This window comes from Arenimonas soli (assembly GCF_014643775.1).
Classification (GTDB): Bacteria; Pseudomonadota; Gammaproteobacteria; order Xanthomonadales; family Xanthomonadaceae; genus Arenimonas; species Arenimonas soli.
In genome coordinates this window covers 281338-509443 of the sequence record NZ_BMKC01000002.1, presented here as the reverse complement: position 1 = coordinate 509443, position 228106 = coordinate 281338, and the positions used below count along the sequence as shown (strand labels likewise).

Here is a 228106-nt window from a genome sequence, read left to right as displayed (position 1 = left end):
CCCCAGAAAGAAGCGGTCGCCTACACGGCCGGCCCCCTGCTGGTGCTGGCCGGCGCCGGCAGCGGCAAGACCCGCGTGATCACCGAAAAGATCGCCCACCTGGTCGGCAGCGGCCAGCGCGAGGCCCGGCACATCGCCGCGATCACCTTCACCAACAAGGCCGCGCGTGAAATGCGCGAGCGTGTCGCCAAGCGCATCAAGGGCGACGCCGCGGAGGGACTGACGGTCACCACCTTCCATTCCCTGGGCCTGCGCTTCCTGCAGATCGAACACGACCGCGCCGGCCTGCGCCGGGGGTTTTCGATCTTCGATGCCGACGACCAGATGTCGATCATCAAGGACCTCTCGCCGCAGGGCCTGAAGAACGATGCGCTGTACGCGCTGCAGAACCTGATCAGCGCCGCCAAGAACAACGCACTGACCCCCGAACAGGCCGCCGAGGCCGCGCGCAGCGTGCGCGAGCGCGAAGCCGCCGCCCTGTACGCGCGCTACCAGGCGCGGCTGCAGGCCTTCAACGCGGTGGACTTCGACGATCTTATCCGGCTGCCGCTGCAGCTGCTGGAAGCCGAACCCGACCTGGCCGCCGGCTGGCGCGAACGCATCCGCTACCTGCTGGTGGACGAATGCCAGGACACCAACGGCGCCCAGTACCGCCTGCTCAAGCAGCTGGCCGGCCCGAAGGGCAACATGACCTGCGTGGGCGACGACGACCAGTCCATCTACGCCTGGCGCGGCGCCCAGCCGGAAAACCTGGAAATGCTGGCCCAGGACTACCCGGCGCTGAAGGTGATCAAGCTCGAGCAGAACTACCGCTGCTCGGGCCGCATCCTGCGCTGCGCCAACACGCTGATCGAAAAGAACCCGCACAAGCACCTCAAGCAGCTCTGGAGCCAGCACGGCGACGGCGAGCCGGTGCGGGTCTGGCAGTGCCGCAATTCCGAACACGAAGCCGAGCGCATCGCCGCGGAAATCCACTACCTCAAGCAGGCCAAGGAAATCCCCTGGGGCGAGTTCGCCATCCTGTTCCGCGGCAACCACCAGTCGCGGCCGCTGGAAAAGGCGCTGCAGCTGCTGCGCATCCCGTACCACCTCACCGGCGGCACCGCCTTCCTGGACCGCGCCGAGGTCAAGGACCTGCTGAGCTGGCTGCGCGTGCTGGCCAACCCCGACGACGACACCGCCTTCCTGCGCGCGATCGCCGCGCCCAAGCGCGAGGTCGGCGCGACCACGCTGGAAAAGCTGGCGGCGATGGCGCAAACCGCCGGCATGCCGATGTCGCGGGCGGCCGGGCAGATCGGCTTCCTGAAACAGCTGACGCCGCGCGCCGCGGCCGGCCTGGACGAATTCACCCGCATCGTCGAATCGCTGCGCGACGACTCCCAGCGCCTGACGCCGGCCGAACTGGTGCCGGTGCTGGCCGAACGCAGCGGCTTGCTGGGCATGGTGCGCAGCCAGTGCAAGGACGAAGCCGGCTTCCTGCGCCGCAAGGCCAACCTGGACGAACTGGCCTCGTGGTTCGAAGGCGCCCGTGGCGGCGGCCCGGGCGAACTGGCGGCGCAGCTGGCCCTGCTGTCGAACGCCGACCGTGGCGAACCCGGCAACGCGGTGCGCCTGATGAGCCTGCACGCGGCCAAGGGCCTGGAGTTCCGCACGGTGTTCGTGATCGGCTGCGAGGACGGCAACCTGCCGCACGAAGCCAGCGTCGAAGAAGGCGGCCTGGAGGAAGAGCGCCGGCTGATGTACGTGGGCATCACCCGCGCCAAGGAGCGCCTGTACCTGTCGCACAGCGCCGAGGTGAAACGCTGGGGCGCGCTCGAACACCTCCTGCCCAGCCGCTTCCTGGACGAACTGCCCGCCGCCGACCTGCTGCGCGACGGTAGCGACCCCGAACGCGAGACCGCCGAAAAGAAGCAACGCGGCCGCGCCCACATGGACGCCATCGCCGCCCTCTTCAACGACTGAAACGACGCCGTCGCAGGCGCCGGGTAGAATCGGCGGCCTTCGAGAAAGGAACCCGCCGATGACCCCCTTGCGCACCCTGTCGCTGTCCGCCCTCGTGCTGGCCCTGGCCGCCTGCCAGACCGCGCCGAGCCGCGCGCCGGCGGAAACCCCGGCGCCGGAACCGGCCCCGGTCGCCGCCGGCCCCGCCGCCAACGACAACATGAACGCCGTGGCCTGGGTGCAGACCGCCGAGGAATACTCGCTGCTTACCGTCCAGACCTTCCTGGCCGCCAGCAAGGAACTCGACCGCGCCATCAACACCCCCGGCTGGGACGCCCTGGTGCCGTCCGAGCGGGCCAACCCGCCCGACGGCCTGCCGCCGGCGGTTATCGTGGACATCGACGAAACCGTGCTCGACAACTCGCCCTACCAGGCCCGCCTGGTGCGCGACGGCGGCAGCTACAACGAAGTCACCTGGGACGCCTGGGTGCGTGAAGAAGAAGCGCGGCCGGTGCCGGGCGCGCTGGAGTTCGCCAAGGCCGCCGCCGAACGCGGCGTCACCCTCTTCTACGTCTCCAACCGCGCCGCCCACCTCAACGACGCCACCGTTGCCAACCTCAAGGCCGTCGGTTTCCCGATTCAGTCCGACGACCAGTTCCTGGGCCTGGGCTTTTTCGTCGAAGGCTGCGAACAGCACGGCTCGGAAAAGGGCTGCCGCCGCCAGCACGTCGGCCGCACGCACCGGGTGCTGATGCAGTTCGGCGACCAGATCGGCGACATGGTCAGCATCGACGCCAACACCCCGGCCGGCCGCAAGCGGGCCCTGCAGCCTTACCTGGCCTGGTTCGGTGAACGCTGGTTCGTGCTGCCCAACCCGACCTACGGCAGCTGGGAGCCGGCCCTGTTCAACAACGCCTGGGAGCTGCCGGAGGCCGAGCGCCGCCAGCGCAAGCTCGACGCCCTGCACTACGCCGAGTAAGCCCATGATCCCCGCCCGCGACCGCCTCATCTTCGCCCTGGACGTGCCCACGGCCGCCGAAGCCACTGCCTGGGTCGACCGCCTGGGCGATGCGGTCGGCTTCTACAAGATCGGCATGGAGCTGCTTACCAGCGGCGACTACTTCCGGGTGCTCGAAGACCTGGCCGGGCGCGGCAAGCAGGTGTTCGTGGACCTGAAGTTCCACGACGTGCCCGCCACCGTGGCCGCGACCCTGCGCGGCCTGCGCCGCTATCCGGTTTCCCTGTGCACCATCCACGGCCAACATCACGCCATGATGCACGCAGCTTCGCAGGAGAAGGGCGACATTCGCCTCCTGGCGGTCACCGTGCTGACGTCCATGGACCGCAGCGATCTTCGGCAAATGGGCATCGATCGTGAGCCTTCGCAGGTCGTGGTCGAACGTGCCCTGGCCGCGCAGGCCGCCGGCTGCGACGGCGTCATCGCCTCGGGCCAGGAAGCCGGCGCGATCCGCCAGGCCACCGGACCGGGCTTCCTGGTTGTCTGCCCCGGCATCCGCCCGGCCGGCCCCGCCGGCGACGACCAGAAGCGCACCGTGGACGTCGCCGCAGCCTTCGCGGCGGGCGCCGACTACATCGTGGTGGGCCGGCCGATCCGCAACGCCGCCGACCCGGTGGCGGCCGCCGAGGCCATCCAGGCCCAGGTCCGCCAGGCCCTGGGGGCCGCGGGAAACGGGCCCTGAACACCCGATCTGGTAGATTCGGCCGCCAATCCCGACGGTATTCACGCCGCATGATCCGATTCCCGAACCTCCGGGCCCTGGCCGCCCTGCTGCTGATCGCGCTCGCCCTGGTCGCCTGCCGCCGGGACCCGCCGGCCGAAGACGCCTCGACCGTGCCCGGCAGCCCGGTCGCCGCCGTCGAAGCCCAGGCCCAGGCCCTGCGCGCCAACGACCTGGTGCGCTGGTCCCGGCTGGGCCTGCCGCCCGAGCTGCATGCGCGCACCGAAGCCCTGTGGAACCGCCGCCTGGCCGAAGCCACGCCGCCCGACCCGGAAGAAGCCCGCGAGTACGCCGACATGATGTCGCGCCTGATGGCGCCGGACGCCGAACAGGCCCTGCTGCGCGACATCGAGCCCAAGCTGGTCGAGTTCGAAACCGAGATCGCCGGCCAGTGGCCGCTGATGCAGGCCACCGCCGGAATCTTCCTCAACGCCGCCATCGAGGCCAACACCGAACTCAGCGCCTCCGAGAAGTCCCATGGCCAGGAACTGGTGTCCACCCTGCTGGGCTGGGCCCAGCCGGCGCTGTTCACCGACCGCGCCCGGGCCCGGGAGGCCATCGCCGCGCTCAGCGCCACCGCCCGCGAACTCGACCTGCCGACCCTGGAAGACGCCCGCGCGCTGGAAATGATGCCGGCGATGGAAAAGGGCGGTATCGCCCTGGCCGGCATCAAGCAGGCCGCCAAGGCCTACGACATGGACCTGGACGCCTCGCTCGACGGCGTCGAAGCCGCGCTGGTCTCGCGCGAAGGCGACCGGGCCCGCGTGAAGGTCAGCTACCCGCTGCTGGATGAAACCATCAGCTTCGAGATGGACATGCAGCGCGTGGGCGAAGGCTGGTACAGCGCCGACGCGATCCGCCAGGCCGAAGCCGACCTGGCCGAAGCCGGCCCGGACCCCGCCGAGCAGTCTGCCAACCCCAACGCGGAGCCCGCGACGACGGGCGCCGGCAGCGCCGACTGAGCCAGCACGCATGGACGCCGTCAACACGCCCGCGCCGGGCCAGCCCCCTCGTCCGCCCGGCAAGCCGCCGCTCTGGGCGCGCTTCATGGAAGCGCTGCTCAAGCCCTGGATCGAAATCAAGCGCGAGCCCGCCGAAGCGCCCTTCGACCTGGACCGGCCGATCTGCTACGTCATCGAAAACTACGGGCTGTCGAACACCCTGATCCTCGACCGCGCCTGCCGCGAAGCCGGCCTGCCGTCGCCGCTGGCCGCGCTGCCGGGGGATCCGCTGGGCCGCAAGCGTGCCTACGTGGCGCTGTCGCGCCGGCGCGCCGGCGTGTTCGGGCGGCCGCGCAACCGCAGCCATTCCGATGCGCTGTCGCGCCTGCTCATGGCGCACCGCCTCTACCCCGACCAGGACGTGCAGCTGGTGCCGGTGTCGATCTTCGTCGGCCGGGCGCCGGCGCGGCAGTCGGGCTGGTTTTCGGTGCTGTTCTCGGAAAACTGGGCGCTGGTGGGCCGCTTCCGCCGGCTGCTGGCGATCCTGCTCAATGGCCGCGACACGGTGGTGCAGTTCTCGCCGGGTGTGCGGGTCTGGGAAATCCTGGGCGACGACATGCCGCACGAACGCCAGGTGCGCAAGGTCAGCCGGGTGCTGCGCGCGCACTTCCGGCGCATCAAGACCGCGGTGATCGGCCCGGACCTGTCCACGCGCCGCCTGCTGGTGGACCGCGTGCTCGACGCCGAACCGGTGCGCAAGGCGATCACCGACCAGGCCCGGCGCGACGGCACGGAATACCTCGACGCCTGGAAAAAAGCGCACGGGTTTGCCTGGGAGATCGCCGCCGACTATTCCAACCCGGTGGTGCGCTCGGCCTCGTTCGCGCTCACCGGCTTCTGGAACCGCATCTACGACGGCCTGAACGTGCACCACATGGACACGCTCAAGCAGGTCGCGCCCGGGCACGAGGTGATCTACGTGCCCTGCCACCGCAGCCACATGGACTACCTGCTGCTGAGCTACCTGCTCTACAGCCGCGGCGTCGTTCCGCCGCACATCGTCGCGGGCGTCAACCTCAACATGCCGGTGCTGGGCCCGATCCTTCGCCGCGGCGGCGCGTTTTTCATCCGTCGGTCGATCAAGGGCAATGCGCTTTACGCGGCCGTGTTGGGCGAATACGTGGCCCAGCTGGTGTCGGAAGGTTTTTCGCTGGAGTACTTCATCGAAGGTGGCCGTTCGCGCACGGGCCGGCTGCTGCCGCCCAAGGGCGGCATGATCGTGATGACGCTCAAGGCCTTCCTGCGCGCCCCGCGCCGTCCGGTGGTGTTCCAGCCGGTCTACATCGGCTATGAAAAGCTGATCGAGGGCAAGAGCTACCTCGACGAGCTGACCGGCCAGCCCAAGGAAAAGGAAACCGTCTGGGCCCTGCTCAAGGCCGCCGCCGGCATCCTGCGCCAGCACTACGGCAAGGTGGCGGTGAACTTCGGCGAGCCGATCTTCCTGGACCAGGTGCTGGCCGTGCATGCGCCGGACTGGCGCGAACGCAACGCCGCCAACCCGGACGAAAAGCCGGCCTGGCTCAACACCGCGGTCGAGGACATCGCCAACCGCATCCAGGTCAACATCAACCGCGCCGCCGACGTGAACCCGGTGAACCTGCTGGCCCTGGCCCTGCTGGCCACGCCCAAGCACGCCATGTCCGAGGCCGACCTGCTGGCGCAGCTGGGCCTGTACAAGAAGCTGCTGGCGGCACTGCCGTATTCCGAGCGCGTCACGGTCACCGAACTCGAACCGGCCGAGATCATCGCCTACGGCGAGAAGATCGGCGTGCTCACCCGCACCGACCATCCGCTGGGCGCCGTGCTCAGCGTCGAGGGCGAAACGGCGGTGCTGCAGAGTTATTTCCGCAACAACGTACTGCATCTGTTCGCGGCGGCGTCGTGGGTGGCGCTGTGTTTCCAGAACAACCGGCGCATGAGCCGCTCGGGCCTGCTGCGCCTGGGCCGCACGATCTATCCGTTCGTGCAGGAGGAGCTGTTCCTGCCCTGGGACGCCGACGGCTTCGTTCAGCGCCTGGAAGCCACGGTGGACCTGTTCGTCGCCGAGGGCCTGCTGACCATGGCCAGCGAGGACGACGGCGGCTACCTGTCGCGCGGCCCCGGCCAGACCGACGAAGTCTTCCGCCTGCGCGCGGTCGCCCACAGCCTGCAGCAGGCCTTCGAGCGCTATTTCATCGCCATCACCACGCTGGTGAAGAACGGCCCGCGCACGCTCAGCTCGGGCGAGCTCGAGACCCTGTGCCAGCTCACCGCCCAGCGCCTGAGCCTGCTCTACGCGCCGGCCGCGCCGGAGTTCTTCGACAAGACCCTGTTCCGCGGCTTCATCCACAAGCTGCGCGAGATGAAGCTGGTCTGGATCGCCGAAAACGGCAAGCTCGATTTCGACGAGCCGCTGACGGCCTGGGAAAAGGACGCCAAGGTGGTGCTGGGCCGCGACCTGCGCCACACCATCGCCAAGCTTTCGCCCGAAGCGGTCAGCAAGGTGGCGAAGTCGCGCGGCGACGAAGAAACGACGGCCTGAGGCCGCCGTCACGTCGGCGCGCGGGTGGGTTCAGGCGTCGAGGTCGGGGATAAGCCGGCTTTCGAGCGCGATGATCATGTCCTTGATGCGCAGCTTGCGCTTCTTCAGGCGCTTGAGCGTCAGCTCGTCGGCGTCGCGGTCGACCGCCAGGCGCGCGATGGCCTCGTCGAGGTCGCGGTGTTCGACCCGCAGCTCGACCAGCTGGGCAGTGATCTTGGCGGGATCTTCCGTGGCCATGCGCTCTCCCGGTTCCCCGCTAGCCTAGCGCCCCGGCGGGCCGGGCGACAGGGGTAGAATGGGCGACCGTTTCGCCATCGTTCCAATCCCCGCCATGACCCTGGTCCTGCACGATCCGCTGCCCCGCCAGCCGACGCCCGAAGGCGTCGCGCGCAGGCAGGCGCACGAGCGCGCCAAACTGGCCAAGCGCCTGCGCCGGCAGGTCGGCCAGGCCATCGCCGACTACGGCATGATCGAGCACGGCGACAAGGTCATGGTCTGCCTGTCCGGCGGCAAGGACAGCTACGCGATGCTCGACCTGCTGCTGCAGCTGCGCCAGAAGGCGCCGGTGCAGTTCGATCTGGTGGCGGTGAACCTCGACCAGAAGCAGCCGGGCTTCCCGGAACATGTCTTGCCCGACTACCTGCGTTCGCTCGGCGTGCCTTTCACCATCATCGAGCAGGACACCTACTCGGTGGTCAAGCGCGTGGTGCCCGAGGGCAAGACCATGTGCTCGCTGTGCTCGCGCCTGCGCCGCGGGGCGCTGTACCGGCACGCCAAGGAGAATGGTTTTACCAAGATCGCGCTCGGCCATCACCGCGACGACCTGCTGGCCACGTTCTTCATGAACCTGTTCTTCCACGCCAAGCTGGCCAGCATGCCGCCCAAGCTGCTCAGCGACGACGGCGAACACGTGGTCATCCGCCCCCTGGCGACCTGCCGCGAAGCCGACCTGGTGGCCTACGCCGACTTCAAACAGTTCCCCCTCATCCCCTGCACCCTGTGTGGCTCGCAGGAAAACCTGCAGCGCAAGCAGGTCGCCCGCATGCTGGCCGCCTGGGAAAAGGAAAGCCCCGGCCGCAGCGAAACCATCGCCCGCGCCCTGGCCGACGTGCGCCCCGCGCAACTGGCCGACCCGGCCCTGTTCGACTTCGCCGCCCTGGGCCGCCACGGCGACGGCCCCCTGCCTGACGCCAACGCCTGGCTCGCCGTCGGCGCACCCGAAATCACCGAAGACTGACCGTCTCACCTTGGATTTGGAGTTTTGATGTTTTTTCGCAACCTCACGTTCTTCCGCTTCCCGACCACCCTCGCCAAGACCCTCGACGACCTCGACGCCCGCTTGGAAGAGTGCAAGCTCAAGCCGGTCGGTCCGTCCGAGCTGATGTCGCGTGGCTTCATCTCGCCCTTCGGCCGTGACGGCGCGACCATGAGCCACCGCGTCGGCGACGCCATCTGGATCACCCTGGGCGGCGAAGACCGCCTGCTGCCGTCGGCCGTCATCAACGACCAGCTGGGCCGCAAGCTCGCCGAGATCGAAGAAAAGGAAGGCCGCCGCCTGGGTGGCCGCGCCCGCAAGCGCCTGAAGGAAGACATCGTGCTTGAACTGCTGCCGCGCGCCTTCGTGCGGCCGGTGCGCTGCTCGGCCACGCTCGACCTCGAACACGGCTTCATCGCCGTGGACACCAGCTCGCGCAAGACCGCCGAAAACCTGGTCTCGGAACTGCGCCACGCCCTGGGCAGCTTCCCGGCCCTGCCGCTGAACGCCGAAGCCTCGGTGCGCGTCATCCTCACCGGCTGGCTGGCCGGCGAACCGCTGCCGCCGGGCCTGTCGCTGGGCGACGAATGCGAACTCAAGGACCCGGTGGACGGCGGTGCCGTGGTGCGCTGCAGCCGCCACGAACTGCAGGTGGACGAAATCCGCCAGCACCTCGAGGCCGGCAAGCAGGTCACGCGCCTGGCCCTGGTGCTCGACGACCACGTCGGCTTCGTGCTCGGCGAAGACCTGGTGCTGCGCAAGCTCAAGTTCCTCGACGGCGCCGTCGACCAGCTCGAGGGCACCGAAGCCGATGGCGTGGCGGCCGAGCTCGACGCCCGCTTCGCGCTGATGTCCGGTGAGCTCAAGCGCCTGTTCGCGGTGCTCGAACCGGCCCTGAAGTTCAGCCGCGCCGACGCCTGACCCCGTCCCGCGGTAGATTGGCGCCCATGTTCCTGCGAACCAAGCGCCCCGCCCCGCCCGCGGCCGAAATCCGGCCGCTGGCACTGGCCGACGGCCGCGAGGTGCCGGTGCGCTGGGTCCGCGACCGGCGCGCGCGCCGGCTGCGCCTGATCGTTTCCGACAAGGGCGCGCGCCTGACCCTGCCGACCGCGGCCTCGGTGCGCATGGCCGACGCCTTCCTGCACGAACACCGCGACTGGCTGGCCGACCAGCTCGACCGCCAGCACCCGGACCAGGCCCCGCTGTTCGGCCGCGACTGGGCCGACCCCCTGCCCCTGCGCGGCGCGCATGCACCGCTGGCCTGGCGCGAAGGCCGCTTCGCGCGCGCCACGCTGACCGGGCACGGCATCGAACTGCAGCTGCCCGAGCGCGCCGACGACCGCCGCGCCCGCGCCGCGCTGCGCGACTTCTACCTGCAGCAGGCGCGCACCGACCTGGGCCGCTGGCTGCCGCGCTACCTGCCGGGCCTGCCGCGGCCGCCCTCGTCGCTGCGCCTGCGCGCGCTGTCTTCGCTGTGGGGATCGCTCAGCCCGGGCGACGCCGTGTCGCTGGACCTGGCCCTGGTGCTGGGCCGCCCCTCGGCCTTCGAATACGTGCTGGTGCACGAACTTTGCCACCTGCTGCACGCCGACCATTCCCCGCGCTTCTGGCGCGAGGTGGAAGCCCGCTGGCCGCACTGGCGACTCGAACGCGACTACCTGCGCGGCGAAGGTTTGGCCTTGAAGGCGACACTGGCGCGTTTGACCCGGTAAGCCCTTGCCGGGGAGCCCCCTTGGCCCCGTCCACCCGCCACCTGCTGACCGCCTGCCTCGCCGCCCTGCTGTGCAGTGCCTGCGGCGACGAGCCCGTCGGCGCCCCGGAAACCTTGGTGGACAAGGCACTGGAGGCCAACGCCCGCCAGCAGGCCGCCGAAAGCCAGGCGGCCGACGGCGAACGCAAGCTCACCCTGGAAACCGAGGCCGGGCTCTACCGCGCCACCAGCGGCGACAACCTGTCGCTGCCCGCCGACTTCCCCGCCGACGTGCCGCTGCCGCGCGACGCCAGCATCACCAACGCCACCCAGCTGGGCGCGACCATCTCGCTGGGTGCGCACAGCCCGCGCAGCCTGGCCCTGGTGTTCGACGAGTTCCGCCGGGCGCAGCGCGCGGCCGGCTGGACCGAAGCCACCGTGCAGGCCGACGCCATCGTGCGCGTGGCCGGCTTCGACAAGGCCGGCCGGCACCTGGAAGCCAACTTCGTCGAAGAAGCCGGCGGCGGCACCACGCTGGCGGTGACCGTCGGCCCGGCGGGCGATTAGCCGCGCAGGAAGTCCAGCAACGCCGCGGCCACGGCGTCGGGCTGTTCCATGTGCAGGTGATGGCCACCCGGCAGCACCACCACGCTGGCCTCGCGCAGGCAGCCCAGGCGGGCTTCGCGCACGTCAGGACTGAAATACGGCGGCGACGGATCGGCCGCGACCACCCGCACCGGCGCCTCGATGGCGCGCAGCATGGCCTGGATGGTGGCTTCGTCCATGCGCACGTGGCCGGGCCAGGTCAGGCGCGGGTCGCTGCGCCAGGCGTAGCCGCCGTCGACGGCGCGCAGGTTGCGCTCGACGATCAGCCGCGCGGCCTCGGGCGACATGCGGCTGGCGACCAGGCGCGCGGCCACGGCCGTATCCACGTCGGGCAATACGCGCGGCGGGCGCGCGGGTTTGTCGCGGCGCGCGGCCACGGCGTCGCGCACGCGTTCGCCGGCCTTGGCCGGGTCGCCGGCCACCGGGCCCAGGGCTTCCACCAGAGCGACCCGCCGTACGCGCGAAGGCGCGGCGGCGGCCAGCACGCAGGCGATGGCGCCGCCCATGGAATGCCCCAGCAGGTCGGCCCGCGGCCAGTCCAGGGCATCAAGCGCGTCGAGCACGTCGTGCAGCCAGTCGGCGAAGGCGTAGTCGTAACCCGGCGCCCGGTGCGAAGACGCCCCGTGCCCGGGCAGGTCCAGCGCCACCCAGTCGAAGTCCGCCAGGTGCGGCGCCAGCGGCAGGAAGCTGGCGGCGTTGTCGAGCCAGCCGTGCAGGCAAAGCAGCTTCGGGCCCGACCGGTCGCCGCCGCGCAGCGCGGCCAGCGGCCCGCGCGCGGTGTCCAGCCTGATCTCCTGCATCAGTGCGGCCAGCCCTGCAGGTGCCGGCGCGCCAGCGCCGACAGGGCGGCCACGTGGCCGGGTTCGTCGTTGAGCGCGCTGATGTAGCGCAGGGCCTCGCCGCCGGCGGCGCGGAAGACGTCGTCGTTTTCGACAGCGATTTCCTCCAGGGTTTCCAGGCAGTCGCTGGCGAAACCCGGGCAGACCACGTCCAGGGTTTTCACGCCGTCGCGGGCCAGGGCTTCCAGGGTCTTGTCGGTGTAGGGCTGCAGCCATTCCTCGCGGCCAAAGCGCGACTGGTAGGTCAGCAGCCACTGGTCGTCGGCCAGCTCCAGCCGGGTGGCCAGGGCGCGGGCACCGGCCTCGCACTGGCGCGGGTAGGGGTCGCCGGCGGTTTCAAAGCGCTTGGGCAGGCCGTGGAAGGACATCACCAGGCGGTCGGCGCGGCCGTGCAGGTCCCAGTGCGCGCGCACGCGGGCCTCGAGCGCGTCCAGCCAGCCGGCATCGACGTGGTAGTCGGCGATGAAACGCAGCTCGGGCGCGCGCCGCCAGGTCGCCAGTTCGGCGGTGACCGCGTCCATCACCGCCGCCGTGGTCGAGGCCGAATACTGCGGGTACAGCGGCAGCACCAGCAGGCGCTGCATGCCCTCGGCCTGCAGCTGGCGCAGCACCTCGGGCACCGACGGGTTGCCGTAGCGCATGGCCAGGCGCACCTGCACGTCGGGCAGGGCGTGCTGCATCTGCCGGGCCAGGCGCTGGCCATACACCAGCAGCGGCGAGCCGTCGGGCATCCATACCGAGGCGTAGTTGCGCGCCACCCGCGGCGAGCGCAGCGGCAGGATCACGAAGTGCAGCAGCGGGCACCAGATCCAGCGGCTCAGCTCGACCACCCGGTGGTCGTGCAGGAACTGCGCCAGGTAGCGGCGCACCGCCGCCGGCGTCGGCGCGTCGGGCGTGCCCAGGTTGACCAGCAGCAGCGCCGTGCGGCCGGGGCCGGGCGCGGGAACGGGGGCGTCGAGGTAGGGTTTCATGCCGGGAGATGATGGGATGCTGTGGGAAACTTATCATCCGCAGGGTGAAGGCGTGGCTCACCCAAGGTTCATAGCCCGCCCCCATACTCAGGCCGTTGCGCCCACCCGGAGACCGCCCCATGACCCGAATCCTTGCCATCCTGTTCGCCGCGTTCGCGCTGGCGCTGCCCGCCGCCCCCGCCCTGGCCGGCGAGAAGGAAGAAGCCAAGGCCGCCGATGCCGCCCGCGTGCTGGGCGAGATCATGCGCATCCCGGAAACCGCCATCCCGGAAAAGATGTTCGACGAGGCCTATGCCATCGCCGTCATCCCCGATGTGGTCAAGGCCGGCCTGATCATCGGCGGCCGCGGCGGCAAGGGCCTGATTTCGGTGCGCACCGCCGACGGCACCTGGTCCAACCCCAGCTTCATCAAGCTCGGCGGCGGCAGCGTCGGCTTCCAGGCCGGCGTGCAGTCGGCCGACGTCATCCTGGTGTTCCGCTCCGAACGGGGCGTCAACAACATCGTCAACGGCAAGTTCACCCTGGGTGCCGACGCCTCGGTGGCCGCCGGCCCGGTGGGTCGCAGCGCCCAGGCCAGCACCGACGAACAGCTCAAGGCCGAGATCTACAGCTATTCGCGCGCCCGCGGCCTGTTCGCCGGCGTGTCCCTGGACGGCACCTGGCTGCGCATGGACCACACGGCCAACCAGCGCGTCTACGGCAAGAACACCACCCCCCGGCAGATCTTCGAGGGCCGCACCCCGGCGGCGCCGACCCCGGTCGTGGATTTCCGCGACAGGCTCGAGGAAAACACCGTTTCCCAGGACTGATGGCCAGGGCGGGCCAGGCCCGCCTGCGCTAGACTCCGGGCATTCCTAATTCGCGGGACGCACGCAGATGGGCAGTTTCAGCATTTGGCATTGGGTCATCGTGCTCGTGGTCGTCTTGCTGGTGTTCGGCACCAAGAAGCTGTCGAACGTCGGCAAGGACCTGGGCGAGGGCATCAAGGGCTTCAAGAAGGGCCTCAAGGACGGCGACGAAACGCCGCCTTCGCAGCTGGGCAGTGAACGCCGCGACGCCGGCGACAAGCCGCGCGAAGGTGCGCCGCAGGACAGCCAGAACAAGGACTCCTGAGCCCGGCCCCCGGCCGGCCTTGGCCCCGCCATGTTTGACCTGGGCTTCTCCGAACTGCTGGTGGTCGCGGTGGTGGCCTTGGTGGTGCTCGGCCCCGAGCGCCTGCCGCGCGCCGCGCGCTTCACCGGCCTGTGGGTGCGCAAGGCGCGCGCGCAGTGGTATTCGGTGAAGTCCGAGTTCGAACGCGAAATGGCCGCCGAGGACCTGAAACGAAGCATCGGCGACCCGGCCCGCGACCTGCGCGGCGACATCGAGGACATCCGCAAGGAACTCGACGAAACCAGCGCCCAGGCCGGCAGCGCCCTGCGCGAAGCCGAAGCCACGGCCCGCGACGAAGCGCCGCCAGCGCCCGCGCCCGGAACCGACCCCGGCCAGCCCAGCCAGGCCGACGATCAGGCGCAGGCCGGGAACGACCCGGACGACGCCCCCACCCAGCCCTCCTTGCTGCCCCCGCGCCGCGATGACTGAACCGGCCGCGCCGCGCGAAGAAAGCCTGATGGGCCACCTGCTGGAGCTGCGCTCGCGCCTGCTCAGGGGCGTGCTGGCCGTGGTGGTGGTGTTCGTGGCGCTGATTCCCTTCGCCAACGAGCTCTACGCACGACTGGCCGCGCCGCTGCTGGCCACGCTGCCGGCAGGCGGCCAGCTGGTGGCGATCGAGGTCGCCTCGCCCTTTTTCATCCCGATCAAGGTGGCGTTCTTCACCGCGGTCATGGTCGCCATGCCGGTGCTGACCTACCAGGCCTGGGCGTTCGTCGCGCCCGGGCTGTACCAGCAGGAAAAGCGCCTGGCCCGGCCCCTGCTGGTGGCGGCGATCGGGCTGTTTTACGTCGGCTGCGCCTTCGCGTACTTCCTGGTGCTGCCGACGGTCTTCGCTTTCCTGTCCGGCACCACGCCCGACGGCGTCGCGATGATGCCCGACATCAGCCGCTACCTCGATTTCCTGCTGGTGATCTTCCTGGCTTTCGGCCTGAGCTTCGAAATGCCGGTGGCGGTGGTGGTGCTGGTGCTGCTCAAGGTGGTGACGCCCGCCCAGCTGCGCGAGGCGCGTGGTTACGTGATCGTCGGCGTATTCGTGCTGGCCGCCATCATCACGCCGCCGGACGTGGTGTCCCAGATCATGCTGGCCGTCCCGATGTGGCTGCTCTACGAGCTGGGGATCCTCGCGGGCGTGTTGCTGGCGCGGAACCCCAAGGCCGCCTGAGCGATGCGCCCGGCCGGCTTCTGGCGCCGCTACGCGGCCTACAGCCTGGACCTGCTGGTGCCCCTGGCGGTGTCGGTGCCGCTGCTGTGGCAGACCGGCCAGCGCATGCTGGACCGGACCTGGCGGCACATGGCCGACGCCGAGCTGCGCATGTACGACCTGATGGCCGCCTCGGAAGCCGCCGGCGGCCATGCCCTGGGCGACTTGCCGGGATGGAGCGCCGACCCCGCCCTGCGCCAGGTGCTGCTGGCCATGGTGGCCACCTGGCTGGAGGCGCTCGGAACCGCGGCCCTGGTGGTCGTGGCCCTGGCGGCCCTTTGGTTCATCGCCTTCGAGGCCTCGCCCTGGCAGGCCAGCCCCGGCAAGCGCCTGGCCGGCCTGCGCGTGGTGGCCGCCGACGGCAGCCGCCCGGGCCCGGGCCGCATCGCGCTGCGGTTTGTCGCCGGGGCGCCGTCGTGGCTGCTGCTGCACCTGGGTCATGCGATGGCGGCGATCCGCCGCGATGGCCGCGCCCTGCACGACTTGGTGGCCGGCACCTCGGTGGTGCTGGCACCCGGGGCCACTTCCCGGATGCCGCGCTGGGGCCGCTACTGGCTGTGGGCCCAGGCCCTGCTGGTGGTCGCCTTGCTGATGGCGGTGGGCAGCCAGTACCTGCTGCTGGCCGTGGAAGCCTGGAAGGCCGGCCAGCCCTGACCCGGGCTCAGACCTCGAGCGCGCCTTCGGTCGGCGGCGCCGGCGCGTCGGCCAGGCCAAAGATGTCGCGCCAGCCGTGGTAGTAGAACGCGAACACCATCGCGTACACCGCCAGCATCACCAGCAGCATCAGCGGGAACATCACCAGCACCACCAGCACCGGGCTGGCCATCGCCAGCAGCGCCATCAGCAGCCCCAGAACCAGCCCGACCAGCAGCATCGCGGCGAAGCCGCCGACCAGCATCACCAGCATGAAGCCCAGCAGCGGCAGGAAGTTGCGCAGCGCCGCCATGGCGCCCGCGACCACCGCCGTGGCCACGTCCACCTCGCGCAGGGCCGCGGTGGCCAGGGCCAGCATCGAGGCATGCAGCCAGGTGAACATCACGATCGCCACCACCGGCAGCCACAGGAAGGCCGACGGCGAAGTGTTCGCCATCAGCGCCTGCAGCGCCGCCATGTCCGGCTCGCCGCCCACCGGCGTGGCCAGGGCGATGGCGAAGTACTCGCGGAAGAACTGGCCCAGCGGGGTCAGCAGCATCAGCCCCGCGAACCCCACGTAGGCCAGTGAATACACCAGCGAAACCAGGACCAGGCGCTTGCCGCCCTGGCCGCGGCCATAGGCGTTGAAGACGTCGCTGGCGACCACGGGCAGGCCACGGTCGGTGGCGTCCACCACCCGGAACAGGCCGCCCACCAGCGGCGGCATTACCACCCAGTTCACCGCGGTCATCAGCACCATGACCACCACCAGGCCGGACATCGAGCCCTGGGTCAGGACCTGCAGGAACGTTTGCGCCATCGTCATCGCCACCACCACCACGATGACCAGGGCGATCGCGCCGAACAGCGCTTTGGGATTACGGCGACCGACGTCGAAGGCCTTGCGCAGCCAGCGGAAGGGGGCGGCCATGCCAACAGTGGAGGGACTCATGGGTTTCTGGCTCCGTTGCGGGCGCGCTGGCGCGCCAGGTGGATGAAGCGCCGCAGCACGCGTCGTGCGGCCGGGGTCGGGCGCACCGCCTGCGCGAGCTCGCGCGGGCAGGTGCCTTCCTTGCGCAGGGCGTCGGCGCGGGCGCGGATATAGCCCCGCATCATGCCGACGCTGAACTCGGGGTGGAACTGCACCCCCCAGGTGGCCTCGCCCCAGCGGAAGGCCTGGCAATCGTCGCGGCCCGACATCGCCAGCACCTGCGCACCGGGCGGCGGCTGCACCACGGTCTGCAGGTGGGTGGCCTGGGCCGGCACCTGGCCGGGGAAACCGTCGAACAGCGGGTCCCGGCCGGCACCGTCGGCCAGGTCCAGGCAGACCGTGCCCATTTCGCGGCCCTGCGGGTTGTCGTCCACCCTGCCGCCCAGGGCGTGGGCGATCAGCTGGTGGCCGTAGCAGATGCCGAACACGGGGTGGCCGGCTTCGGCGGTGCCGCGCAGCCAGCCGGCGGTGCGTTCGGACCAGGGCTGGCGGTCGGTGACCATGGCGCCGGAGCCGGAAATCAGCACGCCGGCGAATGCGCCGGCATCGGGCAGGTCTTCGCCCTCGAAAACCCGCACCACGTGCGATTCCCGGCCCGGCAGGCCGGCGGCGACGCGGATCCAGTGGCCGAACCCGCCGTGGCGGCGAAGGCTCGGGACCGGATCGCCGGTTTCAAGGACGAGGAAGGGTTTCATCAGGGGGCGGAAAAGGCGGCAGCGCAGGCGGCGGCTATACTAGCCTGCTTTGGACAGGGCGAAACCGCGATGACCGCACCGACCTTCCAGGAAATGATCCAGCGCCTGAACCAGTACTGGGGCGAACAGGGTTGTGTCCTGGTCCAGCCGCTCGACCTCGAGGTCGGCGCCGGCACCTTCCACCCGGCCACCTTCCTGCGCGCGCTGGGGCCGGAGCCGTGGAACGCCGCCTACGTGCAGCCCTGCCGCCGCCCCACCGACGGCCGTTACGGTGAAAACCCCAACCGCCTGCAGCGTTATTACCAGTACCAGGTGGTGCTCAAGCCCAATCCCGACGACATCGTCGAACGCTACATCGGCTCGCTCAGGGCGCTGGGCGTCGACCCGCTGGTGCACGACCTGCGCTTTGTCGAGGACAACTGGGAGTCGCCGACCCTGGGCGCCTGGGGCCTGGGCTGGGAGGTCTGGCTCAACGGCATGGAAATCACCCAGTTCACCTATTTCCAGCAGGCCGGCGGCCTGGAGTGCCGCCCGGTGACGGGCGAGATCACCTACGGCCTCGAACGCCTGTGCATGTACCTGCAAAACGTCGACAACGTCTTCGACCTGGTCTGGACCGTCGGCCCCGACGGCCAGCCGGTGACCTACCGCGACGTCTACCACCAGAACGAAGTCGAACAGAGCACCTACAACTTCGAACACGCCGACGTCGAGGAACTCTTCCACCGCTTCGATGCCTGCGAACGCGAGGCCCTGAAGCTGGTGGAGCTGGGCCTGCCGCTGCCCGCCTACGAACAGGTCTGCAAGGCCTCGCACAGCTTCAACCTGCTCGACGCGCGCCGGGCCATCTCGGTCACCGAGCGCCAGCGCTACATCCTGCGCGTGCGCACCCTGTCGCGCGGCGTGGCCGAAGCCTACTTCGCACAACGTGAGAAGTTGGGATTCCCCGGATTGAAGAGCAAGGAGGCCACCCATGGCTGATTTCCTGCCGCTGCTGGTCGAGCTGGGCACCGAAGAGCTGCCGCCCAAAGCCCTGCCCGAACTGGCCCAGGCCTTCCATGACGGCGTGCTCAAGGGCCTGGCCGCACGGCGCATCGAGGTCCGGGACGCCGGCGGCGGCGACCTGCCCGCCGGCCCGCTCTACACCCCGCGCCGCCTGGCGGTGTTCCTGCCGGCCGTGGCCACGCAGCAGCCCATGCAGCGCAGCGAAGTGCCGGGCCCGTACACCAACATCGGCCTGGACGCCCAGGGCCAGCCCACCCCCGCCCTGCTGGGCTTCGCCCAGAAGAACGGCGTGGACTGGACCAAGCTCGACCGCGTCACCGACGCCAAGGGCATGCGCTTCGTCTTCCGCAGCTCGCGCCCCGGTGCGGCCACCTCGGACCTGCTGGCCGACATCGTCGCCGAAGCCCTCAAGGCGCTGCCGGTGCCCAAGCCCATGCGCTGGGGCGAGCGCGACTACTCGTTCGTGCGCCCGGCGCACTGGCTGGTGATCCTGTTCGGCCGCGAGGTCGCACCCGGCGAAGTGCTGGGCCTGAAGTCCGACCGCATGAGCCGCGGCCACCGTTTCCACCACGCCAAGGGCGTGTGGCTCAATGAAGCCGGCGAATACCTGCAGGCCATGCGCGAAGCCAGGGTGCTGGCCGACCCGCGCGAACGCCGCGAGCGCATCCGCGCCGAGATCAAGGCCGCCGCGAAGCTCGCCGGCGGCGAGGCGCGGGTGCCGCCGGCGCTGCTCGAGGAAGTGAACTGCCTGGTCGAATGGCCCAAGGCCGTGCTGTGCAGCTTCGACAAGGATTTCCTGCGGGTGCCGTCCGAAGCCCTGGTGCTGACGATGGAGTCCAACCAGAAGTTCTTCCCGGTGATGGACGCCGACGGCAAGCTCAGCGAAAAGTTCATCGGCATCGCCAACATCGAGTCCAAGGACCCGGACGAAGTGCGCAAGGGCTACGAGCGGGTCATCCGCCCGCGCTTCGCCGACGCCGCCTTCTTCTACGACGAAGACCTCAAGCAGGGCCTGGCCTCGATGGCCGACGGCCTGGCCAGCGTCACCTACCAGCAAAAGCTCGGCAGCGTGGCCGACAAGTCCGGCCGCGTCGCGGCGCTGGCTGGCCACATCGCCGGCATGCTGGGCCTGGACGCCGACCAGGCGCGGCGCGCCGCCAGCCTGGCCAAGGCCGATCTGCAAAGCCGCCTGGTGGGCGAGTTCCCGGAACTGCAGGGCACCGCCGGCCGGTATTACGCCACCGCCGCCGGCGAACCCGAGGCCGTTGCCGCCGCCATCGACGAGGCCTACCAGCCGCGTTTCGGCGGCGATGCCATCGCGCCTTCGCCACTGGGCCGGGTGCTGGCCATCGCCGAACGCCTGGACACCCTGGCCGGTGGCTTCGCCGCGGGCCTCAAGCCCACCGGCAACAAGGACCCGTTCGCCCTGCGCCGCAATGCGCTGGGCCTGGCGCGCACGATCATCGAAGGTGAACTCGAGCTCGAGCTGCCGGCGCTGGTGGACGCCGCCGCGAAGAACCTGCCGGCGGGCCTGCCGCTCGACCAGGGCGAGCTGCTGGATTTCATCCTCGACCGCCTGCGCGCCTATTACGCCGACCAGAACGTGCCCGGCCTGCAGTTCGAAGCGGTGGCCGAAGTGCGCCCGGCGTCGCTGCTCGACTTCGACCGCCGGCTCAAGGCCATCGCCGAGTTCGCACGCCTGCGCGAATCCGGGGCGCTGGCCGCCGCCAACAAGCGCATCCGCAACATCCTGCGCAAGGTCGAGTCGCCCATCCCCGACGCGGTGGACAAGGGCAAGCTGGCCGAGCCCGCCGAACAGGCCCTGCACGACGCCCTGGCCTCGGCCCTGGCCGACACCGACCCGATGCTGGCCAAGCGCGACTACGTCGGCACGCTAAAGCGCCTGGCCAAGCTGCAGGGCCCGGTGGACAACTTCTTCGACCGCACCATGGTGATGGCCGAAGACACCGGCCTGCGCGACAACCGCCTGGCCCTGCTGCGCGGCGTCGCCGATCGTTTCGCCACGGTGGCGGCGGTCGAACAGCTGTCGGCCGGCTGAGCGACAGCCCAACGTCGTCACGCCCGCACAACGGCGTGGCGACAGGCTGCGGTTATGCTGGTGCGGTGACGTCCCCCCGCCAGCCCGCTTCACTGCTGCCGGCATCCCTGCTGGCCCTTTCCCTGATGCTGCCGGCCCTGCCGGCGGTCGCGCTGGAGCTGCGCGGTGTCGAAGTGCGCGGCCTGGAAGACGAAGCCGAACTGGCCAACGTGCGCGCCGCCCTGTCGCTGGTGGCGCTCGACGCCCGCCAGCGCGCCGACGTCGGCGAAGGCCAGCTCGACTACCTGCTGCGGCAGGTACCGGGCGACGTGGCCCGCGGCCTGGAACCTTTCGGCTATTACGACACCAGGGCCGAAACCGACGTGCGCCGGAACGGCGAGGCGGTGACGGTCATCGTCACCGTGCGCGCCGGCGAGCCGGTGCGCGTGGACGAACGCGACATCCAGGTCACCGGCGAAGCCGGCGCCGACGAAGCGATCACCCGCCGCCTGCGCTGGCTGCGGCCACGCAAGGGCGAGCCGCTGCGCCACGACCTGTACGAGGCATCGAAGGCCAGCATCGACGCCCTGCTGCGCGAGCGCGGTTATTTCAACGCGCGCCTGCAAACCCACCGGGTGGAAGTGGACCGGGGCGAAGGCCTGGCCGACATCTTCCTGACCTGGGAATCGGGCGAGCGCTACCGCCTGGGCGAAGCGAGCTTCAGCGGCCACCCGTTCCGCGACGGCCTGCTGGAAAAGCTGGTGGACTGGGAGCCGGGCACGCCCTACCACCAGTCGCGGGTGGTGGACCTGCAGCAGCGCCTGGCGGCGCTGGATTATTTCGCCGGCATCGACGTGCGCGCCGAACCGCCGGAAGACGGCGGCAGCACCGTCCCCGTGGACGTGCGCCTGACGCCGGCCAAGCGCAGCATCTACAGCGCCGGCCTGCGCTATTCCACCGACAAGGGCGCCGGCGTCACCGGCGGCCTGGAGCGGCGCTGGCTCAACGACCGCGGCCACAAGCTGCTGGCCAACGTCGAACTGGCCCAGCGCGGCAACGAAGCCAATGTCGCCTACCGCATCCCGGCCTTCGCCTGGCTCGACGGCTGGTACACCGCCAGTGCCAGCCTGCGCCAGGACCCGATCGACTTCATTGACTCGGAAGTACTTGAAGTGGTCGGCAGCCGCAGCGGCCAGCTCGGCGACTGGACCCTGGTGGCCGGCCTGCACTTCCGGCGCGAACGCTTCGACGACCCGACCACCGGCAACGCGCTGGCGTATTCGACGCTGGTGTATCCGCAGCTGAGCGCGAGCTGGCGCGTCGCCGACGACCCGCTTTACCCGCGCCGCGGCCATTCGCTGCACGTCGAACTGCGCGGCGGCCACACCGGCATCGGCTCGGACATCGACTTCCTGCAGGCGCGCGCCGAAGCCAACTGGGTGCGGTCGCTGGGCTGGCGCAACCGCATCCTGCTGCGCGCCGAACTGGGCACGACGCTGAGCGACGACTTCGACGCGTTCCCGCCGCTGCTGCGCTTCTACGCCGGCGGCGACCAGAGCGTGCGCGGCTACGGCCACCGCGACATCGGCGAACATTTCGTCGGCTTCGACAATCGCGACTACATCATCGGCGGCAGGCACCTGGTGGTCGCCAGCGTCGAGTTCGAGCGCATGTTCACCCGCGAATGGGGCGGCGCGGTGTTCGTGGACGCCGGCGATGCCTTCGACGACTTCAACTCGGAAAGTTTCGACATGCAGCTTGGCGTGGGCGTCGGCGTGCGCTGGCGTTCGCCGGTCGGGCCGGTGCGGCTGGACCTGGCCCACGGCCTGGGCGACGACGCGCGGGACACGCTGCGCCTGCACCTGACCATCGGGCCGGACCTGTGAACGCCTCGCCTGCCCCGGTCGCCCGGCCGCGCCGCTGGCCCCGCCGCACGGCGTGGTCGCTGTTGGTCGTGGTCGTGATGTTCGCCCTGGCCCTGGCCTGGCTGCTGGCCAGCGCCGGCGGCCGCGACACCACGCTGTCCTGGCTGCAGTCGCGCCTGGGCGAAGACGCGCTGTCCTGGGAATCGGCCGAAGGCACCCTGGGCGGCACCCTGGTGCTGCACGGCGTGCGCTGGCAGGGCGACGGCGTGCGGGTCAGCGCCGACCGCCTGCTCCTTGCGCCGCGGCCCGGCGCGCTGCTCACCGGCGCCCTGCGCCTGCGCAGGCTGGAAGCGGACGCGGTGCACGTCTGGCTGGCGCCCGTGCCCGACGAAGGTCCGACGCCGTGGACCGCCTGGCCCGAGCTGCTGCCCACCCTGCCCCTGCCCTTCGAACTGTCGGCGCAGACCGCCACCGTGGCCGGCCTTCGCGTCACCCGCGGGGACGAGTCGGTGTTCGCGGTGACCACCCTGGCCGCCGAGGACCTTGTCTTCGTGCACGACGGCCTGCGCTTCACCCGGCTGAGCGGCAGCGGCAGCTGGGGCGACGCCCTGGCAAAGGGCCATTACCTGCCCGCCGAAAACTTCCGCACCGAACTCGACGGCCGACTGCGCCTGGTCGCGCCCGAGGGCGAGCAGGACGCCCGGCTGCAGCTTTCCATGCGCGGCAACGTCGACAGCATGCGCGCCGAGGCCAGTGGCACGGCGGGCGGTCCCTGGAGCCTGGTGGCCGCCATCGAGGACGGCCGCTCCCGGCAGGCCTGGACGCTGGACGCACAGGGCAAGGAAATCGCGCCGCACTGGTTCGGCGGCGCCAGCGACAGCGCGCCGCTCGACGCCGTGCTCGCGCTGGTGGGCGAAGGCAACACCGGCCGCGGCCGCATCGTGCTGACCCAGGGCGATACCGAACTGGCGCTGGAAGACCTGCAGGCGCGCTTCGCCGGCGCCGGCCTGGCGCTGGAGCAGGGCCGGCTGCTGACGCCCGTGGGCGAACTCACCGTGCAAGGCGCCTGGGATCCCCTGGCCGAACAGCCCATCGCGCTGACCGCCAACGCCCAGGACCTGCAGTGGGCCCCGGCCGACGGCGGCGCCGCCGTGCAGGCCGCCGGCACGCTGTCGGTGCAGGGCCTGCCCGACGACTGGCGCGCGACCCTGGACGCCACCCTGGTGCGCGACGGCGAACAAGCCACGCTGCGCGCCACCGGCCAGGGCGACACCACCGGCGTGCAGCTCGAAGACCTGGCGATGCGCACCCCCGGCGGCCAGCTCGCCGGCCAGGGCCGCGTCGAATGGGACCCGCAGCTGGCGATCAAACTCGACGCCCGCCTGGACGGCCTGGACCCGGGCTACCTGCTGCCCGACTACCCCGGCGCGATCAGCGGCGGCCTGCGCGCCGACCTGCGCCGGACCGACGCCGGCTGGGTCGGCGACCTGGCCCTGGCCGACTTGCGCGGCACCCTGCGCGGCCGCGCGATCGCCGGCCAGGCCACGCTGGCCTGGCAGGGCCAATCCGGCCAGCTTTCCGCCCTGGCCCGGCTGGGCGAAAGCCGCATCCGCGCCGAAGGCCGCATCGGCGCCACGCTGGCGCTGGACCTGTCGCTGCAGCCGCTGCGGCTGGCCGACCTGGCCGAGGGCGCCGCCGGCCAGCTCGAGGGCAGCCTGCGCATCCAGGGCCCGCGCAGCGCGCCGGGACTGGTGGCCGACCTTCAGGCCAGCAAGGTGCGCTGGGGCGAGCTGCAGCTCGACGCCGGCAGCCTGCGCGGCGAACTCCCGGCGGCGGGCGAACGCGGCAGCCTGGTCCTGGACGGCACCGACTTCGCCTATGGCGACCGCGGCGTGCAGTCGCTGACCCTGCGCGTGGACGGCACCCAGGCCGACATGGACCTGCGCCTGCAGGCGCGCAGCAACGACCTGCAGCTGGCGATGGCCGGCACCGCGCAGCGTGATGGCCGGGGTCGCCGCGGCGAACTTCGCGAGTTCACGCTCGACGCCCCGCGGGCGCCGGCCCTGGCCCTGCGGGCGCCGGCCAGCTGGACCTGGGGCGGAGGCACGTTCCGCCTTGAACCCGCCTGCGTCACCGGCGAAGCCAGCGGCTTCCTGTGCCTGCAGGCCGACCGCGGCCTGTGGCGGGCCGAAGGCGAAGCCATCCCGCTGGCCCTGGCCCAGCCCTGGCTGCCCGATACCGGCGTACCGCTGCGCCTGGACGGTGAACTGACGCTGGACGCGGAGTTCCGCGAAGGCGCGCGTGGCTGGAATGGCCAGCTGGGCCTGTCCAGCGCCACCGGCGGCCTGGCCACCGAATCCAGCGGCGGGCGCCGCCACCTGTTCGCCTACCGCGACCTGCAGGTCAACGCCACGCTGGAAGACGGCGCGCTGGACGCCCGCGCCGGCGCCAGCCTCAACCAGCAGGGCATGCTGCTGGCCGAGCTGCGCGCCGATGCCGGCGACGACGGCGCCGTGGCGGGCCAGCTGGCGCTGCGCATGCAGGACCTGACCTGGCTGGAGCTGCTGTCGCCCGACATCGTCGAGCCCACCGGCCGCCTGGAAGGCGAAATGCGCTTTTCCGGCACGCGCGCGGCGCCGCGCATGGACGGCCTGCTGAGCCTGCGCGAACTCGCCACCGAACTGCCGGCCCTGGGCCTGGCGCTGGCAGGCGGCCAGTTCGACCTGCAGGGCGCCGCCGACGGCACCGCCGTGCTCAGCGGCCGCGTGCAGTCGGGCGAAGGCGTGCTGCAGGTGAACGGCTCGCTCGACCTGGCGCGCGAACAGCCGCTGGAACTGGCGCTGACCGGCAACAGGGTCACCTTCTCCGACACGCCCGACCTGCAGCTGGTGGCCAGCCCGGCCCTGGTGGTGGCGATGGGCGATGAACGCCTGCGCGTGGGCGGCCGCATCGAAGTCACCCACGCCCGCGTCAATCTCGAGGCCCTGGACGGCGGCGCGGTCGAACCCTCGCCCGACGTGGTGCTGGTCGACGCCGAAGTGCCGCGCGACACCGGCCCCGTGCTCGACCTGGCCGTGCACATCGCCCTGGCCGACGACGTGCGCCTGCGCGGCTTCGGCCTGGACGGCGCGCTCGGCGGCGCGCTCGACATCCGCCAGGCCCCGGGCCGCCCGGCCCTGGCCACCGGCACGCTGCAGGCCAGCGGCCGCTACCGCGCCTACGGCCAGGACCTGGACATCAAGCGCGCGCGCCTGGCCTACAGCGCCAGCCCGGTCGACAACCCCACGCTCGACATCCTGGCCGAACGCCGGCGCGGCGAGGTCACCGTCGGCGTGCAGGTGCGCGGCCGGGCGCTGAGCCCGGTGACCACCATCGTTTCAACGCCTGCGATGGACACCAGCGAAGCGCTGAGCTGGCTGGTCTTCGGCCGCCCGCTGCAGTCCACCAGCGCCAACGAATCTAGCCAGCTCGAAGCCTCGGCACTCGCGCTAGGGGTCGGCGGCAACCTGCTGGCCCAGCAGATCGGCGACGGCCTGGGCCTGGACAGCGCCGGCGTCGAAGACAGCCGCGCCCTCGGCGGCGCCACCTTCACCGTCGGCAAATACCTCTCGCCGCGCCTGTTCCTGGGCTACGGCATCTCGCTGGTCGGCCGCGGCCAGGTGATCACGCTGAAGTACCTGCTGTCCCGCGGCTTCGACATCACGGTCGAGTCCGGCACCGAGTCGGCTGCTTCGCTCAACTGGCGCACGGAGCGTTAGCGGCGAACCCCCGGGCGGTCATTCGTCGGATCCGCCCCCGGGCAGGCTTGCCGCCGGCACGCGTTCAAAGACGATCGTCTCGCCCCACTGACGCATCGCGACGCTCCGGGCCGGGCCGGTGTCGGGCGCGAACCTGAGTTCGGCACCGACGATGTCCCCCGTGAAATGGGTTGGCGTGATGGCTTCGAACGGCACGGACGCCGGCTGGCCCTTGATATGGCCGCTCAGTGCATCACCTTCGAGCGCGATGCTCAGTTCCACGCCGTCAGCGCTGTAGGTGCCGACCAGGCGCTCGAGCGCTTCGCGCGGCAACGTGACCGGTTCCGGCAATGCCTCGTCCGTGAGCGCGGCCAGCGCACCCTCGCCTTCGCCCTCGGCCCAGAAGCGCATGCCGGTGACCTTGCCCGCGGCATCGCGTTCGATCCGGATGCGGTCGAAGCCATTGGAGTACAGGAACGTGTCGTCCGCGATCGCGGTCAACGTCTCGCGCGGCCGATCGGTGCGCCGGGCGGTCAGCATGCCGTCGACCACGCGCAAGGTGCGCGTGGCGTCCTTGTCAACGCGATACACGCCCTCGTACTGCTTCAGCACCTCAGGTTCCACGGCCACCGGCTTCGCCGATGGATACGGCTCGCCCAGGGCCGCGGCGGCAAGACGGCGCGCAAGCGAACGGGACTCCTGCGCCGGGGAGGGCCACTCATTGTTCTGCAGCACGGCCACCGTGATGTCCGGCCCCGGCACATAGGTCAGGTGCGAATTGAAGCCGGCAATGCCACCGCTATGCTGCAGCGCCGGGGCACCCCGTACGGCCGACGTTTCAAGGCCATAACCATAGCCGACGTCCATGGCCCTGCCGACCGGCGTGACCATGCGGGCGTAGATCGCCGGCTTGAGCAAACGCCCCTCGTGCAAGGCGCGGCTGAAGCGCGCAAGGTCGTCGACCGTCGACACCAGGCCGCCCGCGCCATGCGGTTGCGTCATGCTGATCTGCAAGGGCGGTGCCGGGGACTGGTCGCCTGCGATGTAGCCCTTGACCTGGCGGGCGACAACGTCGGGGTCGGCGCCGTAGCCGGTGTCCTTCATGCCGAGCGGCTTGAACAGCGCCTGTTCTAGGTATTCATACCAGGCCTGGCCGCTGGCCGCCTCGATTACGGCGCCGACCAGCACGTAGCCGGAATTGCTGTACATCCAGGCTTCGCCCGGCGCGAAATCGGGCGTCTCGCCCTTGAAGTAGTCCACCAGCTGCGCGGTCGTGACGTCGCGCAGGATCGGCCCTTCCATCGTGCCCGGTATGCCGGTGTAGTCCTTGATGCCGGAGGTGTGGTTGAGCAGTTGTTCAATCGTGACGCCTGCGCCGCCCGGATAGTCCGGAAGGTATTTCGAAAGAGGATCGTCCAGGGACACCTTGCCCGCATCGACCAGCGTCAGCAGGCCGGCCGCGGTGATCGGCTTGGTCACCGAGCCGATGCGGAAGCGGTCACCCGGCTGGAGCGACACGTTCCCTTCGACATCGGCCTCGCCGCGCGCACCCCGGTACAACACTTCATCCCCCCGCATCACCAGCACCGCGACGCCGGGTGCGTCGGTGCGATAGGCGTCCGCCAGCACCGCTTCCGCATAGCGTGCGAATTCAGCGGGCTCGGGGGGTGTCGCGGCGGCGGCCTGTGATGCCAGTGCCGCCGCAAGGGCAATCGCGAAAGCGATTTGTCGCATGGTTCGGTTCCTGTCCGGCGATGCCGGACCGGCACCATGTCCGGATGGTAGCTTCAACAGCGGCAGGGTCGAAACAAGGCTAGGCCACTGCGTACCCGCGACCGGGGCCTACCGCTGGATATTCGCCGCCAGGAAATCGATCAGTCGCCTGACCCCGGGTATCAGTCCGCGGCGGCTCGGAAAAACCGCATGCACGACGCCACTGCGCGGCTTCCACAGGGGCAGTACGTCGATCAGGCGACCGGCGGCGAGGTCGTCTTCCACCACCATGCACGGCATCTGCACCACGCCCACGCCGCGTAGCGCCGCCTGCCTGAGCGCGGTCATGTCGTCGGTGATGTAGCGCGGCGCGTGCCGCACTTCGGCACGGGCGCCGGCAGGGCCTTCGAGGTTCCACACATGGTCGCGCGGTGGCCCCCAGTCGATGCTGGGCGCGGCGGCCAACTCGGCGGGCGCCAAGGGGTTCGGCAGGCTCGCCACCAGCTCGGGGCAGGCCACCAGGCGCTGGGGGCTGTCGGCCAGCACGCGCATAACCAGGCCGCTGTCCTCCAGTGGCGGGAAGCGCACGCGCAGCGCCAGATCCAGCCCTTCGCCCAGCACGTCGACGCGACGGTTGGTGTCATCGAGCTGCACCCGGACCTTCGGGTTCTCCACCATGAATCGCGCGACGAGATCGCCGATGCGGTAGTGCAGCAGGGTGGTCGGGCAGCTCATGCGGATCGTGCCCTGCGGCTCCGCGCGCTGCTGGTCGATGACGTCCTGCGCCGCCTGGGCTTCGGCCAGTACGGCCAGGCAGTGACGGAGGTACTCCTGGCCCAGCTCGGTCACCGAGAAGTGGCGCGTGGTCCGCTGCAGGAGCCGCACGCCCAGGCGCTCTTCAAGCAGGGCGATGCGGCGGCTGAGCTTTGACTTGGGCATTCCCAGCGCCCGGCCGGCGGGCGCGAAGCCGCCGTGTTCCACGACCTTGGCGAAGTAGTACAGGTCGTTCAGATCCCTGGGGCTTTCCATCGGCGTTCACCATATAGAACTCTGATGGCAATAATAGCCGTCTACCGCCTTCGTTGTTCTGCCATGAACATTGGTTCCGAACCCCCACCGGAGCCACGGCATGACCACTCCCGCCACTGTCCTCAGCCCGCCCCGCCCGCACTGGGTGGGCGACGGCTTCCCGGTCCGCACCCTGTTCAGCTACGCCAGCCTGGGGTCACGCATCAGCCCCTTCCTGCTGCTCGACTACGCCGGTCCCTTCGACTTCCCGGCCACCGCCGGGCGTCGCGGCGTGGGCGCGCATCCGCACCGCGGCTTCGAGACCGTCACCCTGGTCTACCAGGGCGAACTCGAGCACCGCGACTCCACCGGCGCCGGTGGCCGCATCGGGCCCGGCGACGTGCAGTGGATGACCGCCGGCGCCGGCATCGTGCACGAGGAGTTCCATGCCGATTCCTTCAGCCGCGCAGGCGGCACGCTGCAGATGGTGCAGCTGTGGGTGAACCTGCCGGCCCGGGACAAGTCGGTGTCCGCGGGCTACCAGTCGCTGCAGGCCAGCGACATCCCTCGTGTGGTCCTGCCTGGCGGGGCCGGCCACCTTCGCGTGATCGCGGGCGAGTTCGCCGGGCGCCAGGGACCGGCCCGCACCTTTTCGCCGATCGATGTGTGGGACCTGAGGCTCGGCGCCGGCAAGGCGGTTGAACTCCCGCGTCGGGCCGGCCACCAGGTCGCCATGGCCGTGCTCTCGGGCACGGTGATGGTCGATGGCGGCGGACCGCTGCGCGATGGCCAGGTGGCGTTGCTTGCCGAGGGCGCCGAGCGCGTCGCCATCGAGGCCAACAACGACGCCCTGGTGCTGCTGCTTGGCGGCGCGCCACTGGGCGAGCCGATCGTTGGCCACGGCCCGTTCGTCATGAACACCGTCGAGGAAATCGACGGGGCCATTGCCGATTTCCAGCAGGGCCGCTTCGGCCGCATGCCGGCCTGAATTCCAGTCGTCACCCAGCCGCGCACCACGTGGTGCGCGGCATTACCCGCAACCGCACAGGAGCAACCCATGACCACTCCCTACAAGCGTCTCGACAAGGACCAGGCCGCCGTGCTGCTGGTCGATCACCAGGCCGGCCTGCTGTCGCTGGTGCGCGACTTCGACCCGGACAAGTTCAAGAACAACGTGCTCGCCCTGGGTGCGCTGGCGAAGTACTTCCGCCTGCCGACGATCCTGACCACCAGCTTCGAAAACGGTCCCAATGGCCCGATCGTGCCGGAACTCAAGGAGATGTTCCCGGACGCGCCGTTCATCCCCCGCCCGGGCCAGATCAACGCCTGGGACAACGAGGAATTCGTGGCGGCAATCCGCGCCACCGGCAAGAAGCAGCTGATCATCGCCGGCGTGGTGACCGAAGTCTGCGTCGCGTTCCCGGCGCTGTCGGCCATCGAGGCCGGCTTCGAGGTGTTCGTCGTCACGGACGCCTCGGGCACCTTCAACGACGTGACCCGGCACAGCGCCTGGGACCGCATGTCGTCCGCCGGCGTGCAGCTGATGAGCTGGTTCGCCGTCGCCTGCGAGCTGCATCGCGACTGGCGCAACGATGTCGAGGGCTTGGGTGCGCTGTTCTCCGCCCACGTCCCGGACTACCGCAACCTGATCACCAGCTTCAGCACCCTCACGCAAACCAGGTAGGTTCGCAGCCTGTTGCCGGAGCCGGCCGTCCGCCGCGCTCCGGCAACGCGCCTGCCATTGCGCACACTGCGAGGGTCCGCATTGGGTTGGCAGACGACCCGGGAAGCGATTGCTTCCGCTTCCGGCCAGGAGCGGACACGCGAAAGCGGCTGTGGCTGGCGCCTTCCAAAAGTTACGGCATTGCCCGCAAAAAGCCATATCCGGAGGCGAAGATCCACGACCCGAATGCTCGCAAGCAGGTGATTCATGAGCCCTGTGCAGTCCATGGTTGCGCCGCCGCGCCTCATTCCCTGGTGCACGCTGCTGTTGGCTGCGGCAACTGTAGCCCTCAGCGTCCACGCTGCAATCGAAATCAGCGGGACTTGGCTCGGGAGGGTCAGGATCGTCGAACTGGAGAACTACGGTCTACGCTTCAGGCACCTACAGGAACTCGAACTCTGGCGCCTTGTCACTGCGCAGCTGGTCCATGTCAAGCAACCCCATATGGTGGGGGACGTGTTCTGCCTGCTGCTGGTCGGCACGGCAGTCGAACGCAACATAGGTTTCCTCCGCTTGTTTGTCCTTTGGCTGGTAGGCGGCTCGCTGGCGATACTGTTCAGCTCGCTGTTCGTACTGCCGCCCTGGAACCTTGGCACCGGCGCCTCCCAGGCGATCATGGCGATCTCCGGCGCTGGAATCTGGTTGGCGTTGACCGGCATCGATCGCTCCAGGTTTCTGCTGTTCGCAGTTTCATTCTCGATCGCCCTGGCGTTCACGATCGACATCGTCCATGTCTACTATCCGAAACCCGGACACGTCGCAGGCGTGATCATCGGCCTGTTGATCGCATCGCTCTACCGAATAAAAGTCCACACGCCGAAAGCCGGATGAACGTCCGCTTCGGGCCGGAAGTGGACATCCGGCGTCCCGGCCAAACCTTAGCCGCCCGGAGACTTCGATTCGGCTCCGAACAAGCACGTCAAGTCACCACCGCGCTCCTGGATCACCAGGTGCGTATACGTGCCCTTCGCCAGCGCGCGGGCAACGGAACCGTCGTCCACCCGTTGATGGAGCGTCGCCCCTCCGCGCACGATCATGTCGCTTGCTGATGTGTGTGCGTTGGCTGTCGCGATTGCGCTGTAGAGCGCAGGAACATTGCCGACGTAGGTCAAGCTGTTGCCCACGAACAGGACCTCGGCCGGCGGGCTGGAAGGACCGGTCGCGCCGCAGGCTGCAAGCACGAGCAAGGCCCCGAACAGGAAAAGAGCAAACGGCTTCTTCATCGTCTCGGCATCCACGCCACGCCACGCCAACGCAAGGGGACCAAGCGTGTGGAAGAATAGCGGGATCAGGACCCCGGGGCGCCAGGCCCCGCGTCGGCCGCGGCGGGCCCGGTCGCCTCGTCGAAGTCCGCCTCGTCGGGCCCGATCACGCGATAGCCGCGTGCCGTGAGCGTCGCCAGGATGCCTTCGTCGGCGAGAAGCCAGGCCATCGGCACCACGCCGACCGTCGTACGCCGTTCGGCGAGCGTGCGCTCCGCCGCGTCGACCCACCGGGCCTGTGCCTGTGCGAGCAACTCGTCGACGCCGCGCTGGCGCAGGACCGGCGAGTTCACCAGCGCGCCGATGCATGCGCTCGCCGGATCGGAATCGTGCAGGGTGCGCAATGCATCGACATCGCCGGTGGCCCATGCCCGGGCACGTTCGGACAACAGCGTGACATCCCCCTCCAGGCGTTGCAGGGTGCGCTCGAAGCAGTCGATGTCGTCAAGCTCGGCCTGCTTGAATTCCTTCAGGGCCTGGCGCGAATCGCCGATGGTGAATTCCAGCACGACCGGGATGCGCGGCAGCTTGCGGCCCTTGGCGGCCTTGTCCACGTACCCGCCAACCGGCGATTCGAATGAAAGGCCAGCGCGCTCGATCACCTTCCGGTGCAGCTTCTGCGCGGCGAACAGGGGCCGCCAGCGTTCGATGCCGCGGTCGCGGCCGATATGTTCGGCTTTCAGCACGCTCCAGCGTGCATGCAGTTCGGGCGCCAGCACATCGGCCAGCGTCTGCTTGTCGGGCAGCTTGCGCGCGCCCAGCGCCGAGGGCAGCAGCGTCAGCGCATGCAGCCTGCCGCGACCGGTGGAGACCGAAAAACTCGGCGTGGAAAGGATCGCGTCGGCTTCGGCCAGGCGTGCGTCGAGTTCATCCGATTGCCACTGCATGCGCTCGGGTACCGGGCTCAGGCTGCCGATGAGCCAAAGCACGTGCTCGTCGCGGCGCACCTGCCACAGGCCGGGCCCGGGCATCACGCCGGCGACTTCGACCTCGGCAAGCGTGGGCAGCGGCGTGGCCGGCACCGGCAGCGCGCTCGCCTGCGTGATGGCGCCGAAAAGAAGTAGTGACGCAAGTACGCAGGTTCGCAAGCGCTGACTCATTGGAAGCGATCTCAAAGGCGGGGGCGCGCAGCGTATCGGGCGCTGCGTTAAGGCGTGGTTATCGCCCCGCCAAAGAGAAGGCCGCCCGGGGGCGGCCTTCTTGGTGCAACCGATGGCTTGCGGATCAGAAGTTGATGCGCAGGCCCAGGCTGCCGCTGTTGCGTTCCTGCTGGTCGTCGTTGAAACGGCCGCTGTAGGCGAAGAACGCGGTCATGTTGTCGCTGACCTGCCAGTTCAGGCCCAGGTCGGCGCTGATCCAGTCTTCCGACGGGGTGAAGCCCGGCATGGTGAAGCGGCCCGGCATCGAGTTCGAACCGGCGTTGACGAACAGCTGGTCGTCCTCGGACTCCTGGTTGTGCGCCACGCGCAGGAACGGACGGATGCTGCCGGCGTTGCCCATCAGCTGGTAGCCGATGCGGGTGACCATGGAGTCGCGGTCGAAGGACGAGTAGTTCATCGAGGTGGCACTGCCGCTGTCTTCGGCGAAGCCGTCGATTTCCTGCTGCACCCACGACGCGCCCACGAACGGGCCGTGCTGCATGCTGCCCGTCTCGAACAGCCAGCCCAGGCCCAGCTCGGCGCCGAACAGCGAGGCATTGGTGGAACCTTCTTCCTGGCGCACCGACGGGCCCAGCACGATGCCGCGGCTGACGTCGATGGAGGTGCTGCCGCCGCTGACCGCGCCGTGCAGGTAACCACCGCCGCCGAACGTCAGCGTGCCGTGCAGGGAGCCGATGACCGCGCGGCCGTCGAGGTTGCCCATGCCGGTGTCGTTGTCGTGGTTGCCCAGGGTGATGCCGAAGCCCCAGTAGGCGTTGTCGGTGATGCGGTGGTTGGCACCGACCGACAGGCTCAGCACGTCGGCTTCGGCGCCCGGCACCGCGGCGCTGGCGTCGAAGTCCTGCTGGCCGTACTGCACGGTCGCATAGGCGCGCACGCTGCCGGTTTCACGCTTGAGCTGGAAGTCCGACAGCATTTCGTCGTTGATCGCGCGCACGTGGTTTTCGTTCACCTGCACGCCCGCTTCGCCGGCCATCGAGAACTGCACCGGGGCGGCGATGGTGGAAAGCACCACGTTGGCCAGCATCGCGTGCGCGGCGCCGGTCGGGTGCACGCCGTCGGCGAACAGCCAGGTTTCGTTGGTGCCCGGCGCATAGCCGGCCGGCAGGCCCGAGCCGTTCGGGCCGCAGGCGATCGAGCTGGGCGGGTTGCAGGCGGTGCCGGTGACGTTCTGGAAGCCGAAGCGGCCCGGGTCGGCCACGATTTCGCTGATCAGGCCGAAGGTGTTGATCGGGATGATGCCGTCGCCCAGCTGGGCCAGGCCGGCGTTGAGCGCCGTGTTGTAGACCACCGTGATCTGCGACACCGCACCGGCATTGGGCGTTGAGCCGAACTGCGGCGTGGCGCCGAGGTTGGGCAGGTTGTAGACGATGACGTAATTGGCGCCGGCGGCCTGCAGGCGGCCGATCTGCTGCACGTAGGCAGTGGCCGCGGCGACCGTGTTGGCCTGGGCGTTGGCCGGGTCGAGCGTGAGCGTGGCGAAGATGTCGTTGGCGCCGCCCCAGATGCTGTACAGCGCGTTCGGGTCGGCCACGCCGCCGGTCAGCGACAGGTACTGGCTGACCTGGGTCGCGATGTTCGGCACCGGGTTGAGGCAGGGACCGGCTGCGTTGACGCAGGCGCCGCCCCAGGCGAAGTTCGGGCCACCGGCCAGCGAGTTCAGGCCGGACTGGCCGAAGTAGGCGGCGATGATTTCGGCCGCGACCGGGTCGGGGTTGGTGGTGAAGCTGTTGCCCGCGGGCAGGCCCTGCGCCTGGGCGATGTTGCCCGAGTCACTGAGGCTGTCGCCGAAGACGTAGAAACCGGTGAACTCCTGGGCCTGTGCGGCGCCGGTGCAACCAAGCGCGAGTGCGAGCGCACCAGCGAGTTTGTGGGAACGGGGCATGTGAGACTCCTTGGAAAACTGGACTTGATGATGGCCACGTGCCCAGGGTCTCCTTCGCATGCGCCGGCGAAACCGGTGCCTGCGCCCTCCCTTGAGCCGCTGCCCGCCACATTAATGCAAAGCCCCCCTCCATACCACCGGGTAGGGTCAGGGCGTGACCCGGGCCCCGCGCAGGCGCGGGCTGCCATCCACGATTTCGGTCCAGGCCAACCAGGCCTGGCCGTCGCGCAGCTTCAGGCGCGGGAAGCCGGTGCCCCGGCCGCGGCCGGCCAGGTCGGCCACCTTCAGGCGCATCAGCTCCTTGGCCAGGGCGTGGTCGTGGCGGGCCAGCCACAGGGTCTGCCGGCTTCCGGCTTCCTCGATCCAGGCCGTCCAGACGCCTTCGTCGTCGGCGGCCACGTCCACCCGGCCCTGCACGGTCGCGCCTTCGAGCAGGGTCAGCGGCGGGCCGAATCGGCGGCCGCCGTCGCCCGAGCGCGCCAGCCGCAGCGACGGCGTGCCGCCCGCCGCGGTGTACCAGGCCACCCAGGCCTGGTTGCCGCGGGCGTCGATGGCCGGGCCGTTCACGGGGCAGGCCGGCATCATCCAGCGGTCGTCGTGCACCATCACCGGCGCCTGCCAGCGGCCGTCATCGAAGCGCGCCACGGCGATGTCGCGGATCTCGCCTTCGGCGCGGTCACGGTAGGCCAGCAGCACGGTGTCGCCGACCCGGGCGCTGTCGGTCTGGCAGCAGTCGCAGGTGCTGGCATCGAGTTGGGTGTCGGCTTTTTTGCCCGTGGCGTCGAACACCGCCGCGCGCAGGGTCATGGCGCCGCCGGCCCCGGCATGGTCGCCGTGGCCACCGCCGCCGGTGTGGCGGCCGTCGAGCCAGGCAATGCCCAGTCCGCCGCCGGGCTGCGGCCAGAGCGTGGCGAAGCCGTGTTCGGTGGACGTGCCGTCGTCGTGCACGGCCGGCATCTGTTTCCAGGTCTTGCCACCGTCCAGCGAAGCCTGCAGCCGGACGTCGTAGGCATAGGGCGCGTCGCCGTTCTTCACCAGCAGGTGCGCCCAGAGGCTGCCGTCGTCGAGGACCTGCAGCGCCGGGAAGTCGGCCCAGTTCACGAACCAGTCCTTGCCTTCGGCCGCGACGCCGCTGGGCGCCCAGTCGCCTTCCTTGTTGAAGCGACCGTAGGCCAGGCGGTGTCCGCCGCCGTCGCGGCGTTCGATCCAGCTCAGCACCAGGTCGCCGTCGGGCGCCAGGGAAAGATTGGGCTGGGCGGATCCGTCGGGTGCCGGCAGCGGCCAGTCGGAAACGGTGGCGGCCTGCAGCGGCAGGGCGAACAACAACAGGGCGGTGGCGGTCAGCTTCATGCCGCCAATCTAGCCTTCGGGCGCGTCCGCGTCACCGTGGCGGTAGCCAAAATGCTCGTGCAGCGCCGCCAGCTGGGCGCGGAAGCGACGTGATTCCCAGGCCAGCAGGCGCCAGCCCAGGTCCAGCAGCAGCGCGAATGCCAGGCCGCCAACGATGCCGCCCACCACCAGCGCATTGATGTAGGTGCCGACCACGCCGGCACCCTCGCCGTAGCCGGTCAGGCCGATTAGCCAGGCGCCCAGGCGGTGGGTGGCGTAATAGATGGGACCCATCGTCAGCGGGTTGGTGACCATCTGCAGGGCCGCCATCACGGTGAGGTTGCCGCGCAGCCAGATCGCCAGCGCCAGGCCGATGGCCAGCTGCAGGCCGTACACCGGCATCAGGGCCACCACTGCGCCCGTGTACAGCGACACCATCACGTGCTGGCGCTTGAACGACCACAGGTAGGGGCGCTTGCGCGCCGCCTGCGCGAACCACTTGATCACCGGGTAACGCGCCACGTTGGCCCGGCGCGGCAGTGGCCGCAGCCAGCGGCGCAGGCGACGGCGGCGCGCCAGCCAGCGCCGGTGCAGGGGATGCGAACGAACGGGCATGGCCGGGGTCGCGCCGCCTCAGGCGACGCGACGGCCCTTGCGCCGGGCCAGCTGCACCAGCAGCAGCGAAATCGCCGCCGGGGTCATGCCGGGAATGCGCTGGGCCTGGCCGATGGTTTCCGGGCGCACGCCGGCCAGCTTGCCCTGCAGCTCGGCCGACAGGCCAGGCAGGCCGGCGTAGTCGAAGTCGTCGGGGATGGCGGTGTCTTCGTGCCGGCGCTGGCGCTGGACTTCTTCGGCCTGGCGGTCCAGGTAGCCGGCGTACTTGACGCCGATTTCGACCTGTTCGGCCACGGCCGGGTCGTCGACGCCAGGGCCAAGCAGGGGCAGCCCGACCAGCGCGGCGTAATCGAGCTCGGGCCGCTTGATCAGGTCGAGCGCCGTGCACTCGCGGCTGAGCACGACGCCGGTGCCGGCCTCGATCTCGCGGGCCAGGGCGCCGCCGGGCGTGGCCCAGATGGCTTTCAGGCGGGCCGATTCGGCGGCCACGGCGTCGGCCTTGCGGGCGTAGGCGGTGAAGCGCGCTTCGTCCACCAGGCCCAGTTCGCGGCCGATCGGCGTCAGGCGCGCGTCGGCATTGTCTTCGCGCAGCTGCAGGCGGTATTCGGCGCGGCTGGTGAACATGCGGTAGGGCTCGGTGGTGCCGTGCGTCACCAGGTCGTCCACCAGCACGCCCAGGTAGGCTTGGTCGCGGCGCGGCGACCACGCATCACGCTGCTGCACGTGGCGCGCGGCGTTGAGGCCGGCCAGCAGGCCCTGGGCCGCGGCTTCTTCGTAGCCGGTGGTGCCATTGATCTGGCCGGCGAAGAACAGGCCGGCCACGGCCTTGGTTTCCAGCGAGGCCTTCAGGCCGCGCGGGTCGAAGTAGTCGTATTCGATGGCATAACCCGGACGCGTGATCACGGCGTTCTCGAAGCCGGCCATCGTCCGCACCAGTTCCAACTGCACGTCGAAGGGCAGCGAGGTGGAGATACCGTTGGGGTAGATCTCGTGGGTGTCCAGGCCCTCGGGCTCGACGAACACCTGGTGCGAGGCCTTGTCGGCGAAGCGCACCACCTTGTCCTCGATGCTGGGGCAATAGCGCGGGCCCACGCCTTCGATCTCGCCGGCGTACATGGGCGAGCGGTCCAGGCCGCCGCGGATCACCTCGTGGGTACGTTCGTTGGTGTGCGTGATGAAACACGACACCTGCCGCGGGTGTTCATGCACGCTGCCCAGGAAGGAGAACACCGGGCGCGGGTCGTCGCCGGGCTGTTCGGCCATCACCGAATAATCCAGGCTGCGGCCGTCGATGCGCGGGGGCGTGCCGGTCTTGAGCCGGTCGACCACGAAGGGCCCTTCGCGCAGGCGCTGGGCCAGCGTGGTCGCCGGCGCTTCGCCGGCGCGGCCGCCCGGGTGGTTGCGCAGGCCCACGTGGATGCGGCCGGCCAGGAAGGTGCCGGCGGTCAGCACCACGGCCGGGGCCTGGAAGCGCAGCCCGGACTGGGTGACGGCGCCGCGCACCTGGCCGGCTTCGATCACCAGGTCGTCGACGGCGGCCTGGAACAGCGTCAGGTTCGGCTGGTTTTCGACCATGCGGCGGATCGCCGCCTTGTACAGCGTGCGGTCGGCCTGGGCGCGGGTGGCCCGCACGGCCGGACCCTTGCTGGCGTTGAGCGTGCGCCACTGGATGCCGGCCTGGTCGGCGGCGCGGGCCATGGCGCCGCCCAGGGCGTCGATCTCGCGCACCAGGTGGCCCTTGCCGATGCCGCCGATGGCCGGGTTGCAGCTCATCTGGCCGACCGTCTCGATGCTGTGGGTCAGCAGCAGCGTGCGCGCACCGGCCCGCGCGGCCGCCAGGGCCGCTTCGGTACCGGCGTGGCCGCCGCCAATGACGATCACTTCGTAGCTGAGCATGGTCGGGTTCCGGTCGAGGGCCGCGATTATCCGCCGTGGCCGCCGACGGCGCATCTGCCGCCGGGTTGGCACGCTTTCTGCATTAATCCCAAGGCACCTACCGCGGCCAACGCCGGGGGGCGTCGACCAGACTGAACAGGGGCTGGTCAGGCGCGCGGTAGGGATGCCAGGGCCTGGCGCTCCCGGGGGGGAGCGCCAGGCCCTTTTTTTTTGCTTGTTTCCAGCCATCCGGCAAGAACACGGCGCTGCAGGGATAAAGTCGGCGCCCGGCGGGTCTTGGAACAGGGGGAATCCAGGGGACCTGATGCCGGGCGCCGAACAGGGGGTCGAACCCGCACCCGCGTCACAAGGTGACGCAAAGTGTCAGTCGGCGGTCGCAGGATGCGCTGCCCCCAAGGGCGGCGCAAGACCGTCAGACCGCTCCAGGCCTAGGGTTCGTCGTCGGATGTGCTGTTTTGTGACGTGGGTCTCACTTGCGGTCGGGGCGCCGGACGCGGTGCAGCCGGACGCGGTGCCGGCTTGGCCATGGGCGCGGCCTGGGGCACGGGTGCCGGGCGGGCCTGCGGGGCGGGCCTGGCCTGCGGTGCCGGACGTGCCGGCATGGGCCGGGTGTAACGGGCGCCCTGCGATTCGCGGACGACCGGGGCCGGCCGGCTGACGGGCTGGCGCGGCTGGGCACGCACGGGTTCGGGATACCGCATGCGCGAGCCAGTGGCGCGCGCCGGCGCCGGCTGCACCGGCATCGCAGCCCGGCGCACCGGCGTCACACCGGGCTCGCCGCTGTTGGCACGCGGCGGCGGGCTGGTGCCCGGACGTTCGGCCGGCTTGCGATAGTCGCGCCGCAGCGGTTCACCCCGGCTGCCGGCACGTTCACCGCTCACCGCCGGTCGCGGCGTCGTCGGCCGGGTCGGATAGGCGGGTCGCGGCGCGCCGGCGGGTTCGCCGGCCGACGGGTAGCCGCGCGGGCGCGGCTTGGGCATCGGCCGCGGGTCGTCGTAGAGGTCGCGGTAGCCGGGACGCGGCTGGCGGTCGCGGTAACGCGGGCGGTCGTGCCAGTGGTAGCCGCCGTACCAGCCCCAGTTGTTCCAGCCCCAGGTATTGCCGACCGAGAAACTCCAGCCCGGCGCGTAATGGTAGGGGTAATAGCCGCCCCAGCTGGGCACGCAGCCGTAGTAGCTGCGGCAACGGTAGCGGTCCAGGCCCCAGAACGGCGAATAACCGTAGCCGTAGCCAATGCCGCCGCCGTACCGGTAGTTGTAGTCGTAACCGTCGTCGGCGCCGTAGTAATAATCGCCGTCGCCGTCGTACGCCGGGTAGTAGTAGCCACCGTCGCGATAGACCGTGCGGTCACGGTAATAGCCGTCGCCATAGGTCGCGCAGCCGGTCAGCGCGACCAGCGGGACAAGCAGCATAAGAAGGCGTTTCATGGCAGTTCCCCCAGTCATGTCGGGCAGTCTTGGCGCCGGGGGGTGAATACCCCCTTAACTCATCCGGCCTTCACTGGCGTCGAATCGCCGCAGGATCAGGCCAGCAAACGCTCCAGGAGATCGCGACTGTCCGGGGACGCCAGCTGGCCCGCCAGGGGTTCGAGCGCCGCGCGTGCCTGTCCCCGCTGGGGCTCGGCCCAGCGGTGCCAGCTTTCGAAGGCGCCCAGCAGCCGCGCCGCTACCTGCGGGTTCACGGCGTCGAGCACCGCCACCTGGCCCGTCACCAGCCGGTAGCCGGCACCGTCGCGCCGATGGAAGGCCAACGGATTCAGGCGCGCGAAGCTGCCGACCAGCGCGCGAACCCGGTTCGGGTTGGCGGGCTTCCACCAGGGTGAGGCGACCAGGGCCTGGACATCGTCCAGCGCGTCGGGATGCGGGCGCGTGGCGACCAGGGCCACCCACTTGTCGGTGACCAGGGGGTCGGCCGCGTGGGCATCGCGGAAGCGGGCCAGCGCCGCGTCGGCGCCGGGCGCCTGGAAGTGGACCAGGCAGCGCAGCGCGGCGATGCGTTCGGTCATGGTGCCGCCGGCGTCGAACTGGGCCTGCGCCAGGGCGGCGTCCGGGTCGAGCCGCGTCAGCCAGGCCAGGCAGGCGTTGCGCAGGGCGCGCGCCGACATGGCCTTGCCCGACAGGCCTTCGCGCGCGTCGGCGGCCAGCGCTTCATAACGAAGCTGCAGGCGTTCGACCTGGTCCTCGGCCAGGCGGTCGAGCAGCTCTTCGCGCCGGGCCACGATGCCCTGCACGTCCACTTCTTCCACCTGTTCGGCCAGGGTGTCGAAGTCCGGCAGCACCAGGCACTCGGCGACGAAGGCCGGGTCGGCGTCGGCGTCCGACAGCAGGTCGGCCAGCGCATCCGACAGTGCGCCGGTGGCGGCCTCGGCATGCGGCCGGGCCAGCAGGGCCTCGGTGGCCAGGCGCTGCAGCAGGTCCCAGCGATTGAAGGAATCACGCTCGAGCCGGGCCAGGCGGGCCAGTTCGTCCACGCCCTGGTCGAAGCGCAGCTTCACCGGTGCGCCGAAACCCTGGTTGAAGGCCGGCAGCGGCGCGCTGTGCAGTCCGCGCCAGCGCAGCACGTGGCGGGCGCCGGTTAGCTCGACCAGGCCGTCGCGCACGACGGCGTCCGATTCCGGCAGCTGGGTCACGGCGGCGCCGTCGCCATCGAACAGCACGTAGCGCAGCGGAATGACCAGGGGCTGCTTGTCGGGCTGGCCCGGCGTCGGCGGCGTGTGTTGTTCGATGGTGAGCGTGTAGTCACCGGTGGCCGGGTCGAAGTCGGCGCTGATCGCGACTTCCGGCGTGCCCGCCTGCGCATACCAGCGCGCGAAACCCGACAGGTCGCGGCCGCTGGCCGCCGCGTGCGCGGCCATGAAGTCTTCCAGCGTCGCCGCCTTGCCGTCGTTGTCGGCGAAGTAGCGGTCCATGCCGGCGCGGAAGGCGTCCTCGCCCACCAGCGCATGCAGCACGCGGACGATCTCGGCGCCCTTCTCGTAGATCGTCAGCGTGTAGAAGTTGCTGATTTCCTTGTAGCGGGCCGGCCGCACTGGATGCGCCAGGGCGCCGGCGTCTTCGGCGAACTGCCGGCCGCGCAGCAGGCGAACCACTTCGATGCGCTTGAGCGCGCGCGAATGCAGGTCGGAACTGAACTCGGTGTCGCGGAAAACGGTAAGCCCTTCCTTGAGCGACAGCTGGAACCAGTCGCGCAGCGTCACCCGGTTGCCCGACCAGTTGTGCAGGTATTCGTGCGCCACCACCGATTCGATCGCCAGGAAATCGGCGTCGGTGGCCGTGGCCTCGTCGGCCAGGATGTAGCGGGCGTTGAAGATGTTCAGGCCCTTGTTCTCCATCGCGCCCATGGTGAAGTCCTGGGCGGCGACGACGTTGAACACGTCCAGGTCGTAGCAGCGGCCAAAACGCTGCTCGTCCCAGCGCAGCGCGCGTTCGACCGCACCCAGCGCATAGTGGCAGCGCGCCACGTCGCCGGGTTCGGCCCAGACGTTGATTTCGACCTCGCGACCCTCTGCCGTGCGCAGGCGCTGGCTGACCCGCTCCAGCGGGCCGGCGGCGATGGCGAACAGGTAGGCCGGCGTCGGGTGCGGATTCTCCCAGCTGGCCTCGTGGCGGCCGTCGCCCAGGTCCTGGCTGGCCAGCGGATTGCCATTGGCCAGCAGCACCGGGAAGGCGTCGCGGTCCGCGCGCAGCACGATGCGCCAGCGCGGCATCACGTCCGGCCGGTCGGCCATGAAGGTGATGCGGCGGAAACCCTGGGCTTCGCACTGGGTCAGCAGCAGGTCGCCGCTGCGGTACAGGCCCTCGAGCCGGGTGTTGTCGGCCGGATGGATGCGCACGCGGGTCGCCAGCTCGCAGTCCCCGGACAGGCCGCGCACCACCAGGCGGTGGCCGTCGTAGTCGTAACGGTCTGGCGGCAGCTCCTGGCCATCGAGGGTGATGTCCAGAAGTTCCAGGCCTTCGCCGTCCAGTTCCAGCGGCTGCCCGGGCTGGGCAGGATCCGGGGACAGGCAGAGCCGCGCCGCCACCACGGTGGCAACGGGGTCGAGTTCGAACTGGAGGTCGGCCTGGGGGATACGCCAGGCGGGCGCGCGGTAATCGGCGAGATGGACGTGCCCATCGCCTCGGAGCTGGGTCATAAAGCGGACTATCCGGGGAAACTGCAGACTTTTGCTAGGCTAGCACGCGCTCCCTGAAGCCCTGCCAATGCCTACCCCGACCCCTGTTTTCGACGACGTGCTGGCCGCGGCCGCGCGCATTGCCCCGCACGCCGTGCGCACGCCGGTGCTGCATTCGGCCGACCTCGACCGCTGGGCCGGGGCCACCCTGGCGTTCAAGGCCGAACACCTGCAGCACGTCGGCGCCTTCAAGTTCCGCGGCGCTTGCAACGCGGTGATGGCCCTGCCCGACGACGTGGCCGCGCGTGGGGTGCTGACCCATTCGTCCGGCAACCACGGCGCCGCGCTGGCGATGGCCGCGCGCGTGCGCGGCATTCCCGCCCACGTGATGGTGCCCGAAGGCGCGGTGGCGTCGAAGCTGGTGAACATCCAGGCGCAAGGCGCCACCATCCACCGCTGCGCGCCGACGCTGGCCGCGCGTGAAGCCGCCACGACGCGGCTGCAGTCGGAAACCGGCGCCACGCTCGTCCATCCCTATACCAATGCGCACGTGATCGCCGGCCAGGGAACGGCCGCGCTGGAGCTGCTGTCGGAAGCCGGGCCGCTTGATGCCCTGGTCGTGCCGCTGGGTGGCGGCGGCCTGGCCGGCGGCACCGCGATCGCCGCCGCGGCCTGCCAGCCCGGCCTGGCCGTGTTCGCCGCCGAACCCGAAGGCGCGGCAGACGCCTTCGAATCACTGCGCCAGGGCCGGCATGTCACCGACCTGGTGCCCGACACGCTCTGCGACGGATTGCGCGCCACCCTGGGGGCGCCGAACCTGGCGCTGCTGCGCCAACACGCCGTCACCGTGCTGCTGGTGTCCGATGCGGAAGTGCTGGCAGCCATGCGCGAGGCCTGGGCGCGGCTCAGGCAGGTCATCGAACCATCCTCGGCCACCGTGCTGGCCGCCGTGCGCCGCTACCCGGGCCACTTCGCCGGCAAGCGCGTGGGGCTTATCCTGTCCGGAGGCAACGTCGATCTCGACGCCCTGCCCTGGTAAATCGAGGACTGCAACCATGATCGTCGACGGCACCCGCCTCTCCGACCGCGCCATCGAACTGGTGCTGGCCTACTACGCCGCCTTCAACCGCGGCGATACGGCGGCCATGCTCGACCTGCTCGCCGACGACGTCGTCCACGACGTCAACCAGGGCCCGCGCGAAACCGGCAAGGCCGCATTCACCGAATTCCTGGGGCGCATGGAGCGCTGCTACCGCGAACAACTGCGCGACATCGTGGTGATGGCCAACCAGGCCGGTGACCGCGCCGCCGCCGAATACACCGTGCACGGTGAATACCTCGCCACCGATGTCGGCCTGCCCGCCGCCAGCGGCCAGAAGTACACGCTGCCCGGTGGCGCCTTCTTCGACGTGCGCGACGGCCTGATCGCCCGCGTCAGCAACTACTACAACCTCGAAGACTGGCTGGCGCAGGTTTCGACGCCGGGCTGAGGCGCCGTCAGCTGGCTGCCGCCGCCGTCCCGTGGGACTGGTCGAGCAAGATCACCAGCATCGCGATGACGACGAACAGCTCGTGCTCGCCCAGGACTTCCACGTGATGCCGGTCCCGCAGGGAAAGCGGCTCCCCGTTCGCCCTGGCCAGCATCTGCGTTCCGTGGCGTACTTCGAACCGCAGGTCGGAGAAACTCCCCGTGATCAGCGCGCCATCGAGGACGCCGCCCACGGCGCAGTACTGCCGGGTCCACGAAAGCGCCCTGCGCTGGATCCGGAAACCACCCAGCTCACCCTCGACGTCCCAGGTGGGCGACCAGGCCCAGGGCTTCCTGCGCACGCGCGCGGCGACTTCGTCGCCACGGGTGAGCGTCCAGGTGGGCACCAGGTCCGGGAATTCGCCGGTGGCCTGGTAAGCGGGTTGGCCCCCGTCGTCGGTGAAGTGGATCTCGCCCTTGAGCGAAAGCCATTTCCTGGCGACGGAAAGGGCGCGCGTCACCGGCTGCGGTCCAGCACTTCCTCGAGCACCCAGCGGCGCGAACTGCCGTCGGCGGGCGGGTTGGCGACGGTGTGTTCGCGGATGCGCAGCACGTAGTCAACGCCTTCCTGCCAGCTGAAGCCCTCGATGTCGCCGTAGTAGTGCTGCCAGGGCGCGCCGGGTTCGGTGCGCACCTGCAGGCACTGCATCGCGCCGGCGCCGCTGCAGGGCTTGCGCTCGCCCGACACCAGCACGATGCGCTCGCGGCCGGCGCCGGTGGGCGCGTCCTGGCTGTCGAAGGTCCAGCGGGTGCCGTCGGCGGACACCAGGTGCAGCTGGGTGCCGGTGAACTGGGCGCGCAGCGGCTGGGCGAACGCGGCCAGCAGCTCCGATTCGCGCTTCATCAGTTCGCCCGGGCAGCCGCGCTTGGTGCTGGCGATGCCGCCTTCGCCGCCCAGCGTCACCTGGTCGCCGTTGCGCGACCAGCTGCCGCCGTGGTTGTTGCAGGGGCCGGTCATCGAAAAACGAGCCCCGGAAAAACGCAGCACCGCCGAACCGGCGCCCTGGGTCGGCAGGTTGCGACCGTCGGGCGCGCTGAGCAGGCGCCAGTCCTTGTCGAGCAGCGGTTCGTCGTCCACGGGGCGGACCTCCCGGCTGGTGGGTGCCATGCAGGCGGTGAGCGTGAGGCAGATCGCCACGGCGAGCGCAGGCAGGCGGAAAGGGCGCATGTCGAATCTCCAGCTCGAAAAGTCCGACGCAGTCTAGCGCCGTCGCCGGTTCAGCGGCGACGCAGCGGGATGCGGTCGGCCGGGAAACTGGCCAGGTCGGCGCCGCCCGAACGGCGCGGCGCACCGGGCGCGGGACCCCAGGCCTGGGCCGTGATCACTTCCCAGCTGCTGGGCAGCACGTCGTCGCGGCGCCGGTTTTCGTAGGCCGCGGTGACCTGCTGCAGGCGACGGCGTCCGCCCAGGCCACGCGGGCGGTCGTGGCGGGCGTCGCTGGCACCGATGGCGCGAAGCTCGTGCATCAGCGAACGCAGGTCGGGGTAGGTCAGCGTGTAGGTGTCGCGGTCGATCACCGGGTCCTTGAAGCCCGCCGCCAGCAGCGCGTCGCCAACCTGCTGGATCGCCGCGAACGGCGACAGCGGCGGCACTTCGCCCACGGCTTCGTAGGCTTCGCGAAGTTCGGCCAGGGTGCCCGGGCCGAAGGTCGAAAACAGCAGCAGGCCGTCGGGCCGCAGCACGCGCCGGAATTCGGCCAGCACCGTCGGCAGGTCTTCCACCCACTGCAGGCACAGGCTGGAGAACAGCACGTCGGCGCACTGGTCGGCCAGCGGCAGCGCGGTGACGTCGGCGCAGATGCGCTTCACGGGGCGCCAGAAGCGCGTGTGCCGCGGCACTTCGCGCAGCATCGGCAACGCGGCGTCCAGGGCCAGCACCTCGGCCTTGGGCCAGCGCTTCTTCATCGCGCCGGCGGCGCGGCCGGGGCCACTGCCCAGGTCCAGGATACGGGCGGGCTGGCGGTCGTCGAGGTAGTCGAGCTGTTCGAGCAGGCGCGCTTCGACTTCGCGCTGCAGCGCGGCGACGGCGGCGTAGTTCGGCGCGGCCCGGCCGAAGGCGCGGCGCAGCTGGCGACGGTCGAACACGGAGCTCATGGCGGGCAATCCCTGGCGAAGTCGCGCAAGGCGCCCGCCACTTCATCGGCATGGGTCAGGAAGGGAGCGTGGCCGCCGTGCGGCACCTGATGGAAGCGGGCCCCGGGCGCCAGCGCCGCCGCGGCCTGCATCGCGGCCGGCGACACCAGCCGGTCGCGCCGGCCGGCCAGCCACAGGCTGGGCATGGCCAGGCCGGGCAAGGCCGCGCGCAGGTCGCTTTCTTCCAGCAGGCGCAGGCCTTCGCACAGCACCCCGGCGCCGGGTTCGCCGTGGGCGAAGACTTCCGCGCGCAGCAGGCGCAGCTCGTCGCGCACGTGGTCCGAACCCTGGGCTTCGAGCATCAGGAAGCGGTCGAGCGTGCCGCGGTAGTCGCGGCCCAGTTCGCTGCCGAAGCCCCGGAACACCGATGGGTCCATGCCGGCCGGCCAGTCGTCGCCGTGCACGAAGCGCGGGCTGGCGGCCAGCATCACCAGGCCGCGCACGCGTTCGGGTTGCGTCGCGGCGGCCTGCAAGGCCACCAGGCCGCCGAGCGACCAGCCCAGCCACAGCGCCCGGGCCGGCACCCGCGCGGCGACGGCATCGGCGGCGTCTTCGAGCGTCAGGGCAACCCCGGCATCGGCGCTGCGGCCATGGCCGGGCAGGTCGACCAGGTGCAGTTCGAAATCGGCCGCCAGGGCATCCAGCAGCGGCGCGAAGATGCCGGCGTGCATGGCCCAGCCATGCAGCAGCACCAGGGGCTGGCCCTGGCCTCGGACGGCGTGGAACAGGCTCATGCCGGAATCGGGTCGGGTGCCGGGTTCACCGCTTCGGACAAGGCGGCTAGCAGGCCGTCCACGTCGGCTTCGCCGTGGTCCACCGACAAGGTGACTCGCAGGCGTGCCTGGCCTTCGGGCACGGTGGGCGGCCGGATCGCAGTGACCAGGTAGCCACGCTCTTCCAGCGCCCGCGCGGCCTGGAGCGCCCGGGCGTTTTCGCCCAGCACGATCGGCTGGATCGCGGTGAACGATTCCTGCAGCGGCAGGCCGCGTGCGGAGGCGCCGCGGCGGAAACGCATCACCAACGAAGCGAGCTTCGCGCGCCGCCAGGATTCCTTGCGGACAAGGCGCAGGCTGGCGCGCATCGCTGCGGCCATGGCCGGGGCCGGCGCGGTGGAGAACAGGTAGGGACGCGCGGTTTCGGCGACATGGCCGATCAGCGCTTCGCTGCCCAGCAGCACCGCGCCCTGGCCGCCGAAGGCCTTGCCCAGCGGCACCATCAGCAGCGGCACTTCGCGCGCGCCCAGGCCGGCAACCGCCAGGCTGCCGCGGCCTTCCGGCCCCAGCACGCCGATGCCGTGCGCGTCGTCCACGTAAAGCAGGGCGTCCTGCGCGCGCGCCACCAGGGCCAGGTCGGCCAGCGGCGCGGCGTCGCCGTCCATGCTGAAGACACCGTCGGTGGCCAGCATCGCCGCGCCATCGCGGCGCGACATCAGCTGGCGCATGGCCGCTTCGACGTCGGCGTGCGGGTAGCGCTTGAGTTCGCAGCCAGCCAGGCGGGCGCCGTCAATCAGGCAGGCGTGGTTCAACTTGTCCTGCACGCAGCTGTCGCCGGCTTCGAGCAGCGACTGCATCACCGCCAGGTTGGCCTGGTAGCCGCTGCCGAAGTACAGGGCGCGTTCGTAGCCGAGCCAGCTGGCCATTTCGCGTTCGAAGCGGGCGTGTTCGGCGTGGTGGCCGGTGACCAGCGGCGACCCGGTGCTGCCGACGCCGTGCCAGGCCGCGGCTTCCTGCATGGCCGACACCACGTCCAGGTGCTGGCCCAGGCCCAGGTAGTCGTTGCCGCAGAAGCTGGTCAGCTGGCGGCCATCGACCAGCACGCGCGCGCCTTCGCGGCCTTCGATCTCGCGCCGGGGCCGCAGCGCGTCGCGGGCCGCCCGGTCGGCCCGGGCCAGGGCAAGGCGGTCGGCGAAGCGGATGCGCGGCATCTCAGGCGGCGCAGCCGGCGGCGGGTTCGACGATGTCGGCGTGCACGGTTTTCGATTCGTGCGCCACCGGCATCGGCCGCAGGCCCAGGCGTTCGAACAGGGCCTGGTCGGCGGCCACGTCGGGGTTGCCGGTGGTCAGCAGTTTTTCGCCGTAGAAGATGGAGTTCGCGCCCGCCAGGAAACACATCGCCTGCAGTTCCTCGCTCATTTCGGCGCGGCCCGCCGACAGCCGCACCATCGAGGCCGGCATCATGAGGCGGGCGACGGCGATGGTGCGTACGAACTCGAACGGATCAAGCAGGGCGGTACCGGCCAGCGGCGTGCCTTCGACCTGCACCAGGCGGTTGATCGGCACCGAGTCCGGGTGCGCCGGCAGGTTGGCCAGGGCCTGCAGCAGGCCGGCGCGCTGGTCGCGCGACTCGCCCATGCCGACGATGCCGCCGCAGCAGGTCTTCATGCCGGCGTCGCGAACGTGTTCCAGGGTGTCCAGGCGGTCCTGGTACTCGCGGGTCTTGATGATGTCGCCGTAGAACTCGGGCGCGGTGTCGAGGTTGTGGTTGTAGTAGTCCAGGCCGGCGTCGCGCAGGGCCTTGGCCTGGTCACCCTTGAGCATGCCCAGGGTGGCGCAGGTTTCCAGGCCCAGGGCCTTCACCTCGCGGATCATCTCGGCGACCTTCGGGATGTCGCGGTCCTTGGGGCTGCGCCAGGCGGCGCCCATGCAGAAGCGCGAGGCACCGGCGGCCTTGGCGGCGCGGGCGCGTTCGAGCACCGAGCCGGTGTCCATCAGCTTCGTGGCCTCGACGCCGGTGTGGTAGCGCGCGGCCTGCGGGCAGTAGGCGCAGTCTTCGGGGCAGCCGCCGGTCTTCACCGACAGCAGCGTCGAGACTTGGACTTCGGCCGGGTCGAAACGCTCGCGATGCACCGTGGCGGCGCGGAAGAGCAGTTCAGGGAAGGGCAGGTCGAACAGGGCGAGGACTTCCTCGCGCGACCAATCGTTACGGATGACGGCAGGCATGGGCGTTCCCTGATGGTGCGGGAAAAACAAGAGCGGCAGTCTGTTGGCCATGCCCCACCCTGTCAACCAAATCCAACCCCCGGAAGTTGACGGCCCGGCCCCGGTCGGGGGGATGCCGGGAGGCCGAGGCTACGCCGGACCCGGGCCTCGCTTCCGTGACCGCGATCACGCTCCGTGCGCCGGGTCCTAGCCGATTTTTTCGCCGGGCTGGGTCCGGCCTTGCTGCCGTGGCGCTGCCTGGTCTGCACCGACCCCGGCGAGGGCGCACTCGACCTGTGCGCGGCCTGCCGGCGGGACCTGCCCTGGAACCACTGCGCCTGCGCCCGCTGCGGTCTGCCCCTGCCCCGGCCGGCGCCGCGCTGCGGCCGCTGCCTGGGCCACCCGCCTGTCCAGGCCAGCACGCAGGCCGTTTTCCGGTATGCCCCGCCGCTGGACCGGCTGCTGCCGCGGCTGAAGTTCCACGGCGACCTCGCGGCGGGCCGCCTGCTGGCCGGGCTGCTGGCCGAAGGCCTGGCCGGGGCGCCGCGGCCGGCGGCCCTGGTTCCCATCCCCCTGCACCGCAGTCGCCTGCGCCAACGCGGCTACGACCAGGCGCTGGAACTCGCCCGGCCGCTGGCCCGGGCCCTGGCGCTGCCCCTGCTGGCCAATGCGCTGCAGCGCGGCCGCGCCACCGCGCCGCAGTCCGAACTCGACGCGCGGGCGCGGCGCGGCAACGTGCGCGGCGCCTTTCGCCTGGCGCCGGGCATCGCCCTGCCCGCCCACGTGGCGCTGTTCGACGACGTCATGACCACCGGCGCCACCCTGGCCGAAGCCGCGCGCCTGCTGCGCCGCGCCGGCGTGGCGCGGGTGGACCTGTGGGTGGCCGCGCGGGCCTGAAGGGCGCCGGTCAGCCCAGCGCGTAGTGGCCGGCAATGCCGGCGAAGATCGCCAGGCCCACCCACTGGTTCGAGATGAAGGCTTCGAAACAGTGCTCGCGGGCGCGGTCGCGCGCGATCCAGAACTGGCGCAGCACCAGCACGATGGCCACCGCCAGCGCGACGTAATAGAAGATGCCCAGCCCGGCCCGGCCGCCGACCAGCCACATCGCCCAGGCAAACCCCGCGTACAGCAGGCCCTGGGCCACCAGGTCGGCGTCGCCGAACAGGATGGCGGTGGACCTGGACCCCGCCTTCAGGTCGTCTTCGCGGTCCACCATGGCGTACCAGGTGTCGTAGCCGGTGGTCCACAGCAGGTTGCCCAGGAACAGCAGCCAGGCCAGCGGCGGCACCGTGCCCTGCACGGCCGCGAAGGCCATCGGGATGCCCCAGCCAAAGGCGACGCCCAGGTAGACCTGCGGCAGGTAGGTGTGGCGCTTGAGGAAGGGATAGGTCGCGGCCAGGAAGGCGCCGGCGATGCTCAGCAGGATCGTCAACCGGTTGGTCAGCAGCACCAGGCCGAAGGCCACCAGCATCATCACCACGAACACCGCCAGCGCCTCGCGCGGACTCACCGCGCCGGTGGCCAGCGGCCGCTGGCGGGTGCGTTCGACCTGCGGGTCCAGCCAGCGGTCGGCGTAGTCGTTGATGACGCAGCCGGCCGATCGCGTCAGCCAGACGCCCGCGCTGAAGATCAGCAGCAGGTGCCAGGGCGGCAGGCCTTCGGCGGCCAGCCAAAGCGCCCACCAGGTCGGCCACAGCAGCAGCAGGATGCCCACCGGGCGGTCGCCGCGGATCAGCAGCCAGTAAAGCTGCAGGCGCGATCGCCAGGCCGGCGTCGGCGCCCCGGCGGGCGTCGGTTCGGGGGGTCGGGACATGCCGCGAAGCCTAGCAGAGCGCCCCGCCGCCGGGCAGCGCACTTGAAGCCGCCGCGCGGTGTCCCCATTGTGCTTGCTGACTCCCCCAAAACGAGGTTGCAAGCATGAGCGCAGGTCAGGGTTCCACCGGCAACGTCATCGCCGCCATCTGCAGCTTCTTCGTGCCGGGCCTGGGCCAGTTGGTCCAGGGCCGCATCCTGTGGGCCATCATCTGGTTCGTGCTGGCCTGCGTGGCGTTCGCCATCACCTGGCTGGTGACGCTGTCGCTGCTGCCTTTTGGCTGGTTCGTGATCAGCGTGCTTTCCTGCATCCACGCCGCGGTCTATTCGCCGGCAAGCCGCTGACGGGCGCGGCGGCGCGGGCTCAGGCCTGCGCCGCCAGCCAGGTCGCCATTTCATCGGCGGCCAGGGGGCGGGTGAACAGGTAACCCTGGGCTTCGTCGCAGCCCTGCTGGCGAAGCAGCTGCAGCACGTTCTCGGTTTCCACGCCTTCGGCCACCACGCTCAGGCCCAGGGCGTGGCCCAGGCTGACCACCGCGTGGGTGAGTTCGAGCATGTTCGGCGTGGTGTCCATGCGGCTGACGAAGCTGCGGTCAATCTTCAGGTTGCGCAGCGGGAAGCGGTGCAGGTAGCCCAGGTTTGAAAACCCGGTGCCGAAATCGTCGATCGACAGCGTGATGCCATTGGTCTTGAACAGCGCGAAGGTGTTGCGCAGCACGTCGCTGTCGCGCATCAGCGCCGATTCGGTGATTTCCAGCACCAGCCGGTCGGTGGGCCACTGCTCGCGCGCGCAGGCTTCCAGCACCTGGCTTCCGAACTCGGGGTCGCGCAGCTGCAGCGGCGACACGTTCACCGCGATGCGCCCGAACTGCAGCCCGGCCTCGTGCCAGCGCCGCGCCTGGCGGCAGGCCTCGCCCAGCACCCAGCGACCGATCGGCAGGATTTCGCCGCAGTCTTCGGCAACGGGGATGAATTCGCTGGGGAATCGCGACTCGCCCGACGAGCTGGTCCAGCGCAGCAGGGCTTCGATGCAGGCGACGCCGTTGTCTTCCATCGACACGGTGGGCTGGAAGGCCAGGTGCAGTTCGTTGCGCGCCAGCGCCTGTCGCAGTTCCTGTTCCAGCGTCACGCGACGCTGCACCCGCTCGTAAAAGCTGGCGTTGTAGAACTGGAAGGTGTTGCGGCCGGCGTCCTTGGCCGCGTACATCGCGGTGTCGGCGGCGCGCAACATGGATTCGAGGTCGGGATTGTTCTCGCCCAGCAAGGCGATGCCGATGCTGCAGCCCACCTGCGACTCGCCGTGGGCGAGGTTGATCGGCCGGCCCACCGCTTCGATTATCTTGCGCGCCACCACCGCGGCGTCCTCGGGACGGGCGATCTCGCGCAGCAGCACCAGGAATTCGTCGCCGCCCAGGCGGCCGACCAGGTCCGAGGCGCGCACGCACTGGCGCAGGCGCCCGGCGATTTCCTGCAGCAGCAGGTCACCGGCTTCGTGGCCCTGGGTGTCGTTGACGTACTTGAAGCGGTCAAGGTCCAGGAACAGCAGCGCCAGCGGCTGGTTGTTGCGGCGTGCGATCTCGATCGATTCCTCGGCGCGCTGGCGGAACAGGAAGCGGTTGGGCAGCCCGGTCAGCGTGTCGTAGTGCGCCAGCTGTTCGATGCGCTCGCCGGCCTCGTGTTCTTCGGTGATGTCCTGGGTCAGGCCGGTGATGCGGTAGGGCTTGCCTTCGCGCAGTTCCAGGCTGCCGGTGACGCGCAGCCAGATGCGGCGCTCGTCCTGGGTGATGTAACACAGGTCGGCGGACTGCTCGGGAATGTGTTCCCTGAGCATGCGCTGGAAGGCGACCTGCAGCTTCTGCGCCGATTCGGGGGTGTAGCTGGGCAGCGTGTCCTCGAAGCGCAGCGGCTTGCCGGGCTCGATGCCGTGGATGCGGTAGTTTTCATCGGTCCAGTGCAGTTCGCCGGTTTCGACCAGCAGTTCGAAGCCGCCGATGCGGCCCATGGCGGCGATGCGGTCGAGCAGGTCGTTGCGCCAGCGCGAGTTTTCCTCGGCCTGGCGCTGTTCGGTGATGTCGTGCAGCACGCCCACCAGGCTCTGCACGCGTCCGTCGTCGCTGAGGATGGCTTCGGCGCGGGCCTGCACGATGCGGCGCTCGCCGTTGGGGCGCAGCATCACCACTTCCAGCGCGTAGGGTTTGGCCTGCTTGAGCAGGGCCACCGACGCGGCATGCAGGCGTTCGTAGGATTCCGGGGTGAACAGGTGCCGCTGGTTGCGGAACTTCGGCGGTGCCTGGGTATTGGGCAGCCCGACGATCCAGTACAGCTCGTCCGACCACCACAGCTTGTCGTTTTCCGGGTCCCAGCTCCAGTTGCCCAGGTGGGCCACGTGCTGGGCCTGGTTGAGGATCAGTTCCCGCTCGCGCAGCTGGGCCTCGATCTGCTTGTAGTCGTGGATGTCGGTGTGGGTGCCGACCACGCGCTGCGGGCGGCCGGCGCTGTCCCAGGTGATGGCGCGGCCGCGGTCGAGCACCCAGCGCCAGCGGCCGTTGGCGTCGCGCACCCGGTAGTCAACGATGTAGTTCTCGCGCTCGCCGGTGAGATGGGCGTGCAGCGCCACCTTCATGCGCGGGCGGTCGTCGGGGTGGATCAGCGATTGCCAGGCGTCGAAGCTGCCGGCGAAGGCGTCGCGGGCGTAACCGAGCATCGTGAAGCAGCGGCCCGAACGGTAAACCTGGTCACGCTGGGCGTCCCAGTCCCAGAGGCCGTCCTGGGCGTTTTCCAGCGCGAAACGCCAGCGGGCGCGGTCGGGCGACTCGGCCAGGTCCGGCGCTTCGTCCTGGCTGAACACGCTGATGGTGTAGCCCAGGACCTTGCCGTCGGCGCCGGTGACCGCGCGCAGCAGGCAGTCGAGCGTGTACTGGGGGGTGACGTGGCGATGCTGGATTTCCCGGTCCGGGTGTTCGGCCAGCTGGCGCATCCCGTCGGCCAGGGCCTCGCGCAGGTCGGCCTCGAGCTGGCCGCCGACCAGGCTGCGGGCCCGGTCGTTGCCCACGATCAGCCGCCCCTGGGCGTCCAGCGCCAGCAGGGCGCGTCGCGAGGGGTGCTGCAGCAGGCTGGCCAGGAACGCGTGGTCGGCGTTCACGTCCGGGCCATCGTGTTCTGCGCGGGGCGAGGTGGCATCAGGCATACGTTACCGCCAGCGTCACACAAGTGCAGCCCCGGAACCGTGGCCGCTTGCACGGTTCCATGCGCAGGCTCCGACCCGGCAGGGTGAACGGGCCCGCGTGTCATAATCGCCAACCCCCTCCAATGTGGCCTGGCCCGTGAGAGCAGAGGTTTCCGAGACCATCGCCGGAACGGATTTCGACGCGCTGCTGGCGCGCATCGCCGACGATGTGCAGCCGCTGGTGTCGCAAGGCAAGGTGGCGTCCTACATCCCGCGCCTGGCGCAGGTTCCGGCCGACCGGTTCGGCATGGCGGTGGCGACCCTGGACGGCCGCCGCTTCTCGATCGGCGACGCCGGCACAGCCTTTTCGATCCAGAGCATCTCCAAGGTTTTTTCGCTCTCCATGGCGCTCGACGCCCTGGGCGGCGACCTGTGGCAGCGGGTGGGCCGCGAGCCCTCGGGCAGCCCCTACAACTCGCTGGTCCAGCTTGAGGACGAACGCGGCATTCCGCGCAATCCCTTCATCAACGCCGGCGCCCTGGTGGTGGCCGACGTGGTGCTGTCCAAACGCCGCGACGGCCTGGACGCCCTTCTGGCATTCATCCGGGAACGGGCCGGCAACGCGGACATCCAGGTGGACACCGACGTGGCCGAGTCCGAAGCCCTGGCCGGGTTCCGCAATGCGGCGCTGACCAATTTCATCCGCAGCTTCGGCAACATCGAGCAGCCCGTGGAAGCGGTGCTGGACTTCTACTTCCGGCAATGCGCGATCGCCATGAGCTGCGAAGACCTGGCCCTGGCCTTCCTGCACCAGGCCGACGGCGGCCGCTGCCGGCGCACGGGCGTGCAGGTCATCAGCCCGGTGCGGGCCCGGCGCATCAACTCCCTGATGCTCACCTGCGGCACCTATGACGCCGCCGGCGACTTCGCCTTCCATGTCGGCCTGCCGGCAAAAAGTGGCGTCGGCGGCGGCATCGCCGCGGTGGTGCCGGGCGCGCTGGCGCTGGCCGTCTGGTCGCCGGGCCTGGACGAACGCGGCAACTCCCTGGCCGGCACGGCGGCACTGGCCCGCTTCACCGAGCTCACGGGCTGGTCGATCTTCTGACCCCCCCGTCCGGTCCCGCGACCAGGGCTGCGGTTGACCGACCCCGCGTGGCATAATCCGCCCCCGGGCGCCTGTAGCTCAGCCGGATAGAGTAGTGGCTTCCGAAGCCATTGGTCGGGGGTTCGAATCCCTCCAGGCGCGCCAAAACCCCTAGGACACCCCTGAAGAGGACCTGGCACGCGTTCGTGCCAGCGCCCCGGTGCAGGCCATCTCCACGCACCTGCGTGCACCGCCGTTCGCTTGGTTGGGCCTGCCGGATCGTCCATGCTGGAATCGTGGCGAAGCGCACATCGCAATTGTTAGAATCCCGCGCGAAGCATTAGCCGACGCCGCCCCCTGGCCCGTCGCGACCGGGAGGGCACTTCGCCTTGGATCTTGCGCTGTTCGATTTTGATGGAACCATCACCGACCGCGAAATGTTCGTGCCCTTCCTGGCACACGCGGTTGAACGCCGCAGATTCGCATTGGGAAAGCTGGTTCTGGGCCCTTTGGCCCTCGGCTACAAGGCGGGATTCGTCTCCGGCGACACTATCCGGGCTGCAGCCGTCCGCGTCGGACTAACTGGCGTTGCAGTCGGACACGTGCAGGAAGCCGGGGAGTCCTTTGCCTCGGACGTGCTGCCCGGCGTCATCCGGCCTGTCGCACTTGAACGCATTCGCTGGCATCAGGAGCGAGGCGACGAAGTTGCCGTCGTAACCGGCGCGCTGGAGCTCGCCGTAGGTCCGTGGGGTCGCGCCCACGGTTTGCATGTTATCGGCTCGGTACTGGCCGAAATCGATGGGTACTTTACGGGCCGCTATGCTGGCGCCCAATGCCTGCGCGAGGAGAAGGTGCGGCGAGTGTGCCAGCGTTACGAACTGGCCTCGTACGGCGCCGTGCACGTTTATGGCGACACCCCGGACGACTTTGCCCTGCTTGGCCTTGCCGACCACGGCACCTATCGCTGGCGCGAGTTCCTGCCGCAACAGGCGGCCGCTGCGCCGGCCTTGCAAGAGTCGACCTGAACGGACCGATTCACCGGTCACACGCCACCAACCAGCCCCTTTCCATTGAATACATCCGTTACCCTGAGGCGCGGCATCGATGTCGTTGGCCGCCTGCTCGGCCCTTGGCTAGAACTGACGATCGAAGGCCGTGCGAACCTGGCCGCGGATTCGCTTACGGCGCCGGTCTGCTACGTGATAGAGGACTGCAGCCTGGGCAACCTGGCAATCCTCGAACGCGCCTGCCGCGAGTCCGGCCTCCCCTCTCCACGCAGGAACCTGGCGTCAGCCGAACCGGCCGGACTGCCGTCATGGCTGGCATTGTCCGACCTCCGCCGGATTGGCGCGAAGGCCCTTTCCATCGACGTGGCGTTGGTTCCCGTTTCGATTTTCGTCGGCAGAACGCCGATGCGCCGCCATGGCTGGTTCTCCACCCTGTTTGCCGAGGACTGGGCTTTGGTCGGCAGGTTCCGTCGTTTGCTGGCGATCGCGCTGAACGGACGCGACACGCACGTGCACTTTTCTGCAGCGCTTCCTCTTCGCGAGTTCTCGCAGACCGTAGCCGACGTCGGCCCGGAGCGTGCGACGCGAAAGCTGGGGCGGATCCTCCGCACCCATTTCCGGCGTGTTCGCGCCGCGACCATCGGTCCGGACCTGTCGACCCGCCGACTACTGATCGACAGCGTGCTGGCATCCAGCGCGGTCAAGGCGGCCATCGCCGATCAAACCGCACGGAACCGGGGCACGGCAGAGGCAGCGCACGCCAAAGCGCGGGCCTATGCACACGAGATCGCCGCCGATTACTCGCACGCAGTGGTCCGATCCGCCAGCCTGCTCCTGGCGCCCGTGCTCTCGCGCATATACCGCGGCATCCGCGTCAACCACCTGGACCGGCTCAAGAGCGTTTCGCCGGGCAGCGAAATCGTCTACGTGCCTTGCCACCGCAGCACGATGGACGACGTGCTGGTGCCCTATTTGCTGTATGCAAACGGCATCGCAGCGCCGCATATCGTCGCCGGAATCAATCTGAATCTGCCGCTGATCGGAACGATCATGCGCAAGGGAGGTGCGTTCTTCATCCGACGGAGCATCCGGGGCAACGCCCTGTATTCCGCCGTTCTTTCCGAATACATGTCGCAGCTGGTGTCTGGCGGCTTTCCTTTGGCCTATTTCATTGAAGGAGGTCGCTCGCGTACTGGCCGAACACTGGCTCCAAAGACAGGGATGATCGCCATGACCGTGCGCGGTTATCTGCGTCAGCCGCGTCGACCGGTGCTCTTCCAGCCAATCTATATCGGTTATGAAAAAATCCTCGAGAGCGGCAGTTACCGCGATGAACTGTCGGGCCGACCGAAGCAGAAGGAGTCTATCTGGCACTTCCTTCGAAGCATTCCGCGACTGCTCTCCGGAGGTCATGGTCAGGTAGTGCTGAACTTCGGCAAGCCGATCCGGCTTGACGAGGTGCTGGCCGAGAACGCGCCCGCATGGGACGGTTCGCCATTGCCGGATTCTGCCAAGCCGCGCTGGCTGCCTGTTACCGTCGATGCGCTGGCAGAAAAGATCACCCTTGGAATCAACGCGGCGGCCGACCTCAACCCCGTGAACCTGCTGGCAATAGCGCTGCTTTCGACCCCGAAACATGCCATGGGCGAAATCGACTTGTTGGAACAGCTTGGTCTCAGCGTGCGCCTGCTGGCGGCATTGCCCTATTCGGACGACGTGACGTGGACCCGTCTGACTCCGGGGCAGATCGTCGCGCATGGCGAACAGATCGGCGTACTTGAACGCGTTGCACACCCCCTTGGGGACGTGCTGCGTGTCGGCGCCGGCAATGCCGTCGAGCTTAGCTACTACCGAAACAACGTATTGCATCTGTTCACGGCGCAGGCCTGGGTCGCCTGCTGCTTCCAGTACAACCACATTATGTCGCTTGACCGGATCTGCGACCTTGGCCGCCGCGTCTACCCCTTCTTGCGTGCGGAGCTGTTCCTGCCGTGGGACGACGCCGAGTTTGGACAGCGCTTGATCCGAACCGTCGAGGCCTTCGCGGCCGAGGGGCTGCTACAAAGAACCGGCGATGCGGATGGTGGAATGTACGTCCGAAACGCAGCCCAGTCCGACGAGGTCTTTCGACTTCGCACGATCGGCCATCCGCTGCAACAGGCGTTCGAACGTTACTACATTGCCATTTCGGTTCTTTCTGCGAATGGCACCGGCAGGATCAGCGCAGCCCGCCTTGAGCACCTCTGCCACCTCACCGCGCAGCGTCTGTCGCTGCTTTACACGCCGGCGGCGCCCGAGTTCTTCGACCGCAGCCTCTTTCGCAGCTTCATCCAGAAGCTCAGGGGGCTCGGCGTTCTATGGACCGACCCCGATGGCAACCTGGCCTTTGACGACCGAATCGCCGAATGGTCGCGGGATGCCGGCACGGTACTGAGTCGCGAACTGCGGCACGCCATTGATCGACTTGGCGTGCTTGGGGATGACGCCGTGGCTACTGCTCAGTGCGAGAACGTCGGCAGCGAGGCGAAGAACCACGCGGTGCCCGCAATCACCGCCAGCGCGAACAGCACGCAGCAGACCAGGTCCCCGAAGGAGCGGCGCTGACTGGAATCGGCTTGCCGTTCGTTCATCGTTCGCAGCGCAACAGGGCGCAACCCGTCGAGTAGCCCCCTCCGAACGTGACAAGCATGACGACGTCGCCAGGCGTCAGGAGGTGCTGGTGTCGCAGCAGCGTGATCGCGGTACTGGCACACCCTGTGTTCCCGAGCTCATGAATGGTCCGGGCCACCTGGGCATCGTCCACGCCGAGGCGGCCAGCTATCTGGGTGATGATCCTGTCGTTTGCCTGGTGTGGCACCAGCAAGCGGATGTCCGCGATCGACAGGCCGTGCCTGCCGAGCATCGTGCGCGCCGTAGTCTCCATTTCGCGGCAAGCATGCTGGAACACGTCCTTGCCGTATGGCATCACGAGGCCGGCGCTTCGCGGCTGAAGGTAGACACCCCCCGGGCCCATGCCGATGTCGGCAAGGCCACGGCTCGTGATGTCCAGAACCCGCAGCGCGGCTGCACCGCCGGGCACATGGGCCTCCACCACCATTGCGGTCGCGGCGTCCCCCCAGAGGTGGCCCGCCTGTTCATCACGATCATCGGCGTAGAGGCTGTTGTGTTCGGCGGCAACGATCAGTGCGCGTCGGCAGCGGCCGGTCTCGATGTAGGCGGCGGCGAGTTCCATCGCGTTGATGAACGAAGAGCACGCTGTGGACAAATAGATTGCCTTGGCGCCGGCCAGGCCGAAGTGACGCTGCACAGCATGGGCCATGGTGCCGACCGTGTCCCACGGGGTATAGGAGGCCCCCACCACAAGATCGATGTCGGAGAGATCCAATCCGCTGCTTTCCTGCAGCAGGGCCACGGCGGCGATCGCCATGGTGTTGGTGTTCTCCTCCGGGCCGGCGCGTCGGCGCCGTGCTATTCCTGTCGCGCGCTCGAACCATTCCGGTGCACGACCGGTTAGCTGGGAGAAGTAGTTGTTGTCCGCCACCCGTTCAGGCAGATAGGCGGATCCAGCGACGATGTCCATGCGTTCTCCAGGTTTAGTCTTCGGCTGCCGCGCTGCGTTCTGCGGGTGTGGTGCGCGACACAGATCGCCAGCGCGTGGCCAGGGCGTCGCGGGTCAGCCCCTTGATGTAGGCGTGCACGATGGCGCGCACCTCGGCATTCGTCGGGCAAACTGCGATCAGAACCGCGTCTCCCGCGTCTAGGTCGACGTTTTCCTGCCAGAAGCGCGCCAAGGGTGGCTTGATGCTGGCGGGCGCGCTTACGGGCCTGCCGTATAGATGTCCGGCGTAGGCGCCGCGGATCACCGACACCTCGGGATCCCAGGCCTTTCCAGGCGAAAGCCTTTCGGCCATGAACGCGAGCACTCGTTTGCAACGCTCCGGGTCCCGTGCGGATCGCCGCTGGGTGCGGGGATAGACGCCGGTGGGATGGATCGCATTGGCAAGGCGATAGACGCTGGGGTTCTGCGTACGGAACACGACGGACATCGGTCGGCGCGACAGCGGGTAGGTTGTGCGCAGGATCTCGTGGACAAGCATCGAGCCGATCGTGTGGTGTCCGAATACCCGCAGCGGCACCGAGCGAATGTTCATGTTGTCGATGTAGACAATTCGTTCGCCGGCTCCATCGATCAGACGGATGCCGGTGAATCCAACGATGGCGTCGTCCAGGAACACTACCCACAGGTCGTTGAGGCCCTTGAAGTAGTCCTTGCGGGACAACCAGTGGAATGAGGTGTCCGCTTGGTAGATCTGGTCGGTCTCGCGCGCGAAGCCAAGCAATACGTTTCGTTGGGCTTCCGCATCGAGCTTTTGGCCAGGCTGGTGCAGGCGAACCAATCGAAATGCTCCACGCCGGCGGACGCGGCCACCACAACGCAGGAGGATGGTAAGAAGCTGGTTGTTCATAGGTGTCGCCTCAGGCGGGAGCCGACATCTTCAGCACCGCCCGCGTCACCGCGCGCCGTGGCAACAGCCGGATGGCATTGACCAGCAGCCGGTTGCAGAACCCCGGTACGTAGAGCCGCTTCCCCTCGTGCATCGCCTTGTAGCCGGCGATGCCGACCTCATCTGCGTTGGCAAGGGACTTGCCTTGCACCAGGCCCGACCCTCCCATTCCCGCTCGCTCCAGGAACGGCGACTGGGTCGGACCGGGACAGAACGTGGTCACACTCACCCCGCTCCCGCTCAGTTCCTCAGCCAGGGCCTCCGATAGCGAAAGCAGGTAGGCCTTCGTCGCGTAGTAGGTGGCCATATAGGGCCCGGGTTGGAATGCAGCGACCGAAGCAACGTTCATGATGCGACCTCGCCGGCGCATCAATCCGGGCAGGAATCGCTTGCACAGCACCGTTGGCGTGACGATGTTGAGTTCCATCATCGCCAGCTCGCGTTCCAGGAGAACCTCGCTGAACCTGCCATACACGCCAACGCCAGCATTGTTGACGAGGTAGTCGACCTCCAGCCCAGCCTCCTTCACGCTGTCGAAAAGGGCCTGCGCAGCGCCACGCTCGGCGAGGTCACACGCCAGCGCAGTGACCTGCACGCCGTGGCACACCGACCATTCGGCCGCCAACTGCGCCAGCGGAGCGGCTTCCCGAGCAGCGATGACCAGGTCGGCGCCTTCACGCGCGAACTCTTCGGCGATTGCCCTTCCTATTCCACTACTTGCACCCGTCACGAGGGCGGTCTTGCCGACAAGGCGACTCATCGAACGACACCCCTTTTATTGGACACATCCGACTGCGCTCCCATCCGCGCGGCGCCGTACAGGAACAGCAGGGCAAACAGGAGATCTCCACTGACGGCGCCAAGCGTCCGTCCGGCGACCCCGCCGGCCAGCCAGAGCACAAGGATCGCTGCGAATGCCAGCAACTTTGCCAACGCCGCGAAGGTGACCATCTGCAGCGGAAGTCGTGGCTGTACCGAGAGCCACAGCGAAAGCGTGCCGAAGAGGACCATCATCAGCGCGGCAAGCAGTCTGTAGATTGGCGGGACCTCGGCCGGTAACCCGGCAAGGCTTGCCGGCCAGGACGATGGCATCCCAAACATCACTGCGCCGATGAGCGTGAAGACGCCGGCTGCAGCCAACGCCAGCCTCAGCATGCGTTCGGTACTCATGCGTGGTTCTCCGCGCCGTCGCTCGCAAGGTCCTGCCTGCCTTCTTCGTCTTTCCCGGACGCGGGCTCATCGGCATTGACGTCGCGGCCGGCGAGCATTGCCCAGACCCGTGCTTCGCGCCCCTCACCGAAGCCGCAGTCGTAGTCATCGGCGTCGACCGGATTGACCCAGGTCCCGAACAGCATGTCCCAAACGGGGAAGCCGTAGTTCTGCGCATGATGGCCGCGCTTGTGGTGAATGCGATGCATTTCCGGCCGTTGGAGCAGATAGCCCAGCCAGTAGGGCGACCGCAGGTTGCAGTGTGCGTAGTAGTTGTTGACGCCATAGATGAATACGGACCAGGCGATGCCGTCCGGGTCCAGACCAAGCACCGCCACTGCCGCGACAGTGTGAATCGTCGTATTGACCACATAATCGAGGGGGTGCGAGTAGTTCGTCGCCAACACATCGATGTGCGTCGGGCTATGGTGCATCTGATGGAAGATCCGCCAAAGCAGGTCGCTTGCGTGGACGGCACGATGCCAGCCGTACTGCACCAGGCTGCCGAGCATTGCCGCGGCAAGGCCGGCCAGTGGCGCCGGCCAGTGCCCACCCACTTCGAACCACGAACGGCCAGCCAGAAGACGACTGGCTGCAAGGGCGATCGCCACCATGATGCCCAGTTGGACCAGGTTGACGACGATCGCTCGCAGGAACCAGGGGCGATCGAACGACACCCGTCGCGCCGGGAACAGGCGCTCGAGGACGAACATCAAGACGAATACGCCGGCGAGGGCGAGGTACAGACCGTGGCTCATGCGGGTCGCTCAGTTGGTTGGATGGGGGCGGGGCCGGGAATCAGGAACGGTTAGGCGCTGAGCGCCCGGGTCATGCCCGTGCGCAGGGCACCGAGCAGTCTTGGCTCGTCGACGACGTCGTCGCCGAAGTAGCCGACTTCTCGCAAGTGGCGCGCCAAGGCCGGCAACTTGTGCGTCTGCACGCGCGGGTAGAGGTGGTGGCACAGGTGCCAGGTATAGCCGAGGAGAAGCACGCGATAGACCGGCGATGTGCAGTTTCTTGCGGCAAGATGTGCCTGGGTCCCCGTGCCGCCGTGCTCGATGTAGGGGTGCAGCGACCAGTACGCCTGCGCAACCAGCGCCGGCGCTGCTACCAGGCAGGCGAACAGCACCGGATCCTTGAACGCCAAGACGGCGAACGCTGTGGTCGACGCACCGACCAGGACGATATTGAGCAGGACATAGCCTTGCATCCGTCGACGGCTGAAGGGGATTGCGCTGTCCATCGGAACATTGCCCACCAACAGACCAGCGACGTTCCGAAGACTCTGCGCACTGGTCGACAGCGGCACTCGAAGCCGAGCCAATAGGCTGCGGTTCCCCCGGTAGAGCACGAAGTCCGGATCACGCTCGGTGTTCGTGTGACTATGGTGTCGCCAGTGCCCGAGGTTCACGCCGGTGGAAAGAAACAGTGGGGCGCCCAGCGATCCAACTATCCCCATCAGCATGCTGACGTCGCGCTGGCGGTGCAGGTTCCCATGAAAGCCCTCGTGCCCCAGCGAGCCCAGGAAGAACATGCCGGCGGCTGCCCCCACCGTTGCGAGTGCGATCAGTGGCAGTCGCAGGACCGGAGGCCAGGCTTCCAACTGCCAGAGCGCGTAGGCCGAAAAGCCTGAACCAAACCAAAGCACACAGCCATGCAGCAGGTACCAGATGCCAGCCCAGGAGTCGGTGCGGGTGAATCGGGCGGGAATTTTCGGCTTCATCATAGTCAGACTCGGCAAGAGGCGGTTCTGGACCAGCTCGGGGGACGCGAGACCAGCTCGTTGCGTTCGAGGAACCGGGCAAGTACGCGGGCGATTTCGTCGCCGTGGGCGAGGATTCCGTCATGGCCGTACTCGGACGCGATCGTGACCAGTTCTGCGCCTGGAAAGTCGGCAAGGGAGGCCGCGATCTCGGCGGGTGGAAACAGTTGGTCGTCCTCGAGCGCGATGAACAAGGTGTGGGCAGCGACGGCCGCGAAGGCTTCTCGTAGTGAACTCCGGCCACGCGCCGGGTTGTGGCTGTCCATCGCCCGGGTGAGAGTCCAGTAGGCAAGGGGGTCGAAGCGCTCGGTGAACCTGTTGCCGACGTGGCGCTGGTAGCTGGCCGCACGATGACCGGCGGCGACCGCGTCGTCGGCCTCGGATTGCTTGACGCGATAGGCGCGCGGACTGCGATAGGACAGCATGGCCAGCGCACGCGCCGCCGCCAGCCCCCTTGTCCCTGCTCCGGCGCGGCCACTGGCGAATCCGGGATCGGCCTCCAGCGCCATGCGCTGGGTTTCGTTGAGCGCGACCGCCCATGGGGTCTGCCTCAGGTCCGCCCCGACTACGCAGGCCTGTTCGAACAAAGCCGGCCTGGTTGCCATCCACTCAAGCAGCTGCTGGCCCCCGTAGGACCCACCGATGCCCAGGTGAATCCGATCGATTCCCAGGTGCTCGCGCAACCTTTCGAAGGCAACGATGACATCGCGCAACGTAATCAGCGGAAACTCACGGCCGTATTGGGTTCCGGTGCGCGGGTTGGTGCTGGTAGGACCACTGCTTCCATAGCAGGAGCCCAAGGAGTTGGCACAGATCACGAAGTGGCGTTGCGGATCGATGCTGCGCCCGGGACCCACCAAGGCCGGCCACCAGGCCTGCGGATTGGCGTTGCAGGTGAGAGGGTGCATTACCCAGACGACGTTGCCACCATCGGGAGCCAGTTGACCCCAGGTCGTGTACGCCAGTTCAAGGATGGGAAGTTCGCCGCCCAGTTCGCATTCAAGCGGATGGGGATCGACGAACGTGTGTGATTGCGGGGCGGCCAGGGTCATGAGCCGGCCCTCGGCACCGATTCGCTGATTCGCAGTTTCGCCGCGAGGTATTCATGGGCGCTGGTGCGGCGGACCCGTAGGCGCTCCGCCACGATCGCGGAGTCGACCCGCGTTTCGGCCTTCGCCAGGATCCAGAGGATCGCCAGCTGGTTTGATAGCGATTCGGAGAACGGGCGCATAAGAAGGGACAATCCGCGTAGCACCCATGCGGGGACGGCGTGCACGGCCACGGGACGCTCCAACAGGTTGGAGTAGAGCATTCCAATCTCGGCCCAGGAGGCGGACTGCGGACCGGCGATGTCGAATATCGCTCGGTTCGCATCCGGATGGTCGATCGCAGCGATTGCATGGGCAGCGACGTCGCCGAGGGCGACGAAGGCGTGCCGATGACCGGATGATCCCGGCACCCACGCGCGTCCGAATCGTTCAATCGAATCCCCGAAGAGCCTGCGCGTGACCCGGGCCACGCCGGCCGAGCGGTCAAGCGTTGCGGCGCGCTCTCCGCGCAGTGGGATGCGACTGCCGATCAAAGCGAAGTAGTCGTCCATGAACGGGGCGCATCTGAGGATGGTGTACGCCAACGGCGATTCGAACAGCTGGTTTTCGATCCATTGCTTGGTTCGATAGGTTGGCGACGCCGCCACGAACTCCGCTTCGAAAGGAACGCACAGGGAGACGAATATGAACTGGCGCACGCCGGCGGCGGTGCAGGCCGCGATTAGGTTCCGGTAACCGCCTTCCTCGTCGTCGCGAAAATTGTCTTTCCCCCGTGGAAAGACCACGGTCGCGGTGGCGATGACAACATCAATGCCGTGGCAGGCAGCATTGAGGCTGTCGCGGTCGCGCAGGTCTCCGGGCACGACCTCCACGTCGGTCCCGAAAAGTGTCGCGGCTTGTGCTGGCCGTCGTGCCAGCGCCCGGACATGGTGGCGACCTTCGGCGCAGAGGCGTTCGACGACTTCGAGGCCCAGCTGGCCTGTTGCGCCGACGACGAGGACGGCTGCCATGTCAGGCCTCCACCGCCGTGGCGGGGAGAGGGGTTGCAGTCGCTTCGGCCGTGGGCTCGACGATGCAGAACGCAGCCAGTGGCAATCTGGGCGAACGCCTGAGATGGCGGCGGCGCGCTCGTCCGACACGGAGAAGTACTACCGGGCGCTGGCTGGGATCTAGTCCGAAGATCTCTCGAATCCGGGCACGCCCGGCTTCACTGCTGATCGGAAAGTCGACCGGCTGACAGACGAAGTGCGATCGGCCGAGTTCAAGCCAGACCCGCATGAGTGCGCGGCCGACGTTGACGCGCCCGGAGCTTGTCCAGTCGTCTGTGCTCACCACGACGTAGTTCGCGCGCTTGCGAAGGATGGCCGTGGACCAGTGGGCCATCAGGCGCGCGAGGCCGAATCGATCGGCCCATCTGTGCAGGCGCGGGAACGCGCGCAACAGGGAGAGCGCGCGGAGGGAGAATGGATCCAGCACCAGAGAGTCCGCAGAGAAGCCCGTCGGGGTCGCCAGCTCTTGCGCATCGCTAAGCCGAAGGTGCTCGAACAGCTCGCGTACGTAGGCGGGCTGTCGGAACAGGGTCAGTGCGCCGTCAAACCCCAGTGAGTGCAGCAGGTCCGGCTCTGGCCGCGCGCATACGGCGCGGGCACGCAGCGGCGCTGCCAGTTCGTCGCATCGGGCGGCCACGTTCGCGGGAAGCGGTACGTCGAGGAACGCGTGGCGATGTGTCGAGCGTTCATGCAGAAGCCCGAGTCCGCGGGCGTAGTCGGCGGCACGGAATCCGCGCACATGGAGCGTACCTGCGAAGTAGTCCGGGTCGGTCTCGTTGCCCGGTGGCGCCGGCTCGAAGTCGACGTCGGCAATCGTCGCCGCCGCCTCCAGCGCGCAGCCCAGGCTGTAGGCTATCGCCCAGGCTTGGGGGTCAACTGCCGGCAGCCCTCTTGCTCGGTTCCATCCGATGCGGATGGAACGGCCGGGAAGAAGGTGGAATTGCCAGGGCTGGCAATTGTGCGGCGACGGTGCGGTGACCATGGCCTCCAGGACACGCTTGAGTACCGGGTCGGACGCAAGTCGCTTCTGAAGGGGGTCGAGTTCCGCTTCAGGTGCAACGGCCGCGCTGGGCGCGCGTCGCGAGGCTGCCAGTGCGCCGAGCAACCGCAGCGGGATTCGCGAAACCTCGCGAATGCGCGCCCATGGTCCACGCATGGCCATATGGGCGTCGAAGCTTAGTACATGCGGAACCCGGCGATGTGCCAGGAGTTCGACAGCCGCACGTGTGCCCAGCGCACCCATTGCTTGCACGCAGTAGGCGACCTGAGGCCAAGGTTTTCGGCTGATCAGGCGATCCTGAATGATCGGCAGGAAGTCGGCAGGGTAGTGCCTGTAGCCAAGCCACTTCAGACAATCGGCCAGCCGGCCTTCCCGGTGTGCCTGGGCCGTCGCGCGCCCATAGAACGGCGTCGTCGAACGCAGACGGTAGTCGAATACGTAGACCACGGCCTTGCCGCCAAAATCAAACCCCGCCATCACTGGGATGCGACGCTCGCAGGCGATCTCATGCAAGCGGTACTTGGCCCAGGGTGAGGTTGCCGCGTCGACCGCGTCGAAGACCAGATTGACCCCAGTGAACGCTTCCTCGATGTTCTCATCGGTGAGGCCGTCGACCAGAACGTGGCTATCGAGGTGTGGATTTATGGCTCGCGCGCGTTCGTCGAGGACCTCCGCCTTCGAACGACCCACGTCTGCCAGCAGGCAGGCTTGCCGGTTGATGTTGCTCAGATCGAAATCTTCCGGGTCAGCCAGCACAACCGCGCCCAGTCCCATCCTCACCAGGGGCTCGACGATGCTGCCGCCAACGCTGCCGCAGCCTGCCACCAGCAGACGTCCGGCGCGCAGGGCAGCCTGCTCTACCGGAGAGATGACGTCGACATTGCGGACGACGGTGGCGTCGATCGCGTCAGGCTTGTCCAGCTTTGGCGTCAGGCCCATGCCAGCACCCGCCCGGAGGCCTGGGAGAGACCGATGAATCCATTGACGTTCAATCTCACGTCGTCGACACGCGAGGCGTTGAACACCGCGTGTACGTTCGCGGCAGCGAACAGGAGCAGGTCGCCTGCCTCCGGCGCGATGTCGACGTAGTCGATGCCCTCGAGTTCGGCTTGCTCGATCGGATAGCCACTCCTGAGTATTCCCCGCTCCGCCAGCCACTGCGCAGACGGCACGAAGTCATACAGCCGGACCCGACTCGCGCCGCCGGAGGGATGCCTGGGGTAGAAGTTCACTGCGATCGGGTGTTCCACGTCGCTGTACTCCAGGCCGGAATTGGTGACCTGTGGCCAATCGGTGTGCGCCTTGAGTACCAGGCTGTCGTCCGCGATATCGTTCCAGACGGTTCCGCGGTGGGTCGGTGCAGGAACGCCATCGACATAGGCGTTCCGGAAGCGATAGCCCGCGTCTTCGATGCAGTCGAAGAGCTGGCGGTACAGGTTTGGAACACCCTGGAACAACGCCTCCGCGTGGGCGTTGTTCTGCAGGTAGTCATCGATGATTTCCCCGGAACTCTTGAGGAACGCGTTGGTGCCGACCATCTCGCCCGAGACACCATCGGAACGACGATAGAGACCGCCACTGGAAGAAAAGTTTCTCCAGACGCGGTCACAGGCCTCCCTAGGCATCGCCGATTTCACCAGAACGGCGCGCACCTCGCCGCGGAGCAGCCGATGAACGCAGCCGCCGAGACCCTCAAGCGTGGTCTCCACCAATGCTGGGCCATGGGTCTCCGCCGGCGTTGCACGCGGTTCCGCGACGAACCCAGCCACGCAGTTCGCGGTGCTTCGTGGATCCTCCAGCATCGGCATGTGGCCGAGCCAGGGCCAAACCTCGGTCCTGGAACCGGTGATTCCGTGGCACCACAGGCTCGCAGCACTGGGATCGACTATGCGGTCGCGACCGCCCCAGAGAATCAGTGTGGGGGCGCTGATCTTCGACAACACGGGCGTCGGATCCGGGCTCGTCACGAAGTCCCGAAACATCCGGGCGATCCGCTCGCGGCGCTCACGGAAATCATGAGCGATCCAGTCCCGCACCGGGCCCGGCGTGTACGGTGGACGGGCCATGATCTGTGCGTAGAACGCGTCGAAAGCATGGCGGTCTTCGATCAGGAACGGATTCTCTCCGCGCTCGAGTTGTTGATCGAACGCACTCCGCGACGGCGCCCGAAGCCCGGCTGGGCTGATCAGGGTCAGCGTTGCCACCCTTTCGGGTCGATAGGCCGCGATCCAGGCGGCGATCGATCCGCCCATCGAGTTTCCCGCGACGTGGGCCCGGGCTATGCCCAACTCGTCGAGCAGCGCCAGCACCCGCTCCGCGTGGGCTGGGATGGAGTAGTCGAGCTGGCTGTCGAAGTCGCTGTCGCCGTGGCCGGCCAGGTCGGGGATGATGATCCGAAAGTTCGGCGCCAGGTAGCGGGCGAAGCGTGTCCATACCCGGGCTTCACCACTGAAGCCATGGAGAAGAACGAACGCTTCTGCGTCCGCTGCGACTGCACCGCCGTCCAGCACGTGAAGAACGGTGCCTCCGGCGACCAGGGTCCGTGAGCTCAGGCCGGCGCGGCGCTGTTCCCGTCTCGCGGCCCAATCACAGAGCCAGCGGCCCAGGCGAGGGCCTTGGCGGCCGGTTTCGGTCTGTGGGGTGTCGCAGGTTGAAGGTAGCGATGCGGTCATGGGGGGGTCAGGAAGCAAGGGCAGTCACGTGCATCAGGCCCATCAGGAACAAGGGTCCTAGCAAGATCATCAGCATGTTGTCCGAGCCACGCGGCGATACGGCCTCGAGCAGTGTCATCGCCGTGGCGTATGCGCCACACGTAAGCAGCACGGCGGGCGTCAGTCCGTGCACCCAGCTCAGCAATAGCAGGCTGGTGGCCAATGCCAGGACGAATACGGCGCCGGAGCCAGCGATCGATTTGGTGTTTCGTCCACCCCATACCAGGTCGGGGATCTGGTAGGTGTTGCCCTTGCCGAAACGCAGACCAACCGGCTCGGCCATGCCGTCTGCCACGGCGACCGTAAAGAACGCGATCTTCACGAGGAGCATTGGAAACAACAGCACCGCGGCCACCAGGGAAACATTGGTGGTGATCATCGGCATCAGGAAGAAGAAGCGGCTGCGTGGCGCATCTCGCTCGCGCAGGCTATGTACGGCCAGCGCATGCAGCAGGGGGCGTTCGCTGTATGCCGCACTCGTGTACAGGACGACCTGCAGCGAGGTGGCCACCAGAACCGACATGATCAACTGGGTATCCGGCAATACGGCCAGCAACGGCGCCGTGATCAGCATGATCCCCAGGTGGTTCAACTTGCGCGTGTAGCCGCTCGCCCAGCCGTGCCGCAGCTTGAGGTACGTGCACAGATGGCCGACGGCAATTGGGCCGAGCACCAGGTACACGGCCACGCGCAGCCATTGCACTTCGTCCAGCAGCTGCGGACTCAGCGTCACAGGAACTCCCTGCCGCCCAGGCGGAAGGGTTCGATACTTGCTGTCGGCGGCCAGAAGGCCATGCGCGCTCCTTACGCAGGCCGACCGGACTCCCGTCGGCTACATGTACTGGATACTAGGCCTCTACAATAATACACCCCGTCGATCGCGGTCAATCCGCATTGGGCGGGAGGTCGCCCCCCCCCCGGAGGTCAGGGTGGGCTCAGCGCGACTTACGGGCGGCGCGTGGGAGCAATGGGCGGCCGCTAGTGGCCTCGTAGCGACGGACGTACTCGGTCAGCACCGTGTCGGTTACCGAGAAGATGGTCTTGCCTTCGAGAGCGGCAATGACGCGAAGCAGTTCCTGGAGTTCCTTGCGAACGCGGATGGTGGTCTGGTCTTCGGTCGGCACTGAGCTGTCAACGATTCCCAGGCGGGCATTGGATTTGGCTTCGCGCATTTTGGCGTCCTCAGGTCCGGAAGGTGGGTTGGGTTGTCGACCGTGGCTCCGGGCATTCGCCCAGGCATTTGTGCAGCATCCGGCGGATCTCGCACAGCGCCGAGAAAACGCCTTCGACGGTGGTTCCGTCGTTCCGGTCGGCGATTGCGCGTTCCCATTCACTGCGTCGCGGCAAGTGATTGAGCGTCAGCTCGATGCCGACAGCGACATCCTGCCCTGTCGCATTGAGCGGCAGGTCAAGCGGGTCCAGCGGCATCAGTGGCTCGTCGTGGGCGATGTCCCCGATCCGGCCCAGCAGGTCCATGCGCAGGGCGTCGACGACCGCGGCCACTCCCTCGACGGCACTGCCGTCGCCCCGCAGGCTGATCGCACCACCCCATTGCCGGCATGCAGGCAGGCTACCGATCACGAGCCGGTGGGCGACGATCCTGTCGATTCGGGAAACCGGCGTTTCTGACAAGCGGCCTCCACCCCGTTCCGGGCGCTACATCGTGACTGGCAAGATTTGTAGAATAGGATAATCCGCCCCCCGCCTTCACCGCAATGATGCCCTCTCCCCCCGTTCAACTACTTGGAGCGCTATGCGTGCTCCTGGCCGTCACAGCGCTGCTCGGCTGGCAACTTTCCGCCCGATCACTCGCCCGGCTGCGCGCCCGCCACGCCACCGAACAGGCGAAGCAACACGCCGTCGTCCACCGTCTGGGCGCGGAGATCCGCAATGCGCTGACGGCGATCACCGGAAACTGCGAAGCGTTGTTGTACGACGGAAAGACCTGTGAACGCAGCCGATTGCTGGCCATGCGGGACTCCTCCGAGCGGCTGATGGCGTTGGTTCGAAACGCCGGGGCGTGGCTGGTCCCGCCGACGCCGGTCACCGGAATCGCTGAACTGCAGCCGATGCTGCAGGAGCTGGTGGCCTCGCGAATGTCGACCGCGATCGGCAAGGGACTGCACTTCGAACTGCACGTGGAACCCGGTGCGCCCGACCTGTTGGAGACCGACCTGGCCTGGCTGCACGCCGCCTGCGCCAATCTCATAGACCACGCGCTGGCCGCCACCGGACGCGGCCACGTCGAAGTGACCCTACACGCCGAGTCTGGCGACGAACTGCAGCTCTCGGTCGCCGACACCGGCCCTAGCCTGGCGCCAGAGGCCGTGGCGCGGCTGTTCGAACCCTACGGCCTGGACGGCATCCTTCCCGGCGGCAATCCGCCCGGCACCGGCTTGAATCTTCACGTCGCCCGTTCCATCGCGCGCGCGTTCGGCGGCGACATCGAGTGTGCGACCGGGACGCCGGGCACCGTTTACACCTTGCGGCTACCCGCGCGCCTACATTCCAGAAGCCCTGGCCAGCCCTGCAACGACGCTGTCGTGCCTTTCAACGATCACTATGCGCGTCACCGTTCCCGGGTCCCGCGCAAGCGTGTGCTCGTGGCCGAAGACCAGGCCAGCAACGCCCACGTAATCATCGCCGCCCTCGAACGCGGCGGACATTCGGCGGTGCTCGCTCGCGACGGCGATGCAGCCCTTGCCCAGCTCCAGGCCGGGGAGCCTTTCGACGTGGCGGTGGTTGACCTCGGTTTGCCGGGGATTACCGGTCTGGACCTGATCAAACTGAGCCGACTGGACGGGCGTGGTGGTGCGGCACTGCCCTTCATCGTGTTGACCGGCGACACTTCTGCCCGCATGCGCGAGGCCTGCGTGGCCGCCGGCGCCTGGATGTTCCTGAACAAGCCGATGTCGGCGCGTCGTTTGCTCGACGCGATCGCCCAGGTCTGTGAACGCGCCGACCGCCTCCCCGAGCTGGCGGCGGTGCCGGTGGGCACGATTCGACTCGACACGGCTCACCGCACCTTGCTGGACGGTGACCCGTCGGGTGCGCTGTTGGAGAATTTCCGTGACGTCCTCAATTACCGCCGGGAAATGGGGGTGGCGCGACAGCATGACTGGCGCGATGCGCTATGCCGTGTGCGGGCAGTGCGCGGCGCGGCCTACCTCGTGGGCGCCGAGCGCGTAGTGGCAGCTTGCCGGCGTCTGCTCGAGCTGCCCCTGCCAGAGCTGCCCGCGGCTTGGCCGGCGTTCGAGGTCGAACTTGACGCCAGCATCGACGACGCTTGGAGGTCCCTGTCGTCGCTCCTTGCTCAGGCCCCGACGGAATCCTGAGCGCCGGGCACATACTCGCGAACAAACGAGATCGTGTCCTGGAGAACGGCCTCCGCCGCAGCAGACCGCCAAGGTGAGGCAATCGAATGGGCGCCCGGGGAATAGGCAAGAAACCGACGCTGCTCCGCGGGCGTTGCCAGCGCATCGAAGAACTCGCGCATTGCTGCCACCGAGGCAGTGCGGTCTTGCTGTGGGGACGAGCCGTGGTAGCAGGCAAGAAGGTAGGGCACGCCCACCCGGGCAGCGGTAGCGGGTGTCATCTGGGTTGCCAGCAGTTGCCGCAAGGCAAGAAACCCATCCGGATGCACGCCAGCCGACCAATACGTCAGCTGTGCCTCGCTGCGCGGGCGCGGATCACGCACTATGTCGTCTGACGCACAAAGGCGATCGAGTTCGGCCGGGTCGTAGGGCCGCACGCCCAACGACCAGGAAACCACCGCTGCGACTACGTCAGCGTGGTCGGCGGCCAGCAACGTCGCCAGGCTGGCCCCGAGCGAACTGCCGACCAGCACGACGCGCTCTCCCAGCGCATTGCCGATGGCCAGCGCCTCGCGGGCCGCGCCCAGCCAATCATCCTCCGTTATGCCTTGCAGCGCGTCATCGGCGATCAGTCCATGTCCCGGAAGCCGGGGAACATAGGCGTTGGCGCCGAGGGCAGCCGCCAGCCGTTCAGGGGCGTCTGCGCATTCGCCGGGGCTGGCTGTGAACCCGTGAAGGTAGACAATCGCCAAAGGGGCACGGGCGCCGACCGCGCCGCGCCAGATCCAGCGCGCGGCGTTGTCAGGCTTCAGTCCGGGGCAAGCCTGTTCGCGCAGTTGCATCGCGGCAACCAGCGCCGGAAGCGAACCGGGCTGCATGGGAAGGAAATCCAGCACGGGCATGTTCAGCTCCGGTTGGTCAGCTGGAACTCGGGCTGGGTGGCGATCCAGGCCCTAGCCGACTGGACTTCGCGTTGTATCGCCTTCATATCACCGTCAATTTCCACGCCAGCACGCAAGCCATGCTCCGTCCGCGCAACCAGGGAAATGCCGGAATAGTTGCCAATCGTCGCGAATTCATTGCGGAGCCCGTGCAACGCATCGCCGGCGCGGACAGGGCAATCGCTGGCCCGCTCCAGCGCATGCATTCTCTGGGCCAGGCCGGCACGGACCTCGCGCAGGAGTTTGCCGACGGCGCGGGAATCGCCGAATTGGCGGAGCTCATCGAGGGGCGACGGCATCGGGCTGTCTTGCGTGTCGTCGGTGACAGCACCGGCCGCTGCGTATCGGTGAACAACTGCGAGGAGCCGCCGGGCCGATACCGGCTTGCTGACGAAGGCGGCGGCCCCCCTTGCGATCGTGGTGGAAACAGCATCCTGATCACATTGGGCGCTTAGGACGATTACGGGGACAGGCCGCACAGGCGGGTCTTCGCGAAGCGCGTCGAGTACCTCGCCCCCCGACATCTGGGGCATGTGCAGGTCGAGAAACGCCAGGTCGAAATCGCCTCCCCGGATGGCCGCCAGCCCATCCCGGCCATTGTCGACCGCATGCACGGCGTGACCGGCACCGCCGAGCAGGCGCCGCATGATGTCGACGTTCGGAGCATGGTCGTCCACGACCAGACAGCGCACGGGAGCCACGCGTGATCGATGCTCGCGCAGGAGGGCTTGCAGCGATTCCGGACCCTCAACCGGCGCGATGTCCTTGGCGACCGGCAACCGCACGCGCCAGGTGAAGATCGTGCCACCACCGGGATTGTCCCCAACCGTCATGGAGCCGCCAAGCCGCTCTGTGACGCTGCGGACGATGAACAACCCCAGCCCGACTCCACCATGCACGCGCGCGGCGCCGCTGCTGACCTGGTAGAAGGCCTCGAAGATTCGCGCCTTCTCGGCGTCGGGAATGCCGATTCCAGTGTCTGCGACAGTACAGACCAGCTCCACTTCTCCCGGCAAGTCGGCCGGCAGGGCTTGTAGCGTGACGTCAACCCGGCCGCCGGACGGCGTGTAGCGGATGGCATTGCCCGTCAAGTTGCTCAGGACCTGCTCGATCCGGCCCTGGTCGCCGAGCAGCGCCCCTGGGATGTCATGGGCGAGGCACACCGACAGTGCGACGCCCCGCTCTGCCGCTTCGGGTGCGTTGATGTCACGCACGGTTCGCATGAGGTCGCGCGGGTCCAGTGACTGCTTGCGCAGTTCGATCCGGCCTGCGGTTTGCAGTGCCACGTCCAGCACGTTGTCGACCCGGTTCGCCATCGCCCGCGCACTGGTGGCGCTTTGGGCCAGCAGATCGCGCTGTTCGGTGCTCAGCCCTTCCCGGTCGATGAGGGCGATGGCATTGATGATCACGTTCAGCGGCGTGCGCAATTCGTGCGACATGGCGCCGACGAAGCGGTTTTGGGCGTCCATCGCCTCCAAGGCCTGCAGCGACACTTCGCGCAGGGCCGAGAGGATGCGACCTATCAACAATGGCAAACCAACCGTAAGCACGATTGCATAGACCAGATAGGCTGGCCGGCTAAGCCAGTAGCCGGGCGGTGCCGACCACAGCAGTACGGCGAACGATGCGGCGACCGCGAGCTTGAACCACCGCTGGCTATATCGCGCGCCGACCAGGATGGCGAGGAAGGGAAGCACCGCCTCCAAAGTGATAAGCAGCAGGAAGGCGTGTTTGGTCAGTACTGCGATGATCAGATAGTTGGCGACTGTTCCGACAGCATCGACGCGGGTGCTAGTACGTATCCGGCCGGACCGGAGCGCCAGCCACCAAAGCGCGCTGATGACAAAGACGGCAACTGCCCATGGGTAGACCCGATGGGCGTCGGCGACGAGCACGGGCTGCGTGCCGGCAGTTCGCCAGCCCATCACCCAGACCAGGGCCAAGCCCAGCACAAGTACGCGTAGCGGCGCCAACCGCCGCTCGCCCAAGGCGGCGACAACCTGCTCCATCGTGCCATTACCCAGGCGCCGGGTCAGATCAACCAGCGACATCTCTCCGCTGGCGGGAGCCACCTTAACGGCGGGGGTCATGGGTCCCCGGCACGTCGGGCCTGGTCAGTTCGAAGACGCAGTGGCGCCGCCCAGCTCTGGTCGATGCCGCTGCATCTCGTCGGCATACCGGTCCATGAACTGCTGGCGATGATCGTGGTAGTGCGATACAAGGCGGCATTTTTTAAGGAGGCGGATGAACTGAAAGGGCACGTCCAACTGGCCCGGCAGGAACCCCGAGTTCGCAGAGGCGCGGAAGGCATGGTGATTATTATGCCACTCGCCTGCCAGAAGCCCGTAGAAGCGCTGATTGCGTGCGAACGAGCTGCGGTCAAAGTCCACGCCGTCCACCTGCCCCGGGGCCTCAATGCTGCCGTGCCCGCGGAAGTTGAAGTCCCGTACCGCCCCGTGCCAGCAGAACTGCACTGCGAACCAGGCCATCAGCAGGGGCAACCCCCCCAGCGCATACCACAGGGCGGCCCAAAGGACCGTGGCCAGGGTCCAGCGGGCCAGGTAGTGCGGGATCGATTCCACGCACCCCCAACGGCGAAAGCTGGCGTAGCTGGAGAATGGCATTCCTATGTGCTTCAGCCTCGCCTTTATGCGTTCGTACTGCGCTTCGCTGATATCGGTATCGATCTCGAAGTAGGACGCGATGTAGTTGCCCAGCCATCCCAGTTGGGGGCCGTTGGGATCATTCTCTTCGTCGGCATTGGAGTGATGGACGTGGTGCACCAGCGCATAAACCTCCTCGCGGTATCCCAGTGGGTTCAGCCATAGGCAGATCCTGGGAAGTAGCGGGCTGACGAACCGGAACGCACGGTGGCTGCAGTAGCGGTGGTACCAAACGGTATTGGTGACGTTGGCGAGGAACAGGAATACGGCGAAGAAGAACAGCATCGTCGCCAGGTTGGCGAAATAGACGAAAAACACCACCGTGGGCACCAGCATCAGCAGGTGGCTCGCCTCGAACAGTGCATGCAACGTGCGCCTGCGATCGGCGAGAAAGTTCAATGACCGTCCGTACTGTCGCAGCGCGTCGCGGACGCTGACGGCACGGCGGCGACCGTTGGCGTCGCGCACGGCGTAGGCACGGGGGAGCAGTTTGATGCTGTGGTCGTTCATCCGGAATCCTGTAGACGGGTCTACTTGTAGCGCTGTAGTATTGTATACACCGAGCGTCGCCGACGACAAGTGTTGCCCGCCTGTGGACGAGCGCCGTCGACCCGCTGTTTCACGATCCCATGCAGGAACCCGTCGTCATGCATCCCTCCGATCTCGCCCCCCGCGTCGTGACCGCGCTTGCGCTTGCCACGGCTGCGTTGGGTGCCGTCCTGGCGCTGCCGGAGGGAGCACTAGCGGTGCTTGCTGCCCTGATTTCAATGGGCGTGTACTGGGAGTGGCTGGCCTTGAGTGGCGTGCGCGCCATTCCCCTGCGAATCGGCGGAGTGTTGCTGTGCGCAGTCGCCTGTCTGGTCATTTCCAGCGACACCGGCGGCTATCGCGCGGCGTGGATCTGGCTTGGCCTGGCGCTGTGGCTGGGAGCTTTCGCGTGGCTTCGCCACGCGGGCTTCTGCGCCAACGCGTCGCTTGTCGGTAGCCTCTTCAAGTCGACCATCGGGCTCTTGCTGGCGCTGGTAATGTTCACCGCCGCGACCTGGGTTCTGGAGCAGCCCCAAGGTCGCTTCCTGCTGCTGTACCTGATAGCGCTGGTCTGCACGCTGGACACGCTGTGCTACGTCCTTGGCAACTATGCCGGCGGGCTTGCCCGCTGGCCACTGATCGCACCCGGTGTCAGCCCGAACAAGAACTTCGGCGTCTTGCTCGCGGCACTTGCACTGACGTCGGTGTTGGGTGCGGGGCTTTTGTTGGCGCCCTGGGAGCTGGGCATGGGCGAGCGCGTGCTGGTATTCGCCGCGACGATGCCCGCGCTCAGCTTTGCGGCCATCGGCGACCTGTTCAGCAGCCTCATGAAGCGGCACGCACGCGTCAAGGACAGTGGTTGCGTGCTGCCCGGACACGGCGGCCTGGTCGATCGCCTCGATTCACTCCTGGCCGCGCTGCCGGTGTTCGTCGCGACACTGCTCGCATTTCACTGATCCTGTCCCACTTGCACGAGTCCCTTGCCGAATGAACCGCTCCCCCCACGTTGTCGCCGCGTCGACTCCCACGCCAGAATGGAGGGCGGCTGCACGATTCGCCTTGTTCGGCCTCCCGCTGGCATTTCTGGCCAGCATGGCGTGTATCCGTTGGCTGGACCTTCCAGCCGCCACCTGGATCCACCGTCATGGCCTGGACACGTACCCTTGGATGCTGCAGTTCCTGAGCGCTCCGATCCTCATTGCGCCAGGGGCTGCGCTGTTCCTGGTCGTGCATGCGATCCGCCGCGGCTACGGGCGCGGTGGGCAGGTCGAGCGGGCATATGCAGTAATCGCCGCCACCCTGCTTGTTGCGCTTGCGGTCAAGGACATGCTGAAGCGGGCATTCGGGCGCACGTGGCCCCGCAACGTCGTGGATCCTGGACCCGAGGCGATCTCGTCGGGCTGTTCTCCGTCCAGCCTTGGCTACATCAACGACGGCCTGCACGGTTTTCATGCGTTTGCCGGCGTCACCAAACCGTATCAAGCCTTCCCCTCTGGTTCGACGGTGGTGCTGCTGGCGACTGTCCTGCCGTTGATGGCGCTCTACCCCCGCCTGCGCCTTCCGCTGGCCATCTTCAGCTTGGTATCGTTCTGCGCCTACGTACTTACGAACACCCATTTCATTGGTGACGTCGTCGCTGGTGCTTACGTCGGCGCAGTCGCCGGCATGATCGCAACGGCTACGATCCGTTCGGGCAGGCCGTGACTGTTCTCCGGCGACGGATCCTGGACTCGCTGTGGCTTCGGGCCGCGCTGGGCACCATTGCAACCACGGCGCTGGTGTTGCACCTGGACCCGGGCAGCAGAATGCAGGCGTGGACTCCCGAGCTGGCGGCAGGGCCGGCACTCGCTGGCTTTCTGGTTACCGCAGCCCTGATCACGCTGCGCGCCTGGCGCTGGAACCTCATCCTCGGGGCTGGCGGGGCGGCACTCCCGGCCGGCGAGCTGGCGCGAATATACGGCGCCAGCTTCTTCCTCGGCTTGGTGAGTCCCGGCAAACTCGGTGAGCTGAGTCGAGTCTGGATGATTCGGCACCGACAGCCCGATCTCGGAGTGGCGGCGCTTTCGGTGGTCTTTGACCGTGCGTTCGACCTGGTGCCGTGCCTGCTCGTCATCGGACTATTCGGTGCGTTGGCGACGGTTACCGACAGTGGCATTGTCGACGCGATTCGCATCACCTTCGTGGTGTTCGCTGGCGTCCTTATCGCGCTGCTGCTCCGACCCGGCTGGTTGCAGCGACGGGTCGCCATCGCTGCCGCCCGTCTCCAGGCGCGCTCCGCCAACGGTGCTGCCAGGCCGGTTCCGGTCGTGGACAGTCGCTTCAGCCGCCGCACGCTGGTTGCGGCCACCGGGCTGTCGATCCTTTCGCAGGCACTGGCGATCCTCCAGGTCTGGCTGTTCGCACGCGCGGCCCAGGTCGAGATCGATGCGCTGTCTGTCTACGCCGTTGTGACGATGGCCACGGTGGTCGCGAGCCTGCCGCTTTCGGTTGCGGGCATTGGCACGCGTGAAGCCGCCGTGGTGCTCGCCCTCGGTGCTCTGGGCGTGCCAATCGCAAACGCCATGGGATTCTCATTGTTTTGGCTGATCAATTTCCTCGCGATGCTCGCCGCGACATTCGTGCTCTTCCTGCTGCGTCCACGCGTTCCGCCACAAGCCTCTGCTCCAAACGGCACTCAACCCTACCTAGAGAAACAGGGACCTGAATGAGAATTTTCGCGCTACTGATTCCGCTGCTATTGGGCGCGTGCGCCACGAGCACCCGCAGCATTCCTGCTCGGGAGGCCCACCTGGTCGCTCCCTCCCAGATTCTTGACGCCACCTGGCTCCAGCCGTCGGAAGCTCGTCCGGTTCGCGTGACCTTCGTTCGGGAGCGCGGCCTCCCGGGCCGGATGATGGGCACGGTGGTCGTCATCGACAATCAACCGGTCGCCCTGCTTCATCGCGAGCAGAAGGTGGTTGTCTATGTGGCGCCGGGTGAGCGCGCCTTCTCGATCGGCTACGCCAAACACCTGGAGAGCCGACCGCTGCTGAGGGCCCATTACAGGCTACGTGCGGAGGCCCAGTACCGGGTGGACCTTCGCCTGCACAATGGGCTCGAGCCCGAGTTCATCGCCGGCGAAGTCGACGCCGACGACCGGTGGCTGGCCGAACTGCCGACCCAGGCTGAGCTTGCGGCGGCGCCGTGTGAGCCGTTGACCGAATCGCCAGTCAATCAATGCCGATCGCCCCGCCCCGCGTTGCGCATGGTAGAGGGTCGAATCTGCTCCGATACCTGTCGCGACGCGCTGGCTTCGCCGATCACCGCCACCTGGAGCGATGTCGGCAACCTCGAGGAGTACGTTGAACCCGATGAGATCGGAACCCGCATTGATGCCGCCATCCGCGACACCAACCGACGCAACTGGTGGCTTGGTAACGTCGGGCGCCATATCGACCCCGAGCGCCGCTACGTGTACACGCGACTTGGCGGCTGGATCGACATCAAACACGTGGTTTCTACAACGAGTCATCCGCTGGTCTATGTGCCGGGTGCATCCTTGCTGTCGTCATGGGCTGTGGAGGTGGCGCAAGTCTGGGTCGCCCCGATGTCGGCATTTCTCGAAGAGGACCTGTTGTCCAACCGCATCGGCTCACGTGCCGCGCTCAAGTACCTGGTGGACCGGCGTCGTTCCCGCGGCGAGATCGCTCAGGAGATGATCCAAGCGCTGGAACCTCTTGGATTGGAACAGGCGAAGGCGGAGTTCGGTATTGACGACTAGTGCCCGCAAAGCAGCGGCCCCCGGCGCTGCACCTGGTTGGAGCGTCCAGGCGGGCGCCCGACCAGCGGTTCCGAGTCAGGTCCGGTGCGCGGTGTCCACCCGCCGCTGCGCGTCACGGCCACAGCCCAGGAAACGCGAGCTGTCGAGCCAGCCTGGATCAGGGTAGTAGGCGAAGATCAGCTGGCCCTGCTTGAGGGTGTCGATCACCCTGCGCGCCACTTCGGGACGCACCGCGGGGCAGCCGTAGCTGCGCCCCAGCCGGCCCTGCACCGCCGCGGCCAGCGGGTTCACGTAGGGCGCGCCGTGCATCACGATCAGCCGGTCGCGGGCGGCGTCGTTGACGCCCGGCTCCAGGCCGTCCATGCGCATCGAGTAGCCGTTGCCACCGTGGTAGGTCTCGCCGGTGCGGAACAGGCCGAGGCTGGACTGGTGGCTGCCTTCGCGATTGGAAAAATCGGTGGCGATGTTGCCGCCGCTGCCCTGGCCGTGCGCCACGTGTTCAGCGAACAGCAGCCGGCCCTGGTCCAGGTCGAACACCCACAGCCGGGGCTCGGTGGACGGCCGCGAGTAGTCGATCACCGCCAGCCGACGTGCCGACGGCGCGCTGGCCAGCGCGCATTCGCGCGCCTGCAGCGCCAGGGCCAGCACCCGGGCGTCGGCCTCGGGCGCCTGGGCCTGCAGCTTCTCGAGCAGCGTGGGCTTGGCCAGCGCCGGCCCGGCGGCCAGCAGGGCGGCGCAGGACAGGGTTCGCAGGAAGGCCATCAGGAGGTCTCCAGGGTCATTGCCCCTCAGCATGGGGCCGGGCCGGCGGGATTTCATCCCCCGCCTCGATCACGGTCAGCGCCGGGGCCCGGCGCAGGGCCTCGTCGGTGACCACCAGCGTGGCCCCGGGCACCAGGATGTCGTAGACCCGCGCCAGGAAACGCGGATCCGCGTCCAGGCCCGCCTGGCCCAGGACGCCGGCCGGGTCGTCGGCGCCGTCGCCCAGCACCCGCAGCCAGCGGCGGCGCGGCCGGTCCGGCAAGGAAGTGGCCGCATCGGGCTGCACGCCATCGAGCAGCAGGTAGGCACGGGTGCCGACGGGCGGCGTACCGGCCAGCTTCACCGGGCCGCGGCCGATCTCGACCCCTTCGCGCATCACCACCATTTCGCGGTCCGACAGGCTCAGCACCACGGTCACCTGGCCGGGCGGCGCCTTGCCGGACTGCCAGCTGAAACCCGCGCCGGCCGGCACTGGCAGCGACAGGTCGGCCACGCGCGTGCCCACGGTCGGCGCGGGCGGGCTTGCCGGGAACAGGCTGGGGTCGGCAAGCATCGGCACGCGGGCGGGGTCGTCGGTGATGACCACGGTCATGCCGCGCGTGGTCACGTCATAGAGTTTCTCGGCGAAGGCCTCGGGCAGGCGCACGCAGCCATGCGAGGCTGGATAACCCGGCACCCGCCCGGCGTGCAGCGCGATGCCGTCCCAGGTAAGCCGCTGCATGTACGGCATCGGCGCGTCGTCGTAGAGGTTGGAATAGTGCTCGCGCTTTTTCTGCAGCACGCTGAACACGCCGGTGGGCGTGTCGTACCCGGGTTTGCCGGTGCTGGCGGTGGCGACGCCGATGCGCACGCCGTTGCGATACACGTAGGCGCGCTGCTCCGGAAGGCTGACTAGCACCAGCACCGGACCCACCGGCGCCAGTTCCGGCGTCCACAGGTATTCACCGGGCAGCAGGCGCAGCGACGCGCCCGCGACCGGCGCGGCGGTGGCCGCCGTCGCCACCGACAGCACGGCCAGGCAGGCAAGCAATCCCAGGGTGATACACCGGCGCATCTACCGCTCCCGCTCCCGAATGACGCCATGCTACGCGCCATGCCGGGCCGGCGGGTTCAGAAACAAAAACGGCCCGAATCCGTTCGGGCCGTGCCTGCGAAGACGAACCTGTTGGTCCCGAACCCACTCTGTGAAGGTTCCAGGGTCGCCGTGCCGTTGGAGAGAGAGTTTGGCATCGCGGACGGCGACATCTTGGACCGGGACGACGCCCTCGCCGTGTGCATGGATTGCGATTGCAATAGTCACGCAAAGCCTTGTTTTGAAGGGTTTTCTGAACCATTCCGAACTGTCCGCGCGGACGTCCGCGTGGACATGACCTCCTGCATATGCCGGCCGCGGGCGCACGTGCAAACTGGGGAAATGTCCCCGCGGATATCCGTCGATGTGCCCGGCTGCACTTTTCTCCACCGCTGAGTTCCACCGCCTGGGTTTCGCCGGCGCGGTCGTTCCGGTGGCCGAACGTTTCCACGTGGTCGTCGCCGCCGCACGCGGCGCGCAGGTGGACATTCCCGCCGGCTGGGCCTCGGCCTGGTGGGTGCTGCAGGGCAGCCTGGGCGTGCAGGCGCCTGCCTTCCAGGGCGAGGTCGCCAAGGGCCGCTTGCTTGCCTGGCAGGACGGCCCGCTGCGGCTTTCGGCGCCGGGCAAGGTTGGCGCGATCGGCATCGCCGGCCCCGCGCACCTGTGGGCACGTCGCCTGCGCGACCAGCCCGGCGGCAGTGACCGCCTGCTGATGCCCTGGCAGGTTCGCCCGGGCCGCGAGCTTCGTCGCCTGATGCTGCGCGTCGCCCGCCTGTCCCGGCACGGCCAGCCGCGCAACGAAGCGGCGCTGGGCGCGCTGGTCGCGGCCGTTCACGAAAGCCAGGCACCGGTGCGCATCTACCTGGACGCCTGCAGCGGCCGCACGCGGCAGCGGCGCGAACAGGTGCTGCTGCGCCTGATGCGCGTGCGCCACCTGATCACCTTCGGCCGCCCGGCCAGGCTCGACCTCACCAGCCTGGCCGAAGTCGCCAACTATTCGCCGACCCACCTTATCCGCCTGTACCGCGAAGTGTTTGGTGAAACGCCGCTCGAACACGCCAACCGCCTGCGCGTGCTGCGGTCCTGGGCCTTGGTGCGCGACACCCGCATGCCCATCGGCGACATCTCGGAAGTGATCGGCTTCGAAAGCAAGAGCGCGTTCTGCCGCTCGTTCAAGGCCAACTTCGGCACCACCACCTCGCAGGTTCGCCGCGCCGGCGCGGCCTGAAGGCCCCGTCGCCGGCGCCGGCCACCGCTCCCCGCGCCACGAAAAAGGCCCGCGATTTCCATCGCGGGCCTTGTCTTCCGTGCCGCGGCGCCTTCGGGGTGGCGCCGCGGACCGGGGACCTCAGAACGTCTGCGTGTAGCGCAGGTAGGTCGTGCGACCGTAGGCGTCGTACAGGTAGAAGTTCCACGGCCGGCCGTCGAAGGCCACCAGTTCGGGGTAGCGGTCACCCACGTTGGTGGCACCGACGGTGATGGTGCCGTTCCACGGCGCCTGCCAGGACAGCTGCACGTCGTTGGTGGCGTAGCCGCCGACCGGGCCGTTTTCACCGATGTAGTTGATGTTCCAGCCGGCGGTGAAGTCGCCGAAGGTCCAGGTGTTGTTCAGCGAACCGCGGCGGTCCGGGTAGCCGTTGATGTCCAGGAACTCGGTGACGTTGCCCAGGCCGTCGTCGATGTCGTAGCTGTTGATGTACGAGATCGTCAGCTGGTTGCGCAGCTGGCCCCAGGCACCGAGGTCGAAATTGGTGTTCATCCGGAAATCGATGCCGTCGGTGTCCAGCGTGCCCTGGTTGGCGTAGCCGGCCACGATCTGGTCGATCGAACCATTGGCCCGGCGGGTGATGCTCATGCCCGGCGGGATCGGGCCGTAGGTGGCCGGATCCAGGTCGGAGTTGATGATCGCCTGCGGGGTGATCTGGTTGATCGTGTTCTCGACCTCGATGGCGTAGTAGTCCACCGAGAAATCAAGCCATTCCAGCGGGTCCCAGACCAGGCCGACGCTGAACTGCGTGGACTGCTCCGACTCCAGCTCGGGATTGGCCTGGAAGAAGGTGTCCACCTGCAGCTGGCAGTTGGCCGGCTGGCCCAGGGCGATGCAGGACTGGGGGTCGTTGACCGGTTCGGCCGAGAAGGTGGTCTTCTGGGTCAGGATGTCCAGGCCCGGGGCGCGGAAGCCCTGGCCGTAGGAACCACGCAGGGTCAGGGTTTCCAGCGGCTGCCAGCGCATGGCGACCTTGGGCGAGAAGTCGTTGCCGTAGTCGCTGTAGGAGTCGAAGCGGCCGGCGAGGGTCACGTCGAAGTTGCTGGTGAACGGCAGCAGCCACTCGAAGTACGCCGCCTTGGCGTCGCGCGAACCGGCCGAGGAATTGCCCGACGAACCCAGCACCAGGCCGGCCTCGGACAGCGAGTCGTACTGGTCGACCAGGGTGTCTTCGCGGTATTCGACGCCGAACACGCCGTTGGAGGTGCCGCCGCCCATTTCGAACAGGTCGAAGCTGAGCAGGGCGTAGATCTCGTCGGTGGTCCAGCGCGAGTCACGGCTGATCGTCGCCTGCATGCCCGACAGCACGTCCGGGTCGGCGGCGTACGGGTCGGACAGGTCGTAGTCGCCGTTGTTGGCGGCTTCGTTGGCCAGGGTGGCGACGATGTAGCCGCGGCCCAGTTCGACGTACTTGTAGTCGGTGCGGCGCAGGCCGAAGTCCAGGCCGATGGTGTCGGTCAGCTGGCCCTGGAAGCCCACCAGGTAGTCGGCATTGGTGGTGTCGGTCCAGTTGTCGCGGTTGCCGGCGGCGGCGAAGCGGTGGAAGTAGTACGTCGGCAGGCCGTCGGTGGTGCCGGGGGCGCAGCCGCCCGGGCCGCAGGCAACGCCGCCGTTGATGTCGCTCTGGGTGCCGTCGTCAACGACCACCACGCCCGGGACCGGCGCGTAGCGGCCGAAGGTTTCGACCTTGGTCATCGTGGCGGCGCCGTAGACCGACCAGTTGTCGTTGATCTGGTGGTCGGCGCGGATGAACACCGAGGTGTTGTCCACCTTGGCGTCGTTGGCGGCCACCGAATTGAAGTTGAACGAGCACAGGCCGTTGCCCAGGAAGTAGAACGCACCCTGGTCGCAGCTGAAGCCCGGCACGGCCTCGATCGCCTGGGTGTCCCAGTTGTAGTAGTTGTTGCCGTAGGTGGACACGCCCGGGGTCTGGCCGCCGATCTGGTCGCGGGTGAAGACCATGCCGCGCTTGGAGGAAGCCGCGCCGCCGATCACGCGGGTGCGGTCGGACGAGGAGCCGAACACCACCGACATGTCCTGCAGGTCGCCGCCGGTGACTTCGGTCGAACCGATCCCGTAGCGGATCTCGGCGCCGTTGAAGTCCTTGCGCAGGATGATGTTGACCACGCCGCCGATCGCGTCGGAGCCGTACACGGCGGAGGCGCCGTCGGACAGGATTTCGATGCGCTCGACCGCCGCCAGCGGAATGGCATTGAGGTCGGAGCCCGAGGACGCCGACATCGGGTTGGTCGGGGCCCGGCGGCCGTCGATCAACACCAGGGTGCGGCCCGAGCCGACGCCGCGCAGGTCGATGGTGGCCAGCGACTGGGCCGAAGAACCCGACTGCGGCTTGAAGTTGCCGAACGAGGCGAAGGTCGAGTCGCGCAGCACGTCGGCCACGGAAACGTCGCCGGAAGCGTCGATGTCGGCGCGGTCGATGACGACCACGGGCACCGCGCCTTCGATGTCGGCGCGCTTGAGGCGCGAACCGGTGACTTCGATGGTGTCGAGGGTCGCGGCGTCTTCTTCCGACTCCTGCGCGAATGCGCTGGTCGTCGCCAGGGCGCCGGCCGAAACCGCCGCCATCGCCAGCAGCGCGCGCTGGATGGACGCGGAAAGCGTACGGGATTGCATCTTGTCTTACTCCACTGCTCAAGGCCGGAAGGCCGGAACGGTGATGTTTACAAGTGCTTAACAAAATGACAGTAGCGGCCCTGACCACGAACCGTGCGCGGGATTCGCATTTCGATGTGCCGGCATTGGGATTTCCGTTCAGCGCGCCGCCGGCCGGGCACCCGCCCGCGGCCGTATGCTTGGCTTACCGCCCACCGGAGCCCGCCATGGAAACGAAAACCGTACAGGTGTTCCTGCGCCAGCAGTCCGGCTACGCCTTCACCGTCGAGTTCGGCGAAGGCATCGCCGACCTGGCCACCGACGAACCGGCGCCCCTGGGCGAAGGCAAGGGCCCCAACCCCTCGCGCCTGCTGATGGCCGCGATCGCCAACTGCCTGGCCGCCAGCCTTACCTTCGCGCTGAGCAAGTTCGGCAACCAGCCGGGACCGATCTCGGCCACCATCACCGGCGAGATGGCCCGCAACGACCAGGGCCGCTGGCGCATTCCCAAGGCCGTGGCCGAACTGACCCTGTCCGAGGGCCCAGGGGAACTCAAGCACCTCGAGCGCATCCTGGCCCAGTTTGAGGAGTTCTGCGTGGTCACCCAGAGCGTGCGCCAGGGCATCGAGGTCGAGCTGGTGGTGCGCGACCACGACGGCCGCGTGCTGCTGGGCAACAAGTCCTTCGAAGGCGGCGCCTGATCCGCGCCGGACCCGGCGCTCAGGCCAGCCAGTCGTCCTGCAGGTCGGCGATCGGCCGCGGCTTGCTGAAGTGGTAGCCCTGGAACTGCCGGCAGCCGATTTCGTGCAGCACGTCGCGCTGGGCCGGGTCTTCGACGCCTTCGGCCAGCACTTCCAGGCCCAGGCTCTGGCCCAGGGAAATGATGGTGCGCACGATGGCCATGTCGTTGGGGTCGACCAGCAGGTCGCGCACGAAGCTGGTGTCTATCTTGAGCATGTCCAGCGGCAGGCGCTTGACGTAGTTGAGTGCCGAGTAACCGGTGCCGAAGTCGTCCAGCGCGATGCGCACCCCGCCGTCGCGCAGCGCCTTCAGGCGCGTGATGGCCTGTTCGATGTCGGCCACCAGTTCGCTTTCGGTCAGTTCGAGTTCCAGCCGGCCCGGCGGCAGGCCTGAGCCGGCCAGGGCCGCCAGCACGCCGGGAACGAAATCGGGCTGGTGCAGTTGCCGGGCGCTGACGTTCACCGCGATGCGCAGGCCCGCCGTCTGTGGCCGGGTGGCCAGGTGCTTGAGTTGTTCGATCGCCTGGCGCATGACCCAGTCACCCAGGGGAACGATCAGGCCGGACGCCTCGGCCAGCGGGATGAAGCTGGCCGGCGGCACCAGCCCGCGGCGCGGATGCTGCCAGCGCACCAGGGCTTCGAGTCCGAGCAGCTTGCCGGCGCCGTCGACCTGGGGCTGGTAGTGCAGCACGAATTCACCGCGGTCCAGGCCGACGCGCAGGTCGGCTTCCAGCGAAGCACGCGCGGCCGCGGCTTCCTGCATCTGGGCCATGAACTGGCGCATGCGGTTGCCGCCGGCGGCCTTGGCCTCGGACAGGGCCAGGTCGGCGTGGCGCAGCACTTCGTCGGCGCTGGCCCCACCGAACAGGGTGGCGCCCAGGCTGGCGGTGCCGTGGTAGCGCTGTCCGGCCACGTCGCCGGGCACGCTTATCGCATCAAGCACGCGCTGGCCCAGGGCGGCCGCCTGCTTCTGCGCGCCGGCCGGCGACGGCGGCAGGCCATCGATGAGGATGCCGAACTCGTCGGCCCCCAGGCGGGCAAGCGTCTGGCCTTCGTGCAGCAGCGGCCGCAGCCTTTGCGTCACCTGCCGCAGCCACTCGTCGCCGGCCTGGTGCCCGCGGGTGTCGTTGAGCTCCTTGAAGCGGTCGAGGTTGAGCACCACCAGGACCCCTGCCGAACCATCCCGGCGGCTGTTGGCGATGGCCGCGCGCAACAGCTCGAGGAAGTGCTTGCGGTTGGGCAGCTGGGTCAGCGGATCGAACAGCGCCAGGCGTTCGATTTCCTGCCGCATCACGTGCTGTTCGGTGATCTCGGTGGAAATGCCGCACAGCGCGTCCACCTTGCCGTCGGCGCCCAGCAGCGGGATCTTCACCGACAGGTAGGCGTGTTCGATGCCGCCGTCGCTGCGGGCGCGGTTGACTTCCTCCAGCGCCAGGCGCTGCCCGTCGCGGACCACCTTCAGGTCGTTGTTGCGCAATTCGTCGACGGTGGCCTGGTCGTAGAAGTCCTCGTCGCCGCGACCGACCACGTCCGCGGCCTTCATGCCGAACAGCTGCGCCAGCTTCCGGTTGACGTAGCGATAGCGCAGCCTGGCGTCCTTGATGTAGACGTGCGCGTCGACGCTGTCGAGGATGGCGGTGAGCTGTTGTTCGCTGGCCGCCAGTGACTGCGTCTTTATCCGCACCTCGCGCCGCAGCAGGCTGATGCCGGCCAGCGCCAGCAGCATGGCGCCGGTCGCGCCGGCGAAGAGCCAGTAAACGTAGTCCGGCAGGCCAGGTTCGATGCCGGGCGCGCCCCAGCGCCGCAGGATGCTGAAGTACGGCGAGTCGGCCCGGCCCTGCCACCGCGACAGGTGCGAATCGATGGCCCGCAGCAGGTCGGCGTTGTCGCCCACGCGGCTGGCGTAATAAAGCCGGGACGGGGCGAACAGGATGGGGGTCTCGCCCAGGCCGCGTTCGCTGGCCGAGCGCGAGCCGAAGAAGTGGTTGGTGGCCATGGCGTCCGCCTCGCCGGCCACCGTGGCGGCCAGCGCGGCTTCCATTGAATCCACCACCAGCCAGTCGACCTGCAGCCCGAAGTCGTGCGCCGCTTCGCCCAGGTAGGTTTGCTGCACCGAGCCGGCGAGCACGGCGACCCGGTGGCCGTCGAGGTCGAGCAGGGAATCGAGCCGCAGGCCGGGCCGGGTGTACACCTGGCTCCAGCTGCGCAGGGCCGGCACCTCGTGCATCGCGAAGCGCAGCGCACGTTCGTCGGTGTGGGCCATGTCCGGAAGCAGGTCCAGTTCGCCGGCCGCCAGCCGCGCCAGGCAGGCCTCCCACTGGCAGGGTACGGGCCGAAGGGTCCAGCCTTCTTCGCGGGCGATTTCCGCCAGCAGGTCACCTAGGATGCCGCTGGCCCGGCCGTGCTTGTCCAGCAGCAGCTTGGGCGGATTGTCGTACACGCCGACCCGGACGTCGCGGGCCGTCGCGGCCAGCGACCCGAAGGCCAGGCAGCCGGCGGCGAGCAGCAGGCAGGTTCGCGTGAATCGAGCCATGGCAGGGAGTCTGCCGCAATTCGGGCGTTTTTAGGTGACGGCTCAGCCGCCCTTGCGGGCGTCGAGGATCAGGCGGGCCATGGCCGCGTCGCCTTTTTCGATCAGTTCGACCGGGGTGAACTGGAAGCCGGTGACCACCATGGCCTCGCCCACGCACCACTCGCGCTGTTCCTTGTTGAAGCTGGCGGCGCCGGCGGCCGCGGCCTGCAGCAGGTCGGCCGTGGGCACGGTGTCCTGGGGTTCGGGCGCGCGCTTGCCGGGCGCCGGGCCGGCGGCGGTCTTGCCGGCCTCGGTCTTGAGCCAGGCCACGCGGGCCAGGGCGACGGCGAGCCGGTCGCCGCCGTCCTTGAGTCCCGGCGCGGCGTCGGCGAGGGCGCCAAGCAGCGCGTCGCGCTCGACTTCCAGCGAATGCTGGGCTTTTTCGAGCTGGGCGATGCGCGCTTCGGCGGCCTTGACCATGCCTTCGAGCTGGATGATCTCGTTGGCCGGGTCGGCCAGGGTCTTGGCGCCCAGCAGGCGCATCACCTTTTCGCCCATGCGGGCATGGATGGCCGGGTCTGAGAACTTCAGGTCGCGGGCGGCGGTCTGCCAGGCCAGGGCGACCTGGCTGACGGTCTGGGTTTTTTCGGTCGGCGGGGCGTCGCTGGCCTGCGTGGAGACGGCGGGCTTGGGCGCCAGGCTGGCGTTCGCGGCCTGCTGGATAGCCAGGTCCAGGCGCTCGCAAAGCTCGGTTTTCTGGAAGTCGCGCGCGAGCTTGCGCAGCTCGATGCGGCAGTCGATCAGCAGGGCGCGCAGGTCCTTCATGGGGTCATTCTATGCCTGCCCGGGGTCGGGCGCGCGTCAACGCGAAAGCAGGAAGTGCAGCAGGTTGTTCTGGAAGTAGGGGTTGACCGACAGCTGGTCGTGGCGTTCACACAGGAAGAAGGTCTGCGCGAAGGGATAGCTGTCGTAGGCCGCGCCCATGCCCGCCACGCGGCCGCGGCCCAGCTGCGAATCCCGGGTCACCAGGCCGTCGCCGGGCTGCATCAGCAGGCGTTCGTAGTCCACGCCGTCGACCCTGGCCTGAACGTTATCGGGCCGCACGACCAGGCTCCTGAGGCCGTCCTTTTCGTCGAGCACGGCCCGGCCGGGGGTCAGGGTGCAATCGCCGCCGAACAGCGCCACTTCCACGCCGTTGCTCTGGATCGGTTCGCCCAGGGCCAGGTGCAGCTTGCGGGCCCGTTCAAGATGGCGGGCGAAGGTGGCATGCAGCGCGGCCAGCTGCAGGGCGCCGGTTTCGGGGCCATGCGCGGCGGCCACCACGCGGGCTTCGACCTCGGGCGAAAAAACGCCCCAGCGATGGCGGCGCCAGGTGTCCACGCTGTAGATGTCCAGGTCCACCAGCTCGCCGTCCGGCCCGTGGATGACCCTGGCGTCGGGGTGCGGCAGCGTTTCGAAGGGCGTGGCGAAGGTGGCCAGCACTTCCACCGGCACGGTGCGGAAGGCGATCTTCACGCCCTGCTGCAGGCGTTCGAGGCTGATCACCGAGCCCAGGTTGGGCGTGCCCAGCAGCACCATGCGGCGGATGCGGTGCGCGCCCTCGTCCCAGGGCGTGAATTCGTTGCGGTCGAGGATGTCCTGGGGACCGTAGCGCAGGTAGTAGCTGGCGATCAGGCCGCCGTTGCTGTGCGCCAGCACGTCCACCGGCAGGTCGGGGTCGCGGTAGTCGCGGCGGATCTGTTCGACCATCTCGTGCAGCTGGCGCACGGCGTGGATGTTTTCCTTGCGCCAGTCGTAGAGCAGCACGTAATAGCGCCGACGGTCGTTTTCACCGCGCACCGGCTGCCCGGGTTCGGCGCGACGGAAACGGCCCACGTCTTCGAGCGCCTTGATCAGCGCCTCGTAGTAATCGGTGCGGGCCACGCCGTAGAACAGGTCGCCCGGGACCAGGCCGCCGCCGCGCTGTTCGACGTCGCGTACGCGCGCCAGTTCGCGGTAGTTGCTGAAGGCCAGCGTGCCCAGGCCGCCCGGCCAGTACTCCTTGCCGGTGTCGCGCTCGACCAGGGTCGAACCCATCAGGCCGTGGATGAGGATGACCGGCGGCTGGGCCTGGTTGCGGGTGTCTTCTTCGTAAAGGCGCGCCAGGTCCGGGCGCGTGGCCGCGCCGCCGCAGCCCGCCAGCAGCACGCTGGCGAACAGCAGCCAGGGCAGCCTTCGCAGGAGGGTTTTCATGAGGGCCGGGATTTTCACACGGCCCGCATGAACATGGACACCGCCGGAAGTCCTGCCCTGGCTCAGGCGGCGGCGGTCTGCGACAGGGCCGGGTAGTCGGAGTACCCCTCCGGGCCCGGCGTGTACAGCTTGTCGGCCTGCATATCGGCCAGCGGTGCCTTCGCCGCCAGGCGCGCCGGCAGGTCGGGGTTGGCGATGAAGGGGCGGCCGAAGGCGATCAGGTCGGCGCGGCCCGCGGCCAGGTCGGTTTCCGCGCGCGTGGCGTCGTAGTCGCCGGCCAGGATCAGCGTGCCGGGGAAACGGCGGCGGGTTTCATCCACCACCTCGTCGGGCACGGCGCCCGGCGTGGCGATCAGGCTCAGGTAGGCCAGGCCACGTTCGGCCAGCGCGTCCACCAGGGCCAGGTATTCCTCGCGCTCGCCTTCGAAGTTGGCGGCCAGGTCGTTGAAGGGGTTGAAGGGCGACACGCGCACGCCCACGTGGTCCGCGCCGATCGCGCCGACGACCGCGTCGACCAGTTCCAGCAGGAAGCGCCGGCGGTTTTCGCCGCTGCCGCCGTAGGCGTCGCTGCGCTGGTTGGATTTGGGGTTCAGGAACTGGCCCGGCAGGTAGCCGTTGGCGGCGTGCACTTCGACGAGATCAATGCCGGCCTCGCGCGCCAGCAGCGCCGCACGCACGTATTCGTCGCGGGTGGCGGCGATGTCGGCTTCGCTCATCTCGCGCGGCGCGGGGTGGTCCTGCATGCCCTGGGTGTCGGTCCAGATCTGGCCGGCGGCGGCGATGGCAGACGGGCCCAGCAGCTCGGCGCCTTCGGGCAGGTTGGCCGGGTGGCCGATGCGGCCGCTGTGCATCAGCTGCAGGGAAATGCGGCTGCCGCCTTCGTGCACGGCCTTGGCCACCGCGGCCCAGCCGCGGGCCTGATCGGCGGTGAACAGGCCGGGGATGCGCGAGTAGCCCAGGCCGTTGGGCGAAGGCGAGGTGCCTTCGGTGATGACCAGGCCGGCGCTCGCGCGCTGGCCGTAGTACGTGGCCATCAGGGCGCTGGGGACGTTGCCGGGGGCGCGCGAACGGGTCATCGGCGCCATCACGATGCGGTTGCGCAGGGACAGGCCGGCAAGGCGGGTCGGGGAATGCAGGGCGGATTTCATGGCAGGGACTCCGGTGGGATGGCAACAGGATGGAGATCCACGCCGGCGAAACAAAGCCGGCTGGCTGGCACGTATCGTTGCAGTGGTGAACTCATTCAGCGGACCGGGGGCCAGTCGGCAGACGCCCGCCCCGCCCTGCGCTACGCTCGGGACATCCCCTACGCGGAGACACCGGATGCGCCTGATCAGACCCCTGTCGCTGGCCCTGGCCGGCCTGTTCGCCCTTTCGGCCTGCGCCACCCCGTCCCAGGACCCGCCGCCGGCCGATGAAAGCGCCGATGGTTTCGCCGCCGCACCGCCCCCGCCCGCCATGGACGAGGCTGGCACCAACGAGGAAGCCCCCATGACCTGTGACGCCAAAGCCGGCCAGTGGGCCGTGGGAAATGTCGCCGACGAGGCCCTGGTGGCCCGGGTGAAAGCCGACACCGGGTCGGACCGGGTGCGGGTGATCAAGCCCGGCATGATGGTGACCATGGATTACCGGGAAGACCGCGTGAACCTGGACGTGGACGATGACGGCAAGGTCCTGACGGTGCGCTGCGGCTGAATCCATGCGCCTGCTGGCCCACCAGGTCCTTCGGCGCGTCGCGCTGTGGTCGACCCTGGCGGTGGTTGGCGCCACCGGCCTGGGTTACGCCTATGCCTGGCAGTATTCGCACGACCGCGCCCTGGAGCAGCTGCGCCGGCACGCCGAGCTCCAGGGCCTGCAGGAAGAGCAGGCCTTCCGGGATGCCATCGCGCACCTTGAGGTGTTCCGGGCCGAGTTCCTGCGCCGCTACCAGGACCGCGCCGTGGACTACGGCGCGCGTTTCGACGCGATGTACCAGGTCGGCGAAGACGGCGCCGTCCGGCTCGACCGGTCCTATTTCCGCGGCCACCGCCACGACGACGGCCGCTACGCGATCCACACCACCGGTTTCCTGGGTCGGCGGGCGGCGCCGCCCGACGAGGACCTGCGCCGACGCGCCGTGATCACCACCGACCTGGTGGCCGAACTGGGCCCCGCCTGGCGCGAACCCTTCGCCAACCTGCATGCCTCGCTGCCGGACAACGGCCTGGTGATCCACTGGCCGGGCGTGCCCTGGGGACTGCAGGCCGCGCCGGACCTGGACGTGACCGAAGGCGAGGTCATCGCCGGTACGCGCCCCGACAAGAACCCCAGCCGCGAGGCGGTGTGGTCGGGCCTGTACTTCGACAAGACGGCCCGGCAGTGGACGGTGACCGTGCAGCTGCCGGTGGACCACGACGGCCGGCACCTGGTGAATCCCAGCCACGACATCCTGCTCGACGACATCCTGGCGCGCCTGGGCCGCAGCCGCCTGGTCGGCGCGCAAACCCTGCTGCTCGGTCCCGGTGGCCACCTGATCGCCGGGCCGGACACGCTTTCCGAAGGCGACGAGGAGCGGGGCATCCTGCATGTAAATGACCTCGACGACCCGTTTCCCGCCCGCGTTCACCGGCTGGCCAACGAACATTTCCAGCAGGGCCACTCGGCCCACGTGATGCAGGACGAGGAAAGCGGCGCCTACGTGGTGTTCACCCGCGTCAGGGGTCCGGACTGGCGGCTGGCGACGATCTACCCGTCCGAACAGGTGGCCGGTGCCGCCCACCGTGGCGCGGCGATGATGCTGGCGCTGGGCCTGGCGCTGCAGCTGATCCTGCTGGTGGTGGTGGGCACGGTGCTGGGCCGGCGCGTCAGCGAGCCGGTGCGGCGCCTGCGCGACGCCGCTGATCGTTTCGCCAGGGGCGAACCGATCGAGGCCACGGTGACCAACCTGCCGCTGGACGAGGAAAACGAAATCGGCAGCCTGTCGCGCAGTTTCCACGAGCTTGCCCGCCAGGTGGAACAGCGCCAGGTCGAGCTTGAAGGCACCGTCGAGGACCGCACCCGCGAGCTGGCCACGGCCAACCGCCGGCTTGAGCAGCTGACCCGCACCGACAGCCTGACCGCGCTTCCCAACCGCCGCGCCTTCGACGACGACCTGGCGCAGCTGCTGGCACATCCCGAGCCGCTGTCGGGACTGGCCCTGGGCATGCTGGACGTGGACTACTTCAAGCCCTACAACGACACGCTGGGCCACGAGGCCGGCGACCAGGCGCTGCGCAAGGTCGCCGACGTGCTGGCCGGCCAGGTCCGCCGCGACGTGCGCTGCTACCGCTACGGCGGCGAGGAGTTCGCGCTGGTGTTCACCGCGATCGCGGTGCCGCACGCCGAACGCATCCTGCGGCGCATCCTGGAAGACATCGTCGGCGCCGCCATCGAACACCCGGCCAGCCCGCTGGGCGTGGTGACCGTCAGCGCCGGGCTGGCGAAAAGTTACGACCCGGACGTGGATGCCGCCTCGCTGGTGCGCGCGGCCGACCGCCAGCTTTACGCGGCCAAGGCCAGCGGCAGGAACCGGGTGGCCTCGGACTGAGCCCGCGGTTCAGTGCGAAAAAAGCACCGGCGTGCGCGTGCCTTCGAGCACCGTGCGGGTGACGCCGCCGAAGACCTGCTCGCGCCAGCGTGAATGGCTGAAGCCACCCATCACCACCAGGTCGGCGACGCAGGCCCGGGCGTGGTCGAGGATGGCCTGGCCGGTGCTGTGGCCGCCGCGTTCGACTTCCACCACCTCGGCCTGGCAACCATGCCGCGCCAGGTGGCGGGCGATGTCCGACCCCGGCGCTTCCCCGTAACCCAGGGCCGTGGACTGCGGGTTGACCACCAGCACGTCCACGCGGGCGTCGCGCGGCAGCCAGGGCAGGGCGTCGTGCACGGCGCGGCTGGCTTCGCGCCGCGGCTGCCAGGCAATCACCACCCGGCGCGGCGGCACCATCAGGGTCACGCCGTCGGGCACCAGCAGCACCGGCCGGCCCGAGTGCATCAGCAGGGCATCGAAACTGGTGCCGAAGCGCGAGCCCGGGGCGCCGGGCGCCGGCCCGCCGAACACGCACAGGTCGGCGTGCCGGGCGTGCAGCGCGGCCACTTCCTCAGGCCAGGCCAGGGGCGAATCGGCCACCCGCACGTCATGGGAAACGCCGGCGGCTTCGAGCTTCCCGCGGGCGCCGGCGGCCGCCTCCTCGGCGGCCTTGCGCAGGGCTTCGAAGCCGGCCTGGTCCAGGCCGACGGCGGTGACGCCCCACTCGCTGGCGAAGGGCACCGGCGCATGCGCCACGGCCAGGGCCGCGACATGGGCATCGTGGGCCTTGGCCAGGGCAATGGCGGCGGCCAGGGCGGCGGCATCGGCGGGCGTGCCCTGCAGGAAAACGAACAGGTCGCGGATCATGGCCAGTCTCCTCGGGAGGCGGCAGGGGATGGGACCACCCTACGCGCGCGGCGCACGGTGGCGTTGACGTGGGTCAAGCCTACGCCGGTGTCCCGTCTCACGAAATGAGACGGCCGGGGCGGCTAATGAACGCCCCTCGCTGCATCGAAGCCCCCATGCCCGCCAACGCCCTCGCCCGCCACGACGCCCGCGACCTCGCCCTCGCGGCCCAGGAACCGGAAGACTCGCCGCTGGCGCCACGCGTGCGCGACCCCCGGCAGCTGGCCAGCCGCCTGCAGGCCAAGTACGCCGACCGGGTCACCGGCCACTTCGTGCAACCCGCGCGCGAAGGCCGCTATGCGCCGCTACCCGACGACCTGCCGCCGGCGCTGGCGTCGGCGCTGCGTGCGCGCGGCATCGGCCAGCTCTACAGCCACCAGTCCCAGGCCTGGGACGCGGCCCGGGCCGGCAAGAATTTCGTGGTGGTCACGCCCACCGCATCGGGCAAGAGCCTGTGCTATTCGCTGCCGGTGGTGGCGGCGGCGATGCAGCAGCAGGCCAAGGCGCTGTTCCTGTTCCCGACCAAGGCCCTGTCGCAGGACCAGGTGGCCGACCTGCTGGAACTCAACCGCGCCGGCGACCTGGGCCTGCGCTGCCACACCTTCGACGGCGACACGCCCGGCGACGCCCGCCAGGCCATTCGCCTGCACGCCGACCTGGTGGTGTCCAACCCCGACATGCTGCACCAGGCGATCCTTCCGCATCACACCAAGTGGGCGCAGTTCTTCGAGAACCTGCGCTACGTGGTCATCGACGAAGTGCATACCTACCGCGGCGTCTTCGGTTCGCACCTGGCCAACGTGCTGCGCCGGCTCAAGCGGGTCTGCGCGTTCTACGGCGCCAACCCGCAGTTCATCCTGTGCTCGGCGACCATCGGCAATCCGCAGCAGCATGCCCAAGCGCTGGTGGAGGCGCCCATCGAGGCCATCACCGAGTCGGGCGCGCCGGTGGGCGAAAGACACCTGCTGCTGTGGAACCCGCCGGTGGTGAACCCCGACCTGGGCCTGCGCGCCTCGGCGCGTTCGCAGTCCAACCGCATCGCCCGCCTGGCCATCCGCGCGGGCCTCAAGACCCTGGTGTTCGCGCAGTCGCGCACGATGGTCGAGGTGCTTACCAAGTACCTGAAGGACGTCTTCGACCACGACCCGCGCAAGCCGCCGCGCATCCGCGCCTACCGCGGCGGCTACCTGCCCAACGAGCGCCGCGAGGCCGAACGCGCGATGCGCGCCGGCAACGTGGACGGCATCGTCAGCACCTCGGCGCTGGAGCTGGGCGTGGACATCGGCGCGCTCGACGTCGTGGTGCTCAACGGCTACCCGGGCTCGGTGGCGGCCACCTGGCAGCGCGTGGGCCGCGCGGGCCGGCGCCAGCAGCCTTCGCTGGGCGTGCTGGTGGCGTCCTCGGACCCGCTGGACCAGTACCTGGTGCGGCATCCGGGCTTTTTCGAGGCCGCCAACCCCGAACACGCGCGCATCGCGCCCGACCAGCCGCTGATCCTGCTCGACCACCTGCGCTGCGCCGCTTTCGAGCTGCCTTTCCTGCGCGGCGAATCCTACGGGCCGCTCGACCCCTCGCCCTGGCTCGACGTGCTGGCCGAAACCGGCGTGCTGCATTGCGAAGGCGAACGCTGGGACTGGATCGCCGACAGCTACCCGGCCAACGCGGTGTCGCTGCGCTCGGTGGCCGACGGCAACTTCGTGGTGGTCGACCGCACCGATGGCCGGCAGAAGATCATCGCCGAGGTGGACTATTCCGCCGCGGCGCTTACCTTGTACGAAGGCGCCATCCACATGATCCAGTCGGTGCCCTTCCAGGTGGAACGCCTGGACTGGGAGGGCCGCAAGGCCTACGTCACCCGCACCCACGTCGACTACTACACCGACGCCATCGACTACACCAAGCTCAAGGTGCTCGAACGCTTCGACGGCGTGCGCGCCGGCGACGGCAGCGCCCAGCACGGCGAAGTGCACGTGGTGCGGCGCGTGCCGGGCTACAAGAAGATCCGCTACTACACCCACGAAAACATCGGCTACGGGCCGGTGAACCTGCCCGACCAGGAGATGCACACCACCTCCTTGTGGTGGCAGCTGCCGCAGGATGCGCTGGAACAGGCCTTCCGTTCCCGCCAGGACGCGCTCGATGGGTTCCTGGGCGCCGCCTATGCGCTGCACGTGGTCGCCACGGTGGCGGTGATGGCCGAAGGCCGCGACCTGCGCCAGGCCGTGGGCAGCGGCGACGGCGCCTGGTTCGCGCACACCGACGGCCGCGGCCGCGGCCAGCTGCGCGGCGCCGACGGCCAGCCCGGCAACCCGGATGCCGCCGAACGCTTCACGCCCACGGTTTACCTCTACGACAACTACCCCGGCGGCATCGGCCTGAGCGAACCCTTGTGGCGACGCCAGGCCGAACTGGTGGCGCGCGCCCGCGAATTGGTCGCAGCATGCGACTGCGCCGCCGGCTGCCCCGCCTGCGTCGGCCCTGTACTGGCCGCCGATGAAGGCAAGACCGGCAATACGCCGCGGGCGCTGGCAATGCGGGTGCTGGGTCTGCTGGGGCAGACGGCGTGAGTGCGGCGCTGGCGCAGCGGTTGCGGCAGCTGCAGAAGGATGCCGGACAGGCCGCTGTGGTTCCCAGGCCTGTCGCCGACGCACGACCCCGCCCCGAAGTCCCCGAATCCATCCGCCGCCTGCTAGGCCTCCGCACCCGCGCCTCGCTGCGTGCGGTTGCCGCGTCACGCCCTCCCGACCGCCACCTGCCCGGCGACGAAATCGCCCCCGGCCTTCGCTACCTCGAATCCCAGCACGAATCCCCCACGCTGCCCGACGTCCTCGACGTCTCCTTCGCCAAGAACTTCGACACCGTCAGCCCCAGCCAGCTGCTGTGCTTCGACACCGAAACCACCGGCCTGGCCGGCGGCACTGGCACCCGCGCCTTCATGATCGGCTGCGCCGACCGCGTGGACGGGCAGCTGCGCATCCGCCAGCTGATGACCACCACAATGGCGGCCGAGCACGCCATGCTCGAGGTGTTCGCCGGCTGGCTGCAGCCCGACACGGTGCTGGTTAGCTACAACGGCCGCAGCTACGACGCGCCGCTGCTGAAGACACGCTACCGCCTGGCGCGGATGCCCTGCCCGATCACGCCCCTGGCCCACCTGGACCTGCTGCACCCGGTGCGCCGCCGCTACCGCGGCCTGTGGGAAAACTGCCGCCTGGCCACCGTCGAACGACAGCTGCTGAAGGTGCTGCGCGAAGACGACCTGCCCGGCAGCGAAGCCCCGCGCGCCTGGCGCGACTACCTCAATGGCGGCCCCGCCACCGACCTGCGCCGCGTGCTGGCCCACAACCACACCGACGTGCGCAGCCTGATGCAGCTGCTGGCCCGCCTGGCCGCGAACGAGGCTTCTACAATCCCCCCATGCCCGAGCCGTTCAAGAACCTGATCAACGCCGACCTGGTGCGCGCCTGCGGCGAGCACCTGCAGCGCCACTGGCGTGGATTCGACCGCCGCGACTTCGAGCGCCAGGCGCTTGCCGGCCTGGACGCGCTGGAGATGAAGGCCCGCGCGATGCAGGTCGCCGACGCGCTGGAGGCCACGCTGCCCGACGATTTCGACCGCGCCGCGGGCATCATCGAGACCGCGCTGGCCCCGGCGGCGACCACCGACGACCTTGGCTTCGCCACCACCGACGCCGGCCTGGCCGGCTGGATCGGCTGGCCCCTGGGCGAGTTCATCGCCCGCCGCGGCCAGGCGGATCCGGTACGCGCGCTGCATGCCCTGCGCGAACTCACCCAGCGCTTCACCAGCGAATTCGCCGTGCGGCCTTTCCTCATCAATCACTTCGACCTGACCATGGCGCAGCTGCTGGCCTGGCGCGACGACCCCAGCCCACACGTGCGCCGCTGGACCAGCGAAGGCAGCCGCCCGCGCCTGCCCTGGGGCCTGCAGGTGAAATCGTTGATCGCCGACCCTTCGCCCACGCTGCCGCTGCTGCGCGCCCTGCAGGACGACCCCAGCCCCTACGTGCGCCGCAGCGTCGCCAATCACTTGAACGACATCGCCAAGGACCATCCCGGCGTCGTGGCCGACTGGCTCGAAGCCCACCTGCCCAAGGCCCCACCCGAACGAAAGGCCTTGCTGCGCCACGCCAGCCGCACCCTGGTGAAACGCGGCGACCGGCTTGTACTCAAGGCCTGGGGCCTCGGCGCCGGCCTGAAAGGCGAGGCCTCGCTTTCCGTCTCCCCGAAGCGCGTGGCCGTCGGCGACAGCGTCCGCCTGGTGGCAACGCTGACATCTACTTCAACCCGCCCACAAAAGCTGGCCGTCGACTACGTGGTCCACCACGTCAAGGCCAACGGCAGCAGCACGCCGAAAGTCTTCAAGGGCTGGACCCTGACCCTTTTCCCGGGCGAAACCCGACGGTTGGAAAAAGCCCACTCCCTGCGCCCCATCACCACCCGCCGCTATTACGAGGGGAGCCACCGGGTCGAGCTGATGGTCAACGGCAACCTCGTCACCGAAGCAGCCTTCAAGCTGAAGTGCTGAGTCGTCGCTTGGATAACCGGTAAGCCAGACCAAGTCGCAACGAGTACCTTCGCCTAACGTATTTTTCTGGCAAGCAGCGCCACGCTTCTTTCGTAGCTGGCGTCGGCATCCACCCGCGTCAGGTCCTGGCAGCGAAGGAGAAGCTTGCTTCGGTCGCGCGTTGAGAACGTGCCATAGGTGTCCAGGACGAGGGACTCCTCGTCGAGTTCCGCGATTTCACCGATGAAGGTTATGGAATCGTCGATTCGCTCGATCAATGCATTCACGTAGCCGAACGTATCGGAGACGCTCTTGAGTACGGACTGAATCGATTCGAGTTCGATACGCGGCTTGGTTGCCTTGGAGCCAGCCGCCTCGATGAGCTCCGCGATGGCCTGCCGTTCGTTGCCCGACCAGCGCATCCTGGTGATGTCATGCCTGAAGACGATCGAGATGCCATTGGCGGCGCCTGATTCGGTGAATAGGCTCAGGTACAGAAAATCATCCGAGAAGTCCGTGATCACTCCGGTCAGGGACTCGTTGCTCAGTTCATCCCGGTACACATCCACGACTTCCTGGCTGAGCTTGAGGACCTTGAGCATTTTGTCTGCAACAGCCACGACGACCCCCTAGGAAACGGTGGATTGATACGCCAGGTAGCCCAGCCCGCCCAAGGCTCCCCAGAACAGCAGCCCGGCAACAACTGTCCAGGCGCTTTCGATGTCCAGGCGTGGATTGAAGAGTCTGGCTATGACAAATCCCGGCCCTTTGATCAGGAACTCAAAGACGATCTGGACCAACACCTCGCCTACCATTTCGCCCAACGGCATCGATGCACCCTCGCCGGACGGCCGGCTGGGCCATCGTAGGGTTCGCTGGGGATTCCAACAATAGTCGGGCCGGATAGCCCTGGTCGTGATGCTTGACCGCCCAAGAACACGAGCCCGCCGAAGCGGGCTCGTCCAGCGCTTGTCTGGAATCAGATCAGTTGCACTGGTTCTGGAACACGCAAGCCACCCATTCCGGATGGTCGATGAACGGGTTGCGGTTGCCCTGGTACGAATACACCGCTTCGTTGCGCAGCTGTTCCTTGGCGTCCACCGGGTCCTCGGCGTGCCAGCGCAGCAGGTCGGCCAGGCGGCCCATGTAGGCCACGCTGAGGTTGCTGCTGGAGGACTGGATCAGGCCCGGATCGTCGGTGAGGATCAGGTCGGGCTCGGCCGCGCCGGTGACGCCATGCGTGCCGCCTTCGTAACGCACGTCCATGTACAGCAGCGCGCGCGCCACGTCGCCCTTGCGGTCGCCCCAGGTCTGCCAGTTGGTGGTGTCGTACCAATTGGAGTTGCCCGGGAACACGCCGCTGCCGCCGCCTTCGCCGCCGTTGGCCACGGTGGTGCGTTCGGTGCAGTTCGTCAGGCAGTCGGCGTAGGGCTTGTTGCCGCGCGAGCTGTTGTAGCCCGAATCCGACAGGAACAGCATGTGGGTGTCGGTGTAGGGGTAGTTGCTGCTTGAATCGGCGGTGAAGCCGTAGCTCTTTGGCCAGGTGTGCTCACGGTTGTATTCGGTGTTGCCGGCGCCGTACTTCTGGTAGCTGGCGTTGCGGTACACGTCGAGGATGCGGCCCGGGTTGAGCGGGTCTTCGTCGGCGAACTCCAGCACGTCCCAGGTGTCGGTGGCCGACGAGGTGTAGGGGAAGCGCTGGTGGTCGTCGATGATCGCGTGCAGGCTGGCGCGCAGGGCGCTGGTGCTGCTGGTGTCCACGCCGGAGTAGTAGTCGCTGCCGGGCACCGACGCCGTGGTGAACATGAAGCTGTAGTCGGCCGCCATCGGCGTGGCGACGCCGTCGAGGTCGCTGACCTTGCTGGCCAGCACGTCCACCAGGCAGTCCTCCAGCCCGGCCAGGTCGGTCTGCGGGTCGGCGGTGAAGGTGCTCGGGCCACCGCTGACGGACACCGGCACGCTGCCGCTGGTGTCGCAGCCCAGCACGATGGCGCCGGCCTGCACGCTGACCGGCTCGGAGAAGCTGATGCTGAGGTTGGCGTCCAGCGGCACGGCCGAACTGCCGTTCGCCGGCGAGGTAGTGGTGACCGTGGGCGCCGCATCCGGCACCGGGAAAACCTGGCCCGCGTTGCAGGTGCCGGGGCTGGCGGTGGACGGCGCATGCCAGCTGAAATCGGCGTAGGCGGTGCCGGTGCCCTTGAGCTGCAGCGAGTGGCCGACCGGCGTCGAGGTGGTTTCGGACACGCCGATGTCCACCGAGGTCTTGTTGCGCGCCGGGCCGGCGGCGGCCTTGAACTTGCCTTCGTAGCTCAGGAACTGCACGGCGGTGCCGGAGGCATTGACCAGGGCAACGCCGTCGGGCGCGCCGTTCTGCAGGCCGGCGGCGGCCACGGCCACGAAGCCGTAGGCGCCGCACTGGCTGCCCAGCGTGCCCGACAGCGAACGCGTGGCGTAAACGCGGCGGTCGGAGCCGTTGTAGAAGTGCAGGGACCAGCCGGACAGCGACGTCCCCGCGTCGCCGGCGACTTCGATGAACTCGTCGACATCCGTGCCGGCGTTGTCGTAGTGGATTTCATTGATCCAGACCCCGGCGTGGGCAAACGCAGGGCACAGCAACAGCGCGGACAAAAGTCCGACCCTTCCCTTGTTCATGTACGAAATCTCCCCGAAGTTTCGTCAGATGTTCCCCTGTGCGGGTGACACTATCTTTGCCGCCGGTCCCGCGCCACGACTGGCCCGGCCCTTTCCGACCAACGGCAGGCAGCGCCCCGCACCCGCCCTTCACGGCCGGCGCCTAGACTGGCGGCATGCCTTCGCCCCTGACCCAACCGCTGCGCACCTGGGTGCTGCGCGCTTTCCCGCGCGGGGAAAGCGGGCTTGACTACGACAATCCCGCTGACGACCCCGGCCTGTTCGACCCCGCCAGCGCGACCTGGCGCATACACGCCGACTTCGCCGGCATGCTGTCGGGCGGGTTGTGCGCGCTGGTGCTGCAGACCCTGCACCCGGCGGCGCTGGCCGGCGTCTGGGACCACAGCAATTTCCGCAGCGACCTGGTGGGCCGGCTGCGCCGCACCACGCACTTCGTCGCCGGCACCAGCTATGCGCCGCGCGCCCAGGCCCAGGCGCAGATCGCCCGGGTGCGGCGCATCCACGACCGCGTGCAGGGCGTCACCGAAGCCGGCGAACCCTATTCCGCCAACGACCCGGCCCTGCTGACCTGGGTGCACGTGACCGAGGCCTTCGGCTTCCTGCAGGGCTACCGCCGCTTCGCCGGGCCGGTGCCGCGCGCCGATGCCGACCGTTACTACGACGAAACCCGGCGCATCGCTGAAGCCCTGGGCGCCCGCGACGTGCCGCGCAGCGAAGCGCAGGTGGCGGACTACTTCGACGCCGTGCAGCCGCGGCTGGCCTTTACCGGCCGGTCGCGCGAAGTGCTGCGGGTGCTCGACACCATGCGCCTGCCGGTGCCGATGGCCGGGCTGTCGCGCCGGGTGTTCCTGGGCGCAGGCATGGCGCTGCTGCCGGACTGGGCGCGGGCGCGGCTGGGGCAGGGCCGGCGCGAACGCGCGCAGGCCGAGTTCGCCGCCCGCCTGCTGGCCACCGCGGCGCCGCTTTTCCGCGCCGGCTTGAACGACGGCCCGGCCCAGCACGCCTGCCGGCGCATGGGCCTGGACCCGGCCTGGGTGCGGCGCGGCTTCGGCGGTGGAAACGGCGCGCAAAACCGCTAGGCTAGGCCGGCCCACGACGCCGGAGACCCGCATGCCCGCCGACCGCTTCCGCCTGTATTCCGAAGTGGACCTGGAAATCGTGGTGGACGACATGGCCCGCCAGGCCGCCGCCCTGCTCGATGCCACGCCGACGGTGCTGCTGGGCGTGCTGCGACGCGGCGCGCCGCTGGCCGACCGCCTGCTGGCCCGCGTCCGAGTGCACGCCCCCTGGGCCGAGATCGAACGCATCGACCTGAAGGTCAAGCGCTACGCCGACAACCTGGAACTGCTGCACCCCGACACCGCGCTCGAGGCACCCAGCGGCGCCGACCTGATGAACCGCCGCGTCATCGTGGTGGACGACGTGCTGTACCAGGGTTATTCGCTGATGCGCGTGTTCGAGTGGCTGGCCACGCAGAAACCGGCGCACGTGCACGCGGCGGTGCTGGTGGACCGGCAGCGCCATCGCATGCCGGTGCGCGCGGACATCGTCGGCGTGACGCTGAAAATCGCGCCCGAGGATGTGATCGAGTGCAACGTGCCGCCTTACGAATCCGACTTCGCCGTGGACCTGTGGCGTCCGGCCGAGGCGCCCAAGGGCTGACGCGTCCCTGCGGGAGCGGCGTCAGCCGCGAATGCCTTCAGCCCTTGGCGCGAACGTACAGATCCTTGCCCCCCGCCGGGCTGGCGAGCTCCTTGAACTCGAACCACTTCGGGTAGGCCTTGAACAGGTCGCTGAGCTTGCGGTGGCCAAACAGCCGCGGGTCGAAGTCCGAGCGCAGCTTGTTGAGGTAGCTGCCCACCGCGCCCAGCTGGGCCCAGCCTTCTTCGTCGCTGGCTTCTTCGATGGCCTGGTTGAGCAGCTTGCGCGGGGCCTGCTGCGGCTGCTTGGGCTTTTCGGTCGTGGCGGCCTTTGTCGTCGCCTTCTTGGCGACGCGGCCATTGGGCTTGGCGGGCTCCGGCTTTTCGGACTCGGCCGCGTCCTGGCGCAACACCTCGACGTAGGTGAACTTGTCGCAGGCCTGCACGAAGGGGTCGGGCGTCTTGCGCTCGCCAAAGCCATAGACGGTGAGGCCGGCTTCGCGCAGGCGCTGGGCCAGGCGGGTGAAGTCGCTGTCGCTCGACACCAGGCAGAAGCCGTCGAAGCGGCCGGTGTACATCAGGTCCATCGCGTCGATGATTAGCGAACTGTCGGTGGCGTTTTTTCCGCTGGTGTAGGCGAACTGCTGCACCGGGTGGATGGAGTGCTTGAGCAGCGCCTGCTTCCAGCCCTGCAGTCGCTGCGAGGTGAAGTCGCCGTAGATGCGCTTGACGCTGGCGACGCCGAACTTGGCCACTTCGGCCAGCAGGCCTTCGATGACCGAAGGCTGGGCGTTGTCGGCGTCGATCAGCACGGCCAGGTGCTTGGCATCCTCGGCGGGCGTGGGGGTGTTGTTGTTGCGCGATGGCATGGGGTTTCCTTGCTTGGTTGCAGCCGCCGCCACTAGGGGGCCTGGGGCGCGGGGCGGGAATAAAGGTCGATGATGTCTTCGACCGCGTCCGCGCACACGTCGCAGAAGTGGTCGGTGCGGGTGAACATCAGGCAGTTGAGCTGGGGGCGGTAGTAGCCGGTGGCCTGGTAGTTGGCGCCTTCGAAGGCGCCCACGGCGTTCGCGTGCGGGTGGCCGGCGAACAGGTCGGTGACGAAAGCCTGTTCGTCGTGGAAGAGCTGGCTCATTTCCGATTCCGGGCGCTGGTCGGCGCGCAGCTGCGCGCGGCGGGCCTGGTTCTCGCGCTGGAAGGCTTCGAACGGCGCTTTCGGCCAGGGCGTGGGCAGCGGCGTGGCCGGGCTGACCAGGTGTTTCCACTTGCCGGCCTTCGGGTCGGCGGTGGCGTTGGGTTCCCAGGGTTCGGGGCGTTCGCCGCCGCTCTGGTAGGCCACCGACGAGGTGTAGTACTCGTCGGCCAGGCCGGCGAAGTGGTGGCCGAACTCGTGCACGAAAAGGTAGTTCGCCCAGTCGCTGCCGGCCGCGGCGGTGCTGAACTGCCCGAAGATGCCGCCGCCGCCGTAGGTTTCGGAATTGAAGATGATTTCCACCACGTCGTAGGGCGCGAACTGGGCCAGTTCGCGCCAGGCGCGGTTGTCCACGCTCAGCGCGTAGCGTTCCGAGCCGAAGATGTCGTAGCGCAGGCCGGTGGCGCCGGCCCGGTGCACGCCGGTGGACGGGCGCGAGACGCCGCTTTCCGCCTGCGGCACGGTCAGCGCCCAGACGTTGAAGTCGGCTTCGCGTTCCCTGAAGGGCGAAACGCTGAACAGGTGCCGGGCCAGGCGATGGGCGTCGGCTTCGAACTTGTCCAGTTCGTCATGGGCGTAGCCGTCGCCCAGGATCAGCAGGTCCACCTTGGTGGCCGGGTCGCCGTTGTCGAGCACGGCGAAGGGGCGTGCCGGGCCCATGCGGTGGCCGCGCTCGACGTCCAGCCCGGCCGGGTCGATGCGCACCTGCCAGGCGGGCACGAAGGCGTTGTCGGCGCCGCGCTTCATCACCTGCACGGTGACGGGCCTTTCCGGCATCGGGAAACGCAGTGATTCCTGGAAGCTGCGCTGCATGCTTTCCGCTTCGGCGGTGGACTGCCATTCGCCGAAGATCGTGCTGTAGCCGCGCGAATACAGCAGCTTGCCGGATTCGGCGTCGAGTACGCGCAGCTGGTTCATGCCGCGATTGCTGTCGTCGATCGGCCGCGCCGGGTTGCCAGGCCAGGGCAGGGGCTCCACCACCACGCGTTCGAGGGCGTAGTGCTCGGTGACGGCGTCGCCGCCGTGCTGGATGTCCACCCGCAGCGTGGCGGGCGGCTTGGCGGCGACGGGCAAGGCCAGCAGCAGGCTGGCAAGGAAGGCGGCGCGCATGCGTATTCCCCCGGTGTGTCCCGGCGGCAGTGTCGCACGGGGCACGCCGGGCTTCAGTCCTGGCCGTCGTCCAGGGGCCGGGCGCCGGCGGTCACCATGGCGGCGTGGGCCGCGGCGTGGCGTTCGGCGGAGTCGGCCTGCACCACCACCAGCAGCACGCCCGATTCCACCAGGGCCTGGTAGCGTTCGCGCACGTCGTCGTTGGCGTGGTCGCCGGCGGCATGGCCGGTCCAGCCGGCCAGGTTGCTGCCCAGCAGGTTCAGCATGCCGGCGCCGGCCAGGCTGACGCCCAGGGTGGGCACGGCAACGGCGCTGAGCCCGGCCAGCAGGCCGCGCACGCGGCCGTGTTCGTCGGGGTCACTGGCGTCGGGGTCGAGCTCGAGCTCGATGTCGTGGCGCGCGACCAGGGCGATGTCTTTGTCGGCGATGCCGGCATCACGCGCCGCGGTCAGCGCGTCTTCGAGCTGGGCCAGGTTGTCGACGGCGAAGACACTGCGGTTTTCCTGCTTTTGGTTCATGGCGATCTCCAGGGTCACTCCGGCTGGCCGCTGCGGGCCGGCCCCGAACGGAAACGGCCGGGCGTCCTGCCCGGCCGCTGCCGTCCACTCTGACATGGAACGCGGGAACGGTTTAGTCGTTGGTCTCGACGGCGACGGTCAGGTTGGTCGCCACGACGCTGCGAACGCCCTTGGTGCCCTGGGCGATTTCGATCGCCTTGGTACGGGCGGCCAGGCTGGGCGCGGTGCCGGTCAGGGTGACCACGTTGGCCTGGGTGTCGACGTTGATGTCGGTGCCCTTCACGTGCTCGTCGGCCAGCAGCTGGGTCTTCACCTTGGAGGTGATCCAGGCGTCGTCGATGCTGTCGCCGGCTTCGTCCATGGCCTCACGCACCTCGCCCGAGGCGGTGGCGGTGTTGGCGTCCTGGCGGGCTTCGCTGCCCTCGGCGGCGATCACCAGGCGGTTGTCCACGCTGACGACGTCCTCGACTTCGGCGACGACTTCAGAGGCGGCCATCTTGTCGGCCATCGAGTCGCTGCCACCGGTCAGGGTGACCACGCCGTTGTAGGTGTCGACGTTGATGTCGAAACCCTCGGTGCGCTCGTCGGCCAGCAGGCGGGTCTTCACCGAAGCGGTGATGGCGGCGTCGGTGGTGGCCTGGGCCGCGGTGCGCTCGGGCTTCATGTCGTTTTCGGTCTTGACCTTGTCGGCGTGGTCTTCGCCGGTGTGGTGCTCGGCACTGACGGCGGTGGCACCAAAGGCCAGGGCGATGGCGGAAGCGATCAGGGAAGACTTGATGACATTCATGGTGGTTCTCCTTGCGAACGTATTTGTAGGCGGCCCGGTGGGCCTGGCCCGCGGTGGGGATCGGGGGATCCGTCGGCACGTCCGTGAGCGTGGGGCCGAGGTTGGCGGCCGGCGAAGCAATCGAAACTGAAGCAAATGTTTGATGGTTGTTAACCAGCGCCGGTTTCTTGCGCTTTCTTCCTGTTGAATCAATGGCTTGAGCAAGCTGAACGGCACGCGTTTCCCGTGCGCGCGGGCCCTCGAAGGCATTACCAATGGCTCCACTGAAGGAGTAGAGTTACCCTGTACTCCACAAGGAGAGCCGCCATGGCCACCCCCCGCGCCCAGCACGTCCCGGCAACCGCCCTGCCCGACCTCGGCGGGCCGGCCCTGCGTGCCTACTTCGCCATCGCCCGCGCCTGGGGCCTGAAAAATGCCGAGGCCCGGCGCCTGCTCGGCGACCCGCCGGAGTCCACCTGGTACAAGTGGAAGAAGCAGCAGGACGGCAGCCCGGGCCGCGACGTGCTCGAGCGCATCAGCTACGTGCTGGGCATCTTCAAGACGCTGCAGGTTCTGTTCCCCGACCCCACCCGCGCCGACGCCTGGCTGCGCAAGCCCAATGCCGCGCTGCCCTTCGGCGGCGGCTCGGCGCTCGATCGCATGCTGTCAGGCAACGTCGCCGACCTGTTCGTCGTGCGCAGCTACCTCGACGCTCAGCGCGGCTGGCAGTGACCGCGCCGCGCCTCACCCGGGTCAGCTGGGCCGAGGCCTGGCGCCTGGTGCCCAGCCGGTTCCCGCCGCAGGGCGTGTTCGACCGCATCGCCCGGCCCGACGACCTCGACGCGCTGTACGCGCTGGAATCGCTGACCAACCCGCGCCTGCGCGAAGAACTCGGCCAGCTGCAGCTGGTGCCGCGCGAACGGCGCATCAGCGGGCCGGGCACGCAGCCGGTGATGGCCGCCTTCACCCACCTCAACCCGGCCGGCAGCCGATTCAGCGACGGCAGCTATGGCGTGTTCTACGCGGCACGCACGCTGGAAACGGCCATCGCCGAAACCATGTACCACCGCGCGCGCTTCATGGCCGCCACCGCCGAACCGGCGATGCGCATCGAAATGCGCTGCTACCGCACCGCCATCCGCGGCCGCCTGCACGACCTGCGCAAGGGCTGGGCACAGATGCTGGACCCGGACGACTACGGCCCGCCGCAGGCGCTGGCGCGCAAGTTGCGCGCGGACGGTTCCGACGGCGTGGTCTACCCCAGCGTGCGCCACGCCGGCGGCGAATGCGTGGGCGTCTTCCACCCCGACCGCGTCGCGCCCTGCGTGCAGGCCCACCACCTGATCTACACCTGGGACGGGCAGCAGATCCTGCCGGAGTATGCGCGGGCGACGTTGCAGAGTCCGATGTCCTAGAGACTCGGTGACCGGTTTTCTTTGGCTATGCCCAGGACATATGGGTCGGCTCAACGCCACATTCATCACATGCACGGCGCAACTTGATCCGACACCATGCAGTTAGTTTTCCGGCGCCGCCTGAAAACCGACACCGGAGCTCAAAACCATGGTCAACCCCGAGACTTGGTGTTCAGGGGGCCCTTCTACTAGCCACAACATAGACAGTGAGTTGACCAACCAACGCAAATTCTTCTTTCTTTTCGCGTGATAAGTAATGGCGACCTTTCGGGATCGCGCTGCTGAACCATCGATGCTGGCACATCCCTCAGCGTACGCACGGCTACTTCGTCCGAAAGATAAGGTCAGCTTTGAGGAAGCGCATGGCTCAAGCTCAAGCTCGCCAATCTCAATTCGAATGACTCCCAACTTGGCGTAGACGAGGGAAACACGCTCGGAGCCTTCTATCGGCGAGTCCGACGGCATGAATTGACTTCGCATGCCTGCGAAGTCCATAGGGCTTATTTCGTAGCACGCGGTGTTGGAACAGACATTCGGATTCGGTGGCGGCACTGCGTCGGTGATTGGCACATGCAGCAACAGGAGCAACGCTAACAGCTTTGGATTCCCCATCACTTTTGCTCCTCAATGGTTGTTGACCAATTGTCCCGTGCTTCATCGAAGTGTTCCGGCCGTAGCTGAGTTCCCGACCGACGCGCCATGATGTCGTCGTTTGTGTAGCCTGGCTTCAGCCCACCGTCAGTTCGGTTTCCATTTGCGTCGGGAGCGCCTTCAACATATCCGTCATCAATACCTGCGAAATGCAGTATGTCGTGGGCCGCAGCCCCAACGTCATCGCGACCCGGTGACGTATCGATATGACCCTTGTTTCCGCCGAGGCCGTTCACACCCTCCCCCGCCCCCGGGAAGTTCGTGAAATCCATTCCTGGCGATAAGTCCATGACGTTGGAATCTGTTCCCCCCGGCCGGCTCAACACTACCAATTCGACAGATCGCCTAGAGCCGGTCTTCAGCTGTTCCACTCGCTGTTCTATCCTTGACACCATTGCCGGGGTGGCATCCTGGCCAGTGAAGTACACCTTGATTTGAAGAGTTACGGTGCCATCCTTGTTCTCGAACCATTGAGCGGCGCGACCGTCTGGGTCTATGAAGCTGTACGGATTGTCGTTGGCGTACCAGTATCGACTGAAGTTGAATCCCGTGCTCGGATCGGTCACTAAAGAATCCACCGACAAGAACCTCCCGATCGCCGGATCGTAATAGCGCTGCTGCATATAAACCAGCTTCGACGCCGCATCCATCTGATGCCCGGTATACCCCGGCCCCGACGACCACGTGCCGTCAGCCGGCTCGCCCCAGGCGGTCATGCGTTCGCGGGGTAACAGGGCGCCGCTTTGGTTGGTGGTCGCCACCGGGGAGCCCAAGGCGTCGGTGTGCTGGTAGGTCACCTCGATCGTGGGGCTGCTGCCGAAGGGCACCTTGCGGTTGGCGACCAGGCTGCCGGCCAGGTAGATGTGGTCGGTGCGGGCGCTGGCGCTGGTCTTGAGGTCGTGGGTGTAGAGCAGCTTGCCGCCCTGGCCGTAGTAGAAGTAGGTCGAAGCGCCCATGAACTCCCGCACCCGTCGGCCCAGGCCGTCGTAGACGTAGCTGGTGGCGGTGGGGATCTGTGAATGGGTCAGCCGGTTCTCCCGGTTGAAGGTCAGGCTGCCACCGTCCTTGTTGATGGTGTTGCCGCGGGCGTCGTAATCGAAGCTGTGCAGCAGGGCGCCGCCTGGCGAGCGGATCTCGTCCAGGCGGTTGGTCGCGTCGTAGACGTAGCGAAACTTGCGACTGCCCTGCTCGAGCACCCGCAGGTTGTCCAGCGGGTCGTATTCGAAGGTCCCGATGCCGCCCTGGGCCGAGCCGGCCACCACGCCGACCAGGCGGTCGAGCGCGTCGTAGGTCATGGTGCGGTTGCCGGGTTGGTTCGGCAGCCCGTCGGTGATGCCGGCGACGTTGCCGTTGAAGTCGTAGTGGTAGGTGTCGTTGATCGCAACGGTGCCGCCTAGGGCATCCTGCGTGCGGGCCCACCACCTGATCTACACCTGGGACGGGCAGCAGATCCTGCCGGACTATGCGCGGGCAGCGTTGCAAACATCCGGGCCATGAATGTTTATCACTGGCCGCCTGCGAATTCTGTTCCGGCGATCACTTTGGACCGACTGGAAATCCGGATGCGCCCTGGATCCAGTACATGTGCGACTTCTTGTCGGGTGTCGGGACGGTGAAGCCCACAAGCCCCACCGCGCGCGAGTAGACGAACGAACGGCACCCTCCCTCCGCGCTGCATGTGCTGATCACTACAGCTGAGGCGGTTCTTCCTGGCAGCCTCACCTCTTGAGTCGACACGACGCTGTATGTCAGCCCGTCGTGCATCCAAGTATGGCCAACGGCAAGCTCTGCTGTCTTCGGAACCGCGAAGCTAAAGGGCAAGCTTCTAATGCAGATGACGTCTTCATCTTTTCCGCACAGCGTCGCAGCTCTTCCAGCGTGCCCGATGAATACCGCAGGCGGCTTCGTCCCTGTCGAAATCTTCCTGACAGTTCCATCCGCTTCATATGCCGCGTACACAAAGTCCGGACTTTCCCGCTGACCGGCAGAGACAGTGCCCACCGCCAGGAGGAACGAGAGCAGAACTGCTGGGATCCTGGACTTCAATTCATGCTTCCTCGTTTCCGTTTGGCTCAGGAATAGTCGGCAGGTCGTCTCAGGAGTCGCCCCGGATGCCCGCCACGAACCGCACCGAATGCCGGTGCCCGTGCACCAGCGGTTCCAGCAGGTAGTTCCCCTGCACGGCAAGCACGCGGTCCTTGATCGCCGGCACCACCTGCAGGGCCGGCAGGTGCTGGGTGTAGGCCGAAAACTCCAGGTCCATCGACAGGCCGACGATGTGACCGCCGCCGTCCTGGGGCACCACTTCGAGCCGCATGCCGAAGCGGCGCACCATCTCCAGCCGCACCGCCTCGCGCACGGCGGCCTGGCAGATGCGGTAGACGGTGGTGCGGGCGTCTTCGCCCAGGGCGTCCACCGGGCCTTCGAACACCGGTTCGAACACCACGCCGCTGTCGTCGAGCATTTCGTGCAGCGGGCCGGTTTCCAGCGCCTGCTTCAGGCCGTGGGTGTCGAGCTGCGGCGGCCGCAGCTGGCGCAGGGCGCGGCGCAGGCTGTCCTGGATCTCGCGCACCTGTTCGCGCAGCGACTCGAGCAGGCGCGTGCCCTGTTCGTCGCGCACGTCGCGGAAGGCCAGGCTGATGCGCGTGCCCAGGGCGTGGATGGCGTGGCCGAGTTCGTATTCGAGTTCGCTGGCCAGTTCGCGCTGGCCCTGTTCTTCCAGCCGCGCCAGGCGCTGGCCCACCTGGCCCAGCTCGGCCGCCAGCATTTCCAGTTCGGTGGTTTGCGCCGCCAGCTCCTGGTGGCGCTGGGCCAGGATCTCGTGGCTTCGCCGCAGCGCGGTGCTGGCCGCGCCCAGCACCAGGGCGCCGCCGCCGACCACCGCCAGCACCAGCTGCAGCATGGTCACGTTGACGGTCAGGAAGCCCAGCTGCACCAGCCCCTGCATGACCGCACCAAGAAGCGTCGTGGCCAGCGCCCCGCCTTCCCAGCCGTGCCGGAAACCCAGGAAGAACAGCGGCGCGAACGCCAGCAGCAATACGTACATGGCCAGGTCGGCGTAGGCCTGCAGCACCAGGAACACGCCCAGGGCGCCGAACAGCACCAGGGCCAGGTCGCGCACCAGCAGGCTGCGGACCGACCAGCGCAGGCCGCCGTGCACGCAGGCGATGAGAAGGGGCGCCAGCACGATCTGGCCGATCAGGTCGCCGTACATGAAGGCGAACATGCTGGCCAGCGAATCGGCCGTGGTCATCGGATAGGTGACCAGGAACATCCACAGCAGCGGCGACACGCCCGCCGCGCCCAGCAGGCCGGCCAACAGCAGCAGCAGCATGCGCGTGGGGGAGTCGGGCAGCGGGGCCGGCTGGGCGCTGCGCAGCAGGTAGACCACCGCGGCGTAGATCAGCCACGGCGCCACGCACACGGCCAGGAAGGTGAAAGTGAACAGCGGGTAGCCCATCACCACCGACTTGGTGGCCTGGGCCAGCACTTCGGCGGCGCCCAGCCAGCCCCAGCGGCGGGTCGGGGTCAGCCACAGCATCGCCAGGCGCAGGCCGGCCGGCAGGAACCACAGCTGGGCGGAAAGCTGCTCCAGCGCCAGCCAGGTGGCCAGGACGACAAGCGCCAGCAGGGCCCAGCGGCCATTGCGGCCCGGCCCGGCGTCCTGCAGCAGCGCCAGCGCGCGTCCTGCCATGCCCGGTGGATTCCCCTGTTTGCCGGCTTCCCGGCTCCCCGCCATGCTAACCGAGCTTCATGCCCCCGCCGTATCGGTGTGTCCGCCTTCCTTGCGCGGGACAGGGCCGATATAATCGCGGCCTTCTTATCCACAGGGCTCCGGCCCCTTGTCAGGACACCCCGTGCGCAATCACGATCTGGTTTTCCTCAAGCACTTCTCGATGGTCATCGTTTTCCTGGTGGCGGTCACCGGCGTGCTTATCCTCCTGGGCCTCTACTTCAACAGCCAGCAGGAACCCGAACCCAACCCCGTCGCCGAAGCCGCCATGGTCCAGCGCCTGCAGCCCGCGGGTGGCGTCTACGCCGGCTCCACCGGTGCCGCGGCCCAGGCCGCCGCTGCCGCGGCCGCCGCGGCGGCTTCCGCCGGCCAGGTGGCTTATGACGGCACGCTCGACGGCCAGGTCATCTACAACAACCTGTGCGGCGCCTGCCACACCTCGGGCGCCGGCGGCGCGCCGAAGCTGCTCAAGGCCGAATGGACCGCGCGCATCGCCCAGGGCATGGACACGCTCAACACCCACGCCATCGAGGGCTACCAGGGCTCGGCGGGCATCATGCCGGCCAAGGGTGGCAACCCGAACCTCACCGACGAGCAGGTCATCGCCTCGGTGCAGTGGATGGTCGACAACCTGCAGTAAGCTTGTTTGCCACGCCCGTTCGCGACGACGCCGCCTCCGGGCGGCGTCTTTGTTTCCGGAGTCCATGCATGTCCCGTCGCCCCTTCCCGCTGGTGGTCCTGTTCGCCCCGCTGCTGCTGGCCGCCTGCACGCCGCCCGGTCCCGCACCGCTCGACACGGTGGTCGCCGAAGAAGGCGGCCTGGTGACGGTGGCGCGCATCCAGGGCAGCGGTGAACGCAGCCCGCTCGAGGGCCGGCAGGTGGTGGTGGAAGCCGTGGTCGTGGCGCCGTTCGGCGGCCTGGGCGGCGTTTTCGTGCAATCGCTGGTGCCCGACGACGACCCGGCCACGTCCGAAGGCCTGTTCCTGCCGCGCAGCCGTGACGCCGAGCCCAGGCTCAAGGCCGGCGACCATGTGCGCATCACCGGCACGGTGGTGGAAACCGGCGACGACGGCGCCACCCTGACCGCCGTCGAAGCCAGCACGGTTGAGCGGCTTGGCCGGGCCCCGGTGACGCCGCAGCGGGTGTCGGCCGCGCCCGCCAGCGCCGGCGACTGGGAGCGCTACGAAGGCATGCTGATCACGCTGGAAGGGCCGCTGACGGTCACTAGCAACGAGGACCTGGCCCGCTACGGCGAACTGCGCCTGAGCTTCGACGGCCGCCTGTTCGCGCCTACCGAACTGGCCCCGCCCGGCACCGCTGCGCAGGCGATCGCCGCGGAAAACACCCGCCTGAGCCTGCGCCTGGACGACGGCCGCAGTGCCCGCGACCCCGACCGCCTGTGGTTCCTGCCCGGCGAAAGCCTCGACCCGGCACGACCGCTGCGCGTGGGCAGCGTGCTGCGCGACGTCACCGGCGTGCTCGACCAGCGTTTCGGCAGCCACCGGCTGCAGCTAACGGCCCCGCTGACCCACATCGAACAGGCGCCGCGCCCGCCCGTGCCGGTGGTCGCCGGCGACCGCCGCATCGCCGGCTTCAACCTGCTCAACCTGTTCAACGGCGACGGCCGCGGCGGCGGTTTCCCGACCACGCGCGGCGCGGCCACGCAAGCCGACTTTGAGCGCCAGCAGGCCAAGCTGGTGGCCACCGTGCAGGCGTTGGACCCGGACCTGGCGGCGCTGATGGAGCTGGAAAACGACGGTTTCGGGCCCGAGTCGTCGCTGGCGGGTTTCGTGGACGCACTCAACGACGCCGGCCCGCACGACGACTGGCGATTCGTGGACGCGGGCCAGGGCCCGGGCAACGACGCCCTGCGCGTGGGCATGATCTACCGGGCCAGCCGCATGGCGCCGGTGGGCAAGCCGGCGGTGCTGGCCGAAGGCCCGTTCCGCGACCGCAGCCGGGTGCCGCTGGCGCAGGCCTTCCGCGCCGGCCGGGGGCCGGTGTTCGTGGTGGTAGCCAACCACTTCAAGTCCAAGGGCGGCTGCGCCGAGGCCAAGGGCGGCGACGTCGACCGCCGCGACGGCCAGGCCTGCTTCAACGCCACCCGGGTCGAGTCGGCGCGCCTGCTCACGGCCTGGCTGGCGAAGGACCCCACCCGCACCCAGCCTGCCGGCCACCTGCTGGTGGGTGATTTCAACGCCTACAACCAGGAAGACCCGATGCGCCTGCTGCGCTCGCAGGGCTGGCAGGACGCATTCGCGCAGATGAAGCTCGAGCGGCCGTATTCCTATGTTTACCAGGGCCTGTCCGGGCGGCTCGACCATGCCCTGGTCGACGCCGGCCTGGCCGCACGCCTGCGCGGCGCGGCCGAATGGCATGCCAACGCCGACGAAGCCCCGTCCTTCGACAACCGCAAGGGCACGGCCGGCGACCCCTGGCGCGCCTCCGACCACGACCCACTGCTGCTGGGCTTCGACCTGGCCCGCTAGGGGCTATCATCCGCGCATGGACGCCCTGCCCGACTTCCCCACCGAATCCGGCCCGCTGCTGGTCCCCGGCCCCGCCGGCCAGATCGAGCTGATGGTCGACCTGCCCGACGACGGGCAGGAACGGGCCGGCGTGGCCATCATCTGCCACCCCAATCCGCCTGAGGGCGGCACCCTGCACAACAAGGTGGTCACCATGACCGCGCGCGCGCTCAGCGAACTGGGCCTGGCGGCGGTGCGCTTCAACTTCCGCGGCGTCGGCAAGTCCGAAGGTGAATGGGACGAGGGCCGCGGCGAAATCCTCGACCTGCTGGCCGTGGCCGACTGGGTGCGCAAGAGCCGGCCGGACGACGCGCTTTGGCTGGGTGGGTTTTCCTTCGGCAGCTGGGTGGCCCTGCAGGGCGCGCGCCAGCTGCCGGTGAAGCAGATGATCTCGCTGGCGCCGCCGGTGGGCTTCCGCGATTTTTCCGGCGTGCAGCCGCCGGCCTGCCCCTGGCTGGTGATCATGCCCGACGCCGACGAAGTGGTGGACCCACAGAAGGTCTACGAATGGATCGACGGCCTGGATGAAAAACCGACGCTGGTGAAGATGCCCGACACCAGCCACTTCTTCCATCGCCGGCTGATGGACCTGCGCGGCGCGGTCAAGAACGGCGTGCGCAAGAACCTGCCGCCGCCGCGCCATGGCTGAACCCGCGGCGGCCCGACCGCCGTCGGCCGCTTATGCCGCCGGCGTGGCCAGCGGCCGCTGGCAGGACGACCCCGCCCAGCGCCCCGCGCTGGCCCAGCTCGACCGCATCCACGCCGGCCTGCTGGCGCGCGAAGCCACGCCCGCCTGGAAGCGCTGGCTGGGCCGCGCCGGCGACCCGGTGCCGGGCCTGTACCTGTGGGGCGGCGTCGGCCGCGGCAAGACCTTCCTCAACGACCTGCTGTTCGACCAACTGGGCGACCTGCCGCGCCGGCGCTGGCATTTCCACCGCTTCATGGTCGAAGTGCACGCACGCATCCAGGCCCTGCCCGACGACACCGCCGACACCGTGGCGGTGGTCGCCGATGCGCTGGCCGAAGAACTGCGCCTGCTGGTGCTCGATGAATTCATCGTCTCCGACATCGCCGACGCGATGATCCTGGGCCGGCTGCTCGACCGCCTGTTCGAACGCGAGGTGGTGCTGGTCACCACGTCCAACACCGAACCGAAGAACCTCTACCGCGACGGCCTGCAGCGCGCCCGTTTCCTGCCGGCGATCGCGCTGTTGGAAAAACACTGCATCGTCCATCACCTCGACAGCGACCTCGACTACCGGCTGCGCCAGCTCACCAGCGCCGAAACCTACCTCACCCCGCTGGGCCGGGACGCCGAAGCCGCCCTGGCTGCCCACTACGAGCGCCTGGCCGCCGACGCGCCGCGTGAAGACGGCCCGCTGGCGGTGAACGGCCGCCCGATCCCGGTGCGGGCGCTGGCCGAAGGCATCGCCTGGTTCGACTTCGCCGCCCTGTGCGAAGGCCCGCGCGCCGCCGCCGATTACATCGAGGTGGCCCGCGACTTCCACACCGTGCTGCTGTCGAACGTGCCGGTGATGGACGCCACCAGCGACAACGCCGCGCGCCGCTTCGTGCACCTGGTGGACGAACTCTACGACCGCAACGTCAACCTGGTGCTCAGCGCCGCCGCCGAACCGATGTGGCTCTACACCGGCGAAAAGCTGCGCGGCGACTTCGAGCGCACCGCCTCGCGCCTGGTCGAGATGCGCAGCGCGGAATTCATGGCCCGCGAACACCGCCCGTGAGGCGCGCCGCGCCCTGGCTGGCGGCGGCGGCGGGCCTGGCCCTGGTGCTGGCCGCGTTCTGGCCCGGCTACCTCAGCTGGGACTCCGCCTGGCAGTGGTGGCAGGCCCGCCACGGCGAACTCGACCCCGGCCACCCGCCGGTGATGGTTCGCGTCTGGCAGGCGGTGCGGTTCGTGCTGCCCGACCCGGGCGGCATGCTGCTGGTGCAGGTGCTGGCCTGGTGGGCGGCCATGGCCGGCTTCGCGCATGCCCTGGGCGGCGGCGCCTGGCGGCGCGTGCTGTGCGTGTGGGGGCTGGGCGCGTGGCCGCCGCTGCTGGCCCTGCTGCCCCATCTTTGGAAGGACGTGTGGATGATGGCGCTGTTCGCGGGTGCGGTGGCCTGCTTGGTGGCCGACCTGCAGGCGCCGCGCCGCGGCTGGCGCCTGGGCGCGCTGGCGCTGCTGGTGGCCGGCTGCGCCTTCCGCCACAACGCACTGCCGGCGGCGCTGCCGCTGCTGGCCTGGGTCGCCTGGCGCGAATGGCCGGGCAGCAGGCTGCGGGTGGGTCTGGCCACGGCGGCGCTGGCGGTGGGCCTGCACCTGGCGGCGGGACTGGCCAACCTGGCACCCGGCGCGCGCGATACGCCCGTGTGGCCGGTGATCGCGATGTGGGACATCGCAGCGGTGTCGATCGCGCAGGACCGCGTGCTGTTTCCCCCCGACTGGGTGGAACCGGGACTGACGGTGCAGGACCTGCGCCGCGACTTCTCGCCCTTCGTGAACGTGCCGAGCTTCGCGTCCGGGCAGCTGCGGCTGAACTTCTATTACGACTACACGCCGGCGCAGTACGCCGAGCTTCGCAACGTCTGGCTGTCGCTGCCGCTGGACCATCCGCGCGCCTACTTCGGCCACCGCGCCGAGGTTTCGGCTTACCTGCTGGGCCTGCGCCAGGCACAGCAGCCCGATTTCCAGGTGCTGCAGCCGGCCATCGTGCCGCTGCGCGACAACCCGGCCGTGGCGCCGCCGTCGGGCGCGCTGCATCGTGCGCTGCAGCCGCGGCTTGATGCGCTGGTGGACACACCGCTGTTCGCGGGCTGGATCTACCTGGCGCTGTCGGTGGCGGTGCTGCTTGCGACCGCCGTTCGGCGGCGCGGGCCCGGCGATGGCCTGGCCGCCGTGGTGGCCGGGTCCGGCCTGCTGATCGCGCTGCCGCTGCTGCTGCTCGCGCCTTCGGCCGATTTCCGGTACCTGGCGTGGACCGTTGCCGCCAGCCTGATGGCCGCCGCGATCGCCGCCTTCCCCAGGCGCGAATCCTTGTAAGAGCGCCTCCGGGGCCCGCCGGAGCTGCGTGCTAGCATCCTTGGCAGGCTAAATAAGGGAAGTCGCCATGCGCCGTTTGCTGCTTGTTTCCGCCCTCGCCGCCGCGCTTTGCGGCCCCGCATTCGCCCAGGCGCCCGACGTCGAGGCGCTGGCCGCTTCGGTGGACGCGAAGGTGCAGGCCTGGCGCCGCGACATCCACCAGCACCCGGAACTGGGCAACCGCGAAACCCGCACCGCGGCGCTGGTCGCCGACCACCTGCGCGCGCTGGGTTTCGTGGACGTGCGCACCGGCATCGCCACCACCGGCGTCACCGGCGTGCTGCGCGGCGGCAAGCCCGGCCCGCGCATCGCGCTGCGCGCCGACATGGACGCGCTGCCGGTGACCGAACGCACCGGCCTGCCCTTCGAATCCAAGGTCACCACCACCTTCCGCGGCGAAACCACCGGCGTGATGCATGCCTGCGGCCACGACGCCCACACCGGCATCCTGATGGGCGTGGCCGAGGCCCTGGCCTCGATGAAGGACGAACTGGCCGGCGAAGTGCTCTTCATCTTCCAGCCGGCCGAAGAGGGTCCTCCCGACGGCGAGGAGGGCGGCGCCGAGGAGATGCTCAAGCAGGGCATCTTCGAGCGCTTCAAGCCCGAGGCAGTTTTTGGCCTGCACGTATTCAGCACGCTCAACGCCGGCACCGTCGGCTACCGCAGCGGCCCGCTGATGGCGGCGTCGGACCGGTTCAACATCGTCATCAAGGGCCGGCAGACGCACGGTTCGCGCCCCTGGGGCGGCGTGGATCCGATCGTGGCCGCGGCCGACGTCATCGGCACCGCGCAGACCATCGTCAGCCGGCGCCAGAACATTTCAAAGCAGCCGGTCGTGGTCAGCTTCGGCGCCATCAAGGGCGGCATCCGCTACAACATCATTCCCGACGAAGTCGAGCTGGTGGGCACCATCCGCACCTTCGACGAAGGCATGCGCCAGCAGGTGTTCGCCGACCTGATCAACGTGTCCGAATCCGTCGCGCATGCGCACGGCGCCACCGCCGTTGCCCAGGTGCCCGACACCAAGGGCAACCCGGTCACCGTCAACCACCCGGCCCTGACCATGCGCATGGTGCCGAGCCTGGAAAAGGTGGTGGGCGCCGACAACGTCATCGAAATGGACCTGACCATGGGTGCCGAGGATTTCAGCTACTACGCCAATCAGGTGCCCGGCTTCTTCTACTTCGTCGGCGCCACGCCGGCGGACCAGGACCCGCTGAAGGCGCCGTCGAACCATTCGCCGGAATTTTTCCTGGACGAACAGGCGCTCAAGGTCGGCACCCGCACGATGCTGCAGGTGGCGCTGGATTACCTGCACGAGGTCGACTGACGGTGGACCCGGCGCCACGCGCCCTGGCCGGCGTCGCATTGCTGTCCGCGCTGCTGGCGGGCTGCGTCCATCGCGACGCACCGCGCGCCTACCCGGACATCGACCACGACGCCGCGCCGGCCCGGCTGGCGGTCGTTGAAGTGATCGCCAGCGACTACCTGCCCGAGTTCCCCGAGTGTCAGAAGGCGGATGTCATTTGCATGGATCCGGCGCCCACCTGGATCAAGCTGCAGACGCTCGACACGGTCACCGGCCCGGACCTGCCGCGTACTTTCTATGCCAGCACCACCAGCCACTACGGCAAGATCACCGCCTACGGCCTGTCCGAAGGTCCGCAGCTCATGCTGCTGCTGGGCGAAGGCGACGGCCTGGTGATGGCGCGTTATGCCCGGGCGCCGCTGGCGGTGGACGCAGGCCGCCGCTTCCACCTGCTGCTGCACAACCAGGGGCCGCACTGGCTGCCCTGCGAAGTCCGCGCCCTGCGCGAGCCGATCACCGACCCGGTGCTGGCCCGCGCCGGCGCCGTGCCGCGCCGCCTGTTCGACGAGACGCGCGATGACGCGTCGGAGCGCCATTACCGCATCGAGCACGACTTCGCCTACCCGCGCTACTCGCTGCCGATCGGCAAGCTCGGGGACCTGCTCGGCGGCGACCTGCGCCCGGCTTCGGCGTTTCGCTGCGACGCCGATCGCGATTGACCCCGACGCAGGACCCCACTATCTTGTGGCCGTCGGTCCCGGGCGCCACAAGCGCTTGGGTTAATAGGGAAGCCGGTTCGAATCCGGCACTGCCCCGCAGCGGTATGTGGAAACGACCGCCGTCATAGAGCACTGGGACCCTGGGTCCCGGGAAGCGACGGCCAGTAGGAGAGGCGCCCGCCTCGCGTCCACGAGTCCGAAGACCTGCCGACAGCCGCGCGAAGCACGACGCGCGGTGACCGGCCCAGAGGTCTCCGGGGGGAGACGGTGCCGGTGTCGTGGCGCCGCGTCTCGGTCCCTGCGACACCCGTATTGCAACCTCCCGTTGCCTTGACCGCCTGCGTCGTCCTCCGAGGGAAGGGCGGCGGCCGTGCGCCATGCACCGGAGACCTCCCATGAACCACGAAATCCTCGACGCGCCCGCCGACGCCGACGCGCCGCAGTTCGCCCTCACCCCGCCCGCCGCCGCGCTGGGCATGACCGTCACCAAGCGCAACGGCCGCCGCGAGCCGGTCGACCTGAACAAGATCGTGCGCGCGGTGATGCGCCAGTGCGACGACCTCTACGCCGTCGATCCGATGCGCGTCGCCACGCGCACCATCTCGGGCCTGTACGACGGCGCCAGCACGCGGGAGCTGGACGAACTGTCCATCCGCACCGCCGCGCTGCTGACCGCCGAAGAGCCCGAATACGGCCGCCTGGCCGCGCGCCTGCTCGCCGAATGCATCACCAAGGAGGTCACCGGCCAGGAAATCCACGCCTTCTCGCAGTCGGTGGCCCGCGGCCACGAGCTGGGGCTGGTGAACGCCAGGCTGCTGGATTTCGTGCAGGCCAACGCGCGCAAGCTCAACGACGCGCTGGACGCCTCGCTGGACCGGCGCTTCGACTACTTTGGCCTGCGCACGCTTTACGACCGCTACCTGCTGCGCCACCCGACCGCGCGCACGGTCATCGAAACCCCGCAGCAGTTCTTCCTGCGCATCGCCTGTGCGCTCAGCCAGGACGTGCCCGAAGCGCTGGCGCTTTACCAGCGCATGGCGTCGCTGGACTACCTGCCCAGCTCGCCCACGCTGTTCAATGCCGGCACCACGCATGAACAGCTCTCGAGCTGCTTCCTGCTCGATTCGCCGCGCGATTCGCTGGAATCCATCTACGCCAGGTACGGCGACATCGCCCAGCTGTCGAAGTTCAGCGGCGGCATCGGCGTCAGCTATACGCGGGTGCGTTCGCGCGGCTCGCTGATCCGCTCCACCAACGGGCATTCCAACGGCATCGTGCCCTGGCTCAAGACGCTCGATGCATCGGTGGCCGCGGTCAACCAGGGCGGCAAGAGGAAGGGCGCGGCCTGCGTCTACCTCGAGCCCTGGCACGCCGACGTCGAAGAATTCCTGGAGCTGCGCGACAACACCGGCGACGACGCCCGGCGCACGCACAACCTCAACCTTGCCAACTGGATCCCCGACCTGTTCATGCGTCGCGTCGAAGCCGACGGACCCTGGTCGCTGTTCGACCCCAAGGCCGTGCCGGACCTGGTCGATCTTTACGGCGAAGCCTTCGACGCCGCCTACGAACAGGCAGAAGCGGCCGGGCTGGCGGTGCGCACGATCAAGGCCCGCGAGCTGTACGCAAAGATGATGCGCACCCTGGCCCAGACCGGCAACGGCTGGATGACCTTCAAGGACAAGTGCAACCGCGCCAGCAACCAGACCGCCCGGGCAGGCAACGTCATCCACCTGTCGAACCTGTGCACCGAGATCCTGGAAGTCACCAGCGCCGATGAAACCGCAGTGTGCAACCTGGGCTCGATCAACCTGGGCCAGCACCTGGGCGAGCACGGCTTCGATTTCGACAAGCTGGCCGACACCGTGCGCCTGGCCGTGCGCCAGCTCGACCGCGTGATCGACCTGAACTTCTATCCCATCGAAGCCGCCCGCCGGGGCAACCTGCGCTGGCGGCCGGTGGGCCTGGGCTGCATGGGCCTGCAGGACGTGTTCTTCCGGCTGCGCCTGCCCTTCGACAGCGCCGAGGCGCGCGGGCTCTCGGCCCGCATCGCCGAGGCCATCTATTTCCACGCGCTCGAGGCCAGCTGCGAACTGGCGCAGGAACGGGGCCGCCACCCGAACTTCGAAGACACCCGCGCGGCGGCGGGCGAACTGCAGTTCGACGCCTGGGGCGTGACCCCGGCCGACCCGGCGCGCTGGGACGCCCTGCGCGAACGCATCCGCGAACATGGCCTGCGCAATTCGCTGCTGGTCGCCATCGCGCCCACGGCCACCATCGCGTCCATCGCCGGCTGCTACGAATGCATCGAGCCGCAGGTAAGCAACCTGTTCAAGCGCGAAACCCTGTCCGGCGACTTCCTGCAGGTGAACAAGCACCTGGTCACCGAACTCAAGCAGCTGGGGCTGTGGACACCCGAGCTGCGCGACCGCATCAAGCTGGCCGAAGGCTCGGTGCAGGGCATCGGCGAGATCCCGGCCGAACTGCGCGCGGTCTATCGCACGGTGTGGGAACTGCCGATGCGCTCGCTGATCGACATGGCGGCCGAGCGCGGCGCCTTCATCGACCAGAGCCAGTCGCTGAACCTGTTCATGGAAAGCCCGAACATCGGCGCCCTGTCCTCGATGTACATGCATGCCTGGAAGCAGGGCATCAAGACCACCTACTACCTGCGTTCCCGCCCCGCCACCCGCATCGCCAAGGCCACCGTGGACGCGCCGTCGGCGTCCGCCGCCGTGATGTGTTCGCTTGAAAACCCCGAATCCTGCGAGGCCTGCCAATGAGCGCACGACTGCTCGACCCCGGTTTCGACCTGACGCTGCGCCCCATGCGCTACCCGAAGTTCTACGAAATGTACCGCGACGCCATCCGCAATACCTGGACGGTGGAGGAGGTGGACTTCTCGCTCGACACCAACGACCTGAAGAACAAGCTGGGGCCGGCCGAGCGGCACCTGGTCGAACGCCTGGTGGCGTTTTTCGCCACCGGCGACTCGATCGTCTCCAACAACCTGGTGCTCAACCTCTACCAGCACATCAACGCGCCCGAAGCGCGCATGTTCCTGTCGCGCCAGCTCTACGAAGAGGCGCTGCACGTGCAGTTCTACCTGACCCTGCTCGACACCTACCTGCCGGACCCGGATGCCCGGGCCCGCGCCTTCGCCGCGGTCGAAAACATTCCATCCATCCGCAAGAAGGCCGCGTTCTGCTTCCGCTGGATGGACAGCGTGCAGGACTTGCAGCGCCTGGAAAGCAAGGCCCAGCGCCGGCAGTTCCTGCTCAACCTGGTGTGTTTCGCGGCCTGCATCGAGGGGCTGTTCTTCTTCGGCGCCTTCGCCTACGTGTATTACCTGCGCTCGCGCGGCCTGCTGCACGGCCTGGCGGGCGGCACCAACTGGGTGTTCCGCGATGAAAGCGGGCACATGGCCTTCGCCTTCGAGGTCATCCGCACCGCGCGTGAAGAAGAGCCCGACCTCTTCGACGACGAACTCAAGGCGCGGATCGTGCAGATGCTGGGCGAAGCGGTGGACTGCGAACATGCATTTTCCGAAGACGTGCTTTCCGGCGGCGTCGCCGGCATGTCGCCGCGGGACATGCGCCAGTACCTGGAATACTGCGCCGACCAGCGGCTGGCGCAGCTGGGCCTGCCCAAACATTTCGGGGCCCGCAATCCGTTTCCGTTCATGGACCTGCAGGACGTGCAGGAACTGACGAACTTCTTCGAACGCCGCGTGTCCGCCTACCAGGTGGGCGTGCAGGGCGACGTGGCCTTCGACGCGGCATTCTGAACCTGAACCGGCGGCCGGGGCGTCGCGGCCGCCGGTCGCCCCGACTCGCGTTGTATACGCCCGAAGCATCACTGCGTGAGACAATCCGCCCCATGACGTCCCCCGAACTGAGCCCCTTGGGCAAAGCCGTCGAATACGGCGGCGACTACGATCCTTCCCTGCTTTTCCCGATTGCCCGCGCCCAGTCGCGGTCAGCGCTGGGCCTGGGCGACGACCTGCCCTTCGGCGGCGTCGATTTCTGGAATGCCTACGAACTGAGCTGGCTCGACGGCCGCGGCAAGCCGCGCGTGGCCCTGGCCGAACTGCGCGTGCCGGCGACGTCGCCGAACATCGTCGAATCCAAGAGCCTCAAGCTGTACCTGGGCAGTTACGCCATGGCGCGCTTCGCCGACACCGACGCCCTGCGCGCGCAGCTGGTGGCCGACCTGTCGGCGGCGGCCGGCGCGCCGGTCAGCGTGGTGCTGACGCCGGCGGGTTCCAACAACGTGGCGCTGATCGAAAACCTCGAAGGCGACCTCATCGACGACCTGCCGATCGAGATCAGCCACTACGGCCCGCCGCGCCCGGACTTCCTGTCGTCCGACAGCGAAACCCGCGCCGACGAAGTGCTGGTCTCGCACCTGCTCAAGTCCAACTGCCCGGTCACCGGCCAGCCCGACTGGGCCAGCGTGCAGATCCGCTACGCCGGCCCGCGCATCGCCCGGGATGGCCTGCTGCGCTACCTGGTGTCCTACCGCCAGCACAGCGATTTCCACGAAAGCTGCGTCGAACGCATCTTCATGGACCTGATCCAGCATTGCGCGCCGACCCGGCTGGCGGTGTACGCTCGTTACACCCGCCGCGGCGGCCTGGACATCAACCCGTTCCGGGCCACGCCGGGCCTGCCCCTACCGGGCAACCCGCGCACCAACCGCCAGTAACCACCGTCCACGACCCAAGCCGCCCATGCGCCCGATCCTGACCAGCCTCGCCCTGTCGCTGTCCCTGCTGCTGGTCGCCTGCGGTGGCGACCCGGACGCCACGCCTGCCGGCGATGCCGCGACGCCGGCGCAAGCCGCGGCCGACGAGGCCGGCGCCGCCCCCGATGCCCTGCCGGAAGAAGCGCCTATGCCCAGCGGCGATTTCCGCGTGGTCGCGGTCGAACTGGGCACCGAACTGGACGAAGAAGGCCGCGTGCCGCGCCCGCAGGACGTCTTCACCACCGTGGACACCATCCACGCCGCCGTCGTCGGCGTGGGCAGCAGCCCCGGCCTGACGCTGTCGGCCCGCTGGCTGCTCGAAGACGGCACCCAGGTCGCCAAGGCCGGGCAAAGCCTGGTGCCCGATGCCCCGACCGTCACCACCTTCAGCATCACCCAGCCCGAACCCTGGCCGGCCGGCACCTACCGGGTGGAAATCGCGATCAACGACCGGGTGGTCGAAACCCGCAGCTTCAACGTCCAGTAACCCTTCGAGCCTGCGTGGCCCATGAGCCATCCCTGCCTGCGCTGCGGCGCCTGCTGCGCCACCTTCCGCGTGTCCTTCCACTGGTCGGAGGCCCAGCCTGACAATCCCGACGGCCCGCCGGCCGACCTGGTGATGCCGCTGCGCCGGCATGAGCTGGCCATGCGCGGCACCGAGGGCAGCCATCCGCGATGCGCGGGCTTGCGCGGCACGATCGGCGTCGACGGCCACTGCGGCATCTACCCGCAGCGGCCGTCGGTTTGCCGCGAGGTGGAGCCTTCCTGGGAGTTCGGCCGGCACAGCCCGCAGTGCGACAAGGGCCGCGCCGCCCACGGGCTGAAGCTGCTGACGCCGGACGACTGGGCCATGCAGCCGGTGGTCCTGCCGGGCGTGGACCAGGTGCCGCTGGTCGCGACGGCCATGCCCGAAGTCGATGACCTGCCGCCGGGCTACGGGGCCGAGCCGTCGCCGTCGCCGGACGCGGGTTCACCGCTGTCCTGAGCCCCGCCCACGCGGCGGTAGATGCCCAGGAAACTGGTTGACCAGCTGGCGCCGTCGTCGTCCGACACTTGCCAGTGCTGGGACACGCTGCCGTCCGCAGCCGGCGTCCAGCGGATGCGCTGGCGCTGGATGCCGCCGCCGGCGCGGGGCTGTTCGCCCTCGAGCACCATGGCGCCCTCCTTCAGACCACCCTCGAGCCGCAGCACGGTGCCGTCGGCACCCACCCACACCTGCATCCAGTGGCCACGCTGGCGGTCGTAGGCGTTGAGGCTGTGGCCTTCGAAGCCGCGTCCGCCGCGCCAGTGTTCATGCAGTGCGCAGCCGCCGGATTCGCGGGTGATGGTGTTGCGGCCTTGTTCGGCACCCGTTTCCGGGTGCTTCACCACCCAGTCGCCCACCCAGAAATCGAACTGCCGGTGTTCGCTGGCGGTGCATGCCGGCGGTGGCGGCGGTGGCGGCGCCGTGCCCGCGACGGGCGGGGTGACCGTGGCCATCAGGCCCAGGCCGATCAGCAGGGACAGCGCCATGGCGAAGCTCCGGTGGGACCTGGCCGAAGCGTACACCCCCGTAGGGCCGCCGCGCTTTCCCCGGCCCCGCGTAACCGCGACAATGCGGGGCTGACTTCACGGGATCAAACCACCATGTCCGATTCGCCCAAGATCATCTACACGCTGACCGACGAAGCCCCGTTCCTGGCGACCCAGTCGCTGCTGCCGATCGTGCAGGCCTTCGCGGGCGCCGCCGGCATCGCCGTCGAGACGCGCGACATCTCGCTGTCCGGGCGCATCCTGGCGCAGTTCCCCGATCGCCTTCGCCAGGACCAGCGCATCGGCGACCACCTGGCCGAACTGGGCGAGCTGGCCACCCGGCCCGAAGCCAACATCATCAAGCTGCCCAACATCAGCGCCTCGGTGCCGCAGCTCAAGGCCGCCATCAAGGAGCTGCAGTCGCAGGGTTACGACCTGCCCGACTACCCGGACGAACCCAAGACCGACGCCGAGAAGGACATCAAGGCCCGCTACGACCGCACCAAGGGCAGCGCGGTGAACCCGGTGCTGCGCGAGGGCAATTCCGACCGCCGCGCGCCCAAGTCGGTGAAGGCCTTCGCCCGCAAGCATCCGCACCGCATGGGCAAGTGGAGCGCCAGCTCGAAGTCGCACGTGGCGCACATGGACGGCGGCGACTTCTACGGCAGCGAACAATCGGCGATCCTCGACGAGGCCGGCAGCCTGAAGATCGAACTGCTGCGCACCGATGGCGTCACCACCGTGCTCAAGGAAAGCGTGCCGGTGCAGTTCGGCGAAATCGTCGATGCCTCGGTGATGAACCGCCAGCGCCTGGCGGCCTTCATCGCCGAACAGATCACCGATGCGCGCGCCCAGGGCGTGCTGTTCTCGCTGCATCTGAAGGCCACCATGATGAAGGTCTCCGACCCGATCATGTTCGGCATCGCCGTGGGCGAGTTCTACAAGGACGTGCTTGACCGCCACGCCGAAGCGCTGGCCGCCGCCGGCTTCGACCGCAACAACGGCATCGGCGACCTGTACGCACGCCTGGACAAGCTGCCCGAAGCCACCCAGGCGGCGATCAAGTCCGAACTCGAGGCGCTGTACGCCGCGCGCCCGGGCCTGGCCATGGTCAACTCCGACAAGGGCATCACCAACCTGCACGTGCCCAGCGACGTCATCGTCGACGCTTCGATGCCGGCGATGATCCGCGACTCGGGCTGCATGTGGAACGCCCAGGGCGAGCTGCAGGACACCAAGGCGGTCATTCCCGACCGCTGCTACGCCGGCATCTACCAGGCGGTCATCGACGACTGCAAGGCCAACGGCGCCTTCGATCCGGCCACCATGGGCAGCGTGCCCAACGTCGGCCTGATGGCGCAGAAGGCAGAGGAATACGGCTCGCACGACAAGACCTTCCAGATCCCCGGCGACGGCACCGTGCGCGTCAGCGACGAGGCCGGCCGCACGATCTTCGAACACCCGGTGATGGCCGGCGACATCTGGCGCATGTGCCAGACCAAGGACGCGCCGGTGCGCGACTGGGTGAAGCTGGCCGTCGACCGCGCCCGCCTGAGCGACACGCCGGCGGTGTTCTGGCTGGACAAGAACCGCGCCCACGACGCCCAGCTGATCGCCCGCGTCGAAGGCTACCTGCAGGACTACGACACCGACGGCCTGGACATCCGCATCCTGGCGCCGGTGGACGCGATGAAGCTTTCGCTCGAGCGCATCCGCGCCGGCAAGGACACCATCTCGGTCACCGGCAACGTGCTGCGCGACTACCTGACCGACCTGTTCCCGATCATGGAACTGGGCACCAGCGCCAAGATGCTGTCGATCGTGCCGCTGATGGCCGGCGGCGGCCTGTTCGAAACCGGCGCCGGCGGTTCGGCGCCCAAGCACGTGCAGCAGTTCACGGCGGAAAACTACCTGCGCTGGGACTCGCTGGGTGAATTCCTGGCCCTGGCCGCCTCGCTCGACCACGTCAGCGAACGCTGGCTCAACTCGCAGGCCCCGGTGCTGGCCAAGACCCTGGACGAAGCCAATGCCCGCATCCTGGACGAAAACCGCTCGCCCGCGCGCAAGGTCGGCCAGATCGACAACCGCGGCACCCACTTCTACCTGGCCCAGTACTGGGCCAAGGCCCTGGCCGACCAGGACGAAGACGCCGCGCTGAAGGCGAAGTTCGCGCCGCTGGCCAAGCGCCTGCTGGACGAAGAAGCCACGATCCTGGCCGAACTGCTGGCCGTGCAGGGCAAGCCGGTGGACATCGGCGGTTATTACCGCCCCGACCTGGCCAAGGCCAGTGAGGCCATGCGGCCCAGCGCCACCTTCAACGCGGCGCTGGCTTCGCTGTAAGGGGCCGGCACAGCCGGTCGATGCCCCAGGCCACCGCCGCGGCGGTGGCGATGGCCGCGACCAGGGTCCAGGGAAGCGGACCCAGGCGGTCGAACAGTGCCGATGGCAGCAGGGCGGCCACCGGCGCGGCCGCGGCGCCCAGCACCACCGGCGCCGCCAGCGCCGCGGCGCGCACGAAGCCGGTTTCCACGCCCGCCTGCTCGTCGTGGTCGCGGGTGAGTGCCTCAAGCCGGGTCGCGAATCCCTCGGTGGCGGCCGGCATGGGCGCTTCGCGCACCGCCTTGTAGACGCGTCGGTAGGCCTGCACCGCGTCCGGCGGCAGGCCCGGGGTTTCGCCCTCGTGTTCGGCCGCCTGCTGCAGGCGCATTTCCAGCCGGTTCGGATCATCGTGCATGGCTGACCTCCCTGGGGTCCTGGAGTTGTTGCCGGAGCTTTAGCCGGGCCCGGAACAAATGGCTTTTCACCGTGCCCTCGGCCAGGTCGGTGATGGCGGCGATCTCGGCGATGGGCAGTTCGTCGAGGTGGTACAGGGTGATGACGGTGCGCTGCAGCGGCGACAGGCCTTCGATCGCCCGGGAAAGGTGGCCGATCTCGTCGGCCTGCACATGGCTGGCCTGCAGGTCGAAGTCGTCCGCCACCCGGGCCACCGGATCCTCGTCCTCGTCGCCGGCATGCACCAGGGGCAGCTGCTTGCGTCGCAGGTGCCGGCAGGCGACGCCGTAGGCCACCCGGCCGATCCAGGTCGACAGGCTGGACTCGAAGCGGAACTGGTGCAGGCGCTGGAACACGCGCAGATAAACCTCCTGGCAAAGCTCGCGGGTATCTTCCGGGTGCCCGACCACGCGGAAGACCAGGTGCCAGACCAGCTTCTCGTGGCGCCGCACGAGCTCTTCGAACGCCCCGGGCGCGCGCGTCAGCACCGCCGAGACCAGGGCCGGATCTTCCATCATCCCTGGACGGACGCCACCAGGGCGCCAATGGTTGCAGCCGGACAAAACCCCGCTGCAATGCAACCGCCGCCGTCCTGGTGGGCTCCATCGCCCCGAAGCCGGAATCCGGTCACCAAGGAACCCTCCCCATGTTCGACATCCTCGCCATCCTGCTGCCGTTCTTCCTGGCGCTTTGCATCGTCGCCGTCATCCGCATGATGGTCGATGCCCGGCTGCGCCGCCGCCTTGCCGAAACCCACGCCAGCGAAGACATGGTCGCCGCACTGGTGCGGGCCGACGAAGAAACCCGGCGGCAGTCCTCGCTCAAGTGGGGCCTGGTGCTGACGGCAATGGGTGGCTCCCTGTGCCTGATCGACCTGTTCGGGCTGGGCGTCGAAGACCCCACGGCCTTCGGCCTGCTGATCGGCTTCGCCGGCCTGGGCATGTTGGCCTACCACGCACTGCGCCGCCCGGCGCCGCGCGACTAAACCGTTTCATCACCGCTACCGACGCCGTCCGGCGGGCAAGGCGCCCGCCGTGGCCCTGGCTTGCCCGGTGAATCCCGCCGGCGCGGCCGTCAATCCCCGCAGGAGATCCCCATGCGTTCCCGAATCCTCGCCACCGTCGCCATCACCCTCGGCCTGGCCGCGTGCAGCAGCCTCGCCTCGCCCCCGCCAACGCCGGCTGTACCCACGTCCGCTTCCCTCGATGTGCAAATCGAGGCCGCGCGTCGCCGGGCGCAGGTGCCGCTGCTTGCTGTCGCCTATGTCCACGACGGCCAGGTGCGGTGGACCCGTCTGCTGGGCGAACCGCAAACGCTGGCGGCGGCGGGCGAGACGCCTTTGTTCAACCAGGCGTCGCTGACCAAGCCGATGTTCGCCTTGATGGCGTTGCACCAGGTCGGCGAAGACCGATTCTCGCTCGACATGCCGCTGTGGCAAGACTGGATCGACCCGGACGTGGCCGATGATCCCCGCCATCGCCAACTGACACCGCGCCTGGCCCTGAGCCACCAGACCGGCCTGCCCAACTGGCGGGGTCGGGGCGAGCTTGCGTTCGCCTTCGACCCCGGAAGCCGGCATGAGTATTCGGGGGAAGGCTTCGAGTACCTGCGCCGGGCGCTGGAGCAGCGCAGCGGCGAGTCGTTGGCAACGCTGATGCAGGCCTCCGTGCTGGCACCGGCAGGCATGACCGACACGCATTTCGGCTGGACGGCCGCACTGGCACCGCGCTTCGTGCCGGGCGACGCCGGCGAAGGGCTGGAATCGGTGCAGGGACGCGAAGCCAACGCCGCCGCCAACAGTTTCGGAACGATCCAGGACTACGGCCGCTTCATCGCCTGGGTGACGCGCGGCGCCGACCTGGACGCGGGCCTCTTCGCCCAGATGCAGACGCCGCAGGCCCGGCACGCGGAACCTGCCGAAGACTTCGGCCTGGGCTGGAAACTGGCGCCGGGCGGTGACGCGCCTCTGCTTTGGCACGACGGTCGCGAGCGTGGGCTCTACAACTTCGCCGCGACCCTGCCTGGTCGCCGGGAGGGTCTGGTGATGCTGGGCAAGGGCCAGCACGGCGAACTGCTGGTGCGGCCGCTGCTGCAGACCCTGCTGGTGGACGGCGACGACTGGCTGGCGCGCATGGACCGCCAGGTCTGGCACTACGTGGGCACGGTGCCGCGCGAACAGCTGCCGGGCATGCTGCAGTTCATCGCCAGTTCGCCTTCCTTCACGGCCAAGCTGCTGCATGCCGCACACACGTCGCTGGTGGGACCGCTGTCGCTCGACGCCACGCAGGAAGCCGCCGCGCGCGATGCCATCGACGCGCTGGCCTTCGCGATGGTGGAGGGATCGGTGACGCCCGAACAGGTCCAGGGCGTGCTGGCCGTGCTGGTCGAAGACCACGAGGGCCTGCCCCGCCGCATCGGCGCCCTGGCCCCCGACCAGGCCCGCGCCTGGCTTGCCGCCATCGACGCCGCTGCGCGCTGACTCCGGCGAACCCGGGCAAAACAAAACCACCCGGCCTCGCGACCGGGTGGTTTTTTCGTGGCGGGCCGGACTCAGCCGCGCAGGTCGAAGCGGTCGGCCTCCATCACCTTGGTCCAGGCCGCGACGAAGTCATCCACGAACTTCTGCCCGGCGTCGCTGGCGGCGTAGACCTCGGCCAGCGCACGCAGCTGCGCGTTCGAGCCGAACACCAGGTCCGACACCGTGCCGGTCCACTTCAGGTCGCCGGTCTTGCGGTCGCGGCCTTCGAGGATGTCGCGGTTGGTTTCCGAACGCTTCCACTTGGTGCGCATGTCGAGCAGGTTGCAGAAGAAATCGTTGCTCAGCATGCCCGGGTTCCGGGTGAACACGCCGTGGCTGGCGCCCTTGTAGTTGGCGCCCAGCGAACGCAGGCCACCCACCAGCACCGTCATTTCCGGGGCGCTGAGCCGCAGCAGCGCGGCGCGGTCGACCAGCATTTCGGCCTCGGAGCCTTCGAAACCCTTGGCGACGTAGTTGCGGAAACCATCGACCTTGGGCTCGAGCGGCGCGAAGGAATCGACGTCGGTCATTTCATCCGTGGCGTCGGTGCGGCCGGGATGGAAGGGCACGGTGATGTCGTAGCCGCCCTTCTTCGCCGCCGCCTCGACGGCCGCGTTGCCGGCCAGCACGATCAGGTCGGCCATCGAGATCTTCTTGCCGCCGCCGGCGGAGGCGTTGAAGTCCTTCTGGATGCCTTCAAGCGTGGACAGCACCTTGGCCAGCTGTTCGGGCTGGTTCACTTCCCAGTCCTTCTGCGGCGCAAGGCGGATGCGGGCGCCGTTGGCACCGCCGCGCTTGTCGCTGCCGCGGAAGGTCGAAGCCGAGGACCAGGCCGTGTAGACCAGCTCCTGCGTCGTCAGGCCGGAATCGAGCACTTTCTTCTTCAGCGCGGCCACGTCCTTGTCGTCCACCAGCGGGTGGTCGACGTCGGGCACCGGGTCCTGCCAGATCAGCACTTCCTTGGGCACGTACTTGCCCAGGTAGCGGTTGCGCGGGCCCATGTCGCGGTGGGTCAGCTTGAACCAGGCGCGGGCGAAGGCGTCGGCGAACTCGTCTGGGTTGTCCTTGAAGTGGCGCGAGATCTTTTCGTAGGCCGGGTCCATGCGCATGGCCATGTCGGCCGTGCTCATCATCAGCTTTTCCTTGCGGCCCGGTTCGTGCGCGGCCGGCGCCATGTCCTCTTCCTTCAGGCCAATGGCCTGCCACTGCTGCGCGCCGGCCGGGCTCTTGGTCAGCTCCCAGTCGTACTTGAACAGCACGTCGAAGTAAGTCATGTCCCACTTGGTGGGCGTCGGCGTCCAGGCGCCTTCCAGGCCGCTGGTGATGGTGTGGCCGGCCATGCCGGATTCGTAGCTGTTGGCCCAGCCCAGTCCCTGGTGCTCGATGTCGGCACCTTCCGGCTCCACCTGCACCAGCGACGCGTCGCCGGCGCCGTGCGCCTTGCCGAAGGTGTGGCCGCCGGCGGTCAGGGCGACGGTTTCGTAATCGTCCATGGCCATGCGCGCGAAGGTGTCGCGAATGTCGCGGGCCGACAGCAGCGGGTCCGGATTGCCGTCCGGGCCTTCCGGGTTCACGTAGATCAGGCCCATCTGCACCGCGGCCAGCGGGTTGGCCAGCTCGCGTTCGCCGGAGTAGCGGCTGTTGTCCTTGTCGCTGGTCGACAGCCATTCCTGCTCCGGGCCCCAGAACACGTCGGCGTTGGGCTCCCAGATGTCGCAGCGGCCGCCGCCGAAGCCGAAGGTCTTGAAGCCCATGGACTCGAGCGCGACGTTGCCGGTCAGGATGAACAGGTCGGCCCAGGACAGCTGCTTGCCGTATTTCTGCTTGATCGGCCACAGCAGGCGGCGCGCCTTGTCGAGGTTGCCGTTGTCGGGCCAGCTGTTGAGCGGCGCGAAACGCTGGTCGCCGGTGCCACCGCCGCCGCGCCCGTCATGGATGCGGTAGGTGCCGGCGGCATGCCAGGCCATGCGGATGAAAAAAGGACCGTAGTGGCCGTAATCGGCCGGCCACCAGTCCTGGGAATCGGTCATCAGGGCGTGCAGGTCCTTGATGACGGCGTCGAGGTCGAGCTTCTTGAACTCTTCCCGGTAGTCGTATTCCTCGCCCATCGGGTTGGCCCGCGGCGAATGGCCGTGGAGGATGCCGAGGTTGAGCTGGTTCGGCCACCAGTCCGCGTTCGTCCAGGCGCCGGTGATGGCCTGGCTGCGGCTTCCGCCCGAGAAGGGGCATTTTGCTTCGTTGGACATGGCGATTTCTCCTGCGATCCGCGGATGTGTCCGGATACCTTGGCCCTCTTGTTGCGATAGGTGAAGTTCTTTTTTCCAATGGCTGCCATAGCCGCTGACTATCGAAACAGCGGGCAGCGCCATTGCGGGGACTTAACAGGCCCGCGTGGTAGCCTCCGGGCTCGTTTTCATGCCCCGGAGCCCCTCCATGCGAACCACTCGCACCCCCCTTGCCCTCGCTTTTGCCCTTTCGCTGGGCCTGGCCGCCTGCAGCCCGGCGTCCGAGGAGCCGGCCGCCGCGCCGGAGGCCGCTGCCGAGGCGAAGGCCGCCGACGGCGCCGAAACCGCCGATCGCAACGCCCAGGTCGACCCGCTGGAAGCGGCCCTGGCCGGTGACTGGCGCGACCCCGACAACGCGGCCCGCGACGCCTGGCGCCACCCGCGTGAAACCCTCGCTTTCTTCGGCGTCGGCCCCAGCCAGACCATCGTCGAGATCTCCCCGGGCGGCGGCTGGTACACCGAGATCCTGGCCGCGCTGCCGGGCGAAAAGGGCCGCTACATCGGCGTCGTGAACGACCCGGCGAAGTCCGGCAACGAACGCGCCCAGAACTACTACAGCGAAGCCAACACCAAGCTGCGCGACAAGCTGGCGGCGCGTCCCGACGTCTACGGCGAAGCAACCCTGGTCGAAATCGACCCGACGGCGCCGGTGCTGGGCGAGCCGGGTTCGGCCGACGTGGTGCTGACCTTCCGCAACGTGCACAACTGGGTGATGGCCGGCAACGAAGCGGCGATGTTCCGGTCCTTCCACGACGTGCTGGCCCCGGGCGGCGTGCTGGGCGTGGTCGAACACCGTGCCGCGGCCGGCAAGACCCTGGCCGAGGTGAAGACCTCCGGCTACCTGCCCGAGGACTACGTGATCGGCCTGGCCGAAGCCGCCGGTTTCGTGCTGGAGGAAAAGAGCGAGATCAACGCCAACCCGGCCGACACCAAGGACCACCCCAACGGTGTCTGGACCCTGCCGCCGGGCAACAACCACGACGAAGCCGACAGCACCAAGTACGCCGCCATCGGCGAAAGCGACCGCATGACCCTGCGCTTCGTGAAGCCCAACCCCGAGTCCGCCGCGGCCGAATAAGACCCTGGGGACGACGCCCCGGAAGCCCTCCGCAAGGAGGGCTTCTTCGTTTCAGGCCTGCACCGCCTCGCCGGTTTGCAGGCGCCAGAGGGCGGCGTAGGGGCCGTTGCGGGTCAGCAGGTCGTCGTGGCTGCCCGATTCGACGATGCGGCCGGCGTCCATCACGTGGATCACGTCGGCGTGGCGCACCGTGCTCAGCCGGTGCGCCACCACCAGGGTCGTCCGGCCCTTCGCGGCGCGGGCCAGCGAGCGCTGGATCGCGGCTTCGGTTTCGTTGTCCACGGCCGAAGTGGCTTCGTCGAGCACCAGCACCTTCGGGTCGCGGTACAGCGCGCGGGCCAGGGCGATGCGCTGGCGCTGCCCGCCGCTGAGGTTGCCGCCGCGTTCGCCGACTTCGCTGTCGTAGCCCAGCGGCAGCGCGTCGATGAAGGCGTGGGCCTCGGCGGCGCGCGCGGCCGCTTCCACGCGGGCGCGGTCGGGCTGGCGTTCGCCGTAGGCGATGTTGTCGGCGACGGTGCCGTCGGTCAGGAAGGGTTCCTGGGCGACGTAGCCCACCGCCCGGCGCAGCGAAGCCGGCGCGATGCCCGCGACGTCGGCTCCGTCAAGCAGCAGCCGCCCCTGTTTGGGGTCCAGGAAGCGCAGCAGCAGCTTGAGCAGCGTGGACTTGCCGGCGCCCGTGCCGCCGACCAGGGCGACGGTGGCGCCGGCGGGAATGTGCAGGGTGATGCCCTGCACCGCCATGCGCCCGTCGTAGTCGAAACCGACGTCCTCGAAGCGCAGTTCACCGCGGGCGCCTGCCGGCACCTCGGAGGTGCCGCGCACCGGCACCGGCATGTCCAGCAGGTCCATCACCCGGTTCACCGAGGCCATGGCGCGCTGGTACAGGTCCACCATGTCGGCCAGGCGCGTCAGCGGCCACAGCAGGCGCTGGGTCAGGTAGACCAGGGCCGAATAGCTGCCCACGCCCAGGTCGCCGCGCAGCGTAAGCACGCCGCCGTAAAGCAGCGTGGCAACGAAGCCGGCCAGGATGGCCATGCGGATCACCGGCGTGATCGCCGCCGAGAACCGGATGGCATCGGCGTTGCGGGCGCGGAAGCCATCGGAGGCCTGGCGCAGGTGTTCGGCCTCGAACTCCTCGGCCGTGTAGGCCTGGATGGTGGCCATGCCGGCCAGGTTGTTGTTCAAGCGCGCCGACACCGTGGCCGCGGCTTCGCGCGCCGCGGCGTAGCGCGGCGCCAGCCGCTTCTGGAACCAGAAAGCGCCGATCAGGATCAGCGGGATCGGCAGCATCGCCAGGGCCGCCAGGCTGGCGGTCAGCACGAAGAACACCGCGCCCACCAGCAGCGAGGAAACCACCACCTGGATCAGGTCGTTGGCGCCGGTGTTGAGGAAACGTTCGATCTGGTTGACGTCTTCGTTCATCAGCGCCATCAGCCGGCCGCTGCGCTCGCGTTCGATCACCGCCGGCGGCAGGCGCTGCAGGTGGCCGTAGGCGGCCTGGCGCAGCGCGTGCTGCAGTTCCTGGGCCAGGCCGCGCCACTTCACCGCCAGCAGGTATTCGAACACCGACTCGAGCACCCAGACCGCGATCGACAGCGCCACCAGCAGGTACAGCTGGTGCAGCGGGTCGGGCACGCCCAGGCCGGCCAGGAAGGAGTCCTGCTGGTTCACCACCACGTCCACGGCCACGCCGATCAGCAGCTCGGGCAGCACGTCGAAGAACTTGTTGAGCACCGAATAGACCGTGGCGGCCACGGCGGTGCCCCGGTGGGGGCGGGCGAAGCCGGCAAGCCGGCGCAGCGGGTGTTCGCGGGTCATCGGGGTTCCCTGTGCGGGGCCGGTCCTGGCCCCGGCAGCATTTTCCCATGCGGCGTAGAATGGGCGGATGCTGATCGCCTTCAACAAGCCCTACGGTGTACTGAGCCAGTTCACGGACAAGACGGTGCCGCCGCGGCCCACGCTGGCGGGTTTCGACCTGCCGGAAGGGGTCTACGCCGCCGGGCGGCTGGACCAGGACTCCGAAGGCCTGCTCCTGCTGTCCGACGACGGCCCGCTGATCGCGCGCATCAGCTCACCCAAGTTCCACTGGCCCAAGACCTACCTGGCCCAGGTCGAGGGCGATTGCACCGAAGAACAGCTCACCGCGCTGCGCCAGGGCGTCGAGCTCAAGGAAGGCACCACCCGCCCGGCCAAGGCCCAGAAGCTGGTCGGCGCCCCCGACTGGCTGTGGCCGCGCGACCCGCCGGTGCGCCAGCGCAAGACCGTGGCCGACAGCTGGATCGAACTGACCATCACCGAAGGCCGCAACCGCCAGGTGCGGCGCATGACCGCCGCCGTCGGCCTGCCCACCCTGCGCCTGCTGCGCATCGCCGTCGGCCCGCACCGGCTCGAAGGCCTGCGCCCGGGCCTGTGGCGCGAAGAGCCCTTGTAGCCACCCGGCCGCGGGAGTGAAATGGGGTCTGACCCCAATTCAGGCGGGAGGGTGCGTGGAGTTCAAGGACCATTTTTCGGGGCACGCGGTGGACTATGCCGCGGCGCGGCCCACCTACCCGCATGCGCTTTTCCAGTGGCTGGCCGACCAGTGCCGGCACCACGACCTGGTCTGGGACGTTGGCTGCGGCAACGGCCAGGCCAGCCTGGCCCTTGCGCACTGGTTCAACCGCATCCACGCCAGTGACGCCAGCCAGGCCCAGATAGACAGCGCACCCGAACACCCGCGCGTGACCTGGCGCGTCGAAACCGCCGAACACTGCACGCTGCGCACCGACACCGTCGACCTGGTCACCGCGGCCCAGTGTTACCACTGGTTCGACCAGGAACGCTTCTGCCACGAAGCCCTGCGCGTGCTAAAGCCCGATGGCCTGTGCGCGGTGTGGTGTTATGGCCGGTCGCGGGTCAGCCGCGACGTCGACACGGTTTTCCACGAACTCTACGAGGACCGGCTTGGGCCCTGGTGGCCACCCGAACGCCGCCATGTCGAAGACGGCTACCGGCACCTGCCGTTCCAGTTCGAAGCCCTGGGCGAAATCCCGCGCCTGGAGATGACCCAGTCCTGGACGCTGGCCCAGTACCTGGCCTACCTGCGCAGCTGGTCGGCCAGCCAGCGTTGCCTGGCGGAAACGGGCCACGATGCCGTGGCCGAACTGCAGGCGCGGTTCGCCGACGCCTGGGGTGACCCGGACACGGTTCGCGACGTGGAGTGGCCGCTGAGCATCCGCGCGGGGCGGGCGCCGCCGGCGGACTGACGGCATCGGCCGGGCCCCGGGGCCCGGCCGTCGCAATGAATCAGCCTTAGGACTTCTTCGCCGCCGACTTGCGGGCGGCGGTCTTGCGGGTGGAAGCCTTCTTGGCCGGGGCCTTCCTGGCGGCGGACTTGCGCGCCGTCGACTTGCTGGCGGCCTTCTTCGCAGGCGCCTTCTTGGCCGCGGCCTTTTTCGCCGTCGACTTCTTCGCGGCCACCTGGGTGGACTTCTTGGCGGTGGCGCCGGCGGCGGCAGCCTTCTTGCGCTTGTTCACCGCGTAAACCGCTGCGCCCACGGCGGCCAGCGCGGCGGCGCCGACGGCGGTACCGACCGGGTGCTTGCGCACGGCCTTGATGGCGGCGCTGGAGCCGCGCTTGACGGCGGCGGCGCCGGCACCGGCTCCGACCAGCGCGCCGGCCTTCTTGGCCAGGTCGGCCTTGTTCCAGGATTTTTTCGCCTTGGCGCCGGCATCACCCAGCTTGGCCATGGCGGTCGAAACGATCTTGTTCGTCTTGCTCATGTCGGGTCTCCGGAAATCATTGGTGAAACGAGGGACTTGCCGATACAGCCTAACCTGAAAGACATGAACGCAGCGCAGCGTGCCGCCCGGCCGCCTAGCTGCCGCGCGGTTTGGCGCGATGGGTGGCGGTGGCCGTCCAGGGGTCCTCGGGCCAGGGGTGGCGGGGGTAACGCCCCTTCATTTCCTTGCGCACTTCCGGGTAGGTGTTGAGCCAGAAACTGCGCAGGTCCTGGGTCACCTGCAGGGGTTTTCCGCCCGGCGAAAGCAGGTGCAGCAGCACCGGCACGCGGCCGTCGGCCACCCGCGGCGTATCGGCCAGGCCGAACAGTTCCTGCAGTTTCACCGCCAGCACCGGCGCACTGCCCAGGGCGTAGGTGACCGGGCGCTCCTGGCCGGACGGCACGCTGATCCGGCGCGGTGCCAGGGTGTCGATACGCTGGCGGAGCGACCAGTCGAGTCCGGACCTGAGCGCTTCGCCCAGCGTCTGTTCGTCAAGGGCGTCCAGGCGCGTCTTGCCGTCGAAGGCCGGCTGCAGCCAGCGCGCGCGCGTGGCCAGCAGCGTTTCGTCGGACAGGTCGGGCAGGCCCAGGTCGGGCAGCCATTCGCGCAGGCAGCGCACGCGTTCACGCCATTGCCGCAGGGCGTCGGTCCAGGGCAGCGCGTCCAGGCCCAGTTCGCCGACGGCGTCGGTCAGGGCCTGGGCGGCCAGCGCCGGGTCGGGCCGGCCGGCGGGCTTGGATTCGAGGGTGATGCGGTCGAAGCGGCGCTCGCGGCGGCTGAGCAAAGCGCGGGCTTCGGCGTCCCAGCGCACCACGTCGCCTTCGAAAAAGCGCTCGGGGAAGTCGCGTTGCAGCCGCGCTTCGTCCACCGGGGCGGCGCGCAGCACCAATGAGTCGCGGGATTCGAAGCGCAGTTCGGTGACGACCAGCCAGGGTTCGCCAAACACCACGCTGTCGTCGAACAGGCGCGCCATGCGGCCATTGGCCAGCTGGTAGCGGCGCGGATCGGCGGGATGCTGGCGCGCGATGCGGTCGGGGAAGGCGTGCGCCAGCAGGTCGCCCAGGTGGTGCGCCGGAACGTCCGCGGGCGGCGGTGCTTCGCAGCGGAGGCGGCGTCGCCACTGGCGCGCGGCGGCATCGATGGCCGCCAGAGCGCCGCGGTTGGCCTGGCCCGGCGTACGACCGGACCGGAACGCGGCCAGCGCCTGCCAGCGCTCCGCGAGGGCGTCGCTGCGTTCGCGCAGCGGGTCGCGGGCTTCGACCAGGGCGGCAAGGTCGCAGGCCAGGGCGGTGTCCCCGGGCAGCGTCGGAGCATGCAGCATCGCGGCCATGCGCGGGTGGGTGCCCAGCGCCAGCAGCCGGCGGCCGAACGGGGTGATGCGTGCATCGGTGTCGAGCGCACCCAGGCGCTGCAGCAGTTCACGCGCGGCGGCCATCGCGCCGGACGGCGGCGGGTCGGGGAAGCGCAGCGCATCGCTACCCCAGGCCGCCAGCTCCAGCGCCAGGCCGGCCAGTTCGACCTGGGCGATCTCCGGCGTTCGCATGGGCTCCAGGCGCTGCGACTGCGGCCAGAGACGGTAGGCCCAGCCTTCGGCGACGCGGCCGGCGCGGCCGGCGCGCTGGTCGGCGGAGGCCTGCGAAATCGCCACCGTTTCAAGGCGGGAAAAACCCGAGTTGGGGTCGTAGCGCGGTTCGCGCGCCTTGCCCAGGTCGATCACCACGCGCACGCCGGGTAGCGTGACCGAACTTTCGGCGACGTTGGTGGCCAGCACGATGCGGCGACGGCCCTGGGGGTCGGGGCTGAGCGCGGCGGTTTGTTGGTCGACGGAAAGGTCGCCGTGCAAGGGCAGCACCTGGATGTCGCTGGCGATCGCCCCCTCTGCCCCGAGCGCCGCCAGCGCCTGCGCGATTTCCCGCTGCCCCGGCAGGAACACCAGCAGGTCGCCCGGATGTTTTTCCAGGGCTTCGGTGATGCAGCGCCGCAGCTGCGCCGTGGTGCTTTCTTCCCGGCGCGCCGGGAAGTGCGCCACCGTCACCGGGAAGCTGCGGCCGGCGCTGGTCAGCCGTGGCGCGTCGAGGAACCGGGCCAGCGCCTCGCCGTCGAGCGTGGCCGACATCAGCACGATGCGCAGGTCGGGACGCAGCTGCGACTGCACGTCCAGGGCCAGGGCCAGGCCCAGGTCGCCGGCCAGGTGGCGTTCGTGGAATTCGTCGAAGACGATCGCCGCCACGCCTTCCAGCGTCGGGTCGTCCTGCACCATCCGGGTCAGGATGCCTTCGGTGACGACCTCGATGCGGGTGCGCGCGGACACCTTCGATTCGAAGCGGATGCGGTAGCCAACGGTTTCGCCGGGCGCCTGCCCGAGCTGGCGGGCCATGAAGCCGGCCGCGGCGCGAGCGGCCACGCGCCGCGGTTCAAGCATGAGGATGCGGCCATCGCCGCGCCAGGGCGCTTCGAGCAGCGCCAGCGGCACCTGGGTGGTCTTGCCGGCGCCGGGCGGCGCTTCGAGCACCAGGCGTGGATGTTCGTCGAGGCTGCGCAGCAGCCCCGGCAACAACTCGGCAATCGGAAAGTCAGGCCCGGCCACGGCGCGCAGTGTAGCCGCCCAACCCAAATGGGGTCAGAGAACATTTATGTTTCAATGGCGCGCTTTAAACACATATGTTCTCTGACCCCATTTTATGGACCTGATCGATATTGGCGCCAACCTGGGCCACGAGAGTTTCGACCACGACCTGGGTGCCGTGCTGGCGCGGGCGCGCACCGCGGGCGTGCAGCGCATGGTGGTGACCGGTGCCAGCCGGGCCGGGTCGGTGCGGGCGCTGGAGCTGGCGCGGGCGCACCCGGGCCAGCTCTGGGCAACGGCGGGAATCCATCCCCACCACGCCGTGGAATGCACGGCCGAGGCCATCGCCGAGCTGCGTGCGCTGCAGGCCGCGCCTGAAGTCGTGGCGGCCGGTGAGTGCGGGCTCGACTACCACCGTGATTTCTCACCGCGCCCGGCGCAGCGGCTGGCTTTCGAACGCCAGCTGGAACTGGCGGCGGAAACCGCCCTGCCGCTGTTCCTGCACCAGCGCGACGCCCACGGCGACTTCATGGCGATCATGAAAGAGTTCGAAGGCAAGCTCGGGCCGGTGGTCGTGCACTGTTTCACCGGCACCCGCGCGGAATGTTTCGACTACCTCGACCAGGACTGGCACGTCGGCATCACCGGCTGGCTGTGCGACGAACGCCGCGGCCAGCATCTGCGCGAATTCGTGAAGGACATCCCGGGCCACCGCCTGATGGTGGAAACCGACGCGCCCTACCTGCTGCCGCGCACCGTGCGGCCGATGCCCAGCCACCGCCGCAACGAACCCATGTACCTGGCCCACATCGTCGAGGAGCTGGCGCGCGATCGCGGCGAAGACCTGGCCACCACCGCCGCGGCCACCACCGCCGCGGCCGCGGCCTTCTTCGCCCTGCCCGACCCCGCCTGATCCGTTGCAGCGATGAGCTTCAGTCGCCGACCGGCAAGCCGTGGCGGCGACCGTAGTCGAGCGCCTGCTGGCGGAACTGGTCTTCCAGGGCCTTCATGCGGGCGCGTTCGCGCTCGCGGCAATCCCGCCCGGCCCGGCCTTTCGGGCAGGCGTCCAGGGCTTCCTGGATGCCGCGCGCCTGGGCCTGCAGCGAAAGCCCCTGCTGGCCGATCTGCACGGCTTCCTCGACGCCCTGGGCGGTGAAGGTCGTGACGAAGTGGTACAGCGAGGTGTCCCGGCTGGCGCGCGCAGGCACCAGTTCGACCAGGTCCATCACCACGTCGCCGCCATCCTTGTCCATGCCCTCGACGCGCAGACGCGTGACGGTGCGGTTGCTGCGTACGCGGAAGTCCTTCATCACGCCCACGCCCAGGCCCAGGAAGGGCATCCGGGTGGCGACCGTACTGGTGCCGCGGTCGAACCACATCTGCAGGTAGGCATCCTGGCCGCGGCCACGCACGCCCTGGGCGCCGCCACCCGGGCCTTCGCCCAGGGTTTGCGGGGTGCTGGCGATGGAGTCCAGGAACGCCTGGTGCCAGCCCATGTCGCGCAGCCAGCCGAAGGCCGGGCCCAGGTTTTCGCCCAGCAGCAGGCAGGCGGGCCCCACGTCCTGGTGTTCACCGCAGGCCATGAAATCGCCGTCCGCCTGCCGGATGACGAATTCCAGCCGGCCCTGCGCGAATTCGCCGCCGGGCCACCACGCGCCCAGGCCCGACGCCGGGATCATCATGCTGTTGTCGGCCGAGTTCACGTAATAGGTGATCGTGCCGATGCCCTCGGACGAATCGATGCGCTGGCGGATGCGCAAGTCGAAACGGTACAGGCCCAGTTCGCTTTCGGGGTTGGCTTCGAAGCGGCTGTTGGCGTTGAACTCCGCGGCCTGCGTGGCCGTGATCGCGCCGGCCAGCGCCAGCGTCGCCGCCAACCGCAGGCCCAGCCATGCGCCACGTGGGTGGACGGCGGCCTGGGCCTCCGCACGCGTCGGGCAAAAGCTGGGACGAGGACGCATGGGGGACTCCTGCGGTGGTTTCCGGGGGGACTCCAGCTAATACGCTAACCGAGGGCCTGCCGTGCCACCAGCCGGCCTCAGGTGCGCAGCCCGACCCCGCGCTTGAGCAGCCACAGCGCCAGGGTGCCCAGGCCAAGCACGAAGGCCAGCATCAGCGTGAAGGCCACGACCATGGATACGTCCGACTGGCCCAGCAGGCCGTAGCGGAAGGCGTTGACCATGTAGAAGATCGGGTTGAGGTGGGTGGCCGTCTCGGCCCAGGCCGGCAGCAGCTTCACCGAATAGAACACGCCGCCCAGGTAGGTCAGCGGGGTCAGGATGAAGGTGGGCACGATGGCGACGTCGTCGAACTTCTTGGCGTAGACGGCGTTGACGAAGCCCGCCAGCGAAAAGATGACCGCGCCCAGGAAAACGGTGGCCAAGGTCACCAGCGGATGCGGGATGCGCACGGTGGTGAAGAGCATGGCGATGCACAGCACGATCGCGCCGACCATCAGCCCGCGCAGCACGCCGCCGGCGACGTAGCCGCCCAGGATCACCCAGTTGGGCATCGGGCTGACCAGCAGCTCTTCGACGTGCCGGCCGAACTTGGCGCCGAAGAAACTGGAGCTGATGTTGCCGTAGGCGTTCTGGATGATCGACATCATCACCAGGCCCGGCACGATGAAGTCCATGTAGCTGATGCCGTCCATGGTGCCGATGCGCGAGCCGATGAGGTTGCCGAAGATAAGGAAATACAGCGTCATCGTGATCGCCGGCGGGACCAGGGTCTGGCCCCAGATGCGCAGGATGCGCGCGACTTCGCGGCGGGCGATGGTGAACAGCGCGACCAGGTTGGGGTTACTCATTTGGGACGTCCTTTTCCGGCAGCTCCGGGTTGCCGGTCAGGCGCACGAACAGTTCCTCGAGCCGGTTGGACTTGGTGCGCATCGAGCGGACCTTGATGCCGTCGGCGTCGAGCGCCGCGAACACGCGGTTGAGTTCCATCTCGCGCGGCATCTCCAGGTCGATGGTGTGGTCGTCCTCGGCCAGCAGGGTGGCGCCCTCGATGGCCGGCAGCGTCGCCGGCAGGCGGCCTTCGACGTCGAGCACGAAGCCTTCGACGTCGAGCTTGGCCAGCAGCGTCTTCATCGGGCCTTCCTCGATGATGCGGCCGTGGTCGATGATCGCCAGGTTGCGGCACAGGCTTTCGGCTTCCTCCAGGTAGTGCGTGGTGAGGATGACCGTGGTGCCGGCGGCGTTGACCTCCTTGAGCGTCTTCCACATGCCGCGGCGGATTTCGATATCGACGCCGGCGGTGGGTTCGTCGAGGATCAGCAGCTTCGGGCGCGTCATCATGGCCCGCGCGATCATCAGCCGGCGCTTCATGCCGCCCGACAGCGTGCGCGACATCTTGCGCGCCTTGTCCCAGAGCTGCGCCTTCTTGAGTTCTTCCTCGGCGCGCACCAGGGCTTCCGGGCGAGGTATGCCATAGAAGCCGGCGTAGTTGACCAGGATGTCGAGCGGCTGCTCGAACATGTTGAAGTTGATCTCCTGCGGCACCAGACCGACCAGGCGCATGGCCTGCGAGCGATCGGCGTGAAGGTCGACGCCGAACACGCGGACCTCACCCTCGCTTTTGTTCACCAGCGAGCTGACGATGCCTATAAGGGTGGACTTGCCGGCGCCGTTGGGGCCGAGCAAGGCGTAGAAGTCGCCTTCCTCGACGCGCATTGACACGCCCTTGAGGGCTTCGACGCCATTGTCGTAGGTCTTGCGGAGATCCCTGATCTCCAGCGCGGGTTGCTTCTGCATGGGGCTCCTGGGCCGGCCGGCGCTGCGCCGGTGGGCGATGGGGCCTTATTATAGGCGCCTTGCCGCCCGGGCCCCCGGGCCGCGCCGGCACACTGTTTCCCATTCCCGGAGTCCGTATTGGCCATCGTGCACTTCCCGCTTCGCCTGGTCGGCAGCCGAATGCTCGCCCCCAGCGTGCGCCACCTTGAATTCGCCCGGGACGACGGCCAGCCGCTCGACTTCATCCCCGGCCAGTTCATCCAGGTGCATTTCAACTACGCCGACGGCACGCCGACCAAGCGCAGCTATTCACTGGCGACGATGCACGACCACGCCCTGGGTCCGGGCGAGGCGGTGGAGATGGCGGTCAGCTACGTCGCCGGCGGCGCCGCCACGGCGCTGTTCGAGGCGCTCGACGAAGGCCAGCAGATCCAGGCTTCCGGCCCTTATGGCCGCTTCTGCCTGATGCCGGGCGACAGCAACCGCCGTTACCTGCTGATCGGCACCGGTACCGGTGTCACGCCCTACCGCGCCATGCTGCCGCGGCTGGCCGAGCTCATCCGCGAACGTGGCGTCGAAGTCGTGCTGCTGTTTGGCTGCCGGACGCCGCAGGAGCTGATCTACGGCGAAGACTTCCGCGCGTTCGCCGCCGGCAACCCGGGCTTCCGCTTCGTGCCCTGCTTCAGCCGCGAACTGCCGGACGACCCGGCCCCGGACGACCGGCGCGGCTACGTGCAGGACGCCCTGGCCGAGTTCGCGCCCGCGGCCGAAGGCGACATCGCCTACCTGTGCGGCAACCCGAACATGGTGGATGCCTGCTTCGAGGCCCTGAAGACCGCCGGCCTGCCGGTGCCGCATATCCGCCGCGAGAAGTACGTCAGCGCCAAGTAGGGACGTTTCTTTCGTCACGTTTGTGCGTCCTGGCACGTCTGTCATCCTGTGGGCCGCTTTTGGCCCGGATGGGAGAGTCCATGAAACCCTTGCACTTGTCGCTGGCGCTTGCGGCGCTGCTGGTCCCGCCCCTGGGGCAGGCCCGCACGATCGGCCAGCTTGAATTCACCCCCTGCGATATCGCGCAGCCCGGCACCGGCGCCACCACCCGGCTCGAATGCGCCACGCTGGAGGTCCCTGAAGACCCGGACAAGCCCGACGGCCGCCGCCTGGGCCTGAAGGTCGGACTGGCGCCGGCACGTTCGTCGGAGCCACAGGCCGACATGGTGCTGTTCATCGCCGGTGGCCCCGGCCAGTCGGCAACCGAAAGTTATCCCAACATCGCCGGCGGCTTCGCCCGCCTGCGCGAGAAGCGCCACGTCGTTTTCATCGACCAGCGCGGCACCGGCGAAGGGCATCGCCTGGCCTGCGATTTTCCCGACGAATTGACCGAAGTCACCGAGTCGGACGAACGGCAGGTGGAAATGGCGCGTGATTGCCTCGCGTCCTTCGACGCCGACGTCGCGCAGTACACCACCTCGGTGGCGGTGACCGACATCGAGGCCCTGCGCCAGGCCCTGGGCGCGCCGGCCCTGAACGTCTACGGCGGTTCCTACGGCACCCGCGTCGCCCAGGAATACGCCCGCCGGTATCCCGACGGCGTGCGCAGCCTGCTGCTCGACGGCGTGGTGCCGCCCGGGCTGGCCCTGGGCAGCGAACACAGCGTGAACCTCGAGGCCTCGCTCAAGGCCATCCTTGGCCGCTGCGCCGGTGAACCCGCCTGCCGCGACGCCTTCGGCGACCCCTACCGCACGCTGTACACGCTGCGCGACCGCGCCCGTTCGCAGCCGACGACGGTGCCGGTGCCCGACCCGCGCAGCCATGCCCCGCGCGAGCTTCGCCTCGATGAATCGGCGGTGGCGGTGATCGCCCGCCTGTTCGCCTATGCGCCGGAAACCGCCGCCCTGCTGCCGCTGCTTCTCGACGAAGCCGCCAAGGGTCGCCCGCAGCCGCTGCTGGCGCAGGCCGCGCTGGTGTACGACGCGCTGTCGGGGCAGATCAACCACGGCATGCAGCTGTCGGTGATCTGCGCCGAAGACGCCCCGCACCTGGCCGAGCGCGATGAAGACGCCGGGCTGATCCTGGGCAACGCCATCGTCGGCGTCACGCTCAACCAGTGCAGCGTCTGGCCAAGCGGCCCGGTGTCGGAGGGTTTTCGCGAACCGCTGGCCAGCAACGTGCCCACCCTGCTGATGTCCGGCGAGCTCGATCCGGTGACGCCGCCCCGTTATGCCGACGAAGTGGCCAGGACGCTGCCGCGTTCGCGCCACCTGGTCGGCAGGGGCCAGGGCCACATCCTGCTGTCGCGCGGCTGCACCCCGCGCCTGGCCGCCGAGTTCGTGGACACGCTTGATCCGGCCGGCCTGGACGCCGACTGCCTCGAGGTGCTCGATGCCTCGCCCTTCTTCCTGGATTACAACGGAGCCACGCCATGATCGAGGTCCTCGACCTGCACAAGGCCTTCGGCAAGGTCAAAGCCGTGGACGGCGTCAGCTTCCGCGCCAACGACGGCCAGATCACCGGCCTGCTGGGCCCCAACGGCGCCGGCAAGACCACGTCCCTGCGCATGCTCTACACCCTGCTGCGGCCCGACCGCGGCCAGGTGCTGGTGGACGGCGTCGATGCCGCGAAGGACCCCGAGGCGGTGCGCCGCCGGCTGGGCGTGCTTCCCGATTCGCGCGGCCTGTACAAGCGCCTGAGCAGCCGCGAGAACATCCGCTACTTCGGCCGCCTGCACGGGATAGACGACGCCACCATCGCCGCGCGCACGCAATCCCTGGTGGACGCGCTGGACATGGGCGACATCATCGACCGGCGCACCGAGGGCTTTTCCCAGGGCCAGCGGGTGAAGACCGCGATCGCCCGCGCCCTGGTCCACGACCCGCGCAACGTGATCCTGGACGAACCCACCAACGGCCTGGACGTGATGGCCACGCGCGCCATGCGCCGCTTCCTGCACCAGCTGCGCGACGAGGGCCGCTGCGTGCTGTTTTCCAGCCACATCATGCAGGAGGTGGCGGCGCTGTGTGACCGCATCGTCATCATCGCCCATGGCCGCGTGGTGGCCGAAGGCACGGCGGACGAACTGCGCGCCCAGACCGGCGAAACCAATCTCGAGGACGCCTTCGTCAAGGCGATCGGCACCGAAGAAGGACTGATGGCATGAGCGCCGCGACCACCGTTTTCCTGAAGGAAGTCACCGAGAACCTGCGCGACCGCAAGACGGTCTTCAACGCGCTGGTGATGGGCCCGCTGCTGGGCCCGGTGTTCTTCGTGATGATGATGAGCTACATGATCACCCGCGAGCTGTCCAACGCCGAAAAGCCGCTGGAACTGCCCGTGGTCGGCGCCGAGCACGCGCCCAACCTGGTGGGCTGGCTGAAGCAGCAGGGCGTGCAGGTGCAGCCGGCGCCGGAGGATTCCGAAGCCGCCGTGCGTGCACGCGACGCCCGCGCCGTGCTGGTGATCCCGGCGGACTACCCGGACCGTTGGCGCGCCGGTGAGACCGCGCAGGTGGAGGTGCTCCACGACAGTTCCGACCGCGACGCCCGGGCACCGACGTCACGCCTGTCGGGGCTGCTCGACGCCTATTCGAGGCAGCAGTCGGCGCTGCGGGTCAGCGCGCGGGGCATGCACCCGGCGATCCTGTCGCCGGTGGTGGTGGCGCAGCGTGACCTGGCCAGCACCCAGCAGCGCGCCGGCCAGTTGATGAGCTTCCTGCCCTACCTGCTCGTGCTCGGCGCTTTCCTGGGCGGCATGTACCTGGCCATCGACACCACCGCCGGCGAACGCGAGCGGCAGTCGCTGGAGCCGCTGCTGGCCAGCCCGGCCTCGCGGGCGCAAATCGTGCTGGGCAAGCTGGGGGCCACCTTCGGGTTTGCCATGGTGTCGATGATGCTCAGCCTGGTCGCCTTTGCCGTGGCCTTCCAGTTCATCCCGCTCGACAAGCTGGGCATGAAGGTGGATTTCGGCGCCAGCCTTATCCTGCGCGCCGGCTTGCTGATGGTGCCGCTGGCCCTGGTGTTCGCCGCGCTGCAGACGGTGGTGGCGGCCTATGCCAAGAGCTATCGCGAAGCCCAGACCTACCTGTCGCTGCTGATGCTGCTGCCGATGATCCCCTCGGTGCTGCTGATGGTGTCGCCGATGAAGGGCGAGCTGTGGATGTCGGCCACGCCGCTGCTTTCCCAGAACCTGCTGATCATGGCGCTGGCGCGCGGTGAAACCGTGTCGCTGCTCGACTTCGCGCTCAGCTTCGGCTGCACGCTGGGTCTCGCGGTGCTGCTGGTCTGGCTGGCGGTGCGCATCTACCACCGGGAACAGCTGGCCGTTTCCGCCTGAAGGCGCTCCTGCAGGTTCAACGAAAAAGGCCCGGCGATTGCCGGGCCTTTTTGTTTTCCCGCTTCCGCGAAGCTTACGGACGGAAGGTGAAGGTGCGGGTGATGGTGGCCGGGCCGTCCATCGGCTCGAAGCGCCAGTTGCGCACGGTGTTGAGCACCTCGCGGTCGAAGGTGCCGCGCGGCTGCGAACGGGTGATGCTGACATTGGTCACTTCGCCGCTGGCGGCGATGGAAATCTCCACGGTGACCTCGCCCGACACGCCGCTGCGGTAAGCCGCACGCGGATAGGAAGGCTGCGGCGCGCGCACGGCCACCGGATTGCTGCTGCTGGCGCGGTCCGGCTGCGCGGGCTGGACCGGAGCAGGCGTCGGGGCGGCCGGCTGGGTCGGGGCCGGCGTGGCCGGCTGCGCGGGCTGGGTCGGGGCCGGGGTGGCCGGCTGGGCCGGCTGCGGCTGGGCCGCTGCGGCGGCGGCGGCGGCAGCGGCGGCGGCCGCTTCATCGGCGGCGCGCTGGGCAGCCAGTTCGGCCTCGCGTTCGCGCTGGGCAGCACGTTGGGCTTCCTGCTCGGCACGTTCAACGACGCCGGCGCGACCCTTGGCGATGGAATCCTTGATGCGGGGCAGGGCCGGGGTCTGGGCGTCGGTGCGTTCGACCAGGGCGCGCAGGCGCTCGGCTTCGACGAAATCCTCGCGGCCGATGGCTTGTTCGGCGGCGATGATGGCGTAGGGCATCAGGTCGATGAGTGCACTTTCCGCGGACGCGTCCGGCTTTTCGCTCTTTTCGCGCAGGGTCAGGTAGTACTCCATGGCGTTGTCGCCGGCCGGGGCGTACAGGCGCTGTTCGCGCAGGGCCTGGGAACCGCGGCTGCGCAGCTCCTCGACGCTCAGGCCGGCCAATGCGGCCTCGGCGGCCTCGGCGGCCTCCATGGCGGCCACTTCCTCGGCGCTGGGACCGGCGGGCTGTGCGGTGGCCGGGGCCGGGCCCGCGGCCGCGTCCGGTTCGGCCTCGTCCTTGGAGCAGGCGGCGAGGCTGAGGCCCAGGGCCAGGGCAAGGGCCCAGCTCAAGGCACGGGAAGAGGCGGGCATGGACGCGGTCATTAGGTTTTCCCCTGAAAAGTTAACAAACCATGACGTTCAGCACATAAGAGTTTGGCCGGTTTGTCAAGGCGAAATCGTTAGGGGCTGGGATTCGCGTCACGGTTTGGCCCGCCCCGGGTTCAGGGCCCCGGCTATTTGCCGATGCAGAAGTCCGCGAAGATCCGCCCGAGCAGGGCGTCGGCGTCGACCCGGCCGGTGATTTCGCCCAGGGCGTCCTGGGCCCGGCGCAGTTCCTCGGCCGCCAGCTCGCCGGCGCCGTGGTGCAGCTGTTTGGCGGCCTGGGCCAGGATTACGGCGGCCCGGTCCATGGCTTCCAGGTGGCGGGCCCGGGCGCTGAAGGCACCCTGGCTGCCCTCGCCCTGCCCGGCCGCTTCGCGCAGGCGGCGGCGCAGGGCGTCGAGCCCTTCGCGGGTGCGGGCCGAAAGCCAGAGGTGTTCACCGTCGTCGTGGCGTTCGGCGTGCACCGGGGCGCCGCTGAGGTCGGACTTGTTGTGCAGCCACAGCACCGGCACGCCGGCAGGCAGGTCCAGGCGCGGGCCGGCGTTGGCCTGGTCGTCGAGCACGGCCAGCACCAGGTCGGCGCGTTCGAGTTCGCCGCGGGCGCGACGGATGCCTTCGCGTTCGATCTGGTCGGGCGCCTCGCGCAGGCCGGCGGTGTCGACCAGGGTCAGCTCGATGCCGTCCACCATGATGCGTTCGCGCAGCAGGTCACGGGTGGTGCCGGCGATGTCGGTGACGATGGCGCGCTCCTCCCCGGCCAGGGCATTGAGCAGGGACGACTTGCCGGCATTGGGCGCGCCGGCGATGACCACGTGCAGGCCGTCGAGCAGGCGCTTGCCGCGGCCGGCATCCGCGCGCAGCCGGTCGAGGTCGCCGGCGACGCCGCGCAGTCGCGCCTGCAGTTCCGGCGCGGCCAGGAAATCCACTTCTTCCTCCGGGAAATCGAGCGCAGCCTCGATCCACACGCGCAGCGCCACCAGGCCTTCGACCACGGCATCCACGCGGCGCGAGAATTCGCCGTCGAGGGAACGCCGCGCGGCGCGCAGCGCGGCTTCGCTGCCGGCGCTTACCAGGTCGGCCACGGCCTCGGCCTGGGCCAGGTCGAGCCGCCCTTCCAGGAAAGCGCGCTCGGTGAACTCGCCCGGCCGCGCGTGGCGTGCGCCCAGGCCCAGGCAACGGCGCAGCAAGCGGGCCAGCAGCAGCGGACTGCCGTGGCCCTGCAGTTCCAGGACATCTTCACCGGTGTAGGACTGCGGTCCCGGGAAGAACAACATCAGGCCGTCGTCAACGACGTCGCCGTCGTCGTCGCGAAAGCGCAGGTAGTGCGCGTGCCGCGGCTCGGGCGGCCGGCCCAGCAAGGTCGCACCGATCGCCCGGCAGCCGGGACCGCTGAGCCGCACGATGCCGACGCCGGCGGCCCCGGCCGCCGTCGCAATCGCCGCAATCGTGTCGCGTGGGGTCATGGGGTTCGTTCTAGTACGCGGACAAGAGCGGATTAAGGCGGATAAGGGCGGATAAATCAAAGCACATAAAAAAGGAGGGGCCGTGATGGCCCCTCCCTTATTCGTTGTTTGCGCTCTTTCCGCTTTTGTCCGCGATCATCCGCCCTGGTCCGCGTCCAAAACTATTTGGCCGGAGCGGCCGCGGGCTTGGTTCCGTGGCGCTTGGTGATGACCCACTGCTGGGCCAGGCCCAGGATGCCGTTGGTGCACCAGTACAGCACCAGGCCCGACGGGAAGAAGGCCATTATCACGCCGAAGATCAGCGGCATGGCCGTCATCATCTTCTTCTGCATCGGGTCCATGCCCGGCGTCGGCGTCATCTTCTGGGTGAGGTACAGCACCACCAGGTTGATGGCCGGCAGGATGAAGTAGGGGTCGGGCGCGGTCAGGTTCTGGATCCAGCCGATCCACGGCGCCTGGCGCATTTCCACCGACTCGAGCAGCATCCAGTACAGCGCGATGAAGACGGGGATGGTCACCAGGATCGGCAGGCAGCCGCCGATCGGGTTGATCTTCTCCTTCTTGTACAGCTCCATCATCGCCATCTGGAACTTCTGCTTGTCGTCGCCGTAGCGTTCCTTCAGCGACTCGATGCGCGGCTGGATCGCGCGCATCTTGGCGAAGCTCTGGTACTGCTTGGCCGACAGCGGGTAGAGGATCAGCTTGATGATCAGCACCGTCAGGATGATCGCCCAGCCCCAGTTGCCGGTCAGGTCGTGCAGCGGTTCGAGCACGTAGTCGAACATCGGCTGGGCGAGGAAGGTGAAGATGCCGTAGTCCAGGGTCAGCTTCAGGCCCGGGGCCACGTCCTGCAGCTGTTCCTGCAGCTTCGGACCCACCCAGAGCGTGGCCTCGCGCGTGGCGGCGGTTCCGGGCGCGACCTCGAAGGGCGCGCCGACGCTGCGCACCAGGTAGCGCGGCTGGCCATTGCCCAGGGTCGCCAGCGAAAAGCGCTGCGGTTCGGCCTTGGCCGGCACCCAGGCCACCAGGAAGTGGTGCTGCAGCAGGGCGATCCAGCCACCCGTGACGTCGAGGTTGAGCGGGCCGTCGTCGGCGAAGTCGTCGTAGGTACGCTTCTCGAACTTTTCCGCCGGGCTGTACCAGGCGCCGCCGGTGAAGCTGTAGGCCTCGGGGTTGGTCAGCGCCATGCCCCTGGACTGGGCCACGGGCGGCACGCGTTGCAGCTGCTGGTAGCCATAGCCCCGCCAGGCGGCGGCGCCGTCGTTGCGGATTTCCTCGCGCAGGGTAAGGGCGTATCCACCGCGCTCGAGCACCCAGGTCTTGCGAACGGTCAGGCCGGTGCCCGGATCGGTCCACAGCAGCGGGATCTCCAGGCGGTCCTGGCCGGCGGCCAGCTGGAAATCGGTGCGGCCGCCTTCGGGGCGGAACAGCGCTTCATGGTTGGGGGCGTTGCCGACCGTGGCGACCAGGCCCGACTGCGCGACCGAAAAACGCGCGGCATCGTTGTCGAACAGGCGCACCTTGCGCTTGGGTTCGTCCTTGTCCACCGGGTACTGCAGCAGTTCGGCGCCGACCAGGTTGCCGCCGCGCAGGTCGATGCGCAGGTCCAGCACGTCGGTGCGCACGCGCAGCAGGCCCGGGCTGGAAGCGGCCGGCCCGGTCGCCGCGGGCACGGCGCCGGTGGCCGGTGCGGTGGGCAGGGCGGCCGTGGCCGGCACCGCCGAGGCGTCAGGAATGGCGCCGTCGTCCGGCAGCGCCGCCGATGGTTCGGGCAGGGCCGCGGCGGGCGCCGCATCGGCGGGGAGGGATTCGACCGGGCCCTTGTTCCATTCCAGGAACAGGAGGAAGGCAACGGCAAGCCAGGCGATCAGAAGGAAAGTACGGGTCTGGTTCATGGGCAGGCTGCAGGCGCCGGGCGGGAGGCCGGGGCCGGCGGGAAGTCTCGGTCAGGAGTCGGTGGCGGGGCGCTCGCGCGCGTCCGGGGAGGCAGGCATTGTGCCGGCAGGGGCGGTGGGCTTCAACGACCGCGCCCGTTCCAGCAGCTGCAGCCACTGTTCGCGCAGGGCCGGATTGTCCAGCGCGGCGGCGCCAGGCTGGGCGATCAGCACGTAATCGCCGGCGGGCAGGCGGTGGCGTTCGCGGCGGAAGACGTCGCGGGCGATGCGCTTGATGCGGTTGCGGCCGACGGCCCGCTTGTCCACTTTCTTGGACACGGCGACGCCGAGCCGGGGCTCGGCGGCCTCGGCCCGGACGTGGGCAAACAACCTCAGCTGTGGGCTGGAAAGCCGGCGACCTGCCTTGAACACCGCCTGGTACTGGGCGGATACGCGCAGACGCGCGTTGGGCGGGAAGTCGCTCGGCGGGACGGGCGGAAGTTTATTCACAGCCCGTCAGGCGGCCGCCGGGAAGCCGGCGGCGACGCGTCAGACCGCGAGGCGGGAGCGACCCTTGGCACGACGACGCGAGAGGATCTTGCGACCATCTGCGGTCTTCATGCGGGCGCGGAAGCCGTGGTCGCGCTTGCGCTTGAGGTTGCTGGGCTGGTACGTGCGCTTGGTGGCCATGGGGCACCCCGGTTGGTTTTTGGGCGGAAAAGACCGCGGACTATAGCGGTTTCCCGCAGGGGTAGTCAACTCTCGATTGCGTGGCGGACCGGGCGGCGCGGCGCTAGACTGCACGGCCCCGAACACTTATCCACAGCGCCCCCCGCGGTGCTGTCGCCCGGAATTTCGCTTGAACATGGATGCTGCCTGGCCTCGCTGCCTGGAACGACTGGAAGCCGAACTGCCCGCCGAAGAGGTCCACACCTGGCTTCGGCCGCTGCAGGTGGAAACCCACGCCGACGGCCTGACCCTCTACGCCCCCAACGAATTCGTGGTCGACCAGGTGCGCGAGCACTACCTGGCCCGGATCCGCGAACTGGTGGCCCATTTCGCCGGCGCCCCCGCCGCCGTGGCCCTGGCCGTGGGTTCGATGCAGCGGGCCGTGGCCAGCCCGGCGGCCGCCGCCGCCCAGGCCACGCCAGGCCGGCCGCGCGCCGCCGGGGGCGCGGAATTCACCGGCAACCTGGACTCGCACTACACCTTTGAAAACTTCGTCGAGGGCCGCAGCAACCAGCTGGGCCGCGCCGCGGCGCTGCAGGTGGCCCAGAACCCGGGCAAGGCCTACAACCCGCTGCTGCTGTACGGGGGTTCGGGCCTGGGCAAGACCCACCTCATGTATGCGGCCGGCAACTTCATGCGCCGCAACAACCCGGGCATGCGGGTGCTCTACCTGCGGTCGGAACAGTTCTTCAGCGCGATGATGAAATCGCTGCAGGAGAAGTCCATGGACCAGTTCAAGCGCCAGTTCCAGCAGGTGGACGCGCTGCTGATCGACGACATCCAGTTCTTCGCCGGCAAGAACACCACCCAGGAAGAGTTCTTCCACACCTTCAACGCGCTTTTCGACGGCAAGCAGCAGATCATCCTTACCTGCGACCGCTACCCGCGCGAAGTGGAGAACCTCGAAACCCGGCTCAAGACCCGCCTCACCTGGGGCCTCAGCGTCGCCATCGAGCCGCCCGATTTCGAGACCCGCGCCGCCATCCTCACCGCCAAGGCCGCCGAACGCTCCCTGCGCCTGCCCGAGGACGTGGCCTACCTGATCGCCAAGCGCATGCGTTCGAACGTGCGCGACCTCGAGGGCGCGCTGAACACCCTGGCCGCCCGGTCCAACTTCATGGCCCGGCCGATCACCGTGGATTTCGCCCAGGAAACCCTGCGCGACCTGCTGCGGGCCCAGCAGCAGGCCGTCTCAATAAGCAACATCCAGAAGACCGTGGCAGACTACTACCAGCTGCGCATGGCGGACCTGTTGTCGAAGCGGCGGACGCGCTCACTGGCGCGCCCGCGGCAGATGGCGATGTCGCTTAGCAAGGAACTGACCGAGCACAGCCTGCCGGAAATCGGCGATGCTTTCGGTGGCCGCGACCACACCACCGTCATGCACGCCTGCAAGGTCATCCGCGAACTGCGGGAGATCGACGGCAAGCTGCGCGAGGATTGGGAAAAGCTGCTGCGCAAGCTAAGTGAATGACGTGGAACGCCGGCCGTGGAACTAACCCCCGGGCGGACTGTGGATAAGTTGGGGGTGTTTTAAGGGGCGGAAAACTATCCACAGGTTTCCACAGGTTCCCAGGGGCCCCGCGCACAGACTTGGCACCACCCGTTTTACGTTTAAAAACAATCGGTTGGACGTGTTATCCCGCGATTTCGGCGACACTACCACCACCAGTTTTTGATTTATCCACTCATTGGAGCTTGGGGAATCGCATGCGTTTCAGCCTGACGCGAGAAGTTCTGCTCAAACCCCTGCAGCAGGTGGTCAACGTGGTCGAACGCCGGCAGACGCTGCCGGTGCTGGCCAACCTGCTGGTGACGGTCGAAGGCGACAAACTGTCGATGACCGGCACGGACCTGGAAGTCGAGATGATTGCCCGTACCGACGTGGACGACGCCCAGCCGGGCGAAACCACGATCCCGGCACGCAAGCTGTTCGAGATCGTCCGGGCCCTGCCCGACGGCAGCAAGGTCACGATCAGCCAGTCGGGCGACAAGGTCACCGTGCAGGCCGGGCGCAGCCGGTTCACCCTGGCCACCCTGCCCGCCAATGACTTCCCGGCCGTCGAAGACCTGGACCTGGTCGAACGCGTCCGGGTGCCGGAAGCCGCGCTCAAGGAACTGATCGAACGCACGGCGTTCGCGATGGCCCAGCAGGATGTGCGCTATTACCTCAACGGCCTGCTGTTGGACCTGCGCGAGGACAGCCTGCGCTGCGTGGCCACCGACGGCCACCGTCTGGCCCTGTGCGAAGCGCCCCTGCCCGCCGGTGCCCAGACCCGCAAGCAGATCATCGTGCCCCGCAAGGGCGTACTGGAACTGCAGCGCCTGCTCGAAGGCGGCGACCGGGAAGTCGAGCTGGAAGTCGGCCGCAACCACCTGCGCATGCGCCGGGAAGACGTCACTTTCACCTCGAAGCTGATCGACGGCCGTTTCCCGGATTACGACGCGGTCATCCCGATCGGCGCCGACAAGGAAGTGAAGCTCGATCGCGAAGGCCTGCGCGCAGCCCTGCAGCGTGCGGCGATCCTGTCGAATGAAAAGTACCGCGGCGTGAAGCTGGAGATCAGCCCGGGCCAGGTGCGCATCGTGGCGCACAACCCGGAGCAGGAAGAGGCCCAGGAAGAAATCGAGGCCGAAACCAAGGTCGACGGCCTGGGCATCGGCTTCAACGTGACCTACCTGCTGGACGCGCTCAGCGCCCTGCGCGAGGACACGGTCATCCTGCTCCTGCGCGACGCCAACTCCTCGGCCCTGGTGCGTGAGGCCAGCCACGAGCGCAGTCGCCACGTGGTGATGCCGCTGCGGCTGTGAGCCGGCGGTTTGCCGCGCCTGATCACCGCCCGGCTCTTGCCGGGCGGTGTCGTTTCCGGCCCCCGGTAATCGGGTCGGCCGCTGCCCGAGGCCCTTCCCCGCCATGCGCCTGACCCGCCTGGACGTCCAGAACCTGCGCTGCCTGGCCGACGTCCGCTTCGAGCCCGTGGCCGGCCTGAACCTGGTGACCGGAGGCAACGGGGCCGGCAAGACCAGCCTGGTGGAGGCCATGCATCTGCTGGGCTATGGCCGTTCCTTCCGGGGACGGGTCCGTGATGGCCTGGTGCGCAGCGGGCAGCCGGCCTTGTCGGTCTATGCGGAATGGCTCGATGGCCAGGGACGCTCCCGCCGGGCTGGCCTGCGCCACACCGGCAGCGAGTGGGAGGCCCGGCTGGACGGGGCGCCCGCGCCCAGCCTGACCGAGCTGTGCGCCGAGCTGGCCGTGGTCAGTTTCGAACCCGGCAGCCACGAGCTGATCGCCGGGGGCGCCGAGCACCGCCGGCGCTTCCTCGATTGGGCCCTGTTCCACGTGGAACCGAACTTCCTGCCGGCCTGGCGGCGGTACGCCCGGGCCCTGAAGCAGCGCAATGCCCTGCTCAAGCGCGGACCCGCGGCCAGCGCCCTGGACCCCTGGGACCTGGAGCTGGTGGAGTCCGGGCAGCGCCTGAGCAGCCTGCGCGCCGATTACCTGGCCCGTCTTGAACCCGTGCTGGCGGCGACCGCTGCCGAATTCCTGCCGGAGCTGGGCCAGGCCGGCATGACTTTCCTGCCTGGCTGGCGCCAGGCGGAATACCCCCTGGCCGACGCCTTGCTGCTGGCCCGGGACCGGGACCTGGCCCTCGGATACACCAGCGTTGGTCCGCACCGGGCGGACTGGCGGGTCGATTACCCCGCCTTGCCCGGGAAAGAGGCCCTGTCCCGCGGTCAGGAAAAGCTGACGGCCCTGGCCTGTGTCCTGGCCCAGGCCCGGGCCTTCGCCGCCGACCGGGGCGAATGGCCCCTGGTCTGCCTGGACGACCTGGCGTCGGAACTCGACCAGACCCACCTGCGCCATGCCCTGGCGGCGGTGCTGGATTCCGGAGCCCAGGTGATCCTGACAGCCACGGAAGCCCCCGAGGTCCTGACCGGGGCCCTGGAACCGAGGGCAAGGTTCCACGTGGAACGCGGACAACTCAGGGCGGACTGACGCCGGTCGGCCCCGTTTCGGCCCGGGCACGTCCCGTCCCGGCGTGGCATCAAACCGCGGATCCTCGAACCGTCTTCCGGCCCGCACCGCCCTGGCTGGCCGCAGGGGCGCAAATCAGCTGAACCCGCTCCCCGGGAGCGCTTCGCACAGGGACGCCCCCGTGTGCCATGGGAAGCCGCCACGCGCTATACTCGGACACCTTATTTATAGGCGCGCTGTGCCGCCCCCTGCGGGCGCCAGCGGGCCGCCGTGGACCCGAGTACACGCCTCCGATGACCGACACCCCGAATCCGCCGATCCCCGCCAACAACAACTACGACTCCAGCAAGATCACCGTGCTGCGCGGCCTCGAAGCCGTCCGCAAGCGGCCTGGCATGTACATCGGCGACGTGCACGATGGCACCGGCCTGCACCACATGGTGTTCGAAGTCGTGGACAACGCCATCGACGAGGCCCTGGCCGGCCACTGCGACGCGGTGCTGGTCACGCTGCATGCCGACGGTTCCTGCTCGGTGTCGGACAACGGCCGCGGCATCCCGGTCGACATCCACAAGGAAGAGGGTGTGTCCGCGGCCGAGGTCATCATGACCGTGCTGCACGCCGGCGGTAAGTTCGACGACAACAGTTACAAGGTGTCCGGTGGCCTGCACGGCGTCGGCGTCTCGGTGGTCAATGCGCTCTCGTCCAGCCTGTGGCTGGACATCTGGCGCGACGGCCAGCACTACCAGCAGGAATACGCGCTGGGCGAGCCGGTCTACCCGCTCAAGGAAGTGGGACCCTCGGGCAACAAGAAGGGCACCCAGCTGCGCTTCCTGCCCAGCGCGGAAATCTTCACCGATGTTGAATTCCACTACGACATCCTGGCCAAGCGCCTGCGCGAGCTGAGCTTCCTCAACTCGGGCGTGCGCATCGAGCTGGTCGACGAGCGCGGCGAAGGCAAGCGTGACGTCTTCGAATACGAAGGCGGCATCCGCAGCTTCGTGGAACACCTTTCTGCGCTAAAAACCCCGCTGCATCAAACAGTTATCTCAGCTTCGGGCGAAAAGGACGGCATCGTCGTCGACATCGCCGTGCAGTGGACCGACAGCTACCAGGAAACGATGTTCTGCTTCACCAACAACATCCCGCAGAAGGACGGCGGCACCCACCTGATTGGTTTCCGCGCCGCGCTCACCCGCACGCTGAGCAACTACATCGAACAAAACGGCATCGCCAAGCAGGCCAAGATCTCCCTGTCCGGCGACGACATGCGCGAAGGCATGATCGCGGTGCTGTCGGTGAAGGTGCCCGACCCCAGCTTCAGCTCCCAGACCAAGGAAAAGCTGGTCAGCTCGGAAGTGCGCCCGGCCGTTGAATCGGTCATCGGCCAGAAGCTCGAGGAATTCCTGCAGGAGCGCCCGAACGAAGCCAAGGCCATCGCCGGCAAGATCGTCGACGCCGCGCGTGCGCGCGAAGCGGCGCGAAAGGCCCGCGACCTGACCCGCCGCAAGGGTGCGCTCGACATCGCCGGCCTGCCCGGCAAGCTGGCCGATTGCCAGGAAAAAGACCCGGCGCTGTCCGAACTATTCATCGTCGAGGGTGACTCGGCCGGTGGTTCGGCCAAGCAGGGCCGCAACCGCAAGAACCAGGCGGTGCTGCCGCTGCGCGGCAAGATCCTCAACGTCGAACGTGCGCGTTTCGACCGCATGCTGGCTTCGGCCGAGGTCGGCACGCTGATCACCGCGCTGGGCACCGGCATCGGCAAGGACGAATACAACCCGGACAAGCTGCGCTACCACCGCATCATCATCATGACCGACGCCGACGTCGACGGCTCGCACATCCGCACGCTGCTGCTCACCTTCTTCTACCGGCAGATGCCGGACCTGATCGAGCGCGGCCACGTCTATATCGGCCTGCCGCCGCTGTACAAGCTCAAGCAGGGCAAGAACGAGCTCTACCTCAAGGACGACGCGGCGCTCAACGCCTACCTGGCCAACAACGCCGTCGAAGGGGCCGAACTGCGGCCGTCCGATGGCGCACCGCCGGTGTCCGGCGCCGCGCTCGAAAAACTGCTGCTCGACTACGTCGCCGCGCGTGATTCCCTGGCGCGTTTCGCCCACCGCGTCGATACGCCGGTGCTCGAAGCCATGCTGGAAATGCCGCCGCTGTCGGCCGAAGGTTTCGCCACCCCCGGCGCGCTCGACACCTGGACCACCGAACTCGAGCGCCGCCTCAACGCCACCGGCCTGGGCCGTGCGCGCTATACGGTGTCGGTGCAGGCCGGTGATGCCGAACAGAACGTGCCCGCCGCGCTGGTGATCGCCAAGCAGCACCATGGCCTGGCGTCCACGCAGACGCTGCCCGCCAGCCAGCTGCTGGGCGGCGAACTGCGCCAGCTCACCGAAGTCGCCGCCGCGCTCGACGGCCTGATCCAGCCCGGCGCCAGCATCACGCGCGGCAATCGCGTGCAGCCGGTCACGCGCTTCGCGCAGGTGCAGGAATGGCTGCTCGAGGAAGCCAAGAAGGGCCGCATGATCCAGCGCTTCAAGGGCCTGGGTGAAATGAATCCGGAACAGCTGTGGGAAACGACGGTGAATCCGGAGACGCGCCGCCTGCTCAAGGTGCGCATCGAAGACGCCGTCGCCGCCGACGAAATCTTCTCGACGCTGATGGGCGACGTGGTGGAGCCGCGCCGCGAATTCATCGAAGACAACGCCCTGCGTGTCGCCAACCTCGACGTCTGAGGACACGCTGCCTGCCGGCGGCCCGTCCGATAATCCGTCCGCGCTGCCGGCGGCGCCCGCGCCGCCGGCCACCCCTCCGCGCCCGCTGAGCCTTCCGGGTCCCTGGCCGGGCTTCACCCTGGACGCGGTGCTGGCGGTCGCGCTGTTGCTGGTCGCCTCCGTCCTGCTGGTCACGCCCCTGGTGCTTGTCGAAACCTTGGGCCAGCCGCCGGGCAGGTCGTCGGACGAGGTGATGCAGGCGATCCTGCCGCAGGTGACCGTCGCGGCGATCGTGGCGATGCTGCTGGCGGCACTGACCACCTGGGCCCTGCGCGGCCGCGGCATGGCCGGCGAACTGCCGCGTTCGCCGCTGGCCCCGGCGCTGGCCTGGTCGCTGGTTGCCGGCGTTGGCATCCAGGCCATCGTGCTGGCCATCGACGCGGGCCTTCGCAGCATCGATGCACCGCTGGCCCCGAGCAACGCCGAACCGATCATCGCGCTCAACCGGCAATGGCCCCTGCTGACCTGGTTCATGGTCGTGCTGGTCGGCCCGTTTGCCGAAGAACTGCTTTTCCGGCACGTGTTGTTGCGCCGCTTCGCCGTCGCCGGCCGGTTCCTGGCCGGGCTGATCGCCACCTCGGCCGTGTTCGCCCTGCTGCACGAAGTCGGCCAGGGTGCCGACCGCAGCCTCGCCGCCTGGTTGGGCATCCTGGCGATCTACCTGGCTATGGGCATGGGCTTTGGCCTGGTCTACCTGCGCACGGGGCGGTTCTGGGCCGCCTTCGTCGCCCACGCCGCCTGCAACGCCACCGCCATGACCCTGGCCGCGTTCTGAACTTGGTCGAACCCGGGGTTACACTGGCACGCCGCGCGGCCGCAGGGGCACGGCGCCGCGATGGAATCGAACCGGGAACCCTATGAGCAAGCGACACCTTTACCTGCTGGCCCTGGCCATCATCGTCGCCGCCTCCGCGGCGATCTACTACAAGTGGAAGGTGCTGGAGTTCCCGCTGCAGCCCAACGCCCAGGTGCAGGTATGGACGCTGCAGGCCCACGTCGAATACCAGCCGCGCAAGGGCGCCAACACGGTCACCCTGCAGCTGCCGGAAACCACGCCCGGTTTCACGCTGATCGACGAACGATTCGTCGCCCGCAACTACACCCACCTCGGTGAAACCTCGGACGGCGGCCGCGAGGTGCAGTGGGCCATTCGCCGCGCCGTGGGCGAACAGGACCTGTACTACCGCGCCACCGTGGTGCGCGCGGACGAAGGCGCAACCGTCGAACTGGATTTCGAGCCGGAACTGGCCCCGCAGCCGGAATTCGAGGAGCCCTACGCCACCGCAGCCAATACCCTGCTCGACCAGGTGCGCGAACGTTCCTCGAACACCGTCACCTATGCCCGCGAACTCCTGCGCCGCCTCAACGAGGCCGACCCGAGCGAAGAAGTCGCGCTCCTGCGTGAACTGCACGGCGCCGACGACATCGCCCGCAGCAATTTCGTGGTGCAGCTGCTGGCCGTGCGCAACATCCCCGCGCGCGTGGTGCACGGCCTGAGGCTGTCGCCCGCCGGCGGGGGCATCGACCCCGGCGTCGAAGCGCGCATGCAGTCCTGGCTGCTGGTGCACGACGGCCTGGCCTGGACCATGCTCGACCCGCGCACCACCTCCGAGGGGCGGCCCGCCGACCTGTTCCTGTGGAACGTCACCGGCAAACCGCTGTTGACCATCGACGGCGACCCGCCCTCGACCCTGGCCTTCACCGTGAAGGCCAACCTGGCCGACGCCATGGCCACCGCCGAACGCCGGCTGGAAGTGCGCGACGCCAACCTGGTGCGCTACTCCCTGCTCAGCCTGCCGCTGCAGGCGCAGGAAACCTACCGGATCCTGCTGATGGTGCCGATCGGCGCCTTCATCATGCTGCTGCTGCGCAACCTGGTCGGCGTGAAGACCTACGGCACCTTCATGCCGGTGCTTATCGCCCTGGCTTTCCGGGAAACCGCGCTGGTCGCCGGCATCTCGCTGTTCGTGGTGGTGGTGGGCTTCGGCCTGCTGGTGCGCTTCTACCTCGAACGCCTGCGCCTGCTGCTGGTGCCGCGCCTGACCGCCATCCTGATCCTGGTCGTGCTGCTGATGGCCGCCGTCAGCGTGCTGTCGAACCGCCTGGGCCTGGAAGTCGGCCTGAGCGTCGCGCTGTTCCCGATGGTCATCATGGCCATGACCATCGAACGCATGTCGGTCGCCTGGGACGAACGCGGCGCCGGCACCGCCATCCGCGAAGGCATCGGCACCCTGGTGGTCGCCGCGGTCGCCTATGTCGTGATGAGCTGGCAGCCCCTGGAACACCTGGTCTTCGTTTACCCGGAGCTGCTGCTGGTGCTGTTCGCGCTGGCGCTGGTGCTGGGCCGCTACTCCGGCTACCGGCTCAACGAACTGCTGCGCTTCCGCGCGCTGGCCCGCGATCCCGACCCGATCGTCCCGCCGCCACCCAAGCCCGAACCGGAAACCAAGGCCTGAGCCATGGCCTTCTTCAACCCCTTCAAGGTCGCCCGTCGGCTGCGCGAGATCGGCCTGGTCGGCATCGGCCAGCGCAACGCGCACTACGTGCTGGTGCACAACCCGCGCAAGTTCTACCCGCGCGTGGACGACAAGCTGCTGACCAAGAAGCTGGCGATAAAGGCCGGGCTGCCCGTGCCCGACCTCTACGCGGTGGTGCGCGAGGAGCACGAGATCGCCGAACTGCACAAGAAGCTCGAGGGCCGCGACAGTTTCGTGGTCAAGCCCGCGCACGGCTCGGGCGGCGACGGCATCCTGGTCATCAGCGGCCGCCGGGGCGACAAGTACCGGCGCGCCAGCGGCAGCCTGATGACCCGCGAGGAGTTCGAACACCACCTGTCGAACGGGCTGTCGGGCCTGTTTTCGCTGGGCGGCCAGCCCGACCACCTGATCGTCGAATACTGCGTGCAGTTCGATCCGGTCTTCGACAACGTCAGCTTCAAGGGCGTGCCCGACGTCCGCATCATCGTCTTCCTGGGTTACCCGGTGATGGCCATGATCCGCTTGCCCACCCGCATGTCCGACGGCAAGGCCAACCTGCACCAGGGCGCCATCGGCGTGGGCATCGACCTGCCCACCGGCCGCACCAAGCGTGGCGTCTGGGGCACCGAAATCATCCGCGAACATCCCGATACCGAACACAGCATCGTCAACATCCCGATCCCGCACTGGCAGCAGCTGCTCGAGATGGCCTCGCGCTGCTACGAGCTGTCCGGCCTGGGCTACGTGGGCGTGGATTTCGTGCTCGACCGCGACCGGGGCCCGATGATCCTCGAACTCAACGCCCGGCCCGGCCTGGCCATCCAGATGGCCAACGGCAACGGCCTGGAGTCGCGGCTCCACAAGGTCGAAGCCCTGCGCGACCGCGGCGAACTGTCCCGGGACCCGGCCGAACGGGTTGCTTTCGCCATCGCGAACTTTCCGACCACAGGCTGAACGTCACGCCGCGTTTAACGATGTTTTAAGCCCATCGACAAAAAGCGCGGGCATGCTTGGGTCCAAAGGGGAAGTCTATACGGGGGCGAACGGTAAAACCGGACAGCCCGCCGCTTGAGTGATTGCTCCATTCCCCGTTACCCTAACCGGCCACCAGCCGCGGGACACCGTGGCGGCGAAGGAGTTCCCAAATGAAGTTTGCCAACGCCCTCAAGCTCAATGTCCTGGCCGCCGCCCTGATCGCGGCGACGCTGTCGGTCGGTGACGCCCACGCGCAGCGTGGCAAGGACAAGGCGGAAGAAGCCTATCCGGACGCGACCCGCGAATCGCCCGAGGCCAAGAACACCCCGCGCCTGGCCAAGGACATCCAGAAGATGTTCGACCTCTACAACGACGGCGAGGACATGGAAGGCGCGATCGCGATCGCCGAGAAGCTGCTGGCCAACGAGCGCGCCAAGTCGTACGACCGCGCCGTCGCGCTGATGATCGCCGGCAACGCCGCCCTGGGCATCGACGACTACCCGCGCGCCATTCCGTACCTCGAGCGCGCGCTGCAGGAAAACGCGCTGCCCAACAACAACCACTTCGCGACCATGCACACCCTGGCGTCGGTTTACGCCCAGGAAGACATGTCCGACAAGTCCATCGCGCTGATCGACCGCTTGATCGCCGAGACGAACTCCAAGGACCCCGAGGTTTATGCCCTCAAGGCGGGCGTGCATTACAACGCCGGCCAGTTCGAGCAGACCATCGACGCGGTCCGCAAGGCCATCGAGTTCAACGACGGGAACGCCGAGAACAACTGGCAGCAGATGCTGATGGCCTCGTACAACGAACTCGGCCGCGAAGGCGACGCCGTCGCCCTGGCCGAGCAGCTGCAGGCCAAGAGCCCTGACGACAAGCGCACCCTGCTCAACCTGGCTTCGCTGTACGCCCAGACCGGCAACTCTGAAAAGGCCGCGGCCCTGCTCGACAGCGCCCGCCAGAAGGGCATGCTGACCGAGCAGCGCGACTACGAGAACCTCTACGCCATCTACCTCAACATGGATGGCAAGGAAGCCGAGGCCGCCAAGGTCATCCAGGAAGGCCTGGACAAGGGCATCCTGCCGGCCGACGCCCGCACGTATACCTTCCTTGCGCAGTCGCTGTACTTCAGCGACCAGATCGACGCCGCGGTGAATGCCTACAAGAAGGCGGCGCCGCTCGACACCTCCGGCGACACCTCCCTGGCGCTTTCGCAGATCCTCACCAACGAGGACCGCAACGAAGAAGCCAAGGCGGCGGCCCGACAGGCGCTGGACAAGGGCCTGAAGAAGCCCGGCGAGGCCTGGATGGTCATCGCCCGCTCCGAGTACTACATGGACAACTTCGCCGCGGCCCGCCAGGCCTACGCGGAGGCCGCCAAGGATCCGGCGACCCGTGACCAGGCCCAGAAAGCCCTTGCACAGATTTCCCGTTGAACGGTTGGTAAACCGATTCCCCGTGGTATAAGCTAACAAGTTCCCGCCGGTGTCCGGCGGGCCACGGCACCTGACGCCGACCGAACGAGAGCTCGAGCCGCCGAACGTATGACGGACAAGAACTACTACAACAGGTACGACACCCCTCCGCAGGGCCTTAGCTGGGCACGCGTCGGTGGCAATGCATTCGCAATCGCGCTGCACGCGATCGCGTTCATGTTCATGATGGCGCCGGTCAACCCGCCCTCGGTCCAGAAGGCCGCGGAAGAGGTGACCCAGGTGTCCTTCATCGAACCGCCGCCGCCGCCCCCGCCGCCGCCGCCGCCGCCGCCGGAGCCGCCCAAGGTGGTCCAGAAGATCATCCAGCAGCCCAAGCCGACGCCGATCCCGCCGCCGCCTGAAGAGCCGCCGGTGGTGTTCGACGACCCGAGCCCGATCGACATCGAGGCCCCGCCGCCGGCTCCGCCGTCGCCGCCGGCCCCGCCTGCCGACTACGCGCCTTCCGAAGACATCTCGGGCCGTTCGCTCTACCAGCCGCGCTATCCGGCCAAGGAAGCCCGCGATGGTGTAGGCGGTACCGTCATCTTGCGCGTCACCATCGACGCCGCCGGCAACGTGCTCGACGTCGCCGTCGAGCGCTCCAGCCGCAATCGCAACCTCGACCGCTCGGCCATGGATGCCGCGCGTCGGTGGAAGTTCAACCCGGGACTGCGCAACGGCCAGAGGGTCGGCGGCGCGGTTCTCGTCCCGGTCAAGTTCACGCCTCCGCGGTAACGCCAGCAGTACCCACGTAAACGGTCAAACCACTTAAAGAAAGGCACTCCTTATGCTGCAGGAAATCCTCCTCACGGTCGCAACCGCCGCTGGCGGCGCCGCCGACAACGCTTCCGCCCTGTCGAAGATGGGCTTCGGTCACATGATGGCCGAGCTCATGGCCAACCCGGCAGAATTCTTCGTTCAGTGGGTCGTCCTCATCATGCTCATCGTGATGTCGTTCGGCTCGTGGTGGTACACCATCGTCAACGCCATCAAGAACGCGGTCATCTCCAAGCGCGCCGACACCGTCGTGCGTACCTTCTGGGAAACCCCGAACGCCCAGGACGCGATCCGCTTCATGGAAGAACAGCCGGCCAACGAGCCGTTCTCCAAGATCGCCCTGGACTGCGCCCAGGCCGCCGCCCACCACCAGCGTCACGAAGGCAGCCGCCTGGTCGACGCCCTGAACCGCTCGGAGTTCATCGACCGCGCGCTGCGCCAGGCCGTCACCCGTGAGAGCGCCAAGCTCGAGAACGGCATGACCTGGCTGGCCACCGTCGGTGCGACCGCGCCGTTCGTGGGTCTGCTCGGTACGGTGTGGGGCATCTACGGCGCCCTGATCCGCATCGGTGCCACCGGCCAGGCGTCCATCGACGCGGTCGCGGGCCCGGTCGGCGAGGCGCTGATCATGACCGCCATCGGTCTGTTCGTCGCGATCCCGGCGGTGCTGGCCTACAACGCCTTCAACCGCGCGAATCGCAACACCTACGCCAAGTTCGACACCTTCGCCCACGACCTGCACGACTTCTTCGCCACCGGCTCGCGCGTCGGCGAAGTCCCGGCCAAGCGCTAAGTCGAACGTCTAACCAGGAGTCGCAGGCATGGCATTTTCATCCAACTCCGGCGGTGGCGGCCCGATGGCCGACATCAACGTCACGCCCCTCGTGGACGTGATGCTGGTCCTGCTGATCATCTTCATGATCACGGCGCCCCTGATGTCCCACAAGGTGAAGGTGGAGCTGCCCCAGGCAACCCTGGAAGAGAAGCCGGAAATCGACCAGCCGCCGATCACCCTCGCGGTGACGGCGGACGGCAAGGTCTACTGGAACGACGAGGAAGTCTCGAGCGACGTGCTCGACGCCCGCCTCGCCGTGCTGGCCCAGAAGACCCCGCAGCCGCAGGTCGACATCCGCTCGGACAACATCACCAAGTACTCCGTCATCCACGAAGTGGTTTCCGACGTCCGCCGTGCGGGTATCCGCAAGGTGGGCTTCGTTTCCACCCCTGAGCGCTGAGGACGACAGACCATGGCATTTGCCTCGAATTCCGGCGCTGGCCCGATGGCCGACATCAACGTCACGCCCCTCGTGGACGTGATGCTGGTGCTGCTGATCATCTTCATGGTGACGGCCCCGGCCCTCTCCTACCAGATCCAGGTCGACCTTCCGCAGCGCACGTCCAACCCGCCGCCGCCGCCGAAGGATCCGCCCGAGCCGATCCGCCTGCGCATCGAGGCGGGTGGCACGGTCACCTGGAACAACACGCCGATCCCGCTGTCCACGCTCCAGGCGGCCCTTGAGGTCGAGGCCGAGCGTGCCGGCGCCGACGTGACCCGGCAGCCCACCGTCGAAATCCAGACGGATATGGAAGCCCAGTATGAAACCCTGGCGAAGGTGCTTTCCCGCACCAAGAACGCCGGGATGGCAAAGATCGCTTTCGTGGAACCCGGCGCCTGATCGAGGCCGCGCTTCCCGCACCCTGCAGCAACGCCGCCTCCGGGCGGCGTTTTTTTTGCTGAATCCTTCCCGAACAAGCCCAGGCCAGCGGCTTGTGCCCACCGCCGACGCGGCGTATCTGGTGAAGGCAGTCCACCGGGGGAGAACACCATGGCTTTCGCCGACGTCCGTTCCGATAGGGGTTCCATGGCCGAGATCAACATCACGCCGCTGGTGGACGTGATGCTGGTTCTGCTGGTGATCTTCATGGTCACCGCACCCCTGCTCGACCACCGCATGGACCTGACCCTGCCCCAGCGCACGCCGCCACCGCCCCAGCCGCCGGCGATCGTGTTGCTTGAAGTCGCCCCGGGCGACGTATTCCGGCTCGCTGGCCAGGCCGTGGCACCGGCCCAGCTCCAGGCCCTGCTGGAAGGCCAGCGGCGAGACCAACCCGGCTTCGTGCTCAAGCTGGCCGTGCACCCCGACGCCGACTACCAGTCCGCGACCACCGCCCTGGCCGCCGCGAACCGCGCCGGCGTGCACAACATCAGCCTGGACTGAGCCGCCTCAGCGGGCCGCGGCGATGAGCGCCAGGTAGGCGCGCACGGTCGGCTCCAGGCCCGCGTACAGGGCCTCGCCGACCAGCGCGTGCCCGATCGAAACCTCCAGCACGCCGGGCACGCCGCGCAGGAAGGCCCCCAGGTTGGACTGGCTGAGGTCGTGGCCTGCATTGACGCCCAGCCCCGCGGCCTGGGCGTCCCTCGCACTGCGCCGGCACAGGTCCAGCGCCGCGGCCGGGTCGCCGGCGGCGAATGCCTGGGCATAAGGCCCGGTGTAGAGCTCGATCCGGTCGGCACCCAGCTCGGCGGCCCGGGCCATGTCCGGCGCGCCCGCGTCCATGAACAGCGACACCCGCGCCCCGCAGGCCTTGAGTTCGGCCACCAGCGGGCGCAGGCGGCCCGCGTCCCGGGCCAGGTCGAACCCATGGTCGGAGGTGATCTGCCCGTCGCCGTCGGGCACCAGGGTGGCCTGCTGCGGGCGGGTCTCCCGGACCAGGGCCAGCAGGCCGGGGTAGTCCCCGCGGGCCGGGGCAAACGGATTGCCCTCGATATTGAACTCGCCGCGGCCGGCGACCAGGCGGGCCAGGTCACGCACGTCCCCGGGCCGGATATGGCGCTGGTCCGGTCGCGGATGCACGGTGATGCCCCCGGCGCCGGCCCGCAGCGCGGCCTCGGCGGCGTCGGTGACCCGGGGTTCGTCGCCACCGCGCGAGTTGCGGAGCACGGCGATCTTGTTGACGTTGACGCTCAGTACGGTCATGGCGGCAAGCCTACCCTGCGGCCCCCGGGCCGGAAAGCCGGAAAAGGGGAGGAATTCGCGCTTTCGGGCGCCCGGTTTCCGCCATAATCCGCCCATGCGCCCGTATCTGCCGCTGCTTCTCCTGCTGGGCCTGCTGGCCGGTCCGGTGCTTTCGCTGGCCGAAACGGTTCCGGGCGCACCGCTGTCGCGCAGCTACGGCTCGGAACACACCCGCGTCAAACCCGGCCACATGGCCCTGGCGACGTCGCCAGGCGGCGAACTGTATGCCGGCAACCAGGATGGCGTACTGCGCTTCAACGGCATCGACTGGCGCCTGACGATGCTGCCGGCGCGATCGGCCGCGCACGCCCTGGCCATCGGCAATGACGGACTGGTCTACGTCGGCGGCTACGACACGTTCGGTCGTCTGGCGCCGGACGGTGAAGGCGGCGTGGCCTACGAAGAACTGCTCGATGCCGCGGGACTCACCGGCGACCAGCGTCACCTGGGCTTCGTCTTCCAGGCGATATCCACGCCCGAGGGTGTCTACTTCCGCACCGAAAAACGCCTGATCCTCTTGCCTGACGACGGCAAGAAAGCGCGGCAGTGGCCGCTGCCGGAATCGGCGCGCAGCTTCTACTGGGTCGGCGGCAGGATGCTGGCGCGCGTGCAGGGGCAGGGGCTGGTGCGCTTCGAGGACGGCAAACTCGTGCTTGCGCCCGGCGGCGAAGCCCTGGCGGACATACCGCTCCCGGGCATCGTCGAGCGCGAAGACCATCTGTTGCTGGTCACCAACGACGGCTTCTACCGCGCCGACGACCGCGGCGTCTCGCGGCTGCCGGGCCCGGCCAGCGACCTGCTGGCCGGCGTCCGCGCCTACACCGTGCTGGGTTTGTCCGATGGCTCCCTGGTGGTCGGCACCCTGGACGGCAGCCTGCTGCGCTTCGACGCACAGCTGCGCATCCGCCAGAACCTGGACCTGGGCACCTACGGCATCCTCGGGATGGCCGTCGACCAAGAAAGCGGGCTCTGGCTCGCCACCGAAAACGAACTCAAGCGCCTTACCCTGCCCTCGCCGTGGACCCACCTGGGCGAAGACCAGGGCATCGCCGGCAACCCCACGGATTTCGAGTGGCACGACGGCGCGCTGTGGCTGGCTACCAGCCAGGGCATCCAGCGCATGCGGCCCAGTGACGATGGCCAGCCGCACGCAGAACGCCTGCCCTGGACCGACTACGAGGCCTACGCCCTGCATTCGGCCCAGGGCGAGCTGCTGATCGGCGTGCGCGAAGGCCTGCTGGCCCTGGGTCCGGGCGACGAGGCGCCGCGGCGAATGCATGAACACCCGAACCATGGCGTGTTCGCGCTGATGCCATCGCGCCATGACCCGAACCTTGTCTACGGCCTGAGCGGGCCGGACGTGGTCCTGGTGCACCACCGGGACGGCCGCTGGCAGGAAGGCCCGCGCTTTTCGCTCGGCGACATCAGCATCTACGGCGTCGAAGAGGGTGACGCCGCCGGCGAACTGTGGATCGGTGATTCGCGTGGCCCCGTGCAGCGCTGGACCGTCAATACGGAAACCGGCGAAATCACCTCGCGCGAGGTCTACGACGACAGCCGCGGCCTGGCGGTAAGCCCGCAGTTCGGCACCAGCGTCTATCGTTTCGAAGAACGGATCCATGCCACCAGCGGCGACGTCGGCTTCCGGCTCGAGGGCGACCGCTTCGTGCCCGACAAGGCCCCGCCCATCACCCTGGTCGCGCGCCCGCACGAGATGTACGTCGAACAGACGCCACTGGGCGACTACGCCTACACCACGCGCGAACTGTGGCACCGCCCCAAGGGCGAAACACAGTGGCAGCCGCTGTATCCGGGCGGCCGCGGCATGGCGGGCTACTCGTCCGTGCGTTACGGGCAGGACGGCGTGCTGCGCATCGCCACCTGGACCGGCCTGCTGCAGTTCGACCCGGAAGAGTCGCGCAGCGAGCTGCAGCCGCTGCAGCTGGGCATGGAGTCGGTGGTTGCCCACAACGAAGCCGGTGAAACCCGCGTGCTGCCGACGCGCAACAACGGCGCCGAGCCGGTGCGGCTGCCCCCCGGCTACAGCCTGAGCCTGCGTTTCGCCATGGTCAGCATGGAAAGTGGCGCCGAGTTCCGCTACCTCCTGCATGGCGTTACCCCGGACTGGAGCGACTGGGCCGACCGCGACCTGTTCATTCGTTCACTGCCGCCCGGTGACTACGCGCTGGAAGTGCAGGCGCGCACCGGCACTGGCCGCCAGCCAGCGGCGATGACCTACCGGTTCCGCGTGCTTCCCTTCTGGTACCAGCAGTGGTGGGTGCAGGCGCTCGGTGGCCTGGTGGTGCTGGGGCTGGCCGTCACCGTGGCGCTTTGGCTGGTGCGGCTGCGCACCGAGCGCTTCCTTGAAGCCAACCGCCGCCTCGAGGCGCGCATCGCCGAGCGCACGCATGAGCTCGAAGATGCCAACCGCAGGCTGGCGGAACTGGCCACCGAAGATGCGCTGACCGGCGTGGCGAACCGCCGCGCCCTCGAGAACGGCCTGCGCCGCGAGTGGTATCGCTGCCTGGACCAGCGCCGGTCGCTGAGCGTGCTCATGATCGACGTCGACCACTTCAAGGCCTACAACGACGCCCACGGACACTTGGAGGGCGACGTGCAGCTGCGCGGAATAGCCCAGCGCCTGGCTACGCAGCACGATCCCCAGCGCGAACTGCTGTCGCGCTACGGCGGCGAGGAATTCGCCCTGCTGTTGCCGGGCGTGCATGCCGAGGAAGCCACGCGCCGCGCCGAGTCGATCCGCGCCGCCATCGCTTCAAGCGATGCCGGCATGACGGTCAGCATCGGCGTGGCGGGCATGGTTCCCGACGTGCAGTCCGAACCCGACAGCCTGCTGCGCCGCGCCGACGCGGCCCTCTACGAAGCAAAACGCGCCGGCCGCAACCGGGTTGCGACCGACGCGGGCGGCGCCAAGGTCTGAAATCGCGGGCTCAGGCCCGCTTGATGAGGCTGATGATCGCCAGCAGCAGCACGGCGCCGATGAAGGCGGTGATGAAGACGCCGATGTCGCCGCCGAAGCTGATGCCCAGCTTGGGCAGCAGCCAGCCCCCGAAGAAGGCCCCCAGCACGCCGACGACCATGTTGATGAGGATGCCGAAACCGCGGCCCTTCATCACCAGGCCGGCAAGCCAGCCGGCCAGCGCGCCGATGACCAGGAAAACGAGCAAGCTTGTTCCGTCCATACATTGCCTCCCTTCAGGAACGGTGGGTGGAGTCTTCGCCGCGTGCCGCCTTGCGTGCTTCGGCCTGCTCGCGCAGGTGGCGGAGCTCCTCGGCGGTCATGATGTGGCTGGAGTCACGCGACGTACTGGCGATGCGTGCGTTCAGCCAGCCAAGCAGGAACGCCACCATCAGCGCCAGCGATCCGGCCAGGAACACCAACACGCCCAGGGTGGGCATCGAACGCATCATGGCCAGGCCGAGGCAGGCCAGCGAACCGAGCAGATAAAGCCAATGCATGGGTCACCTCGCGGGTTTGCCGGAAGTTTAGCCCAAGCACGCGACGAGTCCAGAGGCCCGGCTCAGAGCACCGGCGAAAGCAGGCGGGTGGCGTTGTCGGCGAGCCGGCGCAGGAAGGGAGGCGGCGGGTCGTCGGCCTTCACTTCCCGGCACTGGGCCAGGGTCGAGGTCATCTCGCGTTCGAGCTCGCCGGCCAGGTCCCGGTCGTGCAGCAGGATGCTCAGCTCGAAGTTGAGCCGGAAGCTGCGGCTGTCGAAATTGGCGCTGCCCAGCACGCAGGTTTCGTCGTCCACCAGCAGCGCCTTGCTGTGCAGCATGCGCGGCTGGTACTCGAAAACACCGATGCCGGCCGCCAGCAGTTCGTCGTAGTACGACCGCGACGCCGCGCTGACCAGGGTCGAGTCGCTCCTGGCCGGCACCACCACGCGGACGTCCAGCCCGCGCATCGCCGCCGATGTCAGCGCCATGCGCGCCGCCTCGCCGGGAACGAAATAGGGCGTCACCAGCCAGACGCGCCGGTCGGCCTGGTGGATCGCTTCGACCTTCACCCGGTGGATCGATTCCCACACCGAGTCGGGCCCGGAGGGCAGCGCGTGGGCCAGCATCGTGCCCTTGCGTGCTTCGGGCCACAGGTTCTCGTCGCGCAGCGCGACGCCGGTGGCGTAGTGCCAGTCTTCCAGGAACGCCAGCTGCAGCCAGCGCACGATCGACCCTTCCAGGCGCAAGTGCAGGTCGTGGAAGGCCTTGGGATTGACCGCTTCGTTTTCGTCGTCGGTGATGTTGATGCCGCCGGTGAAGGCCACGCAGCCATCAACGATGACGATCTTGCGGTGGTTGCGCAGGTTGATGCGCGGGCGCCAGATGAAGCGCAGGCGCACCGGGTGGAACCAGCTGATTTCGACGCCGGCGTCCCTGAGCGGGGCCAGGAAGGCCCTGCCCAGCCTGGCCGAACCCAGGGCATCGAGCAGCAGGCGGACCCGCACGCCTTCGCGGGCCTTGGCCACCAGCGCGTCGCGCAGCGGCGTGCCGGTCTGGTCGGGTTCGAAGATGTAGTACTCCAGGTGCAGGTGGTGCTTCGCGCTGGCGATGGCCTCGTGCAGCGCGGCGTAGGTGGCCTTGCCGCCGACCAGCAGCTTCACGTCGACGGCGCTGCTGGGCGCGAACTGGGTGATCGTCTGGGCCAGGTGGGAAACGGTGGCGCAATCCTCGTTGGTCACCAGGTCGGACGGCAGGCCCGGTTCCAGGGTCCGCCGCGACAGGCTGCGTCGCCGGCGCTGGCGCACGATGCGCTGTGGCCCCAGGAAGTGGTACACAAGCAGCCCGATCCACGGCAGCGCGGCCAGCGACAGCACCCAGCTCAGGGTGGCGATGGGTTCGCGCTTCTGCATGACGATCCAGCCGGCCAGCACCGGCACGTACACCGCCCACAGGCCGATCAGCCAGGGCTTGAAGGTGTCCCAATCGAACGGAAAATCCATGCCTGCTCCCTGCGGTCTCGCCGGACGAGACGGGCCGGCGGCAAACTGGTGCCCATCATGTCAGGAAACCCCCCTCCAAGGCCCGCCAAGGGTCGCGGCGCCGTCGGCAACACTGAAGGCCGCTTCGCCGTCACCACGCGCGAGTCCGAACACGACGGCTGGCACGACGACGACCCGGGCCCGCCCGACGTGCGCACCGTGGTCAGCGAAGAGCGGGCCCGCAGCGTCATCAGCCGCAACCGGTCGCCCGACCTGCCATTCGACCGGTCGGTGAATGCCTACCGTGGCTGCGAGCACGGCTGCAGCTATTGTTTCGCCCGCCCAAGCCACGCCTACCTGGATCTTTCGCCCGGGCTCGATTTCGAAACCCGGTTGTTCGCCAAGACCAACGTCGCCGACGTCCTGCGCGGGGAGCTGGCGAAGCCGGGTTACGCGTGCGCGCCCATCGCCATGGGCACCAATACCGACCCCTACCAGCCCATCGAACGCCGCTACCGGCTCACCCGCGCCATCATCGAGGTGCTGGCCGACTGCGGGCATCCGTTCACCCTGCTCACCAAGAACGCGCTGGTGGAACGCGACCTCGACCTGCTCGAACCGCTGGCGCGACGCAAGTTGGTCAGCGTGGCGCTGTCGGTCACCACGCTCGACAACCGGCTTTCGGCGAAGCTTGAACCACGTGCCAGTGCGCCGCATCGTCGCCTGCAGGCCATCCGTCGCCTCAGCGAAGCCGGCATCCCCACCGGCGTGATGTTCGCGCCGGTCATCCCGGCGGTGAACGACGCGGAAATGGAGGCCGTGCTGGCCGCGGCGCGCGAAGCCGGCGCCAGCACCGCCGGCATGGTGCTGCTGCGCCTGCCGCACGAAGTGGCGCCCATCTTCCAGGACTGGCTGGAGGCGCACCTGCCCGAACGCGCCGGCCACGTCATGAGCCTGGTCAGGCAGGCCCGCGGCGGCCGCGACTACGACGCCAGCTTTGGCCAGCGCCAGACCGGCACGGGGGAATGGGCCCGGCTGGCGGGCCAGCGCTTCGACCTGGCCACGCGCAAGCTTGGTTACGCCACCCGGCGCGAATCCAGGCTCGACTGCGGGCAGTTCATCGCTCCACGCAAGCCCGGGCCGCAGGGCGAACTGTTCTGAAGCGCCGGCTCAGGCGCCCTTGCCGAAGATCTGTTCGGCGCGGTTGAACAGCACCCAGCTGGTGGCGATGTATTTGTCGCCCCCTTCCGGGCGGTTGCCGCGGTGGGTGTGGGTGAAGGCGGCGGGCGCGATCAGCAGGCTGCCGGTGCGCGGCGGCACCTTGCGCTGCTGGTACAGGAACTCGGTTTCGCCGGCCTGGAAGTCGTCATTGAGGTACACCGTCCACAGCAGGTGGCGGTGCAGGGTTTCGCAGCCCGGATCGCGTGGGTACAGCTCGCAGTGCCAGTAGGGGTAACCGCCCTCGCCGGCGCGGTAGCGCTGCAGGTTGATGCGCCCTGGCCGGAAGATCGAGCGGATGATGTCGTCCAGGGCGGCGTCAGGCAGCGTTTCGAAGTCGTCGGCCATCAGGCGCCGGACGTCGGTCGGGCTTTTCCCGTGCTGGACCATCAGCGGCGCGATCAGGGTGTAGGGATACTTGCGCAGGTAATTGGCCAGGCCGTTGAGGATGGCCTGCACGAAACTGGTTTCGACATCGCGCCACTCGGGCTTGCCGGAAATGCTGATGTCGCGGCTGTTCTTGAGGTCGGGGAAGAGGCCGCCGCCGACCAGGCCCGGCTGGTCCTGCCCGCACTCCTCGAAGCGCCGGATGATCTGCGCGCAGGTCGCCGCCGGGATGGCGTCTTCGTAGATTTCGATGAAGTCGCCGCCGCCCACCTCAGGACTCCGCATCGTGTTCGCGGTGGTAGCGCACCGCCTGCTCCACCTCGTCGCGCGACCCCAGGAACACCGGCACGCGCTGGTGCAGGCCGGTCGGCTGCACGTCCAGCATGCGCTGGCGTCCGGTGCTGGCGGCGCCGCCGGCCTGTTCGATGATGAAGGCCATCGGATTGGCTTCGTACATCAGCCGCAGCTTTCCGCCCTTGTCGCGGCACTTGCTGTCGAGCGGGTAGCTGAAGATGCCGCCGCGGGTGATGATGCGGTGCACGTCGGCCACCATCGAGGCCACCCAGCGCATGTTGAAGTCCTTGCCGCGCGGACCTTGCTTGCCCTGCAGGAGGTCGTCGACATAGCGCTGCATCGGCGCTTCCCAGAAGCGCTGGTTGGACATGTTGACCGCGAACTCCTTCGTTTCCGCGGGCACCTGCACGTCGCGCCGGGTCATCATGAAGCTGCCGATCTCGCGGTCCAGGGTGAACACGTGGGTGCCGTGGCCGACGGTCAGCACCAGCATCGTGCTGGGGCCGTAGGTGGTGTAGCCGGCGCAGACCTGGGTGTTGCCCGGCTGCAGGAAGTGTTCGTCGCCCGGCGCGGTGACGTCGTCCGGGCAGCGCAGCACCGAGAAGATGGTGCCGACCGAGATGTTCACGTCGATGTTGCTGCTGCCGTCGAGCGGATCGAACAGCAGCAGGTAGTTGCCGCGCTGGAAGGCGTCGGGGATGGGCTGGCTGTGGTCCATTTCCTCGGACGCCAGGCCGGCCAGGTGGCCGCCCCAGGCGTTGGCCTCGAGCAGGATGTCGTTGCTCAGCACGTCGAGCTTCTTCTGCGCCTCGCCCTGGATGTTCATGCTCGCCGCGCCGGGGCTGCCGGCGTCGCCCAGCACGCCGCCCAGCGCGCCCTTGCCGATGGCGATGGAAATGGTCTTGCAGGCGCGGGCCACGACCTCGATCAGCAGGCGCAGGTCGGCGTTGATGCGGCCGGCGTGCTGTTCCTCGATGAGGTAGCGGGTCAGGGAAATGGGCTTCATGGGGCTCCAGCAGGGTGGCGGCGGACCCCGGCATTGTCCGGGCCCACGCGGGGCTTGCAAGCGCGGGTCCGCCTGGAGGCACAATCGGGCATGACCGCGATCACCGTCCACGCCCTGCCGCTGCTGCCTCTGGCCACGGCCCTGGGCGTGGGCCTGCTGGTGGGCGCGGTGCGCGAACGCCGGCACCCCGGCCGCGCCACCTCGGCCGGTTTGCGCACCCACGCCCTGGCGGCGCTGTGCGGGGCCGTCGCGCTGTGGCTGGGCCTGGCCGTGTTCGTGGTGGTGGTGGCCCTGTCGGGCCTGTTCGCGGCCATGAGCTACCGCCTCAGCCGCGCCGAAGACCCCGGCCTCACCGGCGAGATCACCCTGGTGCTGACCACCCTGCTGGGCGGCCTGGCCCTGGGCCTGCCGGCCCTGGCCGGTGGCCTGGGCGTGGTGGTCGCGGCCCTGGTCTACCTGAAGGCGCCGCTGCACCAGCTGGCCCGGGAACGCGTCAGCGAAGCCGAAGTGCGCGACGGCCTGGTCCTGCTGGCGTCGGCGCTGGTGGTGCTGCCGCTGGTGCCCGACCGCAGCATCGGCCCCTTCGACGTCTTCAACCCGGCGATGCTGTGGAAGCTGGTCGTGCTGGTGATGGCGATCAGCGCCCTGGGCCATGTCGCGCTGCGCCTGGTCGGCAATCGCTGGGGACTGGCGGTGGCGGGTTTCTTCGCCGGCTACGTGTCGTCCACCGCGGCGGTGGCCGGTTTCGGCCAGCGCGTGCGCGAAACCCCGTCGCTGCGTTCGCCGGCGGTGGGCGCGGCGATGCTGGCCAACCTGGCCTCGCTCAGCCTGTTCGTGCCGATCCTGCTGGCGGTGTCGCCGGGGCTGCTGGCGCAGGTGGGCGGTGAACTGGCCGCGGGCGGCGCCGTGCTGCTGGCCGGCGGCCTGCTGGGCCTGCGCCCCGACGGCCAGGGCGAGCCGCCGCCGACCGCGCAGTCGCGCATGTTCCGGTTCCGGCATGCGCTGCTGTTCGCCGTCATCATCACGGCGGTGCTGTTCGCCTCGGCGGCGCTCAATGCCTGGCTGGGCCCGCGTGGCGCGATGGCCGGCGCCACCCTGGCGGCGCTGGCGGAAGTGCATGCCGCGGCCGCCACCGTGGCCAAACTTTCGGCCAGCGGCGCCCTCGACGTCGAACAGGCGCGCTGGGCGATCGTACTGATGCTGGCGGCCAGTTCGGTGGCCAAGTCGGTTGTCGCCTTCGCCAGCGGCGGCCCCGCCTACGGCCTGCGCGTCGCCGCCGGCCTGGTCGCCATGGTCGTCGCCACCGCCACCGTCGCCTGGCTCAACTGATTCAGATGATGCGCAGGGTGATGGCCTTGAGCACGGCGCGGGTGCGGTCGCGGGTGCCCATCTTGTCCAGGATTTCCGAGACGTAGTTCTTCACCGTGCCTTCGGACAGGAACACGGCCTTGGCGATTTCCCGGTTCGAATAGCCGCCGGCGATCAGGCGAAGGATCGCCACCTCGCGTTCGCTGAAGGTGTCGGTCGGCGCCGACTGGTCGCGGTAGGCGTACCGCGCGCGCACCGGGTCGGTGGGCACCGGCGCCAGCAGGGTTTCACCGGCGGCGACGCGGGTGATGGCTTCGTACAGGTCCTCCGGCGAGGCGTCCTTTAGCAAGAACCCCTGGGCCCCGGCCTCGGCGGCGGCCAGCGGCAGGCTTTCCTCGTCGAAGGTGGTCAGCAGCACCACCGGGGTGGCATCGCCGCGTTCGCGCAACGCGCGCACCAGGCCGAAGCCGTCCAGGCCGGGCATCCGGATGTCGGAAAGGATGACGTCCGCCGGCGACGAGGCCAGCGCGTCGAGCAGGGCCTGGCCGTCGTCGGCCTGCACCACCATTTCCAGGCGCGGGAAACCTGCCAGCAGCGCGATCAGGCCGCTGCGCACCAGGGCCTGGTCGTCGGCCAGGGCGACGCGGATGGGGTCGCCGCTCATGCCGCCACCGGCAGCCAGGCCTGCAGGTGCACGCCGCCGGTATCGGTGCGGCCCAGCTCAAGCCCGCCGCCCAGGGCTTGCAGGCGTTCGCGCATGCCGCGCAGGCCGTTGCCCGGTTCCAGCGCGCCGCGGCCGCGGCCGTCGTCGCGGATGTCCAGGCGCAGCCCGCCCGGTTCCCGTGCCAGCACCACCCACAGGTTGTTGGCCTGGGAATGCCGGGCGGCATTGGTCAGGCCTTCCTGCACGGCGCGCAGCACCGCCTCGGCCTGCGGCAGCGAGCCCACGCGGGCATCGCCGTCTATCTGCAGGTGCAGGCGCGGCCGCGGGAAGGGCGTGGCCAGAGCTTCCAGCGCCGGGCCCAGGTCCATGCCGTCGGAACGGCGCATCTGCTGCACCACGTCGCGGATGTCGGTCAGCAGCTCGTCGGCCAGGCGCGCGCAGAGCGCGACCTGGGCGTCGCCGGCCACACGCGGGTCGCGTGAAAGCGCCGCCAGGTTCAACTTCAACGCGGTGAGCTTGTGGCCGGCGACGTCGTGCAGTTCGCGCGAAAGGCGCAGGCGTTCGCCGTCGCGCGCGGTTTCCGCCAGCAGCGAACGCGTCGCCAGCAGGTCGGCATTGGCAGCGGCCAGATCGTCGCGCGCACGTTCGGCGCTCACTCCGAACCAGGCCGCGCTGGCGGCGAATACCTGGAAACACCCCAACATCAGCGTGCCCACCAGCGGAGAGCCCCAGCCCCAGACGCCCGCATAGATGCCGTACAGCGCGATGTTCACCAGCGCCAGCACCACGCCGGAACCGCGGGGCGACCAGGCGTTCACGACCTGGATCGCGCACAGGATCAGCAGGATCGGCAGGGTGCTGTTGCGCGCCAGGGCCATCATCGCGAACGCCAGCAGGTACTGGAGCACGATGTAGACCCGCAGGCGGGGTAGCGGGGTGTCGTTGCGACCCACGACGGCCATGAACAGGACCAGGTAGGCCACGTGCAGGGTGCCCAGCCCCCAGGTCGGCGGCGTTCCATCCAGCCAGGCCGGCACGCCGCTACCGCCGTAGACCAAATCCCACCCGATGGCGCCCCAGGTGATGTAACCGGCGAAGTTGAGCGGGGTGAAAAGCTGTTTCAGTCGTTCGCGCATGGGGCCAGCTTGGGCCCGGCACGCGGGAGGCTCAAGTCCTGGCCTGCACAAAGTGACTTCCGGCACCTCGATCCGGTGACCGCCGGCACCTGAGCCGCGTCGGCGCGCCACGGAAACTGGCCCCACACCGAAGGAGAACACCATGGAAGCTGCCTCGATCCCGCTCATCCTGCATGTCACCGCCGGCATCGTCGCGCTGGTGACGTTCTGGACCGCCGGCCTGGTGAAAAAGGGCACGCCTTTCCACCGCGGTGTCGGCAGGGTCTACCTGCTGGCCATGCTGGGCATCGTGCTCACCGGGATCCCGCTGGTGCTGCAGCTCGGCGAACGCGGCCATCCCGTGGGCGCGCTGTTCCTGACCTACCTGCTGGTACTGGTCGGCAACGCCAGCTGGTTCGCCTGGCGGGCCATCCGCGACCGCCGGGACCGCGCGGCCTTTTACGCTCCGATTTATTGGTTTGTGGTCGCGCTGACCGCCACCAGCGGGCTGGCGATCATCGCGCTGGGCTCGCAAGTGGGCTCGGTGCTGTTGCAGGTGTTCGGAGGCGTCGGCGTGGTGGGTGGCATCGGCGCCATCTTCAGTTGGCGGGGTTCGGCCAGCGACCCGAAGTGGTGGCTCAAGGAACACTACGGATCGATGATCGGCAACGGCGTCGCCACCCACATCGCCTTCTTCGGCATCGGCCTGCGCGGCCTGCTGCCGGGCGTCGACCCGCAGCTGCTGCAGCACTTCACCTGGTTCACCCCGCTGGCCGGCGCCTTCATCGCGGCCTGGTGGCTCAACCGCAAGTACGGCCGGCCGGCCGCGAAGAAAACTCAGACGTCGCCGTCGTCCAGCCAGCCTTCGCCGGTGCCGCGGTTGAACACCTGATCGCCCGGCTGCACGCTGCCGGCCGGGAAGCTGTCGACCTGGCCCAGGCGTTCGTAGATCGGCGTGAAGTCCGGCCCCGTCGCTTCCATCAGCTGCTCGTAGCTGTCGATCACGAAGTAGGTCTTCTGGAAGGTGTCGATGCGGTAGCGGGTGCGCATGATGCGCTCGAGGTCGAAGCCGATGCGGTTGGGCGCCTTCGATTCCAGGCAGTGGATCGATTCGCTCTTGGAGCTGACGATGCCGCTGCCGTAGATGCGCAGGCCGTCGTCTTCCTTGATGAGCCCGAACTCCACCGTGTACCAGTACAGGCGCGTCAGGTTCACCAGCGCTTCGGGGCCGATGCCGTGCGCCTTGACGCCGCCGCGGCCGTAGGCGGCCATGTAGTCGGCGAAGACCGGGTTCATCAGCAGCGGCACGTGGCCGAACAGGTCGTGGAACAGGTCGGGTTCGCTCAGGTAATCGAGCTGGTCGGGCTTGCGGATCCACCAGGTCACCGGGAAGCGGCGGTTGGCCAGGTGTTCGAAGAAGGTCAGTTCCGGCAGCAGGCCCTCGACGCCGATCAGCTCCCAGCCGGTGGCCTTGCGCAGCACCGGGTTGAGATCGTCGAACTTCGGGATGCGGTCGGCCGACATGCCCATCACTTCCTGCTGGGCCAGGAACTCCTTGCTGGCGCGGCCGGGCAGGATTTCGCGCTGGCGCTTGAACAGCGTCGCCCAGACCTCGTGGTCGGTGGCGGTGTAGTCGCCCCAGGGCTGTTCGACCACGGCCGTGGTGTAGACGGGCACGTAGCCCTTGTCGGTGAGCTGGTGTTCGACGCGGCGCGGGGTGTTCATGCCTTTCTCCGTACGCTTTGCATCAGTCTATCGCTGGCGGGCCGCAATCGGCTTGCGTAGTTGCACAATACGGCCTTAACCGCGCAATATTATTGCGGCGATGAAGCCGGAGGCCGCACGAAGTGGAAAGCCTGAAGTTCGATCGCACCGACCTGGCCATCCTGGCCGAACTCCAGCGCGAGGGCCGGCTCAGCAATGCCGACCTGGCCGACCGGGTGAAACTTTCGCCCTCGGCCTGCCTGCGCCGGGTGCAGCGCCTGGAACAGGACGGCGTGCTGGCTGGCTACGCCGCCCGCATCGACCCGGACCGGGTCGGCCTGGGCCTGCAGGCCTTCGTGCGCGTGCAGCTGGCCCGCCACGACGCCGACGCCGTGCAGGCCTTCACCGAGCGCGTGAACCGCTGGGACGAAGTGGTGGCCTGCCACGCCCTGACCGGCGAAATGGACTACCTGCTGCAGGTGGTCGTGCAGGACCTGGCGCATTTCTCGCGCTTCCTGCTCGACCACCTGCTCAACGCCAGCGGCGTCGCCGACATCAATTCCAGCTTCGTGCTGCGCACGGTGAAGCAGGCGCGCGGCCTGCCCCTGGGCCACCTGGGCTGACTACTGCCCGCCGAAGGTGCGACCGAAGAAGTCGCCTTCCTTCCAGCGCGGCTTTTGATCGGCGTCACCGACCCGGCGGCCGATGGCGGCATTGAGCATCGCCAGGCGCGCGGCGCTGGGGTAATGGATCGGCAGCGAGGTTTCGTCGCTGGGCTGGTGGTAGTGGCCGGTCAGGAAGTCCTCGTACAGCGCCAGCGCATCCACGTCCGGGGAACGCGCCTTGATGCCGGCGTCCAGGTACACGGCCGGGATTCCCTTGCGCACGAAGGCGTACTGGTCCGAACGCACGAACACCACTTCTTCGGGCTTCGGGTCCGCGGTGAGGCCGATGCCCAGCACGTCGGCGGCGGCCTTGACGTCGTCCTCCAGGCTGCTGTGCTCGATGCCGATCGGCACCACGTCGGTGACATCGGCCAGGAACACCGGCATGTCCATGTTGATGTTCGCCACCAGCGTGCCTTCCACGCCCGGGTTGGACGCGAAGTGTTCGGCGCCCAGCAGGCCGCGCTCTTCGGCGGTGAGCGCAACGAACAGCAGCGTGCGCTTGGGTGCGGGCGTCGCCACCAGCTGCGTCGCGGCTTCCAGCATCACGGCGGTGCCCAGGGCGTTGTCGAAGGCGCCGTTGTAGATGCCGTCGCCGTCCACCTCGGCCCCGATGCCGACGTGGTCGAGATGGGCCGTGTAGACGATGTGCTCGGCGGCCAGCGTGGCGTCGCTGCCCGACAGCCTGCCGACCACGTTGTGGCTGGTGACCCGGGCCAGCGTGGTGCGGCCGGCCAGCGTGGCCTGGCCGTCGAGGTCGAAGGCTTCCAGCGTGCCGGCTTCGCGGCGCGCGAATACTTCCTCGGCGTCCATGTCCGCGCCTTCGAACAGGCGGCGCGCCGCGTGCACGCCCAGGCTGGCGGTGGCGCGCAACTGCGGGAAGGCGTCCACCGGCTGGCCGTCCGGGCCGACCAGGCGCATGCCGGGCATCGCCCAGTTGCGGGCGCCGCGCGCCCAGGGGTACTTGGCCTCGTCCACCGGGTTGCCGATCTGCACCGCGCCGACGGCGCCGCGTTCGGCCAGGCGGGTCAGCTTCTGCCGGCCCGAGGCGTGGAAGGCGCGCTGGGTGTTGGGGAAGTCGGACGGGGCGCCGGAGAAATACACGGCGATCTTGCCGCGCACGTCCACGCCGTCGAAGTCATCGTGGTCGAGTTCCGGCGCGTGCACGGCCTGGCCGACGAACACCAGCGGCGCGGTCACCGCGTGGGTGCCGGCGTTGTAGTTCACGCCCGGCAGGAAGTCGTCCTGGAAGGCGAAGTCGATCAGCTCGCCGTCGCGGCTGAAGCTGAAGCTGGCGCCGTCGCGTTCGCGCCGGCCTTCGAGCAGGGGCACGGCCTGAAGGTAGCTGCCGTCGTCGCCGGCCGGCTCCAGGCCGATGGCGCGGTAGCGGTTGGCCACGTACAGCGCGGCCAGGTCGTAACCGCGGGTGCCGGCGGCACGCCCTTCGAGCAGGTCGTCGGCCAGGAAGGCGACGTCGGCGTGGATGCGACGGGCGCCGTCGGCCTCGCGCGCGGCGGCGCCGGGCGCCGCACCGGGCACGTCCGGCGCAGGTTCGCGGCCACAGGCCACCAGCAGGGTCAGGGCGATGGGAACCAGCAGCTGCTTCATTCGGGACACTCCCAGGGGCAATCCGCCGACGCTACCACCGGGCCAGCCTGCTGGGAATGAAGGCGGCGTGCTCAGTCGGCCGGGCTCTCCCAGCCGCTCATCGCGTCGGCCATCACCAGGTCGCGGCCGGCGTGCTTGGCCGCGTACATGGCCCGGTCGCCGCGCTGCAGAAGCTGCGAAAACAGCCGGTCGGCCGGCGCCAGCACCGCCACGCCGATCGACAGGGTCACCCTGCGCGGCTGGCCGCGCAGGTCCAGCGGCCGCTCCGAGAAGGCCACGCGGATGCGTTCGGCCGCCGCCGCCGCGCTGGCCCCGTCGGTGTTGGGCATCAGCACGATGAATTCCTCGCCGCCCAGCCGGCCAAGCAGGTCTTCGGCGCGCAGACATTCACGGATGCGTTCGACCGCGCGCACCAGGGCCAGGTCGCCGGCGGCGTGCCCCAGTTCGTCGTTGATGCGTTTGAAGTGGTCGATGTCCACCACCTGCAGCGCCAGCGGCATGCCGTGGCGGCGGGCGCCGGCGATGGCGCGGGTGCCCAGCTCTTCGATGGCGCGGCGGTTGTAGACGTCGGTGAGGTAGTCCATGCGCGCGGCGCGTTCGAGGTCGCGCTGGCTGCGGTCGGTGCACAGCAGCAGGAAACCCACCGTCGCCACCACCGGCAGGATGCTGCCGACGGCGTAGGTAAGCAGCTGCACGTGGGTCAGCTGGAACACGGCGATCACCTGGCCCGGGTCCCAGGTCAGGGCGATGGCGCGGTAGACCATGATGATGGCGGCCAGCAGGAAGGCGCTGCCGGCGACATGGCGGACCAGGCCGCGCACGTCCGGACCCCGGTAGATCGTCCAGGCGCAGTAGCCCAGCATCCAGGCCAGCACGATCGAAATGGCGATAAGCCGCTTGGTCAGGTCGTACTGCACCAGCCCGAACCAGGCCGAAACCGCCACGGCCAGCGCCACCATGCCCCAGAGCAGCCCGTGCGGCACCGTGAGCCGGTGGAACCGGCGCAGCGCCACCGCGTACGCGGCGAATGCGCCGGCGATGCAGGCATTGGCGACCACGATCGTCACCCAGGCCGGCAGGTGGTCGCGCTGGCTCAGCAGCACGAAGCCGGCGGGCTGCAGCAGGGTCGCGGCCACCCACCAGTTCATCGCCGGCCGGAACGCGGCGGGCATGGCGCGGGCCACCACCGCCAGGACGACGCCGATCAGCAGGGTGAGCAGCGCGCCGACCAGCAGGCCGGAACGGATGTCGAAGGACCACTCCACGGGCGGCATCGCCTCCTCTGGCGATGGCGGGTCTCGGGCCAAGGGTTCCACCCCTCCGGCGGGGGCGCAAGCCCGAGAAATTCAGCGTCCGCCGTCGTCCTCGTCGCGCCGCGGGCGGAACGGCAGCACCACGCCGCCGGGCGGGGGGTCCGGGCGCTGCCAGAGCACCGGCACGTCCTCGGGTCGCGGCGGCTCGAACTGCGCCGCCTCGGCCTCGGCGATCGCGGCGGCCTGTTCCTCCTCGATTTCCCAGCTGTAGCGCTTTCGCGGCGGTTCCGGGTCCAGGCGCCGCCAGCGCCAGGCCGCGACGATGCCGGCCAGGGCGCCACCCAGGTGGTATTCCCAGGACACGCCGGGCTCGCGCGGCAGGATCGTCAGCACCATGCCGCCGTACAGGAAGAAGGCGATCAGGGCCGCGGCGATGGCCGCCTTGTCGCGCCGGAACAGGCCCAGGAACAGCAGCAGGAACATCAGGCCGTGGGTCAGCCCGCTGGCGCCGATATGGAAGGACGGCCGGCCGATCAGCCAGGTGACCACGCCCGACAGCAGCCACAGCACCGGCAGGGCCCGCAGCGCCGCCCGCGGATAGACCGTGCCGACCAGGGTGCCCAGCACCAGCAGCGCGCTGGCGTTGGCCAGCCAGTGCCCGGCCGAACCGTGCAGCAGCGGCGCGGTGAGGATGCCCACCAGGCCGCTGGCCTGCAGCGGCACCAGCGCGAATTCACGCAGCCCGCCCAGCGCCGGGGTGGCGAAAAAGATCGCGCCGATCAGCGCCACGAAGGCCATCGAGGCCAGCAGCGCCCGGCGGAAGTGCCGCCCCACGGCGTCGGCGTGACGCTGGCGTTCGGAGTCCATCATTCCGAAGTGGGGCCCAGAAGGCGCGGGCGCAAGGGCAGGTTCAGCGCGGGGGCTGCAGGTGCTTGGGTGGCCGCGGCTGGATCCACAGGCTCATCACCATGGACGTGGCGATGGTGGCCGCCACCACGCCCAGGGAAATCGCCACCGGGATCTTGTAGATGTCCACGATCAGCATCTTCGCGCCGATGAAGATAAGCACCATCGCCAGGCCGTAGGCCAGCAAGTGGAACTTCTCGGCCGCGCCGGCCAGCAGGAAGTACAGCGCACGCAGCCCCAGCACCGCGAACACGTTCGAGGTCAGCACGATGAACGGGTCGGTGGTGATGGCGAAGATGGCCGGGATCGAGTCGACCGCAAAGATGACGTCGGTGATCGCGATCATCACCAGCACGATGAACAGCGGCGTGTACTTGCGGCGCCGGCCCTCGCCCAGCCACAGCGCTTCGCCGTGGTAACGCCGCACCATCGGGAAGCGCCCGGTCAGCCAGCGCAGCACCGGGTTCTTGTCCATGTCCGGCTCCTGGCCGGCGGCCCACAGCATCTTCGCGCCGGTGACCAGCAGGAACACGCCGAAGATGTACAGGATCCAGTGGAACTGCGCGATCAGCGCCGCGCCGACGAAGATGAGGATGCCGCGCAGCACGATCGCGCCCAGCACGCCCAGGATGAGCACCCGCTGCTGCGACTGCGGCGGCACCGCGAAGTAGGTGAACAACATCAGGAACACGAATATGTTGTCGACCGCCAGCGCCTTCTCCACCAGGTAGCCGGTAAGGAACTCCAGCGCGATGCGGTCGGCGTCCTGCGCCGGCATCTGGCCCTGCAGGTACCACCACAGGCCGACATTGAAGACCATGGCCAGCCCGATCCAGGCCAGTGACCAGATCACCGCTTCGCGCGTGCTGACCTTGTGCGGGCCGTTCTGGCGCAGTACCAGCAGGTCGACGGCAAGCGCGACCAGGACCAGGACCGTGAACACGGTCCACATCAGCGGGGTACCGATGGTTTCCAAGAAAGCTTCTCCGTAGCGCAGCCTGTCGTCCGGGCCATGGCGCGAGGTTCCGGGACGGAACGACGTCGTCGTGGGCGGGCGAAGGTCTCGCTCGCAGGCCTGGGCCTGCCTGCCGGACCGGGGCTTTGGACGTGGGTCCGGGCCCGTGATGACGATCTCGGCAGCGGGAGCTACTCCCCTTCTGTGGGCAGATTCTGTCATGGCCGGTTAACTTGATGTCAATCACACTCCGTCGTGCGACGGCCGCGCTACTCTCTGGCCGGTGACGGGCGGGCCGCGGACGGGGAAGGCATGGCGCTGGACATACTCTCGGTGATGCTGGTGGGCGTGCTGCTGAGCGCGCTTACGGTGCTGTTCCTGACCCAGGCCAGCCTGCACTTCCCGCCCGAACGCCGGCGGCACCTGCGCATCTGGACCGTCGGTCTGCTGCTGCAGCCCATGGCCTGGGCCATGCTGGCGGCACGCGGCCAGTTGCCCGACCCGGTGTCGATCTCCCTGGGCAACGGCCTGCTGCTGCTGGGTTTCGCCGAAATGGCACGGGCCGTGCGCGGCTTCCAGGGGCTGCCCGAGTTCCGCTACCGGCTTTGGGGCGTGGTGCTGGCGGCGGTTGTCGGCCTGGCCTGGTTCTCGGAATTCCGCCCGCACTACAGCGCGCGCGTGCTGGTCAATTCGGTGGCGGCGACGATCCTGCTGGGCACCATCGCCCTGGCGATGGCGTCGGCCTACCGGCGCGATGGCTTCACCGCGGCGCGGCTGACCGGGGCGTTTGCGGCGTTCGGGATGCTGGTGGCCTTCTGGCGCTTCTTCGAGCACGCGTTGGCGCCCCGGCCCGAGGGCAGTCTGTTCGAGGCGGGACCCAGCGACATGGTGGTCTTCGTGTATGCCTGCGTGGGCGTGATGTTCCTGAGCCTGGGCTTCGTGCTGATGCACACCGAACGCGCCTACGAAGACCTGCGCAAGCTCGCCACGGTCGACCCGCTGACCGGCGTGCTGGCGCGCAGTGGCCTGGTCGAACAGGGCCATCGCCTGGTGTCGGAGTCGCGCCGGCACGGCCGGCCGCTGGCGGTCCTGTTGCTGGACATGGACCAGTTCAAGACCGTCAACGACACCCTGGGCCACGCGGCCGGCGACGGCGTGCTGCGGCACCTGGCGGCGCGGGCGCGGCTGGTCCTGCGCGGCGAGGACATCCTGGGACGCCTGGGCGGCGACGAGTTCGTGGCCCTGTTGCCCAGCACCGACGCACCCGGCGCCCGGGTCGTGGCCGAACGCCTGCGCGAAGCCATCAACCGCGCCCACATGCTGTACCGGGGCGAGGAGATTCCGGTGCCGGTGTCGATCGGCGTCGCCCAGGTCCGTGCCGACGAGTCGCTGGAGGCGGCGCTGCAGCGCGCCGACCTGGCCATGTACCAGGCCAAGCGGGCCGGCGGCGACCGCGTCGAGCTGTCCCCGGCGGGCTGATCCGGGGCAGGGCCGGGCCGGCCCCGGTACAATCCGCCGATGAATACGCCTGCCCTTCCGGTCATTTCGCTCAAGATTGAGCGCCGTTCCAACCACCCCTGGATCTTCCAGAAGATGGTGGTCAAACCCGACGCCAAGCCCAAGCCGGGCAGCATCGTCGACATCGTCGACAACACCGGCAAGTGGGTCGGCCGTGGTTTCTACAACGGCCATTCGCGCATCGCCCTGCGCGTGCTCACCGAAGACGCCGACGAGGCGGTGGACGAGGCCTTCTTCGCCCGCAAGATCGCCGACGCGGTGGCCCTGCGCCGGCAGGCGCTGCGCCTGGATGAAACCACCGACGCCTGGCGCGTGGTGCACTCCGAAGGCGACGGCCTGTCGGGCCTGGTGGTCGACCGCTACGGCGACCTGCTGGTGGTCGAGTTCTTCTCGGCCGGTGCCTTCCGCCACCGCGAGTGGGTGTATGCCGCGCTGCGCGAGCAGTTCCCGGGCTGCCGCTTCTACAGCTTCTCCGAAGAACACGTGCAGAAGCAGGAAAGCTTCGACTTCCGCGCGCCGCCGGCGCCGGAGCCGAGCCTGATCACCGAAAACGGCCTGAAGTTCCGCGCCAGCCCGGGCAGCGGCCACAAGACCGGCTTTTTCGCCGACCAGCGCGACAACCGCGAGTTCCTGGCGCGATTCACCGCCGGCAAGCGCGTGCTCGACATCTGCTGCAACTCCGGCGGTTTCGCCATCTACGCCAAGGCCCGCGGCGGTGCCGGCGAAGTGATCGGCATCGACCTGGACGAGGAAATCCTGGAAGTCGCCGAAAAGAACGCGCGCCTCAACGAGGCGAAGATCAAGTTCGTCCAGGCCGACCTGTTCCACTACCTGCGCGACGCCCACCAGCGCGGCGAACAGTTCGACGTGGTGGTGCTCGACCCCGCCAAGCTGACCCGCGACCGCGAGCAGGTGATCCCGGCGCTGAAGAAATACAACGACATGAACAAGCTGGCCATGCAGGTGGTCAGCCCGGGCGGCATCCTGCTGACCTGTTCGTGCACCGGCCTGGTGTCGGAAGAAGAATTCCTGGACATGATCCGGCGCGCGGCCTTCTATTCGGGCCGCACCGTGCAGGTGCTCAAGGTCGCGGGCGCCGGCGGCGACCATCCGTTCATGGCCCATGTGAAGGAAAGCCGCTACCTCAAGGCGGTGTTCTGCCGCGTGCTCTGAGGAAACCCATGGACGCGCCCCTGCCTGGAGTGCCGCGCGTGCGCAGGGCCGCGCTGGCCTTCATTTTCATCACGGTGCTGGTGGACGTGATGGCCTTCGGCCTGATCATCCCGGTGTTGCCGCACCTGCTGAAGCAGATCACCGGCGGCGAGATCGCCGACGCCACGATGTGGCACGGCCTGTTCGCCACCGGCTACATGGTGATGCAGTTCTTCGCCCAGCCGGTGCAGGGCGCGCTGTCCGACCGTTTCGGGCGCCGGCCGGTGATCCTGGTGTCCAACGCCGGCCTGGCCATCGATTTCCTGATCATGGCGATGGCCGAGACGCTGCCGCTGCTGTTCCTGGCGCGGCTGATGTCGGGCGCGACCTCGGCCAGCTTCAGCACCGCCAACGCCTACATCGCCGACGTCACGCCGCCCGAGAAGCGCTCCGCGGCCTTCGGGCGCCTTGGCATGGCCTTCGGCATCGGCTTCACGGTGGCGCCGGTGATGGGCGCCTGGCTGGGCGCGGTGGACCTGCACCTGCCGTTCTGGGTGGCGGCCGGGCTGTGCGCGGCGAACTTCTGCTACGGCTGGTTCGTGCTGCCCGAGTCGCTGCCGCCGGAGCGCCGCGCGCCCCTTGATTGGCGCCGGGCCAATCCCCTGGCCTCGCTGAAACTGCTGCGTGCGCATCCGGAACTGTTCGGGCTCGCCGGCGTCAGCTTCCTGATGGCGCTGGCGCACCTGGTCTATCCCACGACCTTCGTGCTCTACGCCGACTACCGGTTTGGCTGGGGCCTGGAAATGGTCGGCTGGACGCTGCTGCTGGTCGGCGTGCTGACGGTCATCGTGCAGGGCGGCCTGGTCGGGCGCATCGCCCGCACCTTCGGCGACCGCCGCACGGTGCTGATCGGCGCCACCGCCGGCGGCCTGGGCTTCGCGATGTACGCCCTGGCGCCCAATGGCTACTGGTTCTGGGCGGCCATGCCGGTGGCGGCGCTGTGGGCCGTGGCCAACCCGGCGGCGCAGTCGCTGATGACGGCGCGGGTTTCGCCCAGCGAACAGGGCCGGCTGCAGGGCGCCATCGGCAGCCTCAACTCCATCGCCGGCATCCTGGGGCCGACCTTGTTCACCCAGACCCTGGCCTTCGTGGCGGCCAACGAAATGCGCGGCCCGATGGCCGGCGCCAGCTTCTGGCTGGCCGCGGTCATGGTTTCGCTGGGCGGCCTGCTGGCCTGGCGGGTCACCACCACGCGGCCCTGACATGGACCGGGGTTAGGATGGGCGCCACGTTCGAGGAGTCGTTGCCATGACCAAGCCCGTCACCCAGGACCAGGCCGAGGATGCCGTCCGCACCCTGCTGCGCTGGGCCGGCGAAGACCCGGCGCGCGAAGGCCTGCTCGACACCCCGCGCCGGGTCGCCAAGGCCTACGGCGACTGGTTCAGTGGCTACAGCGTCGATCCGCGCGAATACCTGGCGCGCACCTTCGAGGAAGTCGAGGGTTACGACGAGCTGATCGTGCTGCGCGACATCGAATTCGAATCGCACTGTGAACACCACATGGCCCCGATCATCGGCAAGGCCCACGTCGGCTACCTGCCGGCCGGCAAGGTGGTGGGCATCAGCAAGCTGGCCCGGGTGGTGGAGACCTATGCCCGCCGCTTCCAGGTGCAGGAGAAGATGACCGCGCAGATCGCCAACTGCATCCAGGACGTGCTGCAGCCGCGCGGCGTCGGGGTGGTGGTGGTGGGCGCGCACGAGTGCATGACCACGCGCGGCATCCACAAGCGCGGCGTCAGCATGATCACCTCCAAGATGCTGGGCAGCTTCCGCGAAGACGCCCGCACCCGGGCCGAATTCCTTCGTTTCATCGATGTCGGCCCGGGTCGCTAGGTCTATACTGCCGGCCAGATGAGCGACCCCCGCGCCCAACTCGACGCCCTCCGCGAAGCCATCGTCGCCGCGTCCCCGGCGCAGGCCGCGCGGATGCTGATGCTGCTCGACGCGCTGGACAAGGACATGACCACCCTGGCTGCGCAGCGCGACCGCCTGCGCCAGGACGTCGAAGACGCCGAACACGCCCGCGACGCGGCCAACCTGGCGCGCATGAAGGTCATGGGCCAGCTCAACACCCTGCAAAAAATCCTGGCCGCGGCCGTGCCCGACGTCCCGTCCGGCAAGGACCCGCAAAGCGACGCCCAGCGCCGCGTCGAATGGCTGCTAAAGAGCGGCGGCACCGACCCGGCCGCCGCGCAAGCCGCCAAGTCGGCGGAGATGGAAGCCCCCATGCCCGGCCGCGCCGTGCTCGAGGCGGTGATCGCCGGCGAGCGCAAGTTCACCAAGGCCCAGCTGGAGTTTTCGATCGCCGAAGCCATGGTGCTGACCGGCTGGCAGATGACCCCGCTCGAGCTCACCCAGAAGGGCGAGCCCTGGCTGGCCGACCTGATCCTGCAGAACCAGGCCGACCTGGCCTGATCCCGGCGGCGCTTCCCCGCCCATGACTTCCGGCCCGTAGACAGGGTCGCGTTTCCTACTACACTCGTAGAACGACAGGTGTAGAGGAAGGCTCGTGAGCCCCCAGGACCATGACATTCCCGCTGATTCCCCCGACGGCGTCGCGCTGAGCGAACTGCAGCTCGACGTCATGCGCGTGCTCTGGCGGGGCGAGGCCAGCGTGGCCGAAGTCGCCGCGGCCCTGGCCGAAAGCCGCGGCCTGGCCCACACCACCGTGGCCACCGTGCTGACCCGTCTGGGAAGGCGCGGGGTCGTTGCCGCCCGGCGCGACGGCCGCCAGCTCTGGTACCAGGCGACCGTCAGCGAATCCCAGGTCCGTCGCAGCATGGTCGGCGACCTCATCCAGAACCTGTTTGAAGGCGATCCCCGGGCCTTGCTGGCCCACCTGGTCAGCGAAAGCGAGGTGGCGCCGGGCGACCTCGACCAGGTGCAGGCGCTGCTGGCGGAACGGCCCGGCAAAGGCCGGGGCCGGACATGAACGCGATCGACCTCGTGCTGTCCTGGCTGCTGACCCTGGCGCTGCACGCCACCGTGCTGCTGTCGCTGGCCTGGGGACTGCAGCGCCTGGGCGCGCTGCGCCATCCCGGCTGGCGCGAACTGGCCTGGCGCGGCGCGCTGTTCGGCGCGCTGCTGTCGTCGGTGCTGGCCACCGCTGCGCCGGCCCTGCCGGCGCTGGACGAGTGGGCCCGCAGGCCTGCACCGCCCACCGCGCAGGCCGTTTCCGCGGCCCCGGCGGCGGACAAACGCCCCGATCCCACCCGGGCCCTGCGCGCGACCCTGCCCGGCGAAACCGGCTTGCCGCGGATCCTGGCCCGGCAGGGCGCCGCAGCGGCGGACGCGCCGGGCACCGTGGAAACTTCCTTCGCTTCGTCCCCGGAATCGTGGCAGGTGCCTGGCCCGTTGGCGGCCACCCTGGTGCTGGCCTGGCTGCTGGGCGGCTTGCCCGTCGCCATGCGCCTGGGGCGCCAGGCCTGGGCCCTGCGGCGCTGGACGCGCGGGCAGCCCGGCGTGGCCCCGCGCGCGGGTTCACGCTTGCCGGCCCTGGCCAACGGCCTGGGCCGCGCGCTGGCGCTGAAGTGCCTGCCACGGCTGCGCCTGGTCGAGGGGCTCGCGAGCCCCATGCTGCTGCCGGGACGCCGCCTGCTGCTGCCTGCCTGGGTGGACGACCTGTCGCAGCAGCAGCAACGCGCCCTGCTGGCCCACGAACTGGCCCACCTGCAGCGCCGCGATCCGGCCTGGCGACTGGCCCAGCGCCTGGCCGTGCTGCCGCTGTACTTCCATCCGCTTGCCTGGCTGGCCCTGCGCCGGCTCGAGGCCCTGGCCGAGGACGCCTGCGACGAACGCGCCGCGGCGCTGTGCGGTAGCGGCCGCCCGCTGGCCGAATGCCTGGCGGCCTGCCTGGTCCGCGGCGCGGCCCCACAAACCATCACCCCCACCCTGGCCGTGGCCATGGCCGCCGAACCCGGCCCCGTGGTCCGCCGCGTCAGGAACCTGCTGGAGGAAACCCCCATGCGCCGTCCGATTCCCGCTTCGATTCGCCGCACCGCACTGGTGGCCGGCCTTGCCGCTGCCCTGGCGCTGCCGGGCCTGGCGATCACCAGTGCCGGCAGTCCCGCGCATGCCGCCGGCCTGTTCGACGGCCTGTTCAACGGCACCGCCCACACCAGCTTCAACGGCAAGAGCCGCTATGTGCACCGCAACAGCCTCACCGGACTGCGCATGGAGATGAGCTTGCGCGGCGACGTGGCGTTCACCGACGCCGAGGACGACATCGCAAGCATGGCCGCGGGGTCAGCATTCGAACTCTCGATCAAGCGCGCGGGCGTTGAGCGTTCCCTGCGCGTCACACCCGGCAATGGCGGGCTTGAGCGCGACTATCGCGTGGGCGGCGAAAAGCGCCCCTTCGACGCCGCCGCACGCGCCTGGCTGGCCGAGTCCCTGCCGCAGCTGCTGCGCGAGACCGGCATTCAGGCCCAGGCGCGCGGTGGCCGCATCCTGGCGCGCGGTGGCGTCGACGCGCTCATGGCCGACATCGACAAGATCGAAAACGACCACGCGCGTGGGCTATACCTTGGCGTGCTGTTCGAGAACGCAAAGCTCGACGAGGCCAGCCTGGCCCGCGCCCTGGCCCTGGCCGGCAAGATGGCCACGGACTACGAACTGCGCCGCGTGCTGCAGGCAGCCCTGGACAGCCAGGCCCTGACAGCCTCCGGCCAGGCGCAGCTGCTGCAGGCGGCGGCGAAGATCGGCTCCGACTACGAACAGGCGCAGCTGCTGGCCCACATGGCCAGGTCGCAGCCACTGCAGGGAACGGTGCTTTCGGCCTGGCAGGCGGCCCTGGCCACCATTGGCAGCGACTACGAACAGCGACAGGTCCTGTCGGCGCTGCTTGCGCGCAACGAGCCGGCAGCAACCCGGGTCGCACTCGAGGGAGCCCGTGGTATCGGCAGCGACTACGAGGCCCGCACGGTCCTGCAACAGGCGATCGGCATGGTCCGCAACGATGCGGACACACGGAGGGCCTGGTTCAAGGTGCTGGCGGACATCGGTTCGGACTACGAGCAGCGACAGGCACTCGAGGCCCTGCTCGACGGCGGCGTCGTTGACGTGGAGCTTGCCGACGACGTGCTGGCTTCGCTGCGTAACGTGGGCTCGGGCCACGAGGCGGCGCAGGTGCTTCGCCGGCTGGCCGCCGTGATGCCCGCCGACCAGGGGCTGTTGGAGCGCTACCGCGCGGCGGCCCGCCGCCTTTCCGACCACGAGCGGGGCCAGGCTGAACGCGCGCTGGACCGTTTCGCGCTGGCGGGGGCGGACCAGTCAGGTACCTGAACCCTTCCAACGCCGCTTCACCGAAGCCGGCCCGGATGGGTGCATGCTCCCTTGGCATCTCCACACCTTTCCAGGAGTACTGCCATGAAAACTAGAAACCACGTGCTCGTCGCCACTGCGATCTCCGTCGCGCTGCTTGCCGGCTGCACCACCACAGGTGGCGGCTACTACGGGTCCACCCCGCAGCAGCAGCAAACCGATCCCAACGACGAAGGCATGAACCGTACCCAGCGCGGCGCCCTGATCGGCGCGGCCGTCGGTGCCGTGGCCGGCCTGCTCAGCGGCGACGACGCCACCGAGCGCCGCCAGCACGCCCTGATCGGCGCCGGTGTCGGCGGCCTGGCCGGCGGCGCCATCGGCCGATACCAGGACAACCAGGAACGCGCGCTGCGCGAACGCATGCGGGGCACCGGCGTGGACGTGGTCCGCGACGGCGACCACATCACCCTGGACATGCCCGAGGCGATCACCTTCGCCTTCAACTCCAGCACGCTCAACCGCAACGCCTACTCGGTGCTCGACCGCGTGGCCGACACGCTGCGCGAATATGACCAGACGATGATCGAAGTCGCCGGCCATACCGACAGCATCGGCAGCGATGCCTACAACGACAAGCTGTCGCGCGAACGTGCCCAGGCCGTGGCCAACTACCTGGTCAGCCGCGGCATCAGCGGCCAGCGCCTGATCATCACCGGTGCCGGCGAGCGTTACCCGATCGCCAGCAACGACACCGAGGCCGGCCGCGCCGAGAACCGTCGCGTCGAGATGACGATCGTGCCGATCCGCAACGACTGATCCATCCCCCGATGGAGTTTGCCGCCAACGCCCGGGCCCCCCGGGCGTTGGTGTTTCCGGGCCTGGTCACGGCGCCTTGTGGTCGAAACTCAATGCACGCACGACCCGCCAGCCCGAGGCGTCCTCGCGCCAGACATGCACGAAACGCGCGCTTTCGACCCACTGCTCGGGTGCGTCGCCGACCGTAAGGAAGAAGCGATGTTCGCCGGTCTGGATCGCGCCGTACCCGGGTACGGGATCCACCGTCAGCGACCCGGGCACCAATTCGCGGCGAAGGCTTGTCTCCTTCGACCCGCAGCGTTCGCGCATCATCACTTCCATGCGATGGGCTCCGACGGTGCGCCCGCCCTTGTCGTGGTAGAACTCCAGCGCCGGATCCAGGAAGCCCATGTGCCCGACCACGTCGCAGGCATTGAAGGCGGCGAAAAACGCCTGGTCCAGTTGGGCCATTACCTCGGCGGGGGAACCTTCGGGCTTCATCGGCGACGCGACGTCAGGAGCACGCGCCAGCGCCGCCAGCTGCCGGGCCAGGGCCTGCAGCCGGAACTCGCCCGGTCCGGTGGCGTTGCGGACTAGCACCACCGAGATCCGGTCCGCGGGCACGTAGAGCAAGACCGATTCAAAGCCAACGATGCCACCCGTGTGTTCCATGCGCAGCTTCCGCCCGGCGCCATGGACTTCCAGGCCCAGGCCATAGGGGGCCCCCGCGCTTGCCGCGGGACCTTCCGGGGTGGTCATGCGGACATAGCTGTCCGCGGAAAGGACCTTGCCGCCGTGCAGTGCAAGGTTCCAGCGCAGCAGGTCGTCGACATTGGAAAGCAGTGCGCCGGCCGCATGGGGTTGGCTCATGTGCAGGAAACCGGCGGGATGCACGACGCCATCGGCGTCCACCCGATAGCCATTGGCCAGGCCCGGCACGGTGGTCATCGTGTCGCCGCCGCGGGTGCGGGCCAGGCCAAGCGGCTCGAAGAAGGCCTGGTCGAGCCAGGCGTCCCAGGCCATTCCGGTCACCTTTTCGATGACGGCGCCGGCCAGGACATACCCCGAGTCGTTGTAGTCGTAGCGGGCGCCCGGCGCGAAGTCCGGCGCTTCACCGCTGAACACGGAAATCAGCCCGGCCGTATCGATCGGGCGGTGCAGGGCATGCTCCATGTGGCTGGGCATGCGCGTATAGCTGCGAACGCCGGAGGTGTGGTTGAGCAGCTGCAAAAGCGTGATGCCTTCGGCCCCCGGATAGTCGGGAAGATACTTCGACAGCGGGTCATCCAGCGCCACGCGTCCTTCATCCACGAGGCGAAGCAATCCCGCCGCGGTGAACTGCTTGCTCAGGGACGCGATGCGCATGCCGTGCTCCGGCCGCAGCGGGACCGCGAGTTCAACGTTGGCCATGCCGCGGGCGCCGCGAAAAAGGACCTCGTCCCCTCGCGCAACCAACACGCCGATCCCCGGGCCGCTGGCATCGGGAACTTCCGCCGCCAGCAGCCGGAGCGCTTGCGAAGCAAAGTCCATGGGTTCCTGCGTGGCGTGCAGCGACGCCTGGGCGATAAACGGGAGCGGCAGCAAAAGCAGGAAGACGAGGAACGGGGGCACTCGGATCATGGCCGACCTGTGGGATGCGAAGGAATGCCCATGCTAGCCATGCCGCGGGGTTGGGTCGCGGCGAAATCACCCCTCAGGACGCCGCGTCGCGACGCAGCATGCGAAAATGCGGGCCTCGCCGCGCACGCACCGACCATGGCCAATCCCGCCGTTCCCCGCATTGACGCCCTGGACCGCCAGATCCTGGTCCTGTACCGAAAGAACACCCGCCTGCCGGCAGCCACCATCGGCGAACGCGTGGGGCTGTCGGCCACGGCCGTGCAGCGGCGGCTGAAGAAGATGCGCGAGGACGGCGTCATCCTGGCCGAAACCGCCCGCGTCGACCCCGGCGCGCTCGGCCTGGGCCTGACCTGCATCGTCGGCATCGACCTCGAGCGGGAGGGGCCGGACGCGATTGACCGCTTCCGGCAGCGCATGCGCGGCTTCCAGGCCGTGCAGCAGTGTTACCACGTCACCGGCGCACACGACTTCGTGCTGGTCGTGCAGGCGGCCGACATCGCCGCCTATGAAGCCTTCACGCGCACCGCCCTGACGACCGACGCCAACGTGCTTTCCTTCTCGACCCAGGTGGTGCTGGAGTCCGGCCCCCGCTGAGGGGTGGCCCGCCCGAGGGCGGGTTCAGGCGGCCTTGTGGTTCGCGGCGGGATTGCGCCAGCGCGCCAGCAGCTCCTTTTCCATGCCCTTGGCCTTGGCCAGGTGCGCTTCCTTGACGTGGCCGTAGCCGCGGATCTGTTCGGGCACCGAGGCGATCTGGGTGGCCAGGTCGACGTTGTCGCCGTCCAGGCCGGCCAGCAGCTCGTCCACCTGCTTCGAATAGTCCACGATCAGCTGGCGCTCCATGCGGCGCTCTTCGGTGCGGCCGAAGATGTCGAAGGCGCCGCCGCGCAGGCCCTTCATCTTCGCCAGCAGCCTGAACGCCGTGAACATCCACGGGCCGAACTCCTTCTTCACCAGGTGGCCGTCGGCGTCGCGCCTGGCGAACAGCGGCGGGGCCAGGTTGAAGTGGATCTTGTAGTCGCCTTCGAACTGCTGCTCGATGCGGCGGCGGAACTCGCCCGAGGTGTACAGGCGGGCCACTTCGTACTCGTCCTTGTAGGCCATGAGCTTGAAGTAATAACGCGCCACCGCTTCGGTGAGCTTCGTGGAACCCGGGGCCTTGCGGGCCTCCGCCTGGCGCACCTTGTCCACCAGCGCGACGTAGCGGCCGGCGTAGGCCTTGTCCTGGTAGTCGGTGAGGAACTTGACGCGGCGTTCGATCATTTCGTCCAGCGACTCGCTCAGGCGCTCGTCGTCCAGCGGCAGGGCGGCGACGTCGTCGGTCGGCGCCTCGGCCAGGCCGGCGGCTTCGAGAACCGCCTCGGGCTTGATGGCGGCCAGGCGGCCCCAGGCAAACGCCGTCTTGTTCATCTCGATGGCGGCGCCGTTGAGTTCGATCGCGCGCATGATCGCGTCGAAGCCCACCGGCACCAGCCCGCGCTGCCAGGCTACGCCCAGCATGAACAGGTTGCTGCCGATGGCATCGCCCAGCAGGGCGGTCGCCACTTCGGTGGCCGGCACCTGCAGCGGCTCGCGCCCGCCCAGGGCAGTGCGGATGGCGTCGACGATGCCCGCGGCCGGGAACTGCATGTCCGGCATGCGGGTGAACGGGCCGGGCATCGCCTGGTAGTCGTTGATGACGACTTCGGTGCGGTCGGCGCGGATCTTCGACAGCGCCCAGTAGTCGTTCACCACCACCATGTCGCAGCCCAGCACCAGGTCGGCTTCGCCGGCGGCGATGCGCACGGCGTGGATGTCGGACGGCTTGGCCGCGACGCGCACGTGCGTGGTGACCGCGCCGCCCTTCTGGGCCAGGCCAGTCTGGTCGAGCACGCTGGCGCCCTTGTGTTCCAGGTGCGCGGCCATGCCCAGCAGGGCGCCAATGGTCACCACGCCGGTGCCGCCGACGCCGGTGATCAGGATGTTCCAGGGCTGGTCCAGGTTGCTGCGGAACTGCGGCTCGGGCAGGTTCGCCAGCAGGTCGGTGTTGCCCACGCCCTTGCGCTTGCGCAGGCCGCCGCCCTTGATGGTGACGAAGCTGGGGCAGAAGCCCTTCACGCAGCTGAAGTCCTTGTTGCAGTTGGACTGGTCGATTTCGCGCTTGCGGCCGTATTCGGTTTCCTTGGGCAGCACGGCCACGCAGTTCGACTTCACGCCGCAGTCGCCGCAGCCTTCGCAGACCAGCGAGTTGATCGCGGTGCGCTTGGCCGGGTCGGGCATCTTGCCGCGCTTGCGGCGGCGGCGTTTTTCGGCGGCGCAGGTCTGGTCGAAGATCAGCACCGACGTGCCCGGGACCTCGCGCAGTCGCTTTTGCTGCGCATCGAGTTCGCTGCGGTCGTAGAACTCCACGCCGCTGGGGAAGATCGAGTGGTCGGCCCACTTTTCGATGTCGTCGCTCAGCACCACGATCACCTGCACGCCTTCGCTGCGCACCTGGTGGGCGATGTCGGGCACGGTCAGGGTGCCGTCCACCGGCTGGCCGCCGGTCATGGCCACCGCGTCGTTGTAGAGGATCTTGTAGGTGATGTTCACCTTCGCGGCGATCGACTGGCGGATGGCCAGCGAGCCGGAATGGAAGTAGGTGCCGTCGCCCAGGTTCTGGAACACGTGTTTTTCGTTGGTGAACGGCGCCTGCCCGCTCCAGGTGACGCCTTCGCCGCCCATGTGGGTGAAGGTGTCGGTCTTGCGGTCCATCCAGGTGACCATGTAGTGGCAGCCGATGCCGCCCAGCGCGCGCGAGCCTTCCGGCACCACGGTCGAACTGTTGTGCGGGCAGCCGGCGCAGTAGTGCGGCACGCGCGGGAAGTTGGCGCGCGGCGCGGCCAGCTCCTTTTCCTTGGCGCTGATCCACTTCAGCCGGTTGTCCATAGCCTCGGACTGGAAGAAACGCTGCACGCGCGCGGCGATCACGCGGGCGATGCGGGCCGGGGTCAGTTCGTTGGTGCTGGGCAGGACCCAGTTGTCCTCTTCGTCGTACTTGCCGACGATGCTGGGGCGCTTTTCGTGCTCCCAGTTGTACATGTATTCCTTCATCTGCCGCTCGACGAAGCTGCGCTTCTCCTCGACGACGATGATGTCGTCCAGGCCACGCGCGAATTCGCGGATGCCCAGCGGTTCCAGCGGCCAGGTCATGCCGACCTTGTACACGCGGATGCCGATGTCGGCGGCGACGTTGCGGTCGATGCCCAGGTATTCCAGCGCCTGCAGCACGTCCAGGTAGCTCTTGCCGGTGGTGACGATGCCCAGGCGCGCCTTGGGCGAATCCACCACCACCTTGTCGATGTGGTTGGCCCGCGCGAAGGCCTGCGCGGCCTTCACCGCGTACTGGTGCAGGCGCATTTCCTGGTCCAGCGGCGGGTCCGGCCAGCGGATGTTGAGCCCGCCCGCCGGCAGTTCGAAGTCGGTCGGCAGCAGGATGTCGAGCTGGTGCGGGTTGACGTTCACCGAGGCCGAGGACTCCACCGTTTCGGCGATGGTCTTGAAGCCGATCCAGCGGCCGGTGTAGCGGCTCATCGCCCAGCCCAGCAGGCCCATGTCCAGGATGTCCTGCACGCCGGCCGGGTTGAGCACCGGCATCATCGCGCTTTCGAACTCACCCTCCGAACCATGCGGCAGGGTGGACGAGCGGCAGGCGTGGTCGTCGGCGGCCAGCGCCAGCACGCCACCCAGCTTCGAGGTGCCGGCGGCGTTGCCGTGCTTGAACACGTCGCCGCAGCGGTCCACGCCCGGGCCCTTGCCGTACCACATGGAAAACACGCCGTCGTACTTCGCGCCCTGGAACAGGTTGGTCTGCTGGCTGCCCCAGACCATGGTCGCGCCCAGGTCCTCGTTCAGGCCCGGGGTGAACTCGATGGCGCTGGCCTGCAGGTGCTTGCGCGCCCGCCACAGCTCCAGGTCGAAGCCGCCCAGCGGCGAGCCGCGGTAGCCCGAGATGAAGCCGGCGGTGTTGATGCCGGCGGCGCGGTCGCGCATCTGCTGCATCAGCGGCAGGCGCACCAGCGCCTGCACGCCGGACAGGTAGATCCGGCCCTCCTCGCGGGTGTACTTGGACTCGAGGTCGTACTCGCGGTCGAGCGGGATCAGGGTGTGGGGGATGGCGGACATGGCGGCGGCTTTCCGGAGCTGGAGCAAAGACTCGGAATTATAGCAGCCGGGCCCGTCACGGCCGGGTAGGCGGCCCGGCAGGCCTAGAACTCCCGCCGCGCCTCGATAACCAGTTCCACCCGCTTGAGCGACGGGTCGCCGTCCAGCGGGAAGGCCAGATCCACGTGCACCACCCGGGCGAAGGCCGAGCGGGTATTGCCCAGGCGCAGGCCGAAGCCGACGTCGGCCAGGGTGCCCGGATTGGGCGCGCCCAGGGGGTCGTCGCCCCAGGTGCGGCCGACGTCCATGAACACCGCGCCGCCGACCCGGAAGATCCGCCACAGGTAGGCGTCGGTGTAATAACGCTGTTCCAGGGACAGCCGGGTGAATACCTCGCCGCCGGCCCAGCGCTCGGGGTAACCGCGCAGGCCGTTGTCGCCGCCCAGCGTGCGGTAGCCGTCGAGGTCGAGCGCGTGGCCGTGCACGGTTTCCAGGTCGGCATAGAACAGGCGCTTTTCGCCGGTCGGGCGGTAATAGCGCGCCCGGCCGCCGAGGGCCAGGTCGCGCGCGGCGCCCTGTTCGAGCCGGCCATCGAGCCAGGCCTGCACGCGCAGCAGGGACTCGGCGGGCAGGCGGAATCCGCGGCTGACGTCGGCTTCGAACCACAGGGCGTCCCGGTCGCCGCCCAGGGCCGTGTCGGCCCAGCCCAGCCGCGCGCCCCAGCGCAGGCCCAGCAGTACGTCCTCGGTGCTGCCGATCTGGTCCAGGTTGACCCGTTCCTGCCAGTCGTCGTGGATGCGTTCGAAGCCGATCCACGGCCCCACCAGGTGGCGGTCGGCCGGCACCGGGCCGGCCAGGACGGGATCGCGCGCTGGCAGGAAGTCGCGTTGGTGTTCGCGCAGGCCGAACTGCCACCGGCTCACCCGGCCATCGCGCAGCCCGGTCGATCGGCCCCACCAGGCTTCGATGTCGTTGTTGCGCTGCCGGTACCCGGCGATTTCCTCGCCGCGCGCATAGAACGAATTCGATTGCGCCAGCCGGTCCATCGAGAACCCCCAGGCGCGGCGGGTGTCGAGGGCATGGAAAGGCTGGCCCAGGGCCAGCGCCCAGCCGCGGCCGTCGCTGTTGTCGCGCAGTTCGGCGTCCAGGCCGTTCCAGCGGCCGAACAGGTGGTCGTTCCGGTAGGACAGGGCATTTTCATCGCGCTCGCTGTCGCTGTCGTGCGACAGCGTGAGCTCGGCGCCGGTGCCCAGCAGGTTGCTGTCCTCGAGTTCGAAGCCGAAGGAAGACGCACCGCCGCTGCGGCTGCCCGAGATGCCGGGGTTGAGCGTCCAGGCATCCCAGGTTTCCACCAGCAGGTCCACGCGCCCGTCGGCGAAGCGTACCGGCGTCACTTTTGCCTCGCGCAGGTAGTTCTGGGCGCGCAGCAGGCGTTGTGTTTCGTCCAGCAGCCGGCGCGAATAGACCGCGCCGGTCTCGACCAGCAGCAGGCGGCGCACCACCGGTTCGCGGGTGCGCCGATGCAGGGCGTTCGCGGCGCGGAAAACCGGGGCGTCCTCCTCCGGCAGCGACGTGTCGAAGATGTCGTGGCGCACGATCGAGATGTCGCCGATCACCGCGCCGGCGGCCTCCAGCGCGGCGTCGTCGGGCAGCGACACCGTGGATTGGGCGAAGACTGCCGACGACAGGCCCAGAAGAAGGGGCAGCAGTCTTTTGATCGCGGACCTGCCTGGCCTCCGGACCGAAGCGGTGTGCGTGACTAAGTAAGCCATGTACGACACCGTCGGTGGGAAGCGGATTGCAGCGACTCTACTGAGTCATGCCGGCCAGTTCCAGCCGATCCCTTCCCCCCTCCTTGGCCCGGTACAGCGCCTCGTCCGCCCGCTGCAGCAGGGCTTCGGCGGCTTCGTCCTGGCGCTGTTCGGCAAGCCCGGCCGAGAAGGTGACGGTCACCGGGCCGGCGCTGGTTTCGAAGGGGGCCTGGGCCACCGAGGCGCGCATGCGCTCCAGGCAGACGCGGGCGCCGGCGAGGTTGGTGCCGGGCAGGATGATCATGAATTCCTCGCCGCCGAACCGGCCCAGGGTGCGCTCGGGCGCCTGCCCCACGTGGTCTATGAAGCGCGCCTGCAGGCGCAGGATGCTGGCGAACTGCACCAGCACCTCGTCGCCGACCGCGTGGCCGTGGGTGTCGTTGATGACCTTGAAGTGGTCGATGTCGATGATGGCGACGCTGAAGCCCTGGCCGTAGCGGCGGCTGCGTTCGCTTTCCTGTTCCAGCCGTTCGGTGAGGTGGCGGCGGTTGTACAGGCCGGTGAGCTCGTCGCGGATCGACAGTTCGCGTAGCTTGCTGTTGGCCCTTTCCAGCGCGTCGCGCTGCGCGGCCAGCCGGCGCCGGATCGAGGCGAAATAGCCACCGATGAAGCTCATCCAGATGGTGATGACCACCAGCGCCGAAAAACGGATGGCTTCCTTCAGCCAGGCTTCCCGCGACGCATCGGCGCCCACCAGTTCCCAGGTGGTCAGGGCGATGTAGCCCACCGCGGTGCCGGTGGTCAGGCGCAGGTACTGGCGCGTGTCCAGGCCGAACAGCCCGAAGAAGAAGATCGCCACGAACAGCAGCAGCAGGACGCTGCGCGCTTCACCTTCGAAGTAGTGGATCATGCCCAGCGCCAGCAACATGGCCGCCACCAGCTGCGGCACCAGCAGGCTGGGGTCGGCGAAGCGTTTGCTCCAGCCAGTGGCGATGGCGATCATCGCCACCAGGTTGACCAACAGGGCGGCGGCGGTGAAACCAGCCACGCCCCACCAGCCCAGGGTCGAACTGCCGGCATGGACGGCTATCGACATCGGCACCAGGAACATCAGGTAGGACAGCACGCCCAGCCCCACCCGCCGCAGCCGCAGGCGGGTTTCGCGATCGAACTGGCTGGCCAGTCGCTCGGACATGGGCCCAGTCTACTCCAGGGGACTGGCAGGGGCTGCGACGCACGGCCCGGAACGGTGCGGCCATCCTGTGGCCGGACCCGGCCCGCGGCGCCGTGCCTTCCTTCCTGAACGGTCGCCCGGTAGAGTCGGGAAGCTACCCGGGGAGGGGACGGATGAGCCTGGCGGATCTGCGCGTACTGCTGGTGGAAGACCACGGCTTCCAGCGCCGGCTGGGACTGCGCCTGCTGGGCGACCTTGGCCTCACGCACCTGCACGAGGCGGCCGACGGCTTCCAGGCCCTGGACCTGCTGCGCAGCCTGCCCGAGGCACCCGACGTGGTGCTGGTGGACCTGGACATGCCGGGCATGGACGGCGTGGAGTTCATCGGCATCGTCGCCCAGGACCGCCTCGCGCATTCGATCGCCGTGGTCAGCGCGATGGAACCGGCCCTGCTGCACACCGTGCAGGTGATGGCCAAGGCCTCGGGCCTGCGCGTGCTGGGCTGCATCGAAAAGCCGCTGACGCCCGGCAAGCTCACCACCGTGCTGTCGCTGTACGAAAGCGGCCCGGGGCCGACCGCCATGCCCAACGACATCGAGGTGTCCCTCGAACAGGCTCGCGAGGCCCTGTCGCGGGGTGACATCACCGCGCACTTCCAACCCCAGGCCGAGTTCGGCAACGGCAAGATCGTCGGCGTCGAGGCCCTGGCCCGCTGGCGCCTGGACGACGGCCGCATGGTGCCGCCCGCGGTCTTCGTGCCGCTGATGGAGGCCGGCGGCCTGGTGGACGAACTGACCAGCCTGATGCTGGTGCAGGCCTGCGCCTGGTCCAAGCGCTGGCAGGCGCGCAGCCTGGACCTGCGGGTTTCGGTGAACGTATCGGCCCAGAACCTGACCGGCCCGGAAGTGGCCGACCGCTACGAAGCGGTGCTGCGCGAACACGGCGTCAGCCCGGAAAAGATCGTGCTCGAGATCACCGAAAGCTCGGTGATGAGCGACACCGCGCGCGGCCTGGGCATGCTGGCGCGCCTGCGCCTGAAGGGATTCGGCCTTAGCGTGGACGATTTCGGCACCGGCTATTCGTCGCTGTCGCAGCTGTCCCAGATCCCCTTCACCGAACTCAAGATCGACCGTGGCTTCGTCTCGGGCGCGCCCACCCAGCCGCGCAAGCGCGCCATGATCGAAACCAGCCTCGACCTGGCCCGCAAGCTGGACCTGTGCGTGGTGGCCGAGGGCGTGGAAACGGTGGACGAATGGCAGCTGCTGGCCCAGTTGGGCTGCGACTTCGCCCAGGGCTACCTGATTTCCGCGCCGGTGCCGGGTGAAGAACTGCCCGACGCCATCCAGCGCTGGCGCCAGACCCACCACTAGGGACGCGCATGGCAGCCACCGGACGGCCCCGTTTCGGCATCCGGCTGCAGCTGCTGGGGCTGTTCGGGTTGCTGCTGCTCACCGGCGCCGCCGTGCTGGCCCTGGACGAATACGAGCGCCAGCAGAACCAGGCGGCGCTGCTGGCGCTCAAGGACGAGTCCCTGGCCGGCCTCCGCCGCATCAAGGCGGTGTCCGATGCCTACGGCATGGACATCGTCGACACCACCTTCCGCGTCCGCAACCACCTGATCAGCTGGGAAGAGGGCCTGCAGGTCGTCGACAACGCCCGCCTGCGCATACGCGACCACTGGCAGGCCCTGGAGTCGATGCCGCTGACCGAAGAACAGGCGCAGATCTTCGCCCAGGTGCAACGCTCGAAGGTGCGCGCCGACACCGCCGCCGAAACCCTGCGCCAGACCCTGGTGCAAAAGGACATCGTCGGCCTGGCCCGCTTCGCCGACACCGAGCTCTACCCGGCCATCGACCCGGTCACCACCCGCATGAAGCACCTGGGCGACCTCGAGATGATCGAGGCCGAACAGAAGGTGCGCGCCCAGACCAAGCGCGCCCAGCGCACGGCCTGGCTGCGGACCGGCCTTAGCTTCGCCACCCTGCTGGTGGTGGCCCTGGTCGGCCGCAAGCTGTTGCGCAACATCTACAAGGGCGTGGAATCGCTGACGTCGCTGGCCCAGCAGATGCGCCGGCACGACTACCAGGGCGTGCCGCGCTATTCGCCCTCGGGCGAACTCGGCGACGTCATGGACGCCTTCCTGGTGATGCGCGACGACGTGCGCAAGTACGAGGCCGAACTCAACGAACAGCTGGCCCGCAACGAACAGGTGCGCACCGCGCTGACCGAAAGGGACATGTTCCAGCGTTCGCTGTTCGCCGCGGCGCGGGTGGCGATCATGTCCATGGACACCCAGGGCCACTTCACCAGTTTCAACCCGCAGGCCGAACGCCTCACGGGGCACCGCCGGGAGCAGATGGTCGGCCGCGCCGGGCTCGACCGCCTGGTCAGCCCCGCCGACCTCGATCGGCTGGCGTCCGGCCTGGCCGCCACGCGCGACCACGCGGTACCCGCCGACGCCCGGCTGTTCCCGATGCTGATCGACCAGGGCCCCGACCCGCTGGAGCTGGAGTTCGTGCGCAAGGACGACGAAACCGTGCCGGTGCTGCTGGCGACCTCGCCGGTGCGCGATGCCGGTGGCCAGACCGTGGGCTACCTGGCCGTGGGTACCGACCTCACCCAGATAAAGCAGCTTGAACAGCGCCTGCGCGCCAGCGAAACCCGCGCCCTGGAGGCCAGCGAAGCCAAGTCCAGCTTCGTCGCGGCCATGAGCCACGAGATCCGCACGCCGATGATCGGCGTCACCGGCATGCTCGAGGTGCTGTCGCACAGCCGGCTCGACGAGGACCAGCGCCGCACCATCGCGGTCATCCAGCAGTCGGCGCGCTCGCTGCTGCAGATCATCGGCGACATCCTGGATTTCTCGAAGGTCGAGGCCGGCCGGCTGGAGCTGTCGCCGACCACGATTTCGCTGCCGCGCCTGCTGCAGTCCACCGTGGCCAATTTCAGCGGTTCGGCGTCCAGCAAGGGCCTGGTGCTGCTGTGCCAGGTGGACGACCGCATCGGCCCCGCCCACCGCGCCGACGGCCTGCGCCTGCGCCAGGTGCTGGGCAACTTCCTGTCGAACGCGATCAAGTTCACCGACAAGGGCGTGGTCGAAGCCGCACTGGAGTGGAAGGGCCGCGAAGGCGACGGCGACCGCCTGCGTTTCCGGATCACCGACACCGGCATCGGCGTCACCGCCGAGCAGCAGGCGCGGCTGTTCCAGCCGTTCTCCCAGGCCGAGGGCAGCACCACCCGGCGCTACGGCGGCACCGGCCTGGGCCTGGTCATTTCCCGGCGCCTGGCGGAACTGATGGGGGGCGAGATAAGCATGGAAAGCACGCCCGGGGCCGGCACCACCATCTGCCTGGACCTGGTGCTGCCACGCGGCGTGGAGTCCGAACTCGAAGCCGAGCTTCCTGCCGACCCCACCCAGGGCTTCCTGGCCCGGCCGCTGCCCAGCCTTGAAGTAGCCCGGGCCGAAGGCAGCCTGGTGCTGATCGTCGACGACCACCCCACCAACCGCCTGGTGGTGGCCCGCCAGCTGGCCCTGGCCGGGTACGCCAGCGAAAGCGTCGAAGACGGCCGCAAGGGCCTTGAGGCCTGGCGCACCGGGCGCTATGGCCTGGTGCTGTCGGACGTGCACATGCCGGTGATGGACGGCTACGAATTCGCCCGCGCCCTGCGCGAGGAGGAAGCGGCCCGCAAGCTCAAGCACACCCCGGTGGTCGCCCTTACCGCCGCCGCGCTCAAGGGCGAGGCCGAACGCTGCCTGGCCGCGGGCATGGACGCCTACCTGGCCAAGCCGGTGTCGATACCCGAACTGGTGGCGACCCTGCAACGCTGGCTGCCGCACACCGTGCCCTTGTCCGCCGACGTCCGGCCGGGCACGCCGCTGCCGCAGGTGGCGGGCGAACCGCTACCGCTTGATCCCGCGGTGCTGGCGCCGCTGACCGGCGGGGACCCGGTGGAAACCAAGGCCCTGCTGGACGACTTCCTGGCCGCCACCGCCCAGGACCTGCAGGGCCTGGACGCCGCCCGGGCCACCGGCGACCTGGCCGCGGTGGGGCGCCAGGCCCACAAGATAAAAGGCGCTGCCCGCCTGGTGGGGGCGAGCCCCCTGGCGGAGGCGGCGGAGGCCGCCGAAACCGCCGCCAAGGCGGCCGACTGGGCCCAGGTCCTGCCCGCCTGCGCCGACGTGGCGACGGCCGTCGAACGCCTGCGTCGCCACATCGGCTAAGGGCGTCTGCATCGCCCCGTGCGGTCAGTACCCGGCGGCCTGGCCGTCCTTGCGACTTTCCGACGCGCCGGCGTAAACGCCTGTTTCCGGGTCGCGGGCGATGGCCTGGTAGCCGCCGTAGGGGCCGTCGGCGAATTCGATGGTGTGGCCCTTGCGCATCAGCGCGCGGATGGTTTCGTAGGGGAAACCGGTTTCCAGGTTCAGCACGCCGCCGTCGTTCATCTCAGCCACCTGGCCGGCGGGGTCGGTGCTGCCGTCGTGCTGGATGCGCGGCGCATCGCCGGCTTCCTGCAGGTTCATGCCGAAATCCACCAGGTTCATCACGATCTGGGCGTGGCCCTGCGGCTGCATCGCGCCGCCCATCAGGCCGAAGCTGACCCAGGGTTCGCCGTCCTTGGTGATGAAGGCCGGGATGATGGTGTGGAAGGGCCGCTTGCCCGGCGCGAAGCTGTTGGGGTGGCCGGCCTTGAGCACGAACTGCTCGCCGCGGTCCTGGAAGATGAAGCCCAGGCCCGGCGTCGCCATGCCGCTGCCCATGCCGCGGTAGTTGGACTGGATAAGCGACACCATCATGCCGTCCTTGTCCGCGGTGGTCAGGTAGATGGTGTCGCCGTGCTGCAGGATGCCCGCGTCCACCGAGCGTGCGGCGCGGTCGGGGTTGATCAGCGCGCGGCGCTTGGCGGCGTACTGCTCGGAAACGAGTTCACCGACCAGGGCCTTGGCCTTGGCGCGATCACCGTCGCGGGCCGGGAAATAGTCCGGGTCGGCGTACCAGCGCGCGCGGTCGGCGAAGGCCAGCTTCTTGGCCTCGACGAACAGGTGCACGTGTTCGGCGCTGCCGAACTCGAACTTCGAGAAGTCGAAACCTTCCAGGATCTCCAGGATCTGCAGCGCGGCGATGCCCTGGCCGTTGGGCGGCAGTTCCCAGACGTCGACGCCGCGGTAGTTGGCGCTGGCCGGCTCGACCCACTCGCCTTCGTGCGCGGCCAGGTCCTCGTAGCGCAGGAAGCCGTCGTGTTCGCGGAAGTAGGCGTCGATGCGGCGGGCGATGTCGCCCTTGTAGAAGGCGTCGCGGCCCTCGCGGCCGATGGTTTCGAGCGTGTTGGCCAGGTTCGGGTTCTTCCACAGCTCGCCGGTGCGCGGCGCGCGGCCGTCGAAGGTGAACTGTTCGCTGAAACCCGGCCACTTCGAAAGCAGGGGCACGCTGCGGTTCCAGTAGTAGGCGATGGTGTCGTGCACCGGGTGGCCGTCGCGCGCATAGCGCACGGTCGGCGCCAGCACGTCGGCCATGGGCAGCTTGCCGAAGCGGCCGTGCAGCGCGAACCAGCCGTCCACCGTGCCCGGCACGGTCACCGGCAGCGGGCCGTGCGAAGGCACCGATTGATGGCCGTTGTCCTGGAACCACTTCAGCGTAAGGCCTTTCGGCGAACGGCCGGAGCCGTTGTAGCCGTGCAGCTTCTGCGACTTCGGGTCCCAGACGATGGCGAACAGGTCGCCGCCGATGCCGTTGCCCGTGGGCTCCATCAGGCCCAGTGCCGCGTTCGCGGCGATGGCGGCGTCAACGGCGCTGCCGCCCTGCTTCATCACGTCCAGCGCGATCTGCGTGGCCAGCGGGTGCGACGTGGCGGCCATGGCTTCGGGGGCATACACCACGGACCGGGTGGCGAAAGGCTGGCCGGTGATGCGGTCGGCGGCCGGGGCAGGCGCCGCCAGCAGGACCAGGCAGCACATCAGGCAGGCGGGCATGACTTTCATCGGTAGGCTCCGGGCGGTGACTGGGGGAAGATAGCGCACTGTCCCCGATCCGAAGCGAAGGAAACGTCATGCGCACCCTGGCCCTGAGTTTGTCCTGCCTGCTGCTGCTCACCGCCTGCGGGGGCGAACCTGCGCCCGCGGCCACTCCCGTTGCCGCCGAACGAACCGCCGCCGATCAAGCTGCGGTGGCCGCCGAGCTCAACACCTTGCTGGCCGACTGGCACGAGGCCGAGCTCGAGGCCAACCCGATCATGGCCACCGCCCTGGGCGACCTGCGCTACAACGACCAGCTGCCCGACTTCTTCTCGGCAAGCTTCCGCGAACAGGCCGAAGCGCGCGAGCGCGACTTCCTCGGCCGCGTCCAGCGCCTGGACCGAGATGCCCTGGCCGGCCAGGACCGGCTCAGCTACGACGTCTTCGTCAGCGACCGCACTCTTTCGCTGGAAGGCAATCGTTTCCCCGGCTGGATGCTGCCGGTGAACCAGATGAACAACTACGGCAGCTTCTTCGCCCAGCTTGGCTCGGGAAAGAGCCTGCAGCCCTTCCGCGAGGTCAAGCACTACGACGACTTCCTGGCGCGCATCGCCGCCTTCCCGGCCATCAACCAAAGCGCCATGGCCAACATGCGCGAAGGCATGGCCCAGGGCGTGGTGCAGCCCCGTCCGGTGGTCGAGAAGTCCATCCCGCAGTTCGCGGCGCACGTCGTCAAGCGCGCCGAGGACAGCGTGTTCTGGGGGCCGATCGCCAGCATGCCCGACGACTTTCCGGCCGACGAACGCGAACGCCTTACCGCCGCCTACCGCGCGGCGATCATGGGCACCGTGGTGCCGGAATACGCCGCCATGCGCGACTTCCTGCGCGACCATTACCTGCCGGCCGCGCGCGAAGGCGTGGGCATGATGCACCTGCCCGACGGCAAGGACTGGTACGCCTACAGCGTGCGTACCCAGACCACCACCGACCTGTCGCCGGAAGAAATCCACCAGTTCGGCCTGGACGAAGTGGCGCGCATCCTTGCCGAAATGAACGCCGTTCGCGAACAGGTCGGCTTCGAAGGCGACCTGCCGGCCTTCTTCCGCCACTTGCAGACCGACGACCGCTTCTACTTCAAGACACCCGAAGAAGCGCTGCAGGCGTATCGCGACGTGCAGGCGAAGATCAACCCGGCGCTGCCGAAGCTGTTCGACATCTTCCCCAAGGCCGACTACGAAGTGCGCGAAGTCGAAGCCTTCCGCGCCGAATCCTCGGCCGGCGCGTCCTACATGGCCGGCACGCCGGACGGGTCGCGGCCGGGCGTGTTCTACCTCAACACCTTCAACCTGCGCGCCCAGCCCAACTTCCTGGTCGAAACCCTGTCCATCCACGAAGCCTCGCCGGGCCACCACTTCCAGGTGTCGATCCAGCAGGAACTCGAATCCCTGCCGGCCTTCCGCCGCTTCGGCGGCTACACCGCCTACGCCGAAGGCTGGGCGCTTTACGCCGAATCGCTGGGCAAGGAAATGGGCCTGTTCACCGACCCCTACCAATGGTACGGCCGCCTGAGCGACGAACAGCTGCGCGCCATGCGCCTGGTGGTGGACACCGGCCTGCACTACTACGGCTGGAGCCGCGAGCAGGCGATCGACTACATGCTGCAGAACTCGTCCATGGCCGAGTCCGACGTCGTGGCCGAAGTCGAGCGCTACATCGTGATGCCCGGCCAGGCACTTTCCTACAAGATCGGGCAGCGGGTCATCCGCGAGCTGCGCGACGAGGCCGAAGCCGAGCTGGGCGAAGACTTCGACGTGCGCGCCTTCCATCGCCAGGTGCTGGCCGACGGTGCGCTGCCCATGGGCGTGCTGCAGACCAAGGTCCGCGAGTGGATCGCCAGCGAAAAGGCCGCCCGCGCCGGCTGACCGGCGCACCGCATGGCTGCCTTCGACGCCTTCGCGCTGATCCTGGCGATGCTGGCCCTGGGGCTGGTGTTCCAGCGCCTGCGCCTGTTCCCGGACAGCGCGCCGGAGGTCTTGAACAAGGTGGTGCTGTACGTGTGCCTGCCCGCGGCGGTGCTGCGCTACGCGCCGCGGCTGGAACTGGGGCCCGAGGTGATCGCGGTGGCCGCGGTGCCCTGGGCGCTGCTCGGCGCCACCGTGCTGGCGGTCTCCGGGGTGACCCGGCTGCTGAAGCTGCGCCGCGACCAGCACGCGGTGCTGTTGCTGTGCGTGGCGCTGGGCAACACCAGCTTCCTGGGCTATCCGCTGGTGCGCGCGCTGCTGGGCGAAGACGCCTTGCCGTATGCGGTGATCTACGACCAGTTCGGCGCCTTCCTCATTCTTTCCACCTTCGGTCTGTACGTGCTGGCGCGCTACGGCGGCGACGCCGAACCGACCTGGCGCGACATCGCGCGGCGCATCGCCACCTTCCCGCCTTTCCTGGCGCTGGTGTTCGGCCTGACGCTGATGCCGGTGAATCCGCCGGACTGGATCGCCGGCGGCCTGCAGCGCCTCGCCGATGCCTTGCTGCCGCTGGTGGTGCTGGCGATTGGTCTGGGCCTGAAGCTGAAGCTGCCGCGCGACGAACTCAAGCCGCTGGCGGCGGGCCTGGCGCTGAAACTGCTGGTGATGCCGGTGCTGGCGCTGCTGCTGGTGGTTTGGCTTCCGATGGACGCCGTCGCTGCCGACACCGCCGTGCTTGAATCCGCGATGCCACCGATGATCACCGCCGCCGCGTTGGCGATATCGCACCGATTGGCGCCCAGCCTCGCCTCGGCGCTGGTGGGCTATGGCATCCTGTTTTCACTCGCCACGCTGCCGGCGTGGGCGTGGTTGTTGACCAACCTCCCGTAGGAGCGGCCTCAGCCGCGAAGCTCTTCGCCACCGGAGAACACATGTTCAAGTACCTCACGCTTGCTTTGCTCGTTCTGATTGGCCCGGCCGCCGCCCAGACCCGGGATCCCGAAGCCGCCAACATCGACGCACGCATCCAGCTGGCGGCCGCCAATGCGCAGGGCGATGCCATCTCCGATGCCGTCCTTGCCAGGGCGACCGACATGCAGCGAGGCTACGGGGCGGTCGACGACATCGATCCCGCGCTCCTGCAGGACCTGCAGGCCGCGCATGGAAAGCTGCAGGCGCGCACCGAGGCGATGATGCGAAAGGAGCCCGTGCTGCTCGCCACCTTCAGCGGCTGCTTCTGGAGATGGGAGGTTCCGGCTCGCTGCGAGGGTGTTCGTGAGGACCTGGCGGAACTGGCCGGCGACAATGCCTACCACCACTTCGTGCTCATGGCCGATGCCGGTCGTCGCGAGGACGACGCGGCTTTCGCCCGCCATGCGCTGAATGTCGCCGCGGCCACGGAGTACAGGCCGGATTTCCAGCAGGTTTTCGCCAGCTTGAATCATCGCTATCGGCAAGTTCCCGATATGCTTTGGATGCATGAAGAAAACACCTACGGCGCAGCGGCATCCGGTGTCCATGCAATGGCCCTCGCCGCCGCCGTCGCGCTCCCGGCCTACCAGCAGTTCATGAATGCCTGCCGGGACAGCGAGGGTGAAAGACGCGAACTTTGCCTGCTCGTGGCCCGCCGGCTGGCCGCGGAAAGCCCGGTCGTGATGGATCGAATGATCGGCTTCGCATTGCTGGAAAAGAAGGGCGATGCCCGGGACCAGGCCCAGGCGCTTGAGTGGAAGCGCGAGGTGGACTGGCTGACTCAGGGCGTGGTGGGGTATGAAGAAGAGCTGAGCCCCGAGCAATTCAACACCTATTTCGACCTGTTCTCGACCCAGGGCGAGATCGCCGCGATGATCTACGCCAACCAGGTCAGGGGTCGCCCTGTCGAGCCGCCGGCCGACTGGCAGCCTTGACCACCGCTCCTACAGGTAGCTAGTCCGCCGGCACCGTGCGCCCACTCGCCCAGGCGCGCAGGGCGTTCACCTGTTCGGCCATCAGCACGCTCAGCGGGCGGGTGGCCCCGACTTCGGCAACCACGCGTGCTTCGTCCACCGGCACGCCGTCGGCGTGGGCGGCGTAGAGCGCGCTGACGACGGCCTGTTCGATTTCCGCGCCTGAAAAACCGTCGGCGGCGGTGGCCAGCGTGTCCAGGGAAAAACCTTCCCAGTCCACTTCGCGCTTTTCCAGGTGCAGGCGGAAAATTTCCGCCCGGGCGGCGTGGTCGGGCAGGTCGACGAAGAAGATTTCGTCGAAGCGGCCCTTGCGCAGCAGTTCCGGCGGCAGGTCGTTCACCGCGTTGGCAGTGGCGACCAGGAACACCTTGGACTTGCGCTCGGCCATCCAGGTCAGGAAATAGCCCAGCACGCGGCGGGACACGCCGCCGTCTTCGCTGCTGCCGGAGGCGGCCAGGCCCTTCTCGAGTTCGTCTATCCACAGCACGCAGGGTGAAAGCTGTTCGGCCGAGGTCAGCGCGTCGCGCAGGTTCTTTTCGGTTTCGCCGTGGTACTTGTTGTACAGGGTGCCGAAATCCAGCCGCACCAGCGGCACGCCGAAACCGCCGGCCACCGCCTTGGCCGCCAGCGACTTGCCGCAGCCCTGCACGCCCAGCAGCAGCATGCCCTTGGGCGGGTCCAGGCCCGGCGGCAGCTTGTCGGCGGTGAAGGCGGTGCGGCGCTGGTTCACCCAGGCCTTCAGGCGCGCCAGCCCGGCGACGTCGGCGAACTGCGCGGTGTCGTATTCGAAGTGCAGGTGGCCGGACTTGTTCAGCATTTCGAACTTGAGCTTGGCCAGCTCCGGCAGGTCGCCGGCGTGCAGCGCGCCATCGTTGAAGATCAGGTGCCGCGCCAGTCGCCGCGCTTCGGTCAGCGACAGCCCGCGCAGGTTGCGCACGATGGCCTTGAGCGCGTCCTGGTCGACCTCGACGCGCCGGCCGCCGTGTTCGCGCATGTACAGGGCGGCTTCGTCCTTGACGGCCTTGAGCAGCGCGTTTTCGTCGGGCAGGCGCAGCGAGAAGCGCACGGCATGGTGCTCGAGGTCGGGCGGCAGTTCGATCTTCGCGCCCACCAGCACCAGGGTGTGGCCGAGGCTGCCGCGGCGTTCCATGGTTTCGCGCAGCAGGCGCTGGGTGGTGGCGTAGCCCAGGTAGGGGTGGAAATCGAGCAGCAGGCAGATGCTGCGCTGGTCCAGGTCGCGGATGGTCCGCAGGGTGGTGGTGGCGTCGGGCGAGGCGATCGGCGCGTCTTCGCCGTCCAGGTCCACCCGGCGCAGGCCTTCGGTGATCGACCAGTGGTACAGCGGCCGCCAGATGTTCATCAGCAGGTGCCGGAACAGGTCCACCACGCGCGGCTCGTCGGGGGTCTCGATGACGATCAGCGCCGTATTGGCGCGCACCAGCGAGGTCAGGTCCTGCAACTCACTCATCCAGCCGTCCTTGAAATGGGGTCAGAGAACATTAACGTTTAAAACGCCCGCTATGATGCCCGCACCCGGGAGCCAACGCGTGTTTCAAACGTTAATGTTCTCCGACCCCATTTGCAGGAGCTGGCGGGCGATGGCGGTGCCGGCTTCGCGGCCGTCGAACACGGCGGTCACCACCAGGTCGGCGCCGCGCACGTTGTCGCCGCCGGCGAACACCTTCGGGTGCGAGGTGGCGCCGGCCGGGCCGCGGGTGGCGACGTGGCCGCGGGCGTCGAGTTCGATGCCGATGCCCTGCCACCAGGGCGCCGGGCTGGCGCGGAAGCCGAAGGACTGGATGACCACGTCGGCGGCGATGGTTTCTTCGCTGCCCGGCACCACCTCGAGCGAGCCGGCCCGGCCGCTGCCGGCGCGGGTGGCGGCCAGGCGCACGCCGGTCACGGCCGCGCCGCCCTCGATGGCCAGGGGCTGGCGGTGGAACATGAAATGCACGCCCTCGGCGCGCGCGTGCTTCACCTCGCGCGCCGAGCCGGGCATGTCGGCTTCGCCGCGGCGGTAGGCGCAGGTGACCTGGGCCGCGCCCAGGCGCACGGCCGAACGCACGCAGTCCATCGCGGTGTCACCGCCGCCGAGCACCAGCACGCGCCGGCCGGCCAGGGCGAAGTGCACGTCGCCCTCGTGTTTTTCGCCGCGCTGCCGGCGTGCGTTGGCCACCAGGAAGGGCAGGGCCGAGAGCACGCCGGGAAGCTCCTGCCCCGGCAGGCCGGCATCCACGGGGGTGGTGGCGCCGGTGCCCAGGAACAGCGCGTCGTGGTCGCGCAGCAATTCGGCGCCCAGCGCCGCGTCCACGTCCACGCCCAGGTGGAAGCGCACGCCCATGCCTTCGAGCACCTCGCGGCGCACGTCCATCACCGACTTCTCCAGCTTGAAGGCGGGGATGCCGTAGCTGAGCAGGCCGCCGATCTGGGCGTGCCGGTCGAACACGTGCGCCTGGATGCCGGCGCGCGCCAGCCGGTCGGCGCAGGCCAGGCCGGCCGGGCCGGCGCCGATCACCGCCACGCTTTTCCCGCTGGGCCGCACCGCCGACAGGTCGGGGCGCCAGCCTTGCCGGAAGGCTTCGTCAACGATGTATTTCTCGATCGCGCCGATGGTCACCGCCTCGAAGCCGGTGTGCAGGGTGCAGTCGCCTTCGCACAGGCGGTCCTGCGGGCAGACCCGGCCGCAGACTTCCGGCAGCGGGTTGGTGGAATGCGCCAGCTCCGCGGCTTCGAACAGCCGGCCCTCGCGCACCAGCGCCAGCCAGTCCGGGATCGGGTTGTGCACCGGGCACTTCCACTCGCAGTAGGGGTTGCCGCAGTCCAGGCAGCGCGCGCCCTGTTCGGCGGCGCCTTCGGCTTCGAAGCCGGCGTGGATTTCCTGCCAGCCCAGCACGCGTACCTTGGCCGGCAGCTCGCGCGGCATGCGCCGCGGCACCTCCAGGAACTGGAAGGGCCGGGCCTTCATGCCGCCCGCCGCAGGTCGTCGGCCAGCTGTTCGAGCGACGCGGCCTTGGGTTTGACCAGCCAGAACTTGCCGGCGACGTCGCGGAAGTCTTCCAGCAGGCGCGTCGCCCAGGGGCTGCCGGTGTGGGCGGCGTGGTCGCGCAGCAGGCAGCGCAGGTGGTGGCGATGGTGTTCCATGCCTTCGGGCGTGATGCGGTTCACGTCCACCAGTTCATGGTTGTAGCGGTCGACGAAATCCCGGTCCAGGTCGAGCACGTAGGCCAGGCCGCCGGTGAAGCCAGCGCCGAAGTTCAGCCCGGTGCGGCCCAGCACCGCCACCACGCCGCCGGTCATGTATTCGCAGCCGTGGTCGCCGACGCCTTCGACCACCGCCAGCGCGCCGGAATTGCGCACAGCGAAACGCTCGCCCGCGCGGCCCGCGCCGTACAGTTCGCCGCCGGTGGCGCCATAAAGGCAGGTATTGCCCATGATCGCGGCCTCGTGGGCCACGTAGCGCGCGCCCGGCGGCGGTCGCAGCACGATGCGGCCGCCGGCCATGCCCTTGCCGACGTAATCGTTGGCGTCGCCGGTCAGGTCGATGACCAGGCCACCGGCGTTCCAGGCGCCCAGGCTTTGTCCGGCGTGGCCGGAAAGCCGCAGGTGCAGCGGCGCGTCGGCCATGCCCTGGTTGCCGTGCAGGCGGGCGATTTCGCCCGACAGCCGCGCGCCGAGGCTGCGGTCGCGGTTGCGCACGCCGAAGTGGAACTCGCCGCCGGCGCCGGCGGCGAGTGCGGCGCGGGTCTCCTCGAGCATGCGGGTCGCCAGTTCGCCGGTGTCGCGCGGGCGATTGCGCGCCTGCTGGTTGTGGCGGGCCGCGTCGCCGTCGCCCGTGGCCGCCTGCAGCACCGGGCCCAGGTCGATGCGGCGCTGGCGCGGCGTATCGCCGGGCAAGCGCTCGAGCAGGTCGGTGCGGCCGATCAGGTCCTCCAGCCGCGCCACGCCCAGCCGCGCCAGCCACTGGCGCACGTCGTCGGCGACGAAGCGGAAGAAGTTCATGGCCATTTCCGGCAGACCGATGAAGTGGTTCGCGCGCAGGCGCGGGTCCTGGGTGGCGACGCCGGTGGCGCAGTTGTTCAGGTGGCAGATGCGCAGGTAGCGACAGCCCAGCGCCACCATCGGCGTGGTGCCGAAGCCGAAACTTTCGGCGCCCAGGATCGCCGCCTTCACCACGTCCCGCCCGGTCTTGAGCCCGCCGTCCACCTGCAGGCGCACGCGCCCGCGCAGGTGGTTCAGGCGCAGCGTCTGCTGCACCTCGGCCAGGCCCAGTTCCCAGGGCGTGCCGGCGTGGTGGATGGACGACAGCGGCGACGCGCCGGTGCCGCCGTCGTGGCCGGAAACGGTGATCAGGTCGGCGTAGGCCTTGGCCACGCCAGCGGCAATCGTGCCGATGCCGGCGTGCGAGACCAGCTTCACCGACACCAGCGCGGCCGGGTTGATTTCCTTGAGGTCGAAGATCAGCTGGGCCAGGTCTTCGATGGAATAGATGTCGTGGTGCGGCGGCGGCGAAATAAGACCGATGCCCGGGCGCGCGTGGCGCAGCGCGGCGATGGTGGCGTTGACCTTGTGGCCGGGCAGCTGGCCGCCTTCGCCGGGTTTCGCACCCTGGGCGATCTTGATCTGCAGCACCTCGGCATTGACCAGGTATTCGGGCGTCACGCCGAAGCGGCCGGACGCGACCTGCTTGATCTTGCTGCGCTTTTCGGTGCCGTGGCGCGCGGGGTCTTCGCCGCCTTCGCCGGAGTTCGAGCGCCCGCCCAGGCGGTTCATGGCGATCGCCAGCGCCTCGTGCGCTTCCGGCGACAGCGCGCCCAGCGACATGCCGGCCGAATCAAAGCGCGCCAGGATGGCTTCGGTGGGTTCGACGGCATCGAGCGGCAGCGGCGTGTCCGCTTCGCGCAGCTGCAGCAGGTCGCGCAGCGCCGCCGGGGCGCGGCCGTCCACGTGCGCCGCGTACCGGCGGTAGTCGGCGATGTCGCCGCTGCGCACGGCCTGCTGCAGGCTGTTGATGACGTCCGGGTTGAACATGTGGCTTTCGCCGCCGACCACCAGCTTGTGCCGGCCACCCGGCGCCAGTTCCGCCGCCGGCGACGCGGCCAGGGTCGCCAGCTCGCGCGCTTCGGCTTCCAGTTCGGCGAAGCCCGCGCCCTGGATCCGGCTGGGTACGCCGGGGAAACACAGGGCCACGACTTCGTCGGCCAGGCCGACGATTTCGAACAGCTGGGCGCCGCGATAGCTGGCGATGGTGCTGATGCCCATCTTCGACAGGATCTTCAGCAGCCCCTTCTTGATGCCGCGCCGGTAGCTGCGGCCCAGTTCGGCCGGTGCGTTGCCGATCTTGCCGGCGACCACGCCCGAACGCCCCAGCGCGGCGATGGTCTGGTAGGCCAGGTAGGGATACACCGCCGTCGCGCCCACGCCCACCAGGCAGGCGATGGCGTGCGCGCCGCGGGCGGCGCCGGTTTCCACCACCACGTTGGCGCGGCAGCGAAGGCCGGTGGCGACCAGGTGGTGGTGCACCGCACCGGTGGCCAGCAGCGCCGGCACCACGGCCTGGCCGGGTTCGGGGTAGCGGTCGGTCAGCAGCACCAGCGTCGCGCCGGCGCGCACCGCGGCTTCGGCTTCGTCTCGGATTCGATGCAGTGCCTGTTGCAGTGATTCATCCGCGGCCATGTTGAGCTTCAGCAGGGTGTGCGACCCGGCGAAACGCGGCATCGCCAGCAGCTGGCGCAGCTTGCGCTGGCTCAGCACCGGCGAGTTCAGCAGCACCTGCACGGCGTTGCCGGGCGTGTCTTCGAAGACATTGCCTTCCGGGCCCATCTGGGTGGCCAGCGACATCACCACCTCTTCGCGCAGCGGGTCGATCGGCGGGTTGGTGACCTGGGCGAAGGCCTGGCGGAAGTAGTCGTGCACCGGCCGGATGAAGTGCGACATCACCGCCAGCGGCGTGTCGTCGCCCATCGAGCCGGTGGCTTCCTGTTCGGTTTCGGCCAGCACGCGCAGTTCGGATTCGCGTTCTTCGCGGGTCAGCTGGAACAGCACCTGGAAGCGCCGCAGCGTCGCCGGGTCCATCGGTTCGGCCGCCAGCGAGGGATCGACCAGGCTGGTGGACAGGTATTCGACGCCCTGCTTGAGCCAGGCCTTGTAGGGCGCGCGCGCCTTGTTGATGGCGTCGATGTCCTCGTTGCCCAGCAGCCGGCCGCGGGCGAAGTCCACCGCCAGCATCTCGCCCGGGCCCAGCCGGCCGCGCGCCACCACCGATCCGTCGGGCACGTCGCAAACGCCGGTTTCCGAGGCCACCACCAGCATCTGGTCGTCGGTGAGCAGCCAGCGCGCCGGCCGCAGGCCGTTGCGGTCGAGCGTGCAGGCGGCGTAGTGCGAATCGCACATCACGATGCCGGCCGGGCCGTCCCAGGGGTCGCTCGACAGCCCGTGGTATTCGTAGAACGCTGCCAGGTCCGGGTCCTTGTACTCCAGCGACGAGGTGGCCGGCGGCACCAGCAGGCGCATCGCCTGCAGCAGGTCCATGCCGCCCATCAGCAGCAGTTCGAGCATGTTGTCCAGGCTCTGCGAATCCGAACCGTGCAGCGACACCAGTGGCTGCAGTTCATTCAGGTCGAAATGCGGCGTGCGCCAGTGCGCCGCGCGGGCCAGGGCCCAGCAGCGGTTGCCGGCGATGGTGTTGATCTCGCCGTTGTGCGCCAGCACCCGGAACGGCTGCGCCAGGGCCCAGGCCGGCGCGGTATTGGTGGAAAAACGCTGGTGGAAAACCACCGCCGAACTGGCCAGGTCGGGCCGCGCCAGGTCGGGGAACAGGGACGGCAGCGCCGCCGGCAGCACCATGGCCTTGTAGGCCAGGGTCGCCGCCGACAGGCTGGCGACATAAAAGCCCGGCTGCCCGGACAGGGCGCGTTCGGCCGTGCGCCGGGCCAGGAAGAGCCTGCGTTCGAAAGCCGCGGCGTCGGTGTCGGCGGGTGCATGCACGAAGACCTGGGCCAGCCGCGGCAGCCCGCGCCGGGCCACCTCGCCGCAGGCCGCGTGGTCCACCGGCACGTCCCGCCAGCCGGCCACGGCCAGGCCCCGGGCCTGCAGGGCCCCGGCCAGCGCCTGGCGGCAGCGTTCATCGCCGGCATCGTCGTCGGGCAGGAAGACCAGGCCGCAGGCATCGCCGGTCCGCCAGGCCAGGCCGGCTTCGCCCGCAATCGCAGCCAGGAAGGTGCCGGGGCGGCGCAGCAGCAGGCCGCAGCCGTCGCCGCTGCGGCCGTCGGCGGCCACGGCGCCGCGGTGGGTCAGCCGGTCCAGCGCCACCAGCGCCGCGTCCACGATCGCCCGCTGCGGGCGGTCGTCGAGCCGCGCCACCAGGCCGAAGCCGCAGCTGTCGTGCTCGAACGCCGGGGAATACAGCCCCGGGGCTGGCGATGTGGTCATGCGCCCCCCGCGGAAACCGATGGATTCCTTCAACCTCACACACTCGTCTAGAGTTTCTGCTCGGCCGCCGTTCCCAGGCCGTGCCGGCCGGGGTAGAGTGGACCTTCGTCCCGCAGCGGAGTCCCGTTGATGCGCACGATCCTGGTCGCGAGTTCGAAAGGCGGCGCCGGCAAGTCCACGGTCGCCACCAACCTGGCCGCGTATTTCGCGCTCGATGGCAAGGCCACGGCCATCCTCGACGCCGACAAGCAGAAATCCTCCACCCACTGGTGCGAAAAGCGCGCCCACCTCGATTCCGCCGTGCTGCCGATCGACGGCTGCCGGCGCAACTGGGACAAGGGCCTGCCCGACGGCATCGCCCGGCTGGTGGTCGACGCCCCCGCCGGCGCCATGGGCGACGACCTCAAGGACTTCCTCGACCGCGCCGACGCCGTGGTGGTGCCCGTATTGCCCTCGGCGATCGATATCGAGGCCACCGTGCCCTTCCTCGACAGCCTGGTCACCCACCCGCGGGTGAAGAAGGGCAAGCTTCCCGTGGGCCTGGTCGGCAACCGGCTCAAGCCCTGGACCAGCGCTTCCCAGCAGGCCATGGCCCAGCTGCAGGCCTGGCCCTACCCGCTGGTGGCCCAGCTGCGCGACACCCAGGCCTACGTGCTGCTGGCCGGCCTGGGCAAATCCGTATTCGACTACCACTCCGAGCAGGTGCGAAGCCATCAGGATGACTGGGCTCCGCTGCTGCGCTGGCTCAAGAAAGCCCTCTGACCGACAAGGACCGTCATGCGCGAACTGATCCTGCTGCGCCACGCCCACGCTGAACCGCCCGCCCCGGGCCAGGACGACCTGGACCGCCCGCTGTCCCTGCAGGGGCAGGCCGAAGCCGAGGCCGCCGGCCGCTGGCTCAAGGAACACGGCTACCTGCCCGACCGCGTGCTGGTCTCGCCCGCCCGCCGCACCCGGGAAACCTGCGAGACGGTCATGGCCTCGCTGGGCTACTTCGAGTGCCGGCAGGAAGACCGCATCTACGACGCCACCCCGGGCCGGCTCATCCAGGTCGCCGACGAAAACAGCGACGTCGCCCGGCTGCTGATGATCGGCCACAACCCGGGTTTCGAGCAGCTGGCCGCCCTGCTGGCCTCGGGCCAGTCCGGCGATTTCCGCGGCATGCCCGCCGGTGGCGTGGCCGTGCTGACCCTGCCCGACGAGGGCGCGCTGGAACCGGGCATCGCCCGCATCGCCGCCTTCTGGTGGCCCTGAAGCAATGAAGCCCGGCCCGGCCGGTGCCGGCCTGGCCCTGGTGGCCGGTCTGTGGCTGCCCGGCTGGTCGCTGGCGATCGGCGGCGAAGACTCACCGCTTATCGACCCCGCCACCTCGCGCGCCGGCATCGTGGTGGACCTGCGCCTGGGTGGCCGCGTCCGGGGCGACTTCCAGGCCCTGGAAGGACGCATAGACCGGCTCGAGGACGAGCGCCTGCAGGTGTCGGTGCGCCTGGATGCCCGCAGCCTGGAACTCGACGGACCGGCCTGGATGGGCCGTTCGATGCGCTCGGAAAAGTTCCTGGACGTCCAGGCCCACCGCTGGATCCACTTCCGCTCCGAACCCTTCGCGCCGGCCCTGGTGCGCGACGGCGGCACCCTGGCCGGCACCGTCGAACTGCGCGGCGTCGCCCGCCCGGTGGCCTTCCAGGTGGCGCCCTCGGCCTGCGAAGCGCCCGGCTACGACTGCGACATCCCGGTGGCCGGCCAGGTCAGCCGGCGCGACTTCGGCATGGAGGCCTACCGGGTCTGGCTGCGCGACGAGGTAGGCTTCGACTTCCACGTCCGCCTCCGGCAACCCTGAGACCCCATGTCCCCCCGCCTGGCCCTGCCGCTGCTCCTGGTCCTGCTCGCCTCCGGCTGCTCCACGCTCAGCCGCGCCGACCTGCGTGCCTCCACCGCCATCGTCGAAGCCGGCCACGCCGCGGCCAGCGACTGCCGTGACGGCGCCGACCCGGCCTGCCGCCCGGTCGCCTCGCCGCTGCTGGCCCTGGGCGGGCAGGCGGTGGCGGCGTCCACCGACGAGGCGCCGCGCCACCACGTCACGATGCTCGACCGCGGCCAGGATGCCCTGATCGCCCGGCTGCACCTGATCCGCGCCGCGCGCGAAAGCATCGACCTGCAAAGCTTCATCTACGACGTCGATGATTCGGGCCTGCTGGTGCTGGAAGAACTGCTGGCCGCCGCCCGCCGCGGCGTGCGGGTGCGGCTGCTGCTCGACCAGCTCTACGGCCTGCCCGACCCCGGCCTGCAGGCCGCGCTGGCCGGTTCCCACCCCAACTTCGAGCTGCGCCTGTACAACCCCACCTTCGGCGAAGCCAAGACCCAACCGCTGCAGTACGCCGCCGGCATCGTCTGCTGCTTCCGAAAGTTCAACCGGCGCATGCACACCAAGCTGCTGCTGGTGGACGGCACGGTCGGGGTCACCGGAGGGCGCAACATCCAGGACCGCTATTTCGACTGGGGCGAAAGCTACAACTACCGCGACCGCGACATCCTGGTGGCCGGCCCGATCGCCGCGGCCATGAAGGAAAACTTCGAGGCCTTCTGGACCTTCGAACAAAGCCACCCGGCGCATACGCTAAAGGACGTCGCCGAACGCCTGATCCGCGGCGACGGGGTGCCCGCGCACCGCCTGCTCGACCCGGCCCGCGAGCGCTCGCCGCGGGTGCTGGCCATGGCTCAGGCCGTCACCGACGGCGCCGCCGTGTACGAACGCCTGGCACCGCTGACGCTGCCGGTGGGCCGGGTCGAGTTCTTCGCCGACCTGCCGCAGAAGCACACCGGCGACCAGCCCGCGCACGAGGACGCTTCGCGCGCCATGCGCGACCTGGTCGACGCCACCCGCGGCGAACTGGTCATGCAGACGCCCTACCTGGTGCTGTCGCGGCCGGCACGCAAGCTGTTTCGCGAGATGCACGCGCGCGCCGACGCGCCCGAGGTCATCGTCTCGACCAATTCGCTGGCCGCCACCGACGCCTTCCCCGTCTACGCGATGAGCCACAAGTACAAGCGCCTGTACCTGCGCGAACTGGGTTTCCAGATCTTCGAGTACAAGCCCTATCCGGAGGACGCGCCGATCGACATCGCGGCCACCGGGGTCCTGGGCCCCCGCCAGGCCGCGCTGCCGATCTTCGGTTCCGGTTCGGCCGGCTCGG

The 228106-nt window shown here is 68.9% G+C and carries 193 protein-coding genes, 1 tRNA gene, 3 pseudogenes and 1 riboswitch (2 of these 198 running past the window's edge); of the genes and pseudogenes, 104 read left to right on the top strand and 93 right to left on the bottom strand.

Going from position 1 to position 228106, the window contains the following annotated elements:
- The 5 genes in view from IEX13_RS10425 to plsB (IEX13_RS10405) are tightly spaced (at most 58 nt apart) and all read left to right on the top strand, a layout consistent with a single transcriptional unit that may run on beyond the window.
- Window positions 1–1962, top strand: partial view of a UvrD-helicase domain-containing protein gene (locus IEX13_RS10425; protein WP_188663899.1) — the 3' portion only. The gene continues 18 nt to the left of window position 1, outside the view; only the last 1962 of its 1980 coding nucleotides appear in the window; the start codon falls outside the window, past its left edge; its stop codon occupies window positions 1960–1962.
- 58 nt (window positions 1963–2020) lie between these two features.
- Entirely contained in the window at window positions 2021–2920 is a 900-nt protein-coding gene (locus tag IEX13_RS10420; RefSeq protein WP_188663897.1) for a 5'-nucleotidase, lipoprotein e(P4) family, read from the top strand.
- 4 nt (window positions 2921–2924) lie between these two features.
- On the top strand, window positions 2925–3641 hold the full coding sequence (gene pyrF, locus IEX13_RS10415) for an orotidine-5'-phosphate decarboxylase (protein WP_188663895.1): 717 nt from the start codon (window positions 2925–2927) through the stop codon (window positions 3639–3641).
- Between the two features lie 50 nt (window positions 3642–3691).
- Window positions 3692–4642: a hypothetical protein gene (locus IEX13_RS10410; protein ID WP_188663893.1), complete on the top strand. Its 951-nt coding sequence runs from the start codon at window positions 3692–3694 to the stop codon at window positions 4640–4642.
- Window positions 4590–7202, top strand: a complete 2613-nt coding sequence (gene plsB / locus IEX13_RS10405; RefSeq protein WP_425489103.1) for a glycerol-3-phosphate 1-O-acyltransferase PlsB — start codon at window positions 4590–4592, stop codon at window positions 7200–7202. The genes IEX13_RS10410 and plsB (IEX13_RS10405) overlap by 53 nt, the downstream gene beginning before the upstream one ends.
- 30 nt (window positions 7203–7232) lie before the next feature.
- Here the strand turns inward: plsB (IEX13_RS10405) and IEX13_RS10400 are convergent, their stop codons facing one another.
- A complete protein-coding gene (locus IEX13_RS10400; protein ID WP_188663882.1) occupies window positions 7233–7439 on the bottom strand; it encodes a YdcH family protein in 207 nt (68 codons plus the stop codon).
- Between the two features lie 94 nt (window positions 7440–7533).
- On the opposite strand from IEX13_RS10400, the gene ttcA reads away from it, so the two are divergent.
- From ttcA to IEX13_RS10380, 4 genes are read left to right on the top strand one after another with little or no spacing between them, the layout of a single operon-like run.
- Window positions 7534–8439: a tRNA 2-thiocytidine(32) synthetase TtcA gene (gene ttcA, locus IEX13_RS10395; RefSeq protein ID WP_188663880.1), complete on the top strand. Its 906-nt coding sequence runs from the start codon at window positions 7534–7536 to the stop codon at window positions 8437–8439.
- 27 nt (window positions 8440–8466) lie between these two features.
- Window positions 8467–9378: a recombination-associated protein RdgC gene (locus IEX13_RS10390; RefSeq protein WP_188663878.1), complete on the top strand. Its 912-nt coding sequence runs from the start codon at window positions 8467–8469 to the stop codon at window positions 9376–9378.
- A gap of 26 nt (window positions 9379–9404) precedes the next feature.
- Window positions 9405–10169 carry a YgjP family zinc-dependent metalloprotease gene (locus IEX13_RS10385; protein ID WP_188663876.1) on the top strand — a complete coding sequence of 255 codons (765 nt, stop codon included), beginning with the start codon at window positions 9405–9407 and terminating at the stop codon, window positions 10167–10169.
- Between the two features lie 20 nt (window positions 10170–10189).
- A complete protein-coding gene (locus tag IEX13_RS10380) occupies window positions 10190–10714 on the top strand; it encodes a hypothetical protein (protein WP_188663875.1) in 525 nt (174 codons plus the stop codon).
- On the opposite strand, the gene IEX13_RS10375 is transcribed toward IEX13_RS10380, so the two are convergent.
- Both IEX13_RS10375 and hemH read right to left on the bottom strand, forming a co-directional pair.
- The gene (locus tag IEX13_RS10375) at window positions 10711–11553 is read right to left on the bottom strand and encodes an alpha/beta fold hydrolase (RefSeq protein WP_188663873.1); all 843 of its coding nucleotides are present in this window, start codon (window positions 11551–11553) and stop codon (window positions 10711–10713) included. The genes IEX13_RS10380 and IEX13_RS10375 overlap by 4 nt on opposite strands.
- Window positions 11553–12563: a ferrochelatase gene (gene hemH / locus IEX13_RS10370; protein WP_188663871.1), complete on the bottom strand. Its 1011-nt coding sequence runs from the start codon at window positions 12561–12563 to the stop codon at window positions 11553–11555. The genes IEX13_RS10375 and hemH overlap by 1 nt, the downstream gene beginning before the upstream one ends.
- Before the next feature lie 119 nt (window positions 12564–12682).
- On the opposite strand from hemH, the pseudogene IEX13_RS10365 reads away from it, so the two are divergent.
- From IEX13_RS10365 to IEX13_RS10345, 5 genes and pseudogenes are all read left to right on the top strand, one after another.
- Window positions 12683–13357: pseudogene (locus tag IEX13_RS10365) on the top strand (lipid-binding SYLF domain-containing protein); the annotation flags it as partial.
- A gap of 82 nt (window positions 13358–13439) precedes the next feature.
- Window positions 13440–13676: a Sec-independent protein translocase subunit TatA gene (tatA, locus tag IEX13_RS10360; protein WP_188663868.1), complete on the top strand. Its 237-nt coding sequence runs from the start codon at window positions 13440–13442 to the stop codon at window positions 13674–13676.
- Window positions 13677–13706: 30 nt separating this feature from the next.
- The gene (tatB, locus tag IEX13_RS10355; protein ID WP_188663866.1) at window positions 13707–14144 is read left to right on the top strand and encodes a Sec-independent protein translocase protein TatB; all 438 of its coding nucleotides are present in this window, start codon (window positions 13707–13709) and stop codon (window positions 14142–14144) included.
- Window positions 14137–14877, top strand: coding sequence for a twin-arginine translocase subunit TatC (gene tatC, locus IEX13_RS10350; protein WP_188663864.1), 741 nt, complete (start codon window positions 14137–14139; stop codon window positions 14875–14877). Before tatB ends, tatC begins: the two co-directional genes overlap by 8 nt.
- A 3-nt stretch (window positions 14878–14880) precedes the next feature.
- Window positions 14881–15570, top strand: a complete 690-nt coding sequence (locus IEX13_RS10345; RefSeq protein WP_188663844.1) for an RDD family protein — start codon at window positions 14881–14883, stop codon at window positions 15568–15570.
- Window positions 15571–15577: 7 nt separating this feature from the next.
- Here the strand turns inward: IEX13_RS10345 and IEX13_RS10340 are convergent, their stop codons facing one another.
- Window positions 15578–16480 (bottom strand): hypothetical protein, encoded by a 903-nt coding sequence (locus IEX13_RS10340; protein WP_188663843.1) that lies wholly within the window; start codon window positions 16478–16480, stop codon window positions 15578–15580.
- Window positions 16481–16497: 17 nt separating this feature from the next.
- On the bottom strand, window positions 16498–17235 hold the full coding sequence (locus IEX13_RS10335; RefSeq protein ID WP_188663841.1) for a glutamine amidotransferase: 738 nt from the start codon (window positions 17233–17235) through the stop codon (window positions 16498–16500).
- A gap of 69 nt (window positions 17236–17304) precedes the next feature.
- Between IEX13_RS10335 and glyQ the strand changes: the two genes are divergently transcribed.
- The 4 genes from glyQ (at window position 17305) to IEX13_RS10315 (ending at window position 25901) form a co-directional block, all read left to right on the top strand.
- On the top strand, window positions 17305–18216 hold the full coding sequence (gene glyQ, locus IEX13_RS10330) for a glycine--tRNA ligase subunit alpha (protein WP_188663839.1): 912 nt from the start codon (window positions 17305–17307) through the stop codon (window positions 18214–18216).
- Window positions 18209–20299 (top strand): glycine--tRNA ligase subunit beta, encoded by a 2091-nt coding sequence (glyS, locus tag IEX13_RS10325; RefSeq protein WP_188663837.1) that lies wholly within the window; start codon window positions 18209–18211, stop codon window positions 20297–20299. The genes glyQ and glyS overlap by 8 nt, the downstream gene beginning before the upstream one ends.
- Before the next feature lie 65 nt (window positions 20300–20364).
- Window positions 20365–22164, top strand: a complete 1800-nt coding sequence (locus IEX13_RS10320; protein WP_188663835.1) for an autotransporter assembly complex protein TamA — start codon at window positions 20365–20367, stop codon at window positions 22162–22164.
- Window positions 22161–25901, top strand: a complete 3741-nt coding sequence (locus tag IEX13_RS10315) for a translocation/assembly module TamB domain-containing protein (protein ID WP_188663833.1) — start codon at window positions 22161–22163, stop codon at window positions 25899–25901. The genes IEX13_RS10320 and IEX13_RS10315 overlap by 4 nt, the downstream gene beginning before the upstream one ends.
- A gap of 18 nt (window positions 25902–25919) precedes the next feature.
- Here the strand turns inward: IEX13_RS10315 and IEX13_RS10310 are convergent, their stop codons facing one another.
- A complete protein-coding gene (locus IEX13_RS10310) occupies window positions 25920–27614 on the bottom strand; it encodes a serine hydrolase (RefSeq protein ID WP_188663831.1) in 1695 nt (564 codons plus the stop codon).
- Window positions 27615–27722: 108 nt separating this feature from the next.
- The gene (locus IEX13_RS10305; RefSeq protein ID WP_188663829.1) at window positions 27723–28622 is read right to left on the bottom strand and encodes a LysR family transcriptional regulator; all 900 of its coding nucleotides are present in this window, start codon (window positions 28620–28622) and stop codon (window positions 27723–27725) included.
- 100 nt (window positions 28623–28722) lie between these two features.
- Here IEX13_RS10305 and IEX13_RS10300 point away from each other — a divergent pair, with 100 nt between their 5' ends.
- The 3 genes from IEX13_RS10300 (at window position 28723) to IEX13_RS10290 (ending at window position 31155) form a co-directional block, all read left to right on the top strand.
- Complete coding sequence (locus tag IEX13_RS10300; RefSeq protein ID WP_188663827.1) at window positions 28723–29589, top strand: pirin family protein; 867 nt, start codon at window positions 28723–28725, stop codon at window positions 29587–29589.
- A 69-nt stretch (window positions 29590–29658) separates the two neighbouring features.
- The gene (gene ycaC, locus IEX13_RS10295; protein WP_188663825.1) at window positions 29659–30285 is read left to right on the top strand and encodes an isochorismate family cysteine hydrolase YcaC; all 627 of its coding nucleotides are present in this window, start codon (window positions 29659–29661) and stop codon (window positions 30283–30285) included.
- Window positions 30286–30531: 246 nt separating this feature from the next.
- The gene (locus IEX13_RS10290) at window positions 30532–31155 is read left to right on the top strand and encodes a rhomboid family intramembrane serine protease (protein WP_188663824.1); all 624 of its coding nucleotides are present in this window, start codon (window positions 30532–30534) and stop codon (window positions 31153–31155) included.
- A gap of 47 nt (window positions 31156–31202) precedes the next feature.
- Here the strand turns inward: IEX13_RS10290 and IEX13_RS10285 are convergent, their stop codons facing one another.
- From IEX13_RS10285 to pepN, 8 genes are all read right to left on the bottom strand, one after another.
- Window positions 31203–31547: a hypothetical protein gene (locus IEX13_RS10285; RefSeq protein ID WP_188663822.1), complete on the bottom strand. Its 345-nt coding sequence runs from the start codon at window positions 31545–31547 to the stop codon at window positions 31203–31205.
- A gap of 65 nt (window positions 31548–31612) precedes the next feature.
- Entirely contained in the window at window positions 31613–32674 is a 1062-nt protein-coding gene (locus IEX13_RS10280) for a TraB/GumN family protein (RefSeq protein WP_188663820.1), read from the bottom strand.
- 136 nt (window positions 32675–32810) lie between these two features.
- Window positions 32811–34631 carry an autotransporter domain-containing protein gene (locus IEX13_RS10275; protein WP_188663818.1) on the bottom strand — a complete coding sequence of 607 codons (1821 nt, stop codon included), beginning with the start codon at window positions 34629–34631 and terminating at the stop codon, window positions 32811–32813.
- Window positions 34632–34778: 147 nt separating this feature from the next.
- The gene (locus tag IEX13_RS10270; protein ID WP_188663816.1) at window positions 34779–35981 is read right to left on the bottom strand and encodes a sialidase family protein; all 1203 of its coding nucleotides are present in this window, start codon (window positions 35979–35981) and stop codon (window positions 34779–34781) included.
- A gap of 9 nt (window positions 35982–35990) precedes the next feature.
- Window positions 35991–36575 (bottom strand): DUF2062 domain-containing protein, encoded by a 585-nt coding sequence (locus tag IEX13_RS10265; RefSeq protein ID WP_188663813.1) that lies wholly within the window; start codon window positions 36573–36575, stop codon window positions 35991–35993.
- A gap of 18 nt (window positions 36576–36593) precedes the next feature.
- Window positions 36594–38471 carry a tRNA uridine-5-carboxymethylaminomethyl(34) synthesis enzyme MnmG gene (gene mnmG, locus IEX13_RS10260; RefSeq protein WP_188663811.1) on the bottom strand — a complete coding sequence of 626 codons (1878 nt, stop codon included), beginning with the start codon at window positions 38469–38471 and terminating at the stop codon, window positions 36594–36596.
- A 428-nt stretch (window positions 38472–38899) separates the two neighbouring features.
- Complete coding sequence (locus IEX13_RS10255; RefSeq protein WP_188663809.1) at window positions 38900–39898, bottom strand: hypothetical protein; 999 nt, start codon at window positions 39896–39898, stop codon at window positions 38900–38902.
- A 95-nt stretch (window positions 39899–39993) separates the two neighbouring features.
- Window positions 39994–42603, bottom strand: a complete 2610-nt coding sequence (pepN, locus tag IEX13_RS10250; RefSeq protein WP_188663807.1) for an aminopeptidase N — start codon at window positions 42601–42603, stop codon at window positions 39994–39996.
- 67 nt (window positions 42604–42670) lie between these two features.
- Between pepN and IEX13_RS10245 the strand changes: the two genes are divergently transcribed.
- Together IEX13_RS10245 and IEX13_RS10240 are read left to right on the top strand one after the other, a co-directional pair.
- A complete protein-coding gene (locus IEX13_RS10245) occupies window positions 42671–43621 on the top strand; it encodes a pyridoxal-phosphate dependent enzyme (RefSeq protein WP_188663805.1) in 951 nt (316 codons plus the stop codon).
- Window positions 43622–43637: 16 nt separating this feature from the next.
- Complete coding sequence (locus IEX13_RS10240) at window positions 43638–44072, top strand: ketosteroid isomerase-related protein (RefSeq protein WP_188663803.1); 435 nt, start codon at window positions 43638–43640, stop codon at window positions 44070–44072.
- A 7-nt stretch (window positions 44073–44079) separates the two neighbouring features.
- On the opposite strand, the gene IEX13_RS10235 is transcribed toward IEX13_RS10240, so the two are convergent.
- From IEX13_RS10235 to bioB, 6 genes are read right to left on the bottom strand one after another with little or no spacing between them, the layout of a single operon-like run.
- Window positions 44080–44571 (bottom strand): LURP-one-related family protein, encoded by a 492-nt coding sequence (locus IEX13_RS10235; RefSeq protein WP_188663801.1) that lies wholly within the window; start codon window positions 44569–44571, stop codon window positions 44080–44082.
- Window positions 44568–45278: an META and DUF4377 domain-containing protein gene (locus IEX13_RS10230; protein WP_188663799.1), complete on the bottom strand. Its 711-nt coding sequence runs from the start codon at window positions 45276–45278 to the stop codon at window positions 44568–44570. The genes IEX13_RS10235 and IEX13_RS10230 overlap by 4 nt, the downstream gene beginning before the upstream one ends.
- A gap of 50 nt (window positions 45279–45328) precedes the next feature.
- A complete protein-coding gene (gene bioC, locus IEX13_RS10225; protein ID WP_188663797.1) occupies window positions 45329–46204 on the bottom strand; it encodes a malonyl-ACP O-methyltransferase BioC in 876 nt (291 codons plus the stop codon).
- Window positions 46201–46977: a pimeloyl-ACP methyl ester esterase BioH gene (bioH, locus tag IEX13_RS10220; protein ID WP_188663795.1), complete on the bottom strand. Its 777-nt coding sequence runs from the start codon at window positions 46975–46977 to the stop codon at window positions 46201–46203. The genes bioC and bioH overlap by 4 nt, the downstream gene beginning before the upstream one ends.
- Complete coding sequence (bioF, locus tag IEX13_RS10215) at window positions 46974–48167, bottom strand: 8-amino-7-oxononanoate synthase (protein ID WP_188663793.1); 1194 nt, start codon at window positions 48165–48167, stop codon at window positions 46974–46976. The genes bioH and bioF overlap by 4 nt, the downstream gene beginning before the upstream one ends.
- Window position 48168: 1 nt before the next feature.
- A complete protein-coding gene (bioB, locus tag IEX13_RS10210) occupies window positions 48169–49182 on the bottom strand; it encodes a biotin synthase BioB (protein WP_188663791.1) in 1014 nt (337 codons plus the stop codon).
- Window positions 49183–49356: 174 nt separating this feature from the next.
- Between bioB and IEX13_RS10205 the strand changes: the two genes are divergently transcribed.
- Entirely contained in the window at window positions 49357–50058 is a 702-nt protein-coding gene (locus tag IEX13_RS10205; protein ID WP_188663789.1) for a ComF family protein, read from the top strand.
- A 10-nt stretch (window positions 50059–50068) separates the two neighbouring features.
- Here the strand turns inward: IEX13_RS10205 and ubiA are convergent, their stop codons facing one another.
- The gene (gene ubiA, locus IEX13_RS10200; protein WP_188663787.1) at window positions 50069–50974 is read right to left on the bottom strand and encodes a 4-hydroxybenzoate octaprenyltransferase; all 906 of its coding nucleotides are present in this window, start codon (window positions 50972–50974) and stop codon (window positions 50069–50071) included.
- Between the two features lie 104 nt (window positions 50975–51078).
- Here ubiA and IEX13_RS10195 point away from each other — a divergent pair, with 104 nt between their 5' ends.
- A complete protein-coding gene (locus tag IEX13_RS10195; protein WP_188663785.1) occupies window positions 51079–51318 on the top strand; it encodes a hypothetical protein in 240 nt (79 codons plus the stop codon).
- 19 nt (window positions 51319–51337) lie between these two features.
- On the opposite strand, the gene IEX13_RS10190 is transcribed toward IEX13_RS10195, so the two are convergent.
- Window positions 51338–54115: a sensor domain-containing protein gene (locus tag IEX13_RS10190; RefSeq protein ID WP_188663783.1), complete on the bottom strand. Its 2778-nt coding sequence runs from the start codon at window positions 54113–54115 to the stop codon at window positions 51338–51340.
- A 181-nt stretch (window positions 54116–54296) separates the two neighbouring features.
- Between IEX13_RS10190 and IEX13_RS10185 the strand changes: the two genes are divergently transcribed.
- The 4 genes and pseudogenes from IEX13_RS10185 to plsB (IEX13_RS10170) form a co-directional block, all read left to right on the top strand.
- Complete coding sequence (locus IEX13_RS10185; RefSeq protein WP_229668515.1) at window positions 54297–55244, top strand: glutaminase; 948 nt, start codon at window positions 54297–54299, stop codon at window positions 55242–55244.
- A gap of 67 nt (window positions 55245–55311) precedes the next feature.
- Window positions 55312–55388: transfer RNA gene (locus IEX13_RS10180), tRNA-Arg, on the top strand.
- A 224-nt stretch (window positions 55389–55612) separates the two neighbouring features.
- Window positions 55613–56248: an HAD family hydrolase gene (locus IEX13_RS10175; protein WP_188663781.1), complete on the top strand. Its 636-nt coding sequence runs from the start codon at window positions 55613–55615 to the stop codon at window positions 56246–56248.
- A 12-nt stretch (window positions 56249–56260) separates the two neighbouring features.
- A pseudogene (gene plsB, locus IEX13_RS10170) lies at window positions 56261–58696 on the top strand (glycerol-3-phosphate 1-O-acyltransferase PlsB); the annotation flags it as partial.
- 160 nt (window positions 58697–58856) lie between these two features.
- Here the strand turns inward: plsB (IEX13_RS10170) and IEX13_RS10165 are convergent.
- From IEX13_RS10165 to IEX13_RS10105, 13 genes are all read right to left on the bottom strand, one after another.
- Entirely contained in the window at window positions 58857–59810 is a 954-nt protein-coding gene (locus IEX13_RS10165) for a 3-oxoacyl-ACP synthase III family protein (protein WP_188663777.1), read from the bottom strand.
- Between the two features lie 13 nt (window positions 59811–59823).
- On the bottom strand, window positions 59824–60696 hold the full coding sequence (locus IEX13_RS10160) for a hypothetical protein (RefSeq protein ID WP_188663775.1): 873 nt from the start codon (window positions 60694–60696) through the stop codon (window positions 59824–59826).
- Between the two features lie 10 nt (window positions 60697–60706).
- The gene (locus tag IEX13_RS10155; RefSeq protein ID WP_188663773.1) at window positions 60707–61495 is read right to left on the bottom strand and encodes an SDR family NAD(P)-dependent oxidoreductase; all 789 of its coding nucleotides are present in this window, start codon (window positions 61493–61495) and stop codon (window positions 60707–60709) included.
- Window positions 61492–61905 (bottom strand): hypothetical protein, encoded by a 414-nt coding sequence (locus tag IEX13_RS10150; RefSeq protein ID WP_188663771.1) that lies wholly within the window; start codon window positions 61903–61905, stop codon window positions 61492–61494. The genes IEX13_RS10155 and IEX13_RS10150 overlap by 4 nt, the downstream gene beginning before the upstream one ends.
- Entirely contained in the window at window positions 61902–62702 is an 801-nt protein-coding gene (locus IEX13_RS10145; protein ID WP_188663770.1) for a sterol desaturase family protein, read from the bottom strand. Before IEX13_RS10145 ends, IEX13_RS10150 begins: the two co-directional genes overlap by 4 nt.
- A gap of 50 nt (window positions 62703–62752) precedes the next feature.
- A complete protein-coding gene (locus IEX13_RS10140) occupies window positions 62753–63667 on the bottom strand; it encodes a fatty acid desaturase family protein (protein WP_188663768.1) in 915 nt (304 codons plus the stop codon).
- 5 nt (window positions 63668–63672) lie between these two features.
- On the bottom strand, window positions 63673–64758 hold the full coding sequence (locus IEX13_RS10135) for a homoserine O-acetyltransferase family protein (RefSeq protein ID WP_188663766.1): 1086 nt from the start codon (window positions 64756–64758) through the stop codon (window positions 63673–63675).
- On the bottom strand, window positions 64755–65765 hold the full coding sequence (locus IEX13_RS10130; RefSeq protein WP_188663764.1) for an SDR family oxidoreductase: 1011 nt from the start codon (window positions 65763–65765) through the stop codon (window positions 64755–64757). The genes IEX13_RS10135 and IEX13_RS10130 overlap by 4 nt, the downstream gene beginning before the upstream one ends.
- A 1-nt stretch (window position 65766) precedes the next feature.
- Window positions 65767–67743 (bottom strand): ThiF family adenylyltransferase, encoded by a 1977-nt coding sequence (locus IEX13_RS10125; protein ID WP_188663762.1) that lies wholly within the window; start codon window positions 67741–67743, stop codon window positions 65767–65769.
- A complete protein-coding gene (locus tag IEX13_RS10120) occupies window positions 67734–69476 on the bottom strand; it encodes an alpha/beta fold hydrolase (protein WP_188663760.1) in 1743 nt (580 codons plus the stop codon). The genes IEX13_RS10125 and IEX13_RS10120 overlap by 10 nt, the downstream gene beginning before the upstream one ends.
- A gap of 7 nt (window positions 69477–69483) precedes the next feature.
- Window positions 69484–70248 carry a diacylglycerol/polyprenol kinase family protein gene (locus IEX13_RS10115; protein WP_188663758.1) on the bottom strand — a complete coding sequence of 255 codons (765 nt, stop codon included), beginning with the start codon at window positions 70246–70248 and terminating at the stop codon, window positions 69484–69486.
- A gap of 202 nt (window positions 70249–70450) precedes the next feature.
- The gene (locus IEX13_RS10110) at window positions 70451–70687 is read right to left on the bottom strand and encodes a hypothetical protein (RefSeq protein WP_188663756.1); all 237 of its coding nucleotides are present in this window, start codon (window positions 70685–70687) and stop codon (window positions 70451–70453) included.
- 10 nt (window positions 70688–70697) lie between these two features.
- Complete coding sequence (locus tag IEX13_RS10105) at window positions 70698–71147, bottom strand: hypothetical protein (RefSeq protein ID WP_188663754.1); 450 nt, start codon at window positions 71145–71147, stop codon at window positions 70698–70700.
- Window positions 71148–71272: 125 nt separating this feature from the next.
- Here IEX13_RS10105 and IEX13_RS10100 point away from each other — a divergent pair, with 125 nt between their 5' ends.
- Entirely contained in the window at window positions 71273–72850 is a 1578-nt protein-coding gene (locus IEX13_RS10100) for an ATP-binding response regulator (RefSeq protein ID WP_188663752.1), read from the top strand.
- On the opposite strand, the gene IEX13_RS10095 is transcribed toward IEX13_RS10100, so the two are convergent.
- The 3 genes from IEX13_RS10095 to IEX13_RS10085 are packed head-to-tail and all read right to left on the bottom strand — an operon-like array spanning window position 72829 to window position 76943.
- A complete protein-coding gene (locus IEX13_RS10095) occupies window positions 72829–73731 on the bottom strand; it encodes an alpha/beta hydrolase (protein WP_188663751.1) in 903 nt (300 codons plus the stop codon). The genes IEX13_RS10100 and IEX13_RS10095 overlap by 22 nt on opposite strands.
- Before the next feature lie 2 nt (window positions 73732–73733).
- Complete coding sequence (locus tag IEX13_RS10090) at window positions 73734–75860, bottom strand: hybrid sensor histidine kinase/response regulator (protein ID WP_188663749.1); 2127 nt, start codon at window positions 75858–75860, stop codon at window positions 73734–73736.
- 24 nt (window positions 75861–75884) lie between these two features.
- Complete coding sequence (locus tag IEX13_RS10085) at window positions 75885–76943, bottom strand: hypothetical protein (protein ID WP_188663748.1); 1059 nt, start codon at window positions 76941–76943, stop codon at window positions 75885–75887.
- 137 nt (window positions 76944–77080) lie between these two features.
- On the opposite strand from IEX13_RS10085, the gene IEX13_RS10080 reads away from it, so the two are divergent.
- The 4 genes from IEX13_RS10080 to IEX13_RS10065 all read left to right on the top strand — a co-directional run bounded on the left by IEX13_RS10080 (window position 77081) and on the right by IEX13_RS10065 (window position 80721).
- The gene (locus IEX13_RS10080; protein WP_188663746.1) at window positions 77081–77917 is read left to right on the top strand and encodes a phosphatidate cytidylyltransferase; all 837 of its coding nucleotides are present in this window, start codon (window positions 77081–77083) and stop codon (window positions 77915–77917) included.
- 103 nt (window positions 77918–78020) lie between these two features.
- Window positions 78021–78665: a phosphatase PAP2 family protein gene (locus IEX13_RS10075; protein ID WP_188663743.1), complete on the top strand. Its 645-nt coding sequence runs from the start codon at window positions 78021–78023 to the stop codon at window positions 78663–78665.
- Window positions 78662–79669 carry a lysylphosphatidylglycerol synthase transmembrane domain-containing protein gene (locus tag IEX13_RS10070; protein ID WP_188663741.1) on the top strand — a complete coding sequence of 336 codons (1008 nt, stop codon included), beginning with the start codon at window positions 78662–78664 and terminating at the stop codon, window positions 79667–79669. Before IEX13_RS10075 ends, IEX13_RS10070 begins: the two co-directional genes overlap by 4 nt.
- Window positions 79666–80721 carry a hypothetical protein gene (locus IEX13_RS10065; protein WP_188663739.1) on the top strand — a complete coding sequence of 352 codons (1056 nt, stop codon included), beginning with the start codon at window positions 79666–79668 and terminating at the stop codon, window positions 80719–80721. The genes IEX13_RS10070 and IEX13_RS10065 overlap by 4 nt, the downstream gene beginning before the upstream one ends.
- A 75-nt stretch (window positions 80722–80796) precedes the next feature.
- Here the strand turns inward: IEX13_RS10065 and IEX13_RS10060 are convergent, their stop codons facing one another.
- Together IEX13_RS10060 and IEX13_RS10055 are read right to left on the bottom strand one after the other, a co-directional pair.
- Entirely contained in the window at window positions 80797–81483 is a 687-nt protein-coding gene (locus IEX13_RS10060) for a murein L,D-transpeptidase catalytic domain family protein (RefSeq protein ID WP_229668514.1), read from the bottom strand.
- Window positions 81484–81499: 16 nt separating this feature from the next.
- Window positions 81500–82537, bottom strand: coding sequence for a L,D-transpeptidase (locus IEX13_RS10055; protein ID WP_188663735.1), 1038 nt, complete (start codon window positions 82535–82537; stop codon window positions 81500–81502).
- A gap of 382 nt (window positions 82538–82919) precedes the next feature.
- Between IEX13_RS10055 and IEX13_RS10050 the strand changes: the two genes are divergently transcribed.
- A complete protein-coding gene (locus IEX13_RS10050; RefSeq protein WP_188663733.1) occupies window positions 82920–83783 on the top strand; it encodes a helix-turn-helix transcriptional regulator in 864 nt (287 codons plus the stop codon).
- Between the two features lie 120 nt (window positions 83784–83903).
- On the opposite strand, the gene IEX13_RS10045 is transcribed toward IEX13_RS10050, so the two are convergent.
- Window positions 83904–86456: a TonB-dependent receptor plug domain-containing protein gene (locus IEX13_RS10045; protein ID WP_188663731.1), complete on the bottom strand. Its 2553-nt coding sequence runs from the start codon at window positions 86454–86456 to the stop codon at window positions 83904–83906.
- Between the two features lie 206 nt (window positions 86457–86662).
- Between IEX13_RS10045 and IEX13_RS10040 the strand changes: the two genes are divergently transcribed.
- Window positions 86663–87136 (top strand): OsmC family protein, encoded by a 474-nt coding sequence (locus tag IEX13_RS10040; RefSeq protein ID WP_188663729.1) that lies wholly within the window; start codon window positions 86663–86665, stop codon window positions 87134–87136.
- 19 nt (window positions 87137–87155) lie between these two features.
- On the opposite strand, the gene IEX13_RS10035 is transcribed toward IEX13_RS10040, so the two are convergent.
- From IEX13_RS10035 to IEX13_RS10020, 4 genes are all read right to left on the bottom strand, one after another.
- Window positions 87156–89708 carry an EAL domain-containing protein gene (locus IEX13_RS10035; RefSeq protein ID WP_188663727.1) on the bottom strand — a complete coding sequence of 851 codons (2553 nt, stop codon included), beginning with the start codon at window positions 89706–89708 and terminating at the stop codon, window positions 87156–87158.
- Between the two features lie 42 nt (window positions 89709–89750).
- The gene (locus tag IEX13_RS10030; RefSeq protein WP_188663725.1) at window positions 89751–90512 is read right to left on the bottom strand and encodes a hypothetical protein; all 762 of its coding nucleotides are present in this window, start codon (window positions 90510–90512) and stop codon (window positions 89751–89753) included.
- A gap of 36 nt (window positions 90513–90548) precedes the next feature.
- Window positions 90549–91919: an esterase/lipase family protein gene (locus IEX13_RS10025; RefSeq protein WP_188663723.1), complete on the bottom strand. Its 1371-nt coding sequence runs from the start codon at window positions 91917–91919 to the stop codon at window positions 90549–90551.
- 62 nt (window positions 91920–91981) lie between these two features.
- Complete coding sequence (locus tag IEX13_RS10020; protein WP_188663721.1) at window positions 91982–93067, bottom strand: alkene reductase; 1086 nt, start codon at window positions 93065–93067, stop codon at window positions 91982–91984.
- 175 nt (window positions 93068–93242) lie between these two features.
- On the opposite strand from IEX13_RS10020, the gene IEX13_RS10015 reads away from it, so the two are divergent.
- Window positions 93243–93614 carry an I78 family peptidase inhibitor gene (locus IEX13_RS10015; RefSeq protein WP_188663719.1) on the top strand — a complete coding sequence of 124 codons (372 nt, stop codon included), beginning with the start codon at window positions 93243–93245 and terminating at the stop codon, window positions 93612–93614.
- 4 nt (window positions 93615–93618) lie between these two features.
- Window positions 93619–95484: a GGDEF domain-containing protein gene (locus IEX13_RS10010; protein WP_188663717.1), complete on the top strand. Its 1866-nt coding sequence runs from the start codon at window positions 93619–93621 to the stop codon at window positions 95482–95484.
- Window positions 95485–95493: 9 nt separating this feature from the next.
- Here IEX13_RS10010 and IEX13_RS10005 read toward each other — a convergent pair whose 3' ends face one another.
- On the bottom strand, window positions 95494–96333 hold the full coding sequence (locus tag IEX13_RS10005) for a universal stress protein (protein ID WP_188663715.1): 840 nt from the start codon (window positions 96331–96333) through the stop codon (window positions 95494–95496).
- 230 nt (window positions 96334–96563) lie between these two features.
- Between IEX13_RS10005 and IEX13_RS10000 the strand changes: the two genes are divergently transcribed.
- From IEX13_RS10000 to IEX13_RS09990, 3 genes are read left to right on the top strand one after another with little or no spacing between them, the layout of a single operon-like run.
- Entirely contained in the window at window positions 96564–98939 is a 2376-nt protein-coding gene (locus tag IEX13_RS10000) for a DEAD/DEAH box helicase (protein ID WP_425489102.1), read from the top strand.
- Entirely contained in the window at window positions 98936–99814 is an 879-nt protein-coding gene (locus IEX13_RS09995; RefSeq protein WP_425489100.1) for a ribonuclease H-like domain-containing protein, read from the top strand. Before IEX13_RS10000 ends, IEX13_RS09995 begins: the two co-directional genes overlap by 4 nt.
- Window positions 99790–100917 (top strand): DNA alkylation repair protein, encoded by a 1128-nt coding sequence (locus IEX13_RS09990; protein WP_188663713.1) that lies wholly within the window; start codon window positions 99790–99792, stop codon window positions 100915–100917. The genes IEX13_RS09995 and IEX13_RS09990 overlap by 25 nt, the downstream gene beginning before the upstream one ends.
- Window positions 100918–100970: 53 nt before the next feature.
- On the opposite strand, the gene IEX13_RS09985 is transcribed toward IEX13_RS09990, so the two are convergent.
- The 3 genes from IEX13_RS09985 to IEX13_RS09975 all read right to left on the bottom strand — a co-directional run bounded on the left by IEX13_RS09985 (window position 100971) and on the right by IEX13_RS09975 (window position 103548).
- Window positions 100971–101516 carry a hypothetical protein gene (locus tag IEX13_RS09985; protein WP_188663711.1) on the bottom strand — a complete coding sequence of 182 codons (546 nt, stop codon included), beginning with the start codon at window positions 101514–101516 and terminating at the stop codon, window positions 100971–100973.
- A 9-nt stretch (window positions 101517–101525) separates the two neighbouring features.
- Window positions 101526–101726 carry a hypothetical protein gene (locus IEX13_RS09980; protein ID WP_188663709.1) on the bottom strand — a complete coding sequence of 67 codons (201 nt, stop codon included), beginning with the start codon at window positions 101724–101726 and terminating at the stop codon, window positions 101526–101528.
- Between the two features lie 154 nt (window positions 101727–101880).
- Window positions 101881–103548, bottom strand: coding sequence for an endonuclease (locus tag IEX13_RS09975; RefSeq protein WP_188663707.1), 1668 nt, complete (start codon window positions 103546–103548; stop codon window positions 101881–101883).
- Window positions 103549–103703: 155 nt separating this feature from the next.
- On the opposite strand from IEX13_RS09975, the gene IEX13_RS09970 reads away from it, so the two are divergent.
- Both IEX13_RS09970 and IEX13_RS09965 read left to right on the top strand, forming a co-directional pair.
- Window positions 103704–104627, top strand: coding sequence for an oxygenase MpaB family protein (locus IEX13_RS09970; RefSeq protein ID WP_188663705.1), 924 nt, complete (start codon window positions 103704–103706; stop codon window positions 104625–104627).
- 31 nt (window positions 104628–104658) lie between these two features.
- Window positions 104659–105210, top strand: a complete 552-nt coding sequence (locus IEX13_RS09965; RefSeq protein ID WP_188663703.1) for a phosphoribosyltransferase family protein — start codon at window positions 104659–104661, stop codon at window positions 105208–105210.
- Window positions 105211–105247: 37 nt separating this feature from the next.
- Here IEX13_RS09965 and IEX13_RS09960 read toward each other — a convergent pair whose 3' ends face one another.
- The 4 genes from IEX13_RS09960 to IEX13_RS09945 all read right to left on the bottom strand — a co-directional run bounded on the left by IEX13_RS09960 (window position 105248) and on the right by IEX13_RS09945 (window position 108795).
- Complete coding sequence (locus IEX13_RS09960) at window positions 105248–106057, bottom strand: NYN domain-containing protein (RefSeq protein WP_188663701.1); 810 nt, start codon at window positions 106055–106057, stop codon at window positions 105248–105250.
- A 32-nt stretch (window positions 106058–106089) separates the two neighbouring features.
- Window positions 106090–107490 (bottom strand): IgA Peptidase M64, encoded by a 1401-nt coding sequence (locus tag IEX13_RS09955; RefSeq protein ID WP_188663699.1) that lies wholly within the window; start codon window positions 107488–107490, stop codon window positions 106090–106092.
- A 53-nt stretch (window positions 107491–107543) separates the two neighbouring features.
- A complete protein-coding gene (locus IEX13_RS09950) occupies window positions 107544–108008 on the bottom strand; it encodes a hypothetical protein (RefSeq protein ID WP_188663697.1) in 465 nt (154 codons plus the stop codon).
- A 112-nt stretch (window positions 108009–108120) separates the two neighbouring features.
- The gene (locus tag IEX13_RS09945; protein ID WP_188663695.1) at window positions 108121–108795 is read right to left on the bottom strand and encodes a BON domain-containing protein; all 675 of its coding nucleotides are present in this window, start codon (window positions 108793–108795) and stop codon (window positions 108121–108123) included.
- A 306-nt stretch (window positions 108796–109101) separates the two neighbouring features.
- Between IEX13_RS09945 and IEX13_RS09940 the strand changes: the two genes are divergently transcribed.
- Window positions 109102–109506 carry an MbcA/ParS/Xre antitoxin family protein gene (locus IEX13_RS09940; protein WP_188663693.1) on the top strand — a complete coding sequence of 135 codons (405 nt, stop codon included), beginning with the start codon at window positions 109102–109104 and terminating at the stop codon, window positions 109504–109506.
- Window positions 109497–110189, top strand: a complete 693-nt coding sequence (locus tag IEX13_RS09935) for an RES family NAD+ phosphorylase (RefSeq protein WP_229668524.1) — start codon at window positions 109497–109499, stop codon at window positions 110187–110189. Before IEX13_RS09940 ends, IEX13_RS09935 begins: the two co-directional genes overlap by 10 nt.
- Before the next feature lie 611 nt (window positions 110190–110800).
- Here the strand turns inward: IEX13_RS09935 and IEX13_RS09930 are convergent.
- The 3 genes from IEX13_RS09930 to IEX13_RS09920 all read right to left on the bottom strand — a co-directional run bounded on the left by IEX13_RS09930 (window position 110801) and on the right by IEX13_RS09920 (window position 114534).
- Entirely contained in the window at window positions 110801–112219 is a 1419-nt protein-coding gene (locus IEX13_RS09930; RefSeq protein ID WP_484463088.1) for an RHS repeat domain-containing protein, read from the bottom strand.
- Between the two features lie 157 nt (window positions 112220–112376).
- Window positions 112377–112886, bottom strand: a complete 510-nt coding sequence (locus IEX13_RS09925) for a hypothetical protein (RefSeq protein WP_188663685.1) — start codon at window positions 112884–112886, stop codon at window positions 112377–112379.
- Between the two features lie 49 nt (window positions 112887–112935).
- Complete coding sequence (locus IEX13_RS09920) at window positions 112936–114534, bottom strand: MASE1 domain-containing protein (RefSeq protein WP_188663683.1); 1599 nt, start codon at window positions 114532–114534, stop codon at window positions 112936–112938.
- A 163-nt stretch (window positions 114535–114697) separates the two neighbouring features.
- Between IEX13_RS09920 and IEX13_RS09915 the strand changes: the two genes are divergently transcribed.
- The 12 genes and pseudogenes from IEX13_RS09915 to IEX13_RS09860 form a co-directional block, all read left to right on the top strand.
- Window positions 114698–115213, top strand: coding sequence for a c-type cytochrome (locus IEX13_RS09915; RefSeq protein WP_188663681.1), 516 nt, complete (start codon window positions 114698–114700; stop codon window positions 115211–115213).
- Between the two features lie 68 nt (window positions 115214–115281).
- Window positions 115282–117063: an ExeM/NucH family extracellular endonuclease gene (locus tag IEX13_RS09910; protein WP_188663679.1), complete on the top strand. Its 1782-nt coding sequence runs from the start codon at window positions 115282–115284 to the stop codon at window positions 117061–117063.
- Window positions 117064–117079: 16 nt separating this feature from the next.
- Complete coding sequence (locus tag IEX13_RS09905) at window positions 117080–117751, top strand: alpha/beta hydrolase (RefSeq protein ID WP_188663677.1); 672 nt, start codon at window positions 117080–117082, stop codon at window positions 117749–117751.
- Window positions 117744–118847, top strand: coding sequence for a cell division protein ZapE (gene zapE, locus IEX13_RS09900; RefSeq protein ID WP_188663675.1), 1104 nt, complete (start codon window positions 117744–117746; stop codon window positions 118845–118847). The genes IEX13_RS09905 and zapE overlap by 8 nt, the downstream gene beginning before the upstream one ends.
- A complete protein-coding gene (locus tag IEX13_RS09895) occupies window positions 118844–120145 on the top strand; it encodes a hypothetical protein (RefSeq protein ID WP_188663672.1) in 1302 nt (433 codons plus the stop codon). Before zapE ends, IEX13_RS09895 begins: the two co-directional genes overlap by 4 nt.
- Window positions 120146–120212: 67 nt before the next feature.
- Window positions 120213–121514, top strand: a complete 1302-nt coding sequence (locus IEX13_RS09890; RefSeq protein WP_188663670.1) for a M20 family metallopeptidase — start codon at window positions 120213–120215, stop codon at window positions 121512–121514.
- Window positions 121515–121516: 2 nt separating this feature from the next.
- Window positions 121517–122212, top strand: coding sequence for a hypothetical protein (locus tag IEX13_RS09885; RefSeq protein ID WP_188663668.1), 696 nt, complete (start codon window positions 121517–121519; stop codon window positions 122210–122212).
- A 16-nt stretch (window positions 122213–122228) separates the two neighbouring features.
- Window positions 122229–122438: riboswitch (cobalamin riboswitch) on the top strand.
- A 169-nt stretch (window positions 122439–122607) separates the two neighbouring features.
- Entirely contained in the window at window positions 122608–124995 is a 2388-nt protein-coding gene (locus IEX13_RS09880) for a ribonucleoside-diphosphate reductase subunit alpha (RefSeq protein ID WP_188663666.1), read from the top strand.
- Window positions 124992–125999, top strand: coding sequence for a ribonucleotide-diphosphate reductase subunit beta (locus tag IEX13_RS09875; RefSeq protein ID WP_188663664.1), 1008 nt, complete (start codon window positions 124992–124994; stop codon window positions 125997–125999). The genes IEX13_RS09880 and IEX13_RS09875 overlap by 4 nt, the downstream gene beginning before the upstream one ends.
- A 92-nt stretch (window positions 126000–126091) precedes the next feature.
- Window positions 126092–126919 carry an NADPH-dependent 7-cyano-7-deazaguanine reductase QueF gene (queF, locus tag IEX13_RS09870; protein WP_188663662.1) on the top strand — a complete coding sequence of 276 codons (828 nt, stop codon included), beginning with the start codon at window positions 126092–126094 and terminating at the stop codon, window positions 126917–126919.
- 25 nt (window positions 126920–126944) lie between these two features.
- Entirely contained in the window at window positions 126945–127445 is a 501-nt protein-coding gene (locus tag IEX13_RS09865; protein ID WP_188663660.1) for a hypothetical protein, read from the top strand.
- A gap of 21 nt (window positions 127446–127466) precedes the next feature.
- Window positions 127467–127805, top strand: a pseudogene (locus IEX13_RS09860) (YkgJ family cysteine cluster protein); the annotation flags it as partial.
- An 86-nt stretch (window positions 127806–127891) separates the two neighbouring features.
- On the opposite strand, the gene IEX13_RS09855 reads toward IEX13_RS09860, so the two are convergent.
- A complete protein-coding gene (locus tag IEX13_RS09855; RefSeq protein WP_188663656.1) occupies window positions 127892–128470 on the bottom strand; it encodes a hypothetical protein in 579 nt (192 codons plus the stop codon).
- Window positions 128471–128584: 114 nt separating this feature from the next.
- Between IEX13_RS09855 and IEX13_RS09850 the strand changes: the two genes are divergently transcribed.
- The gene (locus IEX13_RS09850; RefSeq protein ID WP_188663654.1) at window positions 128585–130810 is read left to right on the top strand and encodes an NADP-dependent isocitrate dehydrogenase; all 2226 of its coding nucleotides are present in this window, start codon (window positions 128585–128587) and stop codon (window positions 130808–130810) included.
- On the opposite strand, the gene IEX13_RS09845 is transcribed toward IEX13_RS09850, so the two are convergent.
- A complete protein-coding gene (locus IEX13_RS09845) occupies window positions 130785–131204 on the bottom strand; it encodes a hypothetical protein (protein ID WP_188663652.1) in 420 nt (139 codons plus the stop codon). The two genes, IEX13_RS09850 and IEX13_RS09845, sit on opposite strands and share 26 nt — an antisense overlap.
- Entirely contained in the window at window positions 131194–131757 is a 564-nt protein-coding gene (locus tag IEX13_RS09840) for an RNA polymerase sigma factor (RefSeq protein ID WP_229668512.1), read from the bottom strand. The genes IEX13_RS09845 and IEX13_RS09840 overlap by 11 nt, the downstream gene beginning before the upstream one ends.
- A 131-nt stretch (window positions 131758–131888) precedes the next feature.
- On the opposite strand from IEX13_RS09840, the gene IEX13_RS09835 reads away from it, so the two are divergent.
- Window positions 131889–132227, top strand: a complete 339-nt coding sequence (locus IEX13_RS09835; protein ID WP_188663648.1) for a DUF6249 domain-containing protein — start codon at window positions 131889–131891, stop codon at window positions 132225–132227.
- Window positions 132228–132338: 111 nt separating this feature from the next.
- Window positions 132339–133721: a serine hydrolase domain-containing protein gene (locus tag IEX13_RS09830; RefSeq protein ID WP_188663646.1), complete on the top strand. Its 1383-nt coding sequence runs from the start codon at window positions 132339–132341 to the stop codon at window positions 133719–133721.
- Between the two features lie 71 nt (window positions 133722–133792).
- Here the strand turns inward: IEX13_RS09830 and katG are convergent, their stop codons facing one another.
- Complete coding sequence (gene katG, locus IEX13_RS09825; RefSeq protein ID WP_188663644.1) at window positions 133793–136006, bottom strand: catalase/peroxidase HPI; 2214 nt, start codon at window positions 136004–136006, stop codon at window positions 133793–133795.
- A gap of 187 nt (window positions 136007–136193) precedes the next feature.
- Here katG and IEX13_RS09820 point away from each other — a divergent pair, with 187 nt between their 5' ends.
- A complete protein-coding gene (locus tag IEX13_RS09820; protein WP_188663642.1) occupies window positions 136194–137123 on the top strand; it encodes a class I SAM-dependent methyltransferase in 930 nt (309 codons plus the stop codon).
- A 51-nt stretch (window positions 137124–137174) separates the two neighbouring features.
- Here the strand turns inward: IEX13_RS09820 and IEX13_RS09815 are convergent, their stop codons facing one another.
- On the bottom strand, window positions 137175–138941 hold the full coding sequence (locus IEX13_RS09815) for an ABC transporter ATP-binding protein (protein ID WP_188663640.1): 1767 nt from the start codon (window positions 138939–138941) through the stop codon (window positions 137175–137177).
- A 67-nt stretch (window positions 138942–139008) separates the two neighbouring features.
- Here IEX13_RS09815 and IEX13_RS09810 point away from each other — a divergent pair, with 67 nt between their 5' ends.
- The gene (locus IEX13_RS09810) at window positions 139009–139554 is read left to right on the top strand and encodes a pseudouridine synthase (RefSeq protein ID WP_188663638.1); all 546 of its coding nucleotides are present in this window, start codon (window positions 139009–139011) and stop codon (window positions 139552–139554) included.
- Window positions 139555–139609: 55 nt separating this feature from the next.
- On the top strand, window positions 139610–140368 hold the full coding sequence (locus IEX13_RS09805; RefSeq protein WP_188663637.1) for a class I SAM-dependent methyltransferase: 759 nt from the start codon (window positions 139610–139612) through the stop codon (window positions 140366–140368).
- A gap of 46 nt (window positions 140369–140414) precedes the next feature.
- Here IEX13_RS09805 and IEX13_RS09800 read toward each other — a convergent pair whose 3' ends face one another.
- Together IEX13_RS09800 and hrpB are read right to left on the bottom strand one after the other, a co-directional pair.
- Window positions 140415–140885, bottom strand: coding sequence for a hypothetical protein (locus IEX13_RS09800; protein WP_188663635.1), 471 nt, complete (start codon window positions 140883–140885; stop codon window positions 140415–140417).
- 94 nt (window positions 140886–140979) lie between these two features.
- Complete coding sequence (hrpB, locus tag IEX13_RS09795; protein WP_188663633.1) at window positions 140980–143472, bottom strand: ATP-dependent helicase HrpB; 2493 nt, start codon at window positions 143470–143472, stop codon at window positions 140980–140982.
- 94 nt (window positions 143473–143566) lie between these two features.
- On the opposite strand from hrpB, the gene IEX13_RS09790 reads away from it, so the two are divergent.
- Entirely contained in the window at window positions 143567–144364 is a 798-nt protein-coding gene (locus IEX13_RS09790; RefSeq protein WP_188663631.1) for a TatD family hydrolase, read from the top strand.
- Window positions 144365–144383: 19 nt separating this feature from the next.
- Here the strand turns inward: IEX13_RS09790 and IEX13_RS09785 are convergent, their stop codons facing one another.
- The 3 genes from IEX13_RS09785 to IEX13_RS09775 form a co-directional block, all read right to left on the bottom strand.
- Window positions 144384–145412 carry a hypothetical protein gene (locus IEX13_RS09785; RefSeq protein ID WP_188663629.1) on the bottom strand — a complete coding sequence of 343 codons (1029 nt, stop codon included), beginning with the start codon at window positions 145410–145412 and terminating at the stop codon, window positions 144384–144386.
- Between the two features lie 77 nt (window positions 145413–145489).
- The gene (locus IEX13_RS09780; RefSeq protein WP_188663627.1) at window positions 145490–146260 is read right to left on the bottom strand and encodes an ABC transporter permease; all 771 of its coding nucleotides are present in this window, start codon (window positions 146258–146260) and stop codon (window positions 145490–145492) included.
- Window positions 146253–147206: an ABC transporter ATP-binding protein gene (locus IEX13_RS09775; protein WP_188663626.1), complete on the bottom strand. Its 954-nt coding sequence runs from the start codon at window positions 147204–147206 to the stop codon at window positions 146253–146255. The genes IEX13_RS09780 and IEX13_RS09775 overlap by 8 nt, the downstream gene beginning before the upstream one ends.
- A gap of 159 nt (window positions 147207–147365) precedes the next feature.
- On the opposite strand from IEX13_RS09775, the gene IEX13_RS09770 reads away from it, so the two are divergent.
- From IEX13_RS09770 to IEX13_RS09755, 4 genes are all read left to right on the top strand, one after another.
- Window positions 147366–148076: an FAD-binding oxidoreductase gene (locus IEX13_RS09770; protein WP_188663997.1), complete on the top strand. Its 711-nt coding sequence runs from the start codon at window positions 147366–147368 to the stop codon at window positions 148074–148076.
- 80 nt (window positions 148077–148156) lie between these two features.
- Window positions 148157–149611 carry an alpha/beta fold hydrolase gene (locus IEX13_RS09765; protein ID WP_188663624.1) on the top strand — a complete coding sequence of 485 codons (1455 nt, stop codon included), beginning with the start codon at window positions 148157–148159 and terminating at the stop codon, window positions 149609–149611.
- Entirely contained in the window at window positions 149608–150342 is a 735-nt protein-coding gene (locus tag IEX13_RS09760; RefSeq protein WP_188663621.1) for an ABC transporter ATP-binding protein, read from the top strand. The genes IEX13_RS09765 and IEX13_RS09760 overlap by 4 nt, the downstream gene beginning before the upstream one ends.
- Window positions 150339–151514, top strand: a complete 1176-nt coding sequence (locus IEX13_RS09755) for an ABC transporter permease (RefSeq protein ID WP_188663619.1) — start codon at window positions 150339–150341, stop codon at window positions 151512–151514. The genes IEX13_RS09760 and IEX13_RS09755 overlap by 4 nt, the downstream gene beginning before the upstream one ends.
- 73 nt (window positions 151515–151587) lie before the next feature.
- On the opposite strand, the gene IEX13_RS09750 is transcribed toward IEX13_RS09755, so the two are convergent.
- From IEX13_RS09750 to rpmH, 5 genes are all read right to left on the bottom strand, one after another.
- Window positions 151588–152598 carry an energy transducer TonB gene (locus tag IEX13_RS09750; protein WP_188663617.1) on the bottom strand — a complete coding sequence of 337 codons (1011 nt, stop codon included), beginning with the start codon at window positions 152596–152598 and terminating at the stop codon, window positions 151588–151590.
- A 143-nt stretch (window positions 152599–152741) separates the two neighbouring features.
- A complete protein-coding gene (gene mnmE, locus IEX13_RS09745; protein ID WP_188663615.1) occupies window positions 152742–154073 on the bottom strand; it encodes a tRNA uridine-5-carboxymethylaminomethyl(34) synthesis GTPase MnmE in 1332 nt (443 codons plus the stop codon).
- Window positions 154074–154234: 161 nt separating this feature from the next.
- Window positions 154235–155968, bottom strand: coding sequence for a membrane protein insertase YidC (gene yidC, locus IEX13_RS09740; RefSeq protein ID WP_188663613.1), 1734 nt, complete (start codon window positions 155966–155968; stop codon window positions 154235–154237).
- A gap of 51 nt (window positions 155969–156019) precedes the next feature.
- A complete protein-coding gene (rnpA, locus tag IEX13_RS09735; protein ID WP_229668523.1) occupies window positions 156020–156379 on the bottom strand; it encodes a ribonuclease P protein component in 360 nt (119 codons plus the stop codon).
- Between the two features lie 117 nt (window positions 156380–156496).
- Entirely contained in the window at window positions 156497–156637 is a 141-nt protein-coding gene (gene rpmH, locus IEX13_RS09730; protein WP_188663609.1) for a 50S ribosomal protein L34, read from the bottom strand.
- A 175-nt stretch (window positions 156638–156812) separates the two neighbouring features.
- Here rpmH and dnaA point away from each other — a divergent pair, with 175 nt between their 5' ends.
- The 13 genes from dnaA (at window position 156813) to IEX13_RS09665 (ending at window position 171364) form a co-directional block, all read left to right on the top strand.
- The gene (gene dnaA / locus IEX13_RS09725) at window positions 156813–158150 is read left to right on the top strand and encodes a chromosomal replication initiator protein DnaA (protein WP_188663607.1); all 1338 of its coding nucleotides are present in this window, start codon (window positions 156813–156815) and stop codon (window positions 158148–158150) included.
- Between the two features lie 236 nt (window positions 158151–158386).
- Entirely contained in the window at window positions 158387–159487 is a 1101-nt protein-coding gene (gene dnaN, locus IEX13_RS09720; protein ID WP_188663605.1) for a DNA polymerase III subunit beta, read from the top strand.
- A 103-nt stretch (window positions 159488–159590) separates the two neighbouring features.
- Entirely contained in the window at window positions 159591–160673 is a 1083-nt protein-coding gene (gene recF / locus IEX13_RS09715; RefSeq protein WP_188663604.1) for a DNA replication/repair protein RecF, read from the top strand.
- A 272-nt stretch (window positions 160674–160945) separates the two neighbouring features.
- Window positions 160946–163399: a DNA topoisomerase (ATP-hydrolyzing) subunit B gene (gene gyrB, locus IEX13_RS09710; protein WP_188663602.1), complete on the top strand. Its 2454-nt coding sequence runs from the start codon at window positions 160946–160948 to the stop codon at window positions 163397–163399.
- Window positions 163377–164213 (top strand): CPBP family intramembrane glutamic endopeptidase, encoded by an 837-nt coding sequence (locus IEX13_RS09705; RefSeq protein ID WP_188663600.1) that lies wholly within the window; start codon window positions 163377–163379, stop codon window positions 164211–164213. The genes gyrB and IEX13_RS09705 overlap by 23 nt, the downstream gene beginning before the upstream one ends.
- A gap of 82 nt (window positions 164214–164295) precedes the next feature.
- Window positions 164296–165894, top strand: coding sequence for a UUP1 family membrane protein (locus tag IEX13_RS09700; RefSeq protein ID WP_188663598.1), 1599 nt, complete (start codon window positions 164296–164298; stop codon window positions 165892–165894).
- A gap of 3 nt (window positions 165895–165897) precedes the next feature.
- Window positions 165898–166869, top strand: a complete 972-nt coding sequence (locus IEX13_RS09695; RefSeq protein WP_188663596.1) for an alpha-L-glutamate ligase-like protein — start codon at window positions 165898–165900, stop codon at window positions 166867–166869.
- A 191-nt stretch (window positions 166870–167060) separates the two neighbouring features.
- The gene (locus tag IEX13_RS09690) at window positions 167061–168329 is read left to right on the top strand and encodes a tetratricopeptide repeat protein (RefSeq protein ID WP_188663594.1); all 1269 of its coding nucleotides are present in this window, start codon (window positions 167061–167063) and stop codon (window positions 168327–168329) included.
- Window positions 168330–168437: 108 nt separating this feature from the next.
- A complete protein-coding gene (locus IEX13_RS09685) occupies window positions 168438–169103 on the top strand; it encodes an energy transducer TonB (RefSeq protein ID WP_188663592.1) in 666 nt (221 codons plus the stop codon).
- Window positions 169104–169155: 52 nt separating this feature from the next.
- A complete protein-coding gene (locus tag IEX13_RS09680; RefSeq protein WP_188663590.1) occupies window positions 169156–169938 on the top strand; it encodes a MotA/TolQ/ExbB proton channel family protein in 783 nt (260 codons plus the stop codon).
- A gap of 28 nt (window positions 169939–169966) precedes the next feature.
- Window positions 169967–170380: an ExbD/TolR family protein gene (locus IEX13_RS09675; RefSeq protein WP_188663588.1), complete on the top strand. Its 414-nt coding sequence runs from the start codon at window positions 169967–169969 to the stop codon at window positions 170378–170380.
- A 12-nt stretch (window positions 170381–170392) separates the two neighbouring features.
- Window positions 170393–170821, top strand: a complete 429-nt coding sequence (locus tag IEX13_RS09670) for an ExbD/TolR family protein (protein WP_188663586.1) — start codon at window positions 170393–170395, stop codon at window positions 170819–170821.
- 186 nt (window positions 170822–171007) lie between these two features.
- The gene (locus tag IEX13_RS09665) at window positions 171008–171364 is read left to right on the top strand and encodes an ExbD/TolR family protein (protein ID WP_188663584.1); all 357 of its coding nucleotides are present in this window, start codon (window positions 171008–171010) and stop codon (window positions 171362–171364) included.
- A 6-nt stretch (window positions 171365–171370) separates the two neighbouring features.
- Here the strand turns inward: IEX13_RS09665 and IEX13_RS09660 are convergent, their stop codons facing one another.
- Window positions 171371–172123, bottom strand: coding sequence for a pyridoxine 5'-phosphate synthase (locus IEX13_RS09660; RefSeq protein ID WP_188663583.1), 753 nt, complete (start codon window positions 172121–172123; stop codon window positions 171371–171373).
- 94 nt (window positions 172124–172217) lie between these two features.
- On the opposite strand from IEX13_RS09660, the gene IEX13_RS09655 reads away from it, so the two are divergent.
- Window positions 172218–175100, top strand: coding sequence for a ligand-binding sensor domain-containing diguanylate cyclase (locus tag IEX13_RS09655; protein WP_188663580.1), 2883 nt, complete (start codon window positions 172218–172220; stop codon window positions 175098–175100).
- Between the two features lie 10 nt (window positions 175101–175110).
- Here IEX13_RS09655 and IEX13_RS09650 read toward each other — a convergent pair whose 3' ends face one another.
- The 3 genes from IEX13_RS09650 to cls all read right to left on the bottom strand — a co-directional run bounded on the left by IEX13_RS09650 (window position 175111) and on the right by cls (window position 177117).
- On the bottom strand, window positions 175111–175347 hold the full coding sequence (locus IEX13_RS09650) for a GlsB/YeaQ/YmgE family stress response membrane protein (protein ID WP_229668511.1): 237 nt from the start codon (window positions 175345–175347) through the stop codon (window positions 175111–175113).
- A gap of 28 nt (window positions 175348–175375) precedes the next feature.
- Window positions 175376–175639 (bottom strand): hypothetical protein, encoded by a 264-nt coding sequence (locus IEX13_RS09645; protein ID WP_188663576.1) that lies wholly within the window; start codon window positions 175637–175639, stop codon window positions 175376–175378.
- Between the two features lie 62 nt (window positions 175640–175701).
- Window positions 175702–177117: a cardiolipin synthase gene (gene cls / locus IEX13_RS09640; RefSeq protein ID WP_188663574.1), complete on the bottom strand. Its 1416-nt coding sequence runs from the start codon at window positions 177115–177117 to the stop codon at window positions 175702–175704.
- Between the two features lie 57 nt (window positions 177118–177174).
- Here cls and IEX13_RS09635 point away from each other — a divergent pair, with 57 nt between their 5' ends.
- Window positions 177175–178257, top strand: coding sequence for a PA0069 family radical SAM protein (locus IEX13_RS09635; RefSeq protein ID WP_188663572.1), 1083 nt, complete (start codon window positions 177175–177177; stop codon window positions 178255–178257).
- 9 nt (window positions 178258–178266) lie between these two features.
- On the opposite strand, the gene IEX13_RS09630 is transcribed toward IEX13_RS09635, so the two are convergent.
- Window positions 178267–178986 (bottom strand): 2OG-Fe(II) oxygenase, encoded by a 720-nt coding sequence (locus IEX13_RS09630; RefSeq protein ID WP_188663570.1) that lies wholly within the window; start codon window positions 178984–178986, stop codon window positions 178267–178269.
- Window positions 178973–180001 (bottom strand): class 1 fructose-bisphosphatase, encoded by a 1029-nt coding sequence (locus IEX13_RS09625; protein ID WP_188663568.1) that lies wholly within the window; start codon window positions 179999–180001, stop codon window positions 178973–178975. Before IEX13_RS09625 ends, IEX13_RS09630 begins: the two co-directional genes overlap by 14 nt.
- A gap of 90 nt (window positions 180002–180091) precedes the next feature.
- Between IEX13_RS09625 and IEX13_RS09620 the strand changes: the two genes are divergently transcribed.
- Window positions 180092–181330 carry an MgtC/SapB family protein gene (locus tag IEX13_RS09620; protein ID WP_188663567.1) on the top strand — a complete coding sequence of 413 codons (1239 nt, stop codon included), beginning with the start codon at window positions 180092–180094 and terminating at the stop codon, window positions 181328–181330.
- Window position 181331: 1 nt separating this feature from the next.
- On the opposite strand, the gene IEX13_RS09615 is transcribed toward IEX13_RS09620, so the two are convergent.
- Both IEX13_RS09615 and IEX13_RS09610 read right to left on the bottom strand, forming a co-directional pair.
- Window positions 181332–181973: a response regulator gene (locus IEX13_RS09615; protein WP_188663565.1), complete on the bottom strand. Its 642-nt coding sequence runs from the start codon at window positions 181971–181973 to the stop codon at window positions 181332–181334.
- Complete coding sequence (locus IEX13_RS09610) at window positions 181970–183109, bottom strand: sensor histidine kinase (protein ID WP_188663563.1); 1140 nt, start codon at window positions 183107–183109, stop codon at window positions 181970–181972. Before IEX13_RS09610 ends, IEX13_RS09615 begins: the two co-directional genes overlap by 4 nt.
- Before the next feature lie 142 nt (window positions 183110–183251).
- Between IEX13_RS09610 and IEX13_RS09605 the strand changes: the two genes are divergently transcribed.
- Complete coding sequence (locus IEX13_RS09605) at window positions 183252–183980, top strand: hypothetical protein (protein WP_188663561.1); 729 nt, start codon at window positions 183252–183254, stop codon at window positions 183978–183980.
- Here the strand turns inward: IEX13_RS09605 and phhA are convergent.
- Window positions 183926–184813: a phenylalanine 4-monooxygenase gene (gene phhA, locus IEX13_RS09600; RefSeq protein WP_188663560.1), complete on the bottom strand. Its 888-nt coding sequence runs from the start codon at window positions 184811–184813 to the stop codon at window positions 183926–183928. The genes IEX13_RS09605 and phhA overlap by 55 nt on opposite strands.
- Before the next feature lie 122 nt (window positions 184814–184935).
- Between phhA and IEX13_RS09595 the strand changes: the two genes are divergently transcribed.
- Window positions 184936–185415 carry an Lrp/AsnC family transcriptional regulator gene (locus IEX13_RS09595; RefSeq protein WP_188663558.1) on the top strand — a complete coding sequence of 160 codons (480 nt, stop codon included), beginning with the start codon at window positions 184936–184938 and terminating at the stop codon, window positions 185413–185415.
- On the opposite strand, the gene IEX13_RS09590 is transcribed toward IEX13_RS09595, so the two are convergent.
- The 4 genes from IEX13_RS09590 to IEX13_RS09575 all read right to left on the bottom strand — a co-directional run bounded on the left by IEX13_RS09590 (window position 185416) and on the right by IEX13_RS09575 (window position 190200).
- The gene (locus IEX13_RS09590) at window positions 185416–187065 is read right to left on the bottom strand and encodes a M28 family metallopeptidase (RefSeq protein WP_188663556.1); all 1650 of its coding nucleotides are present in this window, start codon (window positions 187063–187065) and stop codon (window positions 185416–185418) included.
- A gap of 71 nt (window positions 187066–187136) precedes the next feature.
- A complete protein-coding gene (locus IEX13_RS09585) occupies window positions 187137–188330 on the bottom strand; it encodes a GGDEF domain-containing protein (RefSeq protein WP_188663554.1) in 1194 nt (397 codons plus the stop codon).
- 81 nt (window positions 188331–188411) lie between these two features.
- On the bottom strand, window positions 188412–189185 hold the full coding sequence (locus IEX13_RS09580; protein ID WP_425489099.1) for a rhomboid family intramembrane serine protease: 774 nt from the start codon (window positions 189183–189185) through the stop codon (window positions 188412–188414).
- Window positions 189186–189228: 43 nt separating this feature from the next.
- Window positions 189229–190200 carry a TerC family protein gene (locus IEX13_RS09575; protein ID WP_188663551.1) on the bottom strand — a complete coding sequence of 324 codons (972 nt, stop codon included), beginning with the start codon at window positions 190198–190200 and terminating at the stop codon, window positions 189229–189231.
- 291 nt (window positions 190201–190491) lie between these two features.
- Here IEX13_RS09575 and IEX13_RS09570 point away from each other — a divergent pair, with 291 nt between their 5' ends.
- From IEX13_RS09570 to IEX13_RS14365, 8 genes are all read left to right on the top strand, one after another.
- Window positions 190492–191658: a GGDEF domain-containing protein gene (locus IEX13_RS09570; protein WP_188663550.1), complete on the top strand. Its 1167-nt coding sequence runs from the start codon at window positions 190492–190494 to the stop codon at window positions 191656–191658.
- 39 nt (window positions 191659–191697) lie between these two features.
- On the top strand, window positions 191698–192870 hold the full coding sequence (locus IEX13_RS09565) for a class I SAM-dependent rRNA methyltransferase (protein WP_188663549.1): 1173 nt from the start codon (window positions 191698–191700) through the stop codon (window positions 192868–192870).
- A gap of 8 nt (window positions 192871–192878) precedes the next feature.
- A complete protein-coding gene (locus tag IEX13_RS09560) occupies window positions 192879–194111 on the top strand; it encodes a TCR/Tet family MFS transporter (RefSeq protein WP_188663548.1) in 1233 nt (410 codons plus the stop codon).
- A 46-nt stretch (window positions 194112–194157) separates the two neighbouring features.
- Window positions 194158–194742 carry a GTP cyclohydrolase I FolE gene (folE, locus tag IEX13_RS09555; protein WP_188663547.1) on the top strand — a complete coding sequence of 195 codons (585 nt, stop codon included), beginning with the start codon at window positions 194158–194160 and terminating at the stop codon, window positions 194740–194742.
- Between the two features lie 18 nt (window positions 194743–194760).
- A complete protein-coding gene (locus IEX13_RS09550) occupies window positions 194761–195324 on the top strand; it encodes a hypothetical protein (RefSeq protein WP_188663545.1) in 564 nt (187 codons plus the stop codon).
- Window positions 195325–195418: 94 nt separating this feature from the next.
- Entirely contained in the window at window positions 195419–195841 is a 423-nt protein-coding gene (locus tag IEX13_RS09545) for a BlaI/MecI/CopY family transcriptional regulator (protein WP_229668510.1), read from the top strand.
- Window positions 195838–198192: a M56 family metallopeptidase gene (locus IEX13_RS09540; RefSeq protein WP_188663544.1), complete on the top strand. Its 2355-nt coding sequence runs from the start codon at window positions 195838–195840 to the stop codon at window positions 198190–198192. The genes IEX13_RS09545 and IEX13_RS09540 overlap by 4 nt, the downstream gene beginning before the upstream one ends.
- An 84-nt stretch (window positions 198193–198276) precedes the next feature.
- Window positions 198277–198987 (top strand): YiaD family glycine zipper/OmpA-like lipoprotein, encoded by a 711-nt coding sequence (locus tag IEX13_RS14365; protein ID WP_188663542.1) that lies wholly within the window; start codon window positions 198277–198279, stop codon window positions 198985–198987.
- Window positions 198988–199053: 66 nt separating this feature from the next.
- Here the strand turns inward: IEX13_RS14365 and IEX13_RS09530 are convergent, their stop codons facing one another.
- Window positions 199054–200586 carry a serine hydrolase gene (locus IEX13_RS09530; protein WP_188663540.1) on the bottom strand — a complete coding sequence of 511 codons (1533 nt, stop codon included), beginning with the start codon at window positions 200584–200586 and terminating at the stop codon, window positions 199054–199056.
- 135 nt (window positions 200587–200721) lie between these two features.
- On the opposite strand from IEX13_RS09530, the gene IEX13_RS09525 reads away from it, so the two are divergent.
- Window positions 200722–201180 (top strand): Lrp/AsnC family transcriptional regulator, encoded by a 459-nt coding sequence (locus IEX13_RS09525; RefSeq protein WP_188663538.1) that lies wholly within the window; start codon window positions 200722–200724, stop codon window positions 201178–201180.
- A 24-nt stretch (window positions 201181–201204) separates the two neighbouring features.
- Here the strand turns inward: IEX13_RS09525 and IEX13_RS09520 are convergent, their stop codons facing one another.
- From IEX13_RS09520 to IEX13_RS09510, 3 genes are all read right to left on the bottom strand, one after another.
- Window positions 201205–204726 carry an indolepyruvate ferredoxin oxidoreductase family protein gene (locus tag IEX13_RS09520; protein WP_188663536.1) on the bottom strand — a complete coding sequence of 1174 codons (3522 nt, stop codon included), beginning with the start codon at window positions 204724–204726 and terminating at the stop codon, window positions 201205–201207.
- 83 nt (window positions 204727–204809) lie between these two features.
- On the bottom strand, window positions 204810–206363 hold the full coding sequence (locus tag IEX13_RS09515; RefSeq protein ID WP_188663534.1) for a BamA/TamA family outer membrane protein: 1554 nt from the start codon (window positions 206361–206363) through the stop codon (window positions 204810–204812).
- A 151-nt stretch (window positions 206364–206514) separates the two neighbouring features.
- A complete protein-coding gene (locus IEX13_RS09510; protein WP_188663531.1) occupies window positions 206515–207651 on the bottom strand; it encodes a GGDEF domain-containing protein in 1137 nt (378 codons plus the stop codon).
- Between the two features lie 152 nt (window positions 207652–207803).
- Between IEX13_RS09510 and IEX13_RS09505 the strand changes: the two genes are divergently transcribed.
- Window positions 207804–209000 (top strand): EAL domain-containing response regulator, encoded by a 1197-nt coding sequence (locus tag IEX13_RS09505; protein ID WP_188663529.1) that lies wholly within the window; start codon window positions 207804–207806, stop codon window positions 208998–209000.
- Between the two features lie 8 nt (window positions 209001–209008).
- Window positions 209009–211852 (top strand): ATP-binding protein, encoded by a 2844-nt coding sequence (locus IEX13_RS09500; protein ID WP_188663527.1) that lies wholly within the window; start codon window positions 209009–209011, stop codon window positions 211850–211852.
- 24 nt (window positions 211853–211876) lie between these two features.
- Here IEX13_RS09500 and ggt read toward each other — a convergent pair whose 3' ends face one another.
- The gene (gene ggt, locus IEX13_RS09495) at window positions 211877–213607 is read right to left on the bottom strand and encodes a gamma-glutamyltransferase (RefSeq protein WP_188663525.1); all 1731 of its coding nucleotides are present in this window, start codon (window positions 213605–213607) and stop codon (window positions 211877–211879) included.
- A 68-nt stretch (window positions 213608–213675) separates the two neighbouring features.
- Here ggt and IEX13_RS09490 point away from each other — a divergent pair, with 68 nt between their 5' ends.
- Genes IEX13_RS09490 through IEX13_RS09480 form a run of 3 tightly spaced genes read left to right on the top strand, consistent with a single transcriptional unit; the run spans window position 213676 to window position 217448 of the window.
- Window positions 213676–215502, top strand: coding sequence for a DUF885 domain-containing protein (locus IEX13_RS09490; protein ID WP_188663523.1), 1827 nt, complete (start codon window positions 213676–213678; stop codon window positions 215500–215502).
- Window positions 215503–215514: 12 nt separating this feature from the next.
- Window positions 215515–216432, top strand: coding sequence for an AEC family transporter (locus tag IEX13_RS09485; protein WP_188663521.1), 918 nt, complete (start codon window positions 215515–215517; stop codon window positions 216430–216432).
- Window positions 216433–216473: 41 nt separating this feature from the next.
- Complete coding sequence (locus IEX13_RS09480; protein WP_188663519.1) at window positions 216474–217448, top strand: hypothetical protein; 975 nt, start codon at window positions 216474–216476, stop codon at window positions 217446–217448.
- 19 nt (window positions 217449–217467) lie between these two features.
- On the opposite strand, the gene IEX13_RS09475 is transcribed toward IEX13_RS09480, so the two are convergent.
- The 3 genes from IEX13_RS09475 to gltB form a co-directional block, all read right to left on the bottom strand.
- Complete coding sequence (locus IEX13_RS09475; RefSeq protein WP_188663517.1) at window positions 217468–218955, bottom strand: AAA family ATPase; 1488 nt, start codon at window positions 218953–218955, stop codon at window positions 217468–217470.
- A gap of 84 nt (window positions 218956–219039) precedes the next feature.
- Window positions 219040–220452 carry a glutamate synthase subunit beta gene (locus IEX13_RS09470; protein WP_188663514.1) on the bottom strand — a complete coding sequence of 471 codons (1413 nt, stop codon included), beginning with the start codon at window positions 220450–220452 and terminating at the stop codon, window positions 219040–219042.
- Window positions 220449–224915 carry a glutamate synthase large subunit gene (gltB, locus tag IEX13_RS09465; protein ID WP_188663512.1) on the bottom strand — a complete coding sequence of 1489 codons (4467 nt, stop codon included), beginning with the start codon at window positions 224913–224915 and terminating at the stop codon, window positions 220449–220451. Before gltB ends, IEX13_RS09470 begins: the two co-directional genes overlap by 4 nt.
- Before the next feature lie 129 nt (window positions 224916–225044).
- Between gltB and IEX13_RS09460 the strand changes: the two genes are divergently transcribed.
- The 4 genes in view from IEX13_RS09460 to IEX13_RS09445 are tightly spaced (at most 15 nt apart) and all read left to right on the top strand, a layout consistent with a single transcriptional unit that may run on beyond the window.
- A complete protein-coding gene (locus IEX13_RS09460) occupies window positions 225045–225677 on the top strand; it encodes a ParA family protein (RefSeq protein ID WP_188663510.1) in 633 nt (210 codons plus the stop codon).
- Between the two features lie 15 nt (window positions 225678–225692).
- Window positions 225693–226169, top strand: coding sequence for a SixA phosphatase family protein (locus tag IEX13_RS09455; protein WP_188663508.1), 477 nt, complete (start codon window positions 225693–225695; stop codon window positions 226167–226169).
- Window positions 226170–226173: 4 nt separating this feature from the next.
- Entirely contained in the window at window positions 226174–226752 is a 579-nt protein-coding gene (locus IEX13_RS09450) for a YceI family protein (RefSeq protein ID WP_188663506.1), read from the top strand.
- 6 nt (window positions 226753–226758) lie between these two features.
- Window positions 226759–228106, top strand: the 5' portion of a protein-coding gene (locus IEX13_RS09445) for a phospholipase D-like domain-containing protein (protein WP_188663504.1). Its footprint extends 494 nt past the window's final position; 1348 of the gene's 1842 nt are visible here — the first part of the coding sequence; the start codon lies at window positions 226759–226761; its stop codon lies beyond the right edge, outside the window.

What these genes read in the sequence shown, in the direction of transcription:
- IEX13_RS10420 (WP_188663897.1), top strand. Translation starts at nt 2,021, where the DNA reads ATGACCCCCTTGCGCACCCTGTCGCTGTCCGCCCTCGTGCTGGCCCTG.
- pyrF (WP_188663895.1), top strand. Translation starts at nt 2,925, where the DNA reads ATGATCCCCGCCCGCGACCGCCTCATCTTCGCCCTGGACGTGCCCACG.
- IEX13_RS10410 (WP_188663893.1), top strand. Translation starts at nt 3,692, where the DNA reads ATGATCCGATTCCCGAACCTCCGGGCCCTGGCCGCCCTGCTGCTGATC.
- IEX13_RS10400 (WP_188663882.1), bottom strand. Translation starts at nt 7,439, where the DNA reads ATGGCCACGGAAGATCCCGCCAAGATCACTGCCCAGCTGGTCGAGCTG.
- ttcA (WP_188663880.1), top strand. Translation starts at nt 7,534, where the DNA reads ATGACCCTGGTCCTGCACGATCCGCTGCCCCGCCAGCCGACGCCCGAA.
- IEX13_RS10390 (WP_188663878.1), top strand. Translation starts at nt 8,467, where the DNA reads ATGTTTTTTCGCAACCTCACGTTCTTCCGCTTCCCGACCACCCTCGCC.
- IEX13_RS10385 (WP_188663876.1), top strand. Translation starts at nt 9,405, where the DNA reads ATGTTCCTGCGAACCAAGCGCCCCGCCCCGCCCGCGGCCGAAATCCGG.
- IEX13_RS10375 (WP_188663873.1), bottom strand. Translation starts at nt 11,553, where the DNA reads ATGCAGGAGATCAGGCTGGACACCGCGCGCGGGCCGCTGGCCGCGCTG.
- hemH (WP_188663871.1), bottom strand. Translation starts at nt 12,563, where the DNA reads ATGAAACCCTACCTCGACGCCCCCGTTCCCGCGCCCGGCCCCGGCCGC.
- tatA (WP_188663868.1), top strand. Translation starts at nt 13,440, where the DNA reads ATGGGCAGTTTCAGCATTTGGCATTGGGTCATCGTGCTCGTGGTCGTC.
- tatB (WP_188663866.1), top strand. Translation starts at nt 13,707, where the DNA reads ATGTTTGACCTGGGCTTCTCCGAACTGCTGGTGGTCGCGGTGGTGGCC.
- tatC (WP_188663864.1), top strand. Translation starts at nt 14,137, where the DNA reads ATGACTGAACCGGCCGCGCCGCGCGAAGAAAGCCTGATGGGCCACCTG.
- IEX13_RS10345 (WP_188663844.1), top strand. Translation starts at nt 14,881, where the DNA reads ATGCGCCCGGCCGGCTTCTGGCGCCGCTACGCGGCCTACAGCCTGGAC.
- IEX13_RS10340 (WP_188663843.1), bottom strand. Translation starts at nt 16,480, where the DNA reads ATGGCCGCCCCCTTCCGCTGGCTGCGCAAGGCCTTCGACGTCGGTCGC.
- IEX13_RS10335 (WP_188663841.1), bottom strand. Translation starts at nt 17,235, where the DNA reads ATGAAACCCTTCCTCGTCCTTGAAACCGGCGATCCGGTCCCGAGCCTT.
- glyQ (WP_188663839.1), top strand. Translation starts at nt 17,305, where the DNA reads ATGACCGCACCGACCTTCCAGGAAATGATCCAGCGCCTGAACCAGTAC.
- glyS (WP_188663837.1), top strand. Translation starts at nt 18,209, where the DNA reads ATGGCTGATTTCCTGCCGCTGCTGGTCGAGCTGGGCACCGAAGAGCTG.
- IEX13_RS10310 (WP_188663831.1), bottom strand. Translation starts at nt 27,614, where the DNA reads ATGCGACAAATCGCTTTCGCGATTGCCCTTGCGGCGGCACTGGCATCA.
- IEX13_RS10305 (WP_188663829.1), bottom strand. Translation starts at nt 28,622, where the DNA reads ATGGAAAGCCCCAGGGATCTGAACGACCTGTACTACTTCGCCAAGGTC.
- IEX13_RS10300 (WP_188663827.1), top strand. Translation starts at nt 28,723, where the DNA reads ATGACCACTCCCGCCACTGTCCTCAGCCCGCCCCGCCCGCACTGGGTG.
- ycaC (WP_188663825.1), top strand. Translation starts at nt 29,659, where the DNA reads ATGACCACTCCCTACAAGCGTCTCGACAAGGACCAGGCCGCCGTGCTG.
- IEX13_RS10290 (WP_188663824.1), top strand. Translation starts at nt 30,532, where the DNA reads ATGAGCCCTGTGCAGTCCATGGTTGCGCCGCCGCGCCTCATTCCCTGG.
- IEX13_RS10285 (WP_188663822.1), bottom strand. Translation starts at nt 31,547, where the DNA reads ATGAAGAAGCCGTTTGCTCTTTTCCTGTTCGGGGCCTTGCTCGTGCTT.
- IEX13_RS10275 (WP_188663818.1), bottom strand. Translation starts at nt 34,631, where the DNA reads ATGCCCCGTTCCCACAAACTCGCTGGTGCGCTCGCACTCGCGCTTGGT.
- IEX13_RS10270 (WP_188663816.1), bottom strand. Translation starts at nt 35,981, where the DNA reads ATGAAGCTGACCGCCACCGCCCTGTTGTTGTTCGCCCTGCCGCTGCAG.
- IEX13_RS10265 (WP_188663813.1), bottom strand. Translation starts at nt 36,575, where the DNA reads ATGCCCGTTCGTTCGCATCCCCTGCACCGGCGCTGGCTGGCGCGCCGC.
- mnmG (WP_188663811.1), bottom strand. Translation starts at nt 38,471, where the DNA reads ATGCTCAGCTACGAAGTGATCGTCATTGGCGGCGGCCACGCCGGTACC.
- IEX13_RS10255 (WP_188663809.1), bottom strand. Translation starts at nt 39,898, where the DNA reads ATGAAACGCCTTCTTATGCTGCTTGTCCCGCTGGTCGCGCTGACCGGC.
- pepN (WP_188663807.1), bottom strand. Translation starts at nt 42,603, where the DNA reads ATGACCCAGCTCCGAGGCGATGGGCACGTCCATCTCGCCGATTACCGC.
- IEX13_RS10245 (WP_188663805.1), top strand. Translation starts at nt 42,671, where the DNA reads ATGCCTACCCCGACCCCTGTTTTCGACGACGTGCTGGCCGCGGCCGCG.
- IEX13_RS10240 (WP_188663803.1), top strand. Translation starts at nt 43,638, where the DNA reads ATGATCGTCGACGGCACCCGCCTCTCCGACCGCGCCATCGAACTGGTG.
- IEX13_RS10230 (WP_188663799.1), bottom strand. Translation starts at nt 45,278, where the DNA reads ATGCGCCCTTTCCGCCTGCCTGCGCTCGCCGTGGCGATCTGCCTCACG.
- bioC (WP_188663797.1), bottom strand. Translation starts at nt 46,204, where the DNA reads ATGAGCTCCGTGTTCGACCGTCGCCAGCTGCGCCGCGCCTTCGGCCGG.
- bioH (WP_188663795.1), bottom strand. Translation starts at nt 46,977, where the DNA reads ATGAGCCTGTTCCACGCCGTCCGAGGCCAGGGCCAGCCCCTGGTGCTG.
- bioF (WP_188663793.1), bottom strand. Translation starts at nt 48,167, where the DNA reads ATGCCGCGCATCCGCTTCGCCGACCGCCTTGCCCTGGCCCGGGCCGAC.
- bioB (WP_188663791.1), bottom strand. Translation starts at nt 49,182, where the DNA reads ATGCCTGCCGTCATCCGTAACGATTGGTCGCGCGAGGAAGTCCTCGCC.
- ubiA (WP_188663787.1), bottom strand. Translation starts at nt 50,974, where the DNA reads ATGTCCCGACCCCCCGAACCGACGCCCGCCGGGGCGCCGACGCCGGCC.
- IEX13_RS10195 (WP_188663785.1), top strand. Translation starts at nt 51,079, where the DNA reads ATGAGCGCAGGTCAGGGTTCCACCGGCAACGTCATCGCCGCCATCTGC.
- IEX13_RS10165 (WP_188663777.1), bottom strand. Translation starts at nt 59,810, where the DNA reads ATGGACATCGTCGCTGGATCCGCCTATCTGCCTGAACGGGTGGCGGAC.
- IEX13_RS10160 (WP_188663775.1), bottom strand. Translation starts at nt 60,696, where the DNA reads ATGAACAACCAGCTTCTTACCATCCTCCTGCGTTGTGGTGGCCGCGTC.
- IEX13_RS10155 (WP_188663773.1), bottom strand. Translation starts at nt 61,495, where the DNA reads ATGAGTCGCCTTGTCGGCAAGACCGCCCTCGTGACGGGTGCAAGTAGT.
- IEX13_RS10150 (WP_188663771.1), bottom strand. Translation starts at nt 61,905, where the DNA reads ATGAGTACCGAACGCATGCTGAGGCTGGCGTTGGCTGCAGCCGGCGTC.
- IEX13_RS10145 (WP_188663770.1), bottom strand. Translation starts at nt 62,702, where the DNA reads ATGAGCCACGGTCTGTACCTCGCCCTCGCCGGCGTATTCGTCTTGATG.
- IEX13_RS10140 (WP_188663768.1), bottom strand. Translation starts at nt 63,667, where the DNA reads ATGAAGCCGAAAATTCCCGCCCGATTCACCCGCACCGACTCCTGGGCT.
- IEX13_RS10135 (WP_188663766.1), bottom strand. Translation starts at nt 64,758, where the DNA reads ATGACCCTGGCCGCCCCGCAATCACACACGTTCGTCGATCCCCATCCG.
- IEX13_RS10130 (WP_188663764.1), bottom strand. Translation starts at nt 65,765, where the DNA reads ATGGCAGCCGTCCTCGTCGTCGGCGCAACAGGCCAGCTGGGCCTCGAA.
- IEX13_RS10125 (WP_188663762.1), bottom strand. Translation starts at nt 67,743, where the DNA reads ATGGGCCTGACGCCAAAGCTGGACAAGCCTGACGCGATCGACGCCACC.
- IEX13_RS10120 (WP_188663760.1), bottom strand. Translation starts at nt 69,476, where the DNA reads ATGACCGCATCGCTACCTTCAACCTGCGACACCCCACAGACCGAAACC.
- IEX13_RS10110 (WP_188663756.1), bottom strand. Translation starts at nt 70,687, where the DNA reads ATGCGCGAAGCCAAATCCAATGCCCGCCTGGGAATCGTTGACAGCTCA.
- IEX13_RS10095 (WP_188663751.1), bottom strand. Translation starts at nt 73,731, where the DNA reads ATGCCCGTGCTGGATTTCCTTCCCATGCAGCCCGGTTCGCTTCCGGCG.
- IEX13_RS10090 (WP_188663749.1), bottom strand. Translation starts at nt 75,860, where the DNA reads ATGACCCCCGCCGTTAAGGTGGCTCCCGCCAGCGGAGAGATGTCGCTG.
- IEX13_RS10085 (WP_188663748.1), bottom strand. Translation starts at nt 76,943, where the DNA reads ATGAACGACCACAGCATCAAACTGCTCCCCCGTGCCTACGCCGTGCGC.
- IEX13_RS10080 (WP_188663746.1), top strand. Translation starts at nt 77,081, where the DNA reads ATGCATCCCTCCGATCTCGCCCCCCGCGTCGTGACCGCGCTTGCGCTT.
- IEX13_RS10065 (WP_188663739.1), top strand. Translation starts at nt 79,666, where the DNA reads ATGAGAATTTTCGCGCTACTGATTCCGCTGCTATTGGGCGCGTGCGCC.
- IEX13_RS10060 (WP_229668514.1), bottom strand. Translation starts at nt 81,483, where the DNA reads ATGGCCTTCCTGCGAACCCTGTCCTGCGCCGCCCTGCTGGCCGCCGGG.
- IEX13_RS10055 (WP_188663735.1), bottom strand. Translation starts at nt 82,537, where the DNA reads ATGCGCCGGTGTATCACCCTGGGATTGCTTGCCTGCCTGGCCGTGCTG.
- IEX13_RS10050 (WP_188663733.1), top strand. Translation starts at nt 82,920, where the DNA reads ATGTGCCCGGCTGCACTTTTCTCCACCGCTGAGTTCCACCGCCTGGGT.
- IEX13_RS10045 (WP_188663731.1), bottom strand. Translation starts at nt 86,456, where the DNA reads ATGCAATCCCGTACGCTTTCCGCGTCCATCCAGCGCGCGCTGCTGGCG.
- IEX13_RS10040 (WP_188663729.1), top strand. Translation starts at nt 86,663, where the DNA reads ATGGAAACGAAAACCGTACAGGTGTTCCTGCGCCAGCAGTCCGGCTAC.
- IEX13_RS10035 (WP_188663727.1), bottom strand. Translation starts at nt 89,708, where the DNA reads ATGGCTCGATTCACGCGAACCTGCCTGCTGCTCGCCGCCGGCTGCCTG.
- IEX13_RS10030 (WP_188663725.1), bottom strand. Translation starts at nt 90,512, where the DNA reads ATGAAGGACCTGCGCGCCCTGCTGATCGACTGCCGCATCGAGCTGCGC.
- IEX13_RS10025 (WP_188663723.1), bottom strand. Translation starts at nt 91,919, where the DNA reads ATGAAAACCCTCCTGCGAAGGCTGCCCTGGCTGCTGTTCGCCAGCGTG.
- IEX13_RS10020 (WP_188663721.1), bottom strand. Translation starts at nt 93,067, where the DNA reads ATGAAATCCGCCCTGCATTCCCCGACCCGCCTTGCCGGCCTGTCCCTG.
- IEX13_RS10015 (WP_188663719.1), top strand. Translation starts at nt 93,243, where the DNA reads ATGCGCCTGATCAGACCCCTGTCGCTGGCCCTGGCCGGCCTGTTCGCC.
- IEX13_RS10010 (WP_188663717.1), top strand. Translation starts at nt 93,619, where the DNA reads ATGCGCCTGCTGGCCCACCAGGTCCTTCGGCGCGTCGCGCTGTGGTCG.
- IEX13_RS10005 (WP_188663715.1), bottom strand. Translation starts at nt 96,333, where the DNA reads ATGATCCGCGACCTGTTCGTTTTCCTGCAGGGCACGCCCGCCGATGCC.
- IEX13_RS09990 (WP_188663713.1), top strand. Translation starts at nt 99,790, where the DNA reads ATGCCCGAGCCGTTCAAGAACCTGATCAACGCCGACCTGGTGCGCGCC.
- IEX13_RS09980 (WP_188663709.1), bottom strand. Translation starts at nt 101,726, where the DNA reads ATGCCGTTGGGCGAAATGGTAGGCGAGGTGTTGGTCCAGATCGTCTTT.
- IEX13_RS09975 (WP_188663707.1), bottom strand. Translation starts at nt 103,548, where the DNA reads ATGAACAAGGGAAGGGTCGGACTTTTGTCCGCGCTGTTGCTGTGCCCT.
- IEX13_RS09970 (WP_188663705.1), top strand. Translation starts at nt 103,704, where the DNA reads ATGCCTTCGCCCCTGACCCAACCGCTGCGCACCTGGGTGCTGCGCGCT.
- IEX13_RS09965 (WP_188663703.1), top strand. Translation starts at nt 104,659, where the DNA reads ATGCCCGCCGACCGCTTCCGCCTGTATTCCGAAGTGGACCTGGAAATC.
- IEX13_RS09960 (WP_188663701.1), bottom strand. Translation starts at nt 106,057, where the DNA reads ATGCCATCGCGCAACAACAACACCCCCACGCCCGCCGAGGATGCCAAG.
- IEX13_RS09955 (WP_188663699.1), bottom strand. Translation starts at nt 107,490, where the DNA reads ATGCGCGCCGCCTTCCTTGCCAGCCTGCTGCTGGCCTTGCCCGTCGCC.
- IEX13_RS09950 (WP_188663697.1), bottom strand. Translation starts at nt 108,008, where the DNA reads ATGAACCAAAAGCAGGAAAACCGCAGTGTCTTCGCCGTCGACAACCTG.
- IEX13_RS09945 (WP_188663695.1), bottom strand. Translation starts at nt 108,795, where the DNA reads ATGAATGTCATCAAGTCTTCCCTGATCGCTTCCGCCATCGCCCTGGCC.
- IEX13_RS09940 (WP_188663693.1), top strand. Translation starts at nt 109,102, where the DNA reads ATGGCCACCCCCCGCGCCCAGCACGTCCCGGCAACCGCCCTGCCCGAC.
- IEX13_RS09920 (WP_188663683.1), bottom strand. Translation starts at nt 114,534, where the DNA reads ATGGCAGGACGCGCGCTGGCGCTGCTGCAGGACGCCGGGCCGGGCCGC.
- IEX13_RS09910 (WP_188663679.1), top strand. Translation starts at nt 115,282, where the DNA reads ATGTCCCGTCGCCCCTTCCCGCTGGTGGTCCTGTTCGCCCCGCTGCTG.
- IEX13_RS09905 (WP_188663677.1), top strand. Translation starts at nt 117,080, where the DNA reads ATGGACGCCCTGCCCGACTTCCCCACCGAATCCGGCCCGCTGCTGGTC.
- zapE (WP_188663675.1), top strand. Translation starts at nt 117,744, where the DNA reads ATGGCTGAACCCGCGGCGGCCCGACCGCCGTCGGCCGCTTATGCCGCC.
- IEX13_RS09890 (WP_188663670.1), top strand. Translation starts at nt 120,213, where the DNA reads ATGCGCCGTTTGCTGCTTGTTTCCGCCCTCGCCGCCGCGCTTTGCGGC.
- IEX13_RS09880 (WP_188663666.1), top strand. Translation starts at nt 122,608, where the DNA reads ATGAACCACGAAATCCTCGACGCGCCCGCCGACGCCGACGCGCCGCAG.
- IEX13_RS09875 (WP_188663664.1), top strand. Translation starts at nt 124,992, where the DNA reads ATGAGCGCACGACTGCTCGACCCCGGTTTCGACCTGACGCTGCGCCCC.
- queF (WP_188663662.1), top strand. Translation starts at nt 126,092, where the DNA reads ATGACGTCCCCCGAACTGAGCCCCTTGGGCAAAGCCGTCGAATACGGC.
- IEX13_RS09865 (WP_188663660.1), top strand. Translation starts at nt 126,945, where the DNA reads ATGCGCCCGATCCTGACCAGCCTCGCCCTGTCGCTGTCCCTGCTGCTG.
- IEX13_RS09855 (WP_188663656.1), bottom strand. Translation starts at nt 128,470, where the DNA reads ATGGCGCTGTCCCTGCTGATCGGCCTGGGCCTGATGGCCACGGTCACC.
- IEX13_RS09850 (WP_188663654.1), top strand. Translation starts at nt 128,585, where the DNA reads ATGTCCGATTCGCCCAAGATCATCTACACGCTGACCGACGAAGCCCCG.
- IEX13_RS09845 (WP_188663652.1), bottom strand. Translation starts at nt 131,204, where the DNA reads ATGCACGATGATCCGAACCGGCTGGAAATGCGCCTGCAGCAGGCGGCC.
- IEX13_RS09840 (WP_229668512.1), bottom strand. Translation starts at nt 131,757, where the DNA reads ATGGAAGATCCGGCCCTGGTCTCGGCGGTGCTGACGCGCGCGCCCGGG.
- IEX13_RS09835 (WP_188663648.1), top strand. Translation starts at nt 131,889, where the DNA reads ATGTTCGACATCCTCGCCATCCTGCTGCCGTTCTTCCTGGCGCTTTGC.
- IEX13_RS09830 (WP_188663646.1), top strand. Translation starts at nt 132,339, where the DNA reads ATGCGTTCCCGAATCCTCGCCACCGTCGCCATCACCCTCGGCCTGGCC.
- katG (WP_188663644.1), bottom strand. Translation starts at nt 136,006, where the DNA reads ATGTCCAACGAAGCAAAATGCCCCTTCTCGGGCGGAAGCCGCAGCCAG.
- IEX13_RS09820 (WP_188663642.1), top strand. Translation starts at nt 136,194, where the DNA reads ATGCGAACCACTCGCACCCCCCTTGCCCTCGCTTTTGCCCTTTCGCTG.
- IEX13_RS09815 (WP_188663640.1), bottom strand. Translation starts at nt 138,941, where the DNA reads ATGACCCGCGAACACCCGCTGCGCCGGCTTGCCGGCTTCGCCCGCCCC.
- IEX13_RS09810 (WP_188663638.1), top strand. Translation starts at nt 139,009, where the DNA reads ATGCTGATCGCCTTCAACAAGCCCTACGGTGTACTGAGCCAGTTCACG.
- IEX13_RS09800 (WP_188663635.1), bottom strand. Translation starts at nt 140,885, where the DNA reads ATGAGCAAGACGAACAAGATCGTTTCGACCGCCATGGCCAAGCTGGGT.
- IEX13_RS09790 (WP_188663631.1), top strand. Translation starts at nt 143,567, where the DNA reads ATGGACCTGATCGATATTGGCGCCAACCTGGGCCACGAGAGTTTCGAC.
- IEX13_RS09785 (WP_188663629.1), bottom strand. Translation starts at nt 145,412, where the DNA reads ATGCGTCCTCGTCCCAGCTTTTGCCCGACGCGTGCGGAGGCCCAGGCC.
- IEX13_RS09780 (WP_188663627.1), bottom strand. Translation starts at nt 146,260, where the DNA reads ATGAGTAACCCCAACCTGGTCGCGCTGTTCACCATCGCCCGCCGCGAA.
- IEX13_RS09775 (WP_188663626.1), bottom strand. Translation starts at nt 147,206, where the DNA reads ATGCAGAAGCAACCCGCGCTGGAGATCAGGGATCTCCGCAAGACCTAC.
- IEX13_RS09770 (WP_188663997.1), top strand. Translation starts at nt 147,366, where the DNA reads ATGCTCGCCCCCAGCGTGCGCCACCTTGAATTCGCCCGGGACGACGGC.
- IEX13_RS09765 (WP_188663624.1), top strand. Translation starts at nt 148,157, where the DNA reads ATGAAACCCTTGCACTTGTCGCTGGCGCTTGCGGCGCTGCTGGTCCCG.
- IEX13_RS09760 (WP_188663621.1), top strand. Translation starts at nt 149,608, where the DNA reads ATGATCGAGGTCCTCGACCTGCACAAGGCCTTCGGCAAGGTCAAAGCC.
- IEX13_RS09755 (WP_188663619.1), top strand. Translation starts at nt 150,339, where the DNA reads ATGAGCGCCGCGACCACCGTTTTCCTGAAGGAAGTCACCGAGAACCTG.
- IEX13_RS09750 (WP_188663617.1), bottom strand. Translation starts at nt 152,598, where the DNA reads ATGCCCGCCTCTTCCCGTGCCTTGAGCTGGGCCCTTGCCCTGGCCCTG.
- mnmE (WP_188663615.1), bottom strand. Translation starts at nt 154,073, where the DNA reads ATGACCCCACGCGACACGATTGCGGCGATTGCGACGGCGGCCGGGGCC.
- yidC (WP_188663613.1), bottom strand. Translation starts at nt 155,968, where the DNA reads ATGAACCAGACCCGTACTTTCCTTCTGATCGCCTGGCTTGCCGTTGCC.
- rpmH (WP_188663609.1), bottom strand. Translation starts at nt 156,637, where the DNA reads ATGGCCACCAAGCGCACGTACCAGCCCAGCAACCTCAAGCGCAAGCGC.
- dnaA (WP_188663607.1), top strand. Translation starts at nt 156,813, where the DNA reads ATGGATGCTGCCTGGCCTCGCTGCCTGGAACGACTGGAAGCCGAACTG.
- dnaN (WP_188663605.1), top strand. Translation starts at nt 158,387, where the DNA reads ATGCGTTTCAGCCTGACGCGAGAAGTTCTGCTCAAACCCCTGCAGCAG.
- recF (WP_188663604.1), top strand. Translation starts at nt 159,591, where the DNA reads ATGCGCCTGACCCGCCTGGACGTCCAGAACCTGCGCTGCCTGGCCGAC.
- gyrB (WP_188663602.1), top strand. Translation starts at nt 160,946, where the DNA reads ATGACCGACACCCCGAATCCGCCGATCCCCGCCAACAACAACTACGAC.
- IEX13_RS09700 (WP_188663598.1), top strand. Translation starts at nt 164,296, where the DNA reads ATGAGCAAGCGACACCTTTACCTGCTGGCCCTGGCCATCATCGTCGCC.
- IEX13_RS09695 (WP_188663596.1), top strand. Translation starts at nt 165,898, where the DNA reads ATGGCCTTCTTCAACCCCTTCAAGGTCGCCCGTCGGCTGCGCGAGATC.
- IEX13_RS09690 (WP_188663594.1), top strand. Translation starts at nt 167,061, where the DNA reads ATGAAGTTTGCCAACGCCCTCAAGCTCAATGTCCTGGCCGCCGCCCTG.
- IEX13_RS09685 (WP_188663592.1), top strand. Translation starts at nt 168,438, where the DNA reads ATGACGGACAAGAACTACTACAACAGGTACGACACCCCTCCGCAGGGC.
- IEX13_RS09680 (WP_188663590.1), top strand. Translation starts at nt 169,156, where the DNA reads ATGCTGCAGGAAATCCTCCTCACGGTCGCAACCGCCGCTGGCGGCGCC.
- IEX13_RS09675 (WP_188663588.1), top strand. Translation starts at nt 169,967, where the DNA reads ATGGCATTTTCATCCAACTCCGGCGGTGGCGGCCCGATGGCCGACATC.
- IEX13_RS09670 (WP_188663586.1), top strand. Translation starts at nt 170,393, where the DNA reads ATGGCATTTGCCTCGAATTCCGGCGCTGGCCCGATGGCCGACATCAAC.
- IEX13_RS09665 (WP_188663584.1), top strand. Translation starts at nt 171,008, where the DNA reads ATGGCCGAGATCAACATCACGCCGCTGGTGGACGTGATGCTGGTTCTG.
- IEX13_RS09660 (WP_188663583.1), bottom strand. Translation starts at nt 172,123, where the DNA reads ATGACCGTACTGAGCGTCAACGTCAACAAGATCGCCGTGCTCCGCAAC.
- IEX13_RS09655 (WP_188663580.1), top strand. Translation starts at nt 172,218, where the DNA reads ATGCGCCCGTATCTGCCGCTGCTTCTCCTGCTGGGCCTGCTGGCCGGT.
- IEX13_RS09645 (WP_188663576.1), bottom strand. Translation starts at nt 175,639, where the DNA reads ATGCATTGGCTTTATCTGCTCGGTTCGCTGGCCTGCCTCGGCCTGGCC.
- cls (WP_188663574.1), bottom strand. Translation starts at nt 177,117, where the DNA reads ATGGATTTTCCGTTCGATTGGGACACCTTCAAGCCCTGGCTGATCGGC.
- IEX13_RS09635 (WP_188663572.1), top strand. Translation starts at nt 177,175, where the DNA reads ATGTCAGGAAACCCCCCTCCAAGGCCCGCCAAGGGTCGCGGCGCCGTC.
- IEX13_RS09630 (WP_188663570.1), bottom strand. Translation starts at nt 178,986, where the DNA reads ATGCGGAGTCCTGAGGTGGGCGGCGGCGACTTCATCGAAATCTACGAA.
- IEX13_RS09625 (WP_188663568.1), bottom strand. Translation starts at nt 180,001, where the DNA reads ATGAAGCCCATTTCCCTGACCCGCTACCTCATCGAGGAACAGCACGCC.
- IEX13_RS09620 (WP_188663567.1), top strand. Translation starts at nt 180,092, where the DNA reads ATGACCGCGATCACCGTCCACGCCCTGCCGCTGCTGCCTCTGGCCACG.
- IEX13_RS09615 (WP_188663565.1), bottom strand. Translation starts at nt 181,973, where the DNA reads ATGAGCGGCGACCCCATCCGCGTCGCCCTGGCCGACGACCAGGCCCTG.
- IEX13_RS09610 (WP_188663563.1), bottom strand. Translation starts at nt 183,109, where the DNA reads ATGCGCGAACGACTGAAACAGCTTTTCACCCCGCTCAACTTCGCCGGT.
- IEX13_RS09605 (WP_188663561.1), top strand. Translation starts at nt 183,252, where the DNA reads ATGGAAGCTGCCTCGATCCCGCTCATCCTGCATGTCACCGCCGGCATC.
- phhA (WP_188663560.1), bottom strand. Translation starts at nt 184,813, where the DNA reads ATGAACACCCCGCGCCGCGTCGAACACCAGCTCACCGACAAGGGCTAC.
- IEX13_RS09590 (WP_188663556.1), bottom strand. Translation starts at nt 187,065, where the DNA reads ATGAAGCAGCTGCTGGTTCCCATCGCCCTGACCCTGCTGGTGGCCTGT.
- IEX13_RS09580 (WP_425489099.1), bottom strand. Translation starts at nt 189,185, where the DNA reads ATGGACTCCGAACGCCAGCGTCACGCCGACGCCGTGGGGCGGCACTTC.
- IEX13_RS09570 (WP_188663550.1), top strand. Translation starts at nt 190,492, where the DNA reads ATGGCGCTGGACATACTCTCGGTGATGCTGGTGGGCGTGCTGCTGAGC.
- IEX13_RS09565 (WP_188663549.1), top strand. Translation starts at nt 191,698, where the DNA reads ATGAATACGCCTGCCCTTCCGGTCATTTCGCTCAAGATTGAGCGCCGT.
- IEX13_RS09560 (WP_188663548.1), top strand. Translation starts at nt 192,879, where the DNA reads ATGGACGCGCCCCTGCCTGGAGTGCCGCGCGTGCGCAGGGCCGCGCTG.
- folE (WP_188663547.1), top strand. Translation starts at nt 194,158, where the DNA reads ATGACCAAGCCCGTCACCCAGGACCAGGCCGAGGATGCCGTCCGCACC.
- IEX13_RS09550 (WP_188663545.1), top strand. Translation starts at nt 194,761, where the DNA reads ATGAGCGACCCCCGCGCCCAACTCGACGCCCTCCGCGAAGCCATCGTC.
- IEX13_RS09540 (WP_188663544.1), top strand. Translation starts at nt 195,838, where the DNA reads ATGAACGCGATCGACCTCGTGCTGTCCTGGCTGCTGACCCTGGCGCTG.
- IEX13_RS14365 (WP_188663542.1), top strand. Translation starts at nt 198,277, where the DNA reads ATGAAAACTAGAAACCACGTGCTCGTCGCCACTGCGATCTCCGTCGCG.
- IEX13_RS09530 (WP_188663540.1), bottom strand. Translation starts at nt 200,586, where the DNA reads ATGATCCGAGTGCCCCCGTTCCTCGTCTTCCTGCTTTTGCTGCCGCTC.
- IEX13_RS09525 (WP_188663538.1), top strand. Translation starts at nt 200,722, where the DNA reads ATGGCCAATCCCGCCGTTCCCCGCATTGACGCCCTGGACCGCCAGATC.
- IEX13_RS09520 (WP_188663536.1), bottom strand. Translation starts at nt 204,726, where the DNA reads ATGTCCGCCATCCCCCACACCCTGATCCCGCTCGACCGCGAGTACGAC.
- IEX13_RS09510 (WP_188663531.1), bottom strand. Translation starts at nt 207,651, where the DNA reads ATGTCCGAGCGACTGGCCAGCCAGTTCGATCGCGAAACCCGCCTGCGG.
- IEX13_RS09505 (WP_188663529.1), top strand. Translation starts at nt 207,804, where the DNA reads ATGAGCCTGGCGGATCTGCGCGTACTGCTGGTGGAAGACCACGGCTTC.
- IEX13_RS09500 (WP_188663527.1), top strand. Translation starts at nt 209,009, where the DNA reads ATGGCAGCCACCGGACGGCCCCGTTTCGGCATCCGGCTGCAGCTGCTG.
- ggt (WP_188663525.1), bottom strand. Translation starts at nt 213,607, where the DNA reads ATGAAAGTCATGCCCGCCTGCCTGATGTGCTGCCTGGTCCTGCTGGCG.
- IEX13_RS09490 (WP_188663523.1), top strand. Translation starts at nt 213,676, where the DNA reads ATGCGCACCCTGGCCCTGAGTTTGTCCTGCCTGCTGCTGCTCACCGCC.
- IEX13_RS09485 (WP_188663521.1), top strand. Translation starts at nt 215,515, where the DNA reads ATGGCTGCCTTCGACGCCTTCGCGCTGATCCTGGCGATGCTGGCCCTG.
- IEX13_RS09480 (WP_188663519.1), top strand. Translation starts at nt 216,474, where the DNA reads ATGTTCAAGTACCTCACGCTTGCTTTGCTCGTTCTGATTGGCCCGGCC.
- IEX13_RS09475 (WP_188663517.1), bottom strand. Translation starts at nt 218,955, where the DNA reads ATGAGTGAGTTGCAGGACCTGACCTCGCTGGTGCGCGCCAATACGGCG.
- IEX13_RS09470 (WP_188663514.1), bottom strand. Translation starts at nt 220,452, where the DNA reads ATGAAGGCCCGGCCCTTCCAGTTCCTGGAGGTGCCGCGGCGCATGCCG.
- gltB (WP_188663512.1), bottom strand. Translation starts at nt 224,915, where the DNA reads ATGACCACATCGCCAGCCCCGGGGCTGTATTCCCCGGCGTTCGAGCAC.
- IEX13_RS09460 (WP_188663510.1), top strand. Translation starts at nt 225,045, where the DNA reads ATGCGCACGATCCTGGTCGCGAGTTCGAAAGGCGGCGCCGGCAAGTCC.
- IEX13_RS09455 (WP_188663508.1), top strand. Translation starts at nt 225,693, where the DNA reads ATGCGCGAACTGATCCTGCTGCGCCACGCCCACGCTGAACCGCCCGCC.
- IEX13_RS09450 (WP_188663506.1), top strand. Translation starts at nt 226,174, where the DNA reads ATGAAGCCCGGCCCGGCCGGTGCCGGCCTGGCCCTGGTGGCCGGTCTG.